The organism is Sphingosinicella sp. BN140058 (genome assembly GCF_004135585.1).
Classification (GTDB): Bacteria; Pseudomonadota; Alphaproteobacteria; order Sphingomonadales; family Sphingomonadaceae; genus Allosphingosinicella.
In genome coordinates this window covers 1279987-1510672 of the sequence record NZ_CP035501.1, presented here as the reverse complement: position 1 = coordinate 1510672, position 230686 = coordinate 1279987, and the positions used below count along the sequence as shown (strand labels likewise).

198 protein-coding genes and 2 pseudogenes (2 of these 200 running past the window's edge) are annotated in these 230686 nt (G+C 67.0%); 91 read left to right on the top strand and 109 right to left on the bottom strand.

The window, feature by feature from the left end; all coding sequences use genetic code 11:
- On the bottom strand, nt 1–39 hold the beginning of the coding sequence (locus ETR14_RS28175; RefSeq protein WP_165356348.1) for a hypothetical protein. The gene continues 120 nt to the left of window position 1, outside the view; 39 of the gene's 159 nt are visible here — the first part of the coding sequence; the start codon lies at nt 37–39; its stop codon lies beyond the left edge, outside the window.
- Between the two features lie 246 nt (nt 40–285).
- On the opposite strand from ETR14_RS28175, the gene ETR14_RS28170 reads away from it, so the two are divergent.
- A complete protein-coding gene (locus tag ETR14_RS28170; protein WP_165356347.1) occupies nt 286–3090 on the top strand; it encodes a FecR domain-containing protein in 2805 nt (934 codons plus the stop codon).
- Between the two features lie 60 nt (nt 3091–3150).
- Complete coding sequence (locus tag ETR14_RS06775; protein ID WP_165356346.1) at nt 3151–5424, top strand: EAL domain-containing protein; 2274 nt, start codon at nt 3151–3153, stop codon at nt 5422–5424.
- Between the two features lie 36 nt (nt 5425–5460).
- Here the strand turns inward: ETR14_RS06775 and ETR14_RS06770 are convergent, their stop codons facing one another.
- The 4 genes from ETR14_RS06770 to ETR14_RS06755 form a co-directional block, all read right to left on the bottom strand.
- Nucleotides 5461–6936 carry a tryptophan halogenase family protein gene (locus ETR14_RS06770; RefSeq protein ID WP_243455797.1) on the bottom strand — a complete coding sequence of 492 codons (1476 nt, stop codon included), beginning with the start codon at nt 6934–6936 and terminating at the stop codon, nt 5461–5463.
- Nucleotides 6937–6968: 32 nt separating this feature from the next.
- Complete coding sequence (locus tag ETR14_RS06765; RefSeq protein ID WP_243455796.1) at nt 6969–7988, bottom strand: cupin-like domain-containing protein; 1020 nt, start codon at nt 7986–7988, stop codon at nt 6969–6971.
- 8 nt (nt 7989–7996) lie between these two features.
- Nucleotides 7997–8725 (bottom strand): SapC family protein, encoded by a 729-nt coding sequence (locus ETR14_RS06760; RefSeq protein WP_129383951.1) that lies wholly within the window; start codon nt 8723–8725, stop codon nt 7997–7999.
- Nucleotides 8726–8871: 146 nt separating this feature from the next.
- On the bottom strand, nt 8872–12027 hold the full coding sequence (locus ETR14_RS06755) for a TonB-dependent receptor (protein WP_243455795.1): 3156 nt from the start codon (nt 12025–12027) through the stop codon (nt 8872–8874).
- Between the two features lie 417 nt (nt 12028–12444).
- On the opposite strand from ETR14_RS06755, the gene ETR14_RS06750 reads away from it, so the two are divergent.
- The 4 genes from ETR14_RS06750 (at nt 12445) to ETR14_RS06735 (ending at nt 14974) form a co-directional block, all read left to right on the top strand.
- Nucleotides 12445–12798: a PH domain-containing protein gene (locus tag ETR14_RS06750; protein ID WP_129383950.1), complete on the top strand. Its 354-nt coding sequence runs from the start codon at nt 12445–12447 to the stop codon at nt 12796–12798.
- Nucleotides 12799–12927: 129 nt separating this feature from the next.
- A complete protein-coding gene (locus tag ETR14_RS06745; protein WP_129383949.1) occupies nt 12928–13236 on the top strand; it encodes a hypothetical protein in 309 nt (102 codons plus the stop codon).
- Between the two features lie 254 nt (nt 13237–13490).
- Nucleotides 13491–14501 (top strand): sensor histidine kinase, encoded by a 1011-nt coding sequence (locus tag ETR14_RS06740; RefSeq protein WP_129383948.1) that lies wholly within the window; start codon nt 13491–13493, stop codon nt 14499–14501.
- Nucleotides 14498–14974 (top strand): NUDIX domain-containing protein, encoded by a 477-nt coding sequence (locus tag ETR14_RS06735; RefSeq protein WP_129383947.1) that lies wholly within the window; start codon nt 14498–14500, stop codon nt 14972–14974. Before ETR14_RS06740 ends, ETR14_RS06735 begins: the two co-directional genes overlap by 4 nt.
- Here ETR14_RS06735 and ETR14_RS06730 read toward each other — a convergent pair.
- The 4 genes from ETR14_RS06730 to pdxH all read right to left on the bottom strand — a co-directional run bounded on the left by ETR14_RS06730 (nt 14971) and on the right by pdxH (nt 18596).
- Complete coding sequence (locus tag ETR14_RS06730; RefSeq protein ID WP_129383946.1) at nt 14971–16077, bottom strand: NADH:flavin oxidoreductase/NADH oxidase; 1107 nt, start codon at nt 16075–16077, stop codon at nt 14971–14973. The two genes, ETR14_RS06735 and ETR14_RS06730, sit on opposite strands and share 4 nt — an antisense overlap.
- 105 nt (nt 16078–16182) lie before the next feature.
- A complete protein-coding gene (locus tag ETR14_RS06725; RefSeq protein WP_129383945.1) occupies nt 16183–17016 on the bottom strand; it encodes a PhzF family phenazine biosynthesis protein in 834 nt (277 codons plus the stop codon).
- A gap of 69 nt (nt 17017–17085) precedes the next feature.
- Nucleotides 17086–18021 carry a cation diffusion facilitator family transporter gene (locus ETR14_RS06720; protein ID WP_243455794.1) on the bottom strand — a complete coding sequence of 312 codons (936 nt, stop codon included), beginning with the start codon at nt 18019–18021 and terminating at the stop codon, nt 17086–17088.
- Entirely contained in the window at nt 18018–18596 is a 579-nt protein-coding gene (gene pdxH, locus ETR14_RS06715; protein ID WP_129383944.1) for a pyridoxamine 5'-phosphate oxidase, read from the bottom strand. The genes ETR14_RS06720 and pdxH overlap by 4 nt, the downstream gene beginning before the upstream one ends.
- Before the next feature lie 131 nt (nt 18597–18727).
- On the opposite strand from pdxH, the gene ETR14_RS06710 reads away from it, so the two are divergent.
- The 5 genes from ETR14_RS06710 to aroC are packed head-to-tail and all read left to right on the top strand — an operon-like array spanning nt 18728 to nt 23050.
- Nucleotides 18728–19678, top strand: a complete 951-nt coding sequence (locus tag ETR14_RS06710; protein ID WP_129383943.1) for a DnaJ C-terminal domain-containing protein — start codon at nt 18728–18730, stop codon at nt 19676–19678.
- Nucleotides 19679–19684: 6 nt separating this feature from the next.
- Nucleotides 19685–20647, top strand: coding sequence for a YihY/virulence factor BrkB family protein (locus ETR14_RS06705; RefSeq protein WP_206185988.1), 963 nt, complete (start codon nt 19685–19687; stop codon nt 20645–20647).
- Nucleotides 20647–21450, top strand: coding sequence for an enoyl-ACP reductase FabI (gene fabI, locus ETR14_RS06700; RefSeq protein ID WP_129383942.1), 804 nt, complete (start codon nt 20647–20649; stop codon nt 21448–21450). The genes ETR14_RS06705 and fabI overlap by 1 nt, the downstream gene beginning before the upstream one ends.
- On the top strand, nt 21447–21983 hold the full coding sequence (locus tag ETR14_RS06695; RefSeq protein ID WP_206185987.1) for a GNAT family N-acetyltransferase: 537 nt from the start codon (nt 21447–21449) through the stop codon (nt 21981–21983). The genes fabI and ETR14_RS06695 overlap by 4 nt, the downstream gene beginning before the upstream one ends.
- Nucleotides 21980–23050, top strand: a complete 1071-nt coding sequence (aroC, locus tag ETR14_RS06690) for a chorismate synthase (protein WP_129383941.1) — start codon at nt 21980–21982, stop codon at nt 23048–23050. Before ETR14_RS06695 ends, aroC begins: the two co-directional genes overlap by 4 nt.
- Before the next feature lie 146 nt (nt 23051–23196).
- On the opposite strand, the gene ETR14_RS06685 is transcribed toward aroC, so the two are convergent.
- From ETR14_RS06685 to ETR14_RS29070, 10 genes are all read right to left on the bottom strand, one after another.
- Nucleotides 23197–23946: a class I SAM-dependent methyltransferase gene (locus ETR14_RS06685; RefSeq protein ID WP_129383940.1), complete on the bottom strand. Its 750-nt coding sequence runs from the start codon at nt 23944–23946 to the stop codon at nt 23197–23199.
- 10 nt (nt 23947–23956) lie between these two features.
- Nucleotides 23957–25246 carry an adenylosuccinate synthase gene (locus ETR14_RS06680; protein WP_129383939.1) on the bottom strand — a complete coding sequence of 430 codons (1290 nt, stop codon included), beginning with the start codon at nt 25244–25246 and terminating at the stop codon, nt 23957–23959.
- Nucleotides 25247–25376: 130 nt separating this feature from the next.
- Nucleotides 25377–25790 carry an OmpA family protein gene (locus ETR14_RS06675; RefSeq protein ID WP_165356345.1) on the bottom strand — a complete coding sequence of 138 codons (414 nt, stop codon included), beginning with the start codon at nt 25788–25790 and terminating at the stop codon, nt 25377–25379.
- Nucleotides 25791–25980: 190 nt separating this feature from the next.
- A complete protein-coding gene (gene serA / locus ETR14_RS06670; protein WP_129383937.1) occupies nt 25981–27558 on the bottom strand; it encodes a phosphoglycerate dehydrogenase in 1578 nt (525 codons plus the stop codon).
- Nucleotides 27559–27585: 27 nt separating this feature from the next.
- Nucleotides 27586–27915 (bottom strand): endonuclease domain-containing protein, encoded by a 330-nt coding sequence (locus tag ETR14_RS06665; protein WP_129383936.1) that lies wholly within the window; start codon nt 27913–27915, stop codon nt 27586–27588.
- Nucleotides 27916–27978: 63 nt separating this feature from the next.
- Nucleotides 27979–29139, bottom strand: coding sequence for a phosphoserine transaminase (locus ETR14_RS06660; protein ID WP_129383935.1), 1161 nt, complete (start codon nt 29137–29139; stop codon nt 27979–27981).
- 114 nt (nt 29140–29253) lie between these two features.
- The gene (locus ETR14_RS06655) at nt 29254–30603 is read right to left on the bottom strand and encodes an MATE family efflux transporter (RefSeq protein WP_129383934.1); all 1350 of its coding nucleotides are present in this window, start codon (nt 30601–30603) and stop codon (nt 29254–29256) included.
- 78 nt (nt 30604–30681) lie between these two features.
- Nucleotides 30682–32223 carry an ABC transporter permease/substrate-binding protein gene (locus ETR14_RS06650; RefSeq protein ID WP_129383933.1) on the bottom strand — a complete coding sequence of 514 codons (1542 nt, stop codon included), beginning with the start codon at nt 32221–32223 and terminating at the stop codon, nt 30682–30684.
- On the bottom strand, nt 32220–32960 hold the full coding sequence (locus ETR14_RS29075) for an ABC transporter ATP-binding protein (protein ID WP_243455793.1): 741 nt from the start codon (nt 32958–32960) through the stop codon (nt 32220–32222). The genes ETR14_RS06650 and ETR14_RS29075 overlap by 4 nt, the downstream gene beginning before the upstream one ends.
- Before the next feature lie 32 nt (nt 32961–32992).
- Nucleotides 32993–33685: a DUF2059 domain-containing protein gene (locus tag ETR14_RS29070; protein ID WP_243455792.1), complete on the bottom strand. Its 693-nt coding sequence runs from the start codon at nt 33683–33685 to the stop codon at nt 32993–32995.
- Between the two features lie 288 nt (nt 33686–33973).
- Between ETR14_RS29070 and ETR14_RS06640 the strand changes: the two genes are divergently transcribed.
- Nucleotides 33974–34729 carry a hypothetical protein gene (locus ETR14_RS06640; protein ID WP_129383931.1) on the top strand — a complete coding sequence of 252 codons (756 nt, stop codon included), beginning with the start codon at nt 33974–33976 and terminating at the stop codon, nt 34727–34729.
- A gap of 16 nt (nt 34730–34745) precedes the next feature.
- Here ETR14_RS06640 and ETR14_RS06635 read toward each other — a convergent pair whose 3' ends face one another.
- The gene (locus tag ETR14_RS06635; protein ID WP_243455791.1) at nt 34746–35630 is read right to left on the bottom strand and encodes a LysR family transcriptional regulator; all 885 of its coding nucleotides are present in this window, start codon (nt 35628–35630) and stop codon (nt 34746–34748) included.
- Between the two features lie 144 nt (nt 35631–35774).
- On the opposite strand from ETR14_RS06635, the gene ETR14_RS06630 reads away from it, so the two are divergent.
- From ETR14_RS06630 to ETR14_RS06615, 4 genes are all read left to right on the top strand, one after another.
- Nucleotides 35775–36788 carry a zinc-binding alcohol dehydrogenase family protein gene (locus ETR14_RS06630; RefSeq protein ID WP_129383930.1) on the top strand — a complete coding sequence of 338 codons (1014 nt, stop codon included), beginning with the start codon at nt 35775–35777 and terminating at the stop codon, nt 36786–36788.
- Between the two features lie 43 nt (nt 36789–36831).
- The gene (locus ETR14_RS06625; protein ID WP_129383929.1) at nt 36832–37473 is read left to right on the top strand and encodes an extensin family protein; all 642 of its coding nucleotides are present in this window, start codon (nt 36832–36834) and stop codon (nt 37471–37473) included.
- An 83-nt stretch (nt 37474–37556) separates the two neighbouring features.
- Nucleotides 37557–38441 carry an LOG family protein gene (locus ETR14_RS06620; RefSeq protein WP_129383928.1) on the top strand — a complete coding sequence of 295 codons (885 nt, stop codon included), beginning with the start codon at nt 37557–37559 and terminating at the stop codon, nt 38439–38441.
- A gap of 2 nt (nt 38442–38443) precedes the next feature.
- A complete protein-coding gene (locus ETR14_RS06615; protein WP_129383927.1) occupies nt 38444–39241 on the top strand; it encodes a hypothetical protein in 798 nt (265 codons plus the stop codon).
- A gap of 15 nt (nt 39242–39256) precedes the next feature.
- Here ETR14_RS06615 and ETR14_RS06610 read toward each other — a convergent pair whose 3' ends face one another.
- From ETR14_RS06610 to mutY, 4 genes are all read right to left on the bottom strand, one after another.
- Entirely contained in the window at nt 39257–39703 is a 447-nt protein-coding gene (locus ETR14_RS06610) for a DUF1801 domain-containing protein (RefSeq protein WP_129383926.1), read from the bottom strand.
- 13 nt (nt 39704–39716) lie between these two features.
- Nucleotides 39717–40439: a cytochrome c family protein gene (locus ETR14_RS06605; RefSeq protein ID WP_129383925.1), complete on the bottom strand. Its 723-nt coding sequence runs from the start codon at nt 40437–40439 to the stop codon at nt 39717–39719.
- A 115-nt stretch (nt 40440–40554) separates the two neighbouring features.
- Nucleotides 40555–41445 (bottom strand): NAD(+) diphosphatase, encoded by an 891-nt coding sequence (nudC, locus tag ETR14_RS06600; protein WP_129383924.1) that lies wholly within the window; start codon nt 41443–41445, stop codon nt 40555–40557.
- Nucleotides 41442–42452 carry an A/G-specific adenine glycosylase gene (gene mutY, locus ETR14_RS06595; RefSeq protein WP_129383923.1) on the bottom strand — a complete coding sequence of 337 codons (1011 nt, stop codon included), beginning with the start codon at nt 42450–42452 and terminating at the stop codon, nt 41442–41444. Before mutY ends, nudC begins: the two co-directional genes overlap by 4 nt.
- Before the next feature lie 14 nt (nt 42453–42466).
- Here mutY and ETR14_RS06590 point away from each other — a divergent pair, with 14 nt between their 5' ends.
- Genes ETR14_RS06590 through ETR14_RS06570 form a run of 5 tightly spaced genes read left to right on the top strand, consistent with a single transcriptional unit; the run spans nt 42467 to nt 49366 of the window.
- Nucleotides 42467–43051, top strand: a complete 585-nt coding sequence (locus ETR14_RS06590) for a DUF721 domain-containing protein (protein WP_129391452.1) — start codon at nt 42467–42469, stop codon at nt 43049–43051.
- Nucleotides 43048–43791: a thioredoxin domain-containing protein gene (locus ETR14_RS06585; RefSeq protein ID WP_129383922.1), complete on the top strand. Its 744-nt coding sequence runs from the start codon at nt 43048–43050 to the stop codon at nt 43789–43791. Before ETR14_RS06590 ends, ETR14_RS06585 begins: the two co-directional genes overlap by 4 nt.
- Nucleotides 43749–44507 (top strand): thioredoxin domain-containing protein, encoded by a 759-nt coding sequence (locus tag ETR14_RS06580; protein WP_129383921.1) that lies wholly within the window; start codon nt 43749–43751, stop codon nt 44505–44507. Before ETR14_RS06585 ends, ETR14_RS06580 begins: the two co-directional genes overlap by 43 nt.
- Before the next feature lie 43 nt (nt 44508–44550).
- On the top strand, nt 44551–47988 hold the full coding sequence (locus ETR14_RS06575; RefSeq protein ID WP_129383920.1) for a chromosome segregation SMC family protein: 3438 nt from the start codon (nt 44551–44553) through the stop codon (nt 47986–47988).
- A 16-nt stretch (nt 47989–48004) separates the two neighbouring features.
- Entirely contained in the window at nt 48005–49366 is a 1362-nt protein-coding gene (locus tag ETR14_RS06570) for a cytochrome P450 (RefSeq protein WP_129383919.1), read from the top strand.
- Here ETR14_RS06570 and ETR14_RS06565 read toward each other — a convergent pair.
- Nucleotides 49353–50651 (bottom strand): MFS transporter, encoded by a 1299-nt coding sequence (locus ETR14_RS06565; protein ID WP_206185986.1) that lies wholly within the window; start codon nt 50649–50651, stop codon nt 49353–49355. The two genes, ETR14_RS06570 and ETR14_RS06565, sit on opposite strands and share 14 nt — an antisense overlap.
- A gap of 30 nt (nt 50652–50681) precedes the next feature.
- Entirely contained in the window at nt 50682–51428 is a 747-nt protein-coding gene (locus ETR14_RS06560) for a class I SAM-dependent methyltransferase (protein ID WP_129383918.1), read from the bottom strand.
- Between the two features lie 727 nt (nt 51429–52155).
- Here ETR14_RS06560 and ETR14_RS06555 point away from each other — a divergent pair.
- From ETR14_RS06555 to ETR14_RS06535, 5 genes are read left to right on the top strand one after another with little or no spacing between them, the layout of a single operon-like run.
- Nucleotides 52156–52680, top strand: coding sequence for a nuclear transport factor 2 family protein (locus ETR14_RS06555; RefSeq protein ID WP_129383917.1), 525 nt, complete (start codon nt 52156–52158; stop codon nt 52678–52680).
- A complete protein-coding gene (locus tag ETR14_RS06550) occupies nt 52677–53963 on the top strand; it encodes a hypothetical protein (protein WP_129383916.1) in 1287 nt (428 codons plus the stop codon). Before ETR14_RS06555 ends, ETR14_RS06550 begins: the two co-directional genes overlap by 4 nt.
- Nucleotides 53960–55789, top strand: coding sequence for a tetratricopeptide repeat protein (locus ETR14_RS06545; protein ID WP_129383915.1), 1830 nt, complete (start codon nt 53960–53962; stop codon nt 55787–55789). The genes ETR14_RS06550 and ETR14_RS06545 overlap by 4 nt, the downstream gene beginning before the upstream one ends.
- A 50-nt stretch (nt 55790–55839) precedes the next feature.
- A complete protein-coding gene (locus tag ETR14_RS06540) occupies nt 55840–56532 on the top strand; it encodes a type 1 glutamine amidotransferase (protein ID WP_129383914.1) in 693 nt (230 codons plus the stop codon).
- Nucleotides 56529–57041, top strand: a complete 513-nt coding sequence (locus tag ETR14_RS06535) for an O-acetyl-ADP-ribose deacetylase (protein WP_129383913.1) — start codon at nt 56529–56531, stop codon at nt 57039–57041. Before ETR14_RS06540 ends, ETR14_RS06535 begins: the two co-directional genes overlap by 4 nt.
- Nucleotides 57042–57044: 3 nt before the next feature.
- Here ETR14_RS06535 and ETR14_RS06530 read toward each other — a convergent pair whose 3' ends face one another.
- Nucleotides 57045–57971: a neutral zinc metallopeptidase gene (locus ETR14_RS06530; protein WP_129383912.1), complete on the bottom strand. Its 927-nt coding sequence runs from the start codon at nt 57969–57971 to the stop codon at nt 57045–57047.
- A 155-nt stretch (nt 57972–58126) separates the two neighbouring features.
- Between ETR14_RS06530 and ETR14_RS06525 the strand changes: the two genes are divergently transcribed.
- The 3 genes from ETR14_RS06525 to ETR14_RS06515 all read left to right on the top strand — a co-directional run bounded on the left by ETR14_RS06525 (nt 58127) and on the right by ETR14_RS06515 (nt 61075).
- Nucleotides 58127–58912 (top strand): 3-hydroxybutyrate dehydrogenase, encoded by a 786-nt coding sequence (locus tag ETR14_RS06525; RefSeq protein WP_129383911.1) that lies wholly within the window; start codon nt 58127–58129, stop codon nt 58910–58912.
- A gap of 196 nt (nt 58913–59108) precedes the next feature.
- Nucleotides 59109–59753 (top strand): DUF4893 domain-containing protein, encoded by a 645-nt coding sequence (locus ETR14_RS06520; protein WP_129383910.1) that lies wholly within the window; start codon nt 59109–59111, stop codon nt 59751–59753.
- A gap of 11 nt (nt 59754–59764) precedes the next feature.
- Nucleotides 59765–61075 (top strand): amidohydrolase, encoded by a 1311-nt coding sequence (locus tag ETR14_RS06515; RefSeq protein WP_206186061.1) that lies wholly within the window; start codon nt 59765–59767, stop codon nt 61073–61075.
- Here ETR14_RS06515 and ETR14_RS06510 read toward each other — a convergent pair whose 3' ends face one another.
- The 6 genes and pseudogenes from ETR14_RS06510 to ETR14_RS06490 all read right to left on the bottom strand — a co-directional run bounded on the left by ETR14_RS06510 (nt 61076) and on the right by ETR14_RS06490 (nt 65419).
- Nucleotides 61076–61435 carry a response regulator gene (locus tag ETR14_RS06510; protein ID WP_129383908.1) on the bottom strand — a complete coding sequence of 120 codons (360 nt, stop codon included), beginning with the start codon at nt 61433–61435 and terminating at the stop codon, nt 61076–61078.
- Between the two features lie 112 nt (nt 61436–61547).
- On the bottom strand, nt 61548–62072 hold the full coding sequence (locus ETR14_RS06505) for a prephenate dehydratase domain-containing protein (protein WP_165356344.1): 525 nt from the start codon (nt 62070–62072) through the stop codon (nt 61548–61550).
- The gene (locus ETR14_RS06500; RefSeq protein ID WP_243455901.1) at nt 62069–63232 is read right to left on the bottom strand and encodes a 3-deoxy-7-phosphoheptulonate synthase; all 1164 of its coding nucleotides are present in this window, start codon (nt 63230–63232) and stop codon (nt 62069–62071) included. Before ETR14_RS06500 ends, ETR14_RS06505 begins: the two co-directional genes overlap by 4 nt.
- A 402-nt stretch (nt 63233–63634) precedes the next feature.
- Nucleotides 63635–63832, bottom strand: a pseudogene (locus ETR14_RS29065) (chorismate mutase); the annotation flags it as partial.
- Nucleotides 63833–64166: 334 nt separating this feature from the next.
- On the bottom strand, nt 64167–64382 hold the full coding sequence (locus ETR14_RS06495) for a hypothetical protein (RefSeq protein ID WP_129383905.1): 216 nt from the start codon (nt 64380–64382) through the stop codon (nt 64167–64169).
- An 83-nt stretch (nt 64383–64465) separates the two neighbouring features.
- On the bottom strand, nt 64466–65419 hold the full coding sequence (locus ETR14_RS06490; protein WP_129383904.1) for an aldo/keto reductase: 954 nt from the start codon (nt 65417–65419) through the stop codon (nt 64466–64468).
- Nucleotides 65420–65578: 159 nt separating this feature from the next.
- Here ETR14_RS06490 and ETR14_RS06485 point away from each other — a divergent pair, with 159 nt between their 5' ends.
- The 6 genes from ETR14_RS06485 to ETR14_RS06460 all read left to right on the top strand — a co-directional run bounded on the left by ETR14_RS06485 (nt 65579) and on the right by ETR14_RS06460 (nt 76382).
- Nucleotides 65579–66967 carry a TIGR03013 family XrtA/PEP-CTERM system glycosyltransferase gene (locus ETR14_RS06485; RefSeq protein WP_129383903.1) on the top strand — a complete coding sequence of 463 codons (1389 nt, stop codon included), beginning with the start codon at nt 65579–65581 and terminating at the stop codon, nt 66965–66967.
- Nucleotides 66967–69033 carry an XrtA/PEP-CTERM system histidine kinase PrsK gene (gene prsK / locus ETR14_RS06480; protein WP_129383902.1) on the top strand — a complete coding sequence of 689 codons (2067 nt, stop codon included), beginning with the start codon at nt 66967–66969 and terminating at the stop codon, nt 69031–69033. Before ETR14_RS06485 ends, prsK begins: the two co-directional genes overlap by 1 nt.
- Nucleotides 69030–70394, top strand: a complete 1365-nt coding sequence (gene prsR, locus ETR14_RS06475; RefSeq protein ID WP_129391446.1) for a PEP-CTERM-box response regulator transcription factor — start codon at nt 69030–69032, stop codon at nt 70392–70394. The genes prsK and prsR overlap by 4 nt, the downstream gene beginning before the upstream one ends.
- Nucleotides 70391–72328 (top strand): tetratricopeptide repeat protein, encoded by a 1938-nt coding sequence (locus ETR14_RS06470; RefSeq protein ID WP_129383901.1) that lies wholly within the window; start codon nt 70391–70393, stop codon nt 72326–72328. Before prsR ends, ETR14_RS06470 begins: the two co-directional genes overlap by 4 nt.
- 41 nt (nt 72329–72369) lie before the next feature.
- On the top strand, nt 72370–74658 hold the full coding sequence (locus tag ETR14_RS06465; RefSeq protein ID WP_129383900.1) for a DUF4838 domain-containing protein: 2289 nt from the start codon (nt 72370–72372) through the stop codon (nt 74656–74658).
- Between the two features lie 89 nt (nt 74659–74747).
- The gene (locus ETR14_RS06460; RefSeq protein WP_129383899.1) at nt 74748–76382 is read left to right on the top strand and encodes an alkaline phosphatase family protein; all 1635 of its coding nucleotides are present in this window, start codon (nt 74748–74750) and stop codon (nt 76380–76382) included.
- 185 nt (nt 76383–76567) lie between these two features.
- Here ETR14_RS06460 and ETR14_RS06455 read toward each other — a convergent pair whose 3' ends face one another.
- Nucleotides 76568–78352 (bottom strand): ABC-F family ATP-binding cassette domain-containing protein, encoded by a 1785-nt coding sequence (locus ETR14_RS06455; protein WP_129383898.1) that lies wholly within the window; start codon nt 78350–78352, stop codon nt 76568–76570.
- Between the two features lie 320 nt (nt 78353–78672).
- On the opposite strand from ETR14_RS06455, the gene ETR14_RS06450 reads away from it, so the two are divergent.
- Genes ETR14_RS06450 through ETR14_RS06440 form a run of 3 tightly spaced genes read left to right on the top strand, consistent with a single transcriptional unit; the run spans nt 78673 to nt 79596 of the window.
- Nucleotides 78673–79017 carry a hypothetical protein gene (locus tag ETR14_RS06450; RefSeq protein ID WP_129383897.1) on the top strand — a complete coding sequence of 115 codons (345 nt, stop codon included), beginning with the start codon at nt 78673–78675 and terminating at the stop codon, nt 79015–79017.
- Between the two features lie 22 nt (nt 79018–79039).
- Entirely contained in the window at nt 79040–79297 is a 258-nt protein-coding gene (locus ETR14_RS06445) for a hypothetical protein (RefSeq protein ID WP_129383896.1), read from the top strand.
- A 29-nt stretch (nt 79298–79326) separates the two neighbouring features.
- Nucleotides 79327–79596 (top strand): hypothetical protein, encoded by a 270-nt coding sequence (locus tag ETR14_RS06440; RefSeq protein ID WP_129383895.1) that lies wholly within the window; start codon nt 79327–79329, stop codon nt 79594–79596.
- Here the strand turns inward: ETR14_RS06440 and ETR14_RS06435 are convergent.
- Both ETR14_RS06435 and ETR14_RS06430 read right to left on the bottom strand, forming a co-directional pair.
- Entirely contained in the window at nt 79593–80063 is a 471-nt protein-coding gene (locus ETR14_RS06435) for a YrhA family protein (RefSeq protein WP_129383894.1), read from the bottom strand. The two genes, ETR14_RS06440 and ETR14_RS06435, sit on opposite strands and share 4 nt — an antisense overlap.
- A gap of 31 nt (nt 80064–80094) precedes the next feature.
- Nucleotides 80095–81321 carry a ferritin-like domain-containing protein gene (locus ETR14_RS06430; protein ID WP_165356343.1) on the bottom strand — a complete coding sequence of 409 codons (1227 nt, stop codon included), beginning with the start codon at nt 81319–81321 and terminating at the stop codon, nt 80095–80097.
- Nucleotides 81322–81448: 127 nt separating this feature from the next.
- On the opposite strand from ETR14_RS06430, the gene ETR14_RS06425 reads away from it, so the two are divergent.
- The 3 genes from ETR14_RS06425 (at nt 81449) to ETR14_RS06415 (ending at nt 84323) form a co-directional block, all read left to right on the top strand.
- The gene (locus ETR14_RS06425) at nt 81449–82135 is read left to right on the top strand and encodes an MOSC domain-containing protein (protein WP_129383892.1); all 687 of its coding nucleotides are present in this window, start codon (nt 81449–81451) and stop codon (nt 82133–82135) included.
- 95 nt (nt 82136–82230) lie between these two features.
- Complete coding sequence (locus ETR14_RS06420) at nt 82231–83181, top strand: class I SAM-dependent methyltransferase (protein ID WP_129383891.1); 951 nt, start codon at nt 82231–82233, stop codon at nt 83179–83181.
- A 41-nt stretch (nt 83182–83222) separates the two neighbouring features.
- Entirely contained in the window at nt 83223–84323 is a 1101-nt protein-coding gene (locus ETR14_RS06415; protein WP_165356342.1) for a cytochrome P450, read from the top strand.
- Here ETR14_RS06415 and ETR14_RS06410 read toward each other — a convergent pair.
- The gene (locus ETR14_RS06410; protein WP_165356341.1) at nt 84311–85015 is read right to left on the bottom strand and encodes a DUF6058 family natural product biosynthesis protein; all 705 of its coding nucleotides are present in this window, start codon (nt 85013–85015) and stop codon (nt 84311–84313) included. The genes ETR14_RS06415 and ETR14_RS06410 overlap by 13 nt on opposite strands.
- A gap of 102 nt (nt 85016–85117) precedes the next feature.
- Between ETR14_RS06410 and ETR14_RS06405 the strand changes: the two genes are divergently transcribed.
- On the top strand, nt 85118–85786 hold the full coding sequence (locus tag ETR14_RS06405) for a GNAT family N-acetyltransferase (protein WP_129383888.1): 669 nt from the start codon (nt 85118–85120) through the stop codon (nt 85784–85786).
- 30 nt (nt 85787–85816) lie between these two features.
- On the opposite strand, the gene ETR14_RS06400 is transcribed toward ETR14_RS06405, so the two are convergent.
- The gene (locus ETR14_RS06400; protein ID WP_129383887.1) at nt 85817–88216 is read right to left on the bottom strand and encodes a penicillin acylase family protein; all 2400 of its coding nucleotides are present in this window, start codon (nt 88214–88216) and stop codon (nt 85817–85819) included.
- Between the two features lie 292 nt (nt 88217–88508).
- Between ETR14_RS06400 and ETR14_RS06395 the strand changes: the two genes are divergently transcribed.
- The 3 genes from ETR14_RS06395 to ETR14_RS06385 all read left to right on the top strand — a co-directional run bounded on the left by ETR14_RS06395 (nt 88509) and on the right by ETR14_RS06385 (nt 94204).
- On the top strand, nt 88509–91571 hold the full coding sequence (locus ETR14_RS06395) for a TonB-dependent siderophore receptor (RefSeq protein ID WP_129383886.1): 3063 nt from the start codon (nt 88509–88511) through the stop codon (nt 91569–91571).
- 114 nt (nt 91572–91685) lie between these two features.
- Nucleotides 91686–93206: an MFS transporter gene (locus ETR14_RS06390; RefSeq protein ID WP_243455790.1), complete on the top strand. Its 1521-nt coding sequence runs from the start codon at nt 91686–91688 to the stop codon at nt 93204–93206.
- Nucleotides 93203–94204 carry a serine hydrolase gene (locus ETR14_RS06385; RefSeq protein WP_129383885.1) on the top strand — a complete coding sequence of 334 codons (1002 nt, stop codon included), beginning with the start codon at nt 93203–93205 and terminating at the stop codon, nt 94202–94204. The genes ETR14_RS06390 and ETR14_RS06385 overlap by 4 nt, the downstream gene beginning before the upstream one ends.
- A 127-nt stretch (nt 94205–94331) precedes the next feature.
- Here ETR14_RS06385 and dacB read toward each other — a convergent pair whose 3' ends face one another.
- From dacB to ETR14_RS06350, 7 genes are all read right to left on the bottom strand, one after another.
- Complete coding sequence (dacB, locus tag ETR14_RS06380) at nt 94332–95786, bottom strand: D-alanyl-D-alanine carboxypeptidase/D-alanyl-D-alanine-endopeptidase (protein ID WP_129383884.1); 1455 nt, start codon at nt 95784–95786, stop codon at nt 94332–94334.
- Between the two features lie 175 nt (nt 95787–95961).
- Nucleotides 95962–97248 (bottom strand): dicarboxylate/amino acid:cation symporter, encoded by a 1287-nt coding sequence (locus tag ETR14_RS06375; protein ID WP_129383883.1) that lies wholly within the window; start codon nt 97246–97248, stop codon nt 95962–95964.
- Complete coding sequence (locus ETR14_RS06370) at nt 97245–98810, bottom strand: amidohydrolase family protein (protein WP_129383882.1); 1566 nt, start codon at nt 98808–98810, stop codon at nt 97245–97247. The genes ETR14_RS06375 and ETR14_RS06370 overlap by 4 nt, the downstream gene beginning before the upstream one ends.
- Nucleotides 98807–99796: an N-acetyl-D-Glu racemase DgcA gene (gene dgcA / locus ETR14_RS06365; RefSeq protein WP_129383881.1), complete on the bottom strand. Its 990-nt coding sequence runs from the start codon at nt 99794–99796 to the stop codon at nt 98807–98809. The genes ETR14_RS06370 and dgcA overlap by 4 nt, the downstream gene beginning before the upstream one ends.
- Nucleotides 99754–100788, bottom strand: coding sequence for an N-acetyltransferase DgcN (gene dgcN / locus ETR14_RS06360; protein WP_129383880.1), 1035 nt, complete (start codon nt 100786–100788; stop codon nt 99754–99756). Before dgcN ends, dgcA begins: the two co-directional genes overlap by 43 nt.
- A gap of 70 nt (nt 100789–100858) precedes the next feature.
- Nucleotides 100859–101746 carry a LysR family transcriptional regulator gene (locus tag ETR14_RS06355; protein ID WP_129383879.1) on the bottom strand — a complete coding sequence of 296 codons (888 nt, stop codon included), beginning with the start codon at nt 101744–101746 and terminating at the stop codon, nt 100859–100861.
- A 34-nt stretch (nt 101747–101780) separates the two neighbouring features.
- Nucleotides 101781–102656 (bottom strand): BadF/BadG/BcrA/BcrD ATPase family protein, encoded by an 876-nt coding sequence (locus ETR14_RS06350; protein ID WP_129383878.1) that lies wholly within the window; start codon nt 102654–102656, stop codon nt 101781–101783.
- Between the two features lie 92 nt (nt 102657–102748).
- Here ETR14_RS06350 and ETR14_RS06345 point away from each other — a divergent pair, with 92 nt between their 5' ends.
- The 3 genes from ETR14_RS06345 to ETR14_RS06335 all read left to right on the top strand — a co-directional run bounded on the left by ETR14_RS06345 (nt 102749) and on the right by ETR14_RS06335 (nt 105211).
- Nucleotides 102749–103654: an N-acetylmuramic acid 6-phosphate etherase gene (locus ETR14_RS06345; RefSeq protein ID WP_129383877.1), complete on the top strand. Its 906-nt coding sequence runs from the start codon at nt 102749–102751 to the stop codon at nt 103652–103654.
- Complete coding sequence (locus ETR14_RS06340) at nt 103651–104745, top strand: DSD1 family PLP-dependent enzyme (protein WP_129383876.1); 1095 nt, start codon at nt 103651–103653, stop codon at nt 104743–104745. Before ETR14_RS06345 ends, ETR14_RS06340 begins: the two co-directional genes overlap by 4 nt.
- A 124-nt stretch (nt 104746–104869) precedes the next feature.
- Nucleotides 104870–105211 (top strand): hypothetical protein, encoded by a 342-nt coding sequence (locus tag ETR14_RS06335; protein WP_129383875.1) that lies wholly within the window; start codon nt 104870–104872, stop codon nt 105209–105211.
- A gap of 121 nt (nt 105212–105332) precedes the next feature.
- On the opposite strand, the gene ETR14_RS06330 is transcribed toward ETR14_RS06335, so the two are convergent.
- The 3 genes from ETR14_RS06330 to ETR14_RS06320 form a co-directional block, all read right to left on the bottom strand.
- Nucleotides 105333–108335, bottom strand: a complete 3003-nt coding sequence (locus ETR14_RS06330; protein ID WP_371416808.1) for a TonB-dependent receptor plug domain-containing protein — start codon at nt 108333–108335, stop codon at nt 105333–105335.
- Nucleotides 108336–108472: 137 nt separating this feature from the next.
- Nucleotides 108473–108760, bottom strand: coding sequence for a hypothetical protein (locus tag ETR14_RS06325; RefSeq protein ID WP_129383873.1), 288 nt, complete (start codon nt 108758–108760; stop codon nt 108473–108475).
- Nucleotides 108761–108848: 88 nt separating this feature from the next.
- Nucleotides 108849–109859 carry a DUF4157 domain-containing protein gene (locus ETR14_RS06320; protein WP_129383872.1) on the bottom strand — a complete coding sequence of 337 codons (1011 nt, stop codon included), beginning with the start codon at nt 109857–109859 and terminating at the stop codon, nt 108849–108851.
- A gap of 187 nt (nt 109860–110046) precedes the next feature.
- Between ETR14_RS06320 and ETR14_RS06315 the strand changes: the two genes are divergently transcribed.
- From ETR14_RS06315 to ETR14_RS06305, 3 genes are all read left to right on the top strand, one after another.
- The gene (locus ETR14_RS06315; RefSeq protein WP_129383871.1) at nt 110047–110412 is read left to right on the top strand and encodes a hypothetical protein; all 366 of its coding nucleotides are present in this window, start codon (nt 110047–110049) and stop codon (nt 110410–110412) included.
- A 63-nt stretch (nt 110413–110475) separates the two neighbouring features.
- A complete protein-coding gene (locus tag ETR14_RS06310) occupies nt 110476–110997 on the top strand; it encodes a hypothetical protein (protein ID WP_129383870.1) in 522 nt (173 codons plus the stop codon).
- Nucleotides 110998–111044: 47 nt separating this feature from the next.
- Nucleotides 111045–111218, top strand: coding sequence for a DUF465 domain-containing protein (locus ETR14_RS06305; RefSeq protein ID WP_129383869.1), 174 nt, complete (start codon nt 111045–111047; stop codon nt 111216–111218).
- A 54-nt stretch (nt 111219–111272) separates the two neighbouring features.
- Here ETR14_RS06305 and ETR14_RS06300 read toward each other — a convergent pair whose 3' ends face one another.
- Together ETR14_RS06300 and ETR14_RS06295 are read right to left on the bottom strand one after the other, a co-directional pair.
- Entirely contained in the window at nt 111273–121010 is a 9738-nt protein-coding gene (locus ETR14_RS06300; RefSeq protein WP_129383868.1) for a tandem-95 repeat protein, read from the bottom strand.
- A 177-nt stretch (nt 121011–121187) separates the two neighbouring features.
- Nucleotides 121188–121640, bottom strand: coding sequence for a MarR family winged helix-turn-helix transcriptional regulator (locus ETR14_RS06295; RefSeq protein WP_129383867.1), 453 nt, complete (start codon nt 121638–121640; stop codon nt 121188–121190).
- On the opposite strand from ETR14_RS06295, the gene ETR14_RS06290 reads away from it, so the two are divergent.
- Complete coding sequence (locus tag ETR14_RS06290) at nt 121628–123190, top strand: FAD-dependent oxidoreductase (protein WP_243455789.1); 1563 nt, start codon at nt 121628–121630, stop codon at nt 123188–123190. The two genes, ETR14_RS06295 and ETR14_RS06290, sit on opposite strands and share 13 nt — an antisense overlap.
- 42 nt (nt 123191–123232) lie before the next feature.
- Here the strand turns inward: ETR14_RS06290 and ETR14_RS06285 are convergent, their stop codons facing one another.
- The 4 genes from ETR14_RS06285 to uvrB form a co-directional block, all read right to left on the bottom strand.
- Nucleotides 123233–124471 (bottom strand): alpha/beta hydrolase, encoded by a 1239-nt coding sequence (locus ETR14_RS06285; protein WP_129383866.1) that lies wholly within the window; start codon nt 124469–124471, stop codon nt 123233–123235.
- Nucleotides 124472–124919: 448 nt separating this feature from the next.
- Nucleotides 124920–126314 (bottom strand): amidohydrolase family protein, encoded by a 1395-nt coding sequence (locus tag ETR14_RS06280; protein WP_129383865.1) that lies wholly within the window; start codon nt 126312–126314, stop codon nt 124920–124922.
- Between the two features lie 255 nt (nt 126315–126569).
- A complete protein-coding gene (locus ETR14_RS06275) occupies nt 126570–127346 on the bottom strand; it encodes an SDR family NAD(P)-dependent oxidoreductase (RefSeq protein ID WP_129383864.1) in 777 nt (258 codons plus the stop codon).
- Nucleotides 127347–127385: 39 nt separating this feature from the next.
- Nucleotides 127386–129590: an excinuclease ABC subunit UvrB gene (gene uvrB, locus ETR14_RS06270; RefSeq protein WP_129383863.1), complete on the bottom strand. Its 2205-nt coding sequence runs from the start codon at nt 129588–129590 to the stop codon at nt 127386–127388.
- A 71-nt stretch (nt 129591–129661) separates the two neighbouring features.
- Here uvrB and ETR14_RS06265 point away from each other — a divergent pair, with 71 nt between their 5' ends.
- From ETR14_RS06265 to ETR14_RS06250, 4 genes are read left to right on the top strand one after another with little or no spacing between them, the layout of a single operon-like run.
- Nucleotides 129662–130195, top strand: a complete 534-nt coding sequence (locus ETR14_RS06265) for a DUF3617 family protein (protein WP_129383862.1) — start codon at nt 129662–129664, stop codon at nt 130193–130195.
- A gap of 20 nt (nt 130196–130215) precedes the next feature.
- Nucleotides 130216–131346, top strand: a complete 1131-nt coding sequence (locus ETR14_RS06260; protein ID WP_129383861.1) for an aminotransferase class V-fold PLP-dependent enzyme — start codon at nt 130216–130218, stop codon at nt 131344–131346.
- A 23-nt stretch (nt 131347–131369) separates the two neighbouring features.
- A complete protein-coding gene (locus ETR14_RS06255; RefSeq protein ID WP_129383860.1) occupies nt 131370–131918 on the top strand; it encodes a DUF3617 domain-containing protein in 549 nt (182 codons plus the stop codon).
- Nucleotides 131919–131922: 4 nt separating this feature from the next.
- The gene (locus ETR14_RS06250; protein ID WP_129383859.1) at nt 131923–132333 is read left to right on the top strand and encodes a VOC family protein; all 411 of its coding nucleotides are present in this window, start codon (nt 131923–131925) and stop codon (nt 132331–132333) included.
- Between the two features lie 47 nt (nt 132334–132380).
- Here ETR14_RS06250 and ETR14_RS06245 read toward each other — a convergent pair whose 3' ends face one another.
- Entirely contained in the window at nt 132381–133457 is a 1077-nt protein-coding gene (locus ETR14_RS06245; RefSeq protein WP_243455788.1) for an MBL fold metallo-hydrolase, read from the bottom strand.
- A gap of 36 nt (nt 133458–133493) precedes the next feature.
- A complete protein-coding gene (locus ETR14_RS06240; RefSeq protein ID WP_129383857.1) occupies nt 133494–133934 on the bottom strand; it encodes a hypothetical protein in 441 nt (146 codons plus the stop codon).
- Nucleotides 133935–134188: 254 nt separating this feature from the next.
- Here ETR14_RS06240 and ETR14_RS06235 point away from each other — a divergent pair, with 254 nt between their 5' ends.
- Nucleotides 134189–134443, top strand: a complete 255-nt coding sequence (locus tag ETR14_RS06235; RefSeq protein WP_129391437.1) for a GlsB/YeaQ/YmgE family stress response membrane protein — start codon at nt 134189–134191, stop codon at nt 134441–134443.
- A 111-nt stretch (nt 134444–134554) separates the two neighbouring features.
- Here ETR14_RS06235 and ETR14_RS06230 read toward each other — a convergent pair whose 3' ends face one another.
- Nucleotides 134555–135274, bottom strand: a complete 720-nt coding sequence (locus ETR14_RS06230) for an SIMPL domain-containing protein (RefSeq protein WP_371416753.1) — start codon at nt 135272–135274, stop codon at nt 134555–134557.
- Nucleotides 135275–135289: 15 nt separating this feature from the next.
- Between ETR14_RS06230 and ETR14_RS06225 the strand changes: the two genes are divergently transcribed.
- The 5 genes from ETR14_RS06225 to trpA all read left to right on the top strand — a co-directional run bounded on the left by ETR14_RS06225 (nt 135290) and on the right by trpA (nt 140050).
- Nucleotides 135290–135526 (top strand): hypothetical protein, encoded by a 237-nt coding sequence (locus ETR14_RS06225; RefSeq protein WP_129383855.1) that lies wholly within the window; start codon nt 135290–135292, stop codon nt 135524–135526.
- Nucleotides 135527–135601: 75 nt separating this feature from the next.
- Nucleotides 135602–136681 (top strand): anthranilate phosphoribosyltransferase, encoded by a 1080-nt coding sequence (trpD, locus tag ETR14_RS06220; RefSeq protein ID WP_129383854.1) that lies wholly within the window; start codon nt 135602–135604, stop codon nt 136679–136681.
- On the top strand, nt 136678–138084 hold the full coding sequence (gene trpCF, locus ETR14_RS06215; RefSeq protein WP_129383853.1) for a bifunctional indole-3-glycerol-phosphate synthase TrpC/phosphoribosylanthranilate isomerase TrpF: 1407 nt from the start codon (nt 136678–136680) through the stop codon (nt 138082–138084). Before trpD ends, trpCF begins: the two co-directional genes overlap by 4 nt.
- The gene (gene trpB, locus ETR14_RS06210) at nt 138084–139256 is read left to right on the top strand and encodes a tryptophan synthase subunit beta (protein ID WP_129383852.1); all 1173 of its coding nucleotides are present in this window, start codon (nt 138084–138086) and stop codon (nt 139254–139256) included. Before trpCF ends, trpB begins: the two co-directional genes overlap by 1 nt.
- A complete protein-coding gene (gene trpA, locus ETR14_RS06205; RefSeq protein WP_129383851.1) occupies nt 139253–140050 on the top strand; it encodes a tryptophan synthase subunit alpha in 798 nt (265 codons plus the stop codon). The genes trpB and trpA overlap by 4 nt, the downstream gene beginning before the upstream one ends.
- A 69-nt stretch (nt 140051–140119) precedes the next feature.
- On the opposite strand, the gene ETR14_RS06200 is transcribed toward trpA, so the two are convergent.
- Nucleotides 140120–140389 carry a GlsB/YeaQ/YmgE family stress response membrane protein gene (locus tag ETR14_RS06200; RefSeq protein ID WP_129383850.1) on the bottom strand — a complete coding sequence of 90 codons (270 nt, stop codon included), beginning with the start codon at nt 140387–140389 and terminating at the stop codon, nt 140120–140122.
- 163 nt (nt 140390–140552) lie between these two features.
- On the opposite strand from ETR14_RS06200, the gene ETR14_RS06195 reads away from it, so the two are divergent.
- Both ETR14_RS06195 and ETR14_RS06190 read left to right on the top strand, forming a co-directional pair.
- A complete protein-coding gene (locus tag ETR14_RS06195; RefSeq protein WP_243455787.1) occupies nt 140553–141800 on the top strand; it encodes an efflux RND transporter periplasmic adaptor subunit in 1248 nt (415 codons plus the stop codon).
- Nucleotides 141801–141812: 12 nt separating this feature from the next.
- Nucleotides 141813–144893, top strand: a complete 3081-nt coding sequence (locus ETR14_RS06190) for an efflux RND transporter permease subunit (RefSeq protein WP_129383849.1) — start codon at nt 141813–141815, stop codon at nt 144891–144893.
- 101 nt (nt 144894–144994) lie between these two features.
- Here ETR14_RS06190 and ETR14_RS28165 read toward each other — a convergent pair whose 3' ends face one another.
- Entirely contained in the window at nt 144995–145147 is a 153-nt protein-coding gene (locus tag ETR14_RS28165; RefSeq protein WP_165356340.1) for a hypothetical protein, read from the bottom strand.
- A gap of 179 nt (nt 145148–145326) precedes the next feature.
- Here ETR14_RS28165 and ETR14_RS06185 point away from each other — a divergent pair, with 179 nt between their 5' ends.
- A complete protein-coding gene (locus ETR14_RS06185; RefSeq protein WP_243455786.1) occupies nt 145327–146589 on the top strand; it encodes a DUF445 domain-containing protein in 1263 nt (420 codons plus the stop codon).
- Between the two features lie 173 nt (nt 146590–146762).
- Here the strand turns inward: ETR14_RS06185 and murA are convergent, their stop codons facing one another.
- The 3 genes from murA to ETR14_RS28160 form a co-directional block, all read right to left on the bottom strand.
- On the bottom strand, nt 146763–148046 hold the full coding sequence (gene murA, locus ETR14_RS06180; protein WP_129383848.1) for a UDP-N-acetylglucosamine 1-carboxyvinyltransferase: 1284 nt from the start codon (nt 148044–148046) through the stop codon (nt 146763–146765).
- A 355-nt stretch (nt 148047–148401) separates the two neighbouring features.
- Complete coding sequence (clpS, locus tag ETR14_RS06175) at nt 148402–148755, bottom strand: ATP-dependent Clp protease adapter ClpS (RefSeq protein ID WP_206185985.1); 354 nt, start codon at nt 148753–148755, stop codon at nt 148402–148404.
- A gap of 198 nt (nt 148756–148953) precedes the next feature.
- On the bottom strand, nt 148954–149394 hold the full coding sequence (locus tag ETR14_RS28160; RefSeq protein ID WP_165356339.1) for a phasin family protein: 441 nt from the start codon (nt 149392–149394) through the stop codon (nt 148954–148956).
- On the opposite strand from ETR14_RS28160, the gene ETR14_RS28155 reads away from it, so the two are divergent.
- Nucleotides 149387–149761 carry a hypothetical protein gene (locus ETR14_RS28155; protein ID WP_165356338.1) on the top strand — a complete coding sequence of 125 codons (375 nt, stop codon included), beginning with the start codon at nt 149387–149389 and terminating at the stop codon, nt 149759–149761. The genes ETR14_RS28160 and ETR14_RS28155 overlap by 8 nt on opposite strands.
- Nucleotides 149762–149866: 105 nt before the next feature.
- On the opposite strand, the gene ETR14_RS06165 is transcribed toward ETR14_RS28155, so the two are convergent.
- Nucleotides 149867–151657 carry an alpha/beta hydrolase gene (locus tag ETR14_RS06165; RefSeq protein WP_129383845.1) on the bottom strand — a complete coding sequence of 597 codons (1791 nt, stop codon included), beginning with the start codon at nt 151655–151657 and terminating at the stop codon, nt 149867–149869.
- Between the two features lie 78 nt (nt 151658–151735).
- Nucleotides 151736–152131: a hypothetical protein gene (locus tag ETR14_RS06160; RefSeq protein WP_129383844.1), complete on the bottom strand. Its 396-nt coding sequence runs from the start codon at nt 152129–152131 to the stop codon at nt 151736–151738.
- A gap of 65 nt (nt 152132–152196) precedes the next feature.
- Here ETR14_RS06160 and glpX point away from each other — a divergent pair, with 65 nt between their 5' ends.
- Nucleotides 152197–153183, top strand: coding sequence for a class II fructose-bisphosphatase (gene glpX / locus ETR14_RS06155; protein WP_129391428.1), 987 nt, complete (start codon nt 152197–152199; stop codon nt 153181–153183).
- Nucleotides 153184–153201: 18 nt separating this feature from the next.
- Here glpX and ETR14_RS06150 read toward each other — a convergent pair whose 3' ends face one another.
- From ETR14_RS06150 to ETR14_RS06090, 13 genes are all read right to left on the bottom strand, one after another.
- Nucleotides 153202–153672: an SRPBCC family protein gene (locus tag ETR14_RS06150; protein ID WP_129383843.1), complete on the bottom strand. Its 471-nt coding sequence runs from the start codon at nt 153670–153672 to the stop codon at nt 153202–153204.
- Nucleotides 153672–153932 (bottom strand): helix-turn-helix domain-containing protein, encoded by a 261-nt coding sequence (locus ETR14_RS06145; protein ID WP_129383842.1) that lies wholly within the window; start codon nt 153930–153932, stop codon nt 153672–153674. Before ETR14_RS06145 ends, ETR14_RS06150 begins: the two co-directional genes overlap by 1 nt.
- Nucleotides 153933–153996: 64 nt before the next feature.
- Complete coding sequence (locus tag ETR14_RS06140) at nt 153997–154674, bottom strand: glutathione S-transferase family protein (RefSeq protein ID WP_129383841.1); 678 nt, start codon at nt 154672–154674, stop codon at nt 153997–153999.
- Between the two features lie 193 nt (nt 154675–154867).
- Complete coding sequence (locus ETR14_RS06135; RefSeq protein WP_129383840.1) at nt 154868–155395, bottom strand: DUF1003 domain-containing protein; 528 nt, start codon at nt 155393–155395, stop codon at nt 154868–154870.
- A gap of 310 nt (nt 155396–155705) precedes the next feature.
- Nucleotides 155706–156428 carry a DUF6683 family protein gene (locus ETR14_RS06130; protein ID WP_371416807.1) on the bottom strand — a complete coding sequence of 241 codons (723 nt, stop codon included), beginning with the start codon at nt 156426–156428 and terminating at the stop codon, nt 155706–155708.
- A 316-nt stretch (nt 156429–156744) separates the two neighbouring features.
- Nucleotides 156745–157971: an argininosuccinate synthase gene (locus ETR14_RS06125; RefSeq protein WP_129383838.1), complete on the bottom strand. Its 1227-nt coding sequence runs from the start codon at nt 157969–157971 to the stop codon at nt 156745–156747.
- Between the two features lie 69 nt (nt 157972–158040).
- Entirely contained in the window at nt 158041–158514 is a 474-nt protein-coding gene (gene argR, locus ETR14_RS06120) for an arginine repressor (protein ID WP_165356337.1), read from the bottom strand.
- A gap of 11 nt (nt 158515–158525) precedes the next feature.
- Nucleotides 158526–159389 (bottom strand): ornithine carbamoyltransferase, encoded by an 864-nt coding sequence (argF, locus tag ETR14_RS06115; protein WP_165356336.1) that lies wholly within the window; start codon nt 159387–159389, stop codon nt 158526–158528.
- Entirely contained in the window at nt 159386–160255 is an 870-nt protein-coding gene (gene argB, locus ETR14_RS06110; protein ID WP_129383835.1) for an acetylglutamate kinase, read from the bottom strand. Before argB ends, argF begins: the two co-directional genes overlap by 4 nt.
- Nucleotides 160252–161412 carry a bifunctional glutamate N-acetyltransferase/amino-acid acetyltransferase ArgJ gene (argJ, locus tag ETR14_RS06105; RefSeq protein WP_165356335.1) on the bottom strand — a complete coding sequence of 387 codons (1161 nt, stop codon included), beginning with the start codon at nt 161410–161412 and terminating at the stop codon, nt 160252–160254. Before argJ ends, argB begins: the two co-directional genes overlap by 4 nt.
- On the bottom strand, nt 161409–162410 hold the full coding sequence (gene argC, locus ETR14_RS06100) for an N-acetyl-gamma-glutamyl-phosphate reductase (RefSeq protein ID WP_129383833.1): 1002 nt from the start codon (nt 162408–162410) through the stop codon (nt 161409–161411). Before argC ends, argJ begins: the two co-directional genes overlap by 4 nt.
- 57 nt (nt 162411–162467) lie before the next feature.
- Nucleotides 162468–163034, bottom strand: a complete 567-nt coding sequence (locus ETR14_RS06095) for a manganese efflux pump MntP family protein (RefSeq protein ID WP_129383832.1) — start codon at nt 163032–163034, stop codon at nt 162468–162470.
- Between the two features lie 96 nt (nt 163035–163130).
- Nucleotides 163131–163823, bottom strand: coding sequence for a L,D-transpeptidase family protein (locus ETR14_RS06090; protein WP_243455784.1), 693 nt, complete (start codon nt 163821–163823; stop codon nt 163131–163133).
- A 434-nt stretch (nt 163824–164257) separates the two neighbouring features.
- Here ETR14_RS06090 and ETR14_RS06085 point away from each other — a divergent pair, with 434 nt between their 5' ends.
- Genes ETR14_RS06085 through ETR14_RS06075 form a run of 3 tightly spaced genes read left to right on the top strand, consistent with a single transcriptional unit; the run spans nt 164258 to nt 168162 of the window.
- Complete coding sequence (locus ETR14_RS06085) at nt 164258–166093, top strand: di-heme-cytochrome C peroxidase (RefSeq protein WP_129383831.1); 1836 nt, start codon at nt 164258–164260, stop codon at nt 166091–166093.
- 11 nt (nt 166094–166104) lie between these two features.
- Nucleotides 166105–167349: a cytochrome P450 gene (locus ETR14_RS06080; protein ID WP_129383830.1), complete on the top strand. Its 1245-nt coding sequence runs from the start codon at nt 166105–166107 to the stop codon at nt 167347–167349.
- A 6-nt stretch (nt 167350–167355) separates the two neighbouring features.
- Nucleotides 167356–168162 carry a hypothetical protein gene (locus tag ETR14_RS06075; protein ID WP_129383829.1) on the top strand — a complete coding sequence of 269 codons (807 nt, stop codon included), beginning with the start codon at nt 167356–167358 and terminating at the stop codon, nt 168160–168162.
- Between the two features lies 1 nt (nt 168163).
- Here ETR14_RS06075 and ETR14_RS06070 read toward each other — a convergent pair whose 3' ends face one another.
- Both ETR14_RS06070 and ETR14_RS06065 read right to left on the bottom strand, forming a co-directional pair.
- Entirely contained in the window at nt 168164–170194 is a 2031-nt protein-coding gene (locus ETR14_RS06070) for a TonB-dependent receptor (RefSeq protein WP_129383828.1), read from the bottom strand.
- A gap of 92 nt (nt 170195–170286) precedes the next feature.
- Entirely contained in the window at nt 170287–171717 is a 1431-nt protein-coding gene (locus tag ETR14_RS06065) for a DEAD/DEAH box helicase (protein WP_129383827.1), read from the bottom strand.
- A gap of 321 nt (nt 171718–172038) precedes the next feature.
- Here ETR14_RS06065 and ETR14_RS06060 point away from each other — a divergent pair, with 321 nt between their 5' ends.
- Complete coding sequence (locus tag ETR14_RS06060) at nt 172039–174213, top strand: PAS domain-containing protein (RefSeq protein ID WP_129383826.1); 2175 nt, start codon at nt 172039–172041, stop codon at nt 174211–174213.
- A 272-nt stretch (nt 174214–174485) separates the two neighbouring features.
- Here the strand turns inward: ETR14_RS06060 and ETR14_RS06055 are convergent, their stop codons facing one another.
- Nucleotides 174486–176603, bottom strand: a complete 2118-nt coding sequence (locus ETR14_RS06055; protein ID WP_129383825.1) for a histidine kinase dimerization/phosphoacceptor domain -containing protein — start codon at nt 176601–176603, stop codon at nt 174486–174488.
- Nucleotides 176596–177102 (bottom strand): biliverdin-producing heme oxygenase, encoded by a 507-nt coding sequence (locus tag ETR14_RS06050; RefSeq protein ID WP_129383824.1) that lies wholly within the window; start codon nt 177100–177102, stop codon nt 176596–176598. Before ETR14_RS06050 ends, ETR14_RS06055 begins: the two co-directional genes overlap by 8 nt.
- A 303-nt stretch (nt 177103–177405) precedes the next feature.
- On the opposite strand from ETR14_RS06050, the gene ETR14_RS06045 reads away from it, so the two are divergent.
- From ETR14_RS06045 to ETR14_RS06035, 3 genes are read left to right on the top strand one after another with little or no spacing between them, the layout of a single operon-like run.
- On the top strand, nt 177406–179022 hold the full coding sequence (locus ETR14_RS06045; protein WP_129383823.1) for a DUF4173 domain-containing protein: 1617 nt from the start codon (nt 177406–177408) through the stop codon (nt 179020–179022).
- Between the two features lie 5 nt (nt 179023–179027).
- The gene (locus ETR14_RS06040; protein WP_243455783.1) at nt 179028–179741 is read left to right on the top strand and encodes a response regulator transcription factor; all 714 of its coding nucleotides are present in this window, start codon (nt 179028–179030) and stop codon (nt 179739–179741) included.
- An 11-nt stretch (nt 179742–179752) separates the two neighbouring features.
- On the top strand, nt 179753–181375 hold the full coding sequence (locus ETR14_RS06035) for a HAMP domain-containing sensor histidine kinase (RefSeq protein WP_129383822.1): 1623 nt from the start codon (nt 179753–179755) through the stop codon (nt 181373–181375).
- Nucleotides 181376–182089: 714 nt separating this feature from the next.
- Here ETR14_RS06035 and ETR14_RS28725 read toward each other — a convergent pair.
- The 6 genes and pseudogenes from ETR14_RS28725 to ETR14_RS06005 form a co-directional block, all read right to left on the bottom strand.
- On the bottom strand, nt 182090–183067 hold the full coding sequence (locus ETR14_RS28725) for a DUF5681 domain-containing protein (RefSeq protein ID WP_206185984.1): 978 nt from the start codon (nt 183065–183067) through the stop codon (nt 182090–182092).
- A gap of 394 nt (nt 183068–183461) precedes the next feature.
- A complete protein-coding gene (locus ETR14_RS06025; RefSeq protein ID WP_129383821.1) occupies nt 183462–184082 on the bottom strand; it encodes a hypothetical protein in 621 nt (206 codons plus the stop codon).
- A gap of 402 nt (nt 184083–184484) precedes the next feature.
- On the bottom strand, nt 184485–184784 hold the full coding sequence (locus ETR14_RS06020; protein WP_129383820.1) for a putative quinol monooxygenase: 300 nt from the start codon (nt 184782–184784) through the stop codon (nt 184485–184487).
- A 525-nt stretch (nt 184785–185309) separates the two neighbouring features.
- The gene (locus ETR14_RS06015; protein WP_165356334.1) at nt 185310–186200 is read right to left on the bottom strand and encodes a DUF4435 domain-containing protein; all 891 of its coding nucleotides are present in this window, start codon (nt 186198–186200) and stop codon (nt 185310–185312) included.
- Nucleotides 186201–186260: 60 nt separating this feature from the next.
- Nucleotides 186261–187634, bottom strand: coding sequence for an AAA family ATPase (locus tag ETR14_RS06010; RefSeq protein WP_129383818.1), 1374 nt, complete (start codon nt 187632–187634; stop codon nt 186261–186263).
- A 311-nt stretch (nt 187635–187945) separates the two neighbouring features.
- A pseudogene (locus ETR14_RS06005) lies at nt 187946–188318 on the bottom strand (IS3 family transposase); the annotation flags it as partial.
- 115 nt (nt 188319–188433) lie between these two features.
- Here ETR14_RS06005 and ETR14_RS06000 point away from each other — a divergent pair.
- The 3 genes from ETR14_RS06000 to ETR14_RS05990 all read left to right on the top strand — a co-directional run bounded on the left by ETR14_RS06000 (nt 188434) and on the right by ETR14_RS05990 (nt 190692).
- On the top strand, nt 188434–188841 hold the full coding sequence (locus tag ETR14_RS06000) for a transposase (RefSeq protein ID WP_243455782.1): 408 nt from the start codon (nt 188434–188436) through the stop codon (nt 188839–188841).
- Nucleotides 188838–189359: an IS66 family insertion sequence element accessory protein TnpB gene (tnpB, locus tag ETR14_RS05995; protein ID WP_129383816.1), complete on the top strand. Its 522-nt coding sequence runs from the start codon at nt 188838–188840 to the stop codon at nt 189357–189359. The genes ETR14_RS06000 and tnpB overlap by 4 nt, the downstream gene beginning before the upstream one ends.
- Before the next feature lie 469 nt (nt 189360–189828).
- A complete protein-coding gene (locus ETR14_RS05990; protein WP_129383815.1) occupies nt 189829–190692 on the top strand; it encodes a flagellin in 864 nt (287 codons plus the stop codon).
- Between the two features lie 498 nt (nt 190693–191190).
- On the opposite strand, the gene ETR14_RS05985 is transcribed toward ETR14_RS05990, so the two are convergent.
- Nucleotides 191191–191715 (bottom strand): TetR/AcrR family transcriptional regulator, encoded by a 525-nt coding sequence (locus ETR14_RS05985; protein WP_243455781.1) that lies wholly within the window; start codon nt 191713–191715, stop codon nt 191191–191193.
- A 95-nt stretch (nt 191716–191810) separates the two neighbouring features.
- Here ETR14_RS05985 and ETR14_RS05980 point away from each other — a divergent pair, with 95 nt between their 5' ends.
- From ETR14_RS05980 to ETR14_RS05970, 3 genes are all read left to right on the top strand, one after another.
- Complete coding sequence (locus tag ETR14_RS05980; RefSeq protein ID WP_129383813.1) at nt 191811–193250, top strand: carotenoid oxygenase family protein; 1440 nt, start codon at nt 191811–191813, stop codon at nt 193248–193250.
- Between the two features lie 243 nt (nt 193251–193493).
- Nucleotides 193494–195932 carry an ABC transporter permease gene (locus ETR14_RS05975; protein WP_165356333.1) on the top strand — a complete coding sequence of 813 codons (2439 nt, stop codon included), beginning with the start codon at nt 193494–193496 and terminating at the stop codon, nt 195930–195932.
- Between the two features lie 273 nt (nt 195933–196205).
- Complete coding sequence (locus tag ETR14_RS05970; protein ID WP_129383811.1) at nt 196206–197525, top strand: tetratricopeptide repeat protein; 1320 nt, start codon at nt 196206–196208, stop codon at nt 197523–197525.
- A 29-nt stretch (nt 197526–197554) separates the two neighbouring features.
- Here ETR14_RS05970 and ETR14_RS05965 read toward each other — a convergent pair whose 3' ends face one another.
- A complete protein-coding gene (locus ETR14_RS05965; RefSeq protein ID WP_129383810.1) occupies nt 197555–197737 on the bottom strand; it encodes a hypothetical protein in 183 nt (60 codons plus the stop codon).
- 81 nt (nt 197738–197818) lie between these two features.
- Here ETR14_RS05965 and ETR14_RS05960 point away from each other — a divergent pair, with 81 nt between their 5' ends.
- Both ETR14_RS05960 and ETR14_RS05955 read left to right on the top strand, forming a co-directional pair.
- Nucleotides 197819–198619, top strand: a complete 801-nt coding sequence (locus ETR14_RS05960; RefSeq protein ID WP_129383809.1) for a DUF4019 domain-containing protein — start codon at nt 197819–197821, stop codon at nt 198617–198619.
- Between the two features lie 223 nt (nt 198620–198842).
- Complete coding sequence (locus ETR14_RS05955; protein ID WP_129383808.1) at nt 198843–199526, top strand: type II CAAX prenyl endopeptidase Rce1 family protein; 684 nt, start codon at nt 198843–198845, stop codon at nt 199524–199526.
- An 88-nt stretch (nt 199527–199614) separates the two neighbouring features.
- Here ETR14_RS05955 and ETR14_RS05950 read toward each other — a convergent pair whose 3' ends face one another.
- Both ETR14_RS05950 and ETR14_RS05945 read right to left on the bottom strand, forming a co-directional pair.
- Nucleotides 199615–200028 carry an Hpt domain-containing protein gene (locus ETR14_RS05950; RefSeq protein ID WP_243455780.1) on the bottom strand — a complete coding sequence of 138 codons (414 nt, stop codon included), beginning with the start codon at nt 200026–200028 and terminating at the stop codon, nt 199615–199617.
- 118 nt (nt 200029–200146) lie between these two features.
- Complete coding sequence (locus ETR14_RS05945; protein ID WP_129383807.1) at nt 200147–201028, bottom strand: LysR family transcriptional regulator; 882 nt, start codon at nt 201026–201028, stop codon at nt 200147–200149.
- Nucleotides 201029–201159: 131 nt separating this feature from the next.
- On the opposite strand from ETR14_RS05945, the gene ETR14_RS05940 reads away from it, so the two are divergent.
- The gene (locus ETR14_RS05940) at nt 201160–201378 is read left to right on the top strand and encodes a hypothetical protein (RefSeq protein WP_129383806.1); all 219 of its coding nucleotides are present in this window, start codon (nt 201160–201162) and stop codon (nt 201376–201378) included.
- 130 nt (nt 201379–201508) lie between these two features.
- Here ETR14_RS05940 and ETR14_RS05935 read toward each other — a convergent pair whose 3' ends face one another.
- Entirely contained in the window at nt 201509–202177 is a 669-nt protein-coding gene (locus ETR14_RS05935) for an NUDIX hydrolase (RefSeq protein ID WP_129383805.1), read from the bottom strand.
- 93 nt (nt 202178–202270) lie between these two features.
- Here ETR14_RS05935 and ETR14_RS05930 point away from each other — a divergent pair, with 93 nt between their 5' ends.
- Nucleotides 202271–203167 carry a hypothetical protein gene (locus ETR14_RS05930; RefSeq protein WP_129383804.1) on the top strand — a complete coding sequence of 299 codons (897 nt, stop codon included), beginning with the start codon at nt 202271–202273 and terminating at the stop codon, nt 203165–203167.
- A gap of 1 nt (nt 203168) precedes the next feature.
- The gene (locus ETR14_RS05925; RefSeq protein ID WP_206185982.1) at nt 203169–204347 is read left to right on the top strand and encodes an adenylosuccinate synthetase; all 1179 of its coding nucleotides are present in this window, start codon (nt 203169–203171) and stop codon (nt 204345–204347) included.
- Nucleotides 204348–204366: 19 nt separating this feature from the next.
- Here the strand turns inward: ETR14_RS05925 and ETR14_RS05920 are convergent, their stop codons facing one another.
- Nucleotides 204367–205194: a class I SAM-dependent methyltransferase gene (locus ETR14_RS05920; protein WP_129383803.1), complete on the bottom strand. Its 828-nt coding sequence runs from the start codon at nt 205192–205194 to the stop codon at nt 204367–204369.
- A gap of 297 nt (nt 205195–205491) precedes the next feature.
- Here ETR14_RS05920 and ETR14_RS05915 point away from each other — a divergent pair, with 297 nt between their 5' ends.
- The 4 genes from ETR14_RS05915 to ETR14_RS05900 all read left to right on the top strand — a co-directional run bounded on the left by ETR14_RS05915 (nt 205492) and on the right by ETR14_RS05900 (nt 210341).
- On the top strand, nt 205492–208122 hold the full coding sequence (locus ETR14_RS05915) for a TonB-dependent receptor (protein WP_129383802.1): 2631 nt from the start codon (nt 205492–205494) through the stop codon (nt 208120–208122).
- 137 nt (nt 208123–208259) lie between these two features.
- Nucleotides 208260–209177 (top strand): alpha/beta fold hydrolase, encoded by a 918-nt coding sequence (locus ETR14_RS05910; RefSeq protein ID WP_129383801.1) that lies wholly within the window; start codon nt 208260–208262, stop codon nt 209175–209177.
- A complete protein-coding gene (locus ETR14_RS05905) occupies nt 209174–209659 on the top strand; it encodes a cupin domain-containing protein (RefSeq protein WP_206185981.1) in 486 nt (161 codons plus the stop codon). The genes ETR14_RS05910 and ETR14_RS05905 overlap by 4 nt, the downstream gene beginning before the upstream one ends.
- A 70-nt stretch (nt 209660–209729) precedes the next feature.
- Entirely contained in the window at nt 209730–210341 is a 612-nt protein-coding gene (locus tag ETR14_RS05900) for a hydrolase (protein WP_129383800.1), read from the top strand.
- 30 nt (nt 210342–210371) lie between these two features.
- Here the strand turns inward: ETR14_RS05900 and ETR14_RS05895 are convergent, their stop codons facing one another.
- From ETR14_RS05895 to ETR14_RS05850, 10 genes are all read right to left on the bottom strand, one after another.
- The gene (locus ETR14_RS05895) at nt 210372–211013 is read right to left on the bottom strand and encodes a response regulator transcription factor (RefSeq protein WP_129383799.1); all 642 of its coding nucleotides are present in this window, start codon (nt 211011–211013) and stop codon (nt 210372–210374) included.
- Nucleotides 211013–214060 (bottom strand): sensor histidine kinase, encoded by a 3048-nt coding sequence (locus tag ETR14_RS05890; RefSeq protein WP_165356332.1) that lies wholly within the window; start codon nt 214058–214060, stop codon nt 211013–211015. The genes ETR14_RS05895 and ETR14_RS05890 overlap by 1 nt, the downstream gene beginning before the upstream one ends.
- A gap of 405 nt (nt 214061–214465) precedes the next feature.
- Nucleotides 214466–216475: an acetyl/propionyl/methylcrotonyl-CoA carboxylase subunit alpha gene (locus ETR14_RS05885; RefSeq protein ID WP_129383797.1), complete on the bottom strand. Its 2010-nt coding sequence runs from the start codon at nt 216473–216475 to the stop codon at nt 214466–214468.
- 280 nt (nt 216476–216755) lie between these two features.
- Complete coding sequence (bioB, locus tag ETR14_RS05880; RefSeq protein ID WP_129383796.1) at nt 216756–217760, bottom strand: biotin synthase BioB; 1005 nt, start codon at nt 217758–217760, stop codon at nt 216756–216758.
- A gap of 799 nt (nt 217761–218559) precedes the next feature.
- Nucleotides 218560–220788, bottom strand: coding sequence for a methylmalonyl-CoA mutase (scpA, locus tag ETR14_RS05875; RefSeq protein ID WP_129383795.1), 2229 nt, complete (start codon nt 220786–220788; stop codon nt 218560–218562).
- A gap of 785 nt (nt 220789–221573) precedes the next feature.
- The gene (gene mce, locus ETR14_RS05870; RefSeq protein WP_129383794.1) at nt 221574–221993 is read right to left on the bottom strand and encodes a methylmalonyl-CoA epimerase; all 420 of its coding nucleotides are present in this window, start codon (nt 221991–221993) and stop codon (nt 221574–221576) included.
- The gene (locus ETR14_RS05865; RefSeq protein ID WP_129383793.1) at nt 221990–222229 is read right to left on the bottom strand and encodes a hypothetical protein; all 240 of its coding nucleotides are present in this window, start codon (nt 222227–222229) and stop codon (nt 221990–221992) included. Before ETR14_RS05865 ends, mce begins: the two co-directional genes overlap by 4 nt.
- Nucleotides 222219–222485, bottom strand: coding sequence for a hypothetical protein (locus ETR14_RS05860; RefSeq protein WP_129383792.1), 267 nt, complete (start codon nt 222483–222485; stop codon nt 222219–222221). The genes ETR14_RS05865 and ETR14_RS05860 overlap by 11 nt, the downstream gene beginning before the upstream one ends.
- A 34-nt stretch (nt 222486–222519) precedes the next feature.
- Entirely contained in the window at nt 222520–224052 is a 1533-nt protein-coding gene (locus tag ETR14_RS05855; RefSeq protein WP_129383791.1) for an acyl-CoA carboxylase subunit beta, read from the bottom strand.
- A gap of 61 nt (nt 224053–224113) precedes the next feature.
- On the bottom strand, nt 224114–224893 hold the full coding sequence (locus tag ETR14_RS05850) for an enoyl-CoA hydratase-related protein (protein WP_129383790.1): 780 nt from the start codon (nt 224891–224893) through the stop codon (nt 224114–224116).
- A gap of 69 nt (nt 224894–224962) precedes the next feature.
- Here ETR14_RS05850 and ETR14_RS05845 point away from each other — a divergent pair, with 69 nt between their 5' ends.
- Both ETR14_RS05845 and ETR14_RS05840 read left to right on the top strand, forming a co-directional pair.
- Nucleotides 224963–225148, top strand: a complete 186-nt coding sequence (locus ETR14_RS05845) for a hypothetical protein (RefSeq protein ID WP_129383789.1) — start codon at nt 224963–224965, stop codon at nt 225146–225148.
- Between the two features lie 221 nt (nt 225149–225369).
- Complete coding sequence (locus tag ETR14_RS05840; RefSeq protein ID WP_243455779.1) at nt 225370–225867, top strand: TlpA disulfide reductase family protein; 498 nt, start codon at nt 225370–225372, stop codon at nt 225865–225867.
- Between the two features lie 103 nt (nt 225868–225970).
- Here the strand turns inward: ETR14_RS05840 and ETR14_RS05835 are convergent, their stop codons facing one another.
- The 6 genes in view from ETR14_RS05835 to ETR14_RS05810 are tightly spaced (at most 12 nt apart) and all read right to left on the bottom strand, a layout consistent with a single transcriptional unit that may run on beyond the window.
- Nucleotides 225971–226864, bottom strand: coding sequence for a hemolysin family protein (locus tag ETR14_RS05835; protein ID WP_129383788.1), 894 nt, complete (start codon nt 226862–226864; stop codon nt 225971–225973).
- Nucleotides 226857–227384, bottom strand: coding sequence for an rRNA maturation RNase YbeY (gene ybeY, locus ETR14_RS05830; RefSeq protein WP_129383787.1), 528 nt, complete (start codon nt 227382–227384; stop codon nt 226857–226859). The genes ETR14_RS05835 and ybeY overlap by 8 nt, the downstream gene beginning before the upstream one ends.
- Nucleotides 227381–228376 carry a PhoH family protein gene (locus ETR14_RS05825; RefSeq protein WP_129383786.1) on the bottom strand — a complete coding sequence of 332 codons (996 nt, stop codon included), beginning with the start codon at nt 228374–228376 and terminating at the stop codon, nt 227381–227383. The genes ybeY and ETR14_RS05825 overlap by 4 nt, the downstream gene beginning before the upstream one ends.
- The gene (gene miaB / locus ETR14_RS05820; protein ID WP_129383785.1) at nt 228376–229713 is read right to left on the bottom strand and encodes a tRNA (N6-isopentenyl adenosine(37)-C2)-methylthiotransferase MiaB; all 1338 of its coding nucleotides are present in this window, start codon (nt 229711–229713) and stop codon (nt 228376–228378) included. The genes ETR14_RS05825 and miaB overlap by 1 nt, the downstream gene beginning before the upstream one ends.
- A 7-nt stretch (nt 229714–229720) precedes the next feature.
- A complete protein-coding gene (locus tag ETR14_RS05815; RefSeq protein ID WP_129383784.1) occupies nt 229721–230461 on the bottom strand; it encodes a 1-acyl-sn-glycerol-3-phosphate acyltransferase in 741 nt (246 codons plus the stop codon).
- A gap of 12 nt (nt 230462–230473) precedes the next feature.
- On the bottom strand, nt 230474–230686 hold the 3' portion of the coding sequence (locus ETR14_RS05810) for a Fur family transcriptional regulator (RefSeq protein ID WP_129383783.1). The gene runs 210 nt beyond the window's last position; the window shows 213 of its 423 coding nt (coding positions 211–423); the start codon falls outside the window, past its right edge; it ends in the stop codon at nt 230474–230476.

Here is a 230686-nt window from a genome sequence, read left to right as displayed (position 1 = left end):
CTCGGCGTCGGTGATCGATTTGGCGGGCAGATGGGTCATGGCTTCGAATTAAGGTTGTTGCGAGCCGTCCGCAATTAAGTGGAACCACGGATACGGGCCGCACGGCTGCGGCGGAGACGCTCCTCCGCGATTCTCGTGGACCGCGGAAAAGTTGTTCCAAAGCCGGTACTTGCCGGCGGGGCGGCGGCAGGATTTCTTAACGATGTTGCGGAACGTCTTCTCAATGTTCCGGGCATAGTTCGAAGCTTGAGGGAGCCCCCATTTCGGCCTCTCTCCAGGGGTAACATGCACAGGATCGTCCTCGGCGCCGCGGCGCCCCTCCTTCTCGCACTCGGCACCGGCGCCGCAGCAGCGCCACCGGTGCAGTGGCGCGTCACCGAAGCCAGCGGCAACGTTCGCGTGGTCGAGAACGGCCGTGCCCGTGCCGTTACCCGCGGCGCGTTGCTTGCCAGCGGATCGACGATCGCGACCGGCGCCGGTGCCCGCGCCGTCATCGTCCGAGGCCAGGAATTCGTCGTCATCTCGCAGAGCAGCCAGTTGCGCGTGCCGATCGTCGCCGAGAGCCGCGGCGGCCTGATGCAGATGATCGCCGACTACGGCACTGCCCTGTTCAAGATCGAGAAGAAGAGCACCCCCCATTTCGGCGTTCAGACCCCGTATCTCGCCGCGGTCGTCAAGGGCACGACCTTCACGGTCAACGTCGGTCCGCAGGGCAGCAACGTCCAGGTCACCGAAGGCGCGGTCGAAGTGTCGACCCTGGACGGCGGCGCCGCCGAACTGATCCGGCCGGGCAACATCGCCAGCGTCGGCGCCGGCGATCTCTACCAGCTCACCATCCAGGGCGAGACCAGCAAGGTCATCCGCTCCGAGAATCCGGCGGGCACGGTGACTTCGTCGCTCGGCGCCAAGTTCGGCACCGCTGCCGCGGCGCCAGCCGCTTCCGGCGAACCTGCAGCGACGCCTGCCGAGGCGGCCGATCCCGCGAGCGACTCCGCTCCGCCGGTCGCTGTCGCCCAGCCCGATCCGGCCCAGGCGGAGCCGATGGTGATCGCAAGCCCGATCGGCGAGGGCGCTCAGTCGCTGTCCGATCTCACCGGCGGCCTGATCGAAGGCCCGTCTCCGGCGGCGGTCGTGTTCGCCGAACTCTCGCGGCCGCTCGCGACCATGCCCGAGAACGTCAGCGCGATCCTCAATCCGCAAGCGGGTAACGGCAACGATCAGGGCGGCGGCACGGTCACTCCCCCCGCGAGCGGTGGCACCACGCCGCCTCCTGCGAGCGGTGACACCACGCCGCCTCCTGCGAGCGGCGGCACCACGCCGCCTCCTGCGAGCGGCGGCACCACGCCGCCTCCTGCGAGCGGTGACACCACGCCGCCCCCGGAAAGCGGCGGCACCACGCCGCCTCCGGCGAGCGGCGACACCACGCCGCCTCCGGTGAGCGGAGGCAACGATGCCGGGTCAGGCGCCGGGAACGGCAACGGCAATAACGGCAACGGCGGCAGCGACGCCGGGTCGGGTGCCGGGAACGGCAACGGCAATAACGGGAACGGCAACGGCAATGGCGGCAGCGATGCCGGGTCGGGCACCGGGAACGGCAACGGCAACGGTAATGGCGGCAGCGATGCCGGATCGGGCGCCGGGAACGGCAACGGCAATAACGGCAACGGCAACGGCGGCAGCGACGCCGGGTCGGGTGCCGGGAACGGCAATAACGGGAACGGCGACGGCAACGGCGGCAGCGACGCCGGGTCGGGTACCGGGAACGGCAACGGCAATAACGGGAACGGCAACGGCAATGGCGGCAGCGATGCTGGGTCGGGCGCCGGGAACGGTAATGGCAATAACGACAACGGCAACGGCAACGGCGGCAGCAACGCCGGGTCGGGTGCCGGGAACGGTAATGGCAATAACGGGAACGGCAACGGCAACGGCGGCAGCGACGCCGGGTCGGGCGCCGGGAACGGCAACGGCAATAACGGCAACGGCAACGGCAATGGCGGCAGCGATGCCGGGTCGGGCACCGGGAACGGGACCGGCAATAACGGGAACGGCAACGGCAATGGCGGCCCCGGCAAGGGCAGCGAGCCGCCCAAGGACAGCGGCCCCGGCAAGGGCACCGAGCCGCCCAAGGACAGCGGCCCCGGCAAGGGCAGCGAGCCGCCCAAGGACAGCGGCCCCGGCAAGGGCAGCGAGCCGCCCAAGGACAGCGGCCCCGGCAAGGGCAGCGAGCCGCCCAAGGACAGCGGCCCCGGCAAGGGCAGCGAGCCGCCCAAGGACAGCGGCCCCGGCAAGGGCAGCGAGCCGCCCAAGGACAGCGGCCCCGGCAAGGGCAGCGAGCCGCCCAAGGACAGCGGCCCCGGCAAGGGCAGCGAGCCGCCCAAGGACGGCGGCCCGGATAAGGGCGGCGAGCCGCCCAAGGATAGCGGCCCCGGCAAGGGCGGCGAGCCGCCCAAGGACGGCGGCCCCGGCAAGGGCGGCGAGCCGCCCAAGGACGGCGGTCCCGACAAGGGCACCGAGCCGCCCAAGGACAGCGGCCCCGGCAAGGGTTCCGAGCCGCCCAAGGACAGCGGCCCCGGCAAGGGCTCCGAGCCGCCCAAGGACAGCGGCCCCGGCAAGGACAGCGGCCCCGGCAAGGGCAGCGAGCCTCCCAAGGATAGCGGCCCCGGCAAGGGCAGCGAGCCGCCCAAGGACGGCGGCCCCGACAAGGGCACCGAGCCGCCCAAGGATAGCGGCCCCGGCAAGGGTTCCGAGCCGCCCAAGGACAGCGGCCCCAGCAAGGGCTCCGAGCCGCCCAAGGATAGCGGCCCCGACAAGGGCTCCGAGCCGCCCAAGGATGCGGGCCCGGGCAAGGGCGCGGCCGACAACGGTCCCGGCGACAAGGACAGTGGCGGCAAGGCTAAGGCGAGCGGCGTGGAAAGCCCGGCCGACATGCTGGCCCAGACTAACGCTGCCCCGTCGAGTGAGGCGGTCGTGCCGCCGGCCGCGGTCCAGCCGCCTCAGGTCGAGGAACCAGCGGCGCGCGATCTCGGTGCCGGCCGGCGTGAGCGTGTGGAAGCCGCGCTTCGCAACGTCCTCGAACGCGAGCGTTAAGGGCGGAGGATGTCGCGCTTCGGTGACATTGCGAGTCGGATCCGGCGCCTTCCACAACGGGTGACCCTCGCCGTAGCCGCCGGCATCGGCCTGCTCGCCTTGTTCACCGGCGCCGGTGCCGGGCTCGAGGAGACGCTGCAGGACGTCCGCTACGGGCTCCGTTCGCATCCGGCGAGCGGCGAGATCGTCGTCGTCGAAATCGATGCGCGCAGCATCAAGCGGATCGCCCGCTGGCCATGGCCGCGAAGCGTTCACGCCAGGCTGGTCGATCGCCTCCGGCATGCCGGCGCCCGCACGATCGCGTTCGACGTCGACTTTTCGTCGCCGACCGAGCCGAAGGAGGATGCAGCGCTTGCGGCCGCACTCGATCGCGCCGGCGGCGGCGTGATCATCTCGACCTTCCGCCAGGCCGCGGGTAGCGGCGCCGAGGGGTTCGTCGACAATCTGCCGATCAAGATGCTTGCGGACCGGGCCTTTCTCGGCGCCGTCAACGTCCAGCCAGATGACGACGGCGAGGTCAGGAGCATGCTGCTCGGCGTCGAGACTGCGGACACGCCGAGGCCTTCGCTGCCCAGCCTCATCGCCGGCGCGAGCGCCGCGATCGGCCAGGACTTCCCGATCGACTATGCGATCGACCCCGCCACCGTTCCGCGGCTCAGCCTGATCGACGTCCTCGACGGCAAGGTCCCGGCCGCGGCAATCCGGGGCAAGAAGATCATGATCGGCGCCACCGCGATCGAGATCTGGGATCGCTACACGACGCCGCGGCACGGCGTGCTGCCCGGCGTCGTCATCCAGGCAGTCGCCGCCGAGAGCCTGATCGGCGGCCGGGTGCCCCAGCGCTGGAGCGGTGCGCTGCCCTGGCTTGCAGCGCTCGCCATCGTCGCCCTGCTCGGCGGCGGACGCAAGCCGCGGCACCTGGCCCTGATGGCCGCCGCCGGCCTGCTGCTCCTGCTGCTGCCGCTGATTACCGAGCAGAAGTTCGCTCTGACCCTAGCGGTGGTGCCGGGGCTGCTTACCCTCGCCTGCGGCATCGCCTTCACCTGCGTCGCGCTGGCGGCGGATCGGGCGCAGCGGCGGGCGCGGCACGATCCGGGAACGGGCCTCCCCAATCTGAGCGCGCTTGAAGCGGCGATGAGCAGCCGCGCCGGCGCCAACCTGATCGTCGCGCATATCGAGAATTTCACCATCCTGGCGTCTAGCCTCGGCAGCGACGCGGTCGCGCAGCTGATCGTGCGGGTCTCGAACCGGCTGCGCTGCAGCTGTGCCCAGGGGCCGATCTACCGGATCGACACCGCGACGCTCGCCTGGATCGAGCGCACCGAGGACGAGACCAGTCTGGACGGGCGGCTGGAGGAAGCCGCGGCGCTGATGCGGACCCCGATCGAGATCGATCGGCCCGTCGAAGTGTCGCTGACTTTCGGCCTCTCCGCCGCCGGCGCGCCGCGATCGCCCCGCCAGCGCGTCGCCGATGCCGACCTTGCCGCGCTCAACGCCGCCCGACGCGGCGGCCGCTGGCAGAAGTTCACCGAGGCCGATGGCGAGGAGGCCAGCTGGCAGCTGTCGCTGCTTGCCGAGCTCGACCAGGCCTTGGCCAGCGGCGATCTGTGGAACGCCTATCAGCCGAAACTCGACATCGCGAGCGGCCGCATCGTCGGCGTCGAGGCGCTCGTTCGCTGGAACCATCGCGAGCGGGGACCGATCGGTCCCGACCGCTTCATCCCGGTGATCGAGGCGAACGGCCGCGCCGGCGATCTCACCATCCATGTGCTGCGCCAGGCGCTCGACGATGCGCGCAGCTGGGCGGATCAGGGCCACCCGATCGGCATTGCGGTGAACGTCTCGGCGACCCTGCTCGCGGACCACGGCTTCATCGAAACCGTGCGGGGAACGCTCAGCAACGGCATTGCCGCCGCCGACCGTGTGACGATCGAAGTGACCGAAAGCGCGGCGATGCTCGATCCGGAGCGGGCCGTCGCCGCGCTCGAAAGCTGGCGCGCGCTCGGCGTCAACATATCGATTGACGATTACGGCACCGGCCAGTCCTCGCTCGGCTACCTGCAGCGCCTGCCGGCAACCGAGCTCAAGATCGACAAGAGCTTCGTCCAGACGATCGCGCAGGACCGCCGCAACGCGATCATGGTGCGCTCGACGATCGCAATGGCGCACGAGCTCGGCATGAAGGTGGTCGCGGAAGGGATCGAGGATGGCGAGTGCCTGCGGCTGCTCGGCGAGATGCAGTGCGACACCGCCCAGGGCTTCTACATAGCGCGGCCGCTCACCGCCGGGGCGCTGGCCGCCTTCCTGCACGACCGCGACAAGCTGGCGGCCTGACGCTTCGCCAGGCGACGCCGCGGACCGTCGGCAGGGTCAGGCCGACGCCGGTGCGCAATAGCGATCGATGAAGGCCTGATGGGTGGGCATCCTCTGCACCGCCGCAGCGATCTTGCCCTTGAGGTCGGCGAGCGACTGCTGGATCCGCTCCGACCCCATCAATTCACCGACGCGGTGATGGCCGAGCGGCTGCAGCCGCTGCCCGAGCATCACCTGCACCCAGGAATCGACTCGGAACAGATCCTCTGACGCCTGGTAAGCGAAGCCGGCTTCCCGGAAGAGTCCGATCCGCTCGGCAAGACTGTCCGGAACCGCCATATCGCGACACTGCCGCCAGAAGGCGGAATCGTCGCGCTCCGTCAGCTTGTAATGGAGGATGATGAAGTCGCGAATGCTCTCCAGCTCGCTCCGCGCCTGTTCGTTGAACCGGTTCACCACCGCATCGCTGATCCCGGAGAAGGGGAAAAGCTGCATCAGCCGGGTGACCGCGATCATGATCAGGTGGATCGAGGTCGATTCGAGCGGCTCGACGAAACCGCTGGCGAGCCCGAGTGCGATGCAATTCTTGTCCCAGGTCTTGCGCCGCCGACCGGTGCGGTAGCGGATCAGACGCGGCTCAGTGATCGCCTCGCCTTCGAGCTTCTCGATCAACAGCGCTCTGGCGTCGTCGTCTTCCATGTGGGCACTCGCGTAGACGAGGCCGTTGCCGACGCGGTGCTGCAGCGGGATCCGCCATTGCCAGCCCGCCCGATGGGCGATCGCGCGGGTGTAGGGCAGCGCCGGCCCGACCGATCCGGTCTGCACCGCAAGCGCGCTGTCGGTGGCGAGCCACTGGCCCCAATCCTCGTAGCCGGCCCGGAGCGTCTGTTCGATCAGCAGGCCGCGAAAGCCGGTGCAATCGATGAACAGATCCCCTTCGACCCGCTCGCCCGACTCCATCGCGAGGGCGCGGATGAAGCCGTTTTCCGGATCCTGCTCGACCGAGGCGATCCGGCCTTCGACGCGGGTGACGCCGTGGCTTTCGCTCCGCGCGCGCAGGAATCGGCCGTACAGCGTTGCATCGAGATGATAGGCATAGTTGATCGTCGTGTCGGAGCCGGTGGCGAACTTGCCGGCCTCGGCGGCCTGCAGTTCGAAGCAATAGTCGCCGATCTCGCCCGCGAGGCCGCGCGCGCGCGCCTCCAGCCAGAAATGGTGGAATTCGGCGATCCAGGTCGACGTGCCGACCTGGCCGAACGAATGGACGTAGCGGTCGCCGACCCGCGCCCAATCCTCGAAGGCGATGCCGAGCTTGAACGTCGCCTGGGTCGCCCGCATGAATTCCGGCTCGTCGAGCCCGAGCAGAGCGTTGAAGCTGCGTGCGGTCGGGATCGTCGATTCGCCGACTCCGACCGTGCCGATCTCGTCCGATTCGACGAGAACGATCTCGATCAACCGCCCAAGCTGCCGCGACAGGGCCGCCGCCGCGATCCAGCCCGCCGTTCCGCCGCCGGCGATGACCACCTTCTTCACTTCGCGCCCGTTCAAACCTTTTCCCCTCGCCTTCACCGGTTGAGGCGGTTGAGCAGCAACGCGCGCAGCCGCCGCGCCTTGAGATCGTCCATCGGCCCGAGGTTGCCGCGCGCATGCTCGGGCAAATGCGCCGCCGGCCGCTCCGCCGGCCCGAACACGTAATAATCGAACAACGACTTCCACGCTTCCTTCTCCGGCGCCGGGCGGTCCCTGAGGCTCAGCAAGGCGTGGAGGAGGGTGTTCTGCGGCGTGTCCATGAAGGAGGGCGAGGTGTTCCACCAATAATTGACGAGGACGTTGAAGCGATCGAGCGCCTCGACATGGTGCCACCACAGCGCCGGGTAGAAGAGAACGTCGCCGGGCTCGAGCTCGGCGACCTCGCCGGCGGCGAGCGCCTCTGCGAACAGTGGATGCCGCTCGAAATCGGGACGCTCGAAATCGACCATGCTGACAACCTGGCCGCCGGGCGTGGGCTCCAGCGGGCCGGGATAGAGGTTCGCGATCTGATCGGGCGGGAACAGCGTGAAGCGCCGTCTGCCGACCACGCAGCAGGCGAGATTGTTCGACATGTCGTAATGGGCCGAAGCGATCGTCCGGTTGCCGATCCAGATGCTGGCAAGCGGCGGATTGCGCACGAACATGTCGTTGTCGAGTAGCAGATCGTTCTCGCCGCGAAGGCCGGGCAGATAGAGATCGAGGTCGGTCGAGCCGATGTAGAAAGAGGGGGCGTCCGGATTGTCGAGATGCTCCTCGATACGCGCCAGCACCTCGCCCAATGGCGCGCGTGCACCCTGGAAATTGAGGCCGGTGACGTCTTCATTGTAGAAGAAGCGACCCTTGATCTCGGCCGCGCCGGTGTAAGCGACGATCGGACGCTGGCCCTGGAACCGCCGAATGTAGGTGATCGCCGCCAGCGCCGAATCCTGGCCGCGGCGGACCAGCGGCCAGTCGCCGGCGACACCCTTGAGGATCGCCGGCTGCTGTTCCGTCATCAGATCGTCATAGGGGATTGCGTCCGGCGCGATCCCGGTCAGCGTGCGCGTCTTGCGCATGGGCCGGCTCATCGCTGCGCGTCCTTGCGGTTCTTGCGCTCTATGAGGTGCGGCACGTTGCCCAGGGAGGACAAAGCGAAGATCGCCGGGGCGAGGAAGCCGGCGCGGTGCAGACTGTCGAGCGCAGTCCCCCCGAGCGACGCGAGCGCTTCTGCCGAGACAGCCTGGTAATCAGGCAGATTGTAGCTGCGTCCCTCCTCGACCGCGATTTCGATCGCCACCGGCTGTACCAGTCCGAGCGCCTCCCACGCGGCGTACATCGGCCCACTCGCTTCCAGGCCTTCGTAGATCGTGCGCAGGACTTCGACGATTTCGGCGAGGTAGGGCGAATTGCCGCCATGCGGCAGGAACAGCCTGTGGCCCTCGCTGCCGCCGACCCGCGGATCGTCGAGATCGACATGGATCATGGGTTCGCGGGCCGCGTCGGGGTCGTCGCCGCGCTGCGCCACGCTGATCGAGAACGGGCCGCGCCGCTGGATCGCGGGCACGCTTCGGCTCAGCCATCCGTCGCTGCCGAGGAACAGATTTTCCGACCGATCGAGGCCGAGCAGGACGACCGCCTGCAACGCGCCTTCTTCGTCGCGGCGGAAAAGGATCGGGAATTCGCGCTGGAGCGCCTCGAACTCGGTTGGGAAGACCGGAAGCTGATTGACGGCGTCGCCATGTTCGGTGCCGAAGCGCGGCATCACCTTCAGCTCGGCATGATCGATATTGTTGAGGAGAACCTGCCTGGTCATGACGCCCTGCTCAACTCTCGTCCTCGTTCGCGCGGAACAGAGGACATGCAGCGCGCCGCGTCAACCATGCGGTGCGCACCCTTTTCGGCGGGAAGAGAAAAGGCCGCTGACATGCAGCGGCCTTTCCCTTGTCATCCCGCCGCCGATCAGAAGCGGTAGCGTGCTCCGAGCAGGACGCGGGGCTTCTGCTCCTGCGCGAACCACAATTGGTTCTCCGACCGGGCATAAGAGCGGATCGGCTCGCTGAGGATGTTGATCGCTTCCAGCGAGACCGCCAGATTTTCGGTCACGTCGTAGCTGATGTTCGCATCCAGCGTGCCGAACGGCGCGAAGAACACCGGGTTCCTGTTGTTGCCGCGGTTGACCGCCGCCAGGAACTTGTCGCGCCAATTGTAGGCCACGCGGGCCGACAGTCCGTATTTCTCGAAGATGCCGGTGATGTTGAAGCTGTCGCTGAGGCCGGTAAGCGCGAACACGTTGGCGCTCGGATCGGCACCGCGATCGACCTTCACGTCGCCGAGCACCTTGGTGTACGAACCCGAAATACCGAAGCCGCTTTCTCCGAAGAAATGCTGCCCCTGGATTTCGAAGCCGTGGATGTTGCCGCGGCGGTTGTTGATCGGGGTCGCGACCGAGAAGCTGTAGAGCGGGTCTGCGGCATTGGCGACGACGTCGGTGCGCTTCAGCACGGTGTCGACGAAGGCCTGGCTGAGATTGCCGTTGACCAGATTGGCCTGGAACTGGCCCGAGGCGGTGGCGATGTTGCCGCCATTCTCGATCAGCAGCGCGGTCATCGTGAACAGGTTCACGTCGCTGATCGTCAGACCGAGGCGATCCAGTTCCTGTCGGGCGATGCCCGAGCGGGTGCCGACGGCGCCGGAGCTCGGATCACGAAGCTCGAACAAGGGCCGATCGACCTGGCCGACGCCGACGAAGTTCTTCACCCGCTTGGCGAAGAAGCCCGCCGAGATGTAGCTGGTACGGCCGAAATACCATTCGAGCGAGATGTCGAAATTGTCCGACACCAGCGGCCGCAGGTTCGGGTTGCCGGTCGAGCCCGTCGGTACGCCACCGAGCGCGGTCGGACGGTTGGGGCCGTTGGCCTGCTCCGAAGCGAACAGATTGCCATAGTCCGGGCGTGCCAGCGTCTTCGAGTAGGAGACGCGGGCGACGACATTGTCCATCGGCTCGATCTGGAAATCGACTGCAGGCAGCAGGTTGTTATACTCGCCCTTGCCTGAGCGGGTGACCAGAGTGTCGTCGATCAGGCGGACCTGGCGGGTGAAGTCGTTGTCGGACACCCAATCGATGCTGTCGGGCTCGTTGAACTCCGCGAACGAATCGACCTTGGTGTTTTCCCAGCGAACGCCGGCGACGAGCCCGGCGCGGCGGCCGGCGAGATCGCCCTTCCAGCTGAACTGGGCGTAAGCGGACCAGATCTTCTCGCGGACGCGGTCGAAATCGCTGCCGGTGACGTTGATCGGGTTGTTCGCATAGCCCTGGGCAAAAGCTTCGTAGAGGTCGACGGCGTTGCCGCGGAAGGCGATGTCGGCCGAACTCGGGCTGTAGTGATCGAACTTGCAGCTCAGGCAGTAGGTCTCGATCAGATCGCCAGCAAACTGGGCGACGTCGCCGACATTGCCGATGCCCCAGTCACCCAATTGCTGCTGCGTCTGGGTGCGCTGACTGGTCATCTTGGAGTCGATGTAGGTGGTGCCGACATCGAAGCGGCTTTCACCGTCCAGTTCCCAAGTAAGGTCGGCGCGGAACTGGTTGATGCGGTGGCTCTGGCGAGACGCGTTGGTCCGCTGCACCTGGGTGCCGAGATCGCCGAGATCCAGCGTACCGTTCTTGTTGCCGCGTTCTTGATCGTTGAAGGTGAAATTCTGCAGCGGGATCGAACCGTTATAGTCGACCGAGTGCGCATCGATCACCGGAGCGCCGAAGCTGACCAGGGTGGAGCTTGCGCCGTTCCGCGCGTCCGGAGTGCTCTTCGAAGTGGAGTGGTTGCCGTCGAGATTCAGGGTGAAGCCGTCGGCGATTTCCCAATTGGCGTTGAGGCCGTAGGATTGAAGCTGGGTCTTGGTGGCGCGATATTGCTGCTCGAAGCCCATGTCCTTGACGGTGTAGCGCGAACCTTCCTGCAGGAAGGTGGCGGTGCGGACGACGGGATCGTCGTCGAAGGTCACCGCGTCGAACGGACGGTTGAACCAGTTGGTCTGATCGGCACGCTCTTCAGAGATCTTGTTCTGCGCGAACAAGGCATCGGCGGTGAGGGTGAGGTTCTCCATCGGCCGGAATTGCAGCGTGCCCGACGCGTTGATGCGCTCACGCGAGGATTCCGAATAATGGTAGCGGCTGTCGTTCGGGATGGCGACCAGCTGGTTCGGATCGGTCGGCGCGTTGGTGATCACCGTCTGCGCGTCGCGGCCCGGCATCGACGAGAAGGGCGCGATGTTCCAGTCGTTCGACGTGGCGCTGGCAGCCGCGCTGTCGCGCTTCTGGTACGCGCCGAACAGAGACACGCCGAAGCGATCCTCGGCATCCGACCAGCTGACCACGCCCGAGACTTCCGGGTTGATCTTGAAGCCGTCGTTGCTGGTGTCGTAGAGTGCCTTGGCGCCGATGCTGCCGCGCAGGCCCTCGGCCTTGCCGTCGAGCGGGCGCTGGGTGACGACGTTGATCGCGGCGCCGATGCCGCCCGAAGGGATCGCGGCGCGGCCGGTCTTGTAGACTTCGAGACGGCTGACGCCTTCCGATGCGAGGTTCGAGAAGTCGAACGAGCGTCCGGTGGCACGCGAGAAGTCGACATTCTGGTCGCCGCCGACCGCGTTCACGTCGGAGGTCGCGATCTGGCGTCCGTTGACGGTGACGAGGTTGAAGGTGGGACCGAAGCCGCGAACCGTGACCTGCGACCCTTCGCCGTTGCGGCGGTCGATCGAAACGCCGGGAATGCGCTGAAGGCTCTCGGCAAGGTTGGTGTCGGGGAACTTGCCGATGTCCTCGGCCGAGATCGCGTCGACGACGCCGTTCGATTCCCGCTTGATGTCCATCGCCGCCTCAAGGCTGGCGCGGATGCCGGTAACGACGATTTCTTCATCGTCTGCAGGAGTCGGCGTGATCTCGTTTGTCTGCGCCGGCGTGGCTTCGCCGGTGGCGGTGGTCGCGGTGGTCGCTTCCTGCGCCCAGGCTGGTGCAGCAAACAATCCAGCGGCGAGGCTCGACACTCCGAGCAGCAGCGACGCGCGCAGCATTGTGCCCGAACGTGTTTCGGACGCAGTTCGACTGGTAAGGCTGTTCATGGCTTCCTCCCCTTTTTTCCTCAGGCTCTACAGGCCAGTTGCATGAAGTGACGGACCAGTTCTTTGGCCGCCTTAGTAACTCTAGTTTCGTTAGCGCTAACACGGCTCTCCTCGTCGATCAAGCGAAGGCCGACATGTGCATGTGCGAATTTCTTGCCCAATTTTGTCTGATATATTGGAATGACTAGGCGATGCAGGGACTTGCGTGACTTCACATGACCGTAGCAAGCGCCAGACTCGGCATGAATGTGACGACTGTGCAACACAGAAGCGGAAGTTTGCGTAACATGTAACCGGTCTCTTCCTGTTTCTGCTGCAGTGCAGCAACCCGAAGGGCGGGGAATCCGAGGAATTGCCGCGAACAAGCGCTTCCAGGAAGCCATCGCGGGGGCACATCGCGGCCACCAGATAGGATCGATGCGGATCTTCGACGTCGACGAACTCACTGCGGCTGACGCTCGCGGACGGACTCCCTACCTGATCGAGGGAGAAGAGGTGCAGGCCGGTTTCGTCTCGCCGACGGGCCTGATCCTGTTCACTCCTTTGCGGGTCCTGATCGTGCAACGGGAGCATCTGCTGCAGGAAAAGATCGAGACCAACTCCTATCCGTGGCGGCAGCTGCGGCATTTCGCGATCACTGACGTGGCCGAGAGCAGCCGGAGCGTGTTGCGGATCTGGCTCGCGGACGATGCCCAGCCTCTGCATCTCAGAGCCAATCAGGGTACGGACTTCGCGGCCGTGCAAAGGCTGTTGGCCGCAAAGCTGGCCTGAGATGGACTACGCGACCGCTTTCGGCTGCATGAACGGGGTGTAGTTTCAGGTTCATGGAGCCTGTTTTACTCTCCACTCGTTCTGAAGGGGACGATCCGCCTCCCGACGGACGGATGACAGGAGAGAGTTATGCGTATTCTTGCATTTGCCGCGCTCGCGGCCGCCACGATCCTCCCCGCAACTGCGGTCTCCGCCCAAAATTGGCGCGGCGGCGGCTATGGTTACGGACATGGCTACGGTCGCGGCTCCGAAGTGCGCCAGGAACAGCGTGAATGCCGGCGCGAACTGCGTCGGGCCGACAGCCGCCGCGAGTATCGCCGCGAGCTGCGTGAATGCCGCCGCGAAATCCGGGAAGCGCGCCGTGACGATCGGCGCGATTACCGGCACGATCGCCGCTACCGCAATCGCAGCGGCTATTACGATCATCGCCGCTACTGAGCGCACGGACGCGCGGAATCCGCGCGTTTAAGTCAAGGCCCTCGTTTGCTGTTCGCCATGCGCAAACGAGGGTCAGTCGCGTCGGGTCCGCATGGGCGGGCCAAACCTGATTTCTGTTAACGATTCCGCCGCTGTGCGGGCGGCGAACCTTTGTGCTATGCAGTCGGCTGCGCTCCGACGGAATTATCGTCCGGCGCCAATATCTTGGCCGCGGCGAGGGGCGCTCGGCGACATGCAGGGAACGGGGGTGCGATGTGCGCAGGGTGGTCAGGCTCGACCTGCCGGCACGTCTGTCGCGGCTGCTACCCCGATGGGTGACGCAGGCGCTGGTTGCGATCGCGATCACCGGTATCTTCGTGGGCATTCGGCTGATGCTGCTGCCGCTGATCGGGCCACAGGCGCCGTTCGCGCTGGCATTTCTGTCGACGGTTCTGGCCACCCTGCTGGCAGGGTGGCGCAGCGGTGCGCTGTCGCTCGTGCTCGGCATGGCGCTCGTCTGGTACTTCGTGCTGCCCATCCAGCAAAGCTTCGTGATCGGGGATGGAACAACCGCGACGACCCTGATCATCGTGCTGTTCGCGCAAATCGTCATCCTCGTCGCGCTCGCTCTGTATCAGCGGGAAGTACGCCGGGGTGAATTCGAGCGGCAGCGCCGGATCAATTTTCTTGGTCATGCCATCCGTGAGATGGATCATCGGACCAAGAACAATTTCCAGATCGTGACCAGCCTGCTGACGCTTCAGGGAAGCCGATCTCCGAACCCGGAAGTGCAAGCCGCGCTGAAGGAGGCGACCGAGCGCCTCAAGGCCATCGCCGCGGTCTACGATGCGCTTGCGCCGAGCAGCCAGGGGCTGGTCGCGGTCAGGCTGCAGGATCAGATGGAGGAAATTTGCTCTCAGATCCGCCGCGGTATCCTGCCCGATGGGATCACCCTCGTGTCGGACATCGAGCCGATGCTGGTTCCGCATGATGTTGCCGTGTCGATCGGGATCATCGTCAACGAGCTCGTCACCAATGCGTGCAAGCATGCCTTCGGCGAGGCGGGAGGGACGATTTGGGTTCGCGCGGCGAAGGAGGGCGAAGGCGCCCGGATCGAGGTGGCGGACGACGGCAAGGGCTTCACCCCCGCGCCGAGCAGCAGGAAGGGACTGGGCACGAAGCTGGTCGCCGCATTCGTCCAGCGGATCGGCGGGAAGGCGGAGGTGCGCGCGACACCGGGGGGCGGGACAACCCATTCGATCTCTTTGCCGCCGAGCGCCGAATGACTGTTCCGCACAGCGCCGGCATCCTCCTCTACAGGCTGCCTCTTGGCCGGCTGGAAGTATTGCTCGCGCACCCCGGCGGCCCCTTTTGGAAGAACCGCGATCACGGCGCCTGGATGATTCCGAAGGGCGGCGTGGAGCCCGGCGAGGACGCCTCCGCGTGCGCGCTGCGGGAGTTCGAGGAGGAACTCGGTACCCGTCCCGCAGGCATTCCCGATTTCCTGTGCCGCATTCGCCAAACCGGGGGCAAATGGGTCGATGCATTCGCTTTGGAAGGCGATCTCGATGCGACCGCGATCGTCAGCAACCACTTCACCATGGAATATCCGCCGCGGAGCGGGCAGCTGCGCAGTTTCCCGGAGATCGATGCTGCGGCCTGGTACGGCCTCGACGAGGCGCGCGCCAGGATATTGCCCAGCCAGCGGCCGATCCTGGACGCGCTCGAGGCCGCCCTCGCGGGACGGCTCAGGCCTTAATCGTTGAACAAATCCGCATGCTGCCGCGGCTGGCAGCGCAGATACTGTTTCGCCGCCTTGGCGCGGGCGCCGAGCGCGGCGGCGGCATGCCACGGCCAACGGGGATCGTAGAGGATCGTGCGGGCAAGCGCGACGGCATCGGCATCGCCGGTTCCAACGATCGCTTCGGCCTGCTCGTAACCGGTGATCAGACCGACGGCGATGACGGGGATGCCGACCCTTTCCTTGACCTGGCGGGCGAGCGGCACCTGGTAACTCGGCCCGACCGGAATCTTCTGGTCGGGGTGGAGGCCGCCACTCGACACGTGGATCGCCGCGCAGCCGCGCGCCTCCAGCGCCTGGGCGAAGGCAATCGTGCTCTCGACGTCCCAGCCGCCGTCGACCCAGTCCGTCGCGGACACCCGCATGCTCACCGGCTTGTGAGCAGGGAAGGCGGCCCGCACCGCGTCGAACAGCTCGAGCGGGAACCGCATCCGGTTTTCGAGGCTGCCGCCATAATCGTCTTCGCGGCGATTGGAGAGCGGCGACAGGAATTCGTGCATCAGATAGCCGTGCGCGCCGTGCAGCTGAATGGCGTCGAGGCCGAGCCGGTCGGCGCGCACCGTCGCTGCGACAAAGGCATCGCGCAGTCGCACGAGATCGTCGCGGCCGAGCTCGGTGGGTGGGTTCTCATGCGCCTCGAACGGGATCGCCGATGGCGCTTCGGTCTGCCAGCCGGTGGCCTCGTTCGGGCCGATCTGGGCGCCGCCTCCCCAGGGCACCCGGGTCGACGCTTTGCGTCCCGCGTGAGCGAGCTGAATACCGATCGGCATGTCGGAATAGCGGCGGACTCCCGCGAGCACGCGGCTGAGCGCCGCCTCGTTCTCGTCGGACCACAGGCCGAGATCGTCGGGCGAGATCCGGCCCTCGGGCGTCACCGCCGTCGCCTCGATCATCAGCAGCGCCGCACCGGATTGCGACAGATTGCCGAGATGGATGAGGTGCCAGTCGGTCGCATTGCCGTTTCCGTCGGCCGAATATTGGCACATCGGCGCGATGACGATGCGGTTGGAAAGGGTGAGCGCGCCGACGGGAAGCGGCGTGAAGAGCTGGCTGGCCATGATCTGTCCTGTGGTTGGGCATCTGCCCCGGATCGACAGAAGATGGGTCAGCGTGGCGGAGTTTCCAGATACCCGATCGGGTGTCCCGTCTCCGGCAAAGATACCCGCTCAGATTTGCAGCATGCCTTCGATCACCGTCACACACTGTCCGCGCAGGATCGCCCGCTCGCCCGCGCGCCGACAGGTCAGGGCGCCGCCGCGCCGGCTCGCCTGAAAGGCGGTGAACGAGTCTCGACCGAGCCGCTCGCACCAGAAGGGGACAAGCGCGCCATGGGCGGATCCGGTCACCGGATCCTCGTCGACGCCCCAGGCCGGAACGAAGACGCGGCTGACGACATCGTGGCTCTCGCCGGGTGCGGTCACGATCACCATCAGCTCGACCTCGCGCAGCCGCGCCATGTCCGGCGCGCAGCCGCGAACCTGCGCCTCGTTCTCGAACAAAACAATCGCGGTCGCTTCTGCCCCCTTGTAGCTGAGGAAGGCCTTGGCCGCGGCGCGGCTTGCCGGATCGGCGGTGAGCAGGTCGACGAGGCCGCTGCCGTCGCGGCTGACGAACGACCGCAGCGCTTCCGCGTCGGCCTCACGAACCAGTGTCTGCGGCAGATCGAGCGTGTAGCCGTCGCCGTCGCTGCCGACGACCAGGATCCCCGCCTTGCGGGTGCGGAAACGCACCTGTTCGCCTTCGAGCAAGACGTGTCCGCTGGCGAGCGTGGCGTGCCCGCACAAGGCAACCTCGGTCGTCGGCGTGAACCAGCGCAGCTCGTAATCGGCATCGCCGCCGGTCGGGACGGTGAAGGCCGTCTCGCTGAGGTTGTTCTCCTCGGCGATCGCCTGCATCACCGCGTCGGGCAGCCATTCCTCCAGCGGCACCACGGCCGCGGGATTTCCGGTAAAGGGGCGATCGGCGAAGGCATCGACCTGAACGAGGCGATAGGCGGTCATGGAGGCACTCCGGGGCGTTGACGGCGGTGGATTAGCGAAGGTCGGCGTGGAGGAACAGGGCAGGACCCTTCACCGCGGCGTCAGATCCGTCTCCGCCAAGGTGTTGCCGGGCTGATCGATCTGCCCTTCCGGATCGACGTGGATCAGGATCTCGCAGCCTGGAAATTCCTCCTCCAATTTGTGCTCGACCTCGTCCATCACCCGATGCGCCTCGGCGACGGTCATTTTCGGATCGACCCAGACGTGGAACTGGACGAAGTCGTGCGCGCCGCTGGTGCGGGTGCGCAGATCGTGAATCCCCTTGAGCTCGGGATGCCGCGCGGCCGCTTCGATGAAGCGGCGGCGTTTGTCTTCGGGCCATTCGCTGTCCATCAACTGGTCGATCGCGCGCGCCGATGCCCGCCACGCTCCGAACAACAGCCACAACGCGATGACGATGCCGAACAGGGAGTCCGCGCCGCTGACGCCCAGATATTGATCGACGACGAGCGCCGCGATCACCGATGCGTTGAGCAGCAGATCCGACTGGTAATGAACGTGATCGGCCTCGATCGCGACAGAGCCGGTGCGGGCGATCACCCGCCGCTGGTAGGACAGCAGGGCAAGCGTGGTCGCGATCGCCAGGAGAGAAACGCCGATGCCATATTCGGCCTGGGCGGTGGCCGAGCCTGCGATCAGCCGATCGACGGCACGCCAGCCGATCCCGACGGCGGAGACCGTGATCAGGGCGACTTGGGCGAGTGCCGCCAGCGCCTCCGCCTTGCCATGGCCGAAGCGGTGGCCTTCGTCGGCCGGTTCGGCGGCAAGCCGCACACCGTAAAGGGTGATGAGTGAGGCGAGCACGTCGAGGGCGGTGTCGGCCAGCGAGCCGAGCATCGCCACCGAACCTGTGGCCAGGGCTGCATAGCCCTTGAGCACGAGCAGGAACAAAGCGACAGAGACGCTTGCAATCGCCGCCCGCCTGGCCAGGCGGCCATCCGCGGCAGCGTCGTGCTGCGTACTCACGGGTACAGCAGGCCCTCGATCCAGCCGTCGCCTTTACGGGTAAACAGGCGTCGCTCGTGAAGGCGGTGGGCGCGGTCGTTCCAGAATTCGATTCGGACGGGCACCACTCGAAAGCCCGACCAGCGCGGCGGCCGCGGCACGTCCTGACCTTCGAAGCGCAGGCGCATCTGCTCGTACCTGGCCTCGAACGTCCCCCGGTCATCAAGCGGACGCGACTGGTCCGAGGCCCATGCGCCGAGCTGGCTGTCGCGGCTGCGGCTGGCGAAATAGGCGTCCGCTTCCTCGGCCGCGACCGGCCCGACCGGCCCCTCTATCCGCACCTGCCGTCGAAGCGACTTCCAGTGGAACAGCAAGGCCGCATGGGGATTACCGGCAAGCTCGCCGCCCTTGCGGCTGTCGAGGTTTGTATAGAAGACGAAACCCCGCGCATCGTGGCCCTTGAGCAGCACCATCCGTACCGAAGGCTGACCGCTCGCGTCACTGGTCGCCAACGCCATCGCATTGGAGTCGTTCGGCTCCGAGAGCCGGGCCTCCGCCATCCAGGTTTCGAACAAAGCATGAGGATCGTCGGCCATCGCCGCTCTTTGCCGCCGATCGATTATCGGCACAAGGCGACGCTTGCGCGGGCGCGCCCGCGAACCCATTTCAAGGCTGTTGCCCAATTGCAACAATGGACTTTTTGGCCACGGTGGAGAACGAAGCGCGCATGGCTGATCTTTATTCAACTCTCGGTGTGAAGCGCGATTCCGACGAAGCGGCGATCAAGAAGGCATATCGCAAGCTTGCGAAGGAACTGCATCCGGATCGCAACCGCGACAATCCGGCCGCCGCCGAGAAGTTCGCCAAGGTCACGCAGGCGTACGACATCCTCACCGACAAGGACAAAAGGGCCCGCTACGATCGCGGCGAGATCGACGAAGACGGCAATCCGCGGGGCTTCAATTTCGGTGGCGGCGGCGGTGGTGCCGGCGGCAGCGGCGGCTATGCGCGGGGGCCGCAGGGGGGCTTCGGCGGCGGCGAGGAAGTGGATCTCTCCGAAGTGTTCGAAGGTCTGTTCGGTGGCGGTACGCAGCGTCGCGGCGGTTTTGGCGGCTTCGGCGGTTTTGGCGGACGTCGGTCTGCACCGCCGCAAAAGGGCGCCGATTCTTCCTACCGCCTGGCGGTCAGTTTCGAGGACGCGGCAACGCTCGCGGATCAGCGCGTCACCCTGCAGGGCGGCAAGACCGTGTCGATCAAGCTGCCCAAGGGCGTGGAGGAAGGCGCGAAGATCCGTCTGGCCGGCCAGGGCCAGCCGGGCGCGGCCGGCAACGGCGACGCGATCGTCACCATCGCCATCAGTCCGCACCGTTTTTATACACGCGACGGAGATCATATTCGGCTGGACCTGCCGATCAGCCTGGACGAGGCGGTGCTCGGCGGCAAGGTCAAGGTCCCGACCGTCGACGGTCCCGTGATGGTCGCGATCCCGGCGGGCTCCTCCTCCGGCAAGACGCTTCGCCTCAAGGGCAAGGGATTCACCGGCAAGAGCGGGACCCGCGGGGATCAATTGGTGACCCTGATGATCGAAATTCCGGCGGGCGATGCAGAGCTTACCGCCTTTATTGAGGGGTGGAGCCGAAAGGGCAAAGGAAACCCGAGGGCGGGGCTGGGCGTCTAGCCACTCGTGCAGACGATATCGCCCGAATCTCCCGAAGCCAGGCGCCAGCGCCTCGCCAAGACCCGCCAACGCTTCGGCCGGGTGCGGGACGGAATGAGGCCCGGACAATATCCGTTCGAGGTGATGAAGCGCGTGGCGCTCGGCGTCTACAGCGACGGCTTCATTCATGCGGGCAATCTCGCCTATCTCTCGCTGATGACGGTGTTCCCGTTCGTCATCGTCGCCGCCGCCGCCGCCCGCCTGTTCGGGCAGACCGAAGGCGGGTTGCAGGCCGTCGGGGCTCTGCTCCAAACCATGCCGCCCGACGTCGCCGACGTGCTCAGAAAGCCGATCAGCGACGTCCTCGCCGCACGGTCCGGCAATCTTCTCTGGCTGGGCGCGCTCGTCGGCCTCTGGACGACGGGCAGCTTCATCGAGACCATCCGCGACATCCTGCGGCGCGCCTATGGCGTGACCGGCGGCGCACCTTTCTGGGAATATAGGCTGGGCTCCATCGGGCTGATCGTCGCCTCGGTGCTGATGATGCTGATCTCGTTCAGCGCCTCGATCCTGCTGTCGAGCATCACGCAGTTCATCGCCCGGCTGATCCCGCAAGCGGAAGACGTTATCGGGCTCCTCACCCTGTTCCGGATCGTGCCCGGCCTCATCCTGTTCGGATCGATCTACCTCATCTTCGTCTCGCTGACCCCACGCCGCTATCGGAAGATGAAGTGCAAGAAGTGGCCGGGCGCCCTATTCGTCACCTTATGGTGGCTCGCGACCACCGCCCTGCTGCCAGTCGCCCTGTCCAGCCTCGGCGGCTACGATCTCACCTATGGCAGCCTTGCCGGCGTGATCATCGCCCTGTTTTTCTTCTTCGTGATCGGGCTCGGCGTGGTTATCGGCGCACAGCTCAACGCGGCACTGGCGGAACCGCCGGAACCGAGCGTAGAGGAGCAGCACGAAGCGGATGCGGTAGGGGAAGCGTAATGACGGGTTTGATGTCGGGCAAACGCGGACTGATCATGGGTCTGGCGAACGACAAGTCGCTCGCCTGGGGAATTGCCAAGAAATTGGGGGAGCAGGGCGCCGAGCTTGCATTCTCCTACCAGGGAGAGGCGCTGCAGAAGCGGGTTGCGCCGCTGGCCCAGCAACTCGGGTCCGATTTTCTGATCGAATGCGACGTGTCCGATCCGGCGGGGATCGATGCGACCTTCGCGGCGCTGAAAGAGCGCTGGGAAACGATCGACTTCATCGTCCACGCCATCGGCTTCTCGGACAAGAACGAGCTTCGCGGCAAATATGTCGAGACCAGCCTCGAGAACTTTCTGCTGACGATGAACGTCTCCGCCTACAGCTTCACCGCCGTGGCCAATCGGGCGCGTGCGATGATGCCGAACGGCGGCAGCCTGCTTACCCTCTCTTATTACGGCGCGGAAAAGGTGATTCCGCACTACAACGTGATGGGTCTCGCCAAATCGGCGCTGGAGACCAGCGTCAAATATCTCGCGATGGATCTCGGGCCCGAGAATATCCGGGTCAACGCAATCTCCGCGGGTCCGATCAAGACGCTTGCGGCGAGCGGCATCGGCGACTTCCGCTACATCCTGAAGTGGAACGAGTATAACAGCCCGCTCCGCCGCAACGTGACGATCGACGATGTCGGCGGCGCAGGCCTCTATCTGCTCTCCGATCTGGCCTCGGGCGTTACCGGCGAAATCCATCACGTCGATGCCGGCTACAATGTCGTCGGCATGAAGGCGGAGGACGCGCCGGACATCTCGACGACGTGAGCGGCCATGCCGAGACCGGCAGCCGGACGATACGTCCGGCCGAGCGGCGCGACGCGGGCGCGATCCGTGCGGTCCACCTGCTCGCATTCCCAACGCCCGCGGAGGCGGCTCTGGTCGATCGTCTCGACCGCGATCGCGACGTCGTCGTCTCGCTGGTCGCCGAGCAGGAGGGTCAGGTGATCGGTCATCTGCTGCTCAGCCGAATGCAGGTCGAAGGCGACGGCAGGGCGTTTCGCGCGCTCGGCCTCGGGCCGGTCGCAGTGCTTCCGCCTATGCAGCGCAGCGGCGTCGGGACGAGCCTGATCCGCGGCGGGCTGGCGATCGCCAAGGCGACCAAGGAGCAAATCGTCTTCGTTCTCGGCGAGCCCGATTATTATGCGCGGTTCGGCTTTTCGGCCGAGACCGCATCGCCCTTTGCCTCCCCTTATTCCGGACCTTATCTGATGGCGCTGACCTTCGGCGACGCGCCGCACCCGGTGCGCGGCAAGGCAGATTACGCACCCGCCTTCACTGCACTTGGACTGACCGCATGAGCTTCAACACGTTCGGACGAGTGTTTCGCTTCACCACATGGGGCGAGAGCCATGGGCCGGCGCTCGGCGCGGTGGTCGACGGCTGCCCGTCGTTGCTTCCGCTGTCGGAAGCCGACATCCAGCCCTGGCTCGACAAGCGCCGCCCGGGAACCAGCCGCTTCACCACCCAGCGTCGCGAGCCCGATCAGGTGCGCATCCTTTCGGGCGTGTTCGACGGCAAGACGACCGGTACGCCGATCAGCCTGATGATCGACAATGTCGATCAGCGCTCGAAAGATTACGGCGACGCTGCGCCGCCTTATCGCCCCGGCCATGCCGATTACGCCTATGACGCCAAATATGGCACGCGCGACTGGCGTGGCGGCGGCCGCAGCTCGGCGCGGGAGACGGCGGCGCGGGTCGCCGCCGGGGCCGTCGCGCGCCTCGTCGTGCCCGAAGTGTCGATCCGCGCCTATGTGGTCGAAATCGGCGGCGATCGCGTCGATCCCGCAGCGTTCGACGACGCCGCGATCGACGACAATCCCTTTTTCTGCCCCGATCGTGCTGCCGCGGCGCGATGGGAGATGCTGGTCGATGCCGCCCGGAAGGACGGCTCGTCACTTGGTGCCGTGATCGAATGCGTAGCGACGGGCGTCCCCGCCGGCTGGGGCGCGCCGATCTACGCCAAGCTCGACAGCGAGCTCGCGGCGGCGATGATGTCGGTCAACGCAGTGAAGGGGGTCGAGATCGGCGACGGCTTCGATGCCGCCCGGCTTCGCGGCGAGGATAATGCCGATCCGATGCGACCGGGTGCCGGGGGCCGTCCCGAGTTCCTCGCCAACCATGCCGGCGGCATCGCCGGCGGTATCTCCACCGGCCAGCCGGTGGTGGTCCGGGTCGCGTTCAAGCCGACCTCCTCGATCCTCACGCCGGTACCCTCGATCACCCCGTCCGGCGAAGCCGCCGAGGCCGTCACTCGCGGCCGGCATGATCCTTGCGTCGGCATACGCGGCGCACCCGTGGTCGAAGCGATGATGGCGCTGGTGCTTGCCGATCAGAAATTGCTGCAGAGAGCGCAGCAGGGGTAAACCACTGCCCTCACCCTCCCACCGCTTCGCGGCGGGTCCCTCCCTCTCCCCGAAGCGGGAGAGGGAAAAACGCAAGGAGCGCAACCTCCTCTCCCATTTGGGGAGAGGGAGGGGCCCAAGCCGCAGGCTTGGGAGGGTGAGGGCTGTCAGCGCCGCGTGGCGATCAGCGTTCCCTTGGTGCCGCCTTTCCACATCCGGAAATCGAAATCCGGCCGCGCCTTGCGCCATCGCCTGGCGACGATCCGCTCGCCGGGCCGCGCCGCATCGTCGAGGAACAGGGTGCCCCCGGGGGCGATGTGGTCGAACAGCGAAGCCGCGGCGCCGCGGGTGAGCGGATGAATCGTCCATGGCGGCCCGTCGATCAGCATCATGTCGATGTCGTGCGGCAGCGGGCCGTGGGCATACCAGAGGCCCGGCCACCCGTCCGGCGAGGGGCGCAGCGGCACCGCGCGGAGATCGGCTTCGAGTCCGTGGTCGGAAAGCCAGCGCCGCGTCGCGTCGACGAAATCCGCATGCTGCTCGAAGCTGATCAGACGGCCGCCGCCCGCTTTCTGAAGCGCCCTGGCGATGACGAGGGTGGAGGCACCGGTGCCGAATTCGACCACCAGCCTGGGACGGTTGGCGAGGATGTGATCCACGATCAGGGTCAGCAGGCCGGCGTCGGCCTTCCACGAGCCGAGATTGGGCAAGGCATCTGCAGGGAGGTCGAGCCGGTGCAGCAGATGTCGCCGCTGGGCCTCCGAGCCGCCGCTCAGCCCCTTCAGCAGCCACGGCCAGGTGATCGCGCCGTAAGCGAGGAGAGCGGCCCAATCGCCCGCCGATCGGTCGCCGGAAGCATCGATGACGGGCGTTTCCCCGATCCGCGGCAGCAATCCGGTCGCGTCTCGGGTGGTCATCGCGGCTCCGTCAGTTAGCGAACGGATCCCGCACCAGGATCGTGTCTTCGCGCTCGGGACTGGTCGACACCAAAGCGACGGGACATTGGATCAGTTCCTCGATCCGCCGAATGTACTTGATCGCCTGGGCAGGCAGCTCGGCCCAGCTGCGCGCGCCGGCCGTCGACTGCGACCAGCCCTCGATCGTCTCGTAGATCGGCTCGACCGCAGCCTGATCGGCGGCGTGAGCCGGCAGGTGATCGAACACTTCGCCGCGCAGCCGGTAGCCGGTGCAGATGCGAATCTCCTCGAGCCCGTCGAGCACGTCGAGCTTGGTCAAAGCGATGCCGGTGACTCCGGACACCGCACAGGATTGTCGGACGAGCACCGCATCGAACCACCCGCAGCGACGCTTGCGGCCGGTGACGGTGCCGAATTCGTGGCCTCGCTCGCCCAACCGCTGGCCGATCTCGTCCTCGAGCTCGGTCGGGAAGGGGCCTGCGCCCACGCGCGTCGTATAGGCTTTGACGATGCCGAGCACGAAACCGGCGGCGGAAGGGCCGAGGCCGGTGCCGCCCGCGGCCGTGCCCGCGATGGTGTTGGACGACGTCACGAACGGGTAGGTGCCGTGGTCGACGTCGAGCAGCACGCCCTGCGCGCCCTCGAACAGCATCTTCTCGCCCTTGGCCTTGGCGGCGTTGAGGCGAAGCCAGACCGGAGCGGCGAATTGCAGCACGAAATCGGCGATCTCGGCGAGCTCCGCCTCCAGCCGAGCGCGATCGATCGGCGGTTCGCCGAAACCGGCGCGCAGCGCGTCATGGTGGGCGCACAAACGGTCGAGCTGCGGGCCCAGTTGGCCAAGATGGGCGAGGTCGCAGACACGGATGGCGCGCCGGCCTACCTTGTCTTCATAGGCCGGGCCGATGCCGCGGCGGGTGGTGCCGATCTTGCCCTGGCCTGACGCATCCTCGCGAAGCGCGTCGAGATCGCGGTGGAACGGCAGAATGAGCGGGCAGGTGTCCGCGATCTGCAGGATTTCAGGCGAGATCGCCACGCCCTGCGCCGTCAATTTCTCGACCTCGGCCCTGAGCGCCCACGGATCGAGCACGACGCCGTTGCCGATTACCGACAATGTCCCCCGGACGATTCCCGAGGGCAGCAGCGACAATTTGTAGACCTGCTCGCCGACGACGAGCGTGTGCCCCGCATTGTGCCCGCCCTGAAAGCGAACCACCACGTCGGCCCGGCTCGACAGCCAGTCGACGATCTTGCCCTTGCCCTCGTCGCCCCATTGGGCGCCGATCACGGTCACATTGGCCACGTATCTACCTTCGCGAAAATCGGATGCGCCGCCTCTAGAGAAGGATCATCCGACGTGAAAGCGGTTTGCGCTTTCGCCCTCGGACTCGTGCGCGTCGCACGCACCATTCCTGCGCACCGATGCCGTCTCATCAACAGCCAAGGCTGATTGACACGTACCTATTCCGAGGATGGGCGATGCCATCCTCCGTCTCGACAATCGGCCAGGCCTCGCCGGCAGCGTCGACGATCATACGGCTTCGAGATATTCCACGTGCTTGCAGCCAGGCTTTCACCGCTTCCGCTCGGCGTGCGGAAAGGCGCATGTTGTACGTCTCGGATCCGGCGCGGTCGGCATGGCCGACGATCTTCAGGGGCTCCGCACCGGTCACGGCGGCCGCAGTCCTGACATTCTCCAGGAGCGCGCGTGCCGGCACAGAGAGGCTGGCACTTTCCGTATCGAAGAACACCGTGAATGGATCACACAGGGCAGGAGGTGGGGGAGGCGCAGCCAAAGCCCACAACACCAGCGAAGCGAGCATGCTCATGGCTTCGACCTCGATCATCAACGCATCCCCGCCTGCGACTTCGTGGAGGGGGCAGCAAGGTGGTTCTTCTCGTCCTAGATCTCCATCTCCCGTGAATACAGGAAAGAAGGACCACCCCATGTGGCGCCATCTTGGGACCGCGCGGGGCGCAGTCCGGGCGCCACATCCCCCACGAAGCCGTGGAGGGGAGGAGAGGCAGAAAAGGCGATCAGAAGCGCAGCGGGGTGGCGATGCGGACGCCCGGAATGGCCTTGATCCGCGCCGCGGACTCCTGGCCGACCGGACTGTCGACCGAGATCAGAGCGACCGCCTCGCCGCCGGCCGCGCGGCGGCCGAGGTTGAAGGTGGCGATGTTGATCCCGGATTCCCCGAGCAGGGTTCCGAGCCGGCCGATGAAGCCCGGTGCGTCCTCGTTGACGATGTAAATCATGTCGTTCTCGAGCTCCGCCTCGACGCGGATGCCGAAAATCTCGACCAGACGCGGCGCGGCGTTCGCGAACAAGGTGCCGGCAACCGATTTCTGGCCTTCCGGCGTGGTGATCGTGACGCGCACCAGCGTGTGGTAGTCGCCCTCGCGATCATGCCGCACTTCGCGCACGTCGAGGCCGCGCTCCTTGGCGAGGAACGGCGCGTTGACCATGTTCACCGTCTGAGAATAGACGCCCATGAAGCCGGCGAGCACCGCCCCGGTGATCGGCTTCTGGTTGAGCTGCGCCGCGGCACCCTCGACCTCGATCGCGATCGCGCTGGCCTTTTCACCCTCGAGCTGGCCGACGATCGCGCCGAGCTTTTCGGCAAGCGCCATGTAGGGCTTGAGCTTCGGGGCTTCCTCTGCGGACAGCGACGGCATGTTGAGCGCGTTGGTGACGCCGCCGCGGGTCAGGAATTCAGACATCTGTTCGGCAACCTGGATGGCGACGTTGACCTGCGCCTCCGTGGTCGAGGCGCCGAGATGCGGCGTCGCGACGAGATTCTGGGTGCCGAACAACGGGTTCTGCTTGGCCGGTTCCTCGACGAAGACGTCGAGCGCGGCGCCGGCGACATGGCCGCTCTCCAGCGCTTCCTTGAGCGCCGCTTCATCGATCAGGCCGCCCCGCGCGCAGTTGATGATGCGCACGCCCGCTTTGGTCTTGGCCAGATTCTCGCGGCTGAGGATGTTGCGGGTCTGATCGGTGAGCGGCGTATGCAGGGTGATGAAGTCGGCCCGTGCGAGCAGATCGTCCAGTTCGACCTTCTCGATGCCGAGCGCCACCGCGCGTTCGGCGGTGAGGAACGGATCGTAGGCGATCACCTTCATCTTGAGGCCGAGCGCCCGGTCGGCGACGATCGAGCCGATATTGCCGGCGCCGATCAGGCCGAGCGTCTTGCCGGTGAGCTCGACGCCCATGAAGCGGTTCTTCTCCCACTTGCCGGCCTGGGTCGAGCTGTCCGCGGCCGGAAGCTCGCGGGCCAGCGCGAACATCAAGGCGATGGCGTGCTCGGCGGTGGTGATCGAATTGCCGAACGGCGTGTTCATGACGACGACGCCGCGTGCGGACGCGGCGGGGATGTCGACATTGTCGACGCCGATGCCGGCCCGGCCGACGACCTTCAAATTGGTCGCGGCCTCGAGCACGTCCGGCGTGACCTTGGTCGCCGAGCGGATCGCGAGCCCGTCATACTGACCGATGATCGCCTTCAGCTCGTCCTTGCTGAGGCCGGTAATCTCGTCGACTTCGACACCCGCCGCGCGGAACACTTCGGCGGCCTTGGGATCCATCTGATCGGAAATAAGTACCTTGGGCATCTTTCTTTTCCTTTCCTCCTCTCCCCTTCAGGGGAGAGGGCCGGGGAGAGGGGGAGTCAGGACTTCCTCGATCGCCTGAAGCACACCCTCCAAATTCTTCATGATGTCGGCGTTGGTGAAACGGACGACGCGATAGGCTTTCAACTGCAGGTAACGGGTGCGCTCCTCATCGTAGGCGAGGCTAGTGGCGTGGGTGTCGCCATCCACTTCGACGACGAGCTGCAGAGGGGTGCGACACGCAAAGTCGGCGATATAAGGACCGATCACGACCTGCCTTCGGAACTTCGCGCCGTTCAATCCCCGAGCCTTGAGCGCGAACCAAAGCTTCTGCTCTGCCGGGGTGGCTTCGCGGCGCATCCGTCGGGCACGGTCCCGAAGAATTCGGTCTCGCACCGACTCCCCCTCTCCCTGCCCTCTCCCTTAAAGGGGAGAGGAAGAGACCTCGGCAAACGCCCAGTCCAGCCAAGGGAAAAGTGCCTCGAGATCTTCGGTCTCGACAGTGGCGCCGCACCAGATCCGGATGCCCGGAGGAGCATCGCGATAGCCGGCGATGTCGAAGGCGGCGCCTTCGGCTTCGAGCAGCGACGCGATCTTCTTGACCAGCGCGTTCTGCGCTTCGGCATCGAGACCGGGCACCGCCGCGTCGGCGAATTTCAGGCAGACGCTGGTGTTGGAGCGGGTGGCGGGATCGACCGCGAGATCTTCGATCCACGGCGTCTGCTGCACCCAGGTATCGAGTGCGGCGGCGTTGGCGTCGGCACGCGCGATCAGGGCGGAAAGGCCGCCGAGCGACTGCGCCCATTCGAGTGCAAAGATGTAGTCCTCGACGGCGAGCATCGACGGCGTGTTGATCGTCTCGCCCTTGAAGATACCCTCGATCAGCTTGCCGCCCTTTGTCATGCGGAAGATCTTGGGCAGCGGCCAGGCCGGAACGTAGTTTTCGAGACGCTCGACCGCGCGCGGGCCAAGAATCAGGACGCCGTGACCGCCTTCGCCGCCGAGCGCCTTCTGCCAGCTGAACGTGCCGACATCGACCTTGTCCCAGTCGATATCCTGCGCAAACGCCGCCGACGTGGCGTCGGCGAAGGTCAGGCCCTCGCGGTCCGCGGCGATCCAGTCGCCGTTCGGCACGCGCACGCCCGAGGTGGTGCCGTTCCAGGTGAAGACGACATCATGTGCCGGATCGACCGTGGCGAGATCGGGGAGCTGCCCGTAAGGCGCTTTCACGACATTGGCGTCGAGCTTCAGCTGCTTGACGACGTCGGTGACCCAACCTTCACCGAAGCTTTCCCAGGCGAGCAAGGTGACGGGACGAAGGCCGAGCATCGACCAAAGCGCCATTTCGACGGCGCCCGTGTCGGAACCCGGAACGATGCCGATGCGGTGGGTCGCGGGAACGCGCAGCACCTTGCGGGTCAGCTCGATCGCATGACCAAGGCGTGCCTTGCCGAGCTTCGACCGATGCGAACGGCCGAGCGATCCAAGGGCAAGATGTTCGGGGCCCCAGCCCGGCGGCTTGGCGCAGGGACCGGAAGAAAAATGAGGACGCGCAGGCCGCACGTCCGGCTTCACAACAACCATGTAATCTCTCCTCGCAGAGAGCGCGCGCCGCGTTGGGACGGCGTGGCCCGCCGACGCCCTTAACGGCGTGGGCGGGCGTGTCAACCGAAGCTGCGATGGAGTGCGGTGCCCGGTTCAGCCGCGTGCGGAGAGCTTGAGGTGCAGTTCGCGGCGCAGCAGCAGGACGCTCAGCAGCGCCTGGACGGTCACCGAAGCCACGGAAACATACCAGAAATCGTGGAGCTCCGTGCCGGGCCGCCCGGCCAACCAGATCGCCGGAAGCGCGAATGTGACGAAGCGGCTGGCGCTGCTCAGCAGTGACGGAATCGTGTTGCCGAGCGCCTGGAACATGCCCGAGCAGGCGAAGACGAGCCCCACCGCGACGAAGTTCCACGAGATGATTCGCAGGTAATCGGTGGCGACGCGTTGCACCGCCGCCTGTTCGGTGAACGGGTGGACGAGCAGATCGGGCCGGATCTGGCAAAGCAGGGTGAGCGTCAGCATCACCGCGCTTCCGATCAGCGCCGCGTGGCGAAAGGTGCCGCGCACCCGATCCGCATGGCCGGCGCCGAAATTCTGACCGGCGATCGGCGAAGCGGCGAAGGCAATCGCCATGGCCGGCAGGAAGATCGACTGCATCACCCTGGATCCGATCCCGAACCCTGCCTGCGCGTCCGCGCCGAAGCTGCGAATCGACCAGTAGAGCAGCGCCGATACCAGGAAGATCAGCAGGAACTCGCCGGAGGCGGGGAGGCCGATCGCTGCGATCCGCAGCCACGTCCGCAGCCTCGGGCGGAGGCTGGGCAGGTGCAGACGCAGCAAGGTCTGCAATCGGTTGAACAGCAGCAGCAGGGCGATCGTGCCGGCGACGCTCGCAATCGAGCTGGCGAGGCCGGCGCCGGCGACGCCGAGCGGAAGGCCGGTGCCCCAGCCGACGATCAGCACCGGCGCCAGCACCGCGTTCAAGATCACGCTCAGGCATTGCAGGACCATCGGACCGGCGACGACCCCGGCTGCGCGCAGCGCCGAGCCAAGCGCCGCGCCCGGAAACATGATGGCGAGCGCCGGCAGATAGGCGAGCAGATAGGTGTGGGCGAGCGCGGCCGTTTCGCCGTCGGCTGCAAGGATCGTCACCAGTGCATCGCCGAATGCATAGCCGAGTATCAAGGTGACGAGCGCTGCGGCCAGGCTCATCGACAAGGCTTGATCGAAAATGGTCTGCGCGTCGCCCTGATCCTTGCGGCCGATTGCCCGAGCGATCAGCGACAAAGCACCGACCGAGACGAGCTGGCTGGCGGCGAGAACTGCGAACATCGTGCTCGCCGCCGCGGTGACCCCGGCGACCGCATGCTCGCCGAGCCGCGCGACGAAATAGAGATCGACCAGCACGTAGAGCGTCTGGACGGCAAGGCCGAAGCCGATGAACGCGGCCATGTTCATGAGGTGCCGCGGAATCGATCCGCTGGTCAGGTCTCTCGTCGCCATGCCCTGCATTCCCCCGCTTCATGCCGCCGTGAGGCCTAAGCCGACCGCCCAGTTATGTCAATTATGCCCGGATAATAATCACGGAACAATCGCCTCGAGAAGTCGCTTCGCGGCTTCGGCTGGGCTGCTCTTGTTGACATCTCGATCAACCGTCAGATTGGCCTCGCGCATGTGGCGGACGTCGATCGCGCCGATCAGCGGCCGCAGTGCGGCGACGACGTCCGGATCGGCTGCGGCCCGGGGGGAAAGCAGCAGCACGGCATCGTAATTGGGCAGGGCGCCCCTCGGATCTTCGAGCACGACGAGATCGAGCGCGGCGATCCGCCCGTCCGACGAGAAAGCGGAGATCACGTCGGCACTGCCGTCGGCGATGGCGCGGTACATGAAGGTCGGACTGTAGGCGCGGGCGTCGGCGAAGCGCAGGTCGTATGCCTTGCGCAACGCCCGCCATTCCGGTCGGCCGAGAAATTCGATGTCGCTGGCAAGGCGCAGACGCGGTGCCCGTCTGGCAAGATCGTCGATCGTGCGCACCCCGAGTGCCTCGGCGCGGCTGCGCCGCATCGCCAGCACATAGGCATTCTCGAAACCGAGCGGGCCGAGCAGGGTCACGCCGTCGCGCGCCCGCAGGCGGCGGACGAGTTCGGCGCGCATCGTCGCCGCCGACGGCGTGTCGCTGCGGCCAAGAACGTTGGCCCACAAAGTACCGCTATAATCGACGTAGACGTCGATATCGCCGGCGGCGAGGGCGCGATAGGCGACCGCCGAGCCGAGATCTTCGCGCTGCAGAGTCGGAAACCCCGCGCTGCCCAGCCGCTGCGCCATTGCGTTGGCCAGAATGTATTGTTCGGCAAAATTCTTGGCGCCGACCACGACCGGCCGCCGCTCGGAAGCGCCGCCCGCGGCGGGCATAAGTGCGAGCGCGGCGCCGAGGACGAGCAGAGTCGCGGCAATTGCCATCCGTGCCGGAGAGCGCTTCGCAACGCCGCTTTCCACCATGGCCAGCAGCGCGTCGACGAGGATGGCGAGCGCCGCGGCTGCGCCGCAGCCGACCAGCACCCGAACCCAATTCTCCGTTTGCAGCCCCGAGAAGATCAGGTTGCCGAGGCTCGGCTGGCCCACCGTCGTGGCGAGGGTGGCGGCGCCGATCGTCCAGATCGCGGCGGTACGGATGCCGGCGAGAAGGACCGGCGCGCTGAGCGGCAGCTCGACCTGGAGGAGTCGCTGGCGCCCGGTCATGCCGACCGCATCCGCCGCTTCGAGCACGCTGCGATCAAGGCCGGTGAGGCCTGCCACCCCGTTGCGGAGGATCGGCAGCAGGGCATAGAGCGTCAGCGCGAGCAGAGCCGGCAGGAAGCCGAGCGCCGGCACCGGCAGACGGGTCGCGCTGCCGATCAGCAGCAATGCGGGGTAGAAGAGGGCGAGCAGCGCCAGGGTCGGCACCGTCTGGATCAATCCGGCGGCGGCGAGCAGGGGCACCCGCACCGGGCGGACCCGCGCCGCCCACCAGGCAAGCGGCAGCCCTGCAAGAATGGCCAGCCCGACAGCAGCGCCGCTCAGGATCGCATGCGCCCGGAGCAATTGCGGAAGATCTAAGGCGGCATCGGCGAGGGCCGGGCTCATCGCGGGTCCGCCAGGTCGGCGAGGCGCCGCGCCTGCGCCCTGGGCAGCGCGATCAAGGCGGCGACATCGGCGTCGGCATGGCCGCGCAGCAGGGCCGCCGGTGTCGCATCCGCCCGGACCGCGCCATCTAGCAACACGACGATCCGGTCGGCGAGCAAGAGCGCCTCGGTGATGTCGTGGGTCACCATGATGGTGGTGAGGCCGAGCTGCGCATGCAGCGCACGATAGGCGCGGCCCAGCGCATCGCGGGTGATCGGATCGAGCGCGCCGAACGGCTCGTCCATCAGCATCAGCGACGGCCGTGCCGCAAGCGCGCGGGCGATCCCGACCCGTTGCGCCTGACCGCCCGAAAGCGTGTGCGGCATTCGTGATGCAAACTCCGCAGGAAGCGCGACCAGCGCGAGCAGTTCGGAAACGCGCGCGGCACGCTCGTCTTCGCTCCAGCCGAGCAGCCGGGGCACCGTCGCGATATTCTCCGCGACATTCCTGTGCGGGAACAGCCCGATGCCTTGAAAGGCGTAGCCGATTCCTCGCCGCAGCAGCGGGGCCGGCATGTCCCGCACGTCGGCGCCTTCGATCCGAACCACCCCTTCGTCGGGCTCGATCAGCCGGTTGATCGTCTTGAGCAAAGTGGTCTTGCCCGATCCGCTCGGCCCCACCAGCGCGACGAACGCACCGGCGGGCAGCGAGAGCGATACCCGGTCGAGCACGCGGCGCCGGCCATGTGCCTTCACCACGCCATCAAGTGCGAGGAAAAGAGGGGCGTCGATCAACCTTCCTCTGCCTCGTCGTCCGCTGTCTTCGGGCGTGCCGGGGGCGGCGGCAGGTGGGCGGTGGCCGCTTTCACCTTCTCCATGATCGCGGGCATTTCCTTGATCAGCTCCGGCATGAACTTCCCCATGGTCGAGACGATCTCCGGATCGACCCAGGCCATCATCGACTCCGCCGCGAAGGCAGTGCCAGCCTGTGTGTCGAGGAAGCGGTTGATGTCCTGCAACTGCACCGAGCTGAACTTGCGTGCGTAGGTACGGGAAAGACCTTCGCGCAGATCCGGTTCGATCCGGCTCATGACCGGCTTCATTTCCTGGAACATGACCCGATTGGTAATCCGCATGCGTTCCTCGAAATGCGGATCGAGTTCCGAGAGTACCTGCCGCATGGTCTTGTCGCCAACTTCCCGCTCGATGTCGCGATCGGGCTGACTGCCCTCGGGCATGAAGTCGGCCATCCGGCTCTCGAACATTTGGCCCATGACCATGTCGGCCATCTGGTTCATCGAACCGTCCATCATGCGCTCGAAGCTGCCCTGGGGAAGCATCGCAGCCGCCGTCCTGCGCGCGAGCGCCAGGCGTGCCGGGTCGATTTCCTGGGGCACTGCGGTCGAAGCTGCGGGCGGGCGCTGGTCGGCGGCAGTGGTCGGCGCGCCGACCAGCGCGGCAGCAGCAAGCAAGGTCGTGATCATCAAATCGCGAGAATCCCTTCGTCGCCGGAATGCTAAACGAGCGTGGAGGCTCCGTCACGCGCGCTCGGCCCGGAAAGCGGGCCTTTCCGCCCATGGTCCTTCAACTTTAGTTGCAGAAAAAACCGCATCCCGTCATGACTTGACTCATCGCCTGCAAATCATCCTACATAGCCAATGCAACAGGGGAGCAGGAGAATGGGTAATCTCATCAGGGCTGCGGCGTTGACTGCGAGCTTTTCACTGGCTGGTCCGGCGCATGCGGATTCTTTATTCCAGTGGAACCAAGGTGTGAACGGTAGCGCGCCGCAGAAGATGTTGAGCGCTGCCGATAACTATTGTTACCTGACGCGGGTCGCCGGCAAGTTCCGTGGCTATGGCGAGCGTATCCGAATCCGGGTGGTGAACGGCAATTGGCAGCTCGAAGGGCAGTCGCAACAGCAGGATGTGTCCGCCTGGGCACGCTGCTTCCCGCGATCGGAGATCAAGGCGCCGGCCGGGTCCGAACGCTGGAGCAGCGAGGAGTTCAGCGCCACCGCCGACAATCCCGGCAACGGCTGCGTCGACACCTTTCCGCGCAATGCCTGGTGGGGCGACGCCGCAACGGTGATCACGTTGGTCACCGGCGCGCTGCGCGGCTGGGGCGAGCGCATCACGATCAACCAATCCGGCGATCCGTTCGGGCCTTCCACCCTCGTCCTCCACAGCTGCCAGAAACAGCTCGGCGTCGGTGCCCACAGTTTCTTCGTCGGCAAGCCGCAGAGCGGCCGGGTCGCACGGTTCATCGGCCCGAACGGCACCGGAACGCCGGGGCAGGCCGGAGAATATGTCTCCCTGCCCAATCAGAACGTGATGCTGGCGCCGCTGTTCGACTCCTTCTGCTATTTCACGGAGATCAGCGGCGCGTTCAACGGGGGCGGCGAAAGCGTGACCATCCTGCCGGGCGCCGATGCGAACGGTGTCAATCGCTGGGTGCTGCAGGCCCGGCATGCCAGCGGCACCGGTGTCGCCGCAAAGGTGCGCTGCTACGCGCGAAACCAGCTGTAACGGCTGATCCCGGCCGTCAGATCTCGCGCGGTACGGTTGCGGTCAGGTGATCGACGAGCGTGCGCAGGCGCTGCAGACGTCTCAGATCCTGATGGTAGCCGATCCAGACGTCGCGGCCTGGCGGTGCCTCTCCGGAAAGGTGCACCAGAGGGAGCCCGTCGCCGATCACCCGCGGCAGCACGGCAATGCCGCCGCCGTGGACGCAGGCTGCGCCTTGCGCCTCTCGATTGTTGCTGCGGAAAGAGAGCCGGGCCCTGGGCCAGCGGCCGCGCAGCCAGGCGAGGTCGGCGGCCTGATCGAGAGCGGCATCGAGGGTGATCAGCCGATGACCGGCGCCGTCTGCGCTCGCCGCCGGATCGCCGCAGCGATCGATGTAGGAAGCGGCCGCATAGGCGCCGTAGGCGATACGGACGAACCGCCGCTGGACGATGTCCGCGCCGCCTAACGGAACGAAGCGGAAGACGAGATCCGCTTCGCGCCTGCCGAGATCGAGCAGGCGCGAGTCGGTCAGCAGCTCGATCGTCATGCGCGGATTGGCGGTTGCGAAACCAGCGAGCGGCGTGGCAAGGATCCTGGTCGCGAACCAGTCGGAAGCCGAAAGCCGCAGCACCCCTTCGAGGCCGCGGGCGCCGCCGAGCAGTTTCCGCTCGAGTGCGATCGAATCCTCTTCCATCCGCTCGACATGGGCAAACATCGCCTCGCCTTCGTCCGTCAGGCGAAAGCCGCCGGCGCTGCGCTGGAACAAGGCGGCGCCGATGTCCCGTTCCAACGCGCGCAACCGTCGGCCGGCAGTGGGTTGACTGAGCCCCAGCCGCTCGGCGGCGGCGGTCAACGTTCCGGCGCGCGCGATCTCAAGGAAAAGCCGCAGGTCGTCCCAGTTGATGCGCAGCTTCTTATTCACATGCGGAGTGCCTAGCCCGAATGGCCGTGGCTGTCATACAGAAATGAATGCTCATCATGCAGCCTTGGCCATGGCGCGCGGCGCGTCCAGGCGCGATCTGCTGGGCGGCAGGTGCAGGTCCTGCCGCAACCAGGGACATCCAGCATGAAGGCCATCGGCTACCACATTCCCGGCAGCATCGAACGCGACGACGCTCTCATCGATGTCGACATGCCCGCGCCGGTGCCCGGTCCGCGGGATCTGATCGTCCGGGTCAAGGCGGTCTCGGTCAATCCGGTCGACGTCAAAGTACGCGCCGCGGCGCAGCCGGATGCCGGAGAGCCGAAGATCCTCGGCTGGGACGCCGCAGGGATCGTGGAAGCGGTCGGTCCGGAGGTGTCGCTGTTCGCGGTGGGCGACGAAGTCTTCTACGCCGGCGACATCACCCGTCCCGGTACCAATGCCCAGCTGCACGCAGTCGACGAGCGGATCGTCGGCCACAAGCCGAAGACGCTCGGCTGGGCCGAAGCGGCCGCGCTGCCGCTGACGGCGATCACCGCCTGGGAATTGCTGTTCGAGCGGCTGCTCGTGCCGTACGGCCGCAAGACCGCGGCGGGGACCCTGCTCGTCATCAACGGTGCGGGCGGCGTGGGCTCAATCCTCATCCAGCTTGCCCGGCGGCTGACCGGCCTCACCGTCATCGCGACCGCCTCGCGCCCGGAGACCGTGCAATGGGTGACGGGCATGGGCGCGCATCACGTGATCGACCATCACCAGCCGCTCGATGCCGAGCTCGCGCGCGTTGGTATCGGTGAGATCGACTTTGTCGCCGGTCTGACCGCGACCGAGAAGCAGCTGCCGTTCTTCCCGAAGATCGTCGCACCGCAGGGCCGGATCGCGCTGATCGACGATCCCGAGAGTTTCGACATCGCGCCGCTCAAGCGCAAGTCGATCACGGTGTCGTGGGAGCTGATGTTCACTCGGCCGATGTTCGGCACCAAGGACATGATCGAGCAGCATCGCTTGCTCGAGGAGGTGGCGAATCTGGTCGATGCGGGCGTGCTCAGGACCACGCTGACCGAGACGCTGTCGCCGATCGATGCCGCCAACCTCAAGAAGGCGCATGCGCTGGTCGAAAGCGGAAGGGCCATCGGCAAAACGGTGCTGGTCGGCTTCTGATCCCGCCTTGACCGCATCGCCCGGAGGCAGCAGCGTTCGGGCGATGCGGCGCGGATTCGTTCTCTTACCCTTGCTCCTGCTGGCGAGTTGCATCCCGGGCGGCCGCGCCCGCGACGAACGGCCGCCGGCGGGAGCGACCGCGCCGCGCGCGGAGGACGTGCGCCAATGCCTTGCGGATCTCGGCCGGGAAGGGGTGCGCTTCAAGGCGCTGCCCGACCGCGTGTTCGAGAATGGCTGCTCGGCGATCGGCGCGGTGCAGTTGCTCGACATCGGCACGCCGACCACCAACCTCAAGTCGATGACCTGCCCGCTCGCCCGCCAGTTCGCACGCTGGACCCGCGAGGCGCTGCAGACCAACGCCCGGGTGTGGCTCAAGACTCGGGTGGTGAAGATCGAAAGTTTCGGCACCTACAGCTGCCGTCCGATCAACGGCCAGGCAGGCAACCGATTGAGCGAGCATGGCCGCGCCAACGCGGTCGACATCGCCGCCTTCGTTCTCGAAGACGGCCGGCGGATCACCGTGCTCGGCGGCTGGAACGGTCCTGACGAAGACGTGCGCCGTTTCCTGCGGGCGGTGCATCAGGCCGGCTGCCGCCGCTTCGGCATCGTACTCGGCCCCGATGCCAATGCCCTCCACCGCGATCATCTGCATTTCGACATGGGACGCGGCCCTTATTGCCGCTGAAGCCACTGATCCGAGGAGGATTTCGAGCGCGGTCGAATGCGTGCCGCTTCCACCCCGCGCGAACAGGCTCTACAGGCCGCGCCATGACCGAAATCGTACCCCCCACGCGCGTCTTCCAGCGCGCCCGCGAAGAAGCCGAAGTCGCCAACCAGCCGACGCCGGCGCCGCAGACCGCCGACGCCGCCTACCGCCTTGCGTTCCAGGACCTGGATTTCCTGCTTCGCGAGGATTTGCGACCGATCCGATTCCAGCTCGAATTGCTGAAGCCCGAATTGCTGCTCGAAGAGGCGAAGATCAGCTCGACCTTCGTCATGTACGGCTCCGCCCGCATCCCGGAGCCTGAGAAGGCAGACGCCCTGCTCGCCGCCGCCGCAACCGATCAGCAGCGGCTCGTCGCCGAACGATTGAAGGCCAAATCCAAATATTATGACGAGGCGCGGCAGCTCGCGCGGCTCTGCAGCCGGGTCGACAAGGGCCCCGACGGACAGCGCCACTTCGTCGTCTGCTCGGGCGGCGGCCCGTCGATCATGGAAGCCGCCAATCGCGGCGCCTGCGATGTCGGCGCGGAATCGATCGGCCTCAACATCGTGCTGCCGCACGAGCAGATGCCGAACCCGTATGTGACCCCGTCGCTGAGCTTCCAGTTCCACTATTTCGCGCTGCGCAAGATGCACTTCCTGCTCCGCGCCCGCGCCGTCGCGGTGTTCCCGGGCGGCTTCGGCACGTTCGACGAGTTCTTCGAATTGCTGACCCTCATCCAGACGGGCAAGGTCAAGCCGCTGCCGATCATCCTGTTCGGCCGCGACTTCTGGGAGCGTGTCGTCGGCTTCGAGGCGCTTGCCGAGGAGGGCGTGATCGCAAAGAAGGATCTCGACCTTTTCCACTTCGTCGAAACTGCAGACGAAGCCTGGCGCTACGTTTGCGAATATTACCACGCGCGCGATCTGCCCGTGGAGATGTGCAAATAGCCATGCTTTCGCTGTTCGGGCCGCGCCTCCCTATCGATCGGGACGAGTTCGAATGGCAGTTGGCCACGTTCAAATGGTTGCGGCTTGAATTCGGGAGCGCCGCTCGACTTCTGGTGCTCCCGAGCCCGGCGTTCTTTCCCGCCTCCTCATCCCAGGGTCACGAACGGATCGCGGATCTATTCGAACATGTCCGTGCTGCGGCAGGAATGGAGGACTGGCCGTGTGAGCTGCAAGCGGGCCGGCGCGACCGTCCGGCGCAGGTCGGGCCGGCGCTGTTTCTCCGCCATGAGGACGCGCCGGCGCCATGCGGCACCTTCCAGATCACCGGCGAGGACGGCATCCCAAAGGTGGTCATCACCTACAATCCGGAGTTGACCACCGATACCACGGCGATGATAGCGACTCTCGCGCACGAACTTGCCCACTATCTGATGAGCACGGCCGCAACCGATCCTCCGGGTGGATGGGACCTGCACGAGCTCCACACTGATCTTGCTGCCACGTGGATGGGATTCGGCATCTTCCTTGCCAACAGCGCCCGAAATTTTTCGCAGTTCCAGTCGGACGGGCTGCAGGGCTGGTCGTCGCGAACGCAGGGCTATCTGAGCGAGCAGGCGCTCGTCACCGGCCTTGCCATCGTGGAGCGCCTATATGGTCGCGATCCGCTGGCGGCCGCGCCTTTTCTCAAGACCTATCTAGAAAGCGATCTGAGGCGGACAACGAAGGCGCTGGCGAGATCGCATCCCGACATCCCGGCGGCCGTCGATGCGGTCGACCTTGCCGAATACGGCGCCAGCTGACGGATTTACCTGCGATCAACGGGCGCGTGCACGCGCATGCTCGGCGATCAGCACATCCAAAGGAACGGCCCGGATCGTCGCCGCCAGCACCTCTTCGGCTAGATCCTGCGGGCCCTTGAGGCGCAGGCATGATTTGCCCATGTCGAGCCGCTTGCCGGCGCTCGCCCAGTCACGCTTGAGGCGCTGGGTGCGCTCCTCGGATGCGTATACGCAAGTGAGATAGAGCGCTGTGAAATTCTTTTGCGCGGCGAGCGCCACGTAACCAAGCGGTTGGCCATTAAACGTATCCGGATAAAGCGACAGCGGCACTTCCCAGGAGATCATCCCCCAGTTCATCCGCTCCTCGTAGCCGGCGGGAAGATTGGCGTTGATCAGGGTGCGCAGCCGCGCGACGAAGGCAGCGCGCTCCGGCGGAAGCTCCGCGAGATACGCTTCGGGGGTGGCGGCCTTGCTCGAGACCATCACCCCCGCTCCATCACTGTGTCTTTTGCTGGCCGGCGCGGCCGTCGACGGTCGGAGCACCATCGCCGTGAATGTTGCTGGCGCCGCCCTTGGCGCCGGCTGCGGTCGCCTCGTTGAGCACCGGCTCATCCTCGGCCTTGTCGCCGGCGGCCGGCTGATCGGCGGCTTCGGCGGCGGTCTGGGCCGGATTGCCCGCGGCGGCGACCGGGGCGGGCAGCGGCAGGTTGCTGCCCTGCTGGTTCAGCCAGGCAATGAGATTGGCGCGATCCTCGGCCTTGCCGAGGCCGGCGAAGGTCATCTTGGTGCCCGGCGCGAAATCGCGCGGCGACTTCAGCCAATGGTTGAGCTCCTCGAAGCCCCAATTGCCGCCATGACCGGCAAGCGCCGGCGAATAAGCGAAGCCAGGCGCATGATGGCCGATCGGCTTGCCCACGACGGCGAACAAATTGGGGCCGGTGCCGTTGGCGCCGCCCTGGTTGGCGGTGTGGCAGGCAGTGCACTTCTTGAACACGGCTTCGCCCTTCGCCGGATCGGCGGCGGCGAGCAGATTGGCGATCGGCTGCTCGGCTTCGGCACCGCCCTCGGCCCCTTCGGCGCCGGTCACGCCTTCGATCGGATATCCCATCTTCTCCGGCCGCTCCGCCTTGAACATTTCCGCGGTGACGATCGAAGCGCCGAGTGCGACAATGCCCGCACCGAGCACCCAGCCCGCAATCGTGTTGTTGCGATTGTCCATGCCGTGTTCAGACCTCCAGGGGCGCGCAAGGAGTGCGCGCGGATGGGAATTCGGCAGACCCTTTAGAAGCGGCTGCGCAAACGGGCAAGCGGCTCAAAGCGCTTCCTGTTCCCGCTCAACCTTGATCGCCGCTGAACGTTGCGCTGCCGTGATCCCGATCCACCCACCAGCGCAGCAGGGTGTGGGCGATGGCGAATGGCGGCGGTGCCAGGAAGCGTGCGTCCGGATCGCCGGCGAGGGCGGCGCGGACATCGTCGCGCGAGGCCCAGAAGGCGTCTTCCAGCTCGGTCCGGTCGAGCGTCACATCGTCGCTCAGCGCTTCGGCGACGCAGGCCATCATCAGCTGGCCCGGAAAGGGCCAGGGCTGGCTGGCGACGTAGCGCACGTTGCGAACGCCGATCCCGGCCTCCTCCCCGATCTCGCGGGCGACCGCTTCCTCGACCGATTCGCCGGGCTCGATGAAGCCGGCGAGCGCGGAATAGCGGCGTGGCGGATATTGCGGCTGCCGGGCGAGCAGAACCTTGCCTCCATATTCGGCGAGCATGATCGCGACCGGATCCACCCGCGGGAAATGGTCGGCGCCGCAGCCGGTGCAGCGGCGCCCCCAGCCGCCGCGGAACGGCAGGGTGGTGCTGCCGCAGATGCCACAGAAGAGGTGACGATTGTGCCATTCGATCAGGCTCTTGGCGCCGCCCCAGAGCGCAGCTTCTTCTGCCGCCATGCGCGCGAGGAGGCCGAAGACGCTCCACGCGCGCTGCCCGGGCGCGGTGCGGATCAGCGGCGCGAACAGGGGCACCTCGCCCCGGAGGCCGAGGAAGATCAGCTCCGCCGCGCCGGCGAGCGGAAGCCAGGTGAGGCGGCCCTCCTCGTCCAGCACCGGATCGAGCCCGTCGAGCTGCATCAGCAGCGCTGCGTCGTGGGCGGCGAGTTCGGCCAGTTGCGCCTCGTCGAGGCGGAGATTGTCGGCGCGATCGACCGCTGCGCCGGTAAAGCCGGTCTCGATCATGCCGCTTCTCTCCACTCGGTGCCGCGGGCCGCGAGCCGTGCGAACAGGGTCGGCAGACCGGCGTCGCCGATGCTGGCGATCGGCCACCAGATCGCGTCCTCCTCATGAGGCCGGCTGTCGGCTTCGGCGCAGAGCAATTTCATGGTCAGCGCGAAATGGGTGAAGACGTGATCGACGCTGCCTGCCTCGCGCCAGCGCGCCTCGGCCGGCGCGGCGTCGGTCGGCAAGGCCAGCATGCCGCCGAGCAGACCCTTGGCCGGGCGGCGGACCAGCCGGACGTGGCCGTCATGCTCCAGCCAGTAGGCGACTCCGTCGCGCCGTGGCTTGGGCGCTTTCGGCGCCTTGCGTGGATACAGGCTCTGGGTCCCCGCCGCCCGCGCCGTACAGCATGAAGCAAGCGGGCAGCGGCCGCATTCGGGCGCCCGCGGCGTGCAGACGGCCGAGCCGAGATCCATCATCGCCTGCGCGAAATCGCCCGCATTTCGTTCGGGCGTGATCCTGTCGGCAAGCGCGTAGAGCCGCTCGCGGGCGGCGGGCAGCGGCTCGTCGACCGCGAACAGGCGCGAGACGACACGCTCGACATTGGCATCGACGACGACGGCGCGCCGTCCGAAGGCGATCGCCGCAATGGCAGCGGCGGTGTAGCGCCCGATCCCGGGCAATGCCCGAAGCGCCGCTTCGGTGTCGGGGAAGCGGCCGCCATGCGCCTCGGCGACCTTGCGCGCGCAGGCGAGGAGGTTGCGCGCCCGGGCGTAATAGCCAAGCCCCGCCCAGGCCGCCATCACATCGCCATAATCGGCGGCGGCGAGCGCCTCGACGCTCGGCCAGCGGGTGACGAACTTCTCGAAATACGGGCGGACCGCGGCGACGGTGGTCTGCTGGAGCATGATCTCTGACAGCCAGATCCGATAGGGATCCGGCACCTCGCCAGGTTCGGCGCGCCACGGAAGTCGCCGCTTATCCACAGCATACCAGGCGAGCAGGGCAATTGATGCATCGACGGACATGGGCCGCCTATGCCATGCTTGGCGGCATGGGCAAATCGGGCGGGACAGCGAAGAAGAAGGAGCAGCAGGCGGCGCCGCGGTCGAACCGGGCGCGAGCCGTATCGGACATGCTGCCGGAGATCGGCGGCGCCGCCTTCCGCCGATTCGGCTTCGTCCAGTCGTCGATCGTCAGCCGCTGGAAGGAGATCGTCGGCGAGCGCTACGCCGGCGTGTCCTCGCCCGAATCGATCCGCTTCCCGCCAGGCCGCCGCTCGAACGGCGTGCTCACCCTGGTCGTGGAAGGCGCGCACGCGCCGATGATGCAGCACGTCGTCCCGGTGATCGTCGAACGGGTGAATCGCTTCTTCGGCTATGAAGCGGTGATCCGAGTGCAGTTCCGGCAAGGCATCGTTCAGGTGCAGCGCGCCAAGGCGCGGATCGCGCCGCCTTCGCTGCGGCCGATCCCGCATGAAATGTCCGAATCGCTGCGCGAAATCGCCGATCCGGAACTTCGCGCTGTGCTTGAGGCGGTTGCACGCGGGGTTGCGGCAGGCGAAGGAGCCGGGGGAGTGACGGTCGCCATTCCGATCGTCGGCAGAATTGGAGACAGGAAGAAATGAAGGCTTTGACCGGCACTGCGCTCGCGGCGCTCGCACTCACGCTCGCCGCCTGCGGCAGCGACGATGCCGCCAGCAACAACCAGACGGCCCTCGCCCAGAACGTGCCGCTCAAGACGATTCCGGCGCCCAATGGCGGCGACTGGACGCAGATCGTCAGCGAAACGCCGCAGGGCGGCTTCCGCATGGGCAATCCCGACGCGCCGGTGAAGCTGCTCGAATTCGGCTCGCTGACCTGTCCGCATTGCGCCGAATTCGCGGAACAGGGCACGCCGGTGATCGTCAGCAAATATGTGGCGTCGGGCCAGGTCAGCTACGAATTCCGCAACGTCATCCGCGATCCCGTCGATCTCGCCGCTGCGTTGCTGGCGCGCTGCAACGGTCCCGCCGCCTTTTTCCCGCTCAGCGACCAATTGTTCGCGACGCAGGGGGATTGGTTCGCGAAGGCCGCTGCGCTGACTCCGGAACAGCAGCAGCAGATCGGCGCGATGCCGTCGCCGCAGGCCGGTTTCGCCAAGGCGGCCGGGCTCGATCAATTCGCACGCCTCCGCGGGATTCCTGCCGCCAAGGCGCAGGCCTGCCTGACCGATCAGGCCCAGGTGCAGCGCTTCATTCAGCAGAACGAGGCCGACGCCAAGCAATATGACGTGCAGGGCACGCCGACCTTCGTCATCAACGGCGAAAAGGTGGAAGCCGGCGCATGGGCGGCGCTGGAGCCGCAGCTTCGGGCGGCGATCAAGTGATCGGCCGCGGCCTGGGTCTCGCGCTCGGCGCCATCGGCCTCGCCGGCGGACTCTCGGCCGCTCTTGTCCCCGCGGACGCGGCGCCCGCGCGCAAGGCGCCGGCGGCGCGGCCCGCCCCGGCGCGTGACTGGACCCGGACGATCGTGCAGACGCCGGAGGGCGGCTACCGCATGGGTAATCCCGCCGCGCCGGTGAAGCTCGTCGAATATGGATCGCTCACCTGTCCCCATTGCGCCGATTTCAGCGCCGGCGCGAAGGCCGGGCTGGAAGCGAAGGTGCGTACCGGCAAGGTCAGCTACGAGTTCCGCAATTTCGTGCTGAACGGCATCGACGTCGCTGCAACCTTGGTTGCCCGGTGCGCAAGCCCGGCCAATTACTTCCGCCTGACCGAGAACCTGTATGCGACTCAGAAGCAATGGGTCGGCAGGATCAGCGGCCTTTCGCAGGCGGAGAAGGACAAGCTGAAGGCGCTTCCCGAAGGCGAGCGGCTGGGCCGGCTGGCCGACATCGGCGGTCTCACCCAGCTCGCCGCCCGGGCGGGCGTTACGCCGCAGCGAGCAAAGGCCTGCCTGACCGATCCGGCAGGGCTTGCACGTCTGGAAAAGATCGCCGAGGCGGCAGAAGCGCAAGGGGTGAGCGGCACGCCCACCTTCTTCGTGAACGGAGCCAATGTCGGCACCGGTGACTGGGCCTATGTCGAGTCCTTCCTCCAGTAAGGCGGGAGCTTAAGGAGCGGGATATGCGCGCCGGGGGGCGGGGATGCAGATAAAGCGGCTGAAGCTTTCCGGCTTCAAGAGCTTCGTCGAGCCCGCCGAACTGCGCATCGAGCCGGGTCTGACCGGCGTCGTCGGCCCCAATGGCTGCGGCAAATCCAACGTGCTCGAAGCGATCCGCTGGGTGATGGGCGAGAGCTCGCCCAAGTCGATGCGCGGCGCGGGGATGGACGACGTCATCTTCGCCGGCACCGCGCAGCGGCCGGCGCGCGATTTCGCCGAAGTCAGCATGCTGGTCGAGCGGCCGACCGAGGAGGTATCGGGCGACGTCGCGCTGGCGCCGCCGGGCGACGTCGAGATCACCCGCCGCATCGAGCGCGGCGCCGGCTCCGCCTACCGGGTCAATGGCCGCGACGTTCGTGCCAAGGACGTCGCCCTGCTGTTCGCCGATGCCGCCACCGGGGCGCACTCGCCCGCTCTGGTCAGCCAGGGCAAGATCAGCGCGATCATCGCCGCCAAGCCGACCGAGCGACGCGCGATGCTGGAAGAAGCGGCCGGCATTTCCGGCCTCCACGTCCGCCGCAAGGATGCCGAGCAGAAGCTCCGCGCCGCCGAGGCGAACCTGACCCGGCTCGACGAGCTGATGGGCGACATGGAAAATCGCGCCGCTGCGCTTCGCCGGCAGGCCAAGGCGGCCGAGCGCTACCGCAGGCTCTCCGACCAGATTCGGATCGCCGAGGCGCGCATGATCTTCGCCCGCTGGCGCGAGGCCGCCAATGCGGCGGATCTCGCCAGGAAAGAGGCGGATGCCGCCGTCGCCGCGGTGAATCGCGCGGCCGACGCGCAGCGTGCCGCCGCCACGCGGCAGGCCGAAGCGGCGCAGGTCGTCGCCGATCGCCGCAAAGCCGCCCAGGCGGCGCGCGAAACCGCCACCACGCTCGGCCACGAACTTGCCACCTTGCGCGCCGAACGCGACATGGTGGCGCGCCGGATCAAGGATCTTGCCTCCCGCCGTGCGTCACTCGCTGCGGACCGTTCTCGCGAAGCGACGCTTGCCGAGGACGCGAAATCGGCACTGGAACGGCTGGCGCGGGAAAGCGAAGAGATTACGGTGCGCCTCGCCGCGGCCGAAGAGGCGCGCGGCACGATCGACATTCGCACGGTCGAGGCCGAGGATGCAGCCCGGGCGGCCGAAGCCGAGCTCGGCAAGGCGCGGACGGTGCAGGCGGCCGAACAGGCCGAAGCGCGGGTCGGGCAGGCGGCGCTGGAGGCCGCCCGCACCAAGCTCGCCCGGGCAGAGATCGAGGCGCAGCGTCTTGCCCAGCAACTGGAGGCGCTCGGCGACGAGAGACCGCTGGTCGAGACGCTGCAGTCGGCGCGCACAAGGCGGGAGGCGGCCGAACAGGATCAGGCCAAGGCTGCGGCGGCGATCGTCGATGCGGAAGCCGTCCGCCAGCGCTCCGCAGCGAATCGCGACGCGGCGGAAAGCGAGGGCGCATCCGCACGCGCCGCCCATGCCGCGCTCGAGTCGGAGGCCCGCGCGCTGACCAAGGCGATGGAGGGGGCGAGCGGCGACCGCGCGATACACCATCTGAAGGCCGCGCCCGGATATGAGCGCGCCCTTGCGGCGGCGCTCGGCGACGATCTCGATGCCGCGGTAAAGGGGGAGTCGGCACGGCGCTGGTCCGGGGCGACCATCGGTGCCGGCGATCCGCCTCTGCCCGCCGGCTGCGAGCGTCTGCTCGATCACGTCGAGGCGCCCGCCGCCCTCCATCGCCGCCTCGCCCAGATCGGTGTCGTCCACCATGATGACGGCTGCGATCTTGCCGTCGGACAGCGCCTCGCCACCCGCGACGGCAGGCTGCGGCGATGGGACGGCTATGTCGCCACCGGCGTCGGTGCCGCTGCCGCCGAACGATTGATCCGGGTCAACCGGCTCGCGGAATTGCAGGCGGCGCTGCCGCCGGCGCTGGCTGCGGTCGAGGATGCCAAGGCCCGGATCGCCGCTGCGCTCGACGAAATGGCGCGGGCGCGCGATGCCGCCGATGCCGCACGCCGCGCCGAGGCGCAGGCCGCTGCCGCCATTCGCGAGGCGGTGAGAGCCGAGGACAGCGCCCGCGTCGAGATCGAGCGGCTGGAAATGCGCCGCACCGGCCTAGCCGAGCGGATCGAGCAGGCGGCGGCGGATCTCGGTGACGCGCGCACCGCGTTCGCCGAAGCCGGCAAGGTGGTCGACGGCTTGCCGGACGCCGCCACGACCGAGCGAATGGTAGCCGGGCTGCGCATCGCCGCCGAGACCGCCCAGCACGCGCTTGCCGAAGTGCGCGCCGAAGCCGCCACCCAGGCGCGGGCGATCAGCGCCGACCGGCAGCGTGCCGAAGCCGCGCGCAAGGAAGCTGCCGACTGGACGGCACGGGCTGCCGCGGCCGGCAAGCGCCAGGCCGACATGGCGACACGAATCGCGGAGGCCGAAGAGGAGGCGGAGAGCCTCGCCGATGCGCCGGAAAGTCTAGCCCGCAGGCTCGAAGCGCTGGAGGCGGATTATCTCGCAGCGACACAGGCCGCCGACACGGCCGCAGTGGCCGAACGTGAAGGCGAGGCAGCGCTTCGCCAGGCGGACGCTCTGCTCGCCGAGGTCGGGGAATTGCTCGCCACCGCGCGTGAAGGCCGCGCCGGCGCCGTCGCGCGTCATGAAAATCAGGAACTCCGCCGGATCGAGATGGCCCGGATTTCGGGCGAGCGCTTCGAATGCCCGCCGCCCTTGCTGCCCGATCGGATCGGGTTCGACGACGAAACGATCGCGCCATCAGGGGAGGAATCGGCACGCCACGAGCGGCTCTCCACCGAGCGCGAGCGCATCGGACCGGTCAATCTGGTCGCCGAGCGTGAGCTTTCCGAACTGGAGGAAACGCGATCGTCCAGCCTGGCCGAGCGCGAGGAACTCGGTCTAGCCATCAATCGCCTGCGTGGATCGATCGGCAGCCTCAACCGCGAGGGCCGCCTGAGACTGCTCGCCGCGTTCGAAGCGGTCGACCGTCACTTCCGCAGCCTGTTCACCACCTTGTTCGAAGGTGGCCAGGCTCATCTCGAGCTGGTCGAATCCGAGGATCCGCTCGAAGCAGGCCTCGAAATTCTTGCCCAGCCGCCGGGCAAGCGGCTGTCGACGCTGACCCTGCTCTCGGGCGGCGAGCAGGCCCTGACAGCCGTTGCCCTGATCTTTGCGCTGTTCCTCACCAATCCGGCGCCGATCTGCGTGCTCGACGAAGTCGACGCGCCGCTCGACGATGCCAATATCGAGCGCTTCTGCGATCTGCTCGACCGGATGACCGCCGAGACTCAGACGCGTTATCTGATCGTCACCCACAATGCGGTGACGATGAGCCGCATGCACCGCCTGTTCGGCGTGACGATGATTGAGAAAGGCGTCAGCCGTCTCGTCAGCGTCGATCTGGGCGGCGCCGAGCGCCTGCTCGCGGCGGAATGAAGCGGCCGCACTCGTAATGTCCACCCCTACCGATGCTCCCCTCCGCTACGTGCCGCCGCATCCGCCGCGGCCGGACGGTCCTGTGCCGGTCTGGCGAGGGTTCGTCGGCGAGCGGGCGCGCAATGCGGTGTTCGGCTGGTCGAAGCGCGCGTTCGAAACTTCGTATTTCGAGCGGAACGTGCTCGGGCACCGGGTGCATATTCCCCTCGACCCGGCACTGGTCCAGCATGTCATGCTCGACAATGCCGCCAATTATCAGAAGCCGGATCTGGTCAAGAAACTGCTTCATCCGACCATCGGGCAAGGCCTGCTGAGTTCGGACGGAGCATTGTGGCGCGATCAGCGGCGGATCGTCGCGGCAAGCTTCGCGCCCGCCGCGATCGACGCCCTGTTGCCATCGTTCGCGCGTGCCGCCGAAGCGGCGATGGCCGGGTGGGGCGGCACCATCGACATGGCCCAGATTGCGACCGCGACGACGATGCGGGTGATCTCCGATGCGCTGTTCGGCGGCGATCCGCGGCTCACCAGCCAGGCGGCGATAGGCCATATCGCGGCTGCGCTGGAGGGTGTCGGTGGCGCGCGTCTGCAGGTGCTGCTCGGACTTCCCCTGGTGCCGGTGACGGCGAAAGGCAGGCGCGGCAAGCGGGGCCAGATCTATCTTCGCGAAACCTTGAGCGCAGTCGTCGACGATCGCCGTCGCCGGCCCGGCGACGATTTTCTGAGCCACATGATCGCGGCACTCGACGCCCGCTTCGCACCCGCCGAGGCGCAGGCGCTCGCCGTCGACAATGCCGCGACCTTTTACCTCGCCGGGCACGAGACTACGGCCAATGCGCTGACCTGGACCCTGTTTCTGCTGTCCGAGCAGCCGGACCTGCAGCAGCAGGTGGCGGCGGAAGCGCAACGCGCGCTTGCCGCCGGCGTCGACGATCCGGGTCTCGGCGATCGTCTGCCGCTGCTGCGCCGCGTGCTCGAGGAATCGATGCGTCTCTACCCGCCGGTGCCGCGCTTCGATCGCCAGGCGATGGCCGACGACCGGATCGGCGAGCATCCGATCTCGAAGGGCGACTTCGTCTCGATCTGGCCCTGGCTGATCCACCGCCACCAGAGGCTGTGGGAGGATCCCGACCGCTTCGACGAGGCGCGATGGCAGCCGGACGCCAGGGCTGCCCACCACCGTTTCCAATATATTCCCTTTGGCGGCGGCCCGCGCGTTTGCGTCGGAATGCGCTTCGCAACCGCCGAGATGCTGAGCGTACTCGCACACTGGCTGGCGCGCTGGCGCTTCTCGCCGCTGCCTGGACGTGCGGTACGGCCGTCCGGAATGGTTACCCTGCGGCCGGCAGGAGGCCTCCCGCTGGTTCTCAGCCGGCGTTAGGCGCACCGACCTCCTGGCGCCGGCCGAGAAACAAAGATGCGACCAGGCCGATTAAGGCCACGGCACTGACGATCAGCCCCGGCGCTGCCGGCCGGCCGCTCGCCTGGATCAGTGCATTGGCGGCGAGCGGGCCGAGGCCGCTCAGCAAGGTGAAACTGATGTTGAGCGACAACGCGACGCCGCTGAAGCGTACCCGCGCCGGGAACAGCCCTGCGATCAGATAGGCGAAGCTGCCATTGGCGCCTGCGACAGCAATCGCAAGCAAGGACAGAACCAGCATCAGATTGGCGCCGCCGCCGGCCAGCAGTTGATAAGCGACCGGGGCTCCGACCAGCAGCAGCACGGAGGAGCCGAGCAGCAGGAAACGGGGCGGCACCCGGTCGGCCCACCACGATGCGGCGAGCAGCGACAGCGACATGGCGAGCAGGGCGACGTTCATCGCGATCGCCACCGCCTGGCGGTCGTAGCCGAGCACCTGGCCGAGATAGGCCGGCATGTGCGCGAACAGCAGGCCGTTGAACCCGGCGGTCAGCGCCACCACGGCGCAGCCGAGCAGGATCGAACCCGGATGCGTGCGCAGCACCTCCCGCACTGGCTGGCGCGCGGCGTCGTGGCGGATGCGGAGGAATTCAGGCGTTTCCTCCAGATTGCGGCGCAGCCAGAAGCTCAGCAGACCGAGCAAGCCGCCGATCACGAAGGCGATCCGCCAGCCATGATCGAGCATCGCTGCGGGACTGAGCCATGCGCCGAGGGCAAGGTTGACGAAGGCGGCGAGCAGCACGCCGCCATTGACCAGGGCGAAGACGATCCCGCAGGCAAGCCCCGGCCGCTTTTCCGCCGTCTCGACGACGAAGGTAATCGCGCCCGGCAGTTCGCCGCCGATGCAGAGGCCCTGGATGAAGCGCAGCAGCACCAGCAGGAAGGTGGCGGCGAGGCCCCATGTCGCATAGGTCGGGATCAGGCCGATGGCGAGCGTGCAGGCCGACATGGTGAAGACGGTGACCACGAACACGGTCTTGCGGCCGTAGCGGTCGCCATAATGGCTCGAGATCATGCCGCCGATCGGCCGCGCCAGATAGCCGATCGAGAAGATCGCGAGGGCCAGCGTCAATGCGAGCGGGTCTCCGGCCGGGAAGAAGGCGGCGGCGATCGCCTGGGCGAAGATGCCGTAGACGATGAAATCATAATATTCGAGGCCGCCGCCAAGTGCAGCGAGCACGATCATCCGCCATTGACGCCGGGTGAGGTCGCCGCCGCGCGGCTCCTGCGAAGCTGAAATCCCCAATCTCCCCGGCCCGCCCGATCCGTCGCTGCGTCAGCGTGGCTTACGGAATTTGAACACGAACTGGTCGGTCTTGCCGCGGATCGCGGGATCGAACACGCTCGCGGTGTGCGGATCGGCCGGATTGGCGAGAATTGGCAGAGCCCCTTCGAACCTGAATCCGGCCCGTTCGATTTCCGCGCGTGCCGCCGCGGGGTCGATCCGGTGCAGCGCCTCGGGCGCCTTGAACTCCGGATCGGCATTGGCGACGTGATCGACGACGAGCAGCACGCCGCCCGGCTTCAGCGACTCGTAGAATTTCATGGCGACGCTGCCGGCGAAGTTCGCCGGCACCATCTTCAGGTGGAGATCATGGTAATTCTGGACCGTGACGATGGCGTCGAGCGGCTCCGGGAAAGCGAATTTGGATAGCGAGTCCCGCGATGGGGTGACGTTCTTGTAGCCGGCGACCGCCTCATCCTGCTGGGTACCGTAAGCCGGCATGAACGTGATGAATTCGGCGGGCTGATAGGCATAGACGCGTCCCTTCGGGCCCACGGCAGCAGCCAGGATACGAGTGAAATATCCGCCGCCCATGATGAAATCCGCCACCTTTTCACCGGGCGCGATTTCGGCGAAGGCAAGCAGTTCGCCGGGTTTGCGCGCCGCATCGCGGACGCGGTCTGCCTCCGGGCGGCGGCTATCGGCCACGGCGGCCGTGATCGGTGCGGGGATCGGGGGCGCGGCGGCTGGGGCTGCGAGCGCGAGCAGCAGCCCGACGGAAAGCGAAAGCGGCGTCATGACGAATCCTCCTGGATCGCCCGATACTATGAACCATTGCCGCGACGGTTCAAGCGCGACGCGTTCGAGCGCTTTGACACGGCAAAGCTGCCGGCAATCGGTCCATCCCGGATCGGGTTAGGTCTTGAAGCGATCCGACACGATGATCGGAGATCAAGTTTGAGCTCTATCTCGAAGAAAGCGCGGAATATGCGCGGCTGTGAGTCGCTATACGACACCAGCATCGATCGCCAAGATTGGCAAGCCAGTTAGCAATAAGTATCAATGTAGATCTGATTTAGGGCGAGCGACTCGAAGAGGGGTGCGCCCTTAGCACTTGTCGAGTCAATGTTTCCGACATAACCGATCCGAAATGGCGCTCGTCGGAAGTTGACTCCAAATGGATTGAGACTGATGCTTCCGGGGACTGATTTGCGCCATGTGAAGCTTCATGCCGGCAGGCGGGCGCCTCGCAGTCATCTCGCGCCAGCACGAACATCGTTTCCTGCTGGGATCTCAACTCATGCATAAGGGTATTCGACATGAAGAAGATATCCGTTCTTAAGGTCCAGAAGCTCAAAACCACCTCTGTCGCACTTTACGACTGGTGGGAGTGCCTGTGGCCCCGTCTGTCCTAAGGCAGACCGATTGGTGCCCGGCCGGGAATGCGGGGACGCACGTCGTGCGTCCTGCGCGGTCCGGCCGGGCGCATGTCAAAGACGGGTTTGCACGTAAAGAAGGTGCGCTCATGAAATCGCGAACGCGGCCGGCACGATCGCGCTGGCCGGCATCTCGACGCCTGATGTTGGTCTGCGCACTCGGCGCGAGCAGTGGCCTGGCCGCATCGACCCATGCGGCGCCCCCGGCCGAGGCTGCCGATCGGCCAGGTATCGAAGCGGAAATCGGGCTCCTGATCAGATCCTTCATCGCTGCCCAGCGCGGACGCGATGTCGCAACCCTGGAGCGGTTGACCACGCCCGATTATCTGGAGGTGTCTCCGATCGGAGATGTCGACGATCGCACGGCGATGCAAGGCTTTTACGCACCGGAAAACGCAAAGAGTGCGCCGCGCATCGACGTCGCGGATTTGGTGGTTCGTGAATTCGGCACCGCCGCGGTGGGAGTGGCGAGACTTGATTACGTGTTGCCGCCGCCGCGATCCGCCGGGGCGATGCGGGCGACCTATGTCGCGAAGCGCTCCCACGGCACCTGGCTGCTGGCCTCTGTTCAGTACACGCCGGTTCGGGCCGGCGGCGCGGAGGCGCGACAATGACGGAGGCCGTCATTCCCCTCGCCAGCGACGTGCCCGGCATGGCGCCGCAGGGTAGCCTGGATATCGGGTCCGATCGCTATTTCGTCATCCCGCTGTCCATCCAGCAGGACGGTGCCGACTATATGGTGGGCAATGCAGATCTGGAGGAATTCTACCAGTTTCCGGCCGAGGGCGTACGGATCATCGAGCTTTTGCGCAGCGGCCTCGACGCGGCTCGGGTGAAGACCATTCTTGCCCGTGAATATAGCGACGATCTGGATGTCGACGATTTCATCGCTTCGCTCGTCGAGATCGGCTTCGTCTATCCTGCCGATGAAGTAGATGGTTTCAAGCGGCGATTGGCCAGGCAACCATCCGACCGTCGCCTCACCTTCGCCTGCAGCCCTGCTGTTGCCCGCGCTCTGCTGTCGCCCGCCACCCTTCTGCTCTACGTCGCCGTCATCGGGATTGCCGGCTACAAGATGGTGGCCGATCCGGCGCTTCGGCCCGACTGGGGCGCGCTCGCGCTCGAGCACGATATCACCCTCACCATGATCCCGCTGCTGCTGCTCTATGCCTGCACCGTCAGCTTCCACGAACTGGGCCATATGCTCGCCGCCGCCCGCTACGGCGTCCGTTCCAAACTGGGCATCGGGAACCGTTTGTGGGCGATCGTCGCGGAGGCGGATCTTTCGGGCATCCACGCACTTCCCAAACGGCAGCGCTACCTGCCGCTGCTCGCCGGGATGCTGACCGATCTTTTCACCATTTCGGTGACGACGCTGGTGATTGCCGGCCTGCTCGCCCAGGGTGGACATGATTATCTCACCCAGCTGCTCAAGGCCTTGGTGCTGCAGATCATCATCACGCTGACCTGGCAGTTCAACATCTTCCTGCGCACGGACGTGTATTACGTGCTGTGCACCCATCTCAATTATCCCGATCTCGATAGCGACGCGCGTCTCTATCTGGGCGAGCTCGGGCATCGGCTGAGCGGCGGACGCTTCGGCAAAGCGGCGCCATCTGCGCATTACAAACAGCGCTCGGTGCTGCGGATGTTCGCCGGAATCTGGTTGCTCGGACGGCTGATGGCGGTGACGATGCTGATCTTCGTCCTGATCCCGACCTTGGTTCATTACGTCGCCCAGGCCTACCGCACCTTCCGCGATCCGACGGCGCCGTTCGCCACCGTCGTCGATCAGATCTGCTTCCTGGCGATATCGCTGACGTTGTTCGGCACCGGAATGATCATGTGGTTGAAGCGCAGGCTGATGCCGACGCGCGGAGAGGAGCAACGGATATGAGCGCAGCTGTCGACCATCGTTTCCGTACACTTACCGGGCGAGGGGAGGCCGGACGCGATCCCGGAACTCGCGGCGAAGACCGAGCCTTCGTCCTCGACGCGCGCTTCTCGCACCGGGGCACCTGGGCGGGAATCGAGGATCTGGTCGAATCCGCGTATCTGGCGCTGCGCCGGCTCGGTCGCGACGATCTGATCGACCGCTACAATTACGCGCTGCACATGGTGCTGCCCAGGCATCGGCAGGGGCTCGCCCTGGTTCATGCGACCTTGACCGACAGCAGCGAAGGCACCGAGCGGACTCGCAACTTCCCGCTCGATCGTGCCTATCGCATCGTCCACAGCCTCGTCGAACTGATCGTCGATTGGCAGCGGGAAGTCGCGCCGACCGGCCAATGGACCGTGCTCGCGCGTGGCTTCGACGAGGCGCAGCATCTCAGCCGGCGCTTCTTCGCGGAGCTCGCGCGGCGCGCATCGTCGATCAAAGTCGTCGTCGAAACCGAAGATGGAAATGCCAGCGCGCCGGAGCCCTTTGCGGAGCTGGTGCAGAACGAGCTGCCGTCGACCATCATCGACGAGCAAGAGAAAGAGCAGCTCGAGGCTGTATTGGACAGCTGCGGCTTCGATCTGTTCGAGCAGCATTATCCGGCCTTGCTCGCGCATTACCGTCATTACGGCTACGAACTGGCGGCGGCGCGTCTGGCGATCCGGGCGCTCTCGATCTGCAATCACTACGGCTATTATCATGAATCCGGCAGCTTCGCCGAGGCGGTGCTGCCGCATTTCGACGCAATCGTGGGTGACGATCAGGTGCTGCGCTGGAACCTCGTCGGCAACATCTTCCAGGGTCTGGTCATGGTGGGTCAGCAGGACCGCGCCCAATCCGTCGTGGAAGCCCTCGCCGGCGAGCATCTGACCCGCCCCGATCTGCTCGCAAAGATGAACTACGTGCTTGCGATGGTGCATCTGCGCTACGCGACGGTGCAGGACATAGGCCGCGCCGAACATCATCTCGGCCTCGCCGGAGAGATGGTCGCGGCAGCGCGGGGCATGCTGCCGCCGGACGAATATCATTTCTTCAAGGTGTTCAGCGACAATGGTCTTGCTTTCCTGCGGGTACGGCAGGGGCGTCGGGAAGAGGCGCTTGCGCTGTGCACCGAAGGCTATGCCTTGCTTACCGCCGAGCTCGGCGAGCACCGGCACAAGCTGCATCGCTCGGTGCTGCAATATAATGCCGCTCAGGTCTACGTGATGCTCGATCGCCTCGATGATGCGCTCGCTTATTATGCCCAGGCAGCGGAGATGGACCCTTATTATTCGGAATATCACAACGAGGCAGGCAACATCCTGCAACGGCAGGAGCGCTACGCGGAGGCTCTCGAAGCCTATGATCGGGCGATCGCCTACAGCGCGCCCTATCCGCAGGTGCATTTCAACAAGGCAGTGTGCCATACCCATCTCGAGCAATGGGACGAGGCGCTGGCTGCTTTCGGCTACAGCCTCGAACTCGATCCCGCACAAAGCGAAGCGCTGCTGATGCGGGCGGAGATCCTGGATGCGCTCGGCCGGGAAGACGAAGCCCTGGCCGATATCGAGACGGCGATTGCGCTCGACGGGGAATTGGTCACGGCGCGGGTCAATCGTGCGGTGGCCTATTTCGCGCGGGGCGATCTCACCGGTGCGCTGCGCGACATGGATCATGTCATCGCCATCGAGCGCGACGAACCGAGCCACTACGAGAATCGCGCCGAAATCTACCGGGCAATGGCGCACGAGGACCAATATCTCCGCGATCTGGAGAAGGCACGGGATCTGCGGCTGGCCGCGTGAACAGGGGCGCTCCCCTTCACCGGGGGGCGAACGCGCCTTAGATAGCGGCGATGCGCATCGCCATTCTCGAGACGGGCCGTCCGCCCGCGGATCTCGCCGGCCGCTTCGGCACCTACCCCGCCATGTTCGCGGATTTGCTCGGGAGAGACTTCGAAGCCGTTTCCTTCGATGTCGCTGCGGGCGAGCTGCCGGAACGGCCGGAAGACTTCCCGGCCTATCTGGTCACCGGCTCGCCCGCCGGAGTCTATGAAGAGCATCCCTGGATCGCGCCGCTCAAGGACTTCCTGCGTGCGGCCAAGGGCAAGGCGAGAATCGTCGGCATCTGCTTCGGCCACCAGATCATGGCCGAGGCGTTCGGCGGGATCGTCGAGAAATCGGAGCGTGGCTGGGGCGTCGGCCTGCAAACGCTGGAGATCAAGACGCAGCGACCGTTCATGAACGGCGAAGCGCGCGTCTCGGTGCCGGCATCGCACCAGGATCAGATCGTGGTTCCGCCGCCTGCTGTCGAGGTGCTCGCGGGCAGCGCGTTCAGCCCCTATGGCGTCCTCGCTTATACCGACCATCCGGCGCTTTCGATGCAGTTCCATCCGGAATTCGCTCCCGCCTTCGCGCAGGCACTGGTCGAGAGCCGGCGCGACCGCCTGCCCGATCCGGACGCGGCGATCGCGTCGCTGGCAGGCCCGAACGACAGCGCCTGCGTCGCCGGCTGGATACGCAGCTTCCTCAGGGACGAGCCGGAATGACCGCGTGGCGGGTGATCGAGGGGGACATCACCACCCTGGCCGTCGACGCGATCGTCAATGCCGCCAATTCGAGCCTGCTCGGCGGCGGCGGAGTGGACGGCGCCATTCACCGTGCTGCCGGCCCGGAGCTCGTTGCGGAATGCCGAACCCTCGGCGGCTGCCGGCCGGGTGAGGCGAAGATCACCAAAGGCTATCGGCTTCCCGCAGCCCACGTCATCCACACGGTCGGTCCAGTCTGGCGCGGCGGCGGACAGGGAGAGCCGGAAACTCTGGCGAATTGCTACCGCAACAGCCTTGCGCTCGCGCGCCGGCACGGCCTGCGGAGCATCGCCTTCCCTGCGATCTCGACCGGGATTTACGGCTACCCGGTCGAGGACGCCGCAAGCGTGGCCGCCGAGACGGTCGCTGCCGAAATCGTTGCGGCGCCGGAGGCGTTCGACGAGGTCCTGTTCGTCTGCTTCAGCCCCGACGCGCGAGCGGTCTACGCCCGCGCGGTGGAGCGGGACTGAACCTCAGACAGTGGCGGCCGCAAACGTGTCGCAGCTGGCGGGATCGCCGCTCTCCAGCCCGCGCCGCAGCCAGCGCTGGCGCTGCTCGGCGCTACCATGGGTGAAGGCTTCGGGGACGACCCGGCCCTGCGCCTGGCGCTGCAGCGTGTCGTCGCCGATCGCCTGGGCCGCGCGAAGTCCTTCTTCGATATCGCCGGGCTCCAGCGCCGCACGTCCTTGTGCGTCCTTAGCGTTGGCGGCCCACACGCCCGCATAGCAATCCGCCTGCAACTCGACGCGGACCTGGATGGCATTGCCCTCGCGGCTCGACACGCTTTGCTGCTGCTCGTGCGCGCGGTTCAGCGTGCCGGTCAGGAATTGCAGATGGTGACCGACCTCGTGGGCGATGACATAGGCCTGCGCGAAATCGCCGGCAGCACCGAAGCGGTTCTGCAACTCGCCGTAGAATGACGTGTCCAGGTAGATGCGGTTGTCGGTGGGGCAGTAGAAGGGGCCCATCGCCGATTGCGCCGCGCCGCAGCCCGATTGTCCCCTGCCGCCGTAGAAGACGAAGCCGGCGGGCTGATATCTCTGGCCCTGTGCCTGGAAGATGCGCGACCAGGTGTCCTCCGTATTGGCGAGCACCTGGCAGGAGAATTTGCTGGCCGGATCGATCGCGCAGGCTTCCTGCGCATTGGCGCCGCCGCGCGCCTGATGCGGCGCGACCTCTGTGCCTCCGCCGACGCCGAGCGATCCTCCGCCGCCCAGGGTGGTGAGCGCGCAATAGCCGAGCGCCAGGATCAGAACGCCGCCGATTCCGAAGCGACTGAGCACCAGTCCGAACAGCAGGCCGAAGATCCCGCCGCCGCCGCCGCCGAACCCGCCGCCGCCGAAACTCTGCCCGCGCTGATCGCTGACATTGTCACTCGTTCGATAATCGTCGAGGCGCATCCGGCTCACTTCCTGCTGCGAGGTGCAACGCCAGGCGGGCGCCGGCCTTGATCCTCAGGTTCGAACCGGGAGAATGCGCGGAACCCGGCCACGGTTGCAAATGCCGCGGCGAGGCCGGAAAGAGCGGCTGACCATCAGCCAAGGAGAAGGCGCGCATGCTGCTTTCGGGAAAGACCGCCCTCGTCACCGGATCCACCTCGGGTATCGGCCTCGCCTGCGCCCAGGCACTCGCCGCCGAGGGGGCCAACATCGTCATCAACGGCTTCGGTGACGACGCCGCGATCGAGGCGATCCGCTCCGGTCTGGAACAGGCAAGCGGGGCAGGGGCCCTGTACAGCAATGCCGATCTCACCGATCCGAGCGCGATCGAGCGCATGATCGATCAGGCGGCCGATCGCTTCGGGGCGATCGACATCCTGATCAACAATGCCGGCATGCAGCATGTCGCACCGATCGATCAGTTTCCGGTAGACCGCTGGGATCTGATCATCGCGCTCAACCTCTCGGCGGTGTTCCACACCACGCGCCTCGCTTTGCCGGCGATGAAGGCGAAAGGCTGGGGGAGAGTCATCAACACGGCCTCCGCGCACAGCCTCGTCGCCAGCCCCAACAAGGCGCCCTATGTCGCCACCAAGCACGGCGTCGCCGGCTTCACCAAGGCGGTGGCGCTGGAAACGGCGACCGCGGGCATCACGGTCAACTGCATCAGCCCCGGCTATGTCTGGACACCTCTGGTCGAGAATCAGATCCCGGACACGATGAAGGCCCGCAGCCTCACCCGCGAGCAAGTGATGAACGACGTCCTGCTCGCCGCCCAGCCGACCAAGAAGTTCGTCACCGTCGAGGAGGTAGCGGCGCTGGCGCTCTTCCTGTGCCGCGATGAGGCGGCGTCGATCACCGGCGCGAATCTGTCGATGGATGGCGGCTGGACGGCAGCGTAAAGGTTTGAAGACGGGCCACCCCCACCCCTCCAGCAAATGCTGCATGGGAGCAGAACGGGGCGGGGCGGCACAGGCGATGCTCTCCGGTCGCTCCGCCTTCCGCCTCCCATCCGCGATTTCGTGGAGGGAAAGGGGGTGGCCCTTCCGGCTGTTTCTGCGGCGTTGATCGATCCGCCATACGCCTTATGCTGAGGCGATGATGTCCTCGCTCAAGCCGGTGCACGGCGCCCTGATCCCGCTCATGCTGCTGGCGGCCGGCTGCGCTGCCGAGCGGACCGGCCCTGCCGAGGCGGTGCCCCAAAAAGATGCCGCCTGGCGCGCGGTCGCGACCGACACCGACCGTGCCCGCATCCGCGACTGGCGCGACGCCTGGCTGGAGGCGCTGCAAAAGGCTCGCACCGGCGGTCACGGCGACGCGATCGTCGCCGAGGGACGACTGCTGGTGCCGGACGCCGCCATGGCGCAGGTATCGCCTCCGGCCGGCGATTATCGCTGCCGGGTGCTCAAGCTCGGCGCCAAGAGCGAAGGCCTGCTCGATTATGTCACCTATCCCGCCTTTCGCTGCCGCATCGGCCCGGGCGAGACGACCCGGGAATTCGCCAAGCTGACCGGCTCGCAGCGTCCGATCGGGCGGCTGTTTCCGGATAGCGACCAGCGCATGATCTTCCTCGGCACGCTGCAGCTCGGCGACGAGGAAGGCACCCTGCGCTACGGCCATGACGAGGATCGGGCACTCGCCGGACTCCTCGAGCGGATCGAGGACCGCCGCTGGCGCCTGGTATTTCCCCGCCCCCATTTCGAATCGCTCGTCGACGTGATCGAGCTGATCCCCGAGGAGTGACTGACATGCGCATGGCTCGTCTTCCCGCCGCCCTTCTGCTCGCGTTCGCCGTGCCGGCCGCGGCCGATCCGCTTGCCGATCAGGTGCGCGCCGACATGCCGTCGCTGATGACCATCTATCGCGACCTCCATGCCAATCCCGAGCTCAGCATGCAGGAGGTGAAGAGCGCGGCGAAGCTCGCCGCCGAAGCGAAGAAGCTGGGTTTCGAGGTCACCACCGGCGTCGGCAAGACCGGCGTCGTCGCGGTGATGAAGAACGGCCCGGGCCCGGTCCTCTTGATCCGCGCCGATATGGACGGGCTGCCGGTGATCGAGCAGACCGGGCTACCTTTCGCCTCCAAGCTTCGCGGCACCAGCCTCGCCGGGGTGGAGAGCGGCGTGATGCATGCCTGCGGCCACGACACCCACATGACCACCTGGATCGGGGTCGCCCGGCGCCTGGCGGCGATGAAGGACCGCTGGTCGGGAACGCTCGTCATGATCGGGCAGCCGGGCGAGGAGATCGGCACCGGCGCCAAGGCGATGCTCGACGACGGCCTATACACGCGCTTCCCCAAGCCAACCCACGCGCTCGCCTTTCACGACAGCGCCGGGCTCGCGGCCGGCGTGGTCGGCTATTCGGTCGGACCTGCGCTCGCCAATGTCGACAGCGTCGACATCCAGGTGAAAGGCATTGGCGGCCACGGCGCCTATCCGCACACCACCAAGGATCCGATCGTGCTCGCCAGCCGGATCGTGATGGCACTCCAGACCCTGGTCAGCCGCGAAGTCGATCCGCAGGAGCCCGCGGTGGTGACCGTCGGCAGCTTTCATGCGGGCGCCAAGCACAACATCATCTCGGACGAGGCGACGTTGCTGCTCACCGTCCGTTCCTATACCGACGAGACCCGCAAGATCCTTCTCGACGGCATCCGGCGGATCGTCGAGGGCGAGGCGATCGCCGCCGGCATGCCCAAGGATCGGATGCCGGTCGTCACCCACAAGATGAGCGAATATACGCCCGCGACCTACAATACCGACAAGCTGACGGCGGATACCGCCGCCCTGCTCACTGCGCGTTTTGGGCCGGACCGGGTGCTCAAGACCAAGCCGGTGATGGGCGGCGAGGATTTCAGCCGCTTCCACCTCGCCGACAAGTCGATCGAGAGCACGATATTGTGGGTCGGCGGCGTGCCCAAGGCGCAGTGGGACCAGGCAGCAGGCGATCCCGCCAAGCTGCCGAGCCTGCACAGCCCGTTCTGGGCGCCCGATGCGGAGGCGGTGATCTCGACCGCGACCGAGAGCCTCGTCACCGGCGCGCTGGGCGTGCTCGGCAAGAGATGATCAGGCGCTGATCGCGGTCCTGATCGCCTCGGCCAGATCTTCGGCACGGTAAGGCTTGCTGACCAGCGGAACGTCGGTGAACGCCGGAGGGCGCCCGGCCGAACCATAGCCGGTGGTGAAGATGAACGGCGTTCCGCGGGCACGGAGCATCTCCGCCAATGGCGCGCTGTCGACCCCGTTCAAATTGATATCGAGCAGGGCGACGTCGAACGCCGTCTGCTCGGCGAGTTCGAGCGCGGCCGGCAGCGCCGTCGCCGCCGCCGCGATCTCGCAGCCGAGCTCTTCCAGCATATCCTCGGCCATCATCGCGATGATCGCCTCGTCTTCGACCAGGAGGATCCTCGTTCCCGCAATCGACATGGCAAGTTCCTCAGAAGGCCGGCGGCGCGTCTTTGCGGGCTCTGCTGCCTCGGGGCAAGTCTCGTTTGCCGCTTCGCATGGTTCGGCGCCGGGCGCTTGCCTGCCGCGAAGATTACTTTGCGATCACTGCAAAGCGGGTGGCATTGTCGGGATCGTCCTGCATGTCCGGCACCAGAATGGCGAGCCCGTAGGCGGAGGCCGCGGCTTCCGACGCCAGCACCGCGCGATCCCGGGTCCTCAGATCGCGGGCCGCGAACGCGGTGTTGGCGGCGGGCTCGGCTTCGAGGCCGAGCGCCGCCACCTTTTCCGCGCATTGCAGCAAGGCGACCGGATGGCTGCGGACGAGCTTCACGTCCGCGAGCGTGACGCCGGGCAGCGCGAGCAGGTGCATGCGAACGCGGAGGGGATGCTCGGCGAGCACCCGCACGCCGCTCGATGCGATGATCTCGGCAACGCCCTCGACCGGACCTGCGCGGCTGTTCTCGACCGGCAGCACCCCGCGCTCGGCCCCGCCGGAGGCGACCGCCCGCGCGACTTCGGCGAACGTGTCTGCCGGCACGAGCTCGCAGCCCGGGCAGAAAGCGAGCGCCGCCTGATGGCCGAACGCGCCGGGCGCCCCCTGATAGGCGACCTTCACGCGGCGTCCGAGCGACGCTCGGCCGCCCGGCCGACCAGGGACGCGACCGCGATCGCCACTTCCAGCGCCTGCGGCGGATTGAGGCGGGGATCGCAATGGCTGAGATAGCGCCGGCCGAGCTCACTTTCGCCGCCGCATGCCTGGCCGCCGAGACATTCGGTAACGTCGCTGCCTGTCATCTCGAGATGGATGCCGCCCGCATGCACCCCTTCCGCCGCAGCGACCTCGAAGAAGGTCCGGGTCTCAGTGAGAATGTCGGTGAGGTTGCGGGTCTTGACGCCCCGCACGACCGAGCCGTTGCCGTGCATCGGATCGATCGACCAGATCGCCCGGCGCCCCGCACGGCGCGTCGCCTGCATCAGCGACGGAAGCGCCGAGCCTGCCTGCGCGGCCCCGAACCGGCCGATCAGCACCAGCCGTCCGGCCTCGTTGTCCGGATCGAGCAGATCGATCAAGCGAAGCAGCTCGTCCGCAGCCATCGTCGGACCGCACTTGAGACCGATCGGGTTGGCGATGCCGCGGGCATATTCGACGTGCGCCCCGCCGATGGCGCGGGTGCGCTCGCCGATCCAGACCATGTGGCCCGAGCCGGCCCAGTGCAGGCCGGTCTCGGGATCCTGGCGGGTGAGCGCCTGTTCGTAATGGAGCAGCAATGCTTCATGGCTCGCATAGACCATGTCACGGCTGCGCTCCGCCAGGCGGTAGGCGCCGAGGAGGGTGAGGGTGGCGCGGGCCTGTTCGTACGCCTCGATCAACCTTTCGGGCTCAGGGGCGCGGCTGGCGCTGGTGAACGCGCGGCCGTTCACCGCATCGCCGCGATAGCTCGGCAGGCTGATCCCCGCTTCGCTCTCCATTGTCGCCGAGCGCGGCTTCGCGAACTGGCCAGCGGCGCGGGCAACGTGGACCACGGAGGGACCGGCGGACGCGATCAGGCTGCCGATGCCGAGCAGGAGCTGCTCGTCGCGCCGGACCTTCTCCGGGCTGAATTCGGCGAAGCTTTCGGCGCAATCGCCGCCCTGGACGAGGAAGGCTGCGCCCGCCGCGACCCGCGCAAGCCGTGCCCGAAGAGCCGTCACTTCGCAGAGCGGAACCAGCGGCGAACGCTCGGTCAGCGCCCGCTCGCTTGCGGCAAGCGCTGCCGCGTCCGGATAGACCGGCATCTGCGCTGCCGGACGCGCGCGCCAACTCCCGGGCGACCAGCTCGGACCGGCCGCTTCCCCGGCAGTCTCGATGGTGTCGCCCGGCGCGATCCGGCCGACTGCATAGCCGATCGTTGCGTCGCCCGCGTCGCGGACGATGTCGAAGACCAGCAGGCCATCGCCCTCGCCGGCGGCGAGCGGGGTGCCGAGCACCGCAATCGCTTCTTCCTCGCGGGCCAGGCGCAGCGCTTCCGCGCGCGATCCGACGCGTCGGATCGGGAATGCCGTGCCGAAATGATCGCGCACCTGAAGATCGAGCCGGTCCGGAATTTCGTCGCCGCACAGGATGATCTCGGTGCGCGCCTGCGCCTGCAGCGTATGCGCCATCAGTTCGCGCCAGATCAGCGCCACCGCATCCGCCGGAGTCGCTTCGGCACGCCCCTGCAGGCGGGCGATTACCTCGGCCTGGCGGCGGGGGCGGAGCTTGAGCCGGCCGTCCTCGCCATTGCCCTTGGCGGCGGAGATCGCTGCCGAGGCGGCGAGGCGGCGTTCGATGAGGTCGAGGATCTGGTCGTCGAGAGAGTCGATTTCGGCGCGGAGCGCGCTCAGGCGGTCAGGCATGATGATGTCTCACTGTCACCGCTCGCGTGGCGCTTGCACGGGGGGAGCGGCTCTTTCGGCAGGTGGGCAGGATGGGTGGCTTCGGGGGTGAGACTCCGGCACGCCCTCAGGCGTACCGGCCCATAAACGAAGCGAAGCTGCCGAGATGAAAGGAGAGAGCCTCGAAGCGGGCGACGATCTGTCCGTTCTTCATCTCTGCCTCCTTTCCGAGCCTTGATCGGCCTGTACTCTGAAACTGCCGATGGGATCCCATTCTGTCAACACTCAATGCGGCGGGCTGTCGCAAACCCAAACCCATGAGCCAGAGACGGCGCGACCGGAGAGGTACGGGATCCTATTCGCCGGGCCTGCGGCCGCGGGCCTTGCGCGGCTTCCAGACCACCTTGCGGCCCTTCGGCACGTGCCACTTGCCCGACGCCGTGCGAACCAGATCGGCGCCGCACCCGCTGCAGCGAGTGAAGAAGTAGCCGCGATTCCACACCTCGCCAGGTTCCGCGATGTGGTGGCCGAGCCGGCACATGATCTGTCTCGCGCTTGCGAAGAGCGGCACGTCGATATCTCCTCGCCGGCCATGCTAGGCCAACGGAGCCCGCCGCATCAACGGCCAAGCGCGGTCGCGGCGCGAAGCGCTGTTCAGCTGCGGGACGCGGCGTCGAGGCGCGCGCGCTGGTCCGCGGTGAGTTCCAAGGTCATTGCCGGCAGCAGCTCTTCCAATTGCTCCGGCGTGCGCGCGCTGGCGATCGGGGCCGCGACGGCGGGCTGCGCGGCGAGCCAGGCAAGTGCGACCTGCGCCGGGGTCGCCCGAGCCTCGGCGGCTACTGCATCGAGCGCCTCGAGCACGGCGAAGCCGCGCGCGTTCCAGAACCGCTCCATCCGCCCGCCGCGCACGCTTTGGCCGAAATCCTCGCGCCGGCGGTATTTGCCGGTGAGGAAACCGGAGGCGAGGCCGTAATAAGGAAGGATCGAAATGTCCTCCGACACGCAAAGCGGCTGCAGTGCTCTTTCGACATCCTCACGCGCCATCAGATGATATTCCGGTTGCAGCACCTCGTAGCGCGCGGTGCCGAGGCGGGACGCGGCTGCGAGCGACTCCTCCAGGCGCTCGGCGGTAAAGTTGGACGCGCCGAGCGTGCGGACCTTCCCGTCCCGTACGAGAGCATCGAAAACCTGGAGAACGTCGTCGATCGGCGTCTCCGGATCGTCCTGGTGCGCGTAATAGAGGTCGATGGTGTCGACCCCGAGCCGCTTCAGCGACGCCTCCGCAGCGGCGGCGATCCGCGCCGGCGCCAGTTTCTCGCCGCCCTCGCCGGGCAGCATTCCGACCTTGGTCGCGATCAGCACGCCTCGGGTACCACCACGGCGCCGGATCCATTCGCCGATGATCGTCTCGCTCTCGCCCCCGCGATGGCCCTCGACCCAGGCGGAATAGACGTCCGCCGTGTCGATCATCAGCCCGCCGGCCTCGGCGAAGCGATCGAGAGTGCGAAACGACGTCGCCGCATCGGCCGTCCAGCCGAACACATTGCCGCCGAGCACCAGGCGGGGCGTGGAAAGGTCGCTGCGGCCGAGACGGCGGAGTTCAGGCATCGGATGTTCCTTCATCATGGCCGGGTAAGAACTCGGAGTAGGCGGGTTGGCTGCACGGAGCGTCCCTGTCTCTCGGCCAGCCTCCTTCACCGAATCTTTGTCAATTTGCGCGACACCACGCGCCGTGTCGGAAAAGCTTACATCTGAGGCGATGGCGCGATGGTAAGGCTGTTCAAGCATTACGTCCCCCATACCGTCCTGTTGCTCGGCCTGATCGACTTCGTCCTGCTGATGCTGGCGGGCGAGGCGGGATGGCTGCTGCGGTTGTGGCAGATCGATTCCCAGGCCGATCCCGACGTTGACCGACTCCCGCATCTGCTCACCTTCGCGGTCGTGCTCGAGCTGGCGATGGTCGGCGTCGGCGTCTACGGCGCCGATGCGCTGCGATCGATGCGGATCGGCACGGCGCGCCTCGTCGTCGCGATCTCGCTCGGCGTGCTGCTGCTCGCCTTCGTCTTCTTCATGCTGCCGGCGGTCACCTTCTGGCGCTCGAATCTGCTCTACGCGATGGCGCTTGCGCTGTTCGGCCTGTTCGTCGTCCGGGTAGTTGCGGGCCAGTTGGTCGGTCACGACGCCTTCAAGCGCCGCGTGCTCGTTCTCGGCGCGGGGCCTCGCGCCGCCCGGCTCGCCGACGTCGCCCGGCGCGAGGGGGCGGGCTTCGCCATTGCCGGCTACGTCGCCATGAACGACGGCGGCGTGGTGGTGCCGAGCGCGGTGAACCGCGCCGCGATCGCGAACCTCAACGATCATGTCGTCCGCCTCGGGGTCAGCGAAGTCGTGCTCGCGCTCGAGGAACGGCGCAACGCGCTGCCGCTCGCCGACCTGCTTCGGATCAAGACCACCGGAGTCCATGTCAACGAAATCTCCTCCTTCCTGGAGCGCGAGACGGGGCGGGTCGATCTCGACAGCCTCAATCCGTCGTGGCTGATCTTCTCCGACGGCTTTTCCGCGGGACGCCGCTTGTCGAGCGGCGGCAAGCGGCTGTTCGACATCGCGGTAAGCGCGGTGATCCTGCTCGTCTTCGGGCCGATCATCCTGCTCACCGCGGCGGCGGTGAAGCTGGAGAGCGCCGGACCGGCCTTCTTCCGGCAGCGGCGGATCGGCCTCTACGGCCAGCCGTTCGAAATCCTGAAGATCCGCTCGATGCGTCAGGATGCCGAAGTCGGCGGCAAGGCGGTCTGGGCGCAGAAGGACGATCCCCGGGTTACCCGGATCGGTTCGATCATCCGCAAGCTCAGGATCGACGAGCTGCCCCAGGCCTGGACCGTGCTGAAAGGCGAGATGAGCTTCGTCGGCCCCCGCCCGGAGCGGCCGCAATTCGTTTCCGATCTGGAATCGCGTTTGCCTTATTATACCGAAAGGCACGTGGTGAAGCCCGGCATTACCGGCTGGGCGCAGATCAACTTTCCGTACGGAGCCTCCGTCGAGGATGCGCGCCAGAAGCTCGAATATGATCTTTATTACGCCAAGAACTACACGCCCTTCCTCGATCTGCTGATCCTGCTCCAGACGGTACGTGTGGTGCTCTGGCCGGACGGCGCGCGCTGATGCTCGGTTTCGGTGTCTGGATGCACGCGCTCGCCGCGCTGGCGTTCGGCATTCTCGCCGTTCGCCAGCTTCGCCACTGGCGGCAGGGCGCGCGCAGCCGGCATCTCGCCGGCGCATTCGCCGTGACCAGCGCCTGGGCGATCCTGGTCGCTTTCGTCGGCGCCTCCTCGCTTGCCGCCGGACTTGCGGAAAGCGGCCGCAACTTCGCCTTCCTGTCCTTCATGTACGCGATCGTGCGCAGCGCCGACGTCGAGCGCCAGCGTGCGGTGCGCATCGTCTACGGTGTGATCGGCGGAGTCATCGGCCTGCAGATCACCATCGCCGGGGTGCTGCCGCGATTCGAAACCGAGCCGCTGGCCTATCAGGCGCTGACCTCGACCGCGCAGATGCTGGGGCTGCTCATCTCCGCCGGAGCGCTCGTCCTCGTCCACAATCTCTACGGCCAGGCCGCGCCGGACAGCCGCTCGGGGCTGAAGCTGCCGATGATCGCGCTTGCCGCGATGTGGACCTACGATCTCCACCTCTACACGACAGGCTATCTCACCCGTTCGCCGGTCCACGACCTGATCGCATTTCGCGGCCTGGTGCTGGTGTTGGTTGCCTCGCTGTTCGCCGCCGCCACCCGGCGCGACACCGAGTGGCGCTTCCAGCTCAGCCGCGCCGCGACTTTCCAGTCACTCTCCGCGATCGCGATCTTCCTTTATCTGATGGTGATGATGTCGGCGACGCGGGCGCTGGAAATCGTCGGCGGCGACTGGGTGCGTTTGGGCCAGGTCGGCCTGGTCTCGGCCATGATCGCGCTCGCCGGGCTGGTCCTGCCGTCGGGACGGCCGCGCGCCTGGCTGCGGGTGATGCTGGCCAAGCACTTCTTCGAGCATCGCTACGATTATCGCGAGGAATGGCTGCGTTTCACCCGAACCGTAGGTGCGGCGGGCCATGACGCGCCGCCGCTCGGCCAGCGCGTCGTCAAGGCGATTGCGGACATCGCCGAAAGTCCCGGTGGACTGTTGCTCGCGCCCGACGAGAATGGCCGGCTGGTCGTCGAGGCGCGGGTCAACTGGCACGATCCGCTGCCGCAAGCCGGCGATGACGCAGCCCTGATCGCTTTCCTCGAACAGACGGCCCACATCCTCGATCTGGATGCCGCGCGAACGGCCCCGACCGGCCAGACGACGCCCTCCACGGACCGGCTCGCCGCGCTCGAAATTGCCTGGGCAGGTGTGCCCTTGCTCCACAGCGATCGCCTGGTCGGTCTCGTCATCCTCCAGCACCCGCAGATCCGGCGCGCGCTCGACTGGGAGGATTTCGATCTGTTCCGCGCCGCGGGTATCCAGGCGGCGAGCTATCTCGCCGAAGCGCGCAGCCAGGAAGCGCTCGCCAACGCGCAGAGGTTCGACGAATTTAATCGCCGCTTCGCCTTCATCCTCCACGATATCAAGAATCTGGTCAGCCAGCTCAGCCTCGTCGCCCGTAATGCCGAACGGCACGCCGACAATCCGGCCTTTCGCCAGGACATGATCGCAACGCTTCAGAGCTCGGTGAAGAAGATGAACGATCTGCTCGCCCGCCTGTCCCGCAACGCCGGAGCCGAGGGCGATACGCCGCGTCCGACCAGTCTCGGCCACATCCTTTCCGCCTTGGCCGAAGGCAAGAGGCGGTTGCACCCGGTCGAAGTGGCGGCGCAGCCCGGCCTGGTGTCTGTGGTCGATGCCCGCGCGCTCGAGCAGGCGATCACCCATCTGCTCCAGAATGCGATTGATGCGAGCGACGGCGGCGCGCCGGTTCTGCTTCGGCTGCGCGCCGAGGACGGCACCGCGCTGATCGAGATCATCGACAATGGCGCCGGTATGTCGGCCGAATTCATCCGGGGCCGGCTGTTTCAGCCCTTCGCATCGACCAAGGACGGCGGCTTCGGGGTCGGCGCATTCGAGGCGCGGGCGCTGGTCGGAGCGATCGGCGGGCGGCTCGAAGTCGCCAGCATCGAAGGGGAGGGGACGTGCTTCACCATCATCCTGCCGCTCGCCGAGCCGAGCCATTATCTTTCACCCGAACGGATGCGCGCATGACCGCCGAGGCCAAAGCCAAGCTTCTGATCGTCGAAGACGACGAGGGCCTGCAGCGCCAGCTGCGTTGGGCCTATGACGATTACGAGGTGCTGATCGCCTCCGACCGCAATGCCGCGATTGATATCCTGCGCGCCGAGGAGCCGCCGGTGGTGACGCTCGATCTCGGCCTGCCGCCGGATCCGAACGGGGTGAGCGAGGGCTTCGCGACCCTGGAGAAGATCCTTGCGCTCAAGCCCGAGACCAAGGTCATCGTCGCGTCCGGCCACGGCGCGCGCGAAAGCGCGCTGCGCGCAATTTCGTCTGGCGCCTATGATTTCTACCACAAGCCCGTCGACATCGATCAGCTCGGGCTGATCGTTCGCCGCGCGTTCCAGCTGCACGGCATCGAGCATGAGAATCGCCGGCTCGAAAGCCGGGTCGGCGAGGATCGCACTGTGCTGGGCACGATGCTCACCGCAGCGCCCGAGATGATGAAGGTCGCGCGGACGATCGAGAGGGTCGCCAACACCAATGTGTCGGTGATGCTGCTCGGCGCCAGCGGCACCGGCAAGGAATTGCTGGCACGCGGCCTTCACAAGGCCAGCCGCCGTTCCGCTGGCGGTTTCGTCGCGATCAATTGCGCGGCGATTCCGGAGAACCTGCTCGAGGCCGAACTGTTCGGCTACGAGCGCGGCGCGTTCACCGGCGCCGTCAAGACCACCGAGGGCAAGATCGAGCAGGCGCATGGCGGCACCTTGTTCCTCGACGAGGTCGGCGACATCCCGCTTCCGCTCCAGGTCAAATTGCTGCGCTTCCTGCAGGAGCGGACGATCGAGCGGATCGGCGGCCGCAAGCCGATTGCGGTCGATACCAGGATCGTGTGTGCGACCCACCAGGATCTGCCCGAGATGATCAAGGCGGGGAGCTTCCGCGAGGACCTCTGGTACCGGCTCGCGGAAATCGTCGTCCGCATCCCCAGCCTTGCCGAGCGCGCCGGCGACGCGGTGCTGCTCGCCAAGCATTTCCTCCACCGCTTCGCCCGCGAGATGAACCCGCAGGTCAAGGGCTTCACACCGGCGGCGCTCGCCGCCGTCGACGCCTGGCAATGGCCCGGGAACGTTCGCGAACTCGAGAACCGAATGAAGCGGGCGGTGATCATGGCCGACGGCAAGCATGTCACTGCCGAGGATCTCGATCTCGAAACGGACGAGGAACAAGGCCTGCCGCTTAATCTCAAGGCGGCGCGGGAAGCGGCTGATCGCCGCGCCATCCGCCAGGCTCTGGCGCGCAGCGAGAACAATATCTCGAGCGCCGCCAAGCTGCTCGGGATCAGCCGGCCGACCCTCTACGATCTGCTCAAGCAATATGGGCTGCAGCCGTGACCCGGAAGCGCCTCGTCATCGCAGTCTCGCTGCTGCTCGGCGTCTCCGCCTGTTCCGGCGCCGCCGCCGACAACCCCGAGGTGTCGTACCGCAAGGGTCTCGCGGCGCTCGATGCCGGCGATCCGCGCACGGCCAAGGTGGAGTTGCTGAACGCGATCGACGGCGCGCCCGCCGATCCGCGCATCCGCATCGCCCAGGCCCGAACCCATTTGCTGCTCGGCGACGGCATCGCTGCCGAGGCGGAGCTGCTGCGCGCCCGCAAGCTGGGCGTGCGGGCGTCGGAGCTGCATCATCTCCTCGCCCATGCTTATTTCCTGCAGAAGAAATTCGACGAGGCCGCGGCCGAGGCGGAGCAGGCGCCACCTGCGCACCGCGCCTACGGCGTGCGGATGGCCGGCCGCGCTTATTATGCGCTCGGCGCGCTCGAAAAGGCGGCCGACGCCTTCACCGATGCCATGGCGGCCGGCGCCGACGACACCTGGGTGTGGACCGATGTCGCCCGCTTCCGTCGCAACACTGGCGCGCTCGGCGAGGCGATGGCGGCGGCGGATCGCGCCATCGCGCTCGATCCCGACAATGTCGAGGCGCTGACCCTGCGCGGGGAGCTCACCCGCAGCCAATATGGCCTCGCTGCAGCGATTCCGTGGTTCGACAAGGCGCTCGCGATCGATTCCAACTCGGTGTTGGCGCTGTCGGAACGGGCGGCGACCCTCGCCGATCTCGGCCGCATGCACGCCATGCTCGCCGACAGCCGCCGGATCCTGGCGATCCAGTCCGATCATCCGGTGCCGTGGTTCCTGCAGGCGATGCTCGCCGCCCGCGCCGGCAAGTTCCCGCTTGCCCGGACCCTCTACGATCGCACCGGCGGCGCCCTCGAGCTGCAACCGGCGGGCCTGCTCCTCGCCGGAATCATCGATCTGCAGACCGGGCGTTCCGAACAGGCGGTGGTTCGTCTCCGCAGCCTGCTCGACATGCAGCCCGCCAACTTCAAGGCGCGCCGGCTGCTCGCGGTCGCGCAATGGCGTCAGGGCGATGCTGCGGCGACGGTCGAGACGCTGCGCCCGCTGGCCGACCGACCCGATGCCGATCCCTATGTGCTGAGCCTGATCGGAAAGGCCTTCCAGCGGCGCGGCAATGCCGATCTCGCCGCCCATTATCTCGCCCGTGCGGCGCAGCCGCAGCGCCGCGATGCCGTCGCCTTGCTCTCCGGTCCCGTTGACGATGCCACGCTGGACGATCTCCGCGTCAGGGCCGATGCCAATCCGCGCGACGCCTCGCTGCAGGTCGACCTGGTTCGCGCGCTGCTCGGTCGCGGCAACGGCGGCGAGGCGCTGGCTCGCGCCCGTGCGCTGCAGGCTGCCTTTCCCGGTGCGCCCGATGCGCAGATGCTGGTCGGCGACGCGCTCGGCATCCAGGGCAATTTCGCAGCGGCGGCGCAGGAATATCGCAAGGCCGCCAACATCGCCTTCACCGAGCCTGTGGCGATGCGGCTGATCGAGGCTTTGCGCAATTCCGGCAACGAGCCCGCCGCGACCAGGGTGCTGACCCTGTTCCTTGCGCAGAACCCACAAAACGTGCCGGCCCAGCAACTCGCGGCCGCGAGCTTTCTCAAGGCGCGGCAGTGGGATGAGGCGATCGCGCTGTACGAGGGGCTTCGCCGACGCCTCGGCAATCGCGACGCGACGCTGCTCAACAACCTCGCCTGGGCCTATTCGGAAAAAGGCGCATTCGACCGTGCCATCCCGCTCGCCCGCCGGGCCTACGCGCTCGATCCGCGCAATCCGGCGACCGCCGACACGCTCGGCTGGCTGCTCTACAAGAGCGGCGAAGCGAGAATGGAAGGACTGGCGCTGCTCGATCGCGCAGCGCGCGGGGCGCCGAGCGATGCCGCCATCCGTGCCCATCTTGCGGCCGCAGGCGGGGCGGGCGCCTGAGCCGGATAGGCAAGGCCGTGTCCGAAGGCTAGGCAGGCGCGATGTTATCGCGTCGCTTCCTGCTCGGCGGGCTCCTCTCGCTCTTGCCGGCCCGGCTTCTGGCGCAGGCCGCGAGCCGCTCGCAGCCGCTCCCGATCGTCACCGAAGGGGCAGCCCGCGCGGTCGTGGTCGTCGGGCGCGATCCCGGGCCATGGGAGAAAGCGGCGGCGGACGATCTCGTCAAATATGTGAAGCTGATGTCGGGTGCGACCCTCACCGTCGCCGAAGCCGCGCCGCGCGGTGCCGCCGCCATCGTCCTTGGCACGGCGGCGCTCGCCATGGATCCGGCGATCGGCAGGCGCCTCGCCGCAGTGGCCAAGCCGAACCCGCTTGTCCAGGCTGACGCGATCCTGGTGCTGCGGCGCGGAGCGAACCTGTTCGTCGCCGGCACGAACGACGAATCGCATTATTTTGCGGTGTCGTGGCTGCTGCAGCATTGGGGCTGCCGGTGGTATCTGCCGACCGAATTCGGCGAAGTGGTTCCGGAGCGGCGCAGCCTGACGGTCGACACTCTCGACCATGTCCATGCGCCGCCCTTTGAAATCCGCCATTACTGGCTCGCCTGGAACGCGGATTCCACGGGCGCCGATCTGTTCAGGCACCGCAACTTCATGTCGGCGGCGACGATGGTCGGGGCGGCGCAGACGCTCGCCAATTACACGTCGGACATCGCACCGGCGGGCGGGGATCATTTCAATGTGCCGTTCACCGACCGGCCTACCGCCGAGCACGTCGCGGCCAAGATCGAGGCGGATTATGCGGCCGGCAAGGACGTGTCGCTCGCCATCTCGGACGGGGTCTATGAAAGCCCAGCCGATCGTGGGCTGATCACCCGCTACGATCGGTACATGCTGAAGCCGTCGGTGACCGACGCGATGCTGGTCTTCTACAACGCCGTCGCCGACATCCTTCGCCGCAAGTATCCGTCCAGCAAGGCGAAGATCGGCGGCCTCGCTTATGCCAACGTGACCCTGCCGCCCGATCGGGTGAAGCGGCTTGCGCCGAACCTGGTGATGTGGATCGCGCCGATCGACATCGATCCCAACCATGCGCTCGACGATCCTCGCTCGCCGCCGAAGCGCGAGTTCGGGGCGATGGTCGACGCCTGGTCGCGCCTCGCGCCCGGCCGGCTCGCGCTCTACGATTACGATCAGGGCATGCTGGTGTGGCGCGATGTTCCCAACCCCTCGCACCACGTCTTCGCCCGTGACGTGAAGATGTATCGGCGCCTCGGCCTCGTCGGCTTCGGCACGGAGAGCCGGGGTGCCGCCGCGACCACCTTCCTCAACCTGTTCTTCCGCGGCCAGTTGATGTGGAATCCGGACGCCGACGTCGATGCGTTGCTCCGGGATTTCTACCCGGCCTTCTTCGGCCCGGCGGCCGAAAGGATGGCGCGTTACTGGAACCGCATCTTCGCGGCCTGGGCGGAGACGAAGGTCACCGAGCACGAGCATATGGCGCTTCCCGCCATCTATACGCCTGCACTGGTCGAGGCGCTGCGCGGGGAACTCGCGGCGGCGGAGGCGATCCCGGTGACCGGCCGTTTCGCCGAGCGGCTTGCGTTCGTCCGCACCGGCTTCGACATTCTCGCCAACATCGTCGCGATGAACAGCAAGGCGGCGCGCGATCTCGATTATGCCGGCGCCGCGGCCGCGGGAGAGGCGGCGATGGCCGCGCGCAAGGCGATGCGCGCGATGAACCCGACCTTCACCCTGGATCCGGCCGACAGCCTGGAGCAGGGCAGCGCCTGGCTGTCGGGCGAGATCGTCCAGATGAAGGCGCTGCAGGCGCGGGCCGCCGGAGAGAAGGGCCGGATGCTCGCACCGTTGCCGCTGACCTGGTCGTTCCGCATCGAGCAGCCGCTTGCGGCCGACTGGCGCTATCAGGGGCCGCTCGGCGCCGAGGCCGGGAAGAGTTTCGGGGGCGGGGAAGGCGTCTGGCGGGAGGTCCGCACCGATCTCTATCTGCAGGCGCAAGACATCCTTGCCGCCGATGGCCAGGCGGCGCTGGGCCGCTACCGCTACCGGGCGGAGGTAGATCTTGCCGAGAGTGCCGGCGCCCACCTGCTCTTCCCCGGGCTGTTCAACGAAGCCTGGCTGTTCGTGAACGGCGCGCTGGCCGGCCACCGGCCGTACAACGAGCCGTGGTGGCGCGGCGATTACGGGTTCGAGTGGGACGTCGACGTCGCCGCCTATCTTCGTCCCGGCCGCAACGTCATCGAGCTGGTCGGCTTCAACCCGCATCATTTTGCCGGCATGTTCCGCCGCCCGTTCCTGTACCGTCCGAGCTAGTTTCGCGTCACCGATCCGTCATCGTCGCCACATACTTGTTCGCCCGGTGCCGTTCTGCAAATGCGGGCACGGCCACAAGGGACATTTCGATGAAGATCAGCCGCCTCGCCGCTCTTGCCGCACTCGCCGCCGGGATCGCCATCCCCGCTCTTGCCGCGGCAGCGCCGCCGAAGCTGGTGGTCGCGATCTCGGTCGATCAATTCTCGGCGGATCTCTTCCAGCAATATCGCAAGGATTATGACGGCGGCCTGCAGCGCCTGTCCGAGGATGGCGTGGTGTTTCCGGCCGGCTATCAGGGCCATGCGGCGACCGAGACCTGCCCCGGCCATTCAACGATCCTGACCGGCGCGCGGCCGTCGCGCACCGGGATCATCGCGAACAACTGGTTCGATCTGTCCGCCGCCCGCGAGGACAAGAACATCTATTGCTCCGAGGACCCGCGGGTGCCGGGCAGCAACCACGACAAATATACCGTTTCCCCCTACCATTTGCGCGTGCCGGCGCTCGGCGACCATATGAAGCGTGTCGATCCCCGCGCCAGGGTCGCGGTCGCGGCGGGCAAGGATCGCGCGGCGATCATGATGGGCGGCTACAATCCCGATCAGCGCTGGTGGTGGGGCGGCAAGAATTTCGTCGGCCATGGCGGCGCCGAGCCCGTGCCGGTGATCGCGGTCAACCGCGGCATCGCCGAAGACATCGCGGCGTCGCGTGCGGCACGCGATCTGCCGCGCAGCTGCGCGGCTTCGAGCCGGGCGATCCTGCCCGCCGGCGGCGCGACGCGCAGCGTCGGTGCAGGCCGCTTCGCGCGCGACGCCGGGGACAGCCGCGGCTTCCGGGCCTCGCCCGATCTCGATCGCGTCACCCTCGATCTCGCCGACGGCCTCCGCCGCGACATGAAGCTCGGCGAGGGGGATGCCACCGATTTGCTCATCGTCGGCCTCTCGGCGACCGATTATGTCGGCCACACCTACGGCACCGAAGGCGCCGAAATGTGCATTCAGATCCACGCCCTCGACAAGGCCCTGGGCGACTTCTTCCGCAAGCTCGACGCGACCGGCATCGACTATGTCGTGATGCTCACCGCCGATCATGGCGGCCATGATCTGCCCGAGCGCAACCGGCAGCGCGGCATCCCCGAGGCGGCCCGTGTCGATCCCCTGCTTTCGGCGACCGAGATGGGCAAGGCGCTCGGGCAGCGGCTGAAGCTCGCCGGGCCGGTGTTGTACGGCGACGGGCCCTTCGGCGACATGTATGTCGATCGCAAGCTCACCACCACCCAGCGCGGCCGGGCCCTGAACGAAGCGGTGAAGGCCTATCGCGCGCATCCGCAGGTCGAGGCGGTATTCACCCGAGACCAGATTCTCGCCGCGCCGCCGCCGCAGGGTGCGCCGGATCATTGGAGCCTGCTCGAACGGGTCAAGGCGAGCTACTATCCCGGCCGCTCCGGCGACCTCGTCGTGCTGCTGAAGCCCCGGGTCACCCCGATCGCCAACACCGAGGGCGGCTACGTCTCCACCCACGGCAGCCCGTGGGATTACGACCGCCGCGTTCCGATCCTGTTCTGGCGGAAGGGCATGGCGCCATTCGAGCAGTCGCTCGCCGTCGAGACCGCCGACATCCTGCCGACCCTCGCCGCCCTGATCAACGTGCCGATCCTCCCCGGCACGATCGACGGCCGCTGCCTCGATCTCGACGCCGGCGAAGCGAGCAGCTGCGGGCGGTAAGAGGCACGAGACTACGCTCCTCCCTTTCCTCCCTGTCTGCGAAGCGGATGGGGAGGGGGACCACCCGAAGGGTGGTGGAGGGGCTTCCCAAGCTGCTGGCCCCGCCGCTGCCTTGCAGGCGGTCCCCCTGCCAATGAGCTTCGCTCACAGGGAGGATGAGCGCACCGAGCGGGATCGACGTGCCCTTACCCCGCCAGAGCTTCGACCTTCTCGGCCAGCTCAAGCCAGCGTTCTTCCGCGGCGTCGCGCTCGGCGCGGGCTTTCTCGATCGCGGCGGTCAGCGCGGCGAAGCGGGGATAATCCTTCGTGTAGAGATCGGGATCGGCGAGTGCCGCCTCGTCGCGGGCGATCGCCGCCTCGATCTCCTCGATGCGGCCGGGCAGCAGATCGTAATCGCGCTGGTCCTTGTAGGTGAGCTTGGTCGTTGGTCGCGGCGTGGCCGCGGCCGGCTTGGCGGAATTGCTCCTGGCCGCGGCCGGCGCAGCGGCGGCCTTGCGCTGACGAACCCAATCCTCGTAGCCGCCGGCGACGACGTCGACCTTGCCCGAGCCGTCGAGGCCGAGCGTGATCGTCACCGTTCGGTCGAGGAAGTCGCGGTCGTGGCTGACGATCAGTACGGTGCCATCATAGTCGCCGATCACTTCCTGAAGGAGATCCAGCGTCTCGAGATCGAGATCGTTGGTCGGCTCGTCCAGCACCAGCAGGTTGGACCGGCGGGCGAATTCGCGCGCCAGCAGCAGCCGTGAGCGCTCCCCGCCGGACAAGGTGCCGATCCGCGCTTCGGTCATGTTCGGATCGAACAGGAATTCCTTGAGATAGCCCTGGATGTGCTTCTTGACGCCGCGCACCTCGATCCAGTCGCCGCCGTCGGCGAGCACGTCGCGCACGCGCTTCTCCGGATCCATCAGCTTGCGCTGCTGGTCGACGACGATGCCGGTCAGGGTCTGGGCACGCTTGATTCGACCCTCGTCCGCCTCGATCTCGCCGGTCAGCAATCTGAGCAGGGTGGTCTTGCCGGTGCCGTTGGCGCCGACGATACCGATCCGGTCCCCGCGCTGCACCCGAAGCGAGAAATCGCGGATGATCGTGCGGTCGTCGAACCCCTTGGTGACGTGCTCGGCGTCGATCACCACCTTGGTCTTCGCATCGTCATTTTGGATGCCGAGCTTGGCCGCGCCCGCCGGGCCCATCATCGCGGCGCGGGTCGCGCGCATCTCGTTCAGCTTGGCAAGGCGGCCCTGGTTGCGCTTGCGGCGGGCGGTGACGCCGCGCTGCAGCCAGTGCAGCTCAAGCTTCAATTTCGCGTCCAGCTTCTCGGCGACACGGGCTTCCTCGTGATAAACCTTCTCGGTCCAGGCATCGAAGCCGCCGAAGCCGATCTCGGCGCGGCGCAGATCGCCGCGGTCGAGCCACAGCACCGAGCGGGTGAGGCGGGTGAGGAAGGTGCGATCGTGGCTGATCACCACGAAAGCGCCGGTGAAGCGCGACAGCCAGTCTTCGAGCCACTCGATCGCGGCGAGATCGAGGTGATTGGTCGGCTCGTCCAGCAGCAGCACGTCCGGTTCCATCGCGATCGCCCGGCAGATCGCCGCACGGCGGCGCTCGCCGCCCGACGCGGTGGCGGCATCGCGGTCGAGATCGATGCCGATCTGGTCCGCGATCGCCTCCACTTCGTGGACCGGCGGCGCGTCGGGTCCGCTTAACGCATAGTCGCGCAGGGTTGCGAAGCCGGCGACCGGCGGATCCTGCTCGAGCAGGACGACCCTGGTGCCCGGTTGGATCGTGCGTCGACCCTCGTCGGTGTCGATCACGCCTGCCAGGCATTTGAGCAGGGTGGTCTTGCCGGCGCCGTTGCGGCCGATCAACGCTAGCCGGTCGCGCGCGCCCACGAACAGGCCGATGCCGCGAAAGAGCCAGCCCGAGCCCTGGACCAGGCCGAGATTTTCATATGCGAGTACAGGTGCTGCCATGCGCGGCACATAGGGGCGATGGAGGTCTTCGTCACCCTGCCGCGCGCTGCGTCATCGTGCCCGGCCGGCACAATTCCCGATCGCGCACGTGGGGCTATTCATCCGCGGGGCGACTCGGTCGCCGCCGTCCGACGCGTAACGAACGCCACGGCCTATGCGGCTCGTTTCGGCTCCGCTGACCCCGAAAGGGGGCTCGGACCATCGTGCTTCCGGAACATGGTTAATCTGGCATTCACGCGAATCACGCCGTCCTGCGCACGGGAGAGCCCGCCACACCCCCGTCGGGCTCTCCTCAACAAAGGCTAGTAGGGATTGCCAGTATGAACAGGATTTTCCTCGCGACCACCGCTGCGGCGCTCGCCGCCATCGGCACCATCGCCAACGCACAAACGACCGACACCCAGACCAGTCCGCCAGCCGACACCAGCAGCGGCACGGCCACGCCGACGGACACGCAGACTCCGCCCGCGAACGATCCGGCAGCGACGGATCCGGCAGCGACCGGGGCCGGCACCGCGGCGCCGGACAGCAGCCAGACGCCGGACACGGCCCAGCCGCCGGCCGAGCCGACCGACACGTCGACCAGCGAAGCTTCGGAAGCGACGCCGGACTCGCAGAGCGCCGACACCGGCAAGAAGTCCAAGAAGAGCAAGCGCCCTCGCTAAGCGCGGCTTTGGGAGGTGCCGCGTGAAACGCGGCGCCTCCTCTCGTTTTGCATCATCATCCTTCGTCCGCCGATCTGAAGCCGTGACCTCCCGATCTCCATTCTCCGACATCGATCTCGAGCGTGCCGTCCGCGAAAGTGAAGATGCAATTGCACGCGCCACCCTGATGGTCCGAAACTCGCGCGAGTTCCTCCTTGTCATGAAGAAAGCAGGAGAGCCCGCCGTGCCCGACGGGCACGACTCGCCTTCGGCCGTCGACCCGATCAGCACGATCGAATAAGCACGAAGCAAAGCCTCCGGCGAGGGCATATGGATCAGGACCTCGAAAGTCTCGACAGAGCTCAGCTGATCGCGGAGATCATACGGCTCCGAACCGGCATCCGAGCCCATCGCGACAGCAGCGGCCACGATCTGTGCTGGCACCATCCGCAATTATGGGGCTTGTTGCCCGAACCCATCCCCGGCCCGATCGCAGTGCCGGAATGGCCGCAATTCCTGCGCGGCTGCGTCAAATACCGGGAATCGCTCGATCGCGAGCGGCCGGACGCAGAGCGAATCACGGCCGAGCATCAGGGCTAGGAAGACACCGCGCCTCCACCTTGGATCCGGATTTTCAGGCAGCGCGCGATCATCTCGCCGACGCTCGCGAAGCGACCGGTGACCTCTCCCGAGATCTTGTCGCGCAGCGTGGGATTGGCACCATCGAGATCGACGGTGAGCAGATCGAGATCGGTGTCGCCGAGCACGACGTAGGCGTCGTGTCCCGGCCCTTCTCGCCAGAGCCGGTTGGCGGCGATCAGCCCCTGCCAGAACCTGCCGGGTCCCGGCGCATGTGCGTCCTGAACGGCGCCGTAGAGAACGAGTCCATCGTGATCGAGACCGCTGGTCCGCGACAAGAAGGCGGCATAGTCGTCGGAAAGGGCGGCGCCGAACGCCTCCCGGAGCATCTCCCGCAAACGCCGGATCTGGTCCGGCGAAGCCGGCGCCTGCCATGCTTCCCCGTGGGCGACCTTCTCCGCCCGGATCTGCGCGATCATGTCGTCCATCGGCCGCTGTCCCGCGTGTATAGATCGAGGTCTAGTCGGGTAGGCGCGAACCATCGAGCAGGCCGATCGCATTGCCAAGCCGACGCAGCGCCTTTTCAGCCGTCTCGCCGTTCAGGATCTGCGTCGCCCGCGCTGCGAGTTCGCGGGCGCGCTCTAGAAACAGGGCGCGTGCGCGGCCTTCCAGCGGCCGGTAGGATGCGTTGCGAGGCACCGCAAAGGTCATGCCGGCGTTGATGCCCGGACGATCGGCGTTGGCCGGCAGTCGTGCCAGAGTGTTCGAGATCGACGCACTCGCCTCCATCAGCTCGACAGACGTCCGCATCAACAGCCGCTGCTCGCCGGCGTCGGCGATGCTGAAGGTTTGGGAAAGAACGCTCAGCATCATCCCGTAAATGGCGTTGGCGAGATCGAGATGGCCGGCGGCTTCCGGCTCGGTGATCCACAATCGTTCCGCCGGATCGATCGGCCGCCGCATCACCGGATCATGGGCGGCCGGCCAGGCGGGCGTGAAGCCCGGATCGACGGCGTGCAGCGCCTGCCATTCGGCCCGAATGGTCCGGAAGCGATCGAAATGGCTGTCGACGCCTTCGCCGCCCGACGAGCCTTCGCCTTCTTCCTTGATCTGGCGAATCGCCGACAGCGCCGTTTCGAGGTCCGTCACCCGCGGAATGTTGGGGAGCTTGATCAGCTCCGAATCCATCTGGGCGCGACCAGCGGGATCGATCAGCGTGCTCTCCCCGAGATGTTCGACCAACGTGCAGAACCCGGTCGCGATCGAATCATAGAGTGCCCCGACGGTGGGATAATCCTGCGCTGACGGGGTGACGCCCTCGATCGCCACTTCGCGTTCCTCGCCGCTCGGCTCGAATCCTTCGGCGTCGCGCATCGCCATGCCTTCGGGCCGCTCGAGAAAGATGAAATGATCGAGTGTCGCGGCATCGAAAGGGGTCAAGCGGACGACCACATCGGCCGGATGATAGCCCGGCGCGACCGGGAAATTGGAGCGGTCGAAATGCGGCGCGCCGCCGATCGCAATCAGCAGATTGTTGACGCAGGCGAGATGCGCCATCTCCTCGAGCGCGATCTTGAGGATGGTCTTGCGCCAGCGTTCGACCGCTTCGCCTTGCGCATCATCGAGGCCGGGCTCCCCGGCTCGCTTCATGCTGAACACCGCGTAGAGATAGGAGCACAAAAGATTGTGCTCGATCTCGGCCGCTTCGGTGAGCGTGTGGATCAGCTGCTCGCGTGTCTCGATCATGTAAATCCCCCGGATGGACGAGCCGGAACGCGTCGTCGCTGCCAACGATCCTTCAGCCGTGCCGGGTATCGGCAGGTGCGTTGATCTCCGCCGTCGGCTCGGCCATGGCGCAAGCGGGAGAAGCGGCATGACCATATGGCCCATCGAAAGCGTCAGCACCGGCGCCCTCGGCCCGCTCGGCCCGGATGGGCTTTCGAGCGGCATCGCGAAGCAGGGTCGCGCCGGCGTCGTGGCGCTCTCGAAGCTCGGATTGCAGGGTGATGCCCAGGGTGATCGTAAGCACCATGGCGGACCGGACAAGGCCGTTCATCATTATCCGCGGGACCATTACCGGGCCTGGCGCTCTGAACTCGGCGATCACGCGCTGCTCGCAGGATCGGCCGCGTTCGGCGAGAACATCGCCACGTTCGGGGTGACCGAAGCAGAGGTGGCGATCGGTGACAAATTCCGCCTGGGCAGCGCCATCGTGGAGATCTCGCAGGGACGGCTGCCATGCTATCGCGTAGACCTGCGCTTCGAGCGGCGCGGCACGGCCCTGCGAATGCAGGAGACCGGGCGGACCGGCTGGTATTACCGGGTGCTGGAGGCGGGGGACGTCGCGCCCGGCGACAACCTCATCCGACTGGATCGGGTTGCACCCGAATGGACGCTCGAGCGCATCCGCCGCATCCTGTTCGTCGACATGCTCGATCTCGGCGATCTTCGAGCCCTGGCCGGCCTCGCTTTGCTTCCGGAAAGCTGGCGTCGCATCGCCGAGCAGAGACTGATTACCGGTCAGGTCGAGGACTGGACACCGCGCCTGGCGGGAGCGTGACGTCTCGCCAGCGGTCGATCTGCGCACCGGATCGTTGAAAAAGCGCTTGTTCGGCCGCTTGCTCTCTGCCCTAATCGCCGTCGTCAGGAGACCAGATGGCAAGCCGCTCGGCGATTTCGGAACGATTGCTCACGCTGCTCGCCGCACCCGGGTCGGGTGAGGCGCTGCTGGCAAGTCCGACGGGCGACAGCCTGTCGGCTCCGCGAAGCGGGGCAACATATCGGGTTGCCGATGGTATCCCGATCATTGTCGCGCCCGACACCGTGGGGCACATAAGCGGCGAAGAGGATTTCATCGGCCGCTACGATGACCTGCTGCGGACCGATCGCACGCGCGCGCTCTACGGAGACAGCGGCTATTACAATGTCGGTTACCGCCCCGCCGGCGCACTGACGTTGACCGAGGCATGCGAGCAGCTGGTGGACGAGCTCGCCGCCGCCATTCCGCACGATCCGGCCACCATCCTCGATGTCGGCAGCGGCATCGGCGCGGCCACGGCTCGGCTGATCGCGCGATTTCCGACCGCGACCGTCGTCGCCGTCAACCTCTCCGCTTGGCAGCTGGATCAGGCGCGCCAGCGCGGCGTGACCTTCGCTGTCGCGGGGGACGCGGCGCGCCTGCCGTTCCGCGATGGTGCCGTGGATGCGATCTTTTCGTGCGAAGCCGCCCAGCATTTCGAAACGCGGGCCGATTTCCTCCGAGAGGCTTTACGGGTGTTGCGACCCGGCGGCACGCTGACGATCGCGGACATGCTGATCCGCGATGTCGAGCGGTTCGGAAGCTGGATGCTGCCGCCGGAGAATGCAGTGGCTTCGCCGCAAGCCTATCGTGAGATCGTGCGCGCGGCCGGGTTCGACGATGTCCTCGTCCGCGACGAGACCGAGCGCACCTGGCTGCCCTTTTGCAGCGAGATGGAGCGCGCCTTCGATGCCCCGCCGGAGCGGCTCCGCTCGCTGCGGGACTCGGTTTCGGCCTACGTGCTCGCCTCGGCCCGCAAGCCGCTCCAGCATTCGGACCCCGGCCCCTGTTCCGCCGCCAGCGAGTGACCGGTTCGCGGCGCCCGATGCCGGCGGCGTCAGCGGGCCAAGTGCCGGACCTCGCCGCGCCGGCCGCCCTGGTTGATCATCATGCCTACTACCGGCTTCTACGCCGAGAGGGCCCGGTCCATTACCTGCCACGACAGGGCTTCTGGCTCGTTCTCGATCACGCCGCGGTGAAGCAGGCGCTGGACCGAGCGGACCTTTTTTCCAGCGCGCCCTACGAGGAGATCGACGCGATCCTTCTGGCGGCGGGGCCGCCCCGTCACCGGGAGGTTCGCCGACGCGTCGCCGGGCTGTTCACCGCCGAACGGATGCGCCGGCTCGTCGACATCGCCTCCGCCACTGCGGCAACCAGCATCGCCCGACAATTCGACGTCGTCGCCGACTATGGCGTGCCGATCAGTTACGCCGTCGCCGCCGAACTGATCGGCTTCGACACGGCAGCATTCACGGTGGCGGCACAAAGCGCCCGGCAAACGGCCACGCTCGCGCGGGGCCATCTCACCTTGATCCGGACGCTCGACGGGCTGGCCGATGGCGCGCGTCTCTTTCCTTCGCTGATCGGCCTCGGCGCGTCGCCCGTCGAGGCCCGCGGCTTGATCCGGCTGTTGTGGCTGGCCTCGACGACGACCACCGAGAGGGTGATCACGCGCGCAGTCCTGACGCTGATCGAGCAACCGGATGTCCGATCGGCACTGATCACCGATCGCACCTTGCTGCCCGCCTTCCTGGACGAAGTGCTGCGGCTGCATCCGCCACAGCTCATGCTGCCCCGGCGCACCACCGTCGCCGCGTCGCTCGCGGGCATTTCGATCCGCGCCGACGCGGATGTCCGACTCTGCATCGCTGCCGCGAACCGCGATCCCACACTATTCGACGCGCCGGATCGACTGCTTTTGGATCGCCCGCCGCGGCTGCACTTCACCTTTGGGGCGGGTATTCATCGCTGTCTCGGAACGGCCTTGACTCGCAACCTGGTCGCGGCGGCGATCACTACCTTGCTCGATCGCATCCCGGACTTCGAGCTTGCTCGGCCGCTCGTTCCCACAGACCGCGTCGCCACCGCCATCGACCTGTATCAGACGCGGCTGCCGATCCGCGCGGGCTCCGCGCCGAGCCGGTCGGAACCGGTGGGTCAGTCAGCATAAGGATGTTCACCGCCGAGCGCGAGCGCGGCGAGAGCGCGGTCGATCACCCGTCCAGGCGTGCCATTTGGCCGCTCTTCCGGAGCGAAGGGCAGCAGCAACGCCTCGAGTTCCTCGACCACATCGAACAGCGCCTGCGGCGATAATGGCGGGCCGGTGCCCTCGAGATGCGCACGGGCGCGGTGACGAAGCGCTTCCTTGCGGACACACGCTTCGGCGCTGAACCGTCTCAGGCATACGCCGTAGCTGCCGTCGATCCACGAATTCCACTCTGCCGCGGCGGCAGAATCGGTTGCACCGGAATCGAAGCGACCCGCTGGAAAGCAGTGCGGGAAAGCGTAGGGCGCCAGTGGATCCGTCGCCACGCGCGCGGTAAAGCCGGCGTGGAAGTGGGCGCGGATTGTGGTTGCGGCATCGGCGGCGTTCCCACCCTGCGCTCGCGCGGCAAGGATCGCCCGTCGCGCCCACCAGATAGCAGCGGGAGCGTGGTACAGGTCCACCGATGCTGCCACGATCGCCGCTCGGTCCGCTGCGGGAGTCGATAGCGCACTCCACCAGCGTCCGTCCGCCGTCCGGCCATAAATCGCTCCCGGGATCGCCGCCGCGGCAATCAGTTCGTCCACCGCGCAGCCAGTTGGGAGGTGACGCTCGAAACCTGGACGGTCGAGAAACCAGCGGTTCATGTAACGCTTCATGTTCATGCACCCGCATTAGCCTCCCGCCGGATCGACGTTACGCTCACGGCCGAAGGAACGCGGCGGTTGACGGGCGAGACTTGGAATTCAGGATGACGATCGATGCAGACGCCCACCGACCACGGCCTCGGCCGCGAGACAGTGCATGCATGGCTCTCGGCCCGATCGATCGCCCGCGGGCTGCCGCAACCTTGTCCAGATCGCGGCGGCTACCGGGTCGACACCAATGCGGAGAGGGAAGTGGTTCGCTGGGTCTTTCCCGCACCTGCTCCAGGTCTCGTGCAACTCGGCAACGAGATCGTGGAGCCCCTTCATTTCCTGAAGTGCTGCTGCGCGGCAGAAAGATTGCGCGCGCTGCTTCCGGCGCGATGGCACGTCGATGGTCAAAGCTGGTTCATGCAAGGTGGAGGACCGCATGACCAGCGCCCGCTTCCCGCGGGCTACAGTCTCGAGACCGTCAGAGATGGCGCAGTCATTGCCGTGCGCGTGATGTCGGACGGCGCCAATGTGGCGGCGAGCGGATTTGCGGCTGAAACCGCGGACGCGTTCATCTACGATCGCATCCAAACGGCGCCCGATCACCGCCGCAGGGGCTTGGGACAGGCGGTGATGGCCGCGCTGCAACGCGCAAAATCTTCGCGAGACGCACCCGAACTGCTGGTCGCAAGCTCGGACGGCCGCGCGCTCTACACCAGGCTGGGCTGGCGCATCCTGTCGCCCTACAGCACCGCATCGATCCGCGAACGCCCCGGTGCTGGGCTCGTCCTCTGAGCCGGGGAAGGGGGGATCGCATCGCGAGGATCAGCCGCTCCGGCTCTTGCCGCGAGCCGGCCGCAGCAACGTTCGTGCTTGTGCCTGCGCATCGACGGCGGTGCGGCTGAACAGCATCGGCTTCATCTCGCCGCGGACCCAAGGGGTATAATGGTCGCGGTAATGGGCCGAGCGCGGATCGTTCGATTGCCCTGGCAGGTTGATCATCTGCGAATTGTCCCATTCTCCCACGTCGATGACCTGTAAATAGCTGGCGCCGCCGCTCACCGCCCAGCTCGGTGCGCTGCGCAGCCAGCGCGCCATCACCGTGAAGGAATCGCCGCCCGATCCTTCGCTCTCGATCGTCGGAAAGGCCGCGGCGATCGCGGGCAGCCGCGACAGCGGGTGCGCGATCCGCACCTTGTGGAGGCGCGCCCAGCGCCAGGAGGCGGGATCAGCGCCGAGCTCGGTCTCGGCCTGCCTCCAGGCGGCGGCAAGCGCATCGTCGAACAGCGCGTCCCGCACCGCGTCGGGATCGGCGCCGAGACGCGCATCGGGTTTCTCCAGCAGGCCGAGCAGCACCGATGGTGCGATCTCGTCGACCAGGTCCCGCGCTCGATCCGGTACGATCCGCGCGAGCATGCGATCGCCGAGATCACGCCAAAGAATTTCGAACAAGGCCGCGGCGCCGCTGTCGGCATCGATCCGCCCGTCCCAGCCGCGCAGCATGGCGATTGCCGGCGCGGCGGCAGCCGAAGCGCGCGACGGCAGCAGCGCAATCAGCTGCCGCGCCGGTGTCGAAAGGGTGTCGTGCTGCAGCTTGATGCTGTCGGCAAGGCTGTGCTTGGGTTGGGCGCTCAGCACGTCGACGATGCGGTCGTAGCGATAGGGATCGCGGAACGAGAAGGCCGGGATGCGGTCGCGCGGCCAGTTTGCGGGCAGATTGTTCTGGTTGGCCGAGGCGAACCAGCCCTTGGCCGGATTGTATTCGCTCGGCAGCGCGCGGAAGTCGCGCATCCCGGTCCAGTCGTAGCGGCCGTCGCCGGGCACCGGCATCAGCCCGTCGCCCCGGCGCCGCACCGGCACGAAGCCGATTACCTGCCAGCCGTGATTGCCGTCGACGTCGGCATAATGGAAGTTGGTCGGCGAGGGGTGGAAGCGGAACGCATCCTTCAGGCTCTGCCAGTCGCGTGCGAGATTGATCGCGATCATCGCGAACGCTCCGCTGCCGCCCGGCTGCAGCTCGATCGCTGCAAGCGCCGTTGCCCGGCGCTTCGCGGGATCGTGGGAGACCACGGGACCATGAATGGAAAAGCGCAGGACGGCATGGTTCGCCGGCGCCCCCTGCACCGGGATCGAGACCTCGGTACGATCGAACGTCTTCCACCCTTCGCCGTGCCGATAACGCTCGGGGTCAGCGGGATCGAGCTCGAGAACGAACAGATCCTCCTGATCGATGTGGAAATTCGTACGGCCGAAGGCAAAGCGGTCCGTATGTCCCTGCATGATCCCGGGAAGGCCCGGAGAGCCCGCGCCGATCACGTCGAGGCCGGGAGCAGTGAGATGCGCAACATGGCGCGGCCCGAAGCCGCCGATGCCGAGATGCGGATCGTTGGCCAAAATGGGCCGGCCGGTGGCGCTCCGGCTCGGCGCGATCGTCCAGGCATTGCTGCCGGCACTGGCACGGACCGAGGCATTCTCCGCCGGGTTGGCGGGTTCGGGCCCCGGCACGATCGATCCGAACGGCAGACTGCCACCGCGCAGTGCGCCAAGATCGGCGTCGCTGACGGCGGCGGCGTCCAGCCCCTCGGGGACGCGCAGCGGCCAGGCCGGGCGCAGGGGCGCGATCACTGCGTCCAGTTCGAGCAGGCCCATCCCCGCCAGTCTTGCGCGGCGAACCTCATCCTCGACGCTGCCGCCCTGAATGCCGCGGGCGAGCACCAGATCGTCCAGGGTCCACCGCAACGGCTGGACCTTCAGGATCGCATATTCGAGGGGCAGCAAGGCCGGATCGGCGAGCACCTCGTCGATGCGCGCATTGATCCCGGCGACATAGGCCCGTGCGCAGGCAACGATATTGCGCGGCACCCGCGCCAGCTCGGCCTCCAGGTCGCCGCGGAAGTGGAACAGGCGTGCGGTGGCATCGTGCGGCGCGAAATCGGCGCCGAACGCTTCGGCGAGCCGGCCGAGTTCCCGGCGATGGGCCAGGTCGATCTGGAAGAGGCGATCGCGGGCGACGACATAGCCTTGCCCGAAAAAGGCATCCGGGATCGAGCGTGCGCGGATGTGCGGCACGCCATGAGGATCGTCGATGATCTCGATCGGTGCCGAGAGACCGTGCACCGAAACCGTCTGGCCTGCGGTGGGCCGGACGGCGGCAGCGACGCCGTCCGCAGACGAGAGCGCCACGGCGGCGGCGGAACCGAGCAGGAAGGAGCGGCGATCGAGCATCAATGATATTCCACGTCCGTGACGACCAAGGCTAGCGTTCCCGCCGCGGACGCGTCACATCACAAAGGCTCGGGCGATCATAGGAAGAGGCTATGGCCACGTCATAGTCTGCGTCTATGGCCCAGCAAAGGATTGGAAGCCGAAGGGGATTGACGCTGCTCGGCACTGGCCTGCACCTTCCCCGGATTCCACTTTCAGGACATGGGCACGCAAGAGGCCGGCCGAAGGGGGAAGAAGCCGATGGACGGCAGGCTTCCCGATCCAGGGAATCCACGGCACCCAAGGGGGACATATGACCATTCGATCGACAGCTGGACGCCGCAAAGCTTCCTTCCTCGCCCTTTCCGGTTTGGCCGCGCTGACCATGGCAAGCGCAGCTTCGGCCCAGGAGGCGCAACCGGATGCCGAAGGCACCACCGCCGTCGAAGGCAGCGCTCAGCAAGATGAGTCTGTGACCACGGCTGCGCGAAGCGACGAGAATATCATCATCACCGGCACGCGCGTTGCCCGGGACGGCTACCAGGCGCCGACGCCCCTGACCGTGCTCACCCGCGACGATATTGAGAACAGCTCGCCCACCAACAACATCGCCGATTTCGTCAACCAGCTGCCGTCGCTCGCCGGTTCGACGCGGCCGTCCAACTCGCGCCTCAATCTCAGCAGCGGCCAAGCGGGCATTAACGCGCTGAACCTGCGCAACCTCGGCGAGGTCCGCACCCTCGTACTGCTCGACGGGCGTCGCTCGGTCGCCTCGACGATCACCGGGCTGGTCGACGTCAACACCATCCCGCAATTGCTGGTCGATCGGGTCGAAGTGGTCACTGGCGGTGCATCCGCGACCTACGGCTCGGACGCTGTCGGCGGCGTCGTCAACTTCATCCTCGACAAGAAGTTCGAGGGACTGAAGCTGCAGGCCGATGGTGGCATCACCACCTATGGCGATGGCTTCAACTATTCGGCCGGCCTTGCCGCGGGCAAGTCCTTCGCCGGTGGCCGCGGGCACGTCATTCTGAGCGGCGAAATCGCCCACCGCGACGGCATCTTCGAAGTCGACCGGGACTGGAACGCGACCGGTTACGTGCGCATCCAGAATCCCGCCTACAACGCCACCACCAACAGCAGCGTCCCGCAATTCCTGATTCGTCGCCAGGTGGGACCCACCAATTCCACTCCCGGCAGCATCATTCTCAATTCGGCCGGCGGGACTGCGAACCGGCTGCGCGGAATCTATTTCGGGCCCGGCGGCTCGGTGAACCAGTTCCGATATGGCGATCTTACCTTTCCATCACCCACGGGTTCGGCGCCGCCGACCCTCACGCAGGGCGGTGATTGGCAGGTCAACGATTCGGGTCGCCGGATCGGTCTCGACGCTGAGGATGATCGCCGCAGCCTGTTCGGCCGGATCAGCTTCGACGTCGCAGACGGGGTGACCCTGTTCGCGGAGGCCTCGTACAATTGGCAGGAAGTCCTGTTCAATGCGGGGCCGAACCTGGCTTCGACGACAAGCGCTCCGAGCCTTGCCAACGTGGGCGCCGGTTCCGCGGGATCGAGCACGCTCGCTGGCGACAACGCCTTCCTGATCCAGGCGCTTGGCGCGCAGCGTCTTGCCGGGATCACTGCGGTCACGATCGGTACGACCGCGGCCGATCTGCCGTTTCGTGCCGCGAACAACGTTCGCGAAGTGCAGCGTTACGTGATCGGAGCGGAAGGCGAATTCGAGCTGCTCGGGAAAGCGGCGCGTTGGGACGTATATGGTCAATATGGTCGTGCCGATCTGCGCGAGCAGCTTCGCAACATCATGCACACGCAACGGACCGCGCAGGCTGTCGACGCGGTATTCTCGGTGCCCGGGAACACGTCCAGCCCGATCGTCTGCCGGATCAATGCCGACGCCAATCCGAACAACAACGATCCCAATTGCGTACCGCTCAACCGACTCGGCATCGGCGTCGCCAATCCGGCCGCGATCGATTACATCCTTGGCGATCCCTATCGGGACGAGGTGGTCGAGCAGATCGTCACCGGTGCGAACTTCTCGTTCACGCCCTTCGCGACCTGGGCCGGGGACGTCAGCGTCGCCGTCGGCGGCGAATATCGCGAGGAGAAGATCAGGGGATTCGTCCCGGCCGAGTTCCAGCCGACGATCACGCCGAACCCGGCCGGAGGGGTGACCACTCTAAACGCCTGGTCAGTCGGCAATTACCTGCCGACGAATGGCAAGTACAATGTCAAGGAAGCCTATTTCGAGACCGTGGTGCCGCTTGGGCTCGGCCTCGAATTCAACGGCGCGGTTCGGGCAACCGATTATTCGAGCTCCGGCTATGTCACCACCTGGCGGGCCGGTGCTACCTGGCAGCCAATCCCGGACATCCGGCTCCGCGTGACCCGCTCGCACGACATTCGCGCGCCAAATCTGAACGAGTTGTTCCAGGCGGGCTCCTCGAACACCGATGCGGTGCGCAACCCGTTCTTCCCCGGATCGGGTCCGCTCGGCAATACCTATGGCTCGAGCATCTCTTATTCGGCAACCGCGACCGGCAATCCCAATCTGCGGCCCGAAAAGGCGGATAGCTGGAATGTCGGCGCTGTGGTGTCGCCCCGCTTCCTGCCGGGCTTCAGCGCTTCGGTCGATTACTTCCGGATCGAAATGGAGGACGTTATCGACTTCCTCACTGCCCAGAACATCGTCGACCGATGCTTCGAGGGCGTGCAGGAATATTGCGATGCGATCGTCCAGGATCCGAACAATGCGTCCCGCATCCTGCTGCGCAATCAGCCGTTCAATTTCGCCAGCAAGCTCGTCCGAGGCGTCGATTTCGAAGCCTCTTACCGGCAGCCGCTGGATAGCCTCTTCGCGGGCGCCAACGGCAACGTCACTCTTCGGGGCGTCGCCACGCGTTATATCGACAACATCACGGACACCGGCGTTCCAGGCTTCATTCCGCTCGATACGGTCGGCTTCAATGGCGGTCAGTATAGCACGCCGAAGTGGATCTACCGGTTCAGCGCAACCTACGATACGGATCGCTATGCGATAACCGGCGTGGCGCGCGGCGTCAGTGCCGGCAAATATCTGGCAGGCGTCATCGAGTGTCAGACGGATTGCCCGGTCTCGACCACGCAATTCCCGACGTATGACGACATCGACATCAAGGGCGCTTTCTACGTAGATCTGAATTTCACCGCCAAGTTCGACGCGCTCGGGCGGGGTAACGGAGAATTCTTCGTCAACATCACCAATTTGCTCGATGCGGACCCGATCCTGCTTCCGGAAACGGGTTTGGCGGCGAACAGCACCTACAGCGATCTGCTCGGCCGCGCTTTCCGGGCCGGCATTCGGCTTCGCTTTCGCTAGGGCCGTGCTGCCTTCGGCTTGGTCGAGCCGAAGGCAGTTGCGTGCAGACGTGCGGCTTCCCGCATACGGGCGGCTGCCGAGGGCCGGAAGGTGAGCAGATGAAGGCAGGCGATCGTGACTGACGCCGGTGTGGCCGCGCCGCCGGCCGTCCGGCCTGGCCTTGGTCGGCAGGCGCTCTATCTGCTGCTCGGCTTCTCGGCCGGCCTGCCTTTCTACATGTTCTCGACCATCCTCTCGCTGCGCCTGCAGGCGCACGGCGTCGGGCTGGTCGTGATCGGCTTCTTCGCTTGGGTGCAGTTGCTGCCCACCTTCAAATTCCTCTGGGCACCTTTGCTCGATCGCTACGACGTGCCGGGCTTCAGCCGCTTCTGGGGCAAGAGACGCGGCTGGATCATGCTGTCCCAGCTCGGCATCTTTGCCTCGATGGCGACAATGGGGCTCACGGCCTCGGACGACAGCCTCCCCATCACCGCCTTGTTCGCCGTCCTGCTCGCCTTCTGGACCACCACCCTCGAAGTTGCGGCGGACGCCTGGCGAATCGAACTGGCGCCGAACGCCGAGGAGCAGGGGCCGATCGCCGCGGCCAATCTGTGGGGCTACCGCACCGCCATGGTCGCGGCCGGCAGCGGCGCCTTGCTGATCGCGGATCAACCTGGCTGGGGCTGGACCGCCGCCTATCTCGGCATCGCCGCCGCCGCGTTCGCGGCCTTTCCGTTGCTGGTCGCCCTGCCGCGCGAGCCCGGACGGGACGGACGGCGGAGCATTGCCCTGGTCGCCGGTCTCGTCGTTAGCCTCATCATCCTGCTAGCCGCCGTCGCCGTGACCGCCGCGATCGGCTGGCTGCTGCTTGGCGCGGCCTCCGGGCTCGGCATCGGCGCGAAAAGCAACGTCACTCCTTATGTGCTTGCAGCGTGCATGCTGCCGTTCCTGATCATGGCCGCCGCCCTGCCCAAGATCCGCACGCTGCCGCCGACGTCACGCGCACGGCGCTCGGCAGCTATCGGCCCCTATGTCGATTTCTTCTGGCGCTACGGAACGATGGCCCTTGCTCTGCTCGCCTTCGTCTCCATCTATCGCATGGGCGACGTGCTCGCGCTCAACCTGTCGAAGCCGATGATCAAGCAGCTCGGTTATTCGCTGACCGAGATCGGCCGGGCGGACAGCTATGTCGCGCTGATCGCCAGTATCGCCGGAGTCGGTCTCGGCGGGTGGATGGCGGCGCGTTGGCCGCAGGCGCGCGCGCTGCCGATCGGTGCCGCCTTCGCCGCGCTCGGCAATTTCGGCTTCGTCTGGCTCGCCCACCAGCCGGTCAGCGAGGGCCTGCTCTACGTTGCGACCGCCGCCGACCAGTTCGGCAACGGCATGGCCGGGACCGTTTTCGTCGTCTATTTGTCGCTGCTGGTGAACCCGCGCTATCCCGGTGCTCAATATGCCTTCCTGTCCGGCTTCGCCTTCCTGCTTCCCCGCTTGCTCTCCGGCGCTGGCGGATCGATCGTCGAGCGCTTCGATCAGGCAGGCTATCGCGGCTTCGACATCTTCTTCCTTCTCTCCGGCGTGCTGAGCCTCGCCGCCTTGCTGTTCCTTCCGGTGATCGCCCGCGCGAGACCGCGTCCGAGCGATGAAGCCGCGCCATGATCTCGCGCGCATTCGCGCCGGCGCTGGCAGCGGTGGAATCCGGCCGCATTCCCGGCGCAACCCTCGGCATCGTCACGGCCGACGGTCGGCGCGCGATCCGCTGTGCCGGCATGGCCGCGCTGGTGCCTGAGCCGGAGTCGCTGACCGAAGACCATTGGTTCGATCTGGCTTCGGTGTCGAAGGTGATCGCCACCACGACGATGATCCTCACGCTTGCCGAGCAGGGCCGGCTCGATCTCGATCGGCCGCTCACCGACGCCATTCCCGATCTTCGGCAATATGACGTGACCGGCGCCGCGGAGCGCCGGCTGACCTTCCGCGATTGCCTCGCCCACGACACCTACCTGCCGGCGGTGGAGCCGATCTACACCTATGGCGACGATCCTGCCCGTCTTCGTGCCTTCGTGCTGCAGCGCGAATGGCGCCACGGGCCGCCGGTCTATTCGGACATCAACTTCATCCTGCTCGGCATCGCGGTCGAGCGGCTGACCGGCCGTCCGCTCTCCGATTGGCCGCTCGGCCCCGGGCTGGCCTACGGACCGCCGCCCGGCCCCGCGGTGGCGACCGAGGCGTGTCCCTGGCGCGGGCGCGTGATGAAGGGTGAGGTGCATGACGAAAATGCCTGGGCGCTGGGCGGCGCGCCCGGCCATGCCGGTCTGTTCGGCACCGTCGCCGGCGTGCTCGATTATGCCGGCGGGCTGCTCAACGGCACCGGCGCAAGCCCGGCCCTGCTCGCCGCCATCCGAACCTCCGTTCGTGCCGAGCGCACCTGCGGCTGGGAACGTCGCTTCGCCGGCTGGCACGGCGGCGATGCGTGCTCGGCGGAAACGATCGGCCATACCGGCTTCACCGGCACCGGCCTCTGGATCGACTTCGACCGCGGTCTCGCCTGGACCCTGCTCACCAACCGCGTGCATCCGACCCGACATCGCGAGACCGGGATCCTGGAACTGCGCAGGCAGACAGGGGACGCGGTGATCGCTGCGTTCGGCCGATAATCCCGAGATTCCGTTCGGGCTGAGCCCGTCGAAGCCCTCTTTTTCCCTTTCCGATCAATGTCTCGAAGGGGAAGGAAGGGGCTTCGACAGGCTCAGCCCGAACGGCTGTTGCGGCGGCATATGAAGCTCAATTCTCCTCTGCAACCAGCACCAAGGCCGCGTCGATCAGCCTGGTCGCGGCAACGTCCTCGGGCACATCGTTCGCGTAAGCCGAGAAGGTGAGGGTGCGGCCGCTCCTGGCGGTCAGATAGCCGGACAGCGCATTGGTCGCGTTGATCGTGCCGGTCTTGGCGAAGACCTTGCCCTGGAGCGGCGTGCCGCGGAAGCGGCGGCCGAGCGTGCCGTCGACGCCGCCGACCGGCAGCGTCTGGCGCCATTGCGTCCCCCAAGGCTGCGCAGCGATCCAGCGCAGCAGGCGGATCGTCGTGCGCGGCGCCACCCGGTTGTAGGTCGACATGCCCGATCCATCCGAAAAGTCCCAGCCGGTCCGGGGCACACCGGCCCGCTCCAGCATCGCCTGCAGGGCAGCGACGCCGTCGGCGATCGATCCGGTACCGTTCACCAGCGCCACCCGGCGCAGCATCAACTCGGCATGAAGATTCTGGCTGACCTTGTTGATGAGGACGAGGTCTTCGGTGACAGGCGGCGGCGTCAGGCGGGCGAGTGCCTCCGGCTCGGCCGGGCGAGCGATCGGCGCCGCTCCGCGTCGCTTGGGGTCGTCGCCGGGGCCGAGCGGGCGGTGGCGGACGTCGACCTTGCCGGTGACCCTTACCCCGCGCGCCTCGAGCAGGGCCTTGAACCGCCACGCCGCGAAATGGGCGGGATCGTCGATCCCCACCCGGACGATTTCGGGCTCGGCTCCGGCGGCGATCGTGCCGGAAAGGCGGAGCAGGCGGCTGTTCGGCATCCGCTCGGCGCTGAGGGCCGTTTCGCCGGAGGCGACGGTCACCGCGCGATTGTCGATGTCGTAATAAGGCAGGAGCTCGATCTTGGGCGGCGCGCCGGGGCTCGTCGCAACGACGCGGATCGCCAACTCGTTGTCGTCGAGCGTCAGCGCCGAAATGCCGGTGCCGTAGCGCGAAACGATGTTGTTCCAGCTCATGCCGGGGCTCCAGCGTTCGTCCGGGAACAGGCTGTCGTCGCCGACCACGTCGCGGACACGCTTCGTCCTCGCCGCCACGGCATCGGCAAGCGTGGCAAGGCAGTCGGAGACGCAGTCCGGCGCGCTCGACAGACGGGCATCGCCGTGGCCGCGCAGCACGACATCGGGCACGTCCTTGCCCTCCAGCCGCACCGAGGCGCCGCCGCTCTGGTCGGGCTGGTCGAGATCCTTGAGGATGGCGAACGCCGCGGCCGTGGTGAAGATCTTGGTGTTGGAGGCCGGAATGAAACGCTGGTCCGGATTGATCGCGATCAGCTCCCGCCCGTCCGCATCGGCCACGACCAGGCCGAACCTGGGGCCCGGCCCAGCCTCGGCGAGCTTGGCTTCGACGCGCTGCTGGAGTGGCTCTTTGGCGAGGGCAGGGGCGGCGAGGAATAGGAACAGGAGCGCGAGCGGCGCAGGACGGCGGGATCGTTGCATGCCCGAACCGTAGGGCGAACGCGCTGCGGGGCAAGCGTTTCGGCCATGCGCAGGTTTGGCCCGATCATAACGAATGCGCATCGGGCCCACGCCACTCTCGCTCCGTTCGAGCTGAGCTTGTCGAAGCTCCGTTCTTCTTGCTCGCGCCGAAGGGAAAGGAAGGGCTTCGACAGGCTCAGCCCGAACGGGGGGTGGTGTCTGGTTGCGCCATGTTCGTGTCCACTCGAGTGCGGAGAACCTCTTCGTCGAGCTCGCCCTCCCACCGCGCCACGGTCGTCGCCACCGTCAGGTTGGCGCTGGCGCTCGGCACCGTGCGGGTCATGTCGAGCAGGCGGTCGAACGGCAGGACGAAGCCGACCACCAGAGCCGTCTGCTCGGGCGCGATTCCGACCGCGGAGAGCACGGCGGCGAGCATGAACAGGGAAGCCGAGGGCACCGGGGCGGTGCCGAAGGCGGCGAGCGCCCCGGTCAGCAGGACCAGCGCATAGACGGTCGGAGTCATCGGCGTGCCGAACGCCTGCAGGCTGAACAGGCTGAGCAGGCCGACATACATTGCGGTCCCGTCCTTGCCGATGCTGGCGCCGAGCGGCAGCACGGTCGAATAGACCGGGCGCCCGACTCCAAGCTTCTGCTCTGCGATGCGCATCGCGACCGGCAAGGTTGCGGAGCTCGAGGCGGTGGAGAAAGCGACCACCATCGCATCGATGATGCTTCGGAAGAACCGGCCGACCGGCACCCGTGCCAGCACCTTCAGGATGACGCTGTGCACCAGCACGATCTGGATCGCCGAGCCAAGCACGACCGCGACGGCAAGCCAGCCGACGTTGACGAACACCTTGGCGCCGTTCGCCGCCACCGCCACCGCGATCAGCGCGAACACGCCGAAGGGGGTCGCTTCCATGACGATCCCGACGATCTTGAGCAGCACCGCCGACGCGGACTGGAGCAGTCCCGCGAGCGGCCGGCCGGCCTCTCCGGCAACCAAGGTCCCGACGCCGAGCAGGATCGCGACGAAGATGATCGCCAGCATGTCGCCCTTGGCGAGCGCGTCGAAGATGTTGGTCGGGACGATCCCGATCAACTGCTCATAGGGCGACGGTGGCGTGCCGAGTGCCTTTGCCGTTGCGCTGCCGAGCGGCGCCCCGACGCCCGGCCGCACCAGGGTTGCGACGGCCATGCCGACCGACACCGCGACGGCGGTGGTCAGCGCGAACAGGCCGATCGTGCGCGCGCCGAGGCCGCCGATCCGTTTGGGATCGCCCAGGGCGGTGATCCCGGAGGCGATCGTCACCAGCACGATCGGCACCACCAGCATGCGGATCGCGCGGACGAACAGGTCGCCCATGAACTGCACCGCCGGCGTCGCCTGCGGCCACAGCAGCGCGAAGACCAGGCCGAGCGCGAGCGCGCCGAGCACGCGCTTCCATAAGGGGATCGCGAACCAGGCCCTCAGCAAAGTCATGGACAGCGCCCGGGGGTCGGCCGGTGGGGCAGCGGCCGGCCGGCCGCGCCACCGGTCACTTCACCATTGTTCACCGCGAGCACGCCATTGACGAAGACGGCGCGCACGCCCGCCGAGAGCAAGGCGGGCTGTTCGTAGGTCGCGCGTGCGGCGAAGCGCTTGGGATCGAACAGGACGACGTCCGCGAACGCGCCCGCCCGCAAGCGCCCGCGGTCGGCGAGGCCGAACGTGTCGGCGGTGAGGGTCGCGCTGCGGTAGATGAAATCGCGCAGCGAGATCGTCTTCCGCTTCACCACATAGTTCGCATATTTGCGGGCAAAGCTGCCGTAGGAGCGGGGATGGCCGGTCGAGGCGTCGGATCCGGTCATCACCCACGGGCGGCGCATGAAGGCTTCGATGTCGGCCTCGATCTGGTTGAACGAGGCGACGGCGGGATCCTTCACCCGGATCACGGCAATGGCGGCCGCGATCGGGTCCTCGCCGCGTGATCTGGCGACGGCTTCGAGCGTCCTGCCGCGCTGCTCGCCCTCGGTGATCAGCAACGCGCCCGCCATCCCGCGGCGGCGCAGATTCTCCGTCATGTCGGCGCGCAGCCGTGCCGCCAGGGCCGGATCGTCGAACCGCTTCAGCATCGCCGCACGGCCACCGTCCTGCGCCCAGAGGGGGACGAGCGACGCGACCAGGCTCGTGCCCGATGCCGACCAGGGATATTGGTCGGCGGTGACCTTCTGCCCGGCCGCCTGCGCCCGCTCGATCCGCGCGATGATCGCCGGCGCCTGGCCGTGGACGTCGACTCCGAGCGCCTTGATGTGGGAGATGTGGACCGGCATTCCGGCCTCGCGGCCGATGTCGAGCGCTTCCTGCACGGCCGCGGCGAGGCCGATCGTGTAGGAGGATTCGTCGCGAAGGTGGCTGTCATAGACGCCGCCGCGAATCGCAGCCTCCCGCGCCAGGGCAACGATTTCGTCCGTCTTCGCGAAGCTCTGGGGCGCGTAGAACAATCCGGTCGAGAAGCCGAGCGCGCCCTTGCACATCGCACCCGCGACCAGCGCCTTCATGCGCTGGAGCTCCTCGGCGGTGGGGGCGCGGTCCGCCTCTCCGATCACCTTCTTGCGCACCGGATCGAGGCCGACATAAGCGGCATAATTGATCCCGACCGGCTTCGACGAAGCGCTCCCCAGCACCTTGCCGAGATCCGGATCGCCGCCGCCGTCATTGCCGATGAGGGCGGTGGTGACGCCCTGGGTCAGGAAACCCGGGATAAGCCGCGTCGCCGGATCGTCCGAGGCGAGCTGCGCCCCGGCATGGGTGTGCGGATCGATGAAGCCGGGGGCGACGACCAAGCCGCGCGCGTCGATGGTCCGCCGTGCCGTGACCTTCAGGTGCGGACCCACAAGGCTGATCCGGTCGCCCGAAATTGCGACATCGCCGGTGAACGGCGCCGCGTCTCCGGTGTAGATCGTACCACCGCGGATCAGCAGGTCGACCGTCTCCCGTGCCGGCGCCGCGCCGAGGCTCAGGCCAGCCGCGGCGATCAGCAGACCGGCATGTCGCACTCTCATTCCGTTCCCCAGAAACCCGTCGCCGGCGCAAGCAGATAGCCGTCTTCGTCCCGCACGCCGTCGGCCCGATCCTCGGCGAGCCAGATCGGACCGTCAAGGTCGACGAAGTCCGACAGCCCGGCGATGTGAAGCGCCGGCGCGATCGACAGCGACGAGCTCACCATGCAGCCGGTCATCAGCCCGAGGCCGAGTGCACGCGCGGCCTTCGCCGCCTGCAGGGCGCCGGTCAGACCGCCGCTCTTGTCGAGCTTGACGTTGACCATCTGATACCGGGCCGCGACCGTCTCGAGATCGTCGACAGTGTGGAAGCTTTCGTCGGCGCAGATCGGAACCGCAGGTTCGAACCCCTCCAGCCACGCATCCTCGCCGGCCGGCACCGGCTGTTCGAGCAGGTCTATCCAGCAGTCGGTGAGCAGCTTTTGCAGGCGCTCGACCATGGCCTGATCCCAGCTTTCGTTGGGATCGACGATCATCCGCGCCGCCGGTGCCGCCTGACGCACCACGCGGATCTGCGCTTCGGGGGCGATCGCGTCGACCTTCACCTTGATCACCGGAGCGTGTGCGATCGCGGCGGCGGCCTCCGCCATCTTGTCGGGCGTGTCGATCACCACCGTCAGGGCGCTCGCGATCCGCGCCGGGACGGCGGCGCCGGTGATCGTGGCGACGCTGCGCCCGCGCTGCCGCGCCTCCAGGTCCCAGAGCGCGCAATCGAGCGCGTTGCGGGCGGCGCCCGGGCCGAGCGCGGTCATCAGCCCCTTGCGATCGACCCCTGCCTCGATCAGCGGCCGCACGTCCTCGATCGCGGCGAGCGCGCTTTCGACGCTCTCGCCGTAGCGCGGATAGGGAACGCCCTCGCCGCGGCCGATCTTGCCGCCCTGCCGCACCGTCACCGTGATCACGTCCGCGGCGGTCTTGACGCCGCGGGCGATCCGGAACGGGTGGGTTAGTGCGAAGCGGTCGTGCTGCGCGTCGAGATATCGGTGCATAGCAAACGGTCGAGAATGGGTTCGACGCCGAAGGCGATCGGATCGGTGCAGGGCAAGGCCAGCCGGTCCTGCGTCGCGGCGCAAAGGCGAAGGGCGGCGTCGCGGTCCATGCCTGAGGTGTTGAGGCAGATGCCGACCGCACGCACGCCGGGGCTGGTCAGCCGTGCCGCCTCGAGATTTCGCTCCAGGCAGAGGCCGAGATCGGGCAACGCCCGGCCGGGGATGCCGCGCATGTGCGGACGGGCCGGATCGTGGCAGAGAACCAGGGCTTCCGGCTGTGCGCCGTGCAGCAGGCCGAGCGAAACTCCGGCGAAGGAGGGGTGGAAGAGCGAGCCCTGACCCTCGATCAGGTCCCAGCCGTCGTCGTCGCGGGCCTCGGACAGTTGCTCGATCGCGCCCGATATGAAGTCGGCGACGACGGCGTCGACCGCAACACCGGCCCCGGCGATCAGGATGCCGGTCTGGCCCGTCGCGCGGAAGTCGGCAGCGACACCGCGTGCCTGCAGCCCGCGGGCGAGGGCGAGGGTCGCATACATCTTGCCCACCGAGCAGTCGGTGCCGACGGTGAGCAGGCGATGGCCGGCCCGCGGCGTGCCCTTGCCGACAGAGAGGCCGCGTGGCGGCTCGCGGACATCGAACAATTGCAGGCCGCTGCGCTGGGCTATCGACGCCAGCTCCGGCTGGTCGCGCAGGCGCTCGTGCAGCCCGGCGGCCACGTTCAGGCCCGCCTCCAGCCCGGCTTTCGCATCGGCGATCAGCTCGGCCGGCAGCTTGCCGCCGGCACCCGCAATTCCGAGTACCAGGGTTTTCGCCCCGGCTGCGACCGCTTCCGCCATCGTCATCCGCGGCAGGCCCAGGGTGAGAGGGGAATCGTCATGGCGAAATTCGCCGACGCAATCCTCGCGGCGGAATTCGGCGAGGCCGCGGGACGTCTTGATGCCGAGCGCGTCCGCGCTGTGGCCGAGATAGAGGAGGAAAGGTGCCGGTATCATGTGGCCGAGAGCCTATCCACGCACCGGAGCCGCAACGAATAGCGAGTTCGGGCGCGGCCATAACCTTCCGTTATGGAGTGTCGAGCACCCGGGTCAGCGTCTTCAGGAAGTCGTTGGCCAGCGCGCCGGGCGGGCGGTTGATCAGGAACATCGCGTAGATATCGAACGCGATGCGCGGTTTGAGCGGCCGCATCGACAGTCCCGGCGCAAGGCACGCCTGGGCGGTGAAGCTGTCGACGACGGTCATGCCCACGCCCTGGCGGACGAGCGCGCTGGCGATGTAGAAGGTGCGCGCCGAGACCATCTCGTCCAGCTCGATCTCCAGTCGCTGCAGCTCCTGGGTGAACAACTGGCCGATCGGCCCGCTTGCGGCGACGCTGATGAACTTGCGGCCGCACAGGCGCTCGAGCTCGACGCTCGGCGGCGCGTCGGGCATGTCCTCCTCCCGGTAGAGCACGACGAGCTCGCCCTCGCCGACCCAGCGGTGGGCGATCGGCGCCGCCGGCGGCACCTGATAGGCGATCGCGACATCGGTTTCGCGCTCGTACAGCTTCCTCAGCAGATCGTCGTGATGAACGGTCTGCAGGTCGAAGCGGACGTTTTCATGGCTCTTGAGGAACAGCGAGACCGCGGTCGGAAGTGCATCGAGCGCCAGAGAGGGCAAGGCGGAGACGCGCAGCATCCCGTCCGCCCCGCGCCGCAGGTTACGCGCCGCCTCGCGCAATGCATGGACCCGATCCTGGATTTCGCTCACTTCGCTGAACAGGGTGTGGGCGTCGTGGGTCGGGATCAGGCCGCCGCCATTGGTGCGCTGGAACAGCTGGAAGCCGAGCAGGGTCTCGGCGTGGCGCAGCATTTTCGACACGGACGGCTGCGACACGTTGAGCGCCCGGGCCGCGGCGGTGACCGAGCCGTTGACGTAGACCGCGTGGAAGATCTCGATGTGGCGAAGATTCATGGCGGAGAGCCTAGCGCGTTCGGCCCCGCCTGTCTCAGCCCTCCTTTTCGACGGCGCGGGTACGGGCCAGCAGGATCGCGCCGTCGAGCGCGTCGCCCAATGGTTCGCTCAGCCGTTCGCGGATGCTCGCCGCCAGCCAGTCCCGCATCCGCGCGGCGACGCCGCCCATCAGGCAGCAGCTCGGCGCCCCCCGATCGAGCAGCACCCGGATCAACCGGTCGAGCCGGCGCGCGGCGGCCTGGACGATCGGCTCCGCCACCGCGTCGCCTTCTCCGGCGCGGTCCATCACCATCGGCGCGAAGGCGGCATAGTCGGTCGCGGTCGCCCGGGCCGTCCAGTCGACGATCTCGCCGGCCGAGCCGTGAAAATAGGCCAGCACGTCGTCGGTCATCGGGCTTGGCGGAATGCGCCCATCGCGCGCCCACAAGGATTGCCGGATCGCGCGCAGGCCGAGATCGGCGCCGCTGCCTTCGTCGGACACGGGGAAGCCGTAGCCGCCGATCGTGGTGATGTCGTCTCCCACCCGTGCGAAGCCGATGCTGCCGGTGCCGACGATGACGATCGCGCCGTCGCCGCCGGCATGGGCGCCAAGGTTGGCGATCGCGGCGTCGCTGGCGAAAGCGATCGATCGGAACGGGAAATGATGCTCCTGCAGGCCGGGCAGGACGCCGCGGCGGTTGAGCCCGGCAATGCCGAGGCCGGCGCGGATCGACGCTAGATCGCCTTCGTCGAGACCGGCCTCGGACATCGCCTGCAGCGCCGCCGCCTGCACGGCGTCGATCGCCAGGTCGAGCCCGATCCGCGCATTGGCAGGGCCAGCCTCGCCAGTGCCGACGATCTCGCCGCCGGCCGTGACCAGCCGCGCCCTGGTGTGCGAGCCGCCCGCATCAATTCCGAGGAAATAATCCATATCTGCGAACTTGACCCCGCGGCGGTGCTGCTCGGATGGTGTCCGGCCTTGCCATTATAGGCCGGGAACGCCGTGGAACAGGAGCTTTTCACATGTCGACCGAGCTGATCAGCGCCCGCTTCGCCGATCTCGACCTCTGGCCGAGCCAGGATGCGGTGCAGGCGATGCTGGAAGGCCAGCTCGCTGCCGTTGCCGCGGTCCAGTCGCAAACTTCGGCGATCGCGGCCGCCGCGGACGCCGCTGCAGGGCGCTTGCGCGGTGGCCGCGGCCGGCTGATCTATGCCGGCGCCGGCACATCGGGACGGCTCGCGGTGCTCGACGGCGTCGAGCTCGCGCCGACCTATGATTGGGGCGCAGAGCGGACCGGCTTTGCGCTGGCGGGCGGCATGGCGGCGCTGACCGTCAGCGTCGAGGGTGCCGAAGACGATGCGACGGCGGGAGAAGCCGCAATCCGCGCTCTCAACCCGACCGCGGAGGATGTCGTCATCGGCGTCGCCGCCAGCGGCCGAACGCCGTATACGGTCGCAGCAGTGCGCGCGGGTGACGCGGCGGGTGCGCTCACCGTCGGCATCGCCAGCAACGCTGGGACGCCGCTGCTGGCGGCGGCTGCGCATCCGATCCTGCTCGACACCGGCGCCGAGGTGGTCGCGGGCTCCACCCGGATGAAGGCGGGCACCGCCCAGAAGATCGCGCTCAACCTGCTGTCGAGCACGATCATGCTCCGCCTCGGCCGGGTCTATCGCGGGCTGATGGTCGACATGCGTCTGTCCAACCGCAAGCTGCGCGATCGGGCGGTGACGATGGTTTCCGAGATCAGCGGCGTTAGCCGGCCGAAGGCGGAGGCTGCGCTGGAACGCGCCGGCGGCCGCATCAAGCCCGCCGCCCTGGTCGCGCTCGGCGTCGATCCCGCCGCCGCGGCGACGATCCTGCGGGATTGCGGCGACGATCTTCGACAGGCCCTCGAACGGTTTCAGGCCGACACGGGAGTGGAAGCATGACCCCGCTCCGACGTGCCGACCTGCCGACACCCGCTCTGGTGCTCGATCTGCCCGCCTTAGAGCGCAACGTCGCGGCGATGGCGGCATGGGCGCGCGACAAGGGCGTCGCGCTTCGTCCGCATTCGAAAACCCACAAGAGCGGTGAGATTGCGCGGCGCCAGCGCGCTGCCGGCGCCGTCGGCATCTGCTGCGCCAAGCTCGGCGAGGCTGAGGCGCTCGCGGCCGACGGAATCGACGACATCCTGATCACGTCTCCCGTCGTGCCAGGACAGGCGGTCGAACGGCTCGCCCGCCTCGCCCGCACGATCCCGCGCCTCGCGGTCGTCGTCGACCATCCGGACAATGTCGATCGGATCGCGGAGGCGGTCGGCGACGGCGGCATCGACGTCATGGTCGACATCGATCCCGGCGCCCACCGCACCGGGGTCGCTTCGGCCTCGGCTGCCGTCGCACTCGCCGGGCGGATCGCCGCCTCGGGGGGGCTGCGCTACCGCGGTGTCCAATATTATTGCGGAACCCTCCAGCACGTGACCGCCGCCGGCGATCGCCGCACCGCCTTGGCCGAGCGAGCCGACTATCTGCGCACGATTCTCGCCGCGCTCGCTGCTGCCGGCTTGCCGGCCGAGACGGTCACCGGCGGCGGCACCGGCAGCTTCGCGATCGACGCCGAGCTTGGCGTGCTGAACGAGTTTCAGGTCGGTTCCTACATCTTCATGGACCGCGAATATCGCGACTGCGAGGTCGTCGGCCCCACGTTCGAGCAGGCGCTGGCAATCGACACGCGGGTGATCAGCGTCAACACGCCGGGACGGGTGACGATCGACGCCGGCCTCAAGGCGATGGCGACCGACGCCGGAGCTCCGGTCGTCTTGTCGGGCACCGATCCCGCTTCGCGCTACGTCTTCATGGGCGACGAGCACGGCATGCTGATCACGCCCTGCGGCGGCAGCGATCCTGGACTCGGCGATCTGGTCACCCTGGTGCCGCCGCATTGCGATCCCACCGTCAACCTCTACGACCGCTACGTCGTGGTGAAGGGCGATGCCGTGGTCGCCTTCTGGCCGGTGACGGCGCGGGGGCGATCCGCCTGATCGTGTTTGCCATCACCGTCGCATCAACCCCATTTCCTCAACCAGGGCCGTGGGTTAAGGTCCCCTGACAAGCACAACCGATCGGCGCCTTTCGGGTGACCGGCCGGTCCGGAGAGGTACCAGCATGAGCAACTACAACGAAGCGCGCCGCTTGCATCAGGAACTGGAATTCATCGGCCTGCGTGCCCAGGCGACCAGCGTCGGCTTTCTCCAGCTTTGCGCAGAACTCGTGAAGGCCGGCGTGATCGGCAATGATGGCCTGCAGCGCATCAAGGATGCCATCCACCGCGAGATCACCTGTACGAATTCACGGCGCCATGGTCGCGACGAGTTCGAGACCACGCTGCGTCAGCGCCTGGACGCGATCTTCCCGCGTGCGGACGATGCCGTGCGGGCGGAGCCGGTCGGCTCGATCGAGGACATGGAAGCCGCGTTCGGCCAGGGCCCCGCCCAGCCGCACGCCTGATCTCCGCGGGCCGCCCGAAAAAAACGGGCCGGCCAAGAGTGCGGAACGTGCTGCCGCTCCCCCTGCGGCACTGGCTTGCACGTTCCTCATCTTCGCCGGCCCAGGCGGAGAGCCCGGTGGATCAGAAGCGCAGGCGAACTCCGGCGCGGTAGATGCGGCCCAGCGTGTCGTAGAGCGCCGGGTTGACGTCGAGGCCGGTGTTGGTCTGCGGTGAGGGTTCGGGGTCGCGGTCGAACAGATTGTCGATCTTGAAGAAGGCTTCGAAATTCTCGCTGACCTTCGCCGATCCGCCGACGTCGATGTAGAGCGCGCCCTTCATCTTGTTGTAGTCGATCGTCGGATGGTTGCCGGTCGAGACCGGACAGCCGGTCGTGCAGACCACATATTGGTTGCCGAACACGCCGTCGCTGAACCAGCGTTCCTGAACCGTCAGGCTGAACTTGTCGGTGCTGTAGGTCTGGATGCCGAGCAGCTTCCAGTCGGGCGTGTTGCCGGTGTTGGCGCCGGCCTGGTCGACGACGTCCACTCCGGCGATACCGGCATTGACCTTGAACTCGCGGACGTGGGTGGCGAGCGCACGGAGGGTGAGGGTGCCCGGCAGCCCAAGCGGCCGCTGCCATTGATAGCTCGCCTCGATGTCGAAGCCGCTGGTCTTCCACGAGGCGAGGTTGAACGGCTGGACATTGATGAAATTGCCGCCCTGAACCGGGCTGTCGAGCACAAAGCCGCCGCAGAAGGTCTGATTGCCCTCGAAGCAGAAGCGGACGATCTGGTCCGCCGTCAAGGTCGAGATCACGCCGTTCAGCTTGATCGTGTAATAATCGACCGAGAGGCTGAGGCCCGGCAGCCAGTCCGGCCGCGACAATACGACGCCGAGCGTGGTGTTGCGGGCGATCTCCGGCTTGAGGTCCGGATTGCCGATCGTGTTCTGGAAGGCCTGCACCGCGACGTTGCGGAACGGATCGTTGAAGTTGGGCAGGGTCGTCACCGTCGGCGCTGCGAACAATTCCGACAGATTGGGCGCACGGACGTCGCGGGAGGTCACGGCGCGGAGGCGGATGCCTTCGAGCGGCGTGTCCCAGGTGCCGCCGACCTTCCAGGCCCACACCGTTCCAGAGGTGCTGTAATGGGTGACGCGCGCCGCGCCGTTCAGATTGGCGCGGCCGAGCTGCTCGCTGTTGACCAGCGGCAGGTTGAGCTCGAGGAAACCCTCGATCACGTCATATTTGCCGCGGCCATTCTTGTAGTTGCCGGCCGCCCAGTTGCTGCCGAGCGGCGCATTGAGCAGAGGATCCGCCGGATATTCGGCGCTGTTCGGGCTGAGTGGGGTGACGCCGGCGCCATAGGGATCCGCGTTCACGCGGTAGAATTCGCGGCGATATTCGCCGCCGAACGCCACCGACAGCGGGCCTGCCCACAGGTTGAGCGGCTCGCCGGAGAAATTGAGGCTGGCGACGTCCTGGGTCAGTTTGGTGTGCTGGAACGGACCATTTTCAGGCGTGACGTAGGCGAGCGCCGCGTCCGAGGGCGTGAAGCCGCCGAAGATGTTGATCGGTTGGCATCCTGCCGCGCGGGCGACAGGATCGGCGCAGACGATCTGGCCATTGAGGCTGATCGCGTTGGTCGCTGCGACGTAGCGGTTCTGCAGTACGATGTCGTCGACGTCGATGTCCGAGATGGTGATCCCATGCTCGTAATAGCCGTCGTAATTCCAATCTGTACCGGCGAGGCCGAACACGCCCTTGAGGCCGGCGACGAAGCGATATTGGCGGCGGTCGGTCGACACTCTCGGGTCCGGGAAGCTGCCGTTGCTGGTGCCGAAATTGAACGAGGTGATTCCGGCGGTGGCGCAGCGATCCCGGATCACCTGCGGCAGGTATGGATTGGCGCATTGTACGGTGAGGTTGGGCCGGTTGTAGCCGGGGCTCGGCTGGTTGCTCGTCTTCACCTGCGCGACGTTGACGGTGACGTAGATCTCGTTGTTCTCGGCGAAGTCGTAGCCGAGGCGGCCGAAGCCGACCGCGCGTTCCAGCGACGACTTGAGCGATGCGCCCGATCCCGGCGCCCCCGACAGATCGCCGCCGATGCAGAAGCTGTTGCCCGGATAGCAATTGGAGACGCGGCCGTTGCCCAGCGGCTGGCCGTTCGATCCGTAGTTAAAGGCGAACGGAGTCCCGCCGCGATCGAAGGCGATGCCCTGCAGCGGCCCGTTGTTGATCAGCCCGTACAAGGCATATTGGTAGGGCTGGGCGAAGTCGCGATAGTTGAACTGCGGCAGGCCGTTGTTGGTCACGCCGGTGTTGAGCAGGGTGGTCGCACGATACCAGTCGCGCTGGCCGGCGAGATCGGTGCCGAAGTCGCCGGGGCCGACGCCCGCCTCATGGTCATATTCGCCGCTGACGATCAGGTGCAGGCGATCGTCGAGGAAGGCCTTGCCGAACGCCGCCTGGACAAGCGCCTGCCCGTCGTCGCCATAAGGGGTGACGCCGCCCTGAACGTTCGCCTTGAAGCCGGTGAAGCGGGTGTCGGTGATGAAGTTCACGACGCCGCCGACCGCATCCGAGCCGTAGGAGGCGGAGGCGCCGCCATTGACCACGTCGACCCGGTTGATCAGCAGTTGCGGGAACAGGCTGATGTCCGGCACGCCGGTGACATTGGCACCGACGACGCGTTGCCCGTCCAGCAGGGTGAGGGTACGGATCGTGCCGAGGCCGCGCAGCGAAAAGGAGCTGAGGCCCTGCTGGCCGCTGGACGTGCTGAACGTACCGGTGGCGGCACCGGTCGAGCCCTGCAGGGAGGGCAGTTGCGCGATTGTGTTGAAGATGTTCGGTTGCGCGTTGGCGGTGATCTGCTCCTCGCCGATCATCGTTGTCGGAGTCGGCGCGGTGAAGCCGCTGGTGCGGATGCGGGTGCCGGTGATGATCACTTCGCGTTCGTCGTCCGGTCCCGCCGAACGCGCCGCCGGCGCGACCTGGGCCTCGTCGCTCGCAGGTGCGGCGGCATCCGCCTGCGGATCGGCGGGCGCATCCTGCGCGAACGCCGGTGTGACGCTCAGCGATGCAGCCAGCGCCGCAAGACTGATAGCGGTACCACGAAAATGCCGATCAAGCGCGATAGTCCCCATCATCCGCCCCTTTTTTGTTGATGGCGCATGATCTCTGGTCAGCGCCGTTGTCGGCATAGTCTTAGTGGATCGCGATCCCCCCGACATATACGACCATGGTCGCAACCGATTACAGTGGGGCCGGCAGGCGCCACTCTTCAATCCTCGGGCAGGCTCCGTGCGAACTGGGCGGCCGCGGAGAAGCCGGCACCGGAAGCCATCACGCGGTACGAGGCGCCAGGTTGCAGCGGGACCGCGGCCGTGCGCGCGCCGAACCCGTTGGGCAATTCTCCGTAGCGAAGCCGGGTGACGCATCCAGCAGCAGTTCGATCACGGCTGGCGTCCCATATCGGCGCGGCGCTGTCGGGCGCGGAGGGGTAGACGCTGATGCTGTCGATGCAGGCGGGAGCGTCACGCCTTTCCAGGGAGAAGGAGACGCTTTGCATATCCTGGGCTACGTGAAGCTCGGCGCCCTCACGGCATCCGCACAGCAGCAATGCCACCGCGACGGCGAGCGCAGAACGCCGTGCGTCGCTAGAGACCATAGATTCCCGTGCCGTCCAGGCGCTTCTCCAGGTCCCGCAAGGTCGCTTGATCTTGCGGCAAGGAGGATCCGCGCAGGCGCGCATAATCGCCGACCATCTCCGCCTGTCCTTCGATCGTCTCGTCCGCAAAGCGCGTGTCGCGCGTGTCGTAGCGATAGACCGCGTTTCGATCGAAGTCATGGTCCTTCAGGTCGTTGGCATATTTCCCCGCAAACGATCCGTAGCCGAGCCGTTCGTACTGAACGACATGGGTGAATTCATGGAGCAGCAATTCGCGCTCGACGCCGGGCTGGCCGAGATCACCCGAATAATGGTCCTTGTCGAGATAGATTGTGTTGCCGATCGTGATCGCCGGATTGCCCCCCACCTTGAACGCGGCATGCGCCGCGGGAGACTTGCCGGGGCCGTCCACGATCCTGACGTCGTCCAGATCGATCTCATCGCCGAAGGCCGCTCGGATCGCGTTGCGCTCCGCACCGGTCAGTGGGCGCGCCTGGTCGCCCCGCATCGAGTCGGCGAGCGCATCGGCTGCCTCATGCGGCAGGGTGCGGAGCTGGTCGCCGATCGCGTCGGCGGCTTCGCGCAGGCTCTGAAGACCGCGCTGCGCCAGATCGATCGGGTTCGGAATGTCCGGCAGGCTCGGCAGGTTGGGGAAGGGGATCGACGGCAAGCCGGGCAGACCGGGAAGGTCCGGAAGCGGAAGCGAGGGCAGCCCTGGAAGATCGGGGATGCCGGGCAGGTCCCATCCGCCGAACGCCGCGGTCGCGGGCATCGATCGCAACAATTCGCCCTGCTCGACGGGGGTCAGGACCTGCGCCGCCTGGCTGTAGCGCGCGGCTGCCGCGCCGCCATCCGTCTGCGCAAGGGCCGCAATCTCGATTCCAAGCGCGTCGACGTCGGGCCGCCCGCGCGTGTCCGTCGGAATCGGCGGCGGCGCCGCGCCCGCGGCGGTTGCGCCCGATGCCGTGCCGACGCCGGTGTTCTCGATTGCCAACATCATCCGCTCCTCGCTTTTCCCAATCAGGTGAAACAGATAGCTTTTACCGGCAATCAACGAATCGATGAGGCGGCCATCGGCTGGTCCGATTTCCTCTGCTTCCCGGCGATTGCGGCCTTCACATCCAGCCCCGTGATCCTAAGTTGAAGGGATGCCGCGTGCATCGATCGTAGAGCCTGAGAGGCCAAGAGTGAGTGGAGTCGCCCTGTGGCTCCTTCTGCTCTCGATCTTCACCCATGCATTTGGGCCTTTGCCGGGGCCCGTATCCGGCACGACCCGCTCCGCCTTCAGCGCCTTCACCGACGACGTCTCGCTTGCACCGGCTTCGCCCCTTTCCTTGCAGAAGTCCGCACGGCTGCGTGCCGGTTCCGGTGACGGCGATGATGCCGACGGGGTGGCCTCGTCCGACGGCATCGCACTTCTTGTCGTCGTCCTCGCCGGAATCGCCGCCTTCGGTTTGGCACGCCGCGCCCAGATTGCCGCACGGCCGCTTGGAGCTGCCTTGCGTCAGGCCGGCTATCTTCCCCTCGGAGCACGCGCCCCGCCAGCCTTCTGATCCGATTGCACCTGCAAATCAGGGACGCCGGAGCGCGCTCTCTGCTGCCGAGGATCAGACAGGATGGACGAACTCAAGTCCGCGCCGCGGGTGCGCGGCCCGCGGGCACCCGCGCATCGAGGGCTGACGTCGAGCCGGCGTCGCCGCGCCGCGTCAGCCGAGGCGCTCCGCGGATCAGCACCTCTGCCGCCCGCCGAGGCGGCGTACGACGACCGCGCTCGGCCGCGCAGCGTCCGCCACATTCTTGCGGTGATGACGATGCTGGGCTTCGTGCTCGGCGCCCAACTCACCGCCCGACCCGCCGCAAACGCCGCCCGCCCGGCCGCCGCCTCGATCACCGTTGCGTCGGGCAAAGGCGGGATCGCCCTGCGCACGTCTTCCCGGCAGGGACTTGCTGCGCTTGCGGGCCCGGACGCGAAGCCCTTCGTCCCGCCGAGCGGCGCCGTACCTTCGCTCCCGAGCGGCGGTGCGGACGCGGCAGCAACGCCGAGACCTGCGGCCCCATCGGGTCCGGCGCAGGCCCGGCCCTCTTCCTACCGGGCACGTGCGCCGCCGGGGCTGCCGCCGCCGTCTTCCGACGGCTGAGCAGATCCGGCCCGCCCCGCGGGCATTCCCGATATTCGGAGAGCAACATGCCTTCCACCATCTACAGACTGACCAGCGTTCACCGCCGCCTCGACGACACCATCACCCAGGAAATGCGTCGGCGCCTGCCCGACAGCCTCAAGCTGCTTCGCTTGAAGCGGCTGCGGCTGCAGGTGAAGGATCGTCTGGCCGCCTTGATGACGCGGCGTCCGGCCGGCTGACCAGGCAGGGCTGGCGTCTCCGGACGCCAGCCCTCACGTCCCTCCACGTCAGCCTCAGATGAACACCGCCGTCGACGCGTCGAGCGGCATGTGGATGATGGCGAATTCGAACACGTAATCCTGCCCAGCCCGGTACGCCCCGTCTCCGTCGGCATCGACGACAGCGAACACCCGGCCCGCCATGTCTCCCGAATTCGGCGTGAACAGCACGGCGGAATGCGCCTGCAACGGGCCGTCGACGGCGGCGGCAAGCCCGCTGTCGAACGTCGCGGAGTTGAGCACGCCCGCAGTCAGGCGCCCGGTCCAGGCTGTCACCGTGAACGGCAGGTCGATCCGGTCGATCCCGGATCCGAAATGGGAGAAGGTGTCGAAGCTCGTTCCGGTAGACTCCGCTGCTGCTCCGTAGACGAAGACATCGCCGTCGCTGCCGCCGACCAGGAAGTCGGCACCGAGGCCGCCGGTAATCTGGTCGCGCCCCAGCTTGCCGTAGATCGTGTCGTCGCCGGCGCCACCCGAAATCGTGTCGGCGAGCATGCCGCCGAGGATGATGTCGTTGGCGCCGCCGCCCAAGACGATCCAGCGGCCGTCGCTCTCCGCCATGCCGTCGAAGAACAGAGTCTCGCCGACGAGCAACTCGGATGCATCGACGCGCAACTGCTGTCCTGCGGCGACGTTGCCGTCAGTCATGGTGAGGTGATAATCGAAGTCGGCACCCTTTCCGCTGAGCAGGCGCAAGCGCTCAACGCCGGCAATCTGGCCGCTCCCGAAGGCCATGAAATAATCGCCGCCGAGGATGAGGCTGTCGTCGCCACTGCCGCCGTCGACGCTGTCCCCCGAATCCCATTGATCGCCGAAATAGAAGCGGTCGTTGAGGCCGTTGCCGCGGGCGTGATCGTGCCCTCCTTGGTGCAGCAGGAACATGTCGGCGTTCCCCGTACCGACCATGTCGTTGTCGCCGCTATCCCCGTCCAGATAGCCGTCGGGGGCGAGATTGATGACGATCGCGTCCTGATCGCTCCGCGCGCCGCCGCTGCCAGCGACGCCGAGATCGCTGGTGGTGATGGTCAGCGTCACCGCGCCATTCTGATTGAGCGTGCCGCGATAGACGAGGCCGTCGAGCGCGGCGTTGATCGCCGCCGCCGTGCCGCTGAAGGTCATCGCCGCATCGCGCGTACCGTCCCCTGCGGAGAAGGAGAGGGCGGCGGTTTCCGCCAGGCTCAGCATCCCTTGCGTGACTGCTAGCGTGACGGTCAGCGTGCTCGCCTCCGCGTCCGAGGCGGTGATCGGGTTGCCCCGCGCGGCGGAGAAGACGACGTCCAGATCCTCGCTGCCGCCCTGGCTGATCGGGGCAACGTTGATCGGCGCGTCGTTGATCGCATCGATGGCCACGGAGATCGATCGGGCGGCAAGGCCGGCGGCGCCGCTGCCCTGGCCGCCGCCCGGGGCGCCGTCGGCGAAACCGTAGGCCAGCTCAACCGACGCCGGCGGCGTGTCGCTGCCGTTGGTGTAGCGTATCGCCTGGATGACCGTATCGACCAGGGCGGAGGTTGCCGGCGTCTCGAGACTCGTGAAGCTGATCTCGATCGTGCCGGAAGACCCGGTCGACACGGTGCCGAAGACTCGACCGCCGGCCTTCAACTGATCGCCGTCCACGGTGAAGCTGCCGTTCGACGCAAGGCTGAACACATCCTCTGCATTGGCCCCGCCATTGCGTTGGACGCTGAATGTCGCCCCCGCATAGTCGCCGAGACCGCCATTCCTCTTGTCGAGGTCGGCATCGGACACGGTGACGCCGCCGAGCAGCGTCGCGGCGATCTGCTCGGCGACGACGATCGGCGCAGCGCTCGTCAGCAGGGGTGCATCGTTCACCGGGGTGACATCGAAAGTGAGCGTGTTGGAGGAGGGGTCGGCGGCCCCTTGTTCGTCGATGACGCTGAACGTGATCGCACTGTAAGCGGGACCGTAGCCATCCGTCTCCGGCACAAAGCGTACCCAGCCGCCGTCGAGGTCGGCGATGGCAATGGTTTGCGGCATCGTCACATCGGCGAAGCCACCCGATCCGCCATGGTCGGTATCCACCTGGATCCTCCCGCCGGTGACCGCACTGATCGTCACGCCGGTAAAAGTGCCGTCGGCATCCGAGAAGCCGAAGTCGGCCGCGCTCAACGGACGGGAAGTGTCCTCCAGGATGGTGAGGCCGCGGTCGGTGCCGGCAGGCAGATCGTTCACGGGCGTCACGTTCACCGTCGCCTCGGCCTGCGCGGTAGCGGTGCCGCCGTCACTGTCGTTGATCAGGAAGGAGATGGTTCGTGGCGCACCGCTCGGATCCTCGGCGTTGTTCGCAAAGGTGATGCTTCGGATCAGGGCCTGGACGGCAGGCGCAGTCGCGTCGCTGTCGAAGTTGAAGACGAGATCGGACGCGTTCGTGCCGCCGCTGAACGTTGCGAAGACGGTGCCGGCGAAGGCGATCGTAGAGGCGGCCGCGTCGACGCCGATCTGCCCCGGTCCGATGCCCTGGTGACGTATGCCGAGCTGGTCGGCGCCGGTGCCGTTTGCCTGAAACCTCACGGACAAGGTGCCACCGGCGAAATCCGGAGAATCCGCATCGGCGAGCAACGCGTCCGGAGCGATCAGCGCCGCGGCATCGTTCTCCGTATAAGCAAGGATCGCACCCGGCGCCGAGCTGCTGAGCTGCAGGGTCGGTGCGTCGTTGACCGCGGTGATTTCGATCGTGATCGGCCCCGCCGTCGCGGCGGCGCCGCCGCCATCGGTGACGGTGAGCGTCAGGATGCGCTGCGCGGCGGGCGTGTCGCTGTCGTTGGCGAAGGTGAGCGATTCGATCAGGGCTTCGACTGCAACGACTGTTGCTGCCGGATCGAGGTCCACCCGGAATGCCGACCCGTTGCCCCCGCTGAAATGGCCGATGAGTACGCCGCCATAGGTGACGCCGGAGCCGGCAACCCCGATCTCGCCTGCGCCGCTGCCCTGGCTGCGGATGGCAACGCGATCGCCCGCCATCAGCCCGGCGACGACCATGCTGCCGCCCCCCAGAGCACCGTCGGGATCGCTGAGCGTGATGTCGGCGTCGAGCAACAGGCCGGCAGGATCGATCGTCCCCTCGACGAGACCGATCGGGCCAATGGCGGTGAGCGTAAAGGCACCGTCATTGGCGTCGATGACCCATGCGCCGGCCATATCGCTGAAGGAGGCGTAGCCGTGGCCCGCCACGGAGTCGGCATCCTGCCAGTAGATGCTGGTGAAATCGAGCGAGGTGTCTCCCCACGCGCCTTCGCGCAAGGCGAACCAATAGGTGCCGGCGCCGAGCGTCACCGGCGCATCGAAGGCGCCGTCGAAGCGGAAGACGTCCTCCCCGAACCAGCTTTGAGTGCCGGTATCGGTCGCGACCGGGCTGCCGACCGAGCCGCTCGCAACGATCGTCTCGGGATGGTCAGTGCCGCTATAGATGGCCCAGCCGAGCGTTCCGCTGAAATTGTCGAAGATGCCGTTGTCGTTGCCTTGGCCGTCGGCGAGCCAGGCCGAGAAGCCGGCAAGCTGCGTTGGCGCACCGAGGGTGAAGTCGTTGGCGACCTGCGATATCGTGATGTCGAACTGGTTGGTGCGGACAAAGTCCGATTGGTTCCACGCGATGGCGCTGCCGCCCCAGTCGCCGAGCACCGGCGCATCGTTCTCCGAGGTCACGGTGATCGCGATGTCGACAGGCGCCGGCAGGCCGACATCGTCCGAATCGAGGATGTCGAGCTGGAGCGTTCGTCCCGAGGTCGGGGCGTCGCTCGCATTGGCGTAGGTGAGACTTTCGATCAACGCCTCGATCGCGCGAGACGACGCGGAATTGTTGAAGGTGACGACGAACGGCGTGCCCGCGCCGCCGGTAAAGGTCCCGATCTGGCCCCCGCCGAAATAGACGCGATTGGCTTGGGTACCGATCACGCCCGCGCCCAGGCCGCCGTCCAGAATCCCGATCCGGTCCTCGGCGAGCAGACCGCTGACGACGAGCTTGCCGCCACCTTCCTGACCGACGAAGTCCGCACGCGCATCGATCAGCCGCGGCGTCCCGTTGACCGCATTCTCGGCGAAGACGATGGTCGCTTCGGCAAACCCGCTGAGATGGGGCAGGTCGCTGCTCTGCGTGACCCCGATCACCAGCTCGGCAGGGGCGGCAAGGCCGTGTCCCGCCCCGTCCTCGAACGTAAGCGTCAGGGTTCGGATCGGCGTGGGCTCGTCGCTAGAATTGGCGTAGGTGAGGCTTTCGATCAGCGCCTCGACCGCAGCCGCGCTGGCGCCCGCGCCAAAGGTGATCGACAGGGTCGTGCCTGCGCCGCCGGCCAAGGTGCCGATGGCAAGTCCTTCGTACAGGATCGTGCTGCCCGAGACGCCGATCTCGCCCGGACCACTGCCGCCGTGACGGACACCGATCGAGTCCTCGGCAAGCGCGCCGGCGAGGCGTAGCACCGCGCCGTCCAGATTTCCCTCGACCGCGGTGAACGTCACGTCCGCATCGATCAATTGCGGGCTGGTGTTCACATCGGCTTCGGTGAAGGCGATGGCCGCAGTGCCGGTGAGCGCGAAGGCGCTGTCGTGGCCGAGCGGAACATAGGGGGCCTGGACGAGCTTCACCGGCCCGCCGATCATCGCCGTCGCCGAGGCCCAGCCGACCACGCTGCCGTCGGCGCCATCGCCGCCCCAGCGCGTTTCGCGGATGCCGAACCAATAGGTCCCGGTCAGCAGGACGATGGTCTGGCCGAAATCGCCTTCGAAGCGATAAACGTCTTTCCCGCCATAAGCGCTGTTCACGCCCGTGTCGGTGCCGATCAGCGAAAGGTCGGTGCCGCTGTAGAGCAGACTGCCCGGCTCACCGCCGGCGGTGTTCGTATAGAGTCCCCAGCCCAGCGTGCCGCTGAACCCGCCGAACACGCCGTCATCCGCCGTCGAGCCGGCGCTTTCGGTGAGGTAGACGGTGAAACCGGTCAGTGCCTGCGGCAATGTCAGGGTGAAATCGTTGGCGGGCGTCCATCCGGTGATGTCGGCATAGACGTTGGTGGACAGCGCCGATTGATCCCAGACTGCCGCGCCCGCCTCCGGTCCCCAGCCCGAGAGAGAGGGCGGGTCGTAGACCGGCGCGACCTCGATCGTGAAGGTGTTGGGGGAGGCATCCAGCGCTTCGCCGAAATCCGGTCCGCCGGCATCCCGGACCTGAAAGGTGAAGCTTGTGCTGCCGCTGGCATTCGCCGCCGGAACGTAGGAGATCCGGCCCGCTTCCAGGTCCGCGCGGCTGATCTCCTCGCCGACGCGCAGCTCGAACCGGCGAATGTCGACATCGGGAACGCCGTCGCCGTCGACATCCAGATGATCCAAGATCCCGTCCGCGTGGCGAAGCGTCCCTGCGGTCGGCAGGCTGGCGAGACGGATGGCGACCAGGGGCTGGCCTTCGACATCGGTGAACGGGAAGTCTTCGACTCCGAGCACGATCGGAACGTCTTCGAGCGTGCTTCGGGTGACGTCCTCACCCGCTGGAGCGATGCCGACGTCGGCGATGGAGACGGAGACCGTGTCGACATCTGAAAGACTGCCGTCGCTGGTCGTGACGGTGATCGTGCGGACGCCGCTTACGCCTGCGGCCGGCGTGTAGCTGACGAGATACAGGGCGCGATTGACGTCCTCTGCGGTGCCCGAAAGCAGCAGATCATTGGTGCCGTCGCCCGAGATGATGGCCGAAGCCCCGGCGGGGCCGACGCTAAGGCTGCCGTCCGCGACCGTGACACGCGTCGTGAGCATGGCGCTGTCGACATCGGTCACCACGATTCCGGGCGGGTCGAGATGGGGCAGCGGGATCAGCGTCACGGCCTCGCCTTCCACCGTCGCCCGGCTGGTCGGCAGGCTGTGCACCGGGGCATCGTTCACCGGAGTGACCGTGATGGTCAGCCGATGCACCGGGGTAGAAAGGTGAGAGCCGTTGCCGTCGTCATCACTGAGCACGACGTCGACGCTGATCGTCCCGCTCACGTCCGGCCGGAGCGCGAAGGTGAGCTTGCCCGTGACGACGTTGATGGACGGCGCTTCGCTCAGCAACCTGCCGCCGGCGACGACATTTGCGGACAGGCTAAGCCCCTGACCGCCTTCATTGGCCGGGCCGGCGCTGATGCTCGTTGCCCAGGCCGGGATGGAGACGAAGCCGGAATCCTCATCGATGACGATGTCGGCGCCGGGGACGAAGCTTGGCGCGTCGTTGACGGCGATGACCGCGATCGGGCGCGTATCGACGTCGTTCGCCTCGCCGTCGCTCGTCGTCATCGTGAGCGTGTCCGCGCCGAAATGATCGGCGGCGGGCGTGTACCGCACGGCGTCCGCGACAGCGAGCGTGGTGTTGATCTGGGTGAGCGTGCCTGTGAGCGTCGTCGAGCCGGCCGGGCCGACCACGATCCCGGCGGCGGCCACGCCGCCTGCCACATCGGCCATGACCGCGATGCTGCCATGCTCCACTGCAAGCGTCACCGTGAAGGTCGCGCCGGCGGGATCGGCATCGGTGATGGCAAGGCCGATGATCGACGCGCTTGCATCCTCGTTGAGCGTGATCGTTCCCGATCCGATCAGGTTGACGGGAGGCTCCGTGACCGCCTCGACGTCGAGCGTGATCACATGCGGCAGCGAGAGGTTCGAGCCGCCGTTGGCCGTGCCGCCATCGTCCTCCACCGCGAAGTGGAAGCTGGCATATCCTGCGCCATTGCCGTTCGCATCCGGCACGAAGGTCAGACCGCCGGCCGCGATGATCGACGTCGCGACCATCACAGGGGTGCCCGGCGCCGGCTGAACACGCACCGCCGGGGCGCCGCCGGCGCCGTCCGCATCGAGCCACAAGGCGCCATTGGCCGGAGCGTCGTACAGCGCAACGCGCGTGAAGCTGTTGCCCTCGGCATCGGCGAAGGCGAAATCGGCAAGCGAGAATGTGTGGGCTGCGTCTTCCACCAGCGTGACGGTACGGTCGCTGGTCTGGGGCCGATCGCTGACCGGGGTGACGTTGACGGTGATCGACTGGCCGGCATTTTCGAGGAAGATGATCCCGCCCTGGTCTTCGCCGGCGATGCCGTCGAGGTCGCCGTCGCCGTCGAGATCGGCAAAGGTGATGCCGAGCCGGGCGCCGCTCAGGCCGCGAAACGGGATGTCGAATACGCGGGTATAGGCACCCGCGCCGTCGTTCCGGAAGGTTCGGACGTGGTCGTAGAAGGCGACGACCAGGTCCTGATCGCCATCGCCGTCGAAGTCGAGGAATGCGGGAGAGCTTGGAAAGCTGAACGGGAACGGCACGCCGAGCGTCACCGGCGCGGCGAAGGTGCTGCCGTTTCTGCGCGACACGAAGACTTCGCCGGTCTGGCTGCCGATGATCAGGTCGACATCGCCGTCGCCGTCATAATCGGCGAAGACCGGGTCCGACCAGGCGCCGATGTCGTAGCCGTTGAACGGATTGGCCGCGCCGGTCAGCTGGGTGAAGGCGCCGTTGTCGTTGCGATAGGCAAAGAGCTGGCCGGTGGCATCGCCGATGACGAGGTCCGGACGGCCGTCGCCGGCGAAATTGCCGAAAGCCACCGTCACCAAATTGCCGGCGGTGATCCCCGAGAAGGGGTTGTCACTCCCGGTCAGCTGGGTGAAGACGCCGCCGTCGTTGCGATAGGCAAGCACCGATCCGAACGCCTCGCCCACGACCATGTCGGGATCGCCGTCGCCGTCGAAATCGACGAACTCCGGCTTGCCGATCCGGCCGACGTCGATGCCGCTGAACGGACTGTCCGCGCCGCCGAGCGCCTCGAACGACATCCGCCCGTCCGCCCTCAAATCGGCGCCGTCCGCATCGGCGACGCTGAGGGTCAGCGTCCGGCTCGCCGTCGGCGCATCGCTCGTATTGGCATAAGTGAGATTCTCGATCAGCGCCTCGACCGCCGCCACCGTCGCGGCGCTGTTGAGCGCAACCGTCAGCGTCGTGCCGGCACCGCCGCCGACTGTGCCGATGACGACACCGCCATAGCTGACCTCGCTCCCCGAAACGCCGATCTGGCCGGCACCGGCGCCCTGATCGCGGATCCCCACGATGTCCTCGGCGAGCAGGCCGGTGACGGTCAGCACCCCTCCGGCGACGTTCCCCTCGGCATCGCCAAAGGTGACGTCCGCATCGAGCAGCGCCGGCGCCGCGTTGACGGCGTTCTCGTCGAACGTCGCGCCGGGAGAGAATCCGGTCAGCTTCGGAGCGTCGTTCACCGCCGCAACGTCGACCGTGACCAGTCCCTCGTCCGTGCCGCCGCGGCCGTCCTGGACCACATAGGTGAAGCTGGCGGTACCGTTGAAGTCGGGGGCTGCCGTGAAAGTCACGCTCCCGTCGGCGTTCAGAACCGGCGTCCCGCCGCTCACCGCCGTCACGCTTGCGATGGTGAGGGCGCCGCCGTCCACATCTGTGTCGTTGCCGACGAGCTGCGCGGCGGTGAAAATCGTCGGCACGTCCTCCCGGGCGGTGAGCGCATCGTCTTGCGCGACCGGGGCTTCGTTGACCGGGGTAACGTTGACGGTGATCGACTGGCCGGCATTTTCGAGGAAGATGATCCCGCCCTGGTCTTCGCCGGCGATGCCGTCGAGGTCGCCGTCGCCGTCGAGATCGGCAAAGGTGATGCCGAGCCGGGCGCCGCTCAGGCCGCGAAACGGGATGTCGAATACGCGGGTATAGGCACCCGCGCCGTCGTTCCGGAAGGTTCGGACGTGGTCGTAGAAGGCGACGACCAGGTCCTGATCGCCATCGCCGTCGAAGTCGAGGAATGCGGGAGAGCTTGGAAAGCTGAACGGGAACGGCACGCCGAGCGTCACCGGCGCGGCGAAGGTGCTGCCGTTTCTGCGCGACACGAAGACTTCGCCGGTCTGGCTGCCGATGATCAGGTCGACATCGCCGTCGCCGTCATAATCGGCGAAGACCGGGTCCGACCAGGCGCCGATGTCGTAGCCGTTGAACGGATTGGCCGCGCCGGTCAGCTGGGTGAAGGCGCCGTTGTCGTTGCGATAGGCAAAGAGCTGGCCGGTGGCATCGCCGATGACGAGGTCCGGACGGCCGTCGCCGGCGAAATTGCCGAAAGCCACCGTCACCAAATTGCCGGCGGTGATCCCCGAGAAGGGGTTGTCACTCCCGGTCAGCTGGGTGAAGACGCCGCCGTCGTTGCGATAGGCAAGCACCGATCCGAACGCCTCGCCCACGACCATGTCGGGATCGCCGTCGCCGTCGAAATCGACGAACTCCGGCTTGCCGATCCGGCCGACGTCGATGCCGCTGAACGGACTGTCCGCGCCGCCGAGCGCCTCGAACGACATCCGCCCGTCCGCCCTCAGATCCGCGCCGTCCGCGTCGGCGACGTTGAGGGTCAGCGTCCGGCTCGCCGTCGGCGCGTCGCTCGTATTGGCATAAGTGAGATTCTCGATCAGAGCCTCGACAGCGGCGGTGGTGGCAGCGCCGTTCAGGGCCACCGTGAAGGCCGCGCCGACGCCGCCACTGACGGTGCCGATCACCACGCCGCCATAGCTGACGTCGCTGCCGAGCACGCCGAACTCCCCGGCAGCGATCCCCTGATGACGGACACCGATCCGGTCCTCGGCGAGCAGACCCGTCACGGTGAGCGTGCCACCGGCGAGGTTGTTCTCGGCATCGTAGAGTGCGACATCGATGTCGAGCAAAGCCGGCGCGGCGTTGACCGCATCCTCGTTGAACGTGACGCTCGATGCCAGTCCGGCCAATGTTGGTGCAGTCACAGCCTTTCCCCCAAAAGACCCTGCAGGCCACCGGGTCTCGGCGGCTCGCGTGATTGGATGAGAAGATATCGGCTCGGCTGACAAGTCCAACCGGACTTTTCTGCCGAAACACGCCTTTCCAAGCACGTGTCCGCACTGCTGCGCGCCGGGTCGCGCGCCCCGGCAGCGTCTTGCCGACTATCGCATCAGATCGTCGGCAAAACGGCGAAGGAGATGGCGTAAAGTGTCGAGTTCGGCGTCGGACCAGCCCGCCAGGATGCGGTTGGCCAGGCGCTCGCGGGCGGCGTTGAGCGCGGCAACCATCTTCCCTCCCTTTTCGGTGACCACCGCCTCGCGCACCCGTTTGTCCTTGGCCGACGATCGTCGCTCGATCAGCCCCAGCTCCTCCAGCCTGGCCATTTGCCGGCTGATCGTCGTGTGGTCGCGCCCGGTGCGATCGGCAAGATCGACCACGCCGACCGGTCCATGCCGCCCGACCCGGACAAGCAGCGGAAACAGCGCCCGGTCGAGCGGAATGCCCGCTTCCTGGATCAGCCTGTCGTCCCGGCGAGGCCGATTGATTTCGTCGACCAGGTCGATGATCGCGGTGTGCAGATCACGCAGGATCTTGGGATCGTGTGTATTATGCACGTTTTTCCTTGTGCCGTTCGGCGCTTCGATTTACGTGCATAGTACACATTGATCCGGAGCTGCCAATGCCGTTCGACACCGATGTCCTGATCTGCGGCGCGGGCGCCGCCGGCCTCACCTTGGCGATCGACCTGGCGCGGCGCGGCCTCTGCTTCCGTCTCGTCGAGCAGAATGAGACGCCGTTCGGCGGATCGCGCGGCAAGGGCATCCAGCCGCGCACGCTCGAGGTGTTCGAAGACCTTGGTCTCCTCGATCGGATCGCCGCCGCCGGCGGCCCCTATCCGCCGCATCGTATCTATCGCGCGGACGGAGGCATTGCGGAGATGCCGATGTCCGAGCCGACCCCATCCAGTCCCGCCGAGCCCTATCGCGAGCCGCTGATGGTGCCGCAGTTCATGACCGAACAGGTAATGCGCGAACGGCTCGCCGAACTCGGCCATCGCCCTTCCTTCGGCGTTCGGCTGGCGCATTTCGAGCAGGACGGCGACGGTGTATCCGCAACCTTGGTCGAGACTGCCGGGGAACGGCGCATCCGGGCGCGTTATCTGGTTGGTGCGGACGGTGGTCGCAGCTTCGTCCGAAGAGCCCTGCAGGTCCCGTTTCCGGGCGATACGCTCGGCGTGCGCGCGCTGGTCGCAGACGTTCGCCTCGACGGCCTCGATCGCACGGCCTGGCACCGCTTCCAGGTCGGTACGGGGGCGGAGCAGGTGATGATCTGTCCGCTGGCCGGGACCCAATTGTTTCAAATCCAAGCCCCGGTTGCGCCGGAGGGGGAGGTCGACGTCGACGTCTCGCCGGAAGGCCTGAACGCGATGCTCGCCCGGCGTACCGGCCGCTCGGACATCCGGGTGCACGCGGTGCATTGGGCCTCCGTCTATTCGATGAACGCCCGCCTGGCGGACCACTACCGCGTCGGCCGTGTCTTCCTGGCCGGCGATGCCGCGCACATCCATCCGCCGACCGGCGGGCAGGGGCTCAACACCAGCATACAGGATTCCTACAATCTCGGTTGGAAGCTGGCCGCGACGCTGGGCGGCGCGGCCGACACCCTGCTCGAGACCTATGAGGAAGAGCGCAGGCCGATCGCCAAAGACGTCCTTGGCCTCGCCACGAAGCTGCTGGACGAGGCGAAACAAGGGATGATGCGACGCGCCCGGGAGGTGCGGCAGCTCGATCTGGGCTACCGCGGCTCGTCGCTGTCGCTGCCCGGGCCAGCCACTGCTTCAGGCCTCCAGGCCGGCGATCGCGCGCCGGACGCGCCGTGCCGCGGACGCGCCGGCCAGCCGGCCCGCTTGTTCTCTCTCCTTCAGGGGACCCAATGGACCCTGCTCGGCCACGCGGCCGCCGCGCAGCCCACGCCACGCAAGAATATGCGCATCCTTCGCATCGGCCACGATCTCCTCGACGATGGCGGACATATCGCCGAGGCTTACGGCCTCGCCGCCGGTCAATGGGCGCTCATTCGTCCGGACGGCTACCTCGCCGCAATCGTGGTAACGCCCGATCTCGAACGCGCTGTCTCGATCCTGCCGGGCGCGCCAAGCATGTGAGCTGCGCAGCTTTGGGCGCGGGATCACGTCGAACAAGCAGGTTCAGTCGAGGCGAAGCACTGCAGTCGCGGCAGAATCCGGATCCATGCGCTCCAGCAGCGACTGCTGGATCGCGCTCGCCGTTCGCGCGATCCTCCCGGAATGGGCGATCCGGTTGTTGACGATCACTCGGATCGGCCGATCGAGGTCGACCAGCCGATCGGAAAGGCGCAGCGTCGTTCCCGCGGGAACCGCCCCGGTCACGGTGATCGTCTGCCCGTCGACATCGGCAATGATCGTATCGCCCGCTTTCGCCGCCTCGGCATCGCGGAGGCGCAGCCAATAAAAACGATCATGGGTGACGTCGTCCTGCACCCACACGATGCGCTTCGGCCATGGGTTGCGGGTGAAGCCGGCCATCCACGGCAGTGCCTCGGCATCCTTGCGATCCATCCAGTGGGGCAGGCCGGGGTAGATGCGCGCCATGTGGACGTATCCGCCGGGATCGGCCGCCTGCAGTCGGTCGAACTCGGCGGCGCGCTCAGCCGCGATTCGGTTCCGGTCATAAGCCGCATCGGCCCCGCCCATGAAGATGGCGAAGGGAAGGTTGCGCAAGCCGAGCATTCCGGCCTCGTTCGGATGGCCCGCCATCATGGCCGCGGCGGCGAAGCGATCCGCCATGCGTGGCGCCAATTGCCAGACGCCGTCGCCGCCGGCCGAATAGCCCATCAGATAGACCCTGTTCGGGTCGACCCCGTTGACCGCGACCTGAGCGTCGATCAGCCGCTGAAACAAAGGATCGATATGCGCCTCGTGCCACAGGTTCCAGCTGTCGGTCGGTGCCCGCGGAGCAAGGTAGATGCCTTCCGCGGGCGCGTAGAGGCGGATCTGGTTCTGCCATTGCCGGTCGTTGACGGCGGGCTCCGCATTGCCGCCGCCGTGCATGGAAATCCACAGGCTGCGCTTGCCCCAGGGGACGGTGCCGAAAAGCTTGCTCTCCCACTTCAGGACCTTGTCGCCGACCGCAATCTGCCTGGCCGCGATAGCCTCCGCCGCCTCTGCCGCGACGGCACGCCGGCGATCGACCCCAAGCAGTGTCAGGACACGCTCCGCCTGCGCCCGAGTCAAAGGACGGACAAGGGCCGGATCGTCCGCCCGGCGTGCGGATTCGGGCCGCGCCAGCCAGGATTGAACGGCCGCGACTGGCGCTGCGATCGGCTGGGCCTGGGCGAGGGATGTCTGGGCCAGGATTGCGGGGGCGAGGAGGGCGGCTGAGAAGAGCCGGATCGGAAACGAACGCATGCTGCGTTCCTAGTGGACCCGCGGCGGCTGTCGAGATCGTTCCGCCGACACATCACCCCCGCGAAGACTTTCGCCAGACCGCCGGCTTAGCGCAGACCAGCGAGCGTGCGTGCGCAGATCGCAGGCGGTGTGATGGTCTGTCGGCGAGTGTCGCCGCCAGTGCCTGCCGAGCGGAAGTGGAAGAGGGTCGAAGCGGGTCACCCGCGTTTCCCGGCAAGCCTCGCTGAAAGCCATCGGGTATTTCCCGACCGCATTTCGGGAGATTTCTGATTAAGAAAATCGGCGGATTCGAGAAGATGCGATCGAAAGGTAGATTGCGTATGCGTTTTGTCTTCGCTCTGCTTGTTTTGTCCGCCTGGCCGGCTGCAACCCAGGCACAAGTCGGTCTATGGCCGGGTCGCTCCAGGTAACCCGCCGCCCAGCGGTCAATATCGGGATTTCATCGTCGTCACACTCGGCTCTGAGCAAATCTCCGAGGTTTTCCACCTCGTGATTGCCGTTCCGGATCATCCACCAGCGCGTTCTTGTGAAGAATGCCATCCTTCATGATGACGACGAAGCTCCGTCCAGGATCGGCGACGAGATTGAGGTCCTGCAAGGGATTACCGTCGACCAGCAGAAGGTCGGCAAATGCGCCGGTCTCGACGATGCCGAGCCTGCGCCGATAGGGGTTGCGCTTGCCGGACAGGGCGAGCAGCTCGGCATTGGTCGAAGTTGCCATGATCAAGGCCTCGGCGGGCGTGTACCACCGGCCGAGCGAGGCCAGGATCGCGCCCTGTTGCTGGGCGAGGGCGCGCGAGAACAGCACGTCCGTACCCCACGCCACCTTGATCTTGTACTTGCGCGCCAGGGCATAGGTTCTGGCGATGCCGGGGAAGACCGCATATGCTTTTTCGCGCTGAACGGACCCCGGCGGAAGGCCCGTCCGCATTGCCTCGGGCAGCGGCTGCGCGCTCAGCCAAATGCCCTTGTCGGCGATCGTTCGGGCCATAGCCTCGCTCATCAGGAAGCCATGTTCGATGCAGAGAGCGCCGGCGTCGATCGCCAGTCGAATGGCGTCGTCGGTGAAGGCGTGCACCGTGACATAGGTGCCCCAGTTGCGCGCGGCCTCCACGGCAGCGCGAAGCTCGGCATCGCCAAAGGTCACGACGTCGATCGGACTGAATGGCGACGAAACCCCACCGCCCCCCGTAAGCTTGATCTGCGAAGCCCCTCGCATCAACTGCTCGCGGACTCTGACACGCATTTCGTCCGGGCCGTCGGCGATCGCGAAGCCGCCAATCTGCTCGCCGCGAGTCGGCGGTCCGCCGATCTGACGCGGCAGATCCGAGAGCTGACGAAAGTCGCCATGGCCGCTGGTGACGGTGATCATCGCTCCGGACGGGTAGATGCGTGGCCCGGGCACGATGCCGTCGTCGATCGCCTGCTTGAGGCCGAAGACCGGACCTCCGACATCGCGAACCGTGGTGAAGCCGCGCATCAAAGTATCCCGGGCTTCGTCCGCCGCAATGAGGTTCATGTATCCGACGTCGCCGGAAATCGCCTCGACCGGCGTCGGGCGGATCAGCATGGCATGCCAATGCGCATCGATGAGGCCGGGCATCAGGGTTCGGCCGCCGCCTTCGATCACCTGCGCACCCGGTTCCGACGCGATCGGATCGGTGGAAATACGTTCTATGACGTTGCCCCGGACAAGCACGTTCGACGGCGTCGACAGCCTTGGCGTCTTCCCATCGAAGATGCGCACGTTCTGAAAGAGGGTAACGCGGCCGGCTTCCCCGAGCATCGGCTGCGCGATGCCCGGCGACGAAGCGGCGATCAGGAACGTCAGCAGCATCGACATCGAGCGCAGCAGCGTGGTGGAAGAGAAGCGGGCTGGCCGGCCCGGTGAGGGTTTACGAGGAGCACGGAACGCCACGTTGCATTCTCCCGATATGCCCATCCTCTGAAGTGCCCCGATCGTCGCGAAGGCGCGAGACGCACCGGGATGGCGCGGCGAGACGCTAGTCGGCAGTTCCATGTGGCGATATCGGCAGAATTCCCGATCCGGACCGCTCAAAACCGGAGGCGACGCACCGCTTAACCTCCGGAATTCGTGTCAGTCGTCTTGGGGAAGCGCGACGCCTGTAAGATCCGCCAGCGCCTGCAGCAGCGCCTCGTGGAAGGCAGGGTCCTTCACTTCGTCCGCAGGCTCGGCCTGCCGCATCGCGTGCCAATAGCCGCCCGACACGAGCGCGGCGGGATCGTCGCTGCTGGCGAGCCAGCTCTGGGTACGCTGGCCGGTGTCGAGATCGACCGGGGCTGCGGCGCCGCCCATTTTCGTGCGGACCCAGCCGGGATCGACGGCATTGCTGAGCACTCTCGGCCAGCGCCGCGCCAGCGCATTGGCCAGCGCCGCGACATGCAGCTTGCTTTCGGCATAAGCCTGTGCCGAGTTCCACGGCCGCCGCGTCCATTCGAGATCCCGCAGCGACCCCGCGCCGCCGCGGTGCAGACCGCTGCTGAGATAGACGAGGCGATCGGGCCGGGCGATCAGGGCCGTGAGGATGTAGGGCGCCAGGCTGTTGACCGCGAAAGTGGTGGCGTGTCCTTCGGGAGTCGCACCGCGCGTCGGCGCCAAATAGATGCCCGCATTGTGGATGATTGCGTCCATTCTGCCGATCGCATTCACCTGATCGGCGACGGCCCGCGTTTCGTCGGCGCTGGCGAGATCTCCGACCGCCACCCCGGCCGAGCGCGATACGAGGTCGGCGACCGTCGAAGCGCGTTGCCGGGAGCGCGCATGCAAGACGACCTCATGGCCGCTGGCGAGGAGCGCCTCCGCTGCGGCTCGCCCGAGACCGTCGGTGCTGCCGGTGATGAAGATACGCGCCATTCCGTCGATCCTTTGCCGCGGCGGCCAGGATGCCTCGGCTCAGCGCCGTCCGCCCGCGCGTTTGTTCATCCGCATCTGCTGCTGCTTGCCGTAGCGAGTCTTGCGCGTGCCGGGCTTGCCCTCGGTCGAATTGCCGACCAGGGGCGCGCGCTTCTCGTGATCGGGGATGCCGAGCTCGTCGGCCTCCAGCCTGCGGATCTCGTCGCGCAATCGTCCCGCTTCCTCGAACTCGAGATCGGCGGCAGCCTTGCGCATCCTCTGTTCCAGGTCGGCGATATAGGCCTTGAGATTATGGCCGACGAGATGCGGGCGCTCCTCGTCGCCGGTGTCGACGACGACGCCGTCGCGGCTGGAGACGTGGGCGATGATGTCGGCGATGTTGCGCTTGATCGTCGTCGGCGTGATTCCATGCAACGCGTTATACGCTTCCTGCTTCTCGCGGCGGCGAGTCGTCTCGTTGAGCGCCCGCTCCATCGATCCGGTAACCCGGTCGGCATAGAGGATGACCTTGCCCTCGACGTTGCGGGCGGCGCGGCCGATCGTCTGGATGAGCGAGGTTTCCGAGCGGAGAAAGCCTTCCTTGTCGGCGTCGAGGATCGCGACGAGTCCGCATTCCGGGATGTCGAGCCCCTCGCGCAGCAGGTTGATGCCGACCAGCACGTCGTAGACGCCCAGACGCAAGTCGCGGATCAGCTCGATCCGCTCCAGAGTCTCGACGTCCGAGTGCATGTAGCGGACGCGCAATCCTGCCTCGTGGAGGAATTCGGTGAGATCCTCGGCCATCCGCTTGGTCAGCGTGGTGACCAGGGTTCGGTACCCCTTCTTCGCCACCTCCTTGCATTCGTGGATGAGATCGTCGACCTGGTCCTCGACCGGTCGGATCTCGACCGGCGGATCGATCAGCCCGGTCGGGCGGATCACCTGCTCGGCGAAGACGCCGCCGGTCTGCTCCATTTCCCAGCTGCCGGGAGTCGCCGAGACCGCCACCGTCTGCGGTCGCATCGCGTCCCACTCGTTGAAGCGCAGCGGCCGGTTGTCGATGCACGAGGGCAGGCGAAAGCCGTATTCGGCGAGCGTGATCTTGCGGCGGTGGTCGCCGCGCGCCATCGCGCCGATCTGCGGCACCGTCTGATGGCTCTCGTCGACGAACAAAAGCGCATTTTCGGGAAGATATTCAAACAAGGTCGGCGGCGGCTCTCCGGGCAACCGTCCGGTCAGGAAGCGGCTGTAATTCTCGATGCCCGCGCACGAGCCTGTGGCGGCGATCATCTCGAGATCGAAATTGGTGCGCTGCTCGAGCCGTTGCGCCTCCAGCAACTTGCCCTCGGCGACCAGCTCCTTCAGCCGCTCGGAGAGCTCGTGCTTGATCGCTTCCATCGCCTGCTTGAGCGTCGGCCCCGGAGTCACATAGTGGCTGTTGGCGTAGATCTTGACGTAGTCCAGCGCCGCGATCTTCTTGCCGGTCAGCGGATCGAATTCGACGATCTCCTCGATCTCGTCGCCGAAGAAGGCGATCCGCCACGCCATGTCTTCATAGTGGGAGGGAAAGATCTCGAGATTGTCGCCGCGCACGCGGAAATTGCCGCGGCCGAAGGCCTGATCGTTGCGCTTGTACTGCAGGGCGACAAGCTTGCGCACGACCTCGCGCTGATCCGCGGTCTCGCCTTTCTTGAGGCTGAAGGTCATCGCCGAATAGGTCTCGACCGAGCCGATGCCGTAGAGGCAGGACACCGAGGCGACGATGATCACGTCGTCCCGCTCCAGCAGCGCCCGCGTCGCCGAATGGCGCATGCGGTCGATGCCCTCGTTTACCGAGCTTTCCTTCTCGATATAGGTGTCGGAGCGCGGCACATAGGCTTCGGGCTGATAGTAATCGTAGTAACTGACGAAAAACTCGACCGCATTGTCGGGGAAGAAGCTCTTGAACTCGCCGTAGAGCTGCGCCGCCAGGATCTTGTTCGGCGCGAGGATCAGCGCCGGGCGCTGCAATTCCTCGATCACCTTGGCCATGGTGAAGGTCTTGCCCGATCCGGTGACGCCCAGCAGCACCTGGGTCTGCTCGCCCTCCCGCGCCGCCCCGGTCAGTTCGGCGATCGCGGTCGGCTGGTCGCCCGACGGCGAATAGTCCGAAACGAGCGTGAACTTGCGCCCGCCTTCCGCCTTGTCCGGCCGCTGCGGACGGTGGGGAACGAAGTCGCTGCCGGTCTCCGGCTCTTGAAGGCCGGTCCTGATGATGATGCCCATGGCTCCTATATGGTCATTCGATCGCCGCCGCGCTACCGTTCCACCACGACAATGAAGAGAAGGGGGATGGGATGCGGAGATTGATGCTGGCGTCGCTGTGTCTGGTGGCGGGTTGCGGTGCGGCCGAAGAGAAGAAAGCCGAGGCACCGGCGGCAGCGGCAATGGGTGCGGGCCAGTGGGAAACCGCGTTCGAGACGACCGCCTTCCGCTCCACCGACGGCAAGACCCCGATGCTCAAGGCGGCGGTCGGCGACAAGGCGACGTCGAGTGCCTGCATCGCTGCCGGCACCGACAGCAAGCCCGAGCCCGCCGTGCTGGTCGGCCCCGATTACAAGTGCAGCTATCAGCCGGGCAGCTACGTCAAGTCGGGCCGGATCAACGCGCAATTGACCTGCACGCGGGGCGGCAAGGGGCCGATCAACGTCAGCATCTCGGGAACTTCCACCGCCGATACGCTGGACGCGACCGCCGAGACGACCAGCTACCTGCCCGGCGACGGCGACTTCACCATGAAGCAGACGATCACGGCCAAGCGGACCGGCCCCACCTGCCAGGCGCCTGCGCCCGGCGCGGACGGCAACCAGACCGCCGACAAGGCGGCCTGATTTTCGCGCGGACGATCGCCATGCCCCTCATTCCCTGCCAGCGGGCGCGCTTCGAGATCCCGGCCGAGATCGCCTATTTCGATTGTGCAAAGATGTCGCCCTTGCTGATCGCGGCGGCGCAGGCGGGCGAGGAAGGGCTGCGGCGCAAGAGCCGCCCGTGGGAGATCAATGCTGCCAGCTTCTTCGATGAGGCGGAACGGGTCCGCGGCCTCTACGCGCGTCTGATCGGCGCGCGGGCCGACGACATCGCGATCATCCCGTCGGTCAGCTACGGCATGGCGACGGCGCTTCGCAACCTGCCGGTCACCGCCGGCCAGACGATCGTCACGCTGGCCGACGATTTCCCGTCGGGCATCTATGCGGCGCGGGCGCTGGCGCAGCAGGCCGAGGCGAAGGTGGTGACGGTGCCGCGGCCGGAGGGCGACGGCGACTGGAGCGCGGCTTTGCTGGACGCGATCGACGGCAGCACCGCTCTGGTCGTGTCGCCGCACGTGCACTGGATCCACGGCACTCGCATCGATGTCGAAGCCATCGCCCGGCGCTGCCGATCGGTGGGTGCCGCTCTGGTGCTCGACACCACCCAGTCAATGGGGGCGCTGCCGCTCGATCTCGCCGCGGTCGATCCCGATTACATGATCGCCGCCTCCTACAAATGGCTGCTCGGCCCCTACTCGGTCGGCTTTCTCTACGTCTCGCCTCGACATCAGGGCGGCCGTCCGCTCGAGGAGGGGTGGATCACCCGCAAGGGGGCGGAGGATTTCCGGTCCCTCGCCGGCTATTCGCAGGAACTGGAGCCGAGCGCACGCCGCTTCGACATGGGCGAGCGCTCCAACTTCGCCCTGCTGCCGGTCGCCGGCGCGGCGATCGCGCAACTGCTCGACTGGGGCGTCGCAAACATCTCCGAGGCGTTGGGCGCGATCACCGGCGATATCGCCGGCCAATTGGCCGATCACGGCATCGAGGCGTTGCCGGGCCGGGCACCCCATTTCCTGTCGGTGCGCTATCGCGCCGGCATGCCCGAGGACATCGAGGCGCGGCTGGCGGCGGCGAACGTCCATGTCAGCCTGCGCGGCGATACGATGCGGATCACGCCGCATCTTTACAATGACGACGCCGACGTTGCGCGCCTGGTCGCACAGCTTTCGGCCTGACTGCAAACAGAGGGAGTGCACAGATGAAGCTGAGAATCGCACTGGCAGCAATGAGCGTCGCGGCACTTGCCGGGTGCGGCGGGGGCGGCGGCGACAAGGCCGACGGCAATCAGCAGAGGGCTGCGGTCGACGGCACCGGTGGCATCTCCGGTGAAGCGATCCAGGTCCGCCCCGGCCAGTGGGAGATGCGCACCGAGGTCAAGGCGGTCAGCGGCCCCGGGGTGCCGGCCGGCGCCGTCGAGGCGATGAAGGCGCAGAAAACGACGGTGACCACCTGCATCACCGAGGAACAGGCGAAGACGTCCGATCCGAAGATGTTCACCGGCAAGCAGAATCCGAACTGCAAGGCGGAAGGGTTCAAGGCGAGCGGCGGCAAGATCGACGGCACTCTCACCTGCAAGGGCGAGAATGGGCAGCCCGGCGTGACGATGACCATGGCCGGCACCTTCGAAGCCGAGCGCTACGATCTGCAGATGAAGATGAAGATGGGCGGCCCGGAGCAGGGCATGACGATCGAGACCGCGACCAGCGGGCGGCGGATCGGCGAATGCCCGGCCGGCGCGAAGAGCTGAGCCGATGCTCGGCTACGCGACGGTCGGTACCAACGACATCGATCGGGCCCGCGCCTTCTACGACGCCCTGCTCGCCGAAATCGGCGGTCGGCGGGTGATGCAGTTTCCGGAAAACGGCTTCACCATGTACGGCACCGGCGGCCGTGCCCCGGGCCTTGCCGTCACCTGTCCCTATGACGGCGGCGAAGCCCGGCCCGGCAACGGCACGATGGCGGCGCTCGCGGTGGACAGCCGCGCCAAGGTCGACCGCCTCCACGCGCAGGCGCTCGCGCTGGGCGGCACGGACGAGGGCAGCCCGGGCCTTCGCACGCCCGAAGGCGATCGTGCCTTCTATGGCGCCTACTTCCGGGATCTCGACGGCAACAAGCTTTGTGCCTTCTGTATTGGCGGCGGGGACGCCGACGCGGCACACTGATCCTGGCTCCTTCTCTCCTCTTCCGTGCTGGAAGAGGAGAGAAGGGCTCACATGCGAGGCACTTCGATCGTCCGCCCGACCTCCGTCGCCACGAACGCGTCCTCGGCGATCTTGTGCGCGCGCTTCAGCGCTTCCAGCCGTTGCCGCGGTTCGTCGATCGGTTCGAAGGTGAGCTGGAAGGTGCCCCAGTGGATGCCGAGCGCGCGCGTCGGCCGCAGCCGCTCGAAGATCGCGACCGCCTCGGCCGGATCGATATGGTTGTTCTTCATGAAGTCGCGCGGCGCATAGGCGCCGATCGGAATGATCGCCAGGCGGTAGCCACCGCGGGCGGCGGCCTCCTCGACCCACCGGCCGTCTCCCCAGCCGGTGTCGCCGGCGAAGAACAGAGCGCCGCCGGGAAGGTCGACGCGGAAGGCGGACCACAAGGCGCGGTTGCGGTCGGCGCCCCAGCGAGAGCTCCAATGGTGGTTGCGCAGAATCTCGACGCGGGTCTCGGCGGTGACCGGCACGACACCGCGCCAGTCGCCGGCGACCGCTTCGATCCCGGCCGCGCGCAGGATGGTCTCGTTGCCGAGACTGGTGACGATCTTCGGACGGTCGCGCGCCCACAAGCGCTTCAGGGTCGGAAGATCGAGATGATCATAATGGTTATGGCTGATCAGCACGAGGTCGATCCTCGGCAGATCCTCGAACCGCACGCCAGGCGCCCGCACGCGCTTGGGCCCGGCGAACAATATTGGCGACGCGCGTTCCGACCAGACCGGATCGGTGAGGATGTTGAGACCGTCGGCCTGGACCAGCACGCTCGCGTGGCCGATCCAGGTGACCAGCATGCGGCCGCCGGCAACCCGCGCCGGCGGCCGGCTTGGTGTGACCGGAACACGGTCCGGCCAGCCTGCGCGATTGTCGCCCTTGAGCCAACGATTGATGAACCGCGCGGGGCTGCCTTGACCGGGGACGGGCGCGGCCAGCGGGTTGAAGAAACGGGCACCGTCGAAATGGTCGGATGGGGCGCCGCGATGATAGACACGGTCGAGCAGCGGCATCGCGACACTCGGCGCGAGGCAGAGCGCAATGACCAGGAAGAGAAGGGCTGTCCCGGCCCGGCGCAGCAGAGTTCGCATCGCTCGGTTCATAGCCGGCCCGGAAGGCGGCGCAAGCTAGCGCGTGATCGTGAACCCCGCCGGCGCCCGCTCCTCGCGATGCTCCTCGTGATACATGTCCATCGCGATCTGGCTGCGCCCGGGCGCCGCGGCGCCGCAATCGAGCGTGTAGAGACCGACGACGGAGCCGAAAGCGCCGACGCTGCCGCTCTTGCGATCGAACGCCTGCGGCGGCTTCCCGTCGGCGCAGCGCAGCCGGGCAAGATAGGCGCGCTCGCCTTCCGGGCCGCCGACCCGCACCGGGTTTTCCAGGGTGCCGAGCGGATGCGCGGAGGCCGCCTCCACCTCGCGGGCGAGCTCCGCGTCCGACGTTCCCTCGCCGATGCCGGCGAAGAGCTGCTCCGGAGCGTCGGTCCGCTTGCCGACCTTTTCGGCAGCGGGCGCGGTTGAAGCACAGAGCAGAGCGGCGGTGGCCGCGATCATGACGAGATGACGCATGGGGGACTCCGAACGGGGGGAATGCCATATTGGGTACCGGCGGCGCGAAGTACAGGTCGGCCTTGCCTTCCAGGCCCACCAAGCCGTTGAGCGGCAACGGGAAACCTGTCTCTGCATGGTAGAAAGGCGGGGATTTGTACCGCACCCATAACAGATGGGCAGGAACAAGACGGCCAATCAAGCGTCTTACCTTCAGTCCGTCGGATGAACTGCCCGGTTCGTCCGGCTAGTAACAGGAGGGAAGTATGGATCCCATTTCGATTATCGTATGGCTCGTCATCGGCGGCATCATCGGCTGGCTTGCGAGCATCATCATGCGCCGCGACGCGCAGCAGGGCATCCTGCTCAATGTCGTAGTCGGTATTGTCGGCGCTTTCCTCGGCGGACTGCTTTTCGGCCGTGGAGACATCAATAACGGACTGAGCGTTACCTCGTTCATCGTTTCGCTTCTCGGCGCGATCATTCTGCTCGCGATCGTCAACCTCTTCACCCGTCGCAGCCTGCGCTAAGCGCGGCCGCTTCGGATCTGAAAAGAAAGAGCCGTCCGGAGCGATCCGGGCGGCTCTTTCCTTATGCCCCGCATCGGCTGCAAGGGAGGCCGGCCCGCTGGGCCGGCGATTTCATTCCAGCTCGAAGGTCACGTTAAGGCTGACGCTCAGCGCCTGTTCGCCCGCGTCGATCTTGGCCGCTTCGGCCCGCGCCGCGAAGCCGCGGACGATGATCGGCCCCGGAGCGCCGCCGCCGCTCTCGCTGATCGCCAGGATCTTGCCGACCCGCTTGCCGGTGGCGCGGGCATAGAGCTCGGCGCGGCTTCGCGCATTGGCCAGTGCCTGGGTCCGCGCTTCGTCGAGCGCCGCTTCGGGCTTGTCGATCGACAGCGTCGGTCCATTGATCTGGTTCGCACCCTGCGCGACCAGAGCGTCAAGGATCCGGCCGGTATTGGCGATGTCGCGGAAGGTCACCGTGACCTCGTTCTGGGCGCGATAGCCGACCAGTTGCGGGTTGCCGCCGGTGCGGTCGTCCTGCCGATATTCGGGAAACAGGTTGATCGCGCTGGTCTGGACATCCTTGTCGGCGATCCCCGCCTTGCGCAACGCGTCGCGAACCTTGCGCATCTGGACGTTGTTCTGCTCCAGCGCTGCGGTGGCGCTCGGTGCGGTGGTGATCACCCCGGTGCTGATCCGGGCGACGTCGGGCACGCGGGTGACCTCGCCGGTGGCGACGACGTCGAGCCTGGTGCCGTTGATCGTCTGCACCGGCAACGTCGCCTGGCCGTGGGCCGCCGCGATCGGCGCTGCCGCCAACGCCAGAGCCGACGCCATCCTCATCTGCCGCATCATCAAATCTACTCCCAAATGGACGGCCCGCCGTTTCGGACCCGATCCGTCCTTAACGATGTTGCCCCTGCATCGTTTCTGAACGGCCCGGCGCGCGAATTCCGCGGTCCAACGAAAAAGGCGGTTGACGAGGCGGCGTTTAGCGGCGACTTGAACGGCCTGATGTCGATGCAGACGATCTCCTTTGCCTGGCGCTGGTGGTGGGATATTCCCTCGTCGGGCGGCGCGCGTGCATCGATGGTGAAACGGATCTGACCATCCGGATCTCCCAAGCAAGGCCCGCCCAACCGGCGGGCCTTTCTTTTTACGCGCATGCCCAGGATCATCGTCATGCTTCGCCCTGAACATCTCACCCTCGCCGATCCGGCCGAAGAGGATATCGAGCAGAGTGTCGAAACGGCGCTCGCAAGTCTCTTCGCCGGACGATCGCTGACCGAGCGCGCGGCCGAGCAGCTTTTTGCCGCTTTGGTCGAAGGCAGCCTCGCCGAACCCTCGATCGCCGCGATGCTGATCGCATTGAAACTGAAGGGCGAGACCGCCGAGGAACTGACCGGCGCCGCCCGCGCCCTTCGCGCCGCAGACGCGCCGTTCGAGCGCCCTGATTACCTGTTTGCCGACAGCTGCGGCACCGGCGGCGACGGCTCCGGATCGATCAACGTCTCGACGGCGGCGGGGCTCGCGGCAGCGGCGGCCGGGTTGCCGGTCGCCAAGCACGGCAATCGTTCGGTCACCTCCAGATGCGGCTCGGCCGACGTGCTCGAGCAGCTTGGCGCCCGCATCGACGTTTCGGCGGAGGTGTCGCGGCAGGCGCTCGATGCGGCCGGCTTCTGCTTCCTGTTCGCGCCCCGCTACCATCCCGGCCTGCGTCACGCCGGGCCGGTCCGCCGCGCGCTCAAGGTGCGCACGATCATGAACGTGCTCGGGCCCTGCCTGAACCCGGCCGAGCCGCAGGTGCAGTTGCTCGGGGTCGCCGAGCCGAAGCTGGTCGAGCCGGTGGCCAAGACCCTGCGCGCCCTCGGCGTCGAGCGTGCCCTGGTCGTGCATGGCGCCGGGCTGGACGAAGTGGCGCTGCACGGGCGCACCGAAGCGGTGCGGGTAACCGGCCGACAGCTCGAGCATCTCACGTTCGGGCCCGAGGATGCCGGCCTCCGCCGTCGCCCGCTCGACGCGCTCAAGGGCGGCGCGCCCGAAGAGAATGCCCTTCGCCTCAAGGCCTTGCTCCAGGGCCGGGGCGAACCCGCCGAAGCCGAAGTGGTCGCGCTCAATGCCGGCGCCCTGTTGTTCACGGCGGGCCTCGCCGGCACCCTGCGCGAGGGACTGGCAATGGCAATGGATGCGCTCCGATCGGGGGCGGCGCACCGCCGTCTCGAACTTTATGTAGAGGCCACGAATGACGGTATCAGCCAATGATTGATCCGGGCGGCGTGCTGGGCGAGATCGTCGCCCGCAAACGGATCGACGTCGGCGCGCGGCTCGCCGATATCGCGATCGAGGATCTGCGCGGCCGGGCGGAACCGACCCGCCGCAGCCTCAAGGCGGCACTGTCGGCACCGGGCGCGCGCTTCGTCATGGAGGTGAAGCGCGCTTCGCCGACCAAGGGCATCATTCGCGAAGGTGTCGATCCGGCGGCGATCGCCAAGGCCTATTCCGGTGCCGCAGACGCGATCAGCGTTCTCGTCGACACGCCCTATTTCGGCGGCTCCTACGCCGACCTCGAAGCGGTCCGGGCCGTGTTCGACGGACCGATCCTGGCCAAAGACTTCGTCGTCGATCCGCGCCAGGTCCCCGAAGCCCGCCTGCACGGCGCCGATGCGGTGCTGGTCATGCTCTCCGTGCTCGAGGACGATGAAGCCGCCGCGGTGATCGCGGAGGCGCGGGGGCTCGGCATGGACGCCCTCGTCGAGACCCACACCGAAGAGGAAGTCCGACGGGCGATTGCGCTCGGCGCCGAGATCATCGGCATCAACAATCGCCAGCTCAAGACCCTGAAGGTCGATCTGGCGGTGACCGAACACCTCGCGCCGCTGGTTCCGGCCGATCGGATCCTGATCGCCGAATCGGGCATCGAGAGCCGGGCCGACGTCGCCCGCCTCGCCCCTCACGCGGATGCCTTTCTGGTCGGGTCCTCGCTGATGTCGGCGTCCGATCCTGGGCTCGCCGCGCGTGCGCTGGCCTATGGCCGGGTCAAGGTGTGCGGGCTCACCGATCCCCGGGATGCCGCGGTGGCGGCAGGTGAGGGCGCGTCGTTCGCCGGGGTGATCATGGTGCCGGGAACGCCCCGCGCCGTGACGGTCGATCGGGCGCGGGAGATCGCCGCCGCAATCCCCGGACTTCCCCTTGTCGGCGTGTTTCGCAACGAGAAGGTGCTGCAGGTTGCCCAGGCCGCGCATTCGCTCGGCCTCCATGCCGTTCAGCTCCACGGCCAGGAAGACGCTTCCTACATCCGCGCCCTCCGCGCCCATCTGCCGGACGGGATCGAGATCTGGGCTGCGGCTTCGGTGGAAGGAGAGGTACCGGCGCAGCGGCCGGGCGCCGACCGCACCCTGTTCGACACCGGCAAAAACGGGCAATCGGGCGGAACCGGTACCGCGTTCGACTGGGCGCTGCTCGCCGGTCGTGGCGACCTTGCCGAAGGAATCCTTGCCGGCGGCCTCGGCCCCGACAATGCCGCTGCCGCCGCGAAGGTCGGCGCTTATGCTCTCGATATCGCCTCTGGCGTCGAAACGACGCCCGGCAGGAAGGATCCGGCCAAGCTTCACGCCTTCTTCGAGGGCCTGCGGCTGCCGGTCAGGAAGGAAATCGTCTCGTGTTGATGGATGGCCGTTTCGGCGCTTTCGGCGGCGCCTATGTTCCCGAAATCCTGATGCCCGCGCTGGAAATGCTGGAAAAGGCATTTCTCGACGCGCAGCAGGATGAGAGCTTCCGCGCCGAGCTTGGCGAATTGCTGCTCAAATATGCCGGCCGGCCGACGCCGCTGACCCGTTGCCGCAACCTCGGCAACGACCGCGCCCGCCTGTATCTGAAGCGCGAGGATCTGCTTCACGGCGGCGCCCACAAGACCAACCAGGTGCTCGCCCAGGGATTGCTCGCCAAGCGCATGGGCAAGACCAGGATCATCGCCGAGACCGGCGCCGGCCAGCACGGCGTCGCCACGGCCCTGACCGGCGCCCTGTTCGGGTTGAAGACCCGGATTTACATGGGCGCGCACGACGTCGAGCGGCAGAAACTGAACGTCTTCCGGATGCAGCTGATGGGCGCCGAGGTGATCCCGGTGACCAGCGGCGGCCAGACTCTGAAGGACGCGGTCAACGAGGCGCTGCGCGACTGGACGGCGAGCTTCGAGGACACCCATTATCTGCTCGGCACCGTCGCCGGGCCGCACCCGTTCCCGCTGATGGTCCGCGAATTCCAGCGCATCATCGGCCAGGAAGCGCGCGCGCAGATCCTGGAGGAGGAAGGCCGGCTTCCGGACGCGGTGATCGCCTGCGTCGGCGGCGGCTCCAACGCGATGGGGATGTTCGCCGATTTCGTCGGCGACGAAGACGTGCGGCTGATCGGGGTCGAGGCCGCTGGGCGGGGCGTCGACGGCGACGAGCATGGCGCGACCCTGTTGCGCGGCCGGCCCGGCATCCTCCATGGATCGGAAACCTATGTCCTGCAGGATTCCGATGGCCAGATCGCCGACACTTGGTCCGTGTCCGCCGGCCTCGATTACCCGGCCGTCGGGCCTGAGCACGCCTTCCTGAAGGACAGCAACCGCGCCGAATATGTTGGCGCGACCGACCGCGAAGCGCTCGACGCGTTCGCGCTGCTGGCCCGGTCGGAAGGGATCGTCTGCGCCTTTGAATCCGCCCATGCGCTGGCGCACGCGCTCAAGCTGATCGAGGCGGCGACCGAAGAACTGGTGCTGGTCGTCAATCTGTCCGGCCGCGGCGACAAGGACATGGAACAGGCGCAGCGTCTGCTCTCGGGAGATGACGCATGAATCGCTACGATGCGATGTTCCGCCGTCTGGCGCCGCGCGGCGAAGGCGCGTTCGGCGCGTTCGTGATGCTCGGTGATCCGGATCTCGCGACCAGCGCCGACATGCTCGACGCGCTGGTCGAAGGCGGCGCCGACATGCTCGAAGTCGGCATTCCCTTCTCCGATCCGGTGGCGGACGGGCCGGTGATCCAGGCGGCGGCGGTGCGGGCGCTCGGCCGCGGCCTCACACCGGCCGACTGCTTCGATCTGCTGCGCGATTTCCGCGTGCGTCACCCCGACGTTCCGGTCGGCCTGCTCACCTACGCCAACATCGTCGTCGCGCGTGGCCGAGAGGCTTTCTACGCAGCGGCGCAGGCGGCGGGGGTCGACAGCGTCCTCGTTGCGGACGTGCCGGTCTTCGAGGCGCCGCCCTATCTCCGGGCGGCGCGCGCCGCTGCGGTCGCGCCGGTGCTGATCGCGGCGCCGAATACCCCGGAGGCGACGCTCCGCCGCCTCGCCGCGGAAGGGGAGGGCTATACCTATTGCGTCGCCCGCGCCGGGGTGACCGGCGCCGACGAGGAGGTGCGCTTCGGCCATTCGCAATTGCTCGGCACCCTCAAGGCGTTCGGTGCGCCGCCGCCGGTGTTCGGCTTCGGCATCTCCCGGCCGGATCATGTCGCCGCGGCGCTCGACGCCGGTGCCGCCGGCGTGATTTCGGGGTCGGCGATCGTCCGGCTGATCGCCGAGCATCCCGGCGCGGAGGCCGATGCCGTACGCGGCTTCGTTGCCGACATGAAGGCGGCGACCCGCCGCTGACGTTTCCGGTCGAGGCGGCACTTCAGAGAAGCGTTTGCCGGCGGCGGTGGCCGCCGGCGATTGGGCAGATCAGGCGCGGCGGCCGGAGATCAGCTTCCAGACGAACAGGATCAGGATCGCACCGACGATCGCGGCTATGAAGCCGGCGCCCTCGCCGGGCCGATACCAACCGAGCGCATTGCCGAGAAAGCCCGCGACCAACGCGCCGGCGACGCCGAGCAGGATGGTGACGATGCAACCGCCCGGTTCCCGGCCCGGCACGACAGCCTTGGCGATGATTCCGGCGATGGCGCCGATGATGATCCAGCCGATGAAGCCATAGTCGGCCATCAAGTTCATCTGTTCCTCCCTTACCGTTTATTGCTCAGCCGCTGAAGTGGATATATCCGCAATGGCCTTGCTCCAACAAAAACGGTACAGACCGGTTCCGTCGCATCGGGGGCGATCGCGGCACTTTGGGCTTGAGGCAGGTGATTTATTCGGCTAACACAGTAGCCGGAGCATGGCCGAGCCGCAGGCGGTGTGGGGAACAATGGAAGTCATGAACGTGCAGCAGGGAAAATGGAGCAGCAACGCGCTCGAAGTCGAAACGCTTGACGACGCGGCGCTGGCCCGGCGGCGCAAGCGTCGCAACATCATCCTTGCCGTAGTCCTCGCGCTGGTCGTTCTCGCCGGCGCCTATTTCGCGTTCGGCAAGAGCGGCGGCGACAAGGCCGGCGCGGACAAGGCGGCGGCAACTGCCGGAGGCAAGGATGGTCAGGTGCCGCGCGTCAGCGTCGTCGTTCCGGGCCGTCAGCAGGTCGCGCGGATGATCACCGCCACCGGCACGCTTGCGGCGCGGCGTGACATGCCGGTCGGGGTTGCCGGCGAAGGCGGCATGGTCACCCGCGTGCTGGTCGAGCCGGGCCAATGGGTCGGTGCCGGGCAGACGCTCGCGATCATCGAGCGTTCGGTTCAGTCGCAGGAAGCGCAGCAGCTCGCCGCCTCGATCGAGGTCGCCCGCGCCGACGCGCGTCTGGCCCAGCAGGAGCTCGAGCGCGCCCAGTCGCTGGTCGGCCGTGGCTTCATCTCCAAAGCCGACGTCGAGCGGCGGACCGCAACCCGCGATGCCGCCAATGCCCGCGTCCGGGTCGCGCAGGCGCAGCTCGGCGCGACTCGCGCCCGCATCGGCCGCCTCGACGTTCGCGCACCGGCCGCCGGATTGGTCCTCGACCGCAACGTCGAAGCGGGTCAGGTCGTGAGCAGCGGCTCGGGCGCTCTGTTCCGGATCGCTCAGGGCGGCGAGATGGAGCTGCTCGCCCGGCTCAGCCAGGAAGATCTCGGCCGGCTGCGGCCGGGTGTGCCCGCCACCGTGACTCCGGTCGGCACTCCGCAAAGTTTCGCCGGGCGCGTCTGGCAGGTGTCGCCGATCATCGATCCGCAGACCCGCCAGGGCGATGCGCGAATCGCCGTGCCGTATAACGATCTGCTGCGGCCGGGCGGCTTCGCCACCGCAGCGATCCAGGCCGGTGCCGTCGATGCGCCGCTGCTCCCGGAAAGCGCCGTGCAGAGCGATGCCAAGGGCAATTACGTCTTCCTGGTCGATCAGAAGAACCAGATCCTGCGCCGCAACGTCCAGGTCGGCGAAGTCTCCGATCAGGGTGTCGCCATCCTGTCGGGGCTGAACGGCAACGAGCGGGTCGTGCTTTCGGCGGGCGCGTTCCTCAATCCGGGCCAGAAGGTCGTCCCCGTCCGCGCGACCGCCAAATAAGGGCTGCGATCGATGAACTTCCGCAACATCTCCGCCTGGTCGATCCGGAACCCGATCCCTCCGATCGTGCTGTTCGTCGCACTGACGCTGGCCGGCCTGATCAGCTTCATGCGGATGGACATCAATGCGATGCCGGACGTGGAATTCCCCGTCGTCAGCGTCGCGATCAGCCAGCCGGGCGCGGCCCCGACGGAGCTCGAGACCCAGGTGACGCAACGCGTCGAAGCGGCCGTGCGCGGGGTCAACGGGGTCGACGAGATCACCTCCTTCGTCGGCGAGGGCTATTCGCGCACCGTCATCCAGTTCGACATCGGCACGCCGGTCGATCGCGCGGTCAACGATGCCCGCAATGCCGTCTCCCAGATCCGCAGCGAGCTGCCCGAAGGCATTCTCGAGCCGCAGGTCACGCGCCAGGACGTCGCCAGCGGCGGGCCGATCGCCTACATTTCCGCCGAGGCGACCGACATGTCGCTGGAGGAGCTCAGCTGGTACGTCGACAACACCGTCGCCAAGCGGCTGCTGTCGATCCCCGGAATGGCCAATGTCGGCCGCGGCGGCGGCGTCAGCCGCGAGATCCGGGTGATCCTCGATCCCGCCAAGATGCAGGCGCAGGGCGTCACCGCCGCGCAGGTCAACGCACAGCTGCGCCAGACCAACCTCAACGCCGCCGGCGGCCGCGCCGAGATCGCCGGCTCCGAACAGGCCGTGCGCGTGCTCGGCAATGCCGCCGACGCTTATGCGCTCGGCGAGACCCAGATTTCGGTCGGGGCAGGACGAACCGTCAAGCTGTCCGACATTGCGGTGGTCCGGGATCTCTATGCCGAGCAGCGCTCGCTGGCGATGATGGACGGCAAGCAGGTGCTGAGCTTCGGCGTCGAAAAGGCCAAGGGCTCGTCCGATGTCACCGTCTACAATGCGGTGAAGGAAGAGCTGAAGAAGCTGGAGCAGGAGAGCGGCAAGGTCCACTTCACCGAGCTCTTCACCTCCGTCAAATACACCAATGAACAATATACCTCGGCGATGGAGGCGATGGTCGAGGGCGCGGTATTGGCCGTGCTCGTCGTCCTGATCTTCCTGCGCGACTGGCGTGCGACGATCATTTCCGCGCTGGCGATCCCGATGTCCGCGATCCCTGCCTTCTGGTTCATGGACATGCTCGGCTTCACGCTGAACACGATCAGCCTGCTGGCGCTCAGCCTCGTCGCCGGCGTGCTGGTGGATGATGCCATCGTCGAGATCGAGAATATCGTGCGCCACATGCGCATGGGCAAATCCGCCTATCAGGCATCGATCGACGCTGCCGACGAGATCGGTCTCGCCGTGCTCGCGACGACGATGGCGATCGTCGCGGTGTTCCTGCCGGTCGGTCTGATGCCGGGCCTCTCCGGCCAGATCTTCAAGCAGTTCGGCCTCACCGTCGTCATCGCGGTGCTGATGAGTCTCGCGGTCGCGCGTCTGATCACCCCGATGATCGCGGCCTACTTCCTCAAGTCGCACGGCCAGCAATCGCACGGCGAGAACTGGCTGATGGATCGCTACATGGGCCTGCTTCGGTTGTCCTTGCGGCACCGTTGGAAGACTGCATTGTGCGGCTTGCTCGCCTTCGTCGCCACCATCTTCGCGTTCGGCAGCCTGCCGACCGAATTCCAGCCGACGACCAACTCGGATTTCAGCCAGGTCCGGATCGAAATGGTGCCGGGGTCCACGGTGCAGCAGACGCAGGCGGTGACGGAGCGGGTCGCCGCCATGCTCCGCCGGCAGCCGGAGGTCGAAAAGGCATTCTCCGACATCAACCCGACCGCGGGGACGATCTACCTGACCCTGCGCAAGGAGCGTGAGAAGAGCAGCGTCGAGTTCGAGCGCAGCATGGCGCCGCATCTCAACGAGATCGCCGATGCCCGTGTGACCTTCGCGTCGCAATCCGGCGGCGGCAGCGGCCGCGATCTCACCATTGCGCTCGGCGGCGACGATCCGGCGGTGCTTACCGAGACGGCCAACAAGATCATCGCCGAGATGAGCGCCCTTCCGGAAGTCGTCGCGCCCCGCGTCAATGGCGACGTCCAGCGGCCGGAGATCACGATCAAGCCGCGCCTCGATCTCGCCGCCGATCTTGGCGTCACCACCTCGGCGCTCAGCCAGACGATCCGGATCGCCACTTTGGGCGAGATCGATCAGAACAGCGCCAAATTCTCGCTCTCGGACCGTCAGATCCCGATCCGGGTCGCGCTCGAGGAAGGGAGCCGCAAGAGCCTCGGCACCATCCAGAACCTGCCGGTGCCGACGTCGCGCGGCGGCACGGTGCCGCTGAAGCTGGTCGCCGACATCAGCTTCGGAGCCGGTCCGACCGAGCTTCGCCGCTACAATCAGGTTCGCCGGACCATGATCGGCGCCGATCTCGCGCCGGGGCTGGTCACCAGCCAGGCGATGAAGAAGATCGAGGCGCTTCCGACGATGTCGAACCTGCCCCAGGGCGTTCGGCGCCTGACCATGGGCGACAGCAAGTTCGAGCAGGAGATGATCACGAACTTCATGATTGCGGTCCTGTCGGGCGTGTTCATGGTCTTCGCGGTGCTGGTTCTGCTCTACAAGCGGATCCTGCCGCCGTTCGTGAACATGGGCTCGCTGCTGCTGGCACCGCTGGGCGGCGCGCTCGCCCTGCACCTGAGCGGCATGGCGATGTCGATGCCGGTCTATATCGGCTTGCTGATGCTGCTCGGCATCGTCTGCAAGAACTCGATCCTGCTCGTCGATTTCGCGCTGGAGGAGATGGACCGCGGCGTCGACAAATGGACGGCGATCATGGAGGCGGGCCATAAGCGGGCCCAGCCGATCGTGATGACCACGGTCGCGATGGTGGCCGGCATGGTGCCGACGGCCGTGTCGCTCAACGGCGATGCGGCGTGGCGCGCGCCGATGGGCGTCACCGTGATCGGCGGCTTGATCCTGTCGACGATCCTGACCTTGGTCATCGTGCCGGCCTGCTTCAGCCTCGCGGTCGGCTTCGAGCAGCGTCTCGGGCCGAAGCTCCGCCGGATCTTCACCAATGGTGGAGAGGATGGGCATCCCGTTTCGGCAACCCAGCCGGCGGAGTGACGCGGCGACCCCGCATATTCAGTCCGACGGTCCGCTGCGGCGGGCGCACGAAAAAGGGGGAGCCCGGTCGCGCTCCCCCGATTTTCGTGTTGAGGCTCGGCTCAGTTGCAGTAGCCGAAGGCGTGCGCGAACCACGAATAATAACTGGTGTCCGGATTGATGTCGCAGATGCTGACCGCCCGCGCCGGTGTCGCAGCCGCAGTCGACGTCACGACGATGATCGCGATTGCGGTCGCCACTCTCCTGATCCTCATATCCGTGCTCCCTCTGTTGTGCCCCCTCGAAAGGAGTGGGGACCACCTTCTCGCACGCGCGACGCGCGCATGGCACCTGCGAGACAGATCCGTTTCGGACCGATCGTGTCCACGCAGTGCCGCATGCCGCCTCTTGGCGGGCCGATGAACCTTCGCGCCCTCCGACCATTGTCGCAGCGATGAGTCGCACCAGCCCGCCCGCTGCCCAGATGGTCATGTCCGGTGCGAACGGCGCCAGGATGCGTTTCGTCGCGACGACGATGCTGATTGCGATGGCGGCCCTGTTTCTGGTCGCCGGGCGGTATGACGACCTCCACCCGGCCTGGGGCTTCGTGCGCGCCTTTGCCGAAGCGGCGATGGTCGGCGGCCTCGCCGACTGGTTCGCCGTGACGGCGCTCTTCCGCCATCCGCTCGGCCTTCCGATCCCGCACACCGCCATCATTCCGCGCAACAAGGATCGGATCGGGGAGACGCTTGCGTCGTTCCTGCGCGACAACTTCCTGATCCCATCGGTGGTCGCGCGGCGGATGCGTGCGGTGGACATCGCGGGCGCGATCGGCCGCTTCCTCGCCAACCCCCCGCCGGAGGGACGGCTGCGCGAGGGCGCATCGCGCCTCTTCGCAGGCCTGCTCGAGAGTCTCGACGAGGAGCGTCTTGGCGGCATGGTCAAGGCCGCCGTTGCCGCACGGCTGAAGACGCTCGACGTCTCGCCTTTGCTCGGCAAGACTTTGGAAGCAGCGATCACCGAGGAGCGGCACGTGCCGATGCTCGACTCCATCGTCACCTGGGCGGGCCGGACCCTCGACGCGAACGAAGACATCATCCGCGCGATGGTCCACCAGAAAGCGGGCTGGATCGTCCGGCTGGCCGGACTGGACGAGCGGCTCGCCGATGCCATCGTCGACGGCCTGCGCCGCCTCACCATCGACATGGCGATCGATCCCCAGCACCCGCTCCGCGCCAAGGCCGAAGAGGGGCTCGCAGGCCTTGCCTGGGACATGCAGTGGGACGACGAGACCAAGGACAAGGTCGAGGCCTGGAAGGCCGAGATCCTGGCCAACAAGGCGGTCACCGAATGGGTCGGCGGCCTGTGGGAGAATAGCCGCGCCGCCCTGCTCAAGGCGGCGCGCGATCCCGATGCGGTCCTCGCCGGCAAGTTCGGGGAAGCGCTACGCCAGCTCGGGGAGACCGTTCAGCAGGATCCGCGGCTGAAGGCAGCGATCAACGGCTTCGCGCGCCGCGCCGTCGTCGGCGTCGTCGCGACCTATGGCAGCGGTATCGTCACCCTGGTTTCCGACACCGTGCGCGGCTGGGACGCGCGCACCATTACCGGGCGGCTGGAAAATGCGGTCGGCCGCGATCTCCAATATATCCGCATCAACGGCACGCTGGTGGGCGGGCTGGTCGGCCTTGCCATCCACACCGCAGAGGTGCTGACGTAAGGGAAATCCTCCCCGGCACGGGGAGGGGGGGCGCGCGCAGCGCGGTGGAGGGGGTTCCGAGCCCCCGTTGCCGCCAGACCGCCAGGCACCCTACGGGCCTCCCAACCCCCTCCACCATCCTCCGGTTGGTCCCCCTCCCCGCGCGCGGGGAGGATCTGGGAAGGAGGTCCCGCTCAGCCGTCGCTGGCGCGCTCGATGTCGGCGCCCACGGCCTGGAGCTTCTCTTCGAGGCGCTCGTAGCCGCGGTCCAGATGGTAGACGCGGTTGACCTGGGTCTCGCCGCTGGCGGCAAGGCCGGCGAGGACGAGGCTCATCGAGGCGCGAAGGTCGGTCGCCATCACCGGCGCGCCGTGCAGCGCCCCGACACCCTTCACCACGGCCGAGCGGCCGCGAACCTCGATGTCCGCACCCATGCGGTGCAGCTCGGGCACGTGCATGTAGCGATTCTCGAAGATCGTCTCGGTGAGCAGGCTGGTGCCCTCGGCGAGCGTCAGCATCGCCATGAATTGCGCCTGCATGTCGGTCGGGAAAGCCGGGTAGGGGGCGGTCGAGAGCGACAGCGGCTTGAGCCCGCCGTCGGCGCGCACGCGGATGCCGTCGTCCAGATCCTCGACGATCAGGCCGGCGTCGGTGAGGCTGGAGAGGATGGAGGGCATCGTCTCCTTGCGGGCGCCGATCAGGTCGAGCGAACCGCCGGTGATTCCGGCCGCGCAGGCATAGCTGCCGGCCTCGATCCGGTCCGGCATCACCGAATAGGTGGCGCCGTGCAGCCGGTCCTTGCCCTGGATGGTCAGCGTATCGGTACGAAGCCCTTCGATGTCGGCGCCCATCGCGATCAGGCATTTGGCAAGGTCGGTGATTTCGGGCTCGCGCGCGGCATTCTCGATCACCGTCGTGCCCTTGGCGAGCACCGCTGCCATCAACGCATTCTCGGTCGCACCGACGGACACGAACGGGAAGCGGATCGTGCCGCCCTGCAGGCGTCCGCCGGGCGCGGTCGCCTTGACGTAGCCGGAGGCGATCTCGATCTCGGCGCCGAGCGCTTCCAACACCTTGAGGTGAAGATCGACCGGACGCATGCCGATCGCGCAGCCCCCCGGCAGCGACACCGTCGCTTGACCGGCGCGCGCGACCAGCGGTCCGAGCACCAGGATCGAGGCGCGCATCTTGCGGACGATATCGTAGGGTGCGACCGTCGAGGCGATATTGGACGCGCGCAGGGTCATCACCCGGCCGAACTCGTCGGGGCGGGCGCCCTCGATCATCGTCGAGACGCCCAGCTGGTTGAGCAAATGCCCGAAGCTGTCGACGTCGGCGAGCCGCGGCAGATTGCGCAGGGTCAGCGGCTCGTCGGTGAGCAAGGCGCAAGGCAGCAAAGTAAGCGCCGCGTTCTTCGCTCCGGAAATCGGAATGCGGCCGTTGAGGGGCTTTCCGCCCCGGATGATGATGCGATCCATGTCGGGTTCTTAGTGGTTTGGCGGCTCCGTGCAAGGGGCCGGGAGAGGACCCAAGGGATCTCATCAGGCTGCTCTTATCCTCCCTGTCCGCGAAGCGGATGGGGACCATGCGAAGCATGGTGGAGGGGCGATCATCGCAAAAAGCGCTCCACCGCAGGTCGTGCGATTCCGCTCCCGTCCCCTATTGCGACAGGGAAGACTTCGGGGCTTTAGTGCGGCGGAACCCGCAAACTCAGATGCCATCGTCTTGAAGGCAGCCGTCCGTGGTGTTCCGGGGATCCACTCAGCTGCTCTAACACCTCGATGCGCCGAGGGATCGTTCTTGAAGGTGCCGCTGGATGGACAGCCGGCCTTCTTACGCCTTTTCCAGCGTGCACTGCAGCGGGTGCTGGTTCTCCCGTGCGTAATCGATCACCTGGGAGACCTTGGTCTCGGCCACTTCGTAGCTGAACACGCCGCAGACGCCGACTCCGCGCTGATGCACCTGGAGCATCACCCGGGTCGCGTCTTCGATCCCCATCTTGAAGAAGCGTTGCAGGACGAGCACGACGAATTCCATCGGCGTGTAATCGTCGTTGAGCATCAGCACCTTGTAGGGCGACGGCGTCTTGGTGCGGGTGCGAGTCCGGGTCGCAACGCCGAGGCCTGTTCCCTCGTCGTCGCCCTTGCCTTCGCCCGCGGCGGTGATCGTCAATTCATTCGATGACATAAGCATGCACTAAATATTGCACCGGATGCACGTCGGACAAGAGATTCGCTGCTGCTGCAAGCGATAAACGCACACGCCTCGGCGAATTTCCCTCGGCCGAAGCGGCGTGTCGCACCAGGTTCGCCTGCGGTCCACCCAGCAAAAAGGCGGCCCGTCCGCCGGACGGGCCGCCTTTCTGATCTCGTGCGTCGCGGCTGCTTACAGGGCAGCGACGCTGCGAACGCGCTCGGCGGCAACCGTGGCGCGGTTCGTGATCGGTTCGGCGACTTCGCCGGCGAGCTTGATCACGGTCTCGCTCAGCTTCGAGCTCTCGGCGACCAGCGCGTCGAACTGGGTGCGGGCGAACTCGCTCTGCAGGCGGAAGAAGTCGGCGGGCGACTTCACTTCGGCCAGGCTCTTGAGGGTCGCAGAAGCGTCCTCGAAGGTCTTGCGGCCAAACTCGGCGACTTCCTGGCCGATCGTCTCGAAGCCGCGGGCAGCGACCTTGGAGGAGGCAACGACAGCCTCGACGTTGCCGCGGCCGAGCTCGGTCAGCTCTTCGGCGAAGCGGGTGTTGCGCTCGATGACGTTCTTGGCGCGCTCGTTGGCATCGCCGAAAACAGCCTGGAAACGCTCTGCAACATTGGTGTCGTTGAACATGGTCCTCATCCCTTCATTCGATTTCAAGGTAGTGGTGGAAACGGCGGCCGGAGCCGGCAGCGCCTTCAGCTTGGACTGGACAGACGCGGGCTTGCGCGGCGCAGCTGCCTTGGGAGCGGCCTTGGCCGCGATCTTGTTCACCTTCTTCGCCGACACCGGATTGGCTTTCGCCGCCGAGGCGGCCGGAGCCGCCTTAATGGCCGCCGGCTTGCGGGCCGGAACGGGCCTTGCCGCCGTCGTCGAAGGAGCCACCGGAGCCGGTGCCGCCTCGGTCTTCGCGGTCGATGCGGGAGCCTCGGCGAGGGCAGTGGTGCCGGTGGTGGAAGCTTCAGTCGTGCTGGTTTCGTCAGCCATTTCAATCACCTAACCTTTGCTGCATCGCAACATAGGTGATTCGTCCAATCAAATCAAGCAGATTGTGCGGTGCAGCAAAGCAAATTTATTTAATCGGCGCAAGAGGTTGTCCTGGCTTTCAGCGGCCCCGTACGTAGCTGCCAGGTGCATCCTCGATCGCCTTCAACTTGCCCTTGCCGGGTACCCGCGCGGCCTTTGCGGCCACCTTCTTGTCGGATCTCGCGCCGATCCAGGCGATCCAGTCCGGCCACCAGCTGCCCTTGGTCTCGGTGGCGCCGGCGACGAATTCGTCCAGCGTCGCGACCTTCGCGTCGTTGGTCCAATATTGATATTTCTGCGCCTCCGGGGGATTGACGACGCCCGCGATGTGGCCGGAGCCGGCGAGCACGAAGCGGATCGGGCCCTTGAAATGATGGGTGATTTTCCAGACGCTCTGCGCGGGCGCGATATGGTCTTCCCGCCCGGCCTGAACATAGGTCGGGGTGGTCACCTTGCCGAGGTCGATCGGCTCGCCATCGACATGGATGCCACCGGGAGTGACCAGCTTGTTGTCGCGGTAGAAGTCGCGAAGGTAGCAACGATGCCATTTCGCGGGCAGATTGGTGGTGTCGCCATTCCAGTGGAGGAGGTCGAACGGCGGGTAATCCTCGCCGAGCAGATAGTTGCTGGTGACGTAATTCCAGATGAGATCGCGGCCCCGCAGCATGTTGAACGTCGCGGCCATGTAGCGGCCGTCCAGAAAGCCTTTTTCGGCCGACATCTGCTCGATCATCTGCAGCGTCTCGTCGGCGACGAACAATTTCAGGTCGCCGGCTTCCGAAAAATCCACCTGGGCGGTGAAGAAGGTCGCGCTCGCCACCTTCTCGGCCTCGCCGCGGGCGGCGAGCAGCGCCAGGGTGCAGGCGAGGGTGGTGCCCGCCACGCAATAGCCGATGGCGTGGACGCTCTCGACGCCGAGCAGGTCGCGGATCGTGTCGATCGCATCGATCTGGCCGCGCACGACATAGTCGTCGAGCACGGTCTCGGCGAGCGTCTCGTCGGCCGACTTCCACGACACGACGAAGACGGTCAGCCCCTGTTCGACCGCCCAGCGGATGAAGCTCTTCTTCGGATTGAGGTCCAGGATATAGTAGCGGTTGATCCAGGGCGGGAAGATGACCAGCGGAGTCTCGTATACGCTCTCCGTCGTCGGTGAAAACTGAACGAGTTCGTAGAGCGGTGTCCGTTTGACCACCTTGCCGGGCGTGAGCGCGATGTTGCGGCCCACTTCGAACGCGGTCGGATCGGTGTGGGTGAGCTGTCCCTTTCCGAGATCGCGGAGCATATGCTCCAGCCCCTTGAGCAGGCTCTCGCCCTTGGTTTCGATCGCCCGCTCGAGAACCAGCGGATTGGTCAGCGCAAAATTGGATGGAGCCATCGCATCGACGAAGCTCTTGGTGAGGAAGCGCACCTTCTCGCGCTGTTTGGGATCGAGCCCTTCGATCGCGTCCACCGATCCGATGAGACGTTCGGAAACCAGCAGATAGCTTTGCCGGATCATGTCGAAGATCGGGTTGTCCTGCCATTGCGGGGCGTTGAAGCGCTTGTCGCGGTTCGCCTTTTCGGCGAGCGCGCTCTGGCCGCCATCGAAGCCGAGCGCCCGCTGCCACAGCGACATGCCTTCGGTCCACAAAGCGGTCTGCTGCTCGGCAAGCTTGGCCGGATCGGGAAACATCGCCATCCATGGCTGCGCAAGCGCCATCGGCTCGGGCGGCGCCATCTCGCGCATCTGCTCGGCGAGATGTTCCATCATCAGCTGCTGGGCGCGACCCATGACCCACGTCCAATGCTGCATCTCTTCCAGCGACGGCAGCGGCGGGGCGGCGCCGGCAGGATTGCCCGGCTCCCTGGATTTCGTGTGGTCGGTCATAGCGATCCTCTCCTGCCGTCCAATACACGCGAGCCGGGCAAAGGTGCCAGTCGGGACTGAAGAGCTCTGGAAGGTGGATCAGTCGTCGCGGCCGAGCAGGTGTTCGCCAAGCTTGTAGAGGACCTTGCCGACGTTGAAGAAATCCACATAGGCGCCGCAGCGGCGGCTCTCCGCGCAGGTTCGGTCTCCCGCGCCCATCGCGGCCAGGCCGGAGGCCGGCTCTCCAGGCAGAAGCCCGACCCGGGCACCGGCGACGCTCTGGCCGGCGAGCGCCTCGCGATCACGATCCGGCCCTCGACGTCCGCAGACGACGATTTCTTCACCGCCACCGCGCGCGCAGTCGATCCCGGAGCCTTCGACGAGCAGCCGGCGCTGCTTTTCGATCGCTTGTTCGGCCGTGATTTCGGACACTTGGATCGCCGGCGGCAAGCTGAGCGCGGGCGCCGGCACGGCGACGAGGAGGACAAGCGCCATTCTCGACTTTGTCATGGACCTCGCCTATCGCCGCCTCGGGGGCTTGAAAGAGGATGACAGATTATATGGTGACCGCAAGCCACGTTCTCGATCGCGTTCTGGTGCTCGAGATGGTCCGGGTGACCGAAGCTGCCGCGGTCGCCGCCTCCAAGCTCGTCGGACGCGGAAACGAGAAGGCGGCGGACCATGCCGCGGTGGAAGCGATGCGCGAAGCGCTGAACCAGCTCGAATTCGACGGCACCGTGGTGATCGGGGAAGGCGAGCGCGACGAGGCGCCGATGCTCTACATCGGCGAGAAGGTCGGCGCCGCCCAGGGTACGGGCCCCCGGATCGACATCGCGCTCGATCCTCTGGAAGGCACCACGATCACCGCCAAGGCCGGTCCGAATGCGCTCGCGGTGCTGGCCATCGCGGAAGAGGGCTGCCTGCTCAACGCGCCGGACGTCTACATGGAGAAACTCGCCGTCGGCCCGGGTTACCCCGATGGGGTTCTGGACCTCGACAAGAGCCCGGCGGACAATGTCCGGGCGGTGGCTGCGGCCAAGGGCGTCGACCCGGCCGATATCATCGTCTGCGTGCTCGATCGCCCCCGCCACTCCGGCTTGATCGCGGAGCTGCGCGCCCTTGGCTGCGGCATCCAGCTGATCCCCGACGGTGACGTTGCCGGGGTGATCGCGGTCAGCAACCCCGAGACGACGATCGACCTCTATATGGGCCAGGGCGGCGCGCCCGAGGGCGTGCTCGCGGCCGCAGCCCTCCGCTGCGTCGGTGGACAGTTCAAGGGCCGCCTGGTCTTCCGCAACGATGCGGAGCGGGCGCGTGCGGCACGCTGGGGCGTCGAGGAACTCGATCGCATCTACGATCTTCACGATCTCGCCCGCGGCGACGTGATTTTCGCGGCGACGGGGGTGACCGACGGATCCCTGCTCGCTGGCGTCAAGCGCGGCCGCAATGCCACCACGACGGAGAGCGTGGTGATGCGCGCCTCGACGGGTACTGTGCGCTGGGTGAAGGGCGAGCACCGGCACGAACCCGGCGTCCATCAGGGCTGATCGGCTCTCGCCTGATCGTCAGGCGGTGGGTAGGTCTTCGACTTCCAGCAGCAGGCGATCGAGACCTTCGGCCGTGCCCCGCATTCGTTCCTCGAGATCGTCGTGGCCGTCGAGATAGGCGAGCTGTTCGGTCAGCCTGAGCAGCGTGCCTCCGCCGTCGCCCACGAACTCGGTGGTGACGAGTGAAGCGGAAAGAGAGCGGCCGCCGGCTTCCATCGCATAAGCGAAGATGATGCGGGCGTCGGGAACGATCTCCAAAAACACCTTCTCGATCCGCTGCAGTGCGCCGGTCGGCAGCATCGCACGATGGATTTCGCGCCCGCCCGGACGGAAGTCCATGCTGTACTCGATCGTGCCGACCTCGGCATGACAATCCGACCAGCGTTGCTTCGCGACCGGATCGGACCAGGCGCGGAAGACGCGCGCGGGGGATGCGGTGAACCGGCGTTCCAGAACGAAGCTGGTGTGCGCGGCCGAACGGTGGGTCATCACTCTTCTCCGTCGAGATAGTCTGCCAGGCGGTCTAACTGGCGGTTCCACTGTGCCTTGCGCGCCGCAACCCACGCCTCGATCCCGCCGAAGGCGTCGGGAGCAATCCGATAGGTGCGGATTCGCCCGACCTTGTCCGAACGAACGATCCCGCCGGCCTCCAGAACCGACAGGTGCTTGAGCGCCGAGGGCAGCGCGATCCCGAGCGGTCGCGCAAGCTCGCTGACCGAAGCCGGTCCGCGGCTCAACTGGTCGATCATCCGGCGCCGGCTTCGATCCGCAAGCGCGACGAACAGGCGGTCGACCGCCGCTTCGGAGCGGAGCTCAGGAATCTGCCAGGAACCTTTGCGGGATGTCGCCGACCAGTGGGAAATAGGAGAACCATGGCCGCGCCTCGGCGATTACCCGCCGCACCGAGGGCCGATCCATCAGCCGATCGAAATAGCCGGAGAGGGTGGCGTGGGATGGCGGAAACGGCTGGACGATCGCTGCGTAGAACAAGGCGGGCGCGGCCGCGCAGTCGGCGATGGTGAAATCGGCCCCTGCCGCCCAGGGATCGGCACCAAGACGCGCCTCGATAAGATCGTAAGCGGAGGCAAGGGCGGCTAGGGCTTCTTGCTGCGTGCGGACATGGCGCTCGCCCTCGGAGCGCAGCAGCTCCGCGATGAAGCGCTGCATCGGAGTCATGACGTAGAGGTCGAACAGCCGGTCCCACAACCGCGCGCGCAGCCGCACGGGTTCGTCTATGGGGAGCAGCGGCTTCGGACCTGGATGATGAATTTCGAGATGCTCGACGATAATCGACGTCTCGGGCACGACGGCGCCGTCATCCTCCAGCAACGGGATCTTGGCGGTCGGCCACAAGGCTTCGAACCCGCGGCGCGCGTCGGCGTCGCCGAGATTCACCATGCGCTGCTCGAACGGGGTGCCCTGCTCGTAGAGGGCGATCAGCACCTTCCAGCAGCAGGAGGACAGCGGATGCGCATGGAGAATCAGAGCCATCGGCGATCTTTAGAAAGTTTCCGTGCAAGCTAAGTATTCGACCAGGGTCCGGATTGCAACAGAAACTTTCCGGCAAGGCTAAGTTTCGGATGCGGGCCTGCGCGGATAATGCCGGGGGTCGGACAGAATGGGCCAAGCGAGCCCTGAGCGCCCGAAAATGCGCATGGATCGTCGTGTTGCCGGGTTCGTCGTATCAGCTGGGTTCGTCACGCTCGAGCGCGTCGAGCACGGCTTCCGGGGCGACGTTGCGCTTGAGCTCTTCGACGTCACCACCGGAGCTCACTCCCAGCCGATCGGCGATCGCAGACACCATCTCGACCAGCTTGGTTACTTCATGCTCGGCAAGCAGGCTGATTTGCAGGTCGAGCTCGGCCCGCTTTTCGCTGATCGCCGACATGCGGTTCTGGCTGATCAGGATGAAGGTGGACAGGAAGATGGCTTCCACCGAAGCCATCATCGCCAGCACCACGAAGGTCGCATCCCAGCGCGGAACGCCCGGAACCCAGCCCAGGTTGGCGACGATCCAGAAGCCATAGGCCGCCGCATGAAGGTAGACGAAGCGCATGCTTCCGGTGAACCGGGTGATCGCTCCCGCCACCCGCTCCTGCGTGCTGGCGGATGCTTCCTCATCCGCACGGCGCCTTCGCAACGCCTCGATGTTGCGCGCCAGCGCAGTGTTGAGAGAGCTGGGCTCAGGGGGCGGTACGGTCGGTCCGTCCATGCTTTACGTCGCCTTTCGAGGTCACCTCAAACGTGGCGAAAGCAAATGCAGTTCCGTGCGCAGCGCAGCTTGACTTTGCGTGTTCCGCCCCAAGCGCCGAGTCAGCTTCGTTGATCCTTGCGGCATCCAACCGCACTGCCGGATGAGCGAGCATTCTGCGATGATCCTGCCGGGCTCCGCTGCACCTTCCCGATCCGCTGCGGGATCTTTGGTCAGCGAGCGACGTGCCGTGTCTGGCGAAGTCGCCCAGGCAGACGATCGGCCTGCGCCGAGCATGGTTTCTCTTGGTCAGCAGGCGGCACGATGCGAGTCAGCCGCCGGAAAAGCCCTGCGCGGTGAGCCGCATGGCACGCAGATCGCGGCCGAGCGCCTGGCGATAATGGGCGGCGACCCCGGCAGCGAATTGCGCGCGGTTGCCTTCTCGCCGAGCATTCTCGACGCTGCTGCCGAACAGCAGGGTGATGATCTTCAACTCTTCGGCGAAGCGGGCGCGTGCGGTCGGATCGCGCATCGCGGCACTGCCCGCCATCTGTCCGGCAACCTGGCGGCGGACTGCGCGGAGTGCCGTATCGTTCGAATCCGTTCCGTTGACGATCTCCCATCCCGTGATGAGATAGACCGCCATGACGTCTGCCGCATCGTTGGGCGAAAGTCCGTGGGAGCGCACGGCAGTGGCGTACGACTGTTCGAAGCTCGGGCGGCCGATTTCCGCCGCAACGGCCTTTGCCGCCTCCGGACTATGGCGGCTCGCCCTGGCGACGAACTCTTTCAGCACTTGCTGCCGCAGCGCGGGATTGGCCTGGAATGGAAAGCGGGCGTCCGAAAGTGCCTCGTCCGCACCGCGGGTGGGCTGACGACGCCCCGGCGTCGGGCGGCCGGGTGTGCTCCGCCGCTGTTCCGCGGCGCGCAACGAATTCCTGTTGATCACCGAGCTCGTCAACGCGCGGCTTTGCACACTGAGGTCAAGCGGTGAGGTGCCTGGAAGGAATTGTGCGCTGACCGGTGCCGCGAGCGCAAGTCCGGCCAGAGCCATGAGAAGCGCGGGCCGTCGTGTGATCATCCTGTCACTCCCTCTCAGCAGATGCCATCTGGGGGCGCTCGCTCTGCGACCCACCGGCCCCAGCATAGCGCGGCGTCCTCACCGCCTGCAAACATCGCGAACCCGAAACGAAGTTCCGCGGCTGCAGTGCCGGATCGTCTCGACAAGGCGACGGAGTCGGAAGCCAAGCCGAGCATCGGACAGGAGCGTGGCGGCGCCGGATCTGCGTCAAGCCGTCGCTCGGAAACACGTTCGGCCCGGCGGTCGGAACCGCCGAGCCGAACCTTGCGGTGTCAGGAAGGTGCGCGTCTCAGCCGCGCCGCGCCCGTTTGGCCGCGATGCGAAGACGGAGCGCATTCAGCTTGATGAAGCCGGCGGCGTCGCGCTGGTCGTAGCTGCCCGATCCTTCCTCAAAGGTGACGAGATCCTGATCGTAGAGGGCGAGCGGGCTCTCGCGGCCGATCACGGTGGTGTTGCCCTTGTAGAGCTTCACCCGCACCTTGCCCGAAACGTGCTCCTGGCTCTTGTCGATCAGCGCCTGCAGCATCTCGCGCTCGGGCGAGAACCAGAAGCCGTTATAGATCAGGCTCGCATAGCGCGGCATGATCTCGTCCTTGAGATGCATGGCGCCGCGGTCGAGGGTAATCGATTCGATGCCGCGGTGAGCGGCGAGCAGGATGGTGCCGCCCGGTGTCTCGTAGACGCCGCGCGATTTCATGCCGACGAAGCGGTTCTCGACCAGATCGAGCCGGCCGATGCCGTTGTCGTGGCCGAGCTGGTTCAAGCGGGTCAGCAATGCGGCGGGAGACAAGATCTCGCCGTCGATCGATACCGGATCGCCGGCCTCGAAACCGATCTCGATGATCGTCGGCTTGTCGGGCGCGTCCTCGGGGGCGATCGTGCGCTGGTGAACATATTCCGGTGCCTCCACCGCCGGATCCTCGAGCACCTTGCCTTCGGACGAGGAGTGGAGCAGGTTCGCGTCGATCGAGAAGGGGCTTTCGCCGCGCTTGTCCTTGGAGATCGGGATCTGGTGATCCTCGGCAAAGCGGATCAGCGCCTCACGGCTGCCGAACTCCCACTCGCGCCACGGCGCGATCACGCGGATATCGGGCTCCAGCGCGTAATAGCCGAGCTCGAACCGAACCTGGTCGTTGCCCTTGCCGGTGGCACCGTGGCAGACCGCGTCGGCGCCGACCTTGCGTGCGATCTCGATCTGCTTCTTGGCGATCAGCGGCCGTGCGATCGAGGTGCCGAGCAGGTACAGGCCTTCGTAGACGGTGTTGGCGCGGAACATCGGGAAGACGTAGTCGCGGACGAATTCCTCGCGCACGTCCTCGATGAAGATATTCTCGGGCTTGATGCCGAGCAGCTCGGCCTTGCGTCGCGCCGGCTCCACTTCCTCGCCCTGGCCGAGATCGGCCGTGAAGGTGACGACCTCCGCGCGATATTCGGTCTGCAGCCACTTGAGAATGATCGAGGTGTCGAGGCCGCCCGAATAGGCAAGGACGACTTTCTTGGGCGGAGCAAGGCTCATGGCAGTTCCTGTCTTCTGCGCCGCTTCGTCGCGGCAGGGTGTTGATGGCGGTCTTGCCCGCCGGAGAATTCAGCTCTCGGACGCTCCGCCCAGTTCGCGGAAACGTCTCTCGATCAGCGCAGGATCGATGCCGTCGCGCACGGCGACGAACAGAGTGTCGTCGCCGCAGATCGTGCCGGCGACTTCCGGAAGCCTGGCCTGATCGAGCGCGAGTCCGACCAGGTGCGCGGAGCCGGGCGGAGTCTTGAGGACCAGCAGGTTCCCTGCCTTCTCGACCGATTGCACCCATTCCGACACGATCTTGCGCAGGCGCGAGGCCGCCCAGTCGCTGTCGGAGAGCTGATCGGGGAGCGCATAGGTCATCACGCCGCCGCGCTTCACCTTGACTGCACCCATGCGGTCGAGATCGCGCGAAACCGTTGCCTGGGTGACCGCGAAACCGTGCGCACGCAGGCGGCCGGTGACGTCCTCCTGGCTGGCGAGCGGCTCCGCCCGAATGAGCTCGGCGATGGCCTTCTGGCGCTTGGCGCGTGCGTCGGTCATCGCCCGTCCGCTCAGCCCTCGAGCATCCAGGCGAGGGCACCGCGCGCAGTGTGCATGCGGTTCTCGGCCTGCCGCCAGACCGCGCTCTTGCCGCATTCCATCACCGCGTCGGTGACTTCCTCGCCGCGCCGGGCGGGCAGGCAGTGGAGGAACCAGGCCTCAGGGCAGCGGCCGATCAAGGCCTCGTCGACCTGGTAGGGTGCGAAAGCCTTGAGACGGGTCTCGGTTTCGTCGTCCTGCCCCATCGATACCCAGACGTCGGTGTAGACGATCTCGGCGCCCTCGACGGCCTCCGCCGGATCCGTGACCTGACGCACCCGATCGATCGTCTCGGGCAGGCCGTAGCCTTCGGGCGAGGCGATGACGAGCTCGGCGCCGACCAAGGATGCGGCCTCTGCGAGCGAGCGGCAAACATTGTTGTCGCCGTCACCGATATAGGCGAGCCTGGCGCCTTCGAGACGGCCGGTGAGCTGCTTGACGGTGAGCAGATCGGCAAGCGCCTGCAGCGGGTGCGAGCGATCGGACAGCATGTTAAGCACCGGCTTGGGCGTGGCTGCCGCCATTCGCTCGAGATCGCGATGGTCCATTACCCGCGCGGCGATGATCTCGTGATAGCAGGCGAGGGTGCGCGCGACGTCCTCGGCGCTCTCGCGGGTGCCGAGCCCGACTTCTTCCTTCTGGATGTAGACGGGATGGCCGCCAAGCTGGGCGACCGCCATCTCCATCGAGTTGCGGGTGCGCGCGCTCGGCTTCTGGAAGACCAGGGCAACGCCTTTGCCCGCGAGGGGCGCACCGAGATCGCTGCGCTCGGCGAGGGCAAGAATCTCCTCCAGCCCGGCGCGGCCGAGTTCGGCGATGGTCAGAAGATCCCTCACCACCTTTTCTCCCGGCTGACCATGGTTCCGATCCCCTCGTCGGTGAGCAGTTCGACGAGCAAGGCGTGCGGCTCCCGGCCGTCGATGATGTGGGCGGTGCCGACGCCGCCGTCGACCGCATCGGCGCAAGCCTGGAGCTTCGGAATCATGCCGCGGCTGACGCTGCTGTGGCCCATGCGCTCGCGCAGTTCGGCCGAGGTCAGCCGCGGGACCAGCGAGCTCTCGTCGTTGACGTCCTCGAGCAGACCCGGCGCTGCGGTCAGATAGACGATCTTCTCCGCCGCCATCGCCACCGCGATTGCCCGCGCCGCCTCGTCGGCATTGATGTTGTAGGGCTGGCCCTGAGCATCGGCGCCGATCGTCGAGACGACCGGCACGAGGCCTTCGTCGAGCAGACGATGCAGAACCGAGGCGCGGACCAAATCGACGTCGCCGACGAAGCCGAGCGAGGATTCGCGCGCGACAACCTGAAGCAGTCCACCGTCCTCGCCGGAAACGCCGACCGCGACCGGATCTTCCAGCGCCTCGCGGTTGATCGTGCCGACGAGATCGCGGTTGATCTTGCCGACCAGCACCATACGGACGATCTCCAGCGTCTCCGCATCGGTGACGCGAAGGCCGTCGCGGAATTCGGGCTCCTTGCCCACCCGCCGCATCATCGTATCGACCTGCGGGCCGCCGCCATGGACGAGCACGCAGCGAACGCCGACGCTGCGCAGCAGCAGCACGTCCTGAGCGAGCGCGCGGTCGAGCTCGGCATCGATCGCGGCGCCGCCTAATTTCACCACTACGGCCTTGCCGTGGAAGCGCTGGATATAGGGCAGGGCCTGGACGAGAACGCTGGCCGTGTGATTGGGCGTGGTCATGAGGTCTTGCTATTCTCTTTGATGTAGCCCGGGCCGAGATCGATGCCGATCACCTGCGCCGCGCCGGAGCCGAGGCCGAGCGCGACCTCGATCTCGATCCGCTCGTTCTTCATGTGCGCCGCGACCGCGTCGGCATCATGATCGGCATTGGTACCGGCGCGCGAAACGACGATACCGCCATAAGCGACACTGGTCTTCTCGGCCTCGAAGTCGATTCCGGCCGATCCGGCGGCACCGAGCAGTCTGCCCCAATAGGGATCGCTGCCGTACCAGCTGCATTTCACCAGATTGTTCTCGGCGATGTTCTTGGCGGCGATCCGCGCCTGCTCGTCCGAAGTCGCGCCGGTGACTCGAAGCGCGACCATCTTGGTCATGCCCTCGGCATCCTTCGCCATCTGATAGGTGAGATCCTCGCAGACCTTGTGCACCGCGTCCGCGAACTCCGCCATGTCGGGCTTGCCGCGGCGGCCGCTGGCGAGGACGATGACGGTGTCGTTGGTCGAGGTGGCGCCGTCGACGTTCAAGGTGTTGAAGGTGCGGTCGACCGCAGTCTTCAGGATCGCCTTCAGCTCGGCCGCATCGACGTCCGCATCGGTGGTCAGGAAGGCCAGCATGGTCGCCATGTTCGGCGCGATCATGCCGCAGCCTTTCGCCATGCCGCCGAGCGTGAAGGTCGATCCGCGGACCACGGCTTCCTTGGCGACGTGATCGGTGGTGAGGATGCCCTTGGCGGCGTCCTCGCCACCGTCCACGGACAGCTTCTTGGCAAGCTTGGGCGTCGCGGCGAGGATCTTGTCCATCGGCAACGGGTTGCCGATGATCCCGGTCGAGCAGACGAGCACGTCCCCCGCATCGATGCCGAGCGCGTCCGCCGTCGCTGCGCACATCGCCTCGGCGTCGGCGAGCCCGGCCGGGCCGGTGCCCGCATTGGCGTTGCCCGAATTGACGATGATCGCCGCGGCGCGGCCGCCATTCGCCTCCAGGCGCGCGCGGCTCGCCGCCACGGGCGGCGCGAAGAACTTGTTCTGGGTGAAGACGGCTGCGGCAACGACCGGCTTGCGATCTTCGGTCGCGACCAGCGCCATGTCATGGCGGCGGCGCTTGATTCCGGCATGAACACCGGACGCGACGAACCCTTCGGCTGCGGTCACGCTCACGGGCAGATCCCGACCTTGGCGAGACCGGCCGCTTCATCGAGGCCGAGCATCAGGTTGGCGCATTGGATCATCTGTCCCGCGGCTCCTTTCACGAGATTGTCGAGCGCTGCGATCGCCAGCACCCGGCCGGTGCGTTCGTCGTAGCGGGCGGTGAGATGGACGGCATTCGAACCGAGCGTCCATTTGGTCGACGGCGCGCGTTCCGACACATGGATGAAGGGCTCGCCTGCATAAGCCTCTTTCAACGCCGCGAGTGGATCGCAGGGTCCCTTGGCCGTCGCGTAGCAGGTGGCGAGAATCCCCCGGTTCATCGGCGCGAGGTGCGGCGTGAACAGAACCCGCGCATCGAGCGCCATCTCCATTTCGGCGGTGTGCCGATGGCCGAGCAGGCCGTAGGCGGTGAAATTCTCGTCCACCGTGTTGAAGTGGGTTTCGTCTTTCAGGCCCTTGCCGGCGCCGCTGACGCCGGATGCCGCATCGACCACGATCGTCGTCGGGTCGACCAGGTCGATTAAGGGCCGCAGGGCGAGGATCGCCGACGTCGGATAGCAGCCGGCCGCGGCGACCGTCTTCGATCCGGCGATCGCGTCGCGGTGCAGCTCGGGAATGCCGTAGACGAAGCGGGAGAGCAGCTCCGGCGCCTGATGCTCTTCCTTGTACCACGTCCGGTATTCGTCCGCGCTGGACAGCCGGAAATCCGCGCCGAGATCGACGAACGGGATGCCGCGCGCGATCACGTCCGGTGCGACACGCTGCGAATGGCCGTGCGGCAGGGCCGCGAAGACGAGATCGACCCCCGCCAGCAGCTCCGGGGCGTAGCGCTCGACCAGGAGATCCGGATAAGCGAGCGCAAGCTGCGGGTGGACGGCGTCGAGGCGGAGCCCGGCCTGGCTGTCGCCGAACAGGCGAACGGGCTCGAGCTCCGGATGCGAAGCGCAAAGGCGGAGCAGCTCCGCACCGACGAAGCCCGAGGCTCCTAGGATGGCTGTACGAATCATGGGGGTGGCGCTATGCAACTTCGTGCATAACTATGCAAGCACTCGATCGTTACGCGGTCAGCCGCCGAAGAAGACGTGCTCGACGAGAACCTTCGTTCCGATCAGCAGCAGGGCCAGACCGCCGATGATCTCGGCCTTTTTGCCCAGCTTCTGCCCACCGGCCGCGCCCAGGAAGACACCGGCCGCGCAAAGACCGAGGGTGACGCCGCCGATCACGGCGCAGGCGAGAATGACGTGGGTGCCGAGCGAGGGCAGGGTGACGCCCGCCGCCGCCGCGTCGATGCTGGTCGCAACGGCTGCGCCGAGCAGGGTCCAGCCCGAAAGGGTGCGGCAATCGGACTCGCCGTCGCTCAGCCCTTCCTTCAGCGTCTTGAGGCCGAGGACGCTGAGCAGACCGAAGACCAGCCAATGGTCGACGTCCCGGATCGCGGAGGCGAAGGCGATGCCGAGCGACCAGCCGAGCAACGGCATCAATGCCTGCGCCGCACCGAACGCAGCCCCGATGCGGACCGCGCCACGAAGCCCCGGACGGGCGACCGCTCCCTGGCACAAGGCGACCGCGAACGCGTCGGCGGCCAGCGCCCCGGCGAGCGCCACCAGCATCAACCATGTCGTAAACGTCACGCCGAACCCCGCCGCCCGATATCCACTAACGCTATAGAGGGGTCGTCGCGCGATTTCCACCTGGGGCGATCGCGGTGTCGCCGGATGCCCGTACGATCAAGCGCGGCCGGCGCCGTTTGCCTTCCAGCCGCGGGTGACCAGCACGTAATCGCCCCTCTTCGCTTGCGCGAACAAAGTGGCGGCAAATTCGTCGGGAATGCCGAGGCAGCCGTGGGTCGCATAATCGTCGCTGACGACGCTGCCATGGATAGAGATCCCGTCCCAGGTGAGGCGGAGCATGAACGGCATCGGCGCATCGTAGATGTTGGAGACGTGGTCGCGGTCCTTTTCCAGGATCGGGAACACGCCGAGCGGCGTCGGCTTGTCGCCCCAGCCACTGATCATCGAGGTTCGGCCGATCTCGATGCCGCCGCGATAGACGTAGAGCTTCTCGGCGGCGAGATCCGCGACGATGGTCAGCGGGCCCTCGGGAACGCCCTCGTCGCTCCACGCATAGTCTCCGGCCGCCAGCGGGTGATCGAGCGCGAGGATGGAGCGTACCGCGAATATCGGGGCCGCCGGCGGGGCGAGCGCGACCGGCTCCGGCGGGGCGGCAGGATCGGGGCGCCGGGCCCGCAACTGCAATCCGGCCGGGGGTGTCGCGCTCGGCTTTGCTGCCGGTGCGGCATGCACCGCGACGGCACGCCGGCTATCGTGCCGCTCGCCGGGCGCGGGCGCCGGCGCGGCCGCGAGAAAGCTGGTCATCCCTGCGAACAGGATCAGCTTCGGAGACAGGCGGCGGGTGAGCATCAGGGTCTTCCTCGTGTCTGAGGCTCCCTTCTGCCTGTTGCGCTGTCCCGCCAAGCCCCCTTTGGCACGCTGTCGCAGTTCGGGACGATTCCCGCGGATGCGGTGAAGCGGCCGGCTTTGGCAAGTCGGCAGCCTCCCGGCATCAAGTGGAGCGGCGCTTGTCGTAGGATCAGTGACGCATCGATTTCCGATGTAACGCGACGCATTTCATTGGACATCCACCGACTCGGCAGATCCGCAATGAGGTCTCGCAATAACAGATAGCTTGGAGCCTGCGTCTTCCGCGGTGAAAATCGGTGGCGACACAAAACTTTAGCTCCGCTTTGGTGCGATCTGCGCGCGGGCACTTGGCGCGCGTCCGATATTGAGGCACATTCGAGTTGGACGTCGCACGGGGCCTGCGGCGAACCGAGGCGTTGAAGGGGGGATGGAAGATGATTTCCACCGGAAGAGTACGTGTCGCGTGCCTGTTTCTTTCAACGGCTTTGCTGGCGGGCACAGTCGCCTGCAAACCGGACGGCAAGCCACTTCCGCCGGGCCCGGACTTCACCGACACCGGATGGACCGAAGCAGGCCGCACCAAATGGTATGAGGCGACCCAGGGCTCCCGCCTGATGCCGTTCGAATGGTTCAACGCGCTCGAGCAGGCCGAGAGCGAACGGCCGTTCCGCGATGACGCCAATCTGGAAAGCTTCCGCTTTCTGACGCGCAAGGATGCGCTTCCGGCCGGCTTCGCGGTGGACAAGCAGAATGACGAAGGCCTGACCTTCAGCAAGCTTCGCTGGTATCAGGGCCAGAAGAAGGACGAGCCGTGGATCGGCCTCAATTGCTCGGCCTGCCACACCGCCCAGCTGAGCTACAAGGGCGAGCTCCACGTCATCGACGGCGGCCCGAGCCTGCTCGATTTCCAGAGCTTCATCGAGGCGCTCGATCGATCCCTGGTCGCAACCCGGAACGATGCCGCGAAATTCGATCGTTTCGCTAAGAAGGTCCTGAAGGAGGACAATCCCGCCAACCGCGCGATGCTGACCCAGGCGCTCGATGCGCTGATCAAATGGCAGGCGGCGATCGACCGGATGAACAATGGCGGTGCCGCCCAGGCGCCGATCCGCTACGGTTTCGCCCGCCTCGACGCCTTCGGCCATATCTTCAACAAGGTGGCCCTGCTCGCCGATGCGCCGGGCCAGACCGCCAACAGCTCCGATGCGCCGGTCAGCTATCCCTTCCTGTGGGACATCTACCGGCAGGACCGCCTCCAGTGGAACGGCATCGTCACCAGCGGCCGGATCGGCCTCGGCGGCGACCGCTATGTCGATTTCGGCGCAATCGGCCGCAACGCCGGCGAAGTGATCGGCGTGTTCGGCGACGTCATCGTCAAGCCGATGCCGTCGATGGGCGGCTTTCCGTCCAGCCTCAACGTCACCAATCTGGACTGGCTCGAAGTCCAGCTGCGCCACGCCAAGGCGCCGAAATGGCCTGCCAGCTTCGACGATCCCGCCGTCAGCGCGGCCCAGCGCCAGGCGATGGCGGCGAGCGGGCGAGACCTGTTCGACCAGCTCAATTGCGACGCCTGCCACATCACGCCGCCCCAGGGCGATTCCGTCTACAAGGTGACGATGACTCCGCTTCGCCCGGGTGGCCCCCAGGCGGCGAACAACACCGATCCGTGGATGGCCTGCAACGCGATCACGTACCAGGCCAAGACCGGGCGTCTGCAAGGCCGCAAGCAGGGCTATATCAACGGTGATCCCTATGGCGAGACGGCACCGCTCGCCTCGATGCTGGCGACCACGGTGAAGGGGGCGCTTCTCGCCAAGTGGAAGCAGATCGCCGAGATCATCGCCACCACCTTCATCGGCTTCCGGATTCCGCCGCAGATCGAGACGGCGACTGTCGATCCCGATCAGGCGCGGCTGGAAAAATGCTACGCGGCCAACAACCCGAACATCAACGCGGTGCCGCCCTTCGCGTACAAGGGACGTCCACTCGACGGCGTCTGGGCGACGGCGCCCTATCTCCACAACGGCTCGGTGCCGAGCCTGTTCGATCTGATGCGGGCGCCCGCCGACCGGCCGAAGAGCTTCCAGCTCGGCACGCGCGAATATGACGTCGCCAATGTCGGCTACCGCCAGGATGCAGCCGCGCCCGGCAACAGCTTCCGCTTCGACACCACGCTCCGCGGCAATTCGAACAGCGGCCACGTCTACGGCGTCGACAAGCTCAACGACGATCAGCGGCGCGCGCTGGTCGAATATCTGAAGACGCTCTGAAGGGGGTTCGGGTGGGGAAGTTTCTCAACATGATCGACGCGGCGCCCGCCGCGGACAAATGGCCGTTGGTGCGCGAACTGATGATGCGCGAGCGTCAGCCTTTCTTCGCCGAGCTGCAGAGCGAACGGCCGGTGCTGCAGCTTCCCGACGACATGGTGTTCATCACCCGCTTCGTCGATTGCACCCTCGTGCTCAGCCGCTGGAACGATTTCGGAGTCGATCTCTACAAGCCCAAGCAGGGCGACTATTTCATGGCGCAGGACGATACTGCCGATCATTGGCGGGAAAAGTCGATCATGAAGTCGATCCTCGATTTCGAGGATCTGCCGGCGATGCGCAAGTTCGTCGGCGAACGCGCCGCCGCCTTGCTGCGCGAGGGGCAGGGAGCGATCGACGCGCCGCAGGCGCTGACTCGTGCCGTCCCGGTCTCGCTCGTCCAGGAATTCTTCGGCTTCCAGGGCGGCAATGCGAAGAAGCTGACCGAATGGTCCTATTGGAACCAGCAGGATGCGTTTCACAACCAGCCGTTCGACCGCGACGTCACCCCCGATCCCGATCACATCGTCGCCGAGCGCAAGCGCGCCAACATTCATCTCGCTTTCTACATCGGGCGGGTGCTGCTGAAGCGGGTGCTGCAGGTGAAGTTCGGCGGCGATCGTCAGGATTCGGTGTCGCGGCTGGTGCGGCTGTCCTTCTCGAAAGGCGTCAAATTCCCGCTGAAGAAGGTGCTGTTCAACGCCGGCGGGCTGCTGATCGGCGCAGTCGAGACGACCTCGCACGTCGTCAACAATGCCCTCGCCGAATTGCTGTCCCGCCCTGACGTGCTGGAGCGCGCCAAGGCGGCGGCGCGGTCGGGCGATGCCAAGGCGTTCGACGGCTTCGTGTTCGAGGCGCTGCGCTTCAACCCGGCCTTTCCCTATTTCTTCCGCACCTGCCACACGCCCACCATACTCGCCGGGGATACGCCGCACGCGGTCGAGGTGAAGCCGGGCACGACGGTGATGGCCTGCACCCATGCGGCGATGTTCGATGCGGCCGGCACCGCCAACCCGCTCGAGTTCGACAGCCGCCGCGGCCTCTACCAGACCTTCACTTTGGGCTACGGACATCATGAATGCCTCGGCCGTGCGATTGCCTCGGTGATGGTGCCGGAAATCGTCCGCCAGGTGCTGCTGCTGCCGGACATCCGCCAGGAAGGGCCGATCGTCTATCAGGGCGGCGTCCCCGAACACTATGCGCTGCGCTGGGCGGCCTGAGCAACGGTGGCACGCAAGCCAACGGGCAAGGCGGGCGGCGGCGGCGGCCTCAAGGCGGCGATCGAGAACCATCCGCTGCTGGTAATCGTCAGCGCGCTGTCGCTGCTGATCAACGCCGGCGTCGGCGCGCACAAGGCCTATGCGGAATTCTTCGGCGAGCGCGCCCTGCTGTCCGAGCAATATCTGATCGTGCCGGCGCGCATGGCCGAGCAGGACGGCGATCCGGACCTGGAGCAGGTCAAGCGCACCGGCCGGCTGGAGCCGTACAAATGCGGGATCCTCGATAACGAACTGCGCACCGCCTATCTCGCCGCCCAGGGCGTCAAAGGAGCCGGCCCCGCCCGCGCCCGGCTTGCCAACGGCGCACCGCTGTCGCGGGAGGGCTCCGTCGTCTACATCGTCATTCGCAACGACGGCGCCGCGCTCGCCCGCGACGTCGTGCTGCGCGGCCAGCGCCTGGCCAATCCGTTCAGCCGCGATTCTCAAGGCCCCGCAATCCCGGCCCCGGCGGATCGCGGGCCGCCCGATTATGAAGCCTTCATCGGCATCAGCGGCGTCCTCGGCGATGCCAGCCCGGGCAGCGCGGCGGTCAAGCTCGGCGCCCTCAAGGCCGGCGAGTGCATCGCGGTGCCCGTCGCCTTTTTCGAGCTTTCGGGAGACGAGGACCCGAAGTTGTTCGTGTCGAGGCCAGTCTACGTCTTCGACCGTCTCGACTATCGACGAAGCTTCGGCTGGACGTCCGAGAGCCAGAAGGTCCGCCCGGTCAACAACGTCGCGGTGACCGTCGACTCGGTGATCAAGGGTCTCGGCTGAGCTAGCGCAGCCGTAGACCGATCCACAGGGTGCGCGGGGTGGCGCGTTCGACGATGCCGTCGCTGCTGATCGCCGCCTCGACGCGGGCGTCGGTAAGGTTCTCCGCGCGCGCCTGCAGCGACAGGTGCCGGGTCAGCGGCCACGCCGCCGCCGCATCGAGGGTGAAGGCGCCGCGCAGGCTCTGGCTGTTGAGATCGTCCTCATATTGCCGGCTCACCCACCGCGCTGCGAGGCTTGCATTCCGCCCGGCGCCGCCGTCCCAGCCGAGCGTGGCCGAGAGCATGTGCTTGGGCGTCTGGGCGGGACGCAGCCCATCCAGTGGCGCTGCCGATCCGTCGGCCTCTACCCGGGCGTGGACCCACGACCAGCCGCCCGCCAGCGACCAGGCACCCAGGCGGGCCGACGCGTCCACTTCCAGGCCGCGGGCCGTGATCGACTCCAGATTCTGCCGTTGACGATATTCGCCGCCGGCGGCGACGAAGCCGACGCCGGAGAAGGTGCCGGGGCCGCGGCCGAGGGTGACGTTGGCGATCGCATCGTCGAGGCGGTTGGCGAACAGGGTGGCGCCGATGCGGACGCGCTTCGCCGGTTCCCAGTCGATACCAGCCTCGACGCCCTTCAGCCGCTCGGGGTCGAGCTCGGCATTGGCCGCGGTCGCATCGGTGCCGGCGCGGAACGGGCGGTAGAGCTCGTTCAGGGTCGGCAATCGCCAGCCGAGATAGCCGGCGCTGCGCAGGGTGATGCCGGCGCCCGGACGGAACGCGATGCCGGCGCGGCCGGTCGGCTCCCAGCCGGAACGATCGGCAAAGTCCGTGTCGGTGAGCTGCTGCCCGGTGGCGAGCACGCGCTCGCCCAGCACACCGTTCGTAATCCACCAACGGTCGATGCGGCCACCTGCGGTCAGGGTGAGCGCATCGGTCCGCCAGCTCGCCTCGGCGAAGCCGCCGACCGTGTCGGTGCGCCCGCCGGCGACGCGGCCGCGGGTGCCGGCACCGGCGACGAACGAATAGAGTTCGCGTGTCTCGCCGATCGTCGCCCGCCAGTCCGCGCCGAGACGAAGGTCGATCGCGCCGATCTCCGGCCGCCATTCGCCCCGTGCGCCGAGCCCGGTCGAAGGCACCGAATATTGTTCGGACGCCTGGCTGACCGCGTTGCGGCCGGCAGCGACGCTGGCGAAGCTGTTGGTGAAGTCGCGGGTCTGGAGGTAGGCGAGCGCGGTCCAGCGCCGTCCGACCAGCCGCAGCGAGGCATCGGCGCCTTTGGTCAGGATGCCGCTGTACAAGGTGCCGCGCTCGCGTTCGTCGCGGAAGACGAGCCCGCTCGCCTGCAGCTCGACTTCGTTGCCGAGCGGTGCGACCGCACGCACGGCCAGGCCCGCTTGCTCGTAGGGAGCAGGGCGGTCGACGGCGCCGCGATCCTCGCGCACGATCGGCACGAAGCCGTCGCCGCGGGCATAAGCGCCCGCGACGGTGACGAAGCCCCCACCGGCGGCAAGTCCGAGGCCGGCATGCGCGTCGACGCTGTCGCGGCTGCCATACGCGACGTCGGCGGTGAGTCCCTCGATCGGGTCGGCGCTCGATAATTCGATGGTGCCGGCGAGCGCGCCCGGCCCGTAGGCGCCGCTGCCGCCGCCGCGGGTCACCCGCACCTCGCCGAGGCGCTGCGGATCGTAAGCGGGCCAGCTCACCCAGCCGCCGAACGGATCGGTCTGCGGCACGCCGTCGAGGATCAGCAGCGCCCGGCTCGACGCATTGCCGCCGAGCGCCCGCAGGGTCGCCCCCTGGCTGGTCGGGTTGGCGCTGCGCGCGTCGGAGCGGCGGAAGAGCTGGAACCCGGGCACGTCGCGGAGCAGATCCTCGAGCCGGTTGGAGGCGCTGGTCTGCAAGCGGCTCCGGTCAAGGATAACGGTATCGAACACCTCCTCGCCTGCGGCGGGTTGGAGGCCGCGGCCGGTGACGACGATCTCCCGCTGGTCGGCCTGGGCAACGGCAGCGGTGGAGGTCAGGAGGAACGGAAGGAGCAGGGCACGCATGCGGCGCGCCTGAAGCAGAGACGGGACGCACGCAAACGAAAAAGCCCCTCTCCCGCAAAGGGAAAGGGGCTCATCTCGAAAGCGATTGGGGATCAGCGTGCTTCGCGGCGACCCTGACCCTGGCCGGCGCCCTGGCTGCGGCCGCCGCCATTGCGACCGCGACCGCCGCCGCCCGGACCACCGCGACCGGCACCCTGGCCGCCGCGGCCGGCACCCGGACCGCCGCGTCCGCCGCCGCCGGCACCAGCCGGCTTGGCGTGGAAGCGCTTGGGCGGGCGACCGTTGCGAACGCCTTCCTGGTAGCGCTCCTCCCGCTCGACCGCCGCGGCGGCCTCCGGATGGGCCTTGACCTGGTTACGGATCTTGCTCGCCTCGCCGAGGAAATTGTCGGGCAGCGGCTCGATCGCGATTTTCTGCTTGGTCAGCTTCTCAATGCCCTTGAGGTAGGCGCGCTCATCCTCGGCGCAGAAAGCGATGGCGACGCCGGCCGCGCCGGCACGCGCGGTGCGGCCGATACGGTGGACATATTGCTCGGGCACGTTGGGCAGATCGAAGTTGATCACGTGGCTGACGCCCGACACGTCGATGCCGCGGGCGGCGATGTCGGTCGCGATCAGAATCTTGACCTTGCCCGACTTGAACTCGCCGAGGGCACGCTCGCGCTGCGGCTGGCTCTTGTTGCCGTGGATGGCGTTGGACGCGATGCCGCTGGCGGCGAGCTGCTTCACGATACGATCGGATCCGTGCTTGGTGCGCGAGAAGATCAGCACCCGGTCCATCGAGCCCTGCGGACCGAAGCCGTAGCGCAGCATCATCGTCAGCAGAGCGGGCTTCTCCGGCTGGTTGACGAAGGTGACGAACTGATCGACCCGCTCCGCGGTCGAGGAGACCGGAGTCACCGAGACCTGGGCGGGATCGGTCAGGAACTTGTCGGCGAGCTCGCGGATCGCCTTCGGCATGGTCGCCGAGAAGAACAAGGTCTGGCGCTTGGTCGGCAGCAGCCGAACGATCTGCTTCAGCGCATGGATGAAGCCGAGATCGAGCATCTGGTCGGCTTCGTCGAGCACCAGGATCTCGACGCTGTCGAGATTGAGGGCGCGCTGCTCGATGAGATCGATCAGACGGCCCGGCGTGGCGACGAGCACGTCGACGCCGCGCTGCACGTCCTGACGGTTCTTGTTGATCGAGGTGCCGCCGAACACGGTGGCGACCGACATGTGCGAGAAGCGGCTGTAGGCGCGGGCGCTCTCGGCGATCTGCGAGGCGAGCTCGCGGGTGGGCGCGAGCACCAGCATCCGGCACGAACGCGGCGCCGGCCGCTTCTTCGACGCGGTCAGCCGATCGATCGAGGGCAGCATGAACGCCGCCGTCTTGCCGGTGCCGGTCTGGGCGATGCCGAGCAGATCACGGCCCTGGAGCAGGATCGGGATCGCCTGCGCCTGGATCGGCGAGGGCTGGGTATATTCCTTGAGCGCGAGCGCCTGAAGGACGGGCTGCGACAGCCCGAGCGTTTCGAATGACATGGAGAGAAGACTTCCAGATAAGCGGCGTCCCCTCGCGCTGCCAAAAGGGCGCGCGGAAACGCGGCGGGTTTTTGCCGACCCGCGTGAAAAGGGAGGACGTCAGAAAAGGACGAAGCAGAGCCGGGCGCCGGGCGCCAGTTCACGCTGCAATGATGCTTCGCTGACGGCCATGTGGTCGACTGACCCGGAAAAGTCAAGTCGCGCGCCGGCGCCGCGCGGTCGGCGGCCGAACGCCGATGCCGTGGATCGGACGCTCGGCCGGTTCGCGCCTCTATCCAGCGACCCCGCTTCGGCATACATTCGGCGGCGAAGGGGGGCGCCATGGCCGACAGCGACGAATGGCCGGTGCCCGGCCCGGAGAGCGCCGCGGCGCACCCGATCCGCGACCGCGCCGATGCGGACCTCGCCCGCTACCGGCTGATCGTCGAGAACATGACCGAGGGCGTCAGCCTGTCCACCGAAGCCGGGATCATCGTCTACACCAATGCCGCCGAAGACCGGATGTTCGGCTATGCGCCGGGCGAGCTGATCGGCCGCCATGTGTCGACGCTGAATGCGGAGCCGGGCACCGCCAACGACGAACGCGTCGCCGACGTGATCGCCTGCCTGCGCCGCGACGGCGCCTGGGAGGGCGCGTGGCACAATCGGCGCAAGGACGGCACCGACTTCGTCACGGAAGCGCGGATCACCGCGGTCACTCTCGACGATGGTACCCACTGGCTGTGCGTCCAGCGCGACGTCACCCGCGAGCGGGCCGACCGTGCCGCCCATGCCGAGACCGAGACGCGGCTGCAGCTCGCGGTCGAGGCGACCGGGGCCGGCATCTACGACATCAATCTCGAAACCGGCACCGGCTATTGGTCCGACACGGTGTTCGCGATGTTCGGCCTCGCGCCGGCCGCGGACGGCCGCGCCAGCGTCGCGATGTGGCGCGAGCGCATTCACCCGGACGATGCGGCGACGGTGCTGACCGACCATCTCGGCGCGGTCGGCGGCGAGGGAAACTTCCGGCGCGAGTTCCGCATCGTTCGCGCCGACGATGGCGAGACCCGGTGGATCGCGGTGACCGGACGGATGGTGCCGGATGCTGCCGGGCTGCGCTCGGTCGGCACGATCCTGGACGTCACCGAGCGCAAGCGGGCGGAGGCCGCGAACCGCGACAGCGAGGCGCGGCTGCGGGTGGCGATGGAGGCGGGGCGGCTCGGCTCCTGGTGGTTCGACGTCGACAGCGGCACCGGCGGCTGGTCGGACTATTCGGCGCGGATGCTCGGCATCTCGGCCAGGGGCCGCGCGGTCGGGCTGACCGAGTGGCGCGGCCTGCTCTACCCGGCAGACCGCGCGGCGACGGAGGCTGCCTTCGCCGCCGCGCTCGCCGGCGAGACTCCGATCTACGACGTCGAATATCGGGTCGTTCAACCCGGCGGCGGCGTCCGCCGGCTGCACGCGGTCGGCGCCGTCGAACGAGCCCCGGACGGGCGGCCGCGCTACGTCGTCGGCACCTTCCGCGACGTCACCGACGAGCGCGCTGCGAGCGAGGCGCTGGCGGAAGTCGCCGAGCGGCTCGACCTCGCCGTCACCACCCACGGCATCGGCATCTTCGACTGGTACGTACAGACCGGCAAGGTGGTGTGGAGCGCGCAGGAGGAAGCCCTGTTCGGGCTGCCGGCGGGCAGCTTCGGCGGCAACATCGCCGATTGGGCGGCGTGCGTGGTGCCGGAGGACGGGGCCGCGATGGAGGCGGCGATGGCCGGCGCGATGGCGGCGCGGCGCGACCGGCTCGACTTCGGCTTCCGCATCCGCCGCCCCGACGGCGCGGTCCGCTGGATCGAAGGCTCCGGCCGCTTCCTCTATGCGGACGACGGCACGCCGCTCCGCATGGTCGGCACCAACATGGACGTGACCGAGCGGCGCGCCGCCGAGGACCATCAGCGGCTGCTGGTCAACGAGCTCAACCACCGGGTCAAGAACATCCTCGCTCTGGTCCAGGCGATCGTCCACCAGAGCTTTCGCGGCGCCGACATTCCCGCCGCGGCCCGCCGCGCCTTCGAGGGGCGGCTGACCGCGCTCTCGACCGCGCACGATCTGCTGACCCGCGAGCGCTGGGAGGCGGCGTCGATCGCGGATGTCCTTGCCGATGCGCTCGCCCCGCTCGAGACCGGCGGCCGCGTGTCGATCGAGGGACCGGACCTGCGGCTCCCGGCCAAGACCGCGGTCGCGCTGGCGCTGGCGGTCCACGAATTGTGCACCAACGCCGCCAAATATGGCGCGCTCTCGGCGTCCGAGGGCCGGGTCTTGGTGCGCTGGCGCGTGGACGGCGACAGGCTGCACTTCACCTGGCGCGAAACGGGCGGACCCCGGGTGGCGGCGCCGAGCCGCCGCGGCTTCGGATCGCGGATGATCGAGCGCGCCCTGGCGGCCGAATTCGGCGGCACCACCCGCATCGACTTCGCGCCCGAAGGCGTGGTCTGCGTGCTGGAGGCACGGCTGCCGGGATAGGGGCGCTTCCCCTTTCGATCGACAATCCTCCCAGTCCGCGAAGCGGATGGGGAGGGGATCACCCGACGGGTGGTGAAGGAGCTCCAGCGCCGGATGGCCCCTCCACCATGCTTCGCATGGTCCCCCTCCCCATCGCCTGCGGCGACAGGGAGGATAAGAAGCATGGCCGGCGGATGCGCCTCTCTGGTTGCTGCCCCTTCACCGCACTTCGTGCGGTCCGCCTCCCCATCAGCTTCGCTCACAGGGAGGATGGGACAGGTTACCCGTTTGCGTCAGGCGCTGCGGTGGGGGAGGGTGAGGATTGCGCGGGTGCCGGGCTGGTTGTCGAGGAAGTCGATCCGGCCCTTGAGCTGGCGGACGAGGCCGCGGGTGAGGCGGGAGCCGAAGCTGCCGGCCTTGTCGCCGCCGGTGAAGCCCTTGCCGCGGTCGCAGACCGACACTTCGAGGCTGGTGCCTTCCGCCTTGCGCTCCGCGCGCAGCTCGAGCGGGCCGACCGCGCCGTCGTAGGCGTGCTTGACCGCATTGGTCAGCAATTCGGTGACGAGGAGGGCGAGCACCACCGCGTCGCTGGTCGGGATCCGCACCGGCGCGACATGGACCGCGAATTCGCCCTGCCAGTCCGGGCCCCAGCTTTCGAGCAGGCTCTCGCCGATCTCCTCGAGAAAGGTGTCGAGGTTGATCGTGTCGGCCTCGTCGGCGCGCCAGAGACGGCGGTGCGCCATCGCCACCGCCATCACCCGCTGCCGGGCGAGCTCGAACTGGTGGCGGATCGCCTCGTCGTCGACGTCCGCGGCCTGGATGTGGAGCATCGAGGTGACCAGTTGCAGGCTGTTCTGGACCCGGTGATGCACTTCGCGCATCAGCAGATCCTTCTTGTCGATGATCTCGTCGCGGGCGCCGACCGCGGCGCGCAGCTGGCGGTTGAGATCGGCCAGATTCTTGTGCTCGGCGACGTCGCGCACGGCATCGCCGAAGCGGCGGATCGCCTCGAGCTCGGTTTCGGTCCATGGCAAGGAGCGGCCGCGCACCGTCTCGCGCCACAGATCGAACGAGGTGCGCGGGGTCAGCAGCCCGCCGCTGCCGGGCTCCGCCGCCTTGTGCGGGTTGCCGGCCCAATTGACGGTCTCGACCTGCTCGGCGCGAAACCAGGCCAGCACCAGCCCCGGCTCGCGGCGCACGATCGCGGCGGCGATGCCGCTTGCGGCGGCGGTGAAGCCGGAGGCGGGCGGGTAAACCGCCGCGAGCATCGGCGTGGCGAAATGGCCGGGCGCGTCGTCTCGCAGCAGCCACGTCCCGAGCGCCAGCAAAGCCTCTTCGTCGGGCACGGAGCCGAACGCGGTTACGGCGCCGTCGCTCCAGACCGCCGCGCCGTCGCACGGCACCAAAGCGGCGACGTCGGCGATCGCCGCCTCGAGCGCGGTTTCGACCCGGTCGGAGGCGAGAAGCAGCGGCACCAATTCTTCGCGGCGGCGGGCGAAGCGCAGTACCTGGGCGTGGTTGGTCGCCTCGGCCCGGCGCTTGAGATCGCCGGACAGGATCTCGCCGATCACGCAGCAAAGCTGGCGCGCCTCGTGCGGGATCAGCCGCGGCGCGTCTGCATGGCAGGCGATCAGGCCCCAGAGGGTACCGTCGATGACGATCGACACCGAGGCGGAGCCGGCGACGCCCATGTTGCGCAGATATTGGAGGTGGACCGGCGACACGCTCCGCAGCACGCAATCGCTCATGTCGAGCGTGGCCCCGCCGCCGATCAAAGGAGCCGGCACGTAGGACGAATCGGGGATCAGCCGAATCCGGTTGCGGACGTAGAGCGTACGCGCCTGCTGGGGAATGTCGCTGGCCGGGAAATGCTGGTGGAGCAGGGTCGCGCTGCCGGCGGCGCGGGATTCGGCGATCACGCGCCCGGCCCCTTCGCCGAGAAAGCGATAGACCATGATCCGGTCATAGCCGGTGACGTCGCGCACCGCCTCGGCGGCGATCTGGCAGGCGGCGATCGGAGACTCCGCGGCACCGATCGCGCGGGTGAGGCGCTGCAGGCGGGACAGGGCCTGGGCCGCGCTCGGCCGCCCGGCCTGGACCGGCTCGAGCTCGACGATGGTCAAGGCTTCGGAAGGATGTTCGGCGAGATCGAACGCGCGTCCGTCGGCGGTCGCGAAGGTTCCGCCGCGGCCCGAACCGTCGACCAGGGCGGCGCCCTCGGCGCCGAGCACCGCCGCGAGCGGCAGGCGCAGCGGCGTGCCGGCGAAGCCGAGCAGCCGCTCGAAGGCGCCGGCGCATTGCACGACGATGCCGTCGCGGTCGGCGACGAGCAGCAGGCCGTGCGGCTGGATCGCGCCGGGAATGTGGATCGGTTCGCGGTCGCAGGCGGTGAGATCGACGAGATCAGCCATGGACGAGCGCCTCGTCGAGACAGTGTTCGAACAGGGTGAAGGCCGCTTCGGCGCCGCCGATCATCGCGGCGAGATTGCGTCTGCCCTCCGTTTCGAGGTGCGCGCACAGAGCGCGCCAGGTGGTGCCGTCGGCCGCTTCGCCGGCGAAGAAGCGGCGGCCGTCGGCGCCGGGGAGCAGATAATCGAGCTGGCGGGCGATCACCCGGCCGCCGAGGGTCGAGCCCTGCGCGACATAAAGGCAGCCGAGGGCGGCGGCCCTGCCCGTCGGCGGCGCCCAGCCGGCGGACGGCGGCACCGGCGCATGGCCGAGATGGCGAAGATCCGCCTCCAGCGCGGGGATCCGGCCGGGCGAGCGCGGTGCGTCGGCCCACAGCAAGGCGCAGGCGGAATCGAGCAGGTGATGGAAGCGATGCAGGGCGGTGAGCAGGGCGGCATAGCCGGCGCGCGGCAGCCGTCCTTCGGCAATGTCGGCAAAAGCCGGCGCGGCGTGCAGGCGCATGTGCACGTCCTCGGTCGCACTCCGGAGGGCAAAGCGAACGGGTCCAACGGAGCTCATCCCGCTCCTGCTGGCAGTCAAACTGCCGGATCGCAACGAGAAAATGTCGCCGGGCATCGGTGAAACGCGGTGTTGGACAGGGCGGAAGGATGGTTCATCTTTGTAGCCCGCAGTCACGCCAGCGCGTCGGGCCGCATTCGTCTGCACATATTCTGCACGGGCCGCAGGCCGAAAGGTCACGAGCGGCGCAACCGTCATCGACAAGCGGCGGGCACAAGGGCGGCGCAACATTGGGAGCCTGCACCTATGTATCTCGACGCTGCCGCGCCGGCGGCCGTCCCGGTTGGCCGGGGCCGCTTCAGCTTCCTCGTCAAGATCGCGATCGCGACGAGCCTGGTGATCATCGCCGATCTCCTGTTCTTCGCGCATGGCGGCGGCTCGACGATCGGCCTCTACGCCGTCCTGCTGCTCGCCGCCGCGTGGCTGATGCGGCCGGCAATCCGCCGCAGCGGCGCCGCCCTGGTCGCGAGCGGCGCGGCGCTCGCCTTCGCCACCGCTCTGTTCGCCGATCCGTCGCTGCTCGCCGCCGCCTTGTTCTGGGCGGCGGCCTCGATGGCGATGCTGCTGCCGCGCAGCGGGTTCGACAACGGCCTGCGCTGGCTGGTGCGGCTCGCCTTCCAGGCGGTCGCGTCGCCGGTGCTGCCGTTTCGCGATTTCGGGACGGCGCGGACCGCCCGCCGCCGCAAGGCGCGCTTCCGGAGCGGGTCTCGGATCGCATTGCTCGGCCTGCCGGTGATGGGCAGCCTCGTCTTCCTTGCTTTGTTCGCCCGCGCCAACCCGCTGATCGGCCGCGCGCTCGACGTCGAATGGGCGGCGGCATGGGCGTCGCTCTCGTTCGTCCGGATCGTCTTCTGGCTGCTGTTCGCAATCCTCGCCTGGAGCCTGCTGCGTCCGACCCGCCTGCGGCTCGGCCACGTCCGGACGATCGACGAGGATTTCGCGCTGCCCGGCGTCAGCCTCGCCTCGGTCACCTTGTCGCTGATCGCGTTCAACGCGATCTTCGCCCTGCAGAACGGCCTCGACATCGCCTTTCTGTGGAGCGGCGCGCCTTTGCCCGACGGCATGACCCTCGCTTCCTACGCCCATCGCGGCGCCTATCCCCTGATCGCCACCGCTCTGCTCGCCGCCCTGTTCGTGCTGGTCACCCTCCGCCCCGGCAGCGCGATGGCGGAAAGCCGGCTGGTCCGCCGCCTCGTCTCGATCTGGATCGGCCAGAACGTGCTGCTGGTCGCGTCGACGATGCTGCGCACGGTCGATTATGTCGAAGCCTATTCGCTGACCATCCTGCGCATCTCGGCCCTGCTGTGGATGGCGCTGGTCGCGATCGGCCTGGTGCTGATCTGCTGGCGGCTGTGGGCGCGCAAGAGCGCGGCCTGGCTGATCAACGCCAACCTGCTCGCCGCCACCCTGCTGCTGTCCGCCTGCGCCTTCGTCGATCTCGGCGCGATCGCAGCCGGCTGGAACGTGCGGCATGCGCGCGAAGCGGGCGGCAGGGGCGCAAGCCTCGACCTCTGCTATCTGGGCAAACTCGGCGAATCCGCCTTGCTGCCGGTGATCGAACTCGAGAGCCGGACGCGCGCGCCGCTGCTGCGCGAACGGCTCGGCTGGCTGCGCAACGTCAAATTGGTCGCGCTCGAGCAGCAGCAGGCGGACTGGCGGACCTGGACGATGCTCGGCGCGCGCCGCCTGGAAGCCGCGCAGGCCTCGGTCGCCGCGCACCGGCTGCCGCGCTTCGCCCCCGATCATCGCGACTGCGATGCCGCGCCATCGGCTCCGGTCGTCGCAGCGCCAGCGCCGCCGCCATCGGCGCGCCCGGCGGCACGAGACACGCAACCCGCTTTGACAGCGCCCGCCACACGGTGACAGACATGAACGCGATGACCCACAAGATCCTCGTCGTCGACGACGACGCCCATATCCGCCAGGTCCTGACCTTTGCGCTCGGCAAGGCCGGGATGGAGACGAGCGAGGCCGGCGACGGCGAAGCCGCGCTCGCCGCGATCGCGCGCGAGCGGCCCGATCTCGTCGTGCTCGACATCAACATGCCGCGGATGGACGGGCTGGAGGTGTGCCGGCGGCTCAGATCCGACGGCGACCTGCCGATCCTGTTCCTGTCCTCGCGCGACGACGAGATCGACCGCGTCGTCGGGCTCGAGCTCGGCGCCGACGATTATGTCGTCAAACCCTTCTCGCCGCGCGAAGTGGTCGCCCGGGTCGGGGCGATCCTGAAGCGGGGCGGCCGGGCAGCGGCCGCGGCCGTGCCGAAAGGGCCGGTGGTGCACAACAAGCTGCGGCTCGATCCCGACGCCTGGGAGGCGGCGTGGGCGGGCGGCGACGTGCCGGTCACCGTCACCGAGTTCCAGCTGCTGCTGGCGCTGGCGAGCGTGCCCACCAAGGTGTTCAGCCGCGACGCGATCATCGACCGGCTGCACGGGCCCGGTTTCGCGGTGACCGACCGGACCATCGACAGCCACATCCGCAACCTGCGCCACAAATTCGCCGGCGTCGGCGGTAGCGACCTGATCGAGACCAAATCGGGAGTGGGTTACCGGATCGGGCGCTGCCTCGGCGAGCCGGCTTGATCCGAGCCGGGATGATCGGGGTGGCGCGCCCGCTGCGCGCCGCCAAGACCTGGCTGAAGGGCCATTGGCCGGCGCTGCGGCTGCGCACCATCCTGTTCGCGACCCTGCTGTTCGTGGCGGCGCTGCCCGGCATCGGCGCGGTGTTCCTGCGCGTCTACGAGAACACGCTCGTCCAGCAGACCGAAGCGGAGCTGATCGCGCAAGGGGCGGTGCTGGCGGGGGCCTATCGGGCGTCATGGCCGGAGCCGCTGCCGCCGCCTCCCGAGACGCTCGCGCCGCAGCAGCCCAGGATCGATCTGAATGCGATGAGCACGTTGCCGTCGCAGGCCGATTGGCGGACGACGGAGCAGGTGGCGGACACCCCGGCACGGATCGCGGGGCTGCGCCTGCTGCCGATCGTGCGCGAGGCGACACGCACCACCCTGGCTGCGATCCGCGTGCTCGACGCGCACGGGATCGTCGTTTTGGGGCGCAGTGATTTGCGCAAGAGCTATGCGCATCTTCCGGAAGTACGCGCCGCCGTCGCCGGGCGCACGATGACGATGCTGCGCGAGAATGATGCCTATGAGATTCGCTATCCGCTGCAATGGCTTAGCCGTGCCGCAACGGTGCGGGTTCATTATGTCCGGCCGATCGAGGCGGACGGGCGGGTGATCGGAATCCTGATGCTGTCGCGCTCGCCGCGCGGCCTGTTCGTCGGCATCTACCAGGATCGCGGCAAGATCGCGCTCGGCATCGCCCTCATCTTCGCCACCCTGCTGGTGCTCGCCGCTCTGCTGTCGCGCGGCATCACCCGGCCGATCGAGGCGCTGAGCGAGGCGACCGAGAATGTCGCCCGCGGCAGCGTGTCGGTGCCCGAGCCGCCGCCGACCGCGGCGATCGAGATCCAGGCGCTCTACGTCAATTTCGCGGCGATGGCCGAGCGGATCGAGCGGCGCTCCCGCTACCTGCGCGATTTCGCCGCCGCGGTCAGCCACGAGCTCAAGACCCCGATCGCCGGCATCAAGGGCGTGCTGGAACTGATGGTCGAGCATCCGAACATGCGCGACGACGAGCGCGCCCGCTTCCTCGCCAACGCCAATGCCGATGCCGACCGCCTGTCGCATTTGCTGCGCCGCCTGCTCGATCTCGCCCGCGCCGACATGGCGCTGGCGCCGGAGGACAGCGCCGGCGCGGTCGCCGATCCGGCGATGCGGGTGGCCGACGCGCACCGCAGCGGCGACTTTGCGGTTACCCTGGCGCTGGACGACCTGCCGCCGGTGTCGGCGCCGGAGGAATTGCTGGAGGCTGTGCTCGAGACTTTGGTCGAGAACAGCCGGCAGGTGGGTGCCAATCACGTCCGCATCGCCGGCCGCGCCGATGCGGTCAGGGTGGGGCTGACCGTCTGCGACGACGGTCCCGGCATTCCGCCCGCCGACCACCAACGCATCTTCGAGCCGTTCCACACCAGCCGCCGCGCCGAAGGCGGCTCCGGCCTCGGCCTGTCGATCGCCCGCTCGCTCCTCGCCGCCTGCGGCGGCACCATCGCCAGCGTTCCGGCCGAATATGGCGCGCGGTTCGAAATCTGCTTGCCGGTGGCGGCCTCCGTCTCCCCTCCCTGGAAGGGAGGGGCCGGGGGTGGGTGGCGAGCGTAGCGAGCCCTCCGTTCGCTGGCACGATGGCGGTCCAGATGCCCGCCGGGATGAGGGAGGCTCAAGGAATGGGTGTGCAATTGGGGAATGGAGAGCTGATCTGTTCTCCTCCTCTTGCGCCGGTGCATCAATTCTTCCCAATTTCCACACGAAGCCTCGAAGATTCCACGAAGCCACGAAGATGTCGGCATTGACGCTCTCCCCGGTTCAAGATGCTCGCGCCTGCGCATCTTCTGGATTGCAAGCCGCTTTGCGGCATTCAGGAGCGGCAGGTAGAGCAAGGAACGCCCTTCAACGTGAGCCGCCTCCGCATTTCCCGGACCTCACTTCGCGGCTTCGTAGCCCGTCGTGCCCCTTCGGCGAAGCTCGGGAGGGGCTTCGTCTGGAAATGCAGTCTCGCAAACAGAAGCAGGGGGGCGGGATCTGAGGTGATGCCGATCCGAGGCAATGCGGGGCAGGAGAGGGCCGGACGCCGGGGAGGTGTCTCGGCACATCTGATCGTGTCGCTCTGGACCTTGGCGGGTCTTGCCTGCCTCGCCGGGTGCGAGCGTCCCACCTATGATCCATCGCGGCTGCAGGCGATTGCCGACGAGTCCCGGGTGCTGATGCGGACATATCCGACGCAAGAGTTGGTCTTGGTGCCACCGTCTCGCCTGCCCGGCTCGATCGCAGGGCTGCGGCCGCATTTCGTGACCATCGACGCGGACGGCGTAAGCATCAGCACCAAGCCGAGTTTCGATGGCGGATGGGGCTGTTTCGTGCCGCATGACGGGCGGACGCTGCCGGAACCCACGGCGCGTTTTTCGGACCTGGGACAGGGTGTCTACCGGTATCGCCCTGTTTGAGCGCTGCGCCCGCCAGCAGCGCGGCGCGCCGGCTCGGCCGCGCCGATCCTACACGAATTTGCCGCTGCGCCGCGACGGCAGACGGGGAGCGCGGTTCGCCTGGACGGGCAGCGCCCCGGATCGTGGCCGACGATCTGTCGGCGACCGCAAAAACAGGGGAAATACAGGCAGGCGCCGGAGCAGGCGAGCCCGACTCGTCTGGACAGGCAGCGCCCTTGGTGGTCGCCGAGGTCCTGTTGGCGACCGTAAAAACAGGCGAAATACAGGCGCAGGCCGGATCGGAAGAGTGCGGCATTGCGTCGGCCGGAGCAGCATTGCCGCTCGGCTGCGCGCCGGACGCCTTGCCCTCCGGCGCGGTGGGGGCGCATGCTTCCGGGGCCGAGGCGGCTGCCTCGACGGCAGCCGCGTCCGAGGCCTTGCCGGCGTTCTCCGCGGAATGCGAGGCGCGGTCGCGGGAATCGATCAATCTGGCGTGGGCGGTGAGCAACTTCATCACCTGCTCCGCTTCGAGCGGCGTGATCTCGCCCGCGGCCATGGCGGCGATCAGCGCCGATCCGGCTTCCGCCACGTCCGCCCGCGTCGCGGTGTCGGGCAGGTCGATCTCGACCGCCGCCGATTTGGCCGGCGGCATCAGCCGGGTGAAGCAGGCGCGCAAAGCGGGCCATTCGCCCGCCAGGGCCCGCTCGATTACCGCCCGGGCGATCGCCTCCTCCTCGCCGTCGCTGAGCATTTCGAGCAGCCGCGACGCCTTGTTGCGCGCGCCGCGTGGGCGGCCGGCGGGATTGCCGCTGCGGCCGGGGAGGAACTGGCCGGTGGTGGCGCGTGCGAAAGCGGCGGCAGGGTTCGGCATAGCGATCTCCTTGGATGGAACCGCTCGGCGGGGGCACCTTCGCCCTCTACATCAGTGTTCCTGATCTGTTCTGTACGCGGAAATGCTTTCGGCTTCAAGTGAAATGTTGCGACTATCGCATGTTGCTCCTCGCCGGGGTCGCTGCCGGTGGTGGTCGCTCGCGCGCTTGTTCGAAGGAGACGGCCGCCCTGCGGGAGCTCTTAAACATGAAGGAGCCCCTTCGGCGGAGCTCCGGGCAGGTGCGGCCAACCCGCCCCTATCGCCCGTGTTTGCAAAGTGCATAATCGCCCTTTCGATGGCGGTTGGGTTATTCCGTGGCCCGACCAGGGAAGACGCTGGCGGACCCCGCCGGGCAGTTTTCGGATCTGGGCCAGGGCGTCTCCTGGCTTCATCCTTACTGAACGCTGCCCCAGCAATGAGCGTGGCGCGCGCGCCCGGTCTCTTGCCGCGGAGCGGGCGTGGTCGCTCCGTCCTGCTCGCCGAACGCGGGCGCGGTCCGGCTGCACCCGCACCGTGTTGGATCCCGGCCCGGGGCGTGTCGGCGGAGATAATGACAGGTGAGATACTGGCGCGCGTCGCCGGAGCGGGCGATTGTGCCGCGGCGTCCGCCGGACGCACATTGGTGCGGCGCTGCGCATCTTCCAGCGCCCCGCGGGGATGCTGCCGCCGCCGAAGAGCAAGTTTCGGCCGCATCGGCGTCCACGGTCTTGCCGGCTGTGACGGCGGGGCGGCCGCGGACATCGAGCAATTGGGCATGGGCAACAAGCAATTTGCTCACCTGGTTGGCCTCGAGCGGCGTGATCTCGCCGGCCGCCATCACCGCGATCAGCGCGGGGCTGGCCTCGGCCACGTCCGCGCGCGTCGCCCTGTCGGGGAGATCGATCTCAACCGGCGCCGATTTGGCGGGCGGCATCATCCGGGTGAACCAGGCGCGCAGCGTGGGCCATCCGCCAGCCAGGGCACGATCGATAACCGCCTCGTTGCCGTCGCCGAGCAGTTTAAGCAGCCTCGACACCTTGTTGCGCGCGCCGCGCGGCCGCCCGGCGGGATTGCCGCTGCGGCCGGGAGGAACTCACCGGTGGGGGCGCGGGCGAAAAGGCTGGCGGGATCCGGCATGACGATCTCCTTGGGCTGAACGGCTCAGGGAGGGCAGGCTTTGCCCTCGAAATCGCTGTTCCTGATCTGTTCTGTAAGCAGAATTGCTTTCGACTTCAAGTGAAATGTTGCGACGATCGCATATTGGCGCGCGATAGAACTCGCTGCGGCGGGTGATGGTCGCAGCGCGCGCCGAACTCTTGCCCGGTACGAAGACCTTCGCGGTAGACCACCTCCCACACGGCCAACATTGGCCGCTTGTCGCATGCGGGCTTCGCGGTCGAAGCGCGTGTCGCCATTCCTAGGACGCCATCGGCGCACGCTACAGCGGAGGAGGTTCTCCGACCTCGTAGACGCGGAGGTCACGATCGCCGATGCCGAGCGCGGCCCAGGCGGCGCGCCATTCAGCGAGGTGCGGCGCTGCGAAGTGGCGATCCAGTGCGTCCCGATCGGTCGAGAGTTCCTTCACGTGGATCAGTCCGGAATCGAATACGTCCTCAGCATAGCCATATTCGACGCAGCCGTCCTCGGCCCGGCTGGCCTCGGCCATGCGCTTCATGACCGGCCGCGCCGCGTCGAGGTTCCGGGCGGGCAGGCGGACGGTGCCGACGACGAGCAACATGAGGCGAGTGTAGAGCGCTGAGGGCGGGGACGGAAGCGTCTTGCGGGGCGCTCCCGGTGGCACGTGTTCGCCGGCCCCCGATCTCGCGTGCGGTGCTTCGAAGTTTGATTCCGTCCACAATAAGCTCAAGTCGTCTGGCGGACGGACTTGCCAAGCCTGCGTGCAGACCATCGACACCGCGAGCCGAATTGTCTCATTTGGGGTCCGTAGCGGCTGGGGGCGATGCAATTATGTGCACTGGCACCGGAACTCCTAATTATGTGCACTGGCACCGGAACTCCTGGCGCCGGAGCTCCCTCCTCCTTGAAGCGACTCCGTGTCGACTTCGTATCAGCCGGAGGATGGGCCTACATCAATTACGCCATGTCACCGGAACTCCCGCAGGGACGTACCGTGCGCCCAAACTGGTGGGCGTTTGTCGTAGAGCGAACGCGTACGAGATCCGACTTTGATGAGGTCGAAAACGAGAGTAATGACTGCCCAACCTGATGAGAAGTGGAGCTAGGCATTTAGGTGTTCAAATAATTACGACGATGATGACCAAAAACTCTTTCTTACTTCTAGAAACGAAATCAAATTAACGGGAGTGCACGCGTAGGCAGATAGCTCGGAAACTATCTCAACATAAGACAGCCTCTTAGAACACTTGGCCTTCCTTTCAAACGGCAAAAGACCAAGAGCCGCTCTATCAATCATTTCCCTCAGAAACTCATAGGTAAATTCAATCTCCTGCTTACCGCGAAAGCTTATCGCGGCGTCCCGGGAGGAGAACCAGATTCTCGCCGTCGCGATCTCACCTAAATCTACCGCTCGCCGATCCGGTGCGAGTCCATTAAGATCATCTAGAGAATATGTTGATTTCAGAGTCAGGCCCAACCGGTCGAATTCAATAAACTTAAATGTATCAAACCGATCTAGTTCAAGTGCGCCGTCCCTTGGCATGTGCCGTTGCACCCACGCCCATTCATTGAATAGACGTACTTCTTCATGAAAAGCGTTTTGCATGCTTACGTAGAGAGCGCATACCTCTTCAACTACTTTATCGTCATCATCGCTGTGCGCGGCATCGGAAAACAATAAAGATCTAACCGACTGACGAACCGAATCTACGCCGGTGTAGTAATTCTCAATCGAATAGCCGTCGGTGACAAAGGCTTGGGGAATCAATATCTCTGCTAGATCGTGCTCGTAGTCTCGATCAAAAAAAGCCGCAAACTTGCATCTCTCCAAGGCAACATTGCCAAGTACGGCCCGCACGAGCTTCTTAAGATTATTCTTGCCTCGCACATTCCGATACGCAAGTGGTAGACGTAGGTCCGCGAATATTGCACCCATACGCGGACGGAAATAATCCGAGTCTTTACCCTCGACTAAAACGGACACCACGTTATCGTCTTTGGAATGATCACGGAGCATCCCATGCAGGACCACTGCATAAGACGTGCGACTCTGACGCATAGCCTCCGGAGAGGACACTCAACGCTGCCCTTCTGTTGGAGAGCGAAACTTAACTTCTAGAACTTTAGCGAAGGCGTCGAGTTCATTTTCGAAAACAAAGGGTGAATGTGTGACCGCCACTAATGATCCCGTCTTGTGCGAAGCTGCTACGTCCACTAGTATCTTCTTCTGCCAGTCCATCGACAAAGAGAGCTCAGGTTCGTCAAAAATGACAAAATATGAGTCATGGTCACCAAGATACAACTCTGACATAACGCCTAGTATCTGCTTTTCACCAGATGAAAGATCATCAAGATCGAGCTTCGTATTGCCTATTGTCTCATACACGGCAACGGTAGCGTTTAAGATATCATAGCGCATTTCTTTGTTTATAAGATAGCCATTGCATACCTTTGCATACCTCTGAAGGGCACGATCGACCTCTTGAACTTGCTCGTACGCCTCTATCAAGCTGGATAGAAAGAATGAAAGGTGGCGATTAGTCGACAGCTCGCCATTGTCATAAAGCTTGAGAATCAACGACTTCTGCGTGTCGGTGACATTCTCTCCCACCCGACCTAGGACAAGTTCAATGCTGCTGCGATTGGCAAGTCTGCCTAACATCTCCTCAGCAAGTGGAGTATTCTCAGCAAGCTGCCCAAGCATCTGTCCGCTTATCTGCCCGTAAGAGCTAATAAAATGGACCCCAATCTGGTTTGTGGCACTTCTAATCCGTTCATTAACATCTTTCATGCCAAAATGGATGGCGTCAGACGTCATTTCGTTTTCATCTTCGTCTAAATCTAGTAGCTCCTCCAAATCCTGTTCTATCCGCCTATACGTCGGAAGGTATAGCACGGACTGACAAAACGACTCAGAAAGAAATTGACGCAATCGCACTAAAGGCGAATTATCTGCCAAGCTCAACATATCGGTATCGGGTGAAGAAAATTGATCGAACTTCTGAAGCCGGTCAACGAATGCGCTAAATGGAATCCGCATGGATCGTGCAGCAGACATGAAGGCTGCATCCTCACGCAGCCTATGATAAGGCTGATGCTTCGCCATTGCAGCAAGCCTTAGCACTTGACTTGGTGGCAACCCAGTTCTTTCGTTCAGCCTACGCAGCAGGGTCACGCTACGGCTTTGCTCGTAATCCTCAGGTGTTAAAACAAACTGATCAACGCCCGAGAACTTTACGACAATTCTCTCGTAATCAAATTTGGTCAGTTTGACAAAATCCCCGCGTAGGACGCATTGCAACATGTACAGCGCCGTTGTTTTGCCAGACCCATTATCTGCGATGAAGATGCCAACGCTGCCCGACATTATTATACCAATGTCCTGACGCTTATGTAGTCCTTCCACTCGGAAGTACTCCAATTTCGTGAAACTACCGGCGCTGTCGGCCATTGGGGTATTTGCTCCCGGTACGAGGAAGCTCCAACGTAGGGCCAATCTCGTTTACTGGCTAGTGCCGCGTACCGGCCAGTGTGCACCTGGCGTCGAGCTCGGCGCCTTTGATAGTGGAGGTCGTCTCCTGGCGGAGAACATCGCTCTCCTGCTGTGACCAGTCGTCCGCATATGCAAGCGACGCCACCCCACCCCTTGTCTCCGACTGCCAGGACATGATTAGCCCGTGGGGCGGTAGTCGGTCCGTCCAGTGTGGGCACCGCCCGGTGACGTCGATGAGCTGCTGCCGGTCTGATGGACACTGAGTTAGGCTACGCTACCTCAGACAGCTTCTCGAAGTCGATGGGGCTGAGGTACCCCAAGGTCGAGTGTCGGCGCCTCGGATTGTAGAAGCGCTCGATATAGTCGAACACGTCGGCCTTGGCCTGGTCGCGGGTTCGATAGACCTTCCTGGCGATGCTCGGTCTTGAGCGAAGAGAAGAAGCTCTCCATTGCTGCGTTATCCCAGACGTTGCCTGAGCGGCTCATCGAGCATGATACGCCATTGTCGGCCATCAGCTGCTGGAACTGCTCGCTCGTATATTGGCTGCCTTGGTCCGAATGGTGGAGCAGGGCGTGCGGCTTTCCGCGACGCCAGATCGCCATAATCAGCGCATCGGTGACGAGCTGCGCGGTCATGTAAGCGGAGCGCCGTCCCCACCTTGCGGTTCTGAAGCGTAGCGTCGAGCCTGCTCGTCCTGATTGGGCAGAGGACGTTGGTGCTATGACGATGTCATGTGATGATGCTGGCACCAGCGGCGTGCAGCGCTTCGAGGTGTTCACCGGTGCCGGGAGGCGACGGGACTGGCCGTCGGAGGTGAAGGCGTCGATCGTCGCCGAGAGCTTTGCGGGCCGGGAGACGGTATGCGCGGTTGCGCGGCGGCACGCGCTGAGCCCTTCGCAGCTGTTCACCTGGCGTCGCGCGTTGCGCAAGCAGTGCGAAGAGCGGGGCGTGACGTTGCCGGCCGTGCCGGGGTTCGTACCTGCCGTGGTCGAGGCACAACCTGCCGATGCGCCTGTGCAGACAGGCAAGCACTCGAAGAAGCGTCGGCGATCGAAGGAGCCTGCGATCGAGCTCGAGATCGCTGATGTGGTGGTGAAGATTGGTCGCGGCGCCGATACCGGCGTGATTGCCGCGGTGATCGAGGCGCTCAAGGCAACGCGATGATCGGACCTGGCGCTGGTGCGCGGGTGATGGTGGCGACCCGCCCGGTCGATTTCCGCAAGGGGCCTGACGCGTTGGCGGCGCTGATCGGCGCCGCCTATGGCGGCGATCCTTATTCGGGCGTGATCTGCGTGTTCCGGGCGAAGCGCGCGGACCGGATCAAGCTGGTCTGGTGGGACGGCACCGGCCTGTGCCTGATGGCCAAGAGGCTGGAGTCCGGCGGCTTCAAGTGGCCGGGGATCCAGGACGGCGTGATGCGGCTGACGGCGGCGCAACTCGGCGCGCTTCTGGAGGGCCTGGACTGGCGCCGGGTGCATGGCGGCCGCCGCCCGATCGCCCCGCAGAATGGCGAACTTCGCGAAGACCTCGCCGAGCGCGACATTGTGTGCGCTCTGACCCGCTTCGCGCGGCCGCTCGCTATCGGATTGCCGCCGTCAGAGGAGCGGGCACTCGCCCATCGCCACCTGGATTTCTACGTCAACGGGCTGTGCGCTCGCGAGTCGCGCCGATTCAAGTCGTGACAGAAGCGAAGAGCAGCCGGCGAATAGGCAGCGCCGACATCGTCTTGCTCGCTCTCGGGTTCGGGACACTGCCCTTCGTGTGGGACATCGCACTGCAAGACACTGCTCATGCATACAGCATCGACGGGCGGCTTTGGTGGTCCGACGCCAGCTTCCAGTAATAGCTGCCGGTTGGCGTAACCGCTCCGGAACAGCAGCTACGTCCCACCAGCGGCCCTTCGCGCTCCCTAGCGTCTGCGGCGGCACCGTTCCAAGATCAGCCGTTCCGGCGTCGAATGCAACTCGACCGCCGCTGAACGATGACGTGGGTAGGATCGACATTGGTCCGCGGTGAGCGACGTCGCTAAGCAAAAGGTAATGAGTTCGCGCCATTAAGGCGCCGCGGTCTGCCTGCTTGTAGATCGCCGTCAAGGGCAGCGTATCAGCCCTCAGTCTCAGAAGTAGACTGCTTCCTGAATGGAGTTATCACGTGGCATTCTCAGTGAACACCAACACCGGCGCGATGGCCGCTCTCCAGAGCCTCAACGCGACCAACAAGGGCCTCGACCAGGTTCAGAGCCGCATCAACACCGGCCTGAAGGTTGCGTCGACGAAGGACGATTCCGCTTCCTACACGATTGCCCAGACGCTTCGCGGCGACCAGGGCGGTCTGCAGGCTGTCAGCTCCTCGCTGTCGCGCGCCAAGAGCGTGACGGACGTTGCGGTTGCCGGCGCGGAATCGATCTCGGACATCGTCAACCAGATGAAGCAGAAGGCCAAGCAGGCTTCTGACGATGGTATCGACTCCGAGAGCCGCACTGCGATCAACAAGGACTTCGAAGCCCTTCGCGACCAGATCAAGACCATCGTCGACTCGTCCTCGTTCAACGGCACGAACCTTCTGAAGGCTTCGGGCGGCACCGTTACGGCGCTGCAGTCGCTGACCGACACCGACAGCAGCTCCGGCACCTACACCCCGGATTCGCTGTCGGTTTCCAACCTCGAGCTCGACCTTGGCAAGTCCGGTGGCACGTTCGAGAAGCTGACCACCACCAGCAAGATCGACACGGCCGCTGACGCCAAGACGATGGTTGCCAACCTGGAAGTCATCGGCAAGAACCTCAACGGCAAGCTCAGCACCCTCGGTGCGGCTTCGCGCAAGATCGACGCTCAGTCGGCCTTCACGAGCAAGCTTTCCGACGTGGTCGAGAGCGGCATCGGCAATCTCGTCGACGCCGATCTGGCGAAGGAATCGGCTCGTCTGCAGGCTCTGCAGGTCAAGCAGCAGCTTGGCGTTCAGGCTCTGTCGATCGCCAACCAGGCGCCGCAGTCCATCACTTCGCTGTTCCGTTAATCGGCACGAAGTGGCTCCTCGGGCTCCGGCCCGAGGTGCCGGCAGCAGAGGCCGGAGCGGGAAACCGCTCCGGCCTTTGTCGTTTGCAGGCGGTCAAATCCGATCGGCCGCACGCCTGACCGCCCTCACTCGGGCAGCGCGGCAGGCGTCGGCACCGCCGCGGGTCGAATGTGGGTCTTTCCGATTCCTATAGGCGTGAGCCCCGCCGACCTTGCCTCGCAAGCTGTTGGGTGATGGCTATGCGTTTCCGGTTAGCCCGCGAAGGACTGCTTGATCAAGAAGCGTCATTCAATCTGCTCAGAACGAACGACAGCAATGTCCCAGAGCGGGCCGTTCTACGTCAAAATCTGGGTGGCGCATTTGCCGCGAGCGGCAGGGCGCCGGCGACATGGGCGCCAAGCGGGCGCGGCCGTGGGGCCATCGGCGGAAGGTTCGTCGCCGGCGGCGGCGGCGTCCCGGGACGGGCGATGCCAACTCCGTCCAGCTGCCTCGGCGCCGCTAGCCCAGCTTCTGCGCGAGATGCGCGCCGATCACCGCGTCGACGACGGCGTCGTCGGCCGGCACCTGCCCGTCGAGCATCAGCATCGCCAAACCGTGCGCCACCGACCAGGCCTGCAGCGCGAAGACCTGCGGGTCCATGTGCGCCGGCGCGTAAATTCGGGCGTTGGCGAGCAGGAACTGCATCGCCGCGTCGCTGCCGTGCGCGCCCTGCATCAGGTCGGCCGGGGCCGGGTGCTGGAAAATGAGGCGGAACAAGGCCGGGTTCGCCAGCGCGAAGCGGACATAGGCGGCGCCGGTGGCGGCGAAGCCCTTGATACCGCCGCCCGCGCCCTCGAAGGCCGCATGCTGGGCCGCCGCCAGCCGCGCCAGACCCTCCGCAGCGAGCGCCCCCATCAGCGCGCTTTTGTCGGGGAAGTGCCGGTAGACCGCGGTCGCCGACACCCCGACGCGCCGCGCCAGCTCGCGCAGCGACAGCTGATCGGCGGGCCCCTCGGAGATCAGGCGCAGGCCTTCCTCGATCAACGCGCGGCGCAGATCGCCATGGTGGTATTTCCGATCGGATGTTGACACTGTTGACATTGCTGCTATGTTGCCATTGTTAACATTGGAGAACGGTCATGGCCAGCGCAATCGAAACGTCGATCCGGTCCACCCTCGTCAAAGGCGTCACCAAGCTCGCCGACTTCAACCGGCGCCGCTTGCCGCCCGCCGACGGCCATCCCTTCCTGTCCGGTCTCCACGAACCGATGCGGGCCGAGCTGACCCTGACCGACCTGGCGGTGACCGGCACCATCCCGCCGGTGTTCGACGGCCGCTACCTGCGCATCGGCCCCAACCCGATTGCGCCCGATCCGGCCTCCCATCACTGGTTTGCCGGCGACGGCATGGTCCATGGCGTGGCGCTGAAGGGCGGGCGGGCCGAATGGTATCGCAATCGCTGGATCCGTTCGGAGCGCGTCGCGCAGGCGCTCGGCGAACCGCCCGCACCTGGGCCGCGCCACGGCGGCTTCGACACGGTCAACACCAATGTGATCGGCGTGAACGGCCGCACCTTTGCCCTGGTCGAGGCCGGCAGCTATCCGGTCGAGCTTTCGGAGACGCTGGACGAACAGACCTACAATCCCTTCGACGGCACGCTCCACGGCAGCTTCACCGCGCATCCGCACCGCGACCCGCACACCGGCGAGCACCATGCGATCGCCTATGAAGGTACCGACCCGTCGACGATCCGGCACATCGTCCTGTCGCCGGAGGGCCGAGTGGTGCGCGAGGAGCCGATCGCGGTCGCGAACGGTCCGTCCATCCACGATTGCGGCCTCACCGCGCGCTTCGTGGTCATCCTCGATCTTCCGGTCACCTTCAGCATGCGGACGCTGATCGCCGGGCACAGCTTCCCCTATCGCTGGAATCCCAGCCACCAGGCCCGGATCGGCCTGCTGCCGAGGGCCGGCCGGGGCGCGGACGTGATCTGGTGCGAGGTGGACCCGGTCTATGTGTTTCATGTCGCCAACAGCTACGACCTGGCCGACGGCCGCGTGGTGATGGACGTGATCGCCTACGACACGATGTTCGACCGATCGACCCAGGGACCCGACAGCGCGGGACGGCTGGAACGCTGGACGATCGACCCGGCCGCGCGATCGGTGGAACGCCGGACGATCGATGCCGCGCCGCAGGAATTCCCGCGGCTCGACGAGCGCCGGTTCGGGCAGCCCTATCGCTTCTGCTACACCATGGCGATCGTACCGGATCCGAGCGACGACGAAGCGTTCGCCGGCACCTGCCTCTACAAGCACGATCTGGAAGCCGGCGGGCGCGAAGTGCACGATTTCGGCCCCGGCCGCCATCCCGGCGAATTCAGCTTCGTGCCCGAAGGGCCGGACGCCGCAGAAGAGGAGGGCTATCTGATCGGCCTCGTCGTCGACATGCCCCGGCAGGAAACGGAGCTGGTCATCCTCGATGCCCGTCGTTTCGGCGAGGCACCCGTCGCCAGCATTCGCATTCCCCATCGAATCCCCGCAGGCTTTCACGGCAATTGGCTGCCGACGGCGGGGTAGCATATCGGCCCCGCCGGTCGAGCGCCGGATGCAGTCCTTGCGGCGTGCCGGTCGTTCCTCGAGAGCGGCCGCCGCTTGGCTTGGCAAACGTGAGGAGCCGGCCCCTCCGACCGGCGCTGCCGCGCAAGCTTGACCGCGATGCGCGACGGGTGGACAAGAATCGGGGCGCGCGCCCGGGCTCGGCCCGAAGAATGCGCTTGCGCCGGGCGTGGCTGCCGCCGGCAAATGAAGCGGGAGACGTGGATGCTGTCCCATTTCGTCAGATCCGGCTTGCGGGCGATGGTCGCGGATCGCTGGTTCGGGCTCGCCAATCTCGGCGGGCTGGCGCTCGGCCTCGCTTGCGTGATCCTCGTCGGGCTCTTCGTCCATTATGAGCTCAGCTACGACGATTTCCTGCCGGGCAGCGACAGCCTGTACCGGGTGGACACGGTCGAGCGCGTCCCGGGTCAGCCAGCGATCGAGATCGCGCTCACGCCGGGGCCCTTGAAGCCCGCGCTCCTTTCCGAATTCCCGCAGATCGAGGCGGTGAGCCGCGCCTTCGCGGTGGAGGGCGAGGTGCTCCGCGGCGCCACGCCGTTTCGCGAGAAGATCGTCGCGGCCGATCCCGATTTTCTCGGCGTGCTGGGGCTTCCCCCGCTGGCAGGCGATCCGCGCACCGCCCTGGCCGACCCTGGATCCGTGGTTCTGAGCGCGCGCCTGGCTGAGAAATTGTTCGGCGCCACGGCCGTGGTCGGCCGGAGGCTGAGCCTGCGCGCTCCGGTGGCGCGGGATTTTACGATCTCGGCGGTGTTCGAGACCTTGCCTTCGAACAGCCACATGGATTTTGATCTGATCGTCCCGCATGCCGCCTATTTCGCGGCGAACACGGACGAGATTCGCGACATTCCGGACAGCTGGGCGGGCGCCTATTTCCACACCTATGCGCGGCTGCGGCCGGGCGCCGATCCGAAAGACATCCTCGCGCGGCTGCCGGCCGTGGTCGACCGCAGGCTGCCGCCCCGCCTGGTGGCGGCGATCGGGCCGGCGGCCCATGATCTTTTCGCATTCCGGCTGGTGCCGATCCGGGACGTCCATTTCGAAGGCGCGGAGCTGGAGGCGATGCGTCCGCCGGGGAGCCGTGCGGGCGTGATGAGCCTCGCCGCCGTCGCCCTGCTCGTTCTCGTCGTCGCGTCGGTGAACTTCGCCAACCTGACCGCGGCACGATCCACCTTGCGGGCGCGGGAGGTGGCGCTGCGCAAGGTCGTCGGCGCATCGTCGCGGCAGATCCTCGCCCAATTCCTGGTGGAGGCGATCGTCGTCGCCAGCGCCTCGGGCGTCGTCGCGATCGCGCTGTCGGAGCTGCTCGGGCCCTATGCCGCGAACCTGCTCGGGCTCGCCGGAAACCCGCTGCAGGCGGGCATCTGGCAAGTCTGGGCCGGGGTCGCGGCAATGATCCTCCTGACCGCGGTCGCTGCGGGCCTGTATCCCTCCATGCTGGCCTCGAGGATCCGGCCGGCGGCGGTGTTCAACGGCAGTTTCGCCTTCGGAGCGGGCGGACGGGCGCGGCGCGCCTTCGTCGTCGGGCAGTTCGCGATCTCCATTTGCCTCCTCGCCGTGGTCGCGACGATGCTGCTGCAGTTCCGGATGACAGGGGAGGCGGATCTCGGCTTCGACCGCAATGCCATCCTAGTCGTGCGCGTTCCCGAGGGGAGTGGGCAGGAGGCGCTCGCGAAATCGCTCAAGGACCGCTTTCGCACGCTTCCCGGCGTGATTGAGGTCGCCTCATCGTCGGCGGTTCCCGGCGACGTTTCGGAAGACAATCTGTCCGTCCGCCCCGCCGGCGCCCTCAGCGACGTCCAGCTCGGTTTCCACCGTGTCGACCCTTCCTTCTTCGAGGCCTATGGCGTGGCGGCGCTGGCGGGGCGCACGCGGAACATCCGATCGGCTCCGACGGACGCGGCGCGGCCCGCCTCGGCCGCCGTTCCGATCGTCCTCAACCGGGCGGCCGCCAGCCGCTTGGGATATCAAGACCCCGCCGGCGCGATCGGACGGGCGCTGAGGCAGGGCGACACCGCCTACGAGGTCGTCGGAGTCGTTGCCGACCTCCATTTCCGGTCGCTCCGTTCCTCCGTGCGCGCCGAGATGTTCATCGTCGACGACACGGCCGCGAGCGCGATCTCCGTTCGGTTCAGGCCGGAAAACCTGTCCGCCTTGCTGCCTGCCATCGACCGCGTCTGGCGATCCCGGATCGCCGACCGGCCGATCGAGCGCGATCTGCTGGCCGATCTTCTGGATCGCCTCTACGATCGCGAGGCGCGGCAGATGCGGCTGCTGTCGATCTTCGCGGCGCTCGCGACGGCGCTCTCGTGCCTCGGCCTGCTCGCCATGGCCGCCTTTGCCGTGCAGCGCCGGACCCGCGAGATTGCGGTTCGCAAGGTGCTCGGCGCCGGATCGCTCGACATCTTGCGGCTGCTGCTCTGGGACTTTGCGAAACCGGTGCTGATCGCCGCGGCGATCGGCTGTCCCGCCGCCTGGTTGATCGCGCGCCATTGGCTGAACGGCTTCTCCTATCGCATCGCCATGCCCTATCCCGCGATCGGCGGCGCCGCCGGTCTCGCCCTCGTTCTCGCGCTCATGGCCGTGGCGTTCCACGCCGCGCAGGTGTCGCGAACCCAGCCCGCATTGGCCTTGCGGCGCGACTGAGAGGCGGGTTGTCACGATGGCGAGGTCCCTCGCGGCATTGAGAGCCGTGGCGCGCCCCTGGGAGCCAGTCCCCGAAGGCGCGAGGCACGCGACGATCGCGAAGGAGGTGCGGCAGTGGAGTTGTGGCGCCGGGCTGCCGGTTCGTCCGGCGCGCTTTCCTTTCACGTCGCCTGTCCCCACCGGACGCAATCACCCGGCGGCGGCGCGTAAACGCGCCAGGCGGAGCCGGTGGACGTCTGGCGATCGCCGGATGCGACGCCTACCTGAGGGACCATGGCTTTCCTCGACACGCACGGACTTCCGCTCTCGACATCCTCGGAACAGGCGGCGGATCTCTATCGCCAGGGCGTGACGCTGATGCTGGCGGCCTGGCCCGGCGCGGCGGAGATGCTCGACGCCGCCATCGCTGCCGATCCGGACTTCGCGCTCGCACAGGCCGCGCGGGCACGGGCGCATGCGATCCGATCGGAACCGGCCGCGGCGCGGGCGCGGATCGCCGCCGCCGAAGCGATCGTCGCGCGCAACGGCACGGAGCGGGAGGCAAGCCATGTCGCGGTGCTGGCGGACGCCATCGCCGGCCGTTCCCGGCAGGCGCTGGCGGCGGCGCTCGCCCATGTCGATCTCTGGCCGCGCGACATCCTGATCCTGTCACTCCCGCTCGGCGCGTTCGGATTGTTCGCCTTTTCCGGCATGGCGGACCACGATCAGGCGCGGGTGTCGCTCGTCGAGAAGCACGCCGGCCGGTTCGACGCCGACGACTGGTGGTTCCTCACCTATCGCGGCTGGGCGCTCGCCGAACATGGTGAGGTCGCCCGCGGGCGCGCGATGCTGGAGCGCGCGTTCGAACTGCGCCGGCAGAACGCCAATGGCGTCCATGCCCTTGCCCATGCGATGTTCGAGGGCGGCGCCGGAGAGGATGCGGACGCGCTGATCGCCGGCTGGCTTCCCGATTACGACCGCAGCGGCATCCTCCACGGCCATATCGCCTGGCACGCCGCGCTCACCGCGCTGGAGCGCGGCGATGCGGCCGCGGCGCTGGCGCTCTACGAGGCCCACGTCCACCCGTCGGTGTCGCAGGGCGCGCCGATCAACATCGTCAGCGACGCGGCCTCCCTGCTCTGGCGGATGCAGGCATACGGCCATGCGCCGACGCCGGATCGCTGGAAGGAGATTGCGGATTATGCGGCCGGCGCCTTTCCGGAACCGGGCCACGCCTTCGTCGATCCGCACATGGCGCTGATCGAGGCGGCGCTGGGCGACGCTCCGGCGCTGGAGACCCGCGCGGCCGCGCTTGAGCGGAGGATCGCCGACGGCGCGCTCCCGGCGGGCGCCGTCGTTCCCGCAATCGCACGCGCCGCGATGGCGTTCGCCGCCGAAGATCATGCGGCGTGCATCCGAATCCTGGAGCCGGTCATGGCGGAGGTGGCGCGGATCGGTGGCAGCGGCGCGCAACGCGAGATCGTGGAGGACATGTTGCTGGTCGCGCTGATGCGGAGCGGCGAGGCGGCGAAAGCCCGCGCGCTGCTTGACCGCCGCCTCCACCGCCGCCCCTCGCCGCGCGACGCACGCTGGCGGGCGCAGCTCGCCGCCTGAGCGGGGGCGGCGCTCGTGTGACATCGCGATTACCGCACGCTGATGCAACGCTTGGTGCAGGTCGCGGAGTGGCTGCCTTCGCTTGAGGCAAGCGAGGGCGGACCTTCGTTCTCCGGCTTGCCCTTGATTGCCTTCGGGAAGGCAGCCCGGACGTTCGGCGCTGTTTCTGCGAAGTCCGCAATGGAGCGTGGCGCCAGGCTGAGAAAGAGCATCGGGGGCTCCCTCTCGCGCAGCAGCGGGATGACATCGGCCGGGCCGGAGGGATAGAAAGGTCGCATCCTCTTTTATCCTGGATGCAGCAGATTACCGGCACGATGAACAGCGGCGTGGCAGCGCTCACCGAACGCGAGAAGGAGACGTTGCGGCTGCTGGTGGCGGGGCACGACGCAAAGTCGATCGCCAGCCATCTCGGCCTGTCGGTCCACACGATCAACGAGCGGCTCCGCGACGCGCGCCGCAAGTTGGAGGTTTCGAGCAGCCGGGAGGCGGCCCGGCTGCTGGCCGAGCGGGAACAAGCGGCCCCCGATTCTTCGGCGGACAAGTTTTTGGGGGTATCCGGAGCGGCCGATCCAATGGCCTCTGCGGAGCCTGCAGGCCGCCGCAAGCACAGGGCGCAGCGGCTGGCCTGGTTCGGTGGAGGAATGCTGATCATGTCGCTCGTCATCGCAGCCGTCGCGCTGTCATCGGTCTTCGGCGGAAGCGTCGCAGCGACACAGGCGGGCGCCGCGCCCGCGGTCGCCATCACGGCTCCATCCGCTTCGGCGAGCCTGGAGCCCGCGCGCGCATGGCTGGCGCTGGTCGATGGCCGCCGGTGGGACGACAGCTGGCGGAGCGCATCGTCGCTGTTCACGTCCCAGATCACCGCGCCGCAATGGGCGCGGACGATCGAGAGCGTCCGCGGCCCGCTGGGTGCGGTCTCCAAAAGGACCTTCCAGACCGTCACCAAAACCGATGTGCTGCCGGGTGCACCGGCGGGCGCGTACGAGGTGATCCTGTTTCGGACCGACTTCGCCCGGAAGCCGGGCGCGACGGAAACCGTGATCATGGTGCGCGACCCGGGCGGCTGGCGCGTCGCCGGCTACTTCATCCGCTGAGACGATCGGTGCCGCCGCCCCCGGGCGACGGCACAACCGAGAGCGCAGCGGGCGCGATCACGGATCCCCTGCCGCGCCAGTCTTTCGTCGCGGCAACGCCGATTCTTTGCATCTCCGTCCCGGCGGCTCTGCTGCGTCCGACTGCCGCGTCACGCCCGATCCCTTAAACGCCCGATCCCTGAGACGAAGGCCGCTGGCGCGGCAATAATGATGGAGAGCGAATATGCGACGATGGCAGGTGCTGCTTGCCGCGGGGGCGATCGGCGTTGCGTCCCTGCTCCTGGTGCCGTTCGAGAGCCTGGTCCCCGAGCCGATCCCACCTTTCACCCTGCGGTTGCTCGCGATCATCAATCCCGCGCTCCTGACCGCGATCGCGTTGCTCGTCGGCGAGTTGACGGCGCGGCGGATCGGATTAGGGGCGCCGCTGGTCGATGCCTGGCTGCAACCGAAGGGCGCTCTTGCCATCCTTCGCCGGCAGCTTCCTCCCGCTCTGATCGTCGGCGTCGCCGTCGCTGCGATCCTGGTGCTCTACGGCATCACGGTCGGAGACCGGCTGATCGCAGGTGCGGGCGCGCAGGGCGCCTCCGCATCGTTCGACCTGCCGCTCGCGGCCAAGCTGCTCTACGGCGGCATCGTCGAGGAGTTGATCACCCGCTGGGGCCTGGTTTCGCTGATCGCGTGGCTCGGCTGGAGAGTGGCCGGGCGCCCCGAGCGGCTGCCGCGGGCGGCGGCGGCAGTGGCGATCATCGCCGCGGCTGGGCTGTTCGCGGCGGGGCATCTGCCGCTGCTGTTCCTGATCGCGCCGGATGCGCATGCGGGCGTGGTCGTCGCGGTGCTGGCGGCGAATGCGCTGCCCGGAATCCTGTTGGCTTGCTGTACGTGCGGAATGGGCTGGAGGCGGCGATGATCGCACATGCCTTCGCCCATCTGCTGGCGAGCCTCGTCTCCGCTGCGATTTGAGAGCGGCCCCGTGGCGGCGCCGTGGGTGCGGCCGATCAGGCGCCGGCGGCGCGGGCGGGCGTGCGCTGGCAGAGCGGGTTGGCGTCGCGCTCCAGCAGCTCGATCGTGCGCGCGTAGAGCGGCCGCAGCCGCGCCACCTGGGGAACGAGGTCGTCGGGGAAATAATGGCCCTCGATCGCGCGGCGGGCGGCGAACTCGATCTCCTCGGCGAGCGCGCCGAGCGGCTCGGCACCGAATTGGCGCGCCTCCGTCTTCACCGTGTGGGCGGGCAGGACGAGGCCGGTGGCATCCTTGCGGTGCATCGCATCCTCGATCCTTTCGACCGACTTGTCGCCATCCTCCCGCAAATAGCCGAGGATCCGCACGAAGGCGGGGCCGAGCTGGGTACGGGTGCGGGCATGGACCTTCCAGTCCACCAGCTCTTCGTCGCGAGAATCGATCGTGTCCACCTGAATGGCGTATCGCCAGAGGGTAAACAGAGGGTTGACGGGCGACGCGGCTTTCCCGCGGTACCGCGCCCCCATGCCCAGGCGGCCACCGTCGGCGAAGCCCGCCCGGTTAACGTTGTTACGGGCGGGTGGCGCGGACGTGCTCGACGAAGCGGAGCGCCGCGGGGGAGAGGCGGCCCGGCTGCCAGCTCATCCAGAAACTGACGTCGAGCGGCGGGGCCGCCAGATTGCGATAGACGATGCCCGGGACGGCGATGCGGCTGAGCAAATCGGTGCCGAAGGCGAGTGCCAGGCCGGCACCGACGAAGGCGATGCTCGCCATCCAGCTGTCGGTTTCGCGGCTGAGTACGGGCTGGAGCCCGGCGTCGGCCGCCCAGCGCATGATCCGGTCATGATATTCGGGCGCCGCAGCGCGCGGAAACAAGGTGAACGCCTCGCCGCGAAGGCGCCCCGGCTCGACGGAGCCCGCGGCGGCGGCGGCGGGATGGCGGGCGGGGAGGATGAGGTTGATATGGTCGAAGGCGAAGCGCAGGCTCGCCGTCGTCTCGTCCTGCGGGGCTTCGCGGGTGATGATCACGTCGAGCGCGGCTTGCTCCAGCCGGCGCTGCAGCGGCGCCGTCGTGCCTTCGCACAGATCGAGCTCGACGTCCGGATGCGCCTCCGCGAAGCTGCGCAGCATCTCGGGAAGGTCGCTGCACATCGCGACCGGAGAGAAGCCCAGTTTCACCCGGCCGGCGCGTCCGGCGGCGATCGCGCGGGCGCGCTGGACCCCAGCCTCCAGGCCGGCCAGCATCTCGCGGGCGGTGTCGACGAGGGCGGCGCCGCCATGGGTGAGGCGGACGTGCGGTCGGCGGATGAAGAGGGTCACCCGAGTGTCGGCTTCGATGCGCCGGATGAGCGCGCTCAATTGCGGCTGGGCCATGCCGAGCCGCTCGGCCGCCCGGCCGAAATGGAGCTCTTCGGCGACGGCGATCAGGGCCTTGAGCTCCCGACTCTTCATGCGGCCTGTTTCCGGTTGCAGCTCGTCATAAGAAAAGACTTATGAAGTCAGCTGAACTTAGCGCTTTTCGCTTGGTTCGCGAAAGCGGAAAACGGCCGGGCTGCGCGGGATGACGCGGCAGGAGACGTAGCGTGAGCAACAGTGAAGACGAGCGCCCGGCACCGCCCCGCGGGCGGACCGCGGAGCGGCCGGCGGCAAGAGGCGGCTCGATGCTGACCCCGCTCCTTGCCGCAGCCTCCTTGTTGACTGCGGCACCGCTTCTGCTGGGGTCGTGGCTGTGCATTTCGCCCGCGCTCGCCACCGGCGAGCCCGGCGCGGCGATCCTCCTCGTCCAGGTGGTGAGCCTCTGAAGAGCGTCGGGGGCCGGAAGGCTAGAAGAAGGGCCACCCCCTGGCCGCCTCCGGCAAGGGCTGGATGGGGAAAATCGTCGGCGCGGTCGTTCGGCGGCGGGGTTCGTCACCCGGCTTTGGCGAGGGATGGTCACACCCGCCGGTCGAACACCGCATAGCCCTGTTTCAGCCGGTAGAGGAGGGACGGGCGGTTGGCACCGGGTTCGCGGCGCTTGTCGCCGGTCTCCTCGAGGAAATCGCGCTCCATCGCCTTGCGGCGGAAGCCATCGACGTTGAGCGGCTCCCCAAGCACGATCTCGTAGACGCGGTGGAGCTCGGCGAGGGTAAATTCCGGTCCGAGGAAGCGCGCCGGCAGGTCCGAATAGGCGCCCTTGCCGCGGAGCCGGGCGAGCGCCGCGGCGAGGATATGATCGTGGTCGAACGGCATCCCCGATGCCGATTCAACCGGGGCGAGCTCGAGGCCCGGCATCGTTAGCGCGTCGCCGAGCGCCTCGGCCGGGGAGATGGAGAAATAGGCGACGCTCGCCGACCAGCCGCGCGGATCGCGATCGGCGCCGGAGAAGGTCGAAAGCTGCTCGACGTAGAGGTTGCGCAGCCCCGCCTTGGCGGCGAGCACCCGCCGCGCCGTCTCGCCGAGATGGCGGTCCTCGTCGACATGGACATAGCCGCCGATCAGCGCCGGCCGGCCGGCGAACGGCTCGGCGGTTCGCGCCGCGCGCAGCACGCACAAGCGCCCCTCTCTGAGGGTGAGCGGCACCACGTCCACGGTGAGGATCGGCTTCTCGAATGTCTCGACCATAAAATACGACTTGCATCTTAACGTTTAAAATGCAAAGTACATCTTATTCCGAGCCGGAGCGGCGGTCGCTGCGGCGAAGCCTGGAGACGAGAGATGGGACACGGCAATTGGAGCAATCGCGACTGGGAGGCCTATGCGGCCAGTGCCGTTCACGGGCGCAGCCGCGCGGAATTGTTCGGCGCACGCGGCATGGACGCCGCTTATGATCCCGCGCGCATCGCCTTTCGCGAGTCCCGCGACAGCGCCGAGAATCCGGAGTCGACTCCGATCATCATCGGGGTCGACGTCACCGGATCGATGGGCATGCTGGCGGAGCAATTGGTGGTGCGCGGCCTCAACGAGACGTTCACGGCCCTGCTCGACCGGCGGCCGGTCAGCGATCCGCACGTCCTGGCGATGGCGATCGGCGATGCCTTTTACGACCGGGCGCCGCTGCAGGTCACCCAGTTCGAGGCCGACCTCCGAATCATCGAGCAATTGCGCCAATTGTGGCTCGAGGGCGGTGGCGGCGGCAATGACGGCGAGAGCTATTGCCTCGCGCATGCCTTTGCCGGCCTGAAAACGGTCCACGATGCTGCGGAGAAGAGGGGCGGCAAGGGCTTCCTGTTCACCGTCGGCGACGAGCCGGTGCTGGACGGCGTAGAGCGCGACCAGCTTGCCGGTATCCTCGGCGTCGACGCGCGCCGCGGTCTCTCCGGGCGCGAGGCGGTGCGGCTGGCCAGCGCGGGGTACGAGGTGTTCCACATCATCGTCGACGGCAGCTACGCCGCCCGCAACATGAAGCGGGTGCGCGCCTCGTGGGAGGCGATCCTGCCCGGACGGGTGATCCATCTGCCCGATCCGGCGCGGCTCGCCGAGACAATCGTTGCGGCGATCGAGCGCACGGTCGGCCGGACCGCCGCTTGTGGTGCGGCGGGCGGCGGCGCGGCGCGGGCGAGCGGGCTGGTGCCGGCGGCGCTGCGGCGCCTGCCCTGGATGGCGCGCGCCTGAGATGCGTGCCGTGATCGGGGCCAATTACGGCGACGAAGGCAAGGGGCGGACGGTCGACTGGCTGGCCGCCCCGCTGGCCGGTGCGCCGGGGCCGGAGGCGGTGGTGGTGCGCAGCAATGGCGGCGCCCAGGCCGGACACACGGTGGCGATCGAGGGCCGCCGCCACGTCTTCCACCATTTCGGATCGGGCACCCTGCGCGGCGTCCGAACCCATCTGTCGCGGTTCATGGTCTCGCACCCGATCCTATTCGCGGAGGAGCGGTCGGCTCTGGCCGGACTTGGCGCGGCGCCGCTGGTCACCGCCGATCCGCGCGGCTGGGTGACGACGCCGTGGGACATGATGGTCAACCAGGCGCTCGAGCAGGCGCGGGGCGGCGGGCGGCATGGCAGCTGCGGATTAGGCTTGGGCGAGACGGTCGGCCGCTGCGAGGAGACTCCGTTCGGCCTTGCCGTCGGCGATCTCGGCGGCGACGGGCTGGCGTCGGCGCTGCAGGCGGTGCGCGACGAATGGCTGCCGCGGCGTTGCGCTGCGCTCGGTCTCGATCCCGGCGCAGGGCCGCTTGCCCAGGCCCGGGCGGAGCCAGTGCTCGCGCGCTTCTTCGCGGAGTGCCGGGCCTTCGCCGACGCCGTCACGCCGTGCGCCGATGGCGGCGTGGCTGCGCTCGGCGCGCCGATCTTCGAGGCGGCGCAGGGCCTGCTGCTCGATCAGAACGCGTTAGGCTTCCCGCACGTGACCCGGGCGAACACCGGGCTCGCCAACATGGTCGCGATCGCCCAGGACGCCGGCATTGACCGGCTCGATGCGTTCTACGTCAGCCGTTGCTACCTCACCCGCCACGGTCGCGGGCCGATGGAGGACGAGCGGGCGATCGATGCCTTCTATGCGGTCGACGACCCGACCAACCGGCCCAATACCTGGCAGGAAACGCTTCGCTTCGGTCTGCTCTCGCCCGCCCGACTCGGCGCGCGGATCGCAGCCGACGTCGCCGCGGCGGCAGAGCGGCTCACCGTTCGCCCATCGATCGCGCTGACCTGCCTCGATCAGGCGCGGGACGGGCGCTTCGCCTGGCTGGACGAGGAGGGCGAGGTCCGCACCGGCCCGGCCGCGGCGCTGGTCGCCGCCGTCGAGACGGCAAGCGGGCTTGCGGTCACCGCCCAGTTCCGCGGCGCGGCGAACTGACCGATCTAAACGCAGGAAATCAGCGCTTCGCGGCGGTTACCCTGAGGAAGGTCGCTGGAATTTCCGTTGTGCCCGGGCCGCCGCGATTCTGGCTCTCGAACAGGTCGAGGAGCTCGGCATGGAGCGCGGCGTCGCGTCCCGCTTTGGTGGCGGCGGCATAGGCGTTCATGGTCGGGCCGTAATAAGTGCGGAAAAGGTCGAGCAGGTCCGCCGGCGTTCCATTGAGGCGGAACACCCATTCGTCGCGCGTGAAGCCGATGTCGGCGGGCGCGATGCCGGCCGCGGCGAAGCGGTCGACGACATGCTCCTCCTGCCCCCACAGGATCGGGCTGACGAAGCCTTCGGGCGGCGGCGGCGTGTAGGCAGCGCTGATCTTGAGGATCTGGGCGACCAGGGTCGGATCGCCGGGGATCCAGTTGGCCATGACGATGCGGCCGCCGGGCCGGGTGACTCGCACCATCTCGCGGGCGGCATCGTGCGGGCGCGCAGCGAACATCGCGCCGAACAGGCTGATGACGAGGTCGAAGTCGGCATCGGGGAGAGTCTTCAGATCGCAGGCATCGCCTTGCTCAAAGCGCAGATTGTCGAGGCCCGCGGCGCGCGCGCGATCCCTGCCCGCGGCGACCAGATTGGCGGCGATGTCCACTCCGAGCACGTCCGCGCCCCGGCGTGCGGCGGGAAGCGCGGAGGTGCCGTCGCCGCAGCCGAGATCGAGCACGGCAAGGCCGGGGCGGATGCCGAGCGTCTCGACGAAGGCCTCGCCGCTCTCGCGCATGGTCGCCGCGATGCGGGTGAAATCGCCTTGCTCCCAAAGCGCCTTGTTGGGGTTGGTGACCGGTATTGCCATGTTCGAACTCCTGCCCGCGGCGGACCGCCGAGAAAGGCGGAACATGTGGACACGGCGTGTGTCCGCTCGATGCCGCGGTCGATGGGGAATGGTGTCGATTGTCGCTGGGCGCGGAGATCGGCGACCGCCAACGTTCGGGCCCCCTCTAGCGGGCGAGAGACCGCCGGCACCGCCGTCACAATCCCGTGCGCCAGAGTCATCGAACTGCCATTGTGCCGTCACCGGACCCGCGCAGAAGCGCGCTAACGCTCGCCCCCGGGCTGCATCTTGCGGTGCAGCAAGAGGGGGAAGAAGATCATGCTACGTCCGTCCGTTTCGATTTCGGCTCTGGCGATCGCGCTCGCGCAGGCGACGCCGGCTTTGGCGCTTCCGGGCGCAGGGAGCGGCGCAACGGCGGGAGAGGCCGAGACCTCGGCGGAGGCTGCCGGAACGGAAGCTTCGGCGGCCGCGGACGAGGGTGCGGCGGCGGGAGCCGACGAGGCGACCGAGGGGGCGATCGTCGTCACCGGCCGGCAGACCCGCACCGCAGTGGTTCTGCCCGGCACTGAGATGCAGAAGATCCTGCCCGGCATCAGCCCGCTGAAGGCGATCCAGACGCTGCCCGGCGTGCTCTACATCACCGCCGATCCGTGGGGCTATAACGAGCAGAATGCGCAGCTCTTCATCCATGGCTTCGCCGCCAACCAGCTCGGCTATACGATGGACGGCATCCCGCTCGGTGACCAGAGCTACGGGAATTATAACGGCCTGTCGCCGCAGCGGGCGGTGATCTCGGAGAATGTCGAGCGGGTGATCGTGTCGACCGGCGCAGGCGATCTCGCCACCGCGTCGAACAGCAATCTCGGCGGCACCGTCGAGACCTATTCGTCGGATCCGCTCGACGCCTTCGGCATTCGCTTCGGCCAGACGATCGGCAGCTACGACACGTCACGTACCTTCGTTCGGGTCGACAGCGGCGGCTTCGGCGCCGGCGGGGCCAACCGGGCCTACATTTCGGGTGCGCGTCAGCGCGCCCGTGCCTGGGACTTCAACGGCCGGCAGGGCGGCTGGCAGGCCAATGCCAAGTTCGTCCACGATTCCGACATCGGCAAGCTGACGCTCTATTTCGATTATAACGACATGACCCAGCCGAACGAAGACGCCACCGTCTTCTTCAAGCCCTCGGCGGGCGGCACGGCGACTCCGGTGCAGCTCTACACGCCCTATACCAAGCCCTTCTTCTACCCGGATTTCACCACCTATCGGACCACCTATCTGAGCCCTTTCGGCAATTCACCGGCGGCGGAAGGCAGCAATTACCGCAATTATTATTCGGACGCGCAGCGCACCGATTATCTCGCCTATGCGCGCTTCGACAAGGATCTGGCGGAAGGCGTGCGCTGGTCGACGACCGGCTATTACCACCACAATGACGGCGCCGGAGTCGTTGCCGGCCCGCTCGGACAATCTATCACCACCGCCCAGCCCTATCTCGATCCCAATTATGCGACGCTGCCGGCCACTTGCCGGTTCGGCGGTAACGGCAACGGCAATCGTCCGGCGGCCTGCACGGCGCTGACCGCAGCCCAGGCCGCCGCCAGCGGCGCCGCTCTGGTGGCGGCGACCGGCGGCTCGGGCCTGATCACCCGCACCACCGAATATCGGATCGACCGCGAAGGCGTGATCTCGGCGCTCAACATCGATCTCGGCGCGCACCAGATCGAGCTGGGCGGCTGGTTCGAGCATAACAGCACCACGCAGTGGCGCCGCTGGTATGCGGTCGACGTCAACGATCCGGGCTCCAGCACGCCCTATATCCGCCCGCGCGAGGTGGCCGATCCGCTGTTCACCCAATATCAGGGCGAGGCCAAGATCAACCAGCTGCAGCTTCACCTTCAGGACAGCTGGCAGGCGACCGACAAGTTGCGCATCGAGGCCGGCTTCAAGACCAGCGCGCAATGGGCCGACGGTCATTATCCGGTGCAGCCCAAGGCGGGATCATTGTCGGGACTGGCCGGCGGCCTGCCCGAAGGCAAGATCAACACCCTGCGCTGGTTCCTGCCGGCGGTCGGCGCGACCTACGACTTCAACGGCCACGAGCAGGTCTATTTCAACGTTCAGAAGAATTTGCGTCAGTACCAGGCTTACCTCGCCGGTGGCGGCGGCCCGTGGTTCACGGGCAGCCAGGCCGCGTTCGACGCCTTCGCCGACGAAGGCAAGCCGGAGAGCAGCTGGACCTATGAAGGCGGCCTGCGCTCAAATCGCGACTTCGGCGGCGACATCGGGCTCAGTGCGCAGATCAATTACTATCACGTCGCGTTCAACAACCGCCTGCTCGCCATATCGACCAACCCGGGCGGCATCGCCGGAAGCGGCATCACCGGCGGCACTTCGATCCTGGTCAATGTCGGCGACGTCCATACCGACGGCGTCGATGCCGCCTTCACCCTGCGGCTCGGCAAAGCGGTGTCGCTGTACAATGCGACATCGTACAATCTTTCCGAATATCAGAGCGACTATACGTCGGCGGCGAGCGGGATCGGTGCCGCCACCGGCAGCTGCATCGGCGGCTATCTCGTCGTCGGCGGAGTCGTGCCGACCTGCGGCAAAAGGCTGCCCGGCACGCCGAAATGGATGAACAAGAGCGTCGCCACATTGACCGCGGGACCGTTTGAGGCGCAGCTGATCGGCGACTATGTCGGCCGCCGCTTCGCCACCTATTCGAACGACGTCAGCGTCAAATCCTATTTCCTCGCCTCGCTGCGCCTCGCCGCCCAGCTTCCGGCGGAGGCGTTCCGCCTTCGCAAGGCCGAGCTCTCGCTCAACGTCACCAACCTGGGCGACATCAAGGGCGTATCGACCCTGTCGATCGGATCGGCAACCAACGGCTATTCGGCCTATCCGATCGCGCCGCGGCAGTGGTTCCTGACCTTGTCGGCGGCCTATTGAGACGGCCTCGCGCCCGGGCGTCGGCACCTACCCGTTCGGGTACGATCCGGCGCCCGAGCGGGCATTGTCGGCGCGATGCCGAACTGACAATTTCCGTTGGCAATCACGGGAGCCCAAAGTGGGCTCGAGGAGCGCCAATGTTCAAATCCTGTCTTCTTGCTGCGGCGCTCTGCGTCGCCACTCCTTCGGCGGCGGAGATCGTGCCGTTTCCGGCAGCCTTCGAAGCGCGGGACGTCGCGGTCAACGGCACGACGATCCATGTTCGCACGGGCGGCCGCGGCCCCGCCGTGCTGCTGCTGCACGGCTACGGCGAGACCGGGGACATGTGGTCTCCGCTCGCGGCGGCGCTTGCCCGCGATCATCGGGTGATCGTGCCGGATCTGCGCGGCATGGGGCTGTCGGCGCGGCCCGCCGGAGGCTTCGATAAGATGACGCAGGGCCACGACATGCAAGGCGTGCTGCAGGCGCTGGGCGTGCGGCAATTCGACCTGGTGACGCACGATATCGGCAACATGGTCGGCTTCGCACTGGCCACCCAGCAGCCCGATCGGGTTCGCCGTTTCGTCCTGATCGATGCGCCGGTGCCGGGCGTCGGCCCATGGGACGAGATCCTCAAGAACCCCCTGCTCTGGCACTTCCGGTTCGGCGGACCCGACATGGAACGGCTCGTCGCCGGCCGCGAACGCATCTACCTCGACCGGTTCTGGAACGAATTTTCGGCCAATCCCGACCGGTTCGACGAGGCTTCGCGCCGGCATTATGCCGCGCTGTATGCGCGACCCGGCGGCATGCATTCCGGCTTCGCCCAGTTCGCCGCCTTCGATCAGGATGCGGCCGACAATCGCGCATGGCTGGCCGGCGGCAACCGCCTGACGATGCCCATACTTGCGCTCGGCGGCGAGAAATCGTTCGGCGCGACGATGGCCGTGGTGATGAAGGCGGCGGCGACCGACGTGACCGAAGGCATCGTTCCCGACTCCGGCCACTGGATCATGGAGGAAAATCCCAGGGCGACGATCGCGGCGGTCGAGGCATTCCTGGACCCGGGCCGGTGATCCGCACCCGTCTTGCGGTGGCGATCGCATCGTTGACCCCTGCGATCGCGGTGGCCGCGGCGACGCAGGCGCCCGCCCAGGTTCGAGGTGGTCAGGTGCGGCTCACTCCGGCGGAGATCGACCGCCTCGCCAAGGGCGAGGCCGGGCCGGGCACATCGGGAATCGCGGGCATCCGCACCACAATCCTGCTCGGTGATCCGGCCGCCGCGGGACCCTATGTGATCGCGCTGCAGGTTCCCGCGAATACGCAGATCGCGGCGCACAGCCACCGCGATGCGCGCAGCGCTGTGGTGGTCAGCGGAACCTGGTATTTCGGCTACGGCCGGGCCGCCGACGCCGGCGCTGCAAAGGCGTTGCCGCCCGGCAGCGTCTACACCGAAGCGGCCGGCGACCCGCATTTCGCAATGACACGGGACATGCCCGCCACCGTCTACATCAGCGGCTACGGCCCGACCGATACCCAGTATACGGCGGCACCCTGAGCGGAGCCGACGTCAGACCCAGCATGCCAACCAAAGCCGAGCGCTTCATGTGCGCCCAGGAGGATTTGCCGTGACTTCGCCCGCCACCATCCGCGACCCTCTCACCGACGACCTGCTGACGCCCGGCAATGCCGCGCTCCTGATCATCGACTTCCAGCCGGTGCAGGTCGCCTCGATCGTCTCGATGGAGCGGCGCGAGCTGATCGCCAACGTGGTGGCGGTCGCCAAGACGGCCAGGCTCTACGGCCTGCCGGTGGTGCTCTCCACCGTCAACGTCGCGACCGGGCGCAACGCGCCGACCATTCACCAGTTGCAGGACGTGCTGGGCGATGTGGCGGCGATCGATCGCACCGCGATCAACGCCTGGGAAGACGAGGACTTCGTCGCCGCCGTGAAGGCGACCGGCCGACGCAAGCTGATCATGGTGGCTTTGTGGACCGAAGTCTGCCTCGCCTTTCCAGCGCTCGACGCGCTGCGCGAGGGCTTCGACGTCTATCCGGTGGTGGACGCGGTCGGCGGGACATCGCTGATCGCCCATCGCGCCGGCCTGCAGCGCATCGTTCAGGCCGGCGCCCAGCCGATCACCTGGATTCAGCTAGCATGCGAGCTGCAGCGCGACTGGCGCCGCGCCGAGACAGCCGATGGCTTTGCCGAGATCGTCTTCTCCGCGATCCATCCCTGACCCGGGGCAGACATGACGACCTTCGCCGCTTCAGGGCTCGATATGGCCGCGTCGGCGGGCGATCGTGACCGCATGGGTGCGGTCGTGGACATCGAGCTTGGCGAAGATCGACTTGAGTTGCGCCTTGATCGAGTCGACCGAAAGGGCGAGGTGCCGTGCGATCTCCTTGTTCGACCGACCGTCCGCGACCAGCCGGAGGATGGCCGTTTCCCGCTCGGTCAGCGGATCGTCGAGGGCGTGCTCGGCAAGCGCATGGGCGATCTCCGGACTGACCACGCGTCGCCCGGAATGGACGGCGCGAATGGCATCGACCAATTCGCCGCGCACGCAGGTTTTCAACAGATAGCCGGCGGCGCCGGCGCGGATCGCGCGCAGCGCATTGACGTCGCCTGCATAGGTGGTGAGGACCAGGATGCGGGCCTCACCGGAGATGCTCCGGATGCCGGCGATCGCCTCGATTCCGCTCATCCCCGGCATCTGCACGTCCATGAGAGTGACGTCGGGGGCCGCCGCCTGGAATGCGGCGATCGCCTCGGCACCGTCGCTTGCCTCCCCGACCATCTCCATGTCGCTTTGGCGGGCGAGCATTTCGGAAATGCCGTCTCGCACCATCGGGTGATCGTCGACGATCAGGACCCGGATCGGCCCGGCGGGTTTTGGGGCAATGCTCATCACAGACTCCGCAGACGCGCGAGCACGCCGCGCCGCTTTTCCTTGTAGGCGATCGCGGCGGGCAGCGTCAGCACCAGCTCGGTACCCCGATCGGGCAGCGGCCGGACGACGAGATCGCCGCGCAGCTTCGCCGCGCGTTCGCGCATGCCTGCGAGCCCGAAATGTCCGGCGCGCCCGCCTGCGGCATGCTCGGGATCGATGCCGATGCCATTGTCGGCGATCCGCAGCGCGAAGGTCGCGCCGTGCCGGATCTCGATGCCAACCACACTGGCGCGCGCATGACGCCAGATGTTGAACAGGGCTTCGCCGGCGATGCGGGTGACGTCTTCCACCACCAGCGGGTCCATGGCGCGCGGCGTGCCGGCGGTGGTGATCGTGACCGCCACCGCGGGATCGAAACCCTGCCGGGCGATCAGCGCGTCGATGCCTCGCTCGAGTTCGTTGTCGCTGGGGGCGCGAAGATCGCGCACGCGGTCGCGCCCCTCTGCGATCACGTGCTCGGCGCTGTCGATCGCGCGGAGAAGTGTCGCGCGGCCAGGCTGCTTGGGCGGAAGATCGTCGAGTACGAGCTGGAAACGCCAGGTCAGCGCCTGGATCGCCTGCAGCAAGGTGTCATGCAATTCCCTGGCGATCCGCTCGCGCTCCTCGAACCGCTCCGCCATGCGAAGGCGGATACGGGCGGCAACGAAGCGCATGCGTGCCGAATAAGCGAGCCACAGCAGGCCGATTGCAGCCGCGGCGCAGAGAGCCTTGAAGGGCCAGCTCTGAAGGAAGGTAGGGCGGATCTCGAAGTCGAGAGTGGCACCGGTCCGGTTCCAGACACCCTCATCGTTGGCGGCGATGACCTGGAAGCGAAAGCGGCCGGGCCCGAGATTGGCATAGGATGCGGTGCGACGGGTGCCGGCATCGACCCAGCCTTCGTCGACGCCCGCGAGCCGATAACGGAATTTTACCCGCTGCGGCACCACCAGGCTGAGGCCGGCATACGTGATGTCGATCGCACGCGTGCCGGGCGGCAGGTCGAGCTGCCGCGGATCGCGCCACATCGTGCCGCCGCTCGCAAGGGCGCGGATGGAGACCGGCGGCGCCAGCGGGTTCGGTGCAAGCCGGGCGGGATCGAAATAGGCCGCGCCCTGTCGATTGAGGAACCAGATCCGGCCATCGCCTGCCACAGCCGATTGGGTGCCCGTGAAACCGGCATGCTGTGCCGCGCTGACCAGCCCGTCCTGAGAGTTGAACAGGGTGCGGTGCAGCGAAGACTGCGGATCTTCGAAGACGCGGTCGAGATCTGCCGTTGCGACTCTGGAGATGCCGGTGCGGGCAACAAGCCAAGTGTCGCCGCGCGGCGTCTGCACCAGACTGCGCAGCCACGCCAACCAAGGAAATCGCGCCGAATCGAGCCGCTTGAAATGGCCGTCGCGCAGCCGCACCAAGCCGCGGCTGTCGCTGAGAAAAACGTCGCGTCCGCCCCGCGCCAGCATCGTCGCGGAGGGCAGGCCGGTTCGTATCATCACCCGGTTGCCCTCGATCCTGGTCAGATCGGCCGAGCCGAAGACGGCGATGCCGCCGGTCGGCGTCACGGTCACGGCACGCGCCTGCTGCCGTGCAAGCATGCCGGTGGCGGTATGCCAACCCCTGCCGTCGCGCCAGATCAACGGTTGGCCCAGAAGCGCCACCCAGAGCCTGCCCAAGCGATCCTCCGCGCAGCCGATCGTCGTGCCACCAGCCGGCAGGCCGGACGAGGCTTCCGCGCGATCGTGTCGCACCCGAAGCGTTCTTGCCCGCTGCACGATCCATATGCCGCCGTCCCGGGCGGCGCACATCGACAGGTCGTCCTCCCGCAATTTCAGGATCGGCCGGGGCACGTCGCCCGGCGCGATGAGAAAGACGGTTTTCCGAGACTGAACGTAGAGGCTGCCGTCATTCGCCGCGGCCATCGCCAAGCCCTGGGCGGGATCGGCCGGAATGCCCGCTTCCTGAACGGCGGCGGCGCGGCGGAACTGATCGAGGCCGGTCTCGGTGGCAATCCAGATGCTGCCTTCGCGGTCGAGAAGGGCCTGGTAGGTGAAGTCCGAGGTAAGGCCGTTCACCGCACCGAAGGCGTAGGCGGGGGGCGCAGATCCGGCCGCCAGGCGCGTCGCGCCCGGAACATAGGAAATTCCCACCGAGGAGGTGGTGCTCCAAAGCCCGTTGTGCCGATCGAAAGTGAGCGTCGGCGTCCGCAGGTTCGGCGGTGCCGGGATAAGAGCGCCGACCGGCGCCGCCTTGCCGTGGCTGTCGACGGCCATCCGGGTGCCGATCATATCGGAAATCCAGAGGGCTCCGCCGGGATCAAGCGCGATCCGCGGCCTTCCTGAGACCCGCTGGGGCAAGACACGGAAACGGCGTGCGTCGGGCGCGAGATAGGCGAGGGCGCCCGTGGCGCCATCCTGATGAGTCAGTGCAACCCATAGGCCGCCATCGGGAGCGGCAACCAGTCCCATGATCGCACCGTCGGGCAGGCCGAGGGCGGCGCCGACCGATTCCCAGCGTCCGTTCCGCAGACGCCGCAACTGCTTGTCGAACCGGCCGGAGGCAGCCCAGATGGTGCCGTCGAACCCCTCCGTCAGCAGGGCGATCGCGGCGGGGGGATCGGGCATGTGCATGTCGACGAGGCGCCCACTTCGATAGACCGCAACGCCGCTCCTGTCGCCGAATCCCACCCAGAGCAGACCGCTACGGCTGACCATCAATCCGGTCGGGTCGCCATATTTGTCAGCGGTGCCGGCGGGCCAGTCGATCCGTTCGAAGGATATCCCATCGAACCGGTAGAGGGCGTCGCCGGCGAGCCAGAGAAAGCCGTCCGCATCCTGTGCCATCGCGAAGATACCGTTCGGGGCACCCTCGTCGGTGCCCCAGCGACTATGCTTGAACCTCTCGAAGCCGGGCGGCGAGACCTGGGCCGGCGAAGGCGTCGCGGCAAGGGAGACGGCCGCCGCTGCGCCGAGCAGGAGCGCGCGCTGGCAAAGGCCAAGGTTCGGCCCAGGGACGATCGCGCGCCAAGTCATACAGCCCCCCGCCTCCCCCAGGCTCCGACGATGCGACATGCGGCGGAAGCGCGGTCGCATCGTTACGCAATAGCAGGGGCAGGGCAGCGTCTCCAGTGACGGCGGCCGAACCGCCGGCGAAATGCTCGCCGGGGCGTGCCGATCCGGGCTTGCGGTCGATGGGGCGGTGCGCGGCCTGGTGCCGCGTTGGTTTCCCTGAGGATCGCCGCTGCCGGCCTCGGCCTTCAGCGATCTTGGTGCAGGTCGTTGCTGCGCAGTGTGCCGGCGCCCGGCGCACTCCGACTTGAAGCGAAAGCGGGGCATCGAGCCCCGCTGTCGCTGACCCACCCCCAGCCCCTCCCTAAAAGGGAGGGGAGAAACTGGGGCACTCTCCCTGGCAGGACGGGAAGTCGGTGAGGGAGGCGCTTATTCGAACTCGAGGATCACCGCGTCGACGGCCAGACTCTCGCCGGGCTTGGCGGAGACGGTCTTGACCCGGCCGCTCTTCTCGGCGCGGAGGATATTCTCCATCTTCATCGCTTCGACGACGGCGAGCGGCTGGCCGGCTTCGACGGCGTCGCCCTCGCCGACGTTCAAGGCGGTGAGCAGGCCGGGCATCGGGCAGATCAGATATTTGGAGAGATCAGGCGGGATCTTCTCGATCATGTGGCGCGAAAGGTCAGCGACATGGGCAGGCAGCACGTCGACCCGGTGGCTGGCGCCCCGGCTGGTGAGCTGCCACTGGCGGCCCTTGCGCGCGATCTGGACGGTGCGGCTGCGCTCGTCGATCCTAGCCTTGATCAGGGGCTGTCCGGGTTCCCAGCGGGCGATCACCTCCCAGCCGGCATTGTCGTCCACCTGGGCGATGAGTCCGCCCTCGAAGCCTTCGAAGCGGATGCGATGCTCGGCGCCGGCGATGCGGACGACGTGCTCGTCGGCGGGCGACAGCGCGCCGCCGAGCTGGCCGCTGATCGAATGGGCGCGCGCCTCGGTCTCGGTCGCGAGCAGGGCGGCGATCACCGCCAGATCCTTGACGAGGAGCGGATCGGCGGGCGCGCCGGCGAAGCCTTCGGGATATTCCTCGGCGATGAAGCCGGTGGTGATCGCGCCGCTGCGGAAGCGCGGGTGCTGCATGAGGGCGGAGAGGAAATCGACATTGTGGCCGATGCCGTCGATGCGGAAGGCGTCGAGTGCTTCGACCTGGCGGTCGATCGCGGCTTCGCGGGTCGGCGCCCAGGTGACGAGCTTGGCGATCATCGGATCGTAGAACATCGACACTTCGCCGCCTTCGAAGACGCCGTCGTCGACGCGGGTGACGCCATCTGCGGCGCGCATTTCACGCGGCGGCTGGTAGCGGACGAGCCGGCCGGTCGAGGGCAGAAAACCCCGGTACGGATCTTCGGCGTAGACGCGGTTCTCGACCGCCCAACCGTTCAGTTTCACTGCGTCCTGGGTCAGCGGCAGTTTCTCGCCGGCGGCAACCCGGATCATGAGCTCGACGAGATCGAGGCCGGTCACTTCCTCGGTCACCGGATGCTCGACCTGGAGCCTGGTGTTCATCTCGAGGAAGTAGAAGCTCTTGCCGGTGGTGTCGGCGCCCGAGACGATCAGTTCGACGGTGCCGGCGGAGAAATAGCCGACCGCTTTGGCCAGCGCGACCGCCTGCTCGCCCATCGCCCGGCGCATCTCCGGCGTCACGAACGGGGAGGGCGCCTCCTCGACCACTTTCTGGTGGCGGCGCTGGATCGAGCATTCGCGCTCGCCGAGATAGAGGATGTTGCCGTGCTGATCGCCGATCAGCTGGATTTCGATATGGCGCGGGCTCTCGATGAACTTCTCGATGAATACGCGGTCGTCGCCGAAGCTCGCCAGGCCCTCGCGCTTGGTCGCCTCGAAGCCTTCGCGCACGTCCTGTTCGGACCAGGCGAGGCGCATGCCCTTGCCGCCCCCGCCGGCCGAGGCCTTCATCATCACCGGATAGCCGATCTCACCGGCGATCCTGACGGCATCGTCGGTGCCGGCGATGTCGCCGAGGAAGCCGGGGACCACATTGACGCCCGCGGCCTTGGCGAGCTTCTTCGATTCGATCTTGTCGCCCATCGCGGCGATCGCTTTCGGCGGCGGCCCGATGAAGGCGATGCCGGCGTCGGCGAGGGCGCGGGCGAAGCTCTCGCGCTCGGACAGGAAGCCGTAACCGGGATGAACCGCCTCGGCGCCGGTCTCCTTGCAAGCAAGGATGATCAACTCGGCGTTGAGATAGGATTCGCTGGCCGGCGGCGGGCCGAGCCGCACCGCTTCGTCGGCCATACGGACGTGCGGCGCACGCGCGTCGGCGTCCGAATAGACGGCGACCGTCTCGATGCCCATCTTCTTGGCGGTGCGGATGACCCGGCAGGCGATCTCGCCGCGGTTCGCGATCAGGATCTTCTTGAACATTCAGGCGCCCTCGTGAGCGCGGTGGTTCCGCGCTTCATGTCTGTCGTAGCGTTGCGCTAGCGCATGCGCCCCGCCGCGGCTAGCCGGAGCGACGCCCCCAGGAATGCTTGCTTCAGATCCGTTCGGGCTGAGCCTGTCGAAGCCCGGTTCTTATGCCGGCAGACAAACAAGGCCCTTCGACAAGCTCAGGGCGAACGGCGCGAGTGTACATCCCATGGAAACTGTCCGACGGCGCGCCAGCTGTCAGCAAGTCCGAAGCTTGCCGTAGGAAATTGAGAGATCACTCCGCCGCGACCCGGGCAGGCTCCTCCGAGGTCATCGCGCGCAGGCCGAGTTTCTCGAAGAGGATTGCGTCTGCGCCGGCGCCGGCATTGCCGGTGGTCAGCAATTTGTCGCCGGTGAAGATGGAATTCGCGCCGGCGAGGAAGCAGAGCGCCTGGGTCGACTCGCTCATGCTCTCGCGGCCGGCGGAGAGCCGGACCATCGAGCGCGGCATCAGGATGCGGGCGACGGCGACGGTGCGGACGAATTCGAGGTCGTCGATCTTCGCGTGGGCACCGGCGAGCATCGAATCGCCGCGGGCGGTGCCCTTCACCGGCACAAGCGCGTTGATCGGCACGCTTTCGGGATGGGCGGGCAGGGTGGCGAGAGCGTGGAGGAAGCCGACCCGGTCTTCGCGGGTCTCGCCCATGCCGACGATGCCGCCGCAGCAGACCGACATCCCCGACGCCCGGACATTTTCGAGCGTGTCGAGCCGTTCCTGATAGGTGCGGGTGGTGATGATCTCGCCATAATGTTCGGGCGAGGTGTCGAGATTGTGGTTGTAATAATCGAGCCCGGCGGCGGCGAGCCGTTCCGACTGGTCGCGGGTCAGCATGCCCAAGGTCATGCAGGTTTCGAGGCCCATCGCCTTGACCCCCGCGACCATGGTGCAGAGAGCATCCATGTCGCGCTCCTTTGGCTCGCGCCACGCGGCGCCCATGCAGAAGCGGCCGGAGCCCGCCGCCTTGGCCTCGGCGGCGGCGGAGAGCACCGCATCGACATTCATCAATTTCTCGGCCTTGATGCCGGACTTGGCGAAGGCCGACTGGCTGCAATAGCCGCAATCCTCGGCGCAGCCGCCGGTCTTGATCGAGAGCAGGGTGGAAAGCTGGACCTCGTTGGGCGCGTGCCAGCGGCGGTGGATATCCTGCGCTTCGGTGACGAGGTCGAGGAACGGGCGGTCGAAGATCGCGGCGATCTCGGCGCGGGTCCAGTCGGTGCGGGGGGTGGGGGAGACGGTCATCGGGACGTTCCTGCAGAAACTACCCCCTCCCTGCAAGGGAGGGGTTGGGGGTGGGTGCGAGCGCAGCGAGCCCTTCTGAGCCCTTAGCGCCACCGGGGGCATCGAGCCCCCGCTGTCGCTGACCCACCCCTAGCCCCTCCCTGATAGGGAGGGGAAGAGGGAGCGGAGAGGATCATGGGAGACTTTCCTGGCAGCATTTTCTCCCCTCCCTGCAAGGGAGGGGTTGGGGGTGGGTGCGAGCGCAGCGAGCCCTTCTGAGCCCTTAGCGCCAGCGGGGGCATCGAGCCCCCGCTGTCGCTGACCCACCCCTAGCCTCTCCCTGACAGGGAGGGGAAGAGGGAGCGGAGAGGGTCATTGGGGGGGGCTTCCTGGCAGCGATTTCACCCCTCCCTGCAAGGGAGGGGTTGGGGGTGGGTGCGAGCGCAGCGAGCCCTTCTGAGCCCTTAGCGCCACCGGGGGCATCGAGCCCCCGCTGTCGCTGACCCACCCCTAGCCCCTCCCTTGCAGGGAGGGGAAGAGGGAGCGGAGAGGGTCATGGGGGGACTTTTCAGACAGCATTTTCTCCCCTCCCTGCAAGGGAGGGGTTGGGGGTGGGTGCGAGCGCAGCGAGCCCTTCTGAGCCCTTAGCGTTACCGGGGGCATCGAGCCCCCCGCTGTCGCTGACCCACCCCTCGCCCCTCCCTGACAAGGAGAGGAAGAGGCGGCCGAGAGGATCATGGGAGACTTTCCTGGCAGCATTTTCTCCCCTCCCTGTTAGGGAGGGAAAGAACGGGGTGTGGAAGCGATGCGTACGTCGCCTTTACGCCGCCGCCTCGTCGAGGGGCGGGAGGTTGTGGCCGAGCAGCTTCAGCACTTCGCCGGCGGCGTCGACGAGGTTGGTGCCGGGCCCGAAGATCGCCTGGACTCCAGCCTCGCGGAGCATGTCGTAATCCCTCGGCGGGATGACTCCGCCGACGACGACCTTGATGTCGGCGCGGCCGAGGGCGCGGAGCTGGGCGATCAGTTCGGGGACCAGGGTCTTGTGGCCCGCGGCGAGGCTCGAGGCGCCGACGACGTCGACGTCGCGCTCGACGGCGAGGCGCGCGCTCTCTTCGGGAGTCTGGAAGAGCGGGCCGGAGACGATGTCGAAGCCGAGATCGCCGAAGGCGGAGGCGACCAGATTGGCGCCGCGATCATGCCCGTCCTGGCCCATCTTGGCGATCAGGATGCGGGGACGTCGGCCGAGCCGGCGCTCGACCGCGTCGACGCCGTCCTCGGCACGCGCCCAGCGGGCATCGTCCTTGTAGGCGGCGCCGTAGATGCCGCTGACCGGTTCGGGCAGAGTGTCGTAGCGGCCGAACACGTCCTCAAGCGCAGAGGAGATCTCGCCGAGGGTGGCGCGGGCGCGGGCGGCGTCGACGGAGAGGGCGAGGAGATTGGCGTCGGCGGCGGCACCGTCGCGCAGCGCCTGCAGCGCGGCCTGCACGGCCGCTTCGTCGCGCGCGGCGCGGACTCGCTCGATCCGCTCGATCTGGCCGGCACGGACCCTGGCATTGTCGATCTCAAGCGTTTCGATCGGCGGCTCGTCCTGCAGGCGATAGCGGTTGACGCCGACGATCACCGTCTCGCCGCGATCGACGCTCGCCGCGCGCGCGGCGGAGGCTTCCTCGATGCGGCGCTTGGGTAGGCCTTCCGCCACCGCAGCGGTCATCCCGCCAAGCGCCTCGACCTCCTGAATCAGAGCCCAGGCGCGGTCGGCGAGATCCTTGGTCAGGCTCTCGACGAAGTAGGAGCCGCCGAGCGGATCCGCGACGTTGGTGATGCCGCTTTCCTCTGCAAGGATGAGCTGGGTGTTGCGGGCGATGCGGGCCGAGGTGTCGGTCGGCAGTGCGATCGCCTCGTCGAAGCTGTTGGTGTGGAGCGACTGGGTGCCCCCGAGCACTGCGGCCATCGCCTCGATCGTGGTGCGCACGACATTATTGTACGGATCCTGCTCGGTCAGCGACACGCCGGACGTCTGGCAGTGGGTGCGGAGCATCTTCGACTTGGCGCTCCTGGCGCCGAAATCGTCCATGATCCGGTGCCACAAAGTACGCGCGGCGCGCAGCTTGGCGATCTCCATGAAGAAGTTCATGCCGATGCCGAAGAAGAAGGACAGCCGCGGCGCGAAGGCGTCGACCTCCAGCCCCTTGGCGCGGGCGGCGCGGACATATTCCATGCCATCCGCCAGGGTGAAGGCGAGTTCCTGCACGGCCGTCGCACCGGCTTCGAGCATGTGGTAGCCGCTGATCGAGATCGAGTTGAAGCGCGGCATGTGCTGCGACGTATAGGCGATGATGTCTGCGACGATCCGCATCGAGGGCGCCGGCGGGTAGATATAGGTGTTGCGGACCGCGAACTCCTTGAGGATGTCGTTCTGGATCGTGCCCGCAAGCTGCGCCTGAGACACGCCCTGTTCCTCGGCGGCGACGATGTAGAAAGCGAGCACCGGCAGCACCGCGCCGTTCATCGTCATCGACACGCTCATCGTATCGAGCGGGATGGTGTCGAACAGGATCTTCATGTCTTCCACGCTGTCGATCGCAACCCCGGCCTTGCCGACATCGCCGACCACGCGGGGGTGATCGGAATCGTAGCCGCGGTGGGTGGCGAGATCGAACGCGACCGAAAGGCCCTTCTGCCCGGCGGCGAGGTTGCGGCGGTAGAAAGCGTTCGATTCCTCGGCGGTGGAGAAGCCGGCATATTGGCGGATCGTCCAGGGACGACCGGTGTACATCGAGGCGTAGGGGCCGCGGGTGAACGGCGCGAAGCCGGGCAGTCCGGGATCGATACCCGCAACGTCATCGGCAGTGTAGAGCGGTTGAACCGCAATCCCTTCCGGCGTGTGCCAGGTCAGGTCCTTGTTCTTGACCTCCTTTGCGGCGGCGGCCTCCCACTCGGCGCGGGTGGGGGCACCGGCGGCCGCGGAGCGCCCGTTCGGGGCGGCGCCATTCGGGGCTGCGCCCGAATCTTCGCCGGTGTTGGTTTCGATGGTTGGTCTGTCTGACATGTCTCGATCCGTTCGGGGCTGAGCCGGTCGAAGCCCGTTCCCTGTTGAACGCCCTAAACAACAAGGAAGGCCCTTCGACAAGCTCAGGGCGAACGGGGCCTCAAAGGCCAAGCGATTTCGTGCTCAACGGGTGCGTTGCAAAGCGTCGCCGCTGCCTTGGTCGGTGATGTGAATGGCGCGTTTCACATATTTCGATGCGTTCCGGGGCTGAGCCGGTCGAAGCCCGTTCCGTGTGCAACGCCCTGAACAGCAAGGAAAGCCCTTCGACAGGCTCAGGGCGAACGGGGTGGAAAGGGCAGCGTTCGGCGAACAGGCTCTGTTTCGCGCGGTTTGTCGACCGACGGTGAGTTCGCTGACGAGCGCATCTGACACATGTCATCCGTTCCGGGGATGAGCCGGTCGAAGCCCGTTCCGTGTTCAACGCCCTGAACAGCAAGGAAGGCCCTTCGACAGGCTCAGGGCGAACGGGGTGGAAAGGGCAGCGTTCGGCGAACAGGCTCTGTTTCGCGCGGTTTGTCGGCCCGCGTTGAGTTCGCTGACGAGCGCATCTGACATATGTCATGCGTTCCGGGGCTGAGCCGGTCGAAGCCCGTTCCTTGTTCAACGCCCTGAACAGCAAGGAAAGCCCTTCGACAGGCTCAGGGCGAACGGGGTGGAAAGGGCAGCGTTCGGCGAACAGGCTCTGATTCGCGCGGTTTGTCGGCCGACGGTGAGTTCGACGACGAGGGCATCCGACATATGTCATCCGTTCGGGCTGAGCCTGTCGAAGCCCATTCCTTCTCTCTTCAATGCGCCTCCCGCGGAGTCTCCATGAGCTCGACGAGCACGCCGCCCATATTCTTCGGATGGACGAAGATGACCGGCGTGCCGTGGGCACCGATGCGGGGTTCGCCGAGCACCTTGGCGCCCTTGGCTTCCATCTCGGCCTTGGCGGCGTGGATGTCGGGCACTTCGAAGCAGAGATGGTGCTGGCCGCCGGCGGGGTTCCTGGCGAGGAAGCCGTGCAGGGGGGAGGCGTCGCCGAGCGGCTCGATCAGCTCGATCTGGCTGTTGGGCGTATCGACGAAGCAGACGCGGACACCCTGTGCGGGGAGATCGAACGGATCGTGGATCCGGGTCGCGCCGAGCAAATCGCGATAGAGGGCGACGCTGTCCTCGATCGAGGGCGTGGCGATGCCGACATGGTTGAGGCGGCCGAGAATCATGGGCGAAGTCCGATATCGATGTGGAACAGGAGATCGAGTGCGATCGCCGCGACCAGCAAGGCCGCGACGCCGTAGAGGAAGAGCAAGGCGTTGAACGCGCCCCGCCGCTCGGCGCGATCGATGTGGCCGCGGCCGATCGGCAGCCGGCCGGCCCGCAGACCGCGGCTCACCGTCCAGCCGATCCACGGCAGCAGGCCGGCCGCGAAGATGCCGACGATCAGGTCTTCATTGGGCAACGGAACCACCATCGGCTCGGGTCGAGGTGGGATTCCAGATCTCACCGGGAGCCTCAAGCCGCTGCTTCCAAGCGTCGAGCTCTCCGACGCATCGTTCCAGCAAGGCGTGAAACTCGCCGACGTCAAACTCCGCATTGCAGGCGTCGTCGAACATAATGGTGGGGGCGCGATCCCGCTCCACCGTCACGTCGAACAGCATGTTGCTCGCGGGATCGTAGATCTCCACGCCGATCGAGTCGGGATCGTTCGCCGACACGAACCGAAGCGTCAGCGTATCCGGCCGGATCGGCTCAGAGCGGGATATTGTCATGCTTCTTCCACGGGTTCTCGAGCTGCTTGTTGCGCAGCTTGCGAAGGCCGAGCGCGATGCGGCGGCGGGTGGAGTGGGGCATAATCACTTCGTCGATGAAGCCCTTGGAGGCGGCGACGAACGGGTTGGCGAAGCGGGCTTCATATTCGGCGGTGCGGGCGGCGATCTTGTCCGGATCGCCGATATCCTTGCGGAAAATGATCTCCACCGCGCCGCGTGCGCCCATCACTGCGATCTCGGCGGTCGGCCAGGCATAGTTCAGATCGCCGCGGAGGTGCTTGGAGGCCATCACGTCATAGGCGCCGCCATAGGCCTTGCGGGTGATCACGGTGATCTTGGGCACCGTCGCCTCGGCATAAGCGAACAGAAGCTTCGCACCGTTCTTGATGATGCCGTTATGCTCCTGGGCGACGCCCGGGAGAAAGCCGGGGACGTCGACGAAGGTGACGATCGGGATGTCGAACGCGTCGCAGAAACGGACGAAGCGGCCGGCTTTCTTCGACGAGGCGATGTCGAGCACGCCGGCGAGCACCATCGGCTGGTTGGCGACGATGCCGACGGTCCGCCCCTCGACGCGGCCGAAGCCGACGATGATGTTGGCGGCATGGGCGGGCTGGATCTCGAAGAAGTCGCCTTCGTCGACCACCTTCCGGATCAGCTCGTGCATGTCATAGGGCTTGGACGCGCTGTCGGGAATCAGCGTGTCGAGGCTCTCTTCGACGCGGTCCCAGGGATCGGTGCAGGCACGCTCCGGCAGATCGTGGCGATTGGAGAGCGGCAGGAAATCGAAGAAGTCGCGGGTGGCGAGCAGCGCATCGATGTCGTTCTCGAACGCGACGTCGGCGACGCCCGATTTGGTCGTGTGGGTGACGGCACCGCCAAGCTCTTCCTGGGTGACGACCTCGTTGGTCACCGTCTTCACCACGTCCGGGCCGGTGACGAACATGTAGCTCGAATCCTTCACCATGAAGATGAAGTCGGTCATCGCCGGCGAATAGACCGCGCCGCCGGCGCACGGGCCCATGATCAGGCTGATCTGCGGCACCACTCCGGAGGCGAGGACGTTGCGCTGGAATACCTCGGCATAGCCGCCAAGCGAGGCGACGCCTTCCTGGATACGGGCGCCGCCGCTGTCGTTCAAACCGATCACCGGGGCGCCGACCTTCAGCGCCATGTCCATGACCTTGCAGATCTTGCTGGCGTGGCGTTCGGACAGCGAACCGCCGAAGACGGTGAAATCCTGCGCGAACACGTAGACCAATCTTCCGTTGATCGTGCCCGATCCGGTGACGACGCCGTCGCCGGGGAATTTCTGCGTCTCCATGCCGAAATCGGCGCAATTATGCTCGACGAACATGTCATATTCTTCGAAGCTGCCGGGATCGAGCAGCACGCTCAGCCGCTCGCGCGCGGTCAGGCGTCCCTTGGCGTGCTGCGCCTCGATCCTCTTCTCGCCGCCGCCAAGCTGCGCCGCCGCGCGGCGCGATTCCAGCTCGTCGATCATCGTCGCCATTCGGAGCCCTCTCTTCTTGTGGCGCTCTCTTAGGCGCCGGGGCGGAGGGAGGCAATTCGGCTCAGCGGCCCTCGAAGCGCGCCGGCCGGCGGGCGAGAAAGGCGGCGACGCCGGTGCGGAAATCCTCCGTTCGGCCGGCGGTGCGCTGGGCATCGCGCTCGGCGGCGAGCGCGTCGGCGAGCGGCGCCTGCGCGGCGTCGCGGGCAAGGCGGCGGATCAGGCCCAGCGCGACCGTCGGACCGGCGGCGAGGCGCGCGGCGAGCGCCGCCGCCTCTGACGCGAGCGCTTCGTCTTCGGCCACGCGGGCGATCATGCCCCAGTTCTGCGCCTGTTCCGCCGAAACGCGTTCGCCGAGCAGCATCATCTCCAGCGCGCGGGCGCGGCCGGCCAGCCGCGGCAGCAGCCAGGTCGCGCCGGCATCGGGGATCAGGCCAATGTTGACGAATGCCTGCAGGAAATAGGCCGAACGCGCGGCAATGACGATGTCGGCGGCGAGCGCGATCGAGCAGCCGGCGCCGGCCGCGGGGCCGTTGACTGCGGCAACCACCGGCATCGGCGCGGCGAACAAAGCTTCGACCAGCGGGTTGAAATGGGTCTCCAGCGCGGCGCCGGCATCTTCGGGCAGCCCGTCCGCGGCCGCCAGATCGGCCCCGCTCGAAAAGCCGCGCCCCTCGCCGGTGATCAGCAGGCACCGCGCGCCCGACCGCCCGGCCTCGACGACCGCCTCGCGCAACTCGTCCAGCATCCGCGCCGTCAGCGCATTCAGCCGCTCCGGCCGCGCCAGGGTGATGGTGGTGATCCCTGCCGCGCTGTGCTCGACCCTGATCTGCTCGTACGCCATCGCGCCTCCTCGGCGGTTTACAGCATCAAGCGCAGGTGCAGGCAATATCCGCATCGAGGTGCAGGGGAGGTGTCCGAAGGCCAAGGTAAACGCGATCTTGGATACAGCGCCTTTGTGACTCTGTTGCCGTTCGTGCCTTCGATCGAAAAATCCGTATCCCGGACCTATGCAGCCTGGGTCATTTCGATGGGAAACTCGGAAAAAGCTTCAAAGCTCGGTGCTGCGCTGCGGCTCGATTTCCACACGAAGCCATGACGGGCCACGAAGGCACGAAGAATTCCGATGGCGTGCTCAACGCTTCTAGGGAAGGCGCGAAGCGCATGATCGTTTGGCTGTGGGCGGCAAGCTTCAGCATGGTTTGTTGTCAAAGCGTCTTCGTGGCGACGCAGCGATTGAAGCCACCGCTCCGGCAACGGATGCGGCACGTTGACAGTAGGCGCAGGGCGGCGCAGCTTTGGGGTGAAGGGGGCTTCGGGATGCGGATGATTGGCACGGCGGCGTTGCTCGGCGCCTTGGCGGCTTCGGTGGCGTCGCCGGTGGCGGCGGGGCCGAAGGTCGGGCGGGCGGCGCCGGATTTCGTGATCACGACGTTCGACAAGAAGAAGGTCAGCCTTGCGGAATTGCGGGGCAAGGTTGTGGTGATCAACCATTGGGCGACGTGGTGCGGGCCGTGCAAGGCGGAGATGCCGATGATGAGCGCCATGCATGCGCGCTACAAGCAATTTGGCTTCGAGATCTTCGGGGTGACGACGCAGGATTCGGTGCAGCCGTCGGCGCTCAAGAAGGTCGCGGCGGTGCTGTCCTATCCGCTCGCGCGCGGGATCAAGGGCGACTATCCGATCCTGAGCGGCGTCCCGACCACCTATGTGATCGATCGGGCCGGGATGCTGCGCGCCGCCAAGGCCGGTTCGTTCGAGACCCAGGAATTCATCGATCTGATCGTGCCGCTGCTGAAGGAGCCGACGCCGGAATAGCAGGCCGCGGCGGGGTCGGAGTGGGTCTCTGGCCCCCTCCACCACCGCCTGACGGCGGCGGTTCCCCTCCCCGAGCAAGCTCGGGGAGGATCTTGGGTTCGGCCTATTCGATGAGCGCTGTTTCTTCCGGGGCGTGGAGGCGGAGGCGGGTGACGCGGCGGGAGTCGCTTTCGGTGACTTCGAGGCGCCAGCCGGAAGGGTGGGCGACGATCTCGCCCTGCTGCGGGACGTGGCCGGCGAGCACGGTGGCGAGGCCGCCGAGCGTGTCGACGTCCTCTTCGGTAGCGAGGCGGCCGTCGATGAGCTCGGCGACTTCCTCGAGCTCGGCGCGGGCGTCGGCGTCCCAGATGCCGTCCTCGATCGGGATCAGCATGCCGGGTGCGGTCTCGTCATGCTCGTCCTCAATCTCGCCGACGATTTCCTCGACGACGTCCTCGATCGTCACCAGGCCCTCGGTGCCGCCGAATTCATCGACGACGATCGCGAGGTGGACTCGCTCGGCACGCATGCGGGCGAGCAGATCGAGCACGCCCATCGATTCCGGCACGTAGAGCGGCTTGCGCAGGAGGGTGGAGATGTCGGCGGGCGGCGTCGCTCCGGTCATCTGAACGGTGAACACGTCCTTGACGTGGACCATTCCGATCACTCGGTCGAGGCTCTCCTCATAGACCGGCAGACGGCTGTGCTGCGCCTCGACGAAGGCGGCGACGAGGGCCTCGAAGCCGATATCGCTCTCCACCGCAACGATGTCGCCGCGCGGAACCGCGATGTCGGCGACGGTGCTCTCGCCGAAGTGGAGGAGGTTGCGCAGCATCTGGCGCTCGATCGGCGACAGATCGCCGACCGCGGGCACTTCGCCCTCATGGCTTTCGATCGCTTCCTCGATCTCGGCGCGGAGCGTAGCCTCGCTCTCTTCCCCGAACAAAAAGGTGCGCAGGCCACGCCAGAAGGACGGGGCCTGCTCGGTCTCGGGTCGACTGTCCTCTTCGTCAGGCATCGGCTTGGAATTGAACCTCCGTGGGATAGGGATCGGCAATGCCGAGCGCCGCAAGCGCGCGGCGTTCGGTGTCTTCCATGGCTTCGGCTTCCTCCTCGTCCTCCTCATGATCGTAGCCGAGGAGGTGCAGAGTTCCGTGTACCACGAGATGGGTGGCATGGTCGTCGATCGAGATACCCTTGTCCGCGGCCTCTTCGGCGCAGATGCCGCGGGCGAGGACGATGTCGCCGAGCAGGATTTCGCCCCCGCCGGCGGCGACGAGCTGATCGAGCAGATCGCCCTCGATCATCGGGAAGGAGAGGACGTTGGTCGGCTTGTTCTTGCCGCGATATTGGGCGTTCAGGCTCTGGACTTCGTCATTGCCGGTGAACTTGACCGAGACCTCGATCGTGACCGGGCTGTCGCCGAGATCGTTCCAGTCGCTGGCGGCGACGGCGGCGCGGACGGCCCGCTCGGCAAGCGCCGGCAGGCCGCTGCTACTGTCCCATTCCCCTGATAGATCGGACTCGACGAGGATCATGCACCCTTGCCTTCATAGGCCTCGACGATGCGGCCGACGAGCGGGTGGCGGACGACATCGCCGGCGCCGAACCGCACGGTGGCGATGCTCTGCACGCCTTCGAGCCGGCCGACGGCGTCGCCGAGGCCGGACTTGCCGGGATCGGGAAGATCGACCTGCAGCGGATCGCCGCAGATCACCATCCGGCTGCGCATGCCGAAGCGGGTGAGGAACATCTTCATCTGCGCCGGGGTGGTGTTCTGCGCCTCGTCGAGGATGATGAAGGCGTCGGAGAGGGTACGGCCGCGCATGAACGCGATCGGCGCGATCTCGATCTCGCCGCTGGCGATGCGCCGCTCGACCTGCTCGGCCGGGAGCATGTCGTACAGCGCGTCGTAGAGCGGGCGCAGATAGGGATCGACCTTGTCCTTCATGTCGCCGGGCAGGAAGCCGAGCCGCTCGCCGGCTTCGACCGCGGGCCGCGACAGGATCAGCCGGTCGACGGAGCCGCCGATCAGCTGCTGCACCGCCTGGGCGACGGCGAGGTAGGTCTTGCCGGTGCCGGCCGGGCCGAGCGCGAAGATCATGTCGTCGCGGGCGAGCGCTTCCATGTACACCGCCTGCATCTGCGAGCGGGGCACGATCGTCTTCTTGCGCGTCCGGATCATGACCTTGGGCGGTTCGGCGACGTCCTTCGAGATGATGCCCTCCAATGTGGGTTGGCCGGCCATGGCGATCACCGCCTCGACGGTGCCGGTGTCGACGTCCTGACCCTCGTCGAGCCGGTTGTAGAGGCCGAGCAGGACGTCGCGGGCGCGGGCGGCGGCTTCCGGCTCGCCCTCGATCTGCACGCGGGCGCCGCGCGCGGCGATATAGACTCCGAGCCGGTCCTCGATCGCGACCAGATTGCGATCGAACTCGCCGAACAGCGGCCCGAGCAGATGCGGCTGCTCGAACTCGATCTCGAGGCGCGCGCGGGCGGCTGCGCTCTCCGGGCTGCGCTTCTGGGCCATCAGGCGGCGACCGCGATCGGGGCGGAGCCGAGCATGCGTCCGGCCAGCGAATTGGGCAGGGCCGCCTCGATCATCACGTCGATCACGTCGCCGATCTTCGCCTCCGTCTCGACATGCACCGACTGAAGCCAGGGCGACTTGCCGAGCATCTGGCCGGGGCGCCGGCCCTGGCGCTCGATCAGCACCTTGGTGCGCTTGCCGATCGTGGCGCGATTGAAGGCGAGCGACTTCTCGCTCAGCAGAGCCTGCAGCCGTTGCAGCCGTTCGTCCATCATCTCAGCGGGGACCTGATCTTCCATGGCGGCGGCCGGGGTGCCCGGCCGCGGGGAATATTTGAACGAGTAAGCCTGCGCGTAGTTCACCGCCGCAACGATTTTCAGCGTGTCCTCGAAATCGGCTTCGGTCTCGCCTGGGAAGCCGACGATGAAATCGCCCGAGATGGCGATGTCCGGCCGGGCGGCGCGGACGCGGGCGATGACCTCGAGATAGCTTTCGGCGGTGTGGCTGCGGTTCATCGCCTTGAGGATCCGGCTGCTGCCCGATTGCACCGGCAGATGCAGATAGGGCATCAGCGTCTCGACTTCGGCATGGGCGCGGATCAGGCCTTCGCGCATGTCGTTGGGATGGCTCGTCGTGTAGCGGATCCGCTCCAGCCCGGGCAAAGCGTCGAGCGCGCGAATGAGGCCGTCGAGACCCTGGCGCCGGCCGACTCCGTCCTCGCCTTCCCAGGCGTTGACGTTCTGACCGAGCAGGGTGATCTCGCGGGCGCCGCCGTCGACCAATGCCTTCGCCTCGTCGACGATCGCCGCCCAGCCGCGCGAGACTTCGGCGCCGCGCGTGTAGGGCACGACGCAATAGGTGCAGAATTTGTCGCAGCCTTCCTGGACGGTCAGAAAGGCGCTGGGCCCCTGGCGCCGGCGCGCCGGCAATGCGCCGAACTTCGACTGGAACGGCATGTCGGTGTCGAGCGCCTTCTCGCCGCCGCGTGCCTTCGCGACCAGCTCCGGCAGGCGGTGATAGGCCTGCGGGCCGACGACGATATCCACCGCCGGCGCGCGCCTGGGGATTTCGGCGCCCTCGGCCTGGGCGACACAGCCCGCAACCGCGATCATCGGGCGGCTGCCGTCGTCGCGGCGCAGGCGGCCGATGTCCGAATAGACCTTTTCGGAGGCGCGTTCGCGAATGTGACAGGTGTTGAGCACGACCAGATCGGCGTCGACCCCTTCCGGCGTCGCGGTCATGCCTTGTGCCTGCAGCAATTCGGTCATGCGTTCGCCGTCATAGACGTTCATCTGGCAGCCGAACGATTTGACGTGAAAAGTCCTGGGGTTGTCCATCCGGGGCCTATAGGGGATCCACGGCGGCTTCGGAAGGGTGCAGCAGCGCGAGGATTTCGTCGCGTGCCCGGCTGGCGAGCGCCTTGCGATCGGGCATGGCGGCCGGATCGATCGGCGCCAGGAAGCTCAGAACGACGATGTTGGTGCCGCGGCGCGACAGGATCCGGCGCAGGTTGGCGCCGGCCGCTTCCTTGCCGACCCAGGCGATCTCGGCCGCGGCAGCGCCATAATCGACCGCGATCGGCTGCACCCTGATCCCCGGCATCGGCGGGAACAGGGCCGAGAACAGGCTGGCGCGAAACGGCAGGATCGACGTGCCGCCGTCCGTCGTCCCTTCCGGAAACAGGGCGACCGGCTGGCCGCCGGCGAGCGCCGCGCGCAGGGTGTCGGCCTGGCCCGACACGGCGCGGCGGTCCGAGCGATCGACGAAGACCGTCGCATTGAGGCGGGCAAGCCAGCCGATCACCGGCCAGCGGCCGACATCGTCGCGCGAGACGAAGGCGGCGCCGCTCGCTCCGGCGATCAGCATGATATCCAGCCAGCTGAGGTGATTGGCGGCGAACAGGACGTGCGACGGCAAAGGCGTGCCGCGCACTTCGACCCGCATCCCGGCGATCCGCCCGACGGCGCCAAGGAAGCGGCGCGGCCACGGCGACGCGCGTCCGACGGCGCGCCATCCATAATGGAGCGGCAGGCAGACGAGGAGCGTGAGAACAATCGCGGCGACGCGCGCGACGAGGCGGATCAAGCGAACTCCGCCTCAGGATTTCCGGTCGATGGCGACGCCGTACAATTCCATGCGGTGATCGACGAGGCGGAAGCCGAGCTTCTCGGCGATCCGGCGCTGCAACGCCTCGAGCTCTTCGTCGACGAATTCGATCACGTTGCCGCTCTCGACATCGATCAGGTGATCGTGGTGGGTGGCGTCCGCCGCCTCGTAACGGGCGCGGCCGTCGCCGAAATCGTGACGCTC

Excerpts from the sequence above, each read along its gene's own strand:
- ETR14_RS28170 (WP_165356347.1), top strand. The coding sequence starts at position 286 with ATGCACAGGATCGTCCTCGGCGCCGCGGCGCCCCTCCTTCTCGCACTC.
- ETR14_RS06765 (WP_243455796.1), bottom strand. The coding sequence starts at position 7,988 with ATGCGCAAGACGCGCACGCTGACCGGGATCGCGCCGGACGCAATCCCC.
- ETR14_RS06760 (WP_129383951.1), bottom strand. The coding sequence starts at position 8,725 with ATGACCAGGCAGGTTCTCCTCAACAATATCGATCATGCCGAGCTGAAG.
- ETR14_RS06755 (WP_243455795.1), bottom strand. The coding sequence starts at position 12,027 with ATGAACAGCCTTACCAGTCGAACTGCGTCCGAAACACGTTCGGGCACA.
- ETR14_RS06750 (WP_129383950.1), top strand. The coding sequence starts at position 12,445 with ATGCGGATCTTCGACGTCGACGAACTCACTGCGGCTGACGCTCGCGGA.
- ETR14_RS06745 (WP_129383949.1), top strand. The coding sequence starts at position 12,928 with ATGCGTATTCTTGCATTTGCCGCGCTCGCGGCCGCCACGATCCTCCCC.
- ETR14_RS06735 (WP_129383947.1), top strand. The coding sequence starts at position 14,498 with ATGACTGTTCCGCACAGCGCCGGCATCCTCCTCTACAGGCTGCCTCTT.
- ETR14_RS06725 (WP_129383945.1), bottom strand. The coding sequence starts at position 17,016 with ATGACCGCCTATCGCCTCGTTCAGGTCGATGCCTTCGCCGATCGCCCC.
- pdxH (WP_129383944.1), bottom strand. The coding sequence starts at position 18,596 with ATGGCCGACGATCCTCATGCTTTGTTCGAAACCTGGATGGCGGAGGCC.
- ETR14_RS06710 (WP_129383943.1), top strand. The coding sequence starts at position 18,728 with ATGGCTGATCTTTATTCAACTCTCGGTGTGAAGCGCGATTCCGACGAA.
- fabI (WP_129383942.1), top strand. The coding sequence starts at position 20,647 with ATGACGGGTTTGATGTCGGGCAAACGCGGACTGATCATGGGTCTGGCG.
- aroC (WP_129383941.1), top strand. The coding sequence starts at position 21,980 with ATGAGCTTCAACACGTTCGGACGAGTGTTTCGCTTCACCACATGGGGC.
- ETR14_RS06685 (WP_129383940.1), bottom strand. The coding sequence starts at position 23,946 with ATGACCACCCGAGACGCGACCGGATTGCTGCCGCGGATCGGGGAAACG.
- ETR14_RS06675 (WP_165356345.1), bottom strand. The coding sequence starts at position 25,790 with ATGATCGAGGTCGAAGCCATGAGCATGCTCGCTTCGCTGGTGTTGTGG.
- serA (WP_129383937.1), bottom strand. The coding sequence starts at position 27,558 with ATGCCCAAGGTACTTATTTCCGATCAGATGGATCCCAAGGCCGCCGAA.
- ETR14_RS06665 (WP_129383936.1), bottom strand. The coding sequence starts at position 27,915 with ATGCGCCGCGAAGCCACCCCGGCAGAGCAGAAGCTTTGGTTCGCGCTC.
- ETR14_RS06660 (WP_129383935.1), bottom strand. The coding sequence starts at position 29,139 with ATGGTTGTTGTGAAGCCGGACGTGCGGCCTGCGCGTCCTCATTTTTCT.
- ETR14_RS06655 (WP_129383934.1), bottom strand. The coding sequence starts at position 30,603 with ATGGCGACGAGAGACCTGACCAGCGGATCGATTCCGCGGCACCTCATG.
- ETR14_RS06650 (WP_129383933.1), bottom strand. The coding sequence starts at position 32,223 with ATGAGCCCGGCCCTCGCCGATGCCGCCTTAGATCTTCCGCAATTGCTC.
- ETR14_RS29070 (WP_243455792.1), bottom strand. The coding sequence starts at position 33,685 with ATGATCACGACCTTGCTTGCTGCTGCCGCGCTGGTCGGCGCGCCGACC.
- ETR14_RS06630 (WP_129383930.1), top strand. The coding sequence starts at position 35,775 with ATGAAGGCCATCGGCTACCACATTCCCGGCAGCATCGAACGCGACGAC.
- ETR14_RS06625 (WP_129383929.1), top strand. The coding sequence starts at position 36,832 with ATGCGGCGCGGATTCGTTCTCTTACCCTTGCTCCTGCTGGCGAGTTGC.
- ETR14_RS06620 (WP_129383928.1), top strand. The coding sequence starts at position 37,557 with ATGACCGAAATCGTACCCCCCACGCGCGTCTTCCAGCGCGCCCGCGAA.
- ETR14_RS06615 (WP_129383927.1), top strand. The coding sequence starts at position 38,444 with ATGCTTTCGCTGTTCGGGCCGCGCCTCCCTATCGATCGGGACGAGTTC.
- ETR14_RS06610 (WP_129383926.1), bottom strand. The coding sequence starts at position 39,703 with ATGGTCTCGAGCAAGGCCGCCACCCCCGAAGCGTATCTCGCGGAGCTT.
- ETR14_RS06605 (WP_129383925.1), bottom strand. The coding sequence starts at position 40,439 with ATGGACAATCGCAACAACACGATTGCGGGCTGGGTGCTCGGTGCGGGC.
- nudC (WP_129383924.1), bottom strand. The coding sequence starts at position 41,445 with ATGATCGAGACCGGCTTTACCGGCGCAGCGGTCGATCGCGCCGACAAT.
- mutY (WP_129383923.1), bottom strand. The coding sequence starts at position 42,452 with ATGTCCGTCGATGCATCAATTGCCCTGCTCGCCTGGTATGCTGTGGAT.
- ETR14_RS06590 (WP_129391452.1), top strand. The coding sequence starts at position 42,467 with ATGCTTGGCGGCATGGGCAAATCGGGCGGGACAGCGAAGAAGAAGGAG.
- ETR14_RS06585 (WP_129383922.1), top strand. The coding sequence starts at position 43,048 with ATGAAGGCTTTGACCGGCACTGCGCTCGCGGCGCTCGCACTCACGCTC.
- ETR14_RS06580 (WP_129383921.1), top strand. The coding sequence starts at position 43,749 with ATGGGCGGCGCTGGAGCCGCAGCTTCGGGCGGCGATCAAGTGATCGGC.
- ETR14_RS06575 (WP_129383920.1), top strand. The coding sequence starts at position 44,551 with ATGCAGATAAAGCGGCTGAAGCTTTCCGGCTTCAAGAGCTTCGTCGAG.
- ETR14_RS06570 (WP_129383919.1), top strand. The coding sequence starts at position 48,005 with ATGTCCACCCCTACCGATGCTCCCCTCCGCTACGTGCCGCCGCATCCG.
- ETR14_RS06560 (WP_129383918.1), bottom strand. The coding sequence starts at position 51,428 with ATGACGCCGCTTTCGCTTTCCGTCGGGCTGCTGCTCGCGCTCGCAGCC.
- ETR14_RS06555 (WP_129383917.1), top strand. The coding sequence starts at position 52,156 with ATGAAATCGCGAACGCGGCCGGCACGATCGCGCTGGCCGGCATCTCGA.
- ETR14_RS06550 (WP_129383916.1), top strand. The coding sequence starts at position 52,677 with ATGACGGAGGCCGTCATTCCCCTCGCCAGCGACGTGCCCGGCATGGCG.
- ETR14_RS06545 (WP_129383915.1), top strand. The coding sequence starts at position 53,960 with ATGAGCGCAGCTGTCGACCATCGTTTCCGTACACTTACCGGGCGAGGG.
- ETR14_RS06540 (WP_129383914.1), top strand. The coding sequence starts at position 55,840 with ATGCGCATCGCCATTCTCGAGACGGGCCGTCCGCCCGCGGATCTCGCC.
- ETR14_RS06535 (WP_129383913.1), top strand. The coding sequence starts at position 56,529 with ATGACCGCGTGGCGGGTGATCGAGGGGGACATCACCACCCTGGCCGTC.
- ETR14_RS06530 (WP_129383912.1), bottom strand. The coding sequence starts at position 57,971 with ATGCGCCTCGACGATTATCGAACGAGTGACAATGTCAGCGATCAGCGC.
- ETR14_RS06525 (WP_129383911.1), top strand. The coding sequence starts at position 58,127 with ATGCTGCTTTCGGGAAAGACCGCCCTCGTCACCGGATCCACCTCGGGT.
- ETR14_RS06520 (WP_129383910.1), top strand. The coding sequence starts at position 59,109 with ATGATGTCCTCGCTCAAGCCGGTGCACGGCGCCCTGATCCCGCTCATG.
- ETR14_RS06515 (WP_206186061.1), top strand. The coding sequence starts at position 59,765 with ATGGCTCGTCTTCCCGCCGCCCTTCTGCTCGCGTTCGCCGTGCCGGCC.
- ETR14_RS06510 (WP_129383908.1), bottom strand. The coding sequence starts at position 61,435 with ATGTCGATTGCGGGAACGAGGATCCTCCTGGTCGAAGACGAGGCGATC.
- ETR14_RS06500 (WP_243455901.1), bottom strand. The coding sequence starts at position 63,232 with ATGCCGGTCTATCCGGACGCGGCAGCGCTTGCCGCAAGCGAGCGGGCG.
- ETR14_RS06490 (WP_129383904.1), bottom strand. The coding sequence starts at position 65,419 with ATGCCTGAACTCCGCCGTCTCGGCCGCAGCGACCTTTCCACGCCCCGC.
- ETR14_RS06485 (WP_129383903.1), top strand. The coding sequence starts at position 65,579 with ATGGTAAGGCTGTTCAAGCATTACGTCCCCCATACCGTCCTGTTGCTC.
- prsK (WP_129383902.1), top strand. The coding sequence starts at position 66,967 with ATGCTCGGTTTCGGTGTCTGGATGCACGCGCTCGCCGCGCTGGCGTTC.
- prsR (WP_129391446.1), top strand. The coding sequence starts at position 69,030 with ATGACCGCCGAGGCCAAAGCCAAGCTTCTGATCGTCGAAGACGACGAG.
- ETR14_RS06465 (WP_129383900.1), top strand. The coding sequence starts at position 72,370 with ATGTTATCGCGTCGCTTCCTGCTCGGCGGGCTCCTCTCGCTCTTGCCG.
- ETR14_RS06460 (WP_129383899.1), top strand. The coding sequence starts at position 74,748 with ATGAAGATCAGCCGCCTCGCCGCTCTTGCCGCACTCGCCGCCGGGATC.
- ETR14_RS06455 (WP_129383898.1), bottom strand. The coding sequence starts at position 78,352 with ATGGCAGCACCTGTACTCGCATATGAAAATCTCGGCCTGGTCCAGGGC.
- ETR14_RS06450 (WP_129383897.1), top strand. The coding sequence starts at position 78,673 with ATGAACAGGATTTTCCTCGCGACCACCGCTGCGGCGCTCGCCGCCATC.
- ETR14_RS06440 (WP_129383895.1), top strand. The coding sequence starts at position 79,327 with ATGGATCAGGACCTCGAAAGTCTCGACAGAGCTCAGCTGATCGCGGAG.
- ETR14_RS06435 (WP_129383894.1), bottom strand. The coding sequence starts at position 80,063 with ATGGACGACATGATCGCGCAGATCCGGGCGGAGAAGGTCGCCCACGGG.
- ETR14_RS06430 (WP_165356343.1), bottom strand. The coding sequence starts at position 81,321 with ATGATCGAGACACGCGAGCAGCTGATCCACACGCTCACCGAAGCGGCC.
- ETR14_RS06425 (WP_129383892.1), top strand. The coding sequence starts at position 81,449 with ATGACCATATGGCCCATCGAAAGCGTCAGCACCGGCGCCCTCGGCCCG.
- ETR14_RS06420 (WP_129383891.1), top strand. The coding sequence starts at position 82,231 with ATGGCAAGCCGCTCGGCGATTTCGGAACGATTGCTCACGCTGCTCGCC.
- ETR14_RS06410 (WP_165356341.1), bottom strand. The coding sequence starts at position 85,015 with ATGAAGCGTTACATGAACCGCTGGTTTCTCGACCGTCCAGGTTTCGAG.
- ETR14_RS06405 (WP_129383888.1), top strand. The coding sequence starts at position 85,118 with ATGCAGACGCCCACCGACCACGGCCTCGGCCGCGAGACAGTGCATGCA.
- ETR14_RS06400 (WP_129383887.1), bottom strand. The coding sequence starts at position 88,216 with ATGCTCGATCGCCGCTCCTTCCTGCTCGGTTCCGCCGCCGCCGTGGCG.
- ETR14_RS06395 (WP_129383886.1), top strand. The coding sequence starts at position 88,509 with ATGACCATTCGATCGACAGCTGGACGCCGCAAAGCTTCCTTCCTCGCC.
- ETR14_RS06385 (WP_129383885.1), top strand. The coding sequence starts at position 93,203 with ATGATCTCGCGCGCATTCGCGCCGGCGCTGGCAGCGGTGGAATCCGGC.
- dacB (WP_129383884.1), bottom strand. The coding sequence starts at position 95,786 with ATGCAACGATCCCGCCGTCCTGCGCCGCTCGCGCTCCTGTTCCTATTC.
- ETR14_RS06375 (WP_129383883.1), bottom strand. The coding sequence starts at position 97,248 with ATGACTTTGCTGAGGGCCTGGTTCGCGATCCCCTTATGGAAGCGCGTG.
- ETR14_RS06370 (WP_129383882.1), bottom strand. The coding sequence starts at position 98,810 with ATGAGAGTGCGACATGCCGGTCTGCTGATCGCCGCGGCTGGCCTGAGC.
- dgcA (WP_129383881.1), bottom strand. The coding sequence starts at position 99,796 with ATGCACCGATATCTCGACGCGCAGCACGACCGCTTCGCACTAACCCAC.
- dgcN (WP_129383880.1), bottom strand. The coding sequence starts at position 100,788 with ATGATACCGGCACCTTTCCTCCTCTATCTCGGCCACAGCGCGGACGCG.
- ETR14_RS06355 (WP_129383879.1), bottom strand. The coding sequence starts at position 101,746 with ATGAATCTTCGCCACATCGAGATCTTCCACGCGGTCTACGTCAACGGC.
- ETR14_RS06350 (WP_129383878.1), bottom strand. The coding sequence starts at position 102,656 with ATGGATTATTTCCTCGGAATTGATGCGGGCGGCTCGCACACCAGGGCG.
- ETR14_RS06345 (WP_129383877.1), top strand. The coding sequence starts at position 102,749 with ATGTCGACCGAGCTGATCAGCGCCCGCTTCGCCGATCTCGACCTCTGG.
- ETR14_RS06340 (WP_129383876.1), top strand. The coding sequence starts at position 103,651 with ATGACCCCGCTCCGACGTGCCGACCTGCCGACACCCGCTCTGGTGCTC.
- ETR14_RS06335 (WP_129383875.1), top strand. The coding sequence starts at position 104,870 with ATGAGCAACTACAACGAAGCGCGCCGCTTGCATCAGGAACTGGAATTC.
- ETR14_RS06330 (WP_371416808.1), bottom strand. The coding sequence starts at position 108,335 with ATGGGGACTATCGCGCTTGATCGGCATTTTCGTGGTACCGCTATCAGT.
- ETR14_RS06325 (WP_129383873.1), bottom strand. The coding sequence starts at position 108,760 with ATGCAAAGCGTCTCCTTCTCCCTGGAAAGGCGTGACGCTCCCGCCTGC.
- ETR14_RS06320 (WP_129383872.1), bottom strand. The coding sequence starts at position 109,859 with ATGATGTTGGCAATCGAGAACACCGGCGTCGGCACGGCATCGGGCGCA.
- ETR14_RS06310 (WP_129383870.1), top strand. The coding sequence starts at position 110,476 with ATGGACGAACTCAAGTCCGCGCCGCGGGTGCGCGGCCCGCGGGCACCC.
- ETR14_RS06305 (WP_129383869.1), top strand. The coding sequence starts at position 111,045 with ATGCCTTCCACCATCTACAGACTGACCAGCGTTCACCGCCGCCTCGAC.
- ETR14_RS06285 (WP_129383866.1), bottom strand. The coding sequence starts at position 124,471 with ATGCGTTCGTTTCCGATCCGGCTCTTCTCAGCCGCCCTCCTCGCCCCC.
- ETR14_RS06280 (WP_129383865.1), bottom strand. The coding sequence starts at position 126,314 with ATGTCGATGCTGCTGACGTTCCTGATCGCCGCTTCGTCGCCGGGCATC.
- ETR14_RS06275 (WP_129383864.1), bottom strand. The coding sequence starts at position 127,346 with ATGGCGCGTATCTTCATCACCGGCAGCACCGACGGTCTCGGGCGAGCC.
- uvrB (WP_129383863.1), bottom strand. The coding sequence starts at position 129,590 with ATGGGCATCATCATCAGGACCGGCCTTCAAGAGCCGGAGACCGGCAGC.
- ETR14_RS06265 (WP_129383862.1), top strand. The coding sequence starts at position 129,662 with ATGCGGAGATTGATGCTGGCGTCGCTGTGTCTGGTGGCGGGTTGCGGT.
- ETR14_RS06260 (WP_129383861.1), top strand. The coding sequence starts at position 130,216 with ATGCCCCTCATTCCCTGCCAGCGGGCGCGCTTCGAGATCCCGGCCGAG.
- ETR14_RS06255 (WP_129383860.1), top strand. The coding sequence starts at position 131,370 with ATGAAGCTGAGAATCGCACTGGCAGCAATGAGCGTCGCGGCACTTGCC.
- ETR14_RS06250 (WP_129383859.1), top strand. The coding sequence starts at position 131,923 with ATGCTCGGCTACGCGACGGTCGGTACCAACGACATCGATCGGGCCCGC.
- ETR14_RS06245 (WP_243455788.1), bottom strand. The coding sequence starts at position 133,457 with ATGCGAACTCTGCTGCGCCGGGCCGGGACAGCCCTTCTCTTCCTGGTC.
- ETR14_RS06240 (WP_129383857.1), bottom strand. The coding sequence starts at position 133,934 with ATGCGTCATCTCGTCATGATCGCGGCCACCGCCGCTCTGCTCTGTGCT.
- ETR14_RS06230 (WP_371416753.1), bottom strand. The coding sequence starts at position 135,274 with ATGATGCGGCAGATGAGGATGGCGTCGGCTCTGGCGTTGGCGGCAGCG.
- ETR14_RS06225 (WP_129383855.1), top strand. The coding sequence starts at position 135,290 with ATGGACGGCCCGCCGTTTCGGACCCGATCCGTCCTTAACGATGTTGCC.
- trpD (WP_129383854.1), top strand. The coding sequence starts at position 135,602 with ATGCTTCGCCCTGAACATCTCACCCTCGCCGATCCGGCCGAAGAGGAT.
- trpCF (WP_129383853.1), top strand. The coding sequence starts at position 136,678 with ATGATTGATCCGGGCGGCGTGCTGGGCGAGATCGTCGCCCGCAAACGG.
- trpB (WP_129383852.1), top strand. The coding sequence starts at position 138,084 with ATGGATGGCCGTTTCGGCGCTTTCGGCGGCGCCTATGTTCCCGAAATC.
- trpA (WP_129383851.1), top strand. The coding sequence starts at position 139,253 with ATGAATCGCTACGATGCGATGTTCCGCCGTCTGGCGCCGCGCGGCGAA.
- ETR14_RS06200 (WP_129383850.1), bottom strand. The coding sequence starts at position 140,389 with ATGAACTTGATGGCCGACTATGGCTTCATCGGCTGGATCATCATCGGC.
- ETR14_RS06195 (WP_243455787.1), top strand. The coding sequence starts at position 140,553 with ATGGCCGAGCCGCAGGCGGTGTGGGGAACAATGGAAGTCATGAACGTG.
- ETR14_RS06190 (WP_129383849.1), top strand. The coding sequence starts at position 141,813 with ATGAACTTCCGCAACATCTCCGCCTGGTCGATCCGGAACCCGATCCCT.
- ETR14_RS28165 (WP_165356340.1), bottom strand. The coding sequence starts at position 145,147 with ATGAGGATCAGGAGAGTGGCGACCGCAATCGCGATCATCGTCGTGACG.
- ETR14_RS06185 (WP_243455786.1), top strand. The coding sequence starts at position 145,327 with ATGAGTCGCACCAGCCCGCCCGCTGCCCAGATGGTCATGTCCGGTGCG.
- murA (WP_129383848.1), bottom strand. The coding sequence starts at position 148,046 with ATGGATCGCATCATCATCCGGGGCGGAAAGCCCCTCAACGGCCGCATT.
- clpS (WP_206185985.1), bottom strand. The coding sequence starts at position 148,755 with ATGTCATCGAATGAATTGACGATCACCGCCGCGGGCGAAGGCAAGGGC.
- ETR14_RS28160 (WP_165356339.1), bottom strand. The coding sequence starts at position 149,394 with ATGTTCAACGACACCAATGTTGCAGAGCGTTTCCAGGCTGTTTTCGGC.
- ETR14_RS06165 (WP_129383845.1), bottom strand. The coding sequence starts at position 151,657 with ATGACCGACCACACGAAATCCAGGGAGCCGGGCAATCCTGCCGGCGCC.
- ETR14_RS06160 (WP_129383844.1), bottom strand. The coding sequence starts at position 152,131 with ATGGCGCTTGTCCTCCTCGTCGCCGTGCCGGCGCCCGCGCTCAGCTTG.
- glpX (WP_129391428.1), top strand. The coding sequence starts at position 152,197 with ATGGTGACCGCAAGCCACGTTCTCGATCGCGTTCTGGTGCTCGAGATG.
- ETR14_RS06150 (WP_129383843.1), bottom strand. The coding sequence starts at position 153,672 with ATGACCCACCGTTCGGCCGCGCACACCAGCTTCGTTCTGGAACGCCGG.
- ETR14_RS06145 (WP_129383842.1), bottom strand. The coding sequence starts at position 153,932 with ATGATCGACCAGTTGAGCCGCGGACCGGCTTCGGTCAGCGAGCTTGCG.
- ETR14_RS06140 (WP_129383841.1), bottom strand. The coding sequence starts at position 154,674 with ATGGCTCTGATTCTCCATGCGCATCCGCTGTCCTCCTGCTGCTGGAAG.
- ETR14_RS06135 (WP_129383840.1), bottom strand. The coding sequence starts at position 155,395 with ATGGACGGACCGACCGTACCGCCCCCTGAGCCCAGCTCTCTCAACACT.
- ETR14_RS06130 (WP_371416807.1), bottom strand. The coding sequence starts at position 156,428 with ATGGCTCTGGCCGGACTTGCGCTCGCGGCACCGGTCAGCGCACAATTC.
- ETR14_RS06125 (WP_129383838.1), bottom strand. The coding sequence starts at position 157,971 with ATGAGCCTTGCTCCGCCCAAGAAAGTCGTCCTTGCCTATTCGGGCGGC.
- argR (WP_165356337.1), bottom strand. The coding sequence starts at position 158,514 with ATGACCGACGCACGCGCCAAGCGCCAGAAGGCCATCGCCGAGCTCATT.
- argB (WP_129383835.1), bottom strand. The coding sequence starts at position 160,255 with ATGACCACGCCCAATCACACGGCCAGCGTTCTCGTCCAGGCCCTGCCC.
- argC (WP_129383833.1), bottom strand. The coding sequence starts at position 162,410 with ATGATTCGTACAGCCATCCTAGGAGCCTCGGGCTTCGTCGGTGCGGAG.
- ETR14_RS06090 (WP_243455784.1), bottom strand. The coding sequence starts at position 163,823 with ATGCTCACCCGCCGCCTGTCTCCGAAGCTGATCCTGTTCGCAGGGATG.
- ETR14_RS06085 (WP_129383831.1), top strand. The coding sequence starts at position 164,258 with ATGATTTCCACCGGAAGAGTACGTGTCGCGTGCCTGTTTCTTTCAACG.
- ETR14_RS06070 (WP_129383828.1), bottom strand. The coding sequence starts at position 170,194 with ATGCGTGCCCTGCTCCTTCCGTTCCTCCTGACCTCCACCGCTGCCGTT.
- ETR14_RS06065 (WP_129383827.1), bottom strand. The coding sequence starts at position 171,717 with ATGTCATTCGAAACGCTCGGGCTGTCGCAGCCCGTCCTTCAGGCGCTC.
- ETR14_RS06060 (WP_129383826.1), top strand. The coding sequence starts at position 172,039 with ATGGCCGACAGCGACGAATGGCCGGTGCCCGGCCCGGAGAGCGCCGCG.
- ETR14_RS06055 (WP_129383825.1), bottom strand. The coding sequence starts at position 176,603 with ATGGCTGATCTCGTCGATCTCACCGCCTGCGACCGCGAACCGATCCAC.
- ETR14_RS06050 (WP_129383824.1), bottom strand. The coding sequence starts at position 177,102 with ATGCGCCTGCACGCCGCGCCGGCTTTTGCCGACATTGCCGAAGGACGG.
- ETR14_RS06045 (WP_129383823.1), top strand. The coding sequence starts at position 177,406 with ATGTATCTCGACGCTGCCGCGCCGGCGGCCGTCCCGGTTGGCCGGGGC.
- ETR14_RS06040 (WP_243455783.1), top strand. The coding sequence starts at position 179,028 with ATGAACGCGATGACCCACAAGATCCTCGTCGTCGACGACGACGCCCAT.
- ETR14_RS06035 (WP_129383822.1), top strand. The coding sequence starts at position 179,753 with ATGATCGGGGTGGCGCGCCCGCTGCGCGCCGCCAAGACCTGGCTGAAG.
- ETR14_RS28725 (WP_206185984.1), bottom strand. The coding sequence starts at position 183,067 with ATGCCGAACCCTGCCGCCGCTTTCGCACGCGCCACCACCGGCCAGTTC.
- ETR14_RS06020 (WP_129383820.1), bottom strand. The coding sequence starts at position 184,784 with ATGTTGCTCGTCGTCGGCACCGTCCGCCTGCCCGCCCGGAACCTCGAC.
- ETR14_RS06015 (WP_165356334.1), bottom strand. The coding sequence starts at position 186,200 with ATGCTCCGTGATCATTCCAAAGACGATAACGTGGTGTCCGTTTTAGTC.
- ETR14_RS06010 (WP_129383818.1), bottom strand. The coding sequence starts at position 187,634 with ATGGCCGACAGCGCCGGTAGTTTCACGAAATTGGAGTACTTCCGAGTG.
- tnpB (WP_129383816.1), top strand. The coding sequence starts at position 188,838 with ATGATCGGACCTGGCGCTGGTGCGCGGGTGATGGTGGCGACCCGCCCG.
- ETR14_RS05980 (WP_129383813.1), top strand. The coding sequence starts at position 191,811 with ATGGCCAGCGCAATCGAAACGTCGATCCGGTCCACCCTCGTCAAAGGC.
- ETR14_RS05975 (WP_165356333.1), top strand. The coding sequence starts at position 193,494 with ATGCTGTCCCATTTCGTCAGATCCGGCTTGCGGGCGATGGTCGCGGAT.
- ETR14_RS05970 (WP_129383811.1), top strand. The coding sequence starts at position 196,206 with ATGGCTTTCCTCGACACGCACGGACTTCCGCTCTCGACATCCTCGGAA.
- ETR14_RS05965 (WP_129383810.1), bottom strand. The coding sequence starts at position 197,737 with ATGCTCTTTCTCAGCCTGGCGCCACGCTCCATTGCGGACTTCGCAGAA.
- ETR14_RS05960 (WP_129383809.1), top strand. The coding sequence starts at position 197,819 with ATGCAGCAGATTACCGGCACGATGAACAGCGGCGTGGCAGCGCTCACC.
- ETR14_RS05955 (WP_129383808.1), top strand. The coding sequence starts at position 198,843 with ATGCGACGATGGCAGGTGCTGCTTGCCGCGGGGGCGATCGGCGTTGCG.
- ETR14_RS05945 (WP_129383807.1), bottom strand. The coding sequence starts at position 201,028 with ATGAAGAGTCGGGAGCTCAAGGCCCTGATCGCCGTCGCCGAAGAGCTC.
- ETR14_RS05935 (WP_129383805.1), bottom strand. The coding sequence starts at position 202,177 with ATGGTCGAGACATTCGAGAAGCCGATCCTCACCGTGGACGTGGTGCCG.
- ETR14_RS05930 (WP_129383804.1), top strand. The coding sequence starts at position 202,271 with ATGGGACACGGCAATTGGAGCAATCGCGACTGGGAGGCCTATGCGGCC.
- ETR14_RS05925 (WP_206185982.1), top strand. The coding sequence starts at position 203,169 with ATGCGTGCCGTGATCGGGGCCAATTACGGCGACGAAGGCAAGGGGCGG.
- ETR14_RS05920 (WP_129383803.1), bottom strand. The coding sequence starts at position 205,194 with ATGGCAATACCGGTCACCAACCCCAACAAGGCGCTTTGGGAGCAAGGC.
- ETR14_RS05915 (WP_129383802.1), top strand. The coding sequence starts at position 205,492 with ATGCTACGTCCGTCCGTTTCGATTTCGGCTCTGGCGATCGCGCTCGCG.
- ETR14_RS05910 (WP_129383801.1), top strand. The coding sequence starts at position 208,260 with ATGTTCAAATCCTGTCTTCTTGCTGCGGCGCTCTGCGTCGCCACTCCT.
- ETR14_RS05895 (WP_129383799.1), bottom strand. The coding sequence starts at position 211,013 with ATGAGCATTGCCCCAAAACCCGCCGGGCCGATCCGGGTCCTGATCGTC.
- ETR14_RS05890 (WP_165356332.1), bottom strand. The coding sequence starts at position 214,060 with ATGACTTGGCGCGCGATCGTCCCTGGGCCGAACCTTGGCCTTTGCCAG.
- ETR14_RS05885 (WP_129383797.1), bottom strand. The coding sequence starts at position 216,475 with ATGTTCAAGAAGATCCTGATCGCGAACCGCGGCGAGATCGCCTGCCGG.
- bioB (WP_129383796.1), bottom strand. The coding sequence starts at position 217,760 with ATGACCGTCTCCCCCACCCCCCGCACCGACTGGACCCGCGCCGAGATC.
- scpA (WP_129383795.1), bottom strand. The coding sequence starts at position 220,788 with ATGTCAGACAGACCAACCATCGAAACCAACACCGGCGAAGATTCGGGC.
- mce (WP_129383794.1), bottom strand. The coding sequence starts at position 221,993 with ATGATTCTCGGCCGCCTCAACCATGTCGGCATCGCCACGCCCTCGATC.
- ETR14_RS05855 (WP_129383791.1), bottom strand. The coding sequence starts at position 224,052 with ATGGCGACGATGATCGACGAGCTGGAATCGCGCCGCGCGGCGGCGCAG.
- ETR14_RS05850 (WP_129383790.1), bottom strand. The coding sequence starts at position 224,893 with ATGGCGTACGAGCAGATCAGGGTCGAGCACAGCGCGGCAGGGATCACC.
- ETR14_RS05840 (WP_243455779.1), top strand. The coding sequence starts at position 225,370 with ATGCGGATGATTGGCACGGCGGCGTTGCTCGGCGCCTTGGCGGCTTCG.
- ETR14_RS05835 (WP_129383788.1), bottom strand. The coding sequence starts at position 226,864 with ATGCCTGACGAAGAGGACAGTCGACCCGAGACCGAGCAGGCCCCGTCC.
- ybeY (WP_129383787.1), bottom strand. The coding sequence starts at position 227,384 with ATGATCCTCGTCGAGTCCGATCTATCAGGGGAATGGGACAGTAGCAGC.
- ETR14_RS05825 (WP_129383786.1), bottom strand. The coding sequence starts at position 228,376 with ATGGCCCAGAAGCGCAGCCCGGAGAGCGCAGCCGCCCGCGCGCGCCTC.
- miaB (WP_129383785.1), bottom strand. The coding sequence starts at position 229,713 with ATGGACAACCCCAGGACTTTTCACGTCAAATCGTTCGGCTGCCAGATG.